At 60.8% G+C, this 230,686-nt stretch carries 210 protein-coding genes, 6 pseudogenes and 1 riboswitch (2 of these 217 cut by a window edge); of the genes and pseudogenes, 116 read left to right on the forward strand and 100 right to left on the reverse strand.

From position 1 onward, the window contains the following. The 14 genes from PQR27_RS32995 to PQR27_RS33060 all read left to right on the forward strand — a co-directional run. Positions 1-223, forward strand: the 3' portion of a protein-coding gene (locus tag PQR27_RS32995) for an SDR family oxidoreductase (RefSeq protein ID WP_408527743.1). It extends 545 nt beyond the left edge of the window; only the last 223 of its 768 coding nucleotides appear in the window; its start codon lies beyond the left edge, outside the window; its stop codon occupies positions 221-223. A 26-nt stretch (positions 224-249) separates the two neighbouring features. Next, complete coding sequence (locus PQR27_RS33000) at positions 250-777, forward strand: cupin domain-containing protein (protein ID WP_408527744.1); 528 nt, start codon at positions 250-252, stop codon at positions 775-777. 46 nt (positions 778-823) lie between these two features. Next, the gene (locus PQR27_RS33005; RefSeq protein ID WP_408527745.1) at positions 824-1,714 is read left to right on the forward strand and encodes an alpha/beta fold hydrolase; all 891 of its coding nucleotides are present in this window, start codon (positions 824-826) and stop codon (positions 1,712-1,714) included. Then, positions 1,715-2,614, forward strand: coding sequence for an IclR family transcriptional regulator (locus PQR27_RS33010; RefSeq protein WP_408527746.1), 900 nt, complete (start codon positions 1,715-1,717; stop codon positions 2,612-2,614). It abuts the gene before it with no gap. After that, complete coding sequence (locus PQR27_RS33015) at positions 2,611-3,420, forward strand: SDR family oxidoreductase (RefSeq protein WP_408527747.1); 810 nt, start codon at positions 2,611-2,613, stop codon at positions 3,418-3,420. Before PQR27_RS33010 ends, PQR27_RS33015 begins: the two co-directional genes overlap by 4 nt. Continuing rightward, on the forward strand, positions 3,413-5,071 hold the full coding sequence (locus PQR27_RS33020) for a thiamine pyrophosphate-binding protein (protein WP_408527748.1): 1,659 nt from the start codon (positions 3,413-3,415) through the stop codon (positions 5,069-5,071). The genes PQR27_RS33015 and PQR27_RS33020 overlap by 8 nt, the downstream gene beginning before the upstream one ends. Then, positions 5,064-5,894 carry an aspartate dehydrogenase gene (locus PQR27_RS33025; protein ID WP_408527749.1) on the forward strand — a complete coding sequence of 277 codons (831 nt, stop codon included), beginning with the start codon at positions 5,064-5,066 and terminating at the stop codon, positions 5,892-5,894. The genes PQR27_RS33020 and PQR27_RS33025 overlap by 8 nt, the downstream gene beginning before the upstream one ends. 32 nt (positions 5,895-5,926) lie before the next feature. Further along, positions 5,927-7,417 carry an aldehyde dehydrogenase gene (locus tag PQR27_RS33030; protein ID WP_408528376.1) on the forward strand — a complete coding sequence of 497 codons (1,491 nt, stop codon included), beginning with the start codon at positions 5,927-5,929 and terminating at the stop codon, positions 7,415-7,417. 25 nt (positions 7,418-7,442) lie between these two features. Continuing rightward, the gene (locus PQR27_RS33035; RefSeq protein ID WP_408527750.1) at positions 7,443-8,408 is read left to right on the forward strand and encodes a VOC family protein; all 966 of its coding nucleotides are present in this window, start codon (positions 7,443-7,445) and stop codon (positions 8,406-8,408) included. After that, a complete protein-coding gene (locus tag PQR27_RS33040; protein ID WP_408527751.1) occupies positions 8,401-9,666 on the forward strand; it encodes an NAD(P)/FAD-dependent oxidoreductase in 1,266 nt (421 codons plus the stop codon). Before PQR27_RS33035 ends, PQR27_RS33040 begins: the two co-directional genes overlap by 8 nt. 24 nt (positions 9,667-9,690) lie before the next feature. Further along, positions 9,691-11,094: an MFS transporter gene (locus PQR27_RS33045; protein WP_408527752.1), complete on the forward strand. Its 1,404-nt coding sequence runs from the start codon at positions 9,691-9,693 to the stop codon at positions 11,092-11,094. A gap of 420 nt (positions 11,095-11,514) precedes the next feature. Next, on the forward strand, positions 11,515-11,763 hold the full coding sequence (locus tag PQR27_RS33050) for an RHS repeat domain-containing protein (RefSeq protein WP_408527753.1): 249 nt from the start codon (positions 11,515-11,517) through the stop codon (positions 11,761-11,763). Between the two features lie 43 nt (positions 11,764-11,806). Beyond that, positions 11,807-15,262, forward strand: a complete 3,456-nt coding sequence (locus PQR27_RS33055) for an RHS repeat-associated core domain-containing protein (RefSeq protein WP_408527754.1) — start codon at positions 11,807-11,809, stop codon at positions 15,260-15,262. A 39-nt stretch (positions 15,263-15,301) separates the two neighbouring features. Next, entirely contained in the window at positions 15,302-15,664 is a 363-nt protein-coding gene (locus PQR27_RS33060) for a DUF4279 domain-containing protein (protein ID WP_408527755.1), read from the forward strand. A 49-nt stretch (positions 15,665-15,713) separates the two neighbouring features. On the opposite strand, the gene PQR27_RS33065 is transcribed toward PQR27_RS33060, so the two are convergent. Together PQR27_RS33065 and PQR27_RS33070 are read right to left on the reverse strand one after the other, a co-directional pair. Further along, positions 15,714-15,857, reverse strand: a complete 144-nt coding sequence (locus PQR27_RS33065) for a SymE family type I addiction module toxin (protein ID WP_408527756.1) — start codon at positions 15,855-15,857, stop codon at positions 15,714-15,716. 177 nt (positions 15,858-16,034) lie between these two features. Next, positions 16,035-16,193, reverse strand: a complete 159-nt coding sequence (locus PQR27_RS33070; RefSeq protein WP_408527757.1) for a hypothetical protein — start codon at positions 16,191-16,193, stop codon at positions 16,035-16,037. A 151-nt stretch (positions 16,194-16,344) separates the two neighbouring features. Between PQR27_RS33070 and PQR27_RS33075 the strand changes: the two genes are divergently transcribed. Then, positions 16,345-16,482, forward strand: coding sequence for a hypothetical protein (locus PQR27_RS33075; protein WP_408528419.1), 138 nt, complete (start codon positions 16,345-16,347; stop codon positions 16,480-16,482). Between the two features lie 85 nt (positions 16,483-16,567). On the opposite strand, the gene PQR27_RS33080 is transcribed toward PQR27_RS33075, so the two are convergent. From PQR27_RS33080 to PQR27_RS33095, 4 genes are all read right to left on the reverse strand, one after another. Continuing rightward, positions 16,568-17,029: a GNAT family N-acetyltransferase gene (locus PQR27_RS33080; protein WP_408527758.1), complete on the reverse strand. Its 462-nt coding sequence runs from the start codon at positions 17,027-17,029 to the stop codon at positions 16,568-16,570. Positions 17,030-17,194: 165 nt separating this feature from the next. Further along, positions 17,195-18,298: an FAD-dependent oxidoreductase gene (locus PQR27_RS33085; protein ID WP_408527759.1), complete on the reverse strand. Its 1,104-nt coding sequence runs from the start codon at positions 18,296-18,298 to the stop codon at positions 17,195-17,197. 145 nt (positions 18,299-18,443) lie between these two features. Beyond that, positions 18,444-18,647, reverse strand: a complete 204-nt coding sequence (locus PQR27_RS33090; protein WP_408527760.1) for a DUF3562 domain-containing protein — start codon at positions 18,645-18,647, stop codon at positions 18,444-18,446. Positions 18,648-18,824: 177 nt separating this feature from the next. Then, positions 18,825-19,889 (reverse strand): DMT family transporter, encoded by a 1,065-nt coding sequence (locus PQR27_RS33095; protein ID WP_408527761.1) that lies wholly within the window; start codon positions 19,887-19,889, stop codon positions 18,825-18,827. A 261-nt stretch (positions 19,890-20,150) separates the two neighbouring features. Between PQR27_RS33095 and PQR27_RS33100 the strand changes: the two genes are divergently transcribed. From PQR27_RS33100 to PQR27_RS33135, 8 genes are all read left to right on the forward strand, one after another. Further along, on the forward strand, positions 20,151-20,927 hold the full coding sequence (locus PQR27_RS33100; protein WP_408528377.1) for a DUF1295 domain-containing protein: 777 nt from the start codon (positions 20,151-20,153) through the stop codon (positions 20,925-20,927). A 57-nt stretch (positions 20,928-20,984) separates the two neighbouring features. Then, complete coding sequence (locus PQR27_RS33105) at positions 20,985-22,088, forward strand: SAM-dependent methyltransferase (protein WP_408527762.1); 1,104 nt, start codon at positions 20,985-20,987, stop codon at positions 22,086-22,088. Positions 22,089-22,258: 170 nt separating this feature from the next. Beyond that, positions 22,259-22,858 carry a uracil-DNA glycosylase family protein gene (locus PQR27_RS33110; RefSeq protein WP_408527763.1) on the forward strand — a complete coding sequence of 200 codons (600 nt, stop codon included), beginning with the start codon at positions 22,259-22,261 and terminating at the stop codon, positions 22,856-22,858. A gap of 219 nt (positions 22,859-23,077) precedes the next feature. After that, on the forward strand, positions 23,078-23,893 hold the full coding sequence (locus tag PQR27_RS33115; RefSeq protein ID WP_408527764.1) for a class I SAM-dependent methyltransferase: 816 nt from the start codon (positions 23,078-23,080) through the stop codon (positions 23,891-23,893). 176 nt (positions 23,894-24,069) lie between these two features. Further along, on the forward strand, positions 24,070-24,669 hold the full coding sequence (locus PQR27_RS33120; RefSeq protein WP_408527765.1) for a cytochrome b: 600 nt from the start codon (positions 24,070-24,072) through the stop codon (positions 24,667-24,669). A 58-nt stretch (positions 24,670-24,727) separates the two neighbouring features. After that, positions 24,728-26,179 (forward strand): glycosyltransferase family 2 protein, encoded by a 1,452-nt coding sequence (locus PQR27_RS33125; protein WP_408527766.1) that lies wholly within the window; start codon positions 24,728-24,730, stop codon positions 26,177-26,179. Positions 26,180-26,354: 175 nt separating this feature from the next. Beyond that, a complete protein-coding gene (locus tag PQR27_RS33130; RefSeq protein WP_408527767.1) occupies positions 26,355-27,593 on the forward strand; it encodes a Rieske 2Fe-2S domain-containing protein in 1,239 nt (412 codons plus the stop codon). A gap of 1,064 nt (positions 27,594-28,657) precedes the next feature. Continuing rightward, on the forward strand, positions 28,658-29,074 hold the full coding sequence (locus tag PQR27_RS33135; RefSeq protein ID WP_408527768.1) for a rubredoxin: 417 nt from the start codon (positions 28,658-28,660) through the stop codon (positions 29,072-29,074). A gap of 56 nt (positions 29,075-29,130) precedes the next feature. Here the strand turns inward: PQR27_RS33135 and PQR27_RS33140 are convergent, their stop codons facing one another. Next, a complete protein-coding gene (locus PQR27_RS33140; protein ID WP_408527769.1) occupies positions 29,131-29,985 on the reverse strand; it encodes an oxidoreductase in 855 nt (284 codons plus the stop codon). Between the two features lie 255 nt (positions 29,986-30,240). After that, positions 30,241-31,167 (reverse strand): LysR family transcriptional regulator, encoded by a 927-nt coding sequence (locus tag PQR27_RS33145; RefSeq protein ID WP_408527770.1) that lies wholly within the window; start codon positions 31,165-31,167, stop codon positions 30,241-30,243. A gap of 79 nt (positions 31,168-31,246) precedes the next feature. Here PQR27_RS33145 and lysA point away from each other — a divergent pair, with 79 nt between their 5' ends. Beyond that, positions 31,247-32,521, forward strand: a complete 1,275-nt coding sequence (lysA, locus tag PQR27_RS33150; RefSeq protein WP_408528378.1) for a diaminopimelate decarboxylase — start codon at positions 31,247-31,249, stop codon at positions 32,519-32,521. 50 nt (positions 32,522-32,571) lie between these two features. Here lysA and PQR27_RS33155 read toward each other — a convergent pair whose 3' ends face one another. Further along, positions 32,572-33,492, reverse strand: coding sequence for a LysR substrate-binding domain-containing protein (locus PQR27_RS33155; protein ID WP_408527771.1), 921 nt, complete (start codon positions 33,490-33,492; stop codon positions 32,572-32,574). Positions 33,493-33,608: 116 nt separating this feature from the next. Here PQR27_RS33155 and PQR27_RS33160 point away from each other — a divergent pair, with 116 nt between their 5' ends. Both PQR27_RS33160 and PQR27_RS33165 read left to right on the forward strand, forming a co-directional pair. Continuing rightward, on the forward strand, positions 33,609-34,376 hold the full coding sequence (locus tag PQR27_RS33160) for a transporter substrate-binding domain-containing protein (protein ID WP_408527772.1): 768 nt from the start codon (positions 33,609-33,611) through the stop codon (positions 34,374-34,376). A gap of 36 nt (positions 34,377-34,412) precedes the next feature. Beyond that, positions 34,413-35,531 (forward strand): succinylglutamate desuccinylase/aspartoacylase family protein, encoded by a 1,119-nt coding sequence (locus PQR27_RS33165; RefSeq protein WP_408527773.1) that lies wholly within the window; start codon positions 34,413-34,415, stop codon positions 35,529-35,531. A gap of 471 nt (positions 35,532-36,002) precedes the next feature. On the opposite strand, the gene PQR27_RS33170 is transcribed toward PQR27_RS33165, so the two are convergent. The 3 genes from PQR27_RS33170 to PQR27_RS33180 all read right to left on the reverse strand — a co-directional run bounded on the left by PQR27_RS33170 (position 36,003) and on the right by PQR27_RS33180 (position 39,215). Then, complete coding sequence (locus PQR27_RS33170; RefSeq protein ID WP_408527774.1) at positions 36,003-36,269, reverse strand: cupin domain-containing protein; 267 nt, start codon at positions 36,267-36,269, stop codon at positions 36,003-36,005. Between the two features lie 281 nt (positions 36,270-36,550). After that, positions 36,551-38,704, reverse strand: a complete 2,154-nt coding sequence (locus PQR27_RS33175) for a phosphocholine-specific phospholipase C (RefSeq protein ID WP_408527775.1) — start codon at positions 38,702-38,704, stop codon at positions 36,551-36,553. 58 nt (positions 38,705-38,762) lie between these two features. After that, positions 38,763-39,215, reverse strand: a complete 453-nt coding sequence (locus PQR27_RS33180; RefSeq protein WP_408527776.1) for a hypothetical protein — start codon at positions 39,213-39,215, stop codon at positions 38,763-38,765. 67 nt (positions 39,216-39,282) lie between these two features. Between PQR27_RS33180 and glgX the strand changes: the two genes are divergently transcribed. The 4 genes from glgX to PQR27_RS33200 all read left to right on the forward strand — a co-directional run bounded on the left by glgX (position 39,283) and on the right by PQR27_RS33200 (position 46,626). Beyond that, a complete protein-coding gene (glgX, locus tag PQR27_RS33185) occupies positions 39,283-41,259 on the forward strand; it encodes a glycogen debranching enzyme GlgX (protein WP_408527777.1) in 1,977 nt (658 codons plus the stop codon). 50 nt (positions 41,260-41,309) lie between these two features. After that, positions 41,310-44,078 (forward strand): MGH1-like glycoside hydrolase domain-containing protein, encoded by a 2,769-nt coding sequence (locus PQR27_RS33190; protein WP_408527778.1) that lies wholly within the window; start codon positions 41,310-41,312, stop codon positions 44,076-44,078. Positions 44,079-44,227: 149 nt separating this feature from the next. Further along, positions 44,228-45,829, forward strand: a complete 1,602-nt coding sequence (zwf, locus tag PQR27_RS33195) for a glucose-6-phosphate dehydrogenase (protein WP_408527779.1) — start codon at positions 44,228-44,230, stop codon at positions 45,827-45,829. A 35-nt stretch (positions 45,830-45,864) separates the two neighbouring features. Further along, on the forward strand, positions 45,865-46,626 hold the full coding sequence (locus PQR27_RS33200; RefSeq protein ID WP_408528379.1) for an ROK family protein: 762 nt from the start codon (positions 45,865-45,867) through the stop codon (positions 46,624-46,626). Positions 46,627-46,732: 106 nt separating this feature from the next. On the opposite strand, the gene PQR27_RS33205 is transcribed toward PQR27_RS33200, so the two are convergent. Continuing rightward, positions 46,733-46,915 carry a hypothetical protein gene (locus PQR27_RS33205; protein ID WP_408527780.1) on the reverse strand — a complete coding sequence of 61 codons (183 nt, stop codon included), beginning with the start codon at positions 46,913-46,915 and terminating at the stop codon, positions 46,733-46,735. A gap of 6 nt (positions 46,916-46,921) precedes the next feature. After that, entirely contained in the window at positions 46,922-47,863 is a 942-nt protein-coding gene (locus tag PQR27_RS33210) for an IS5 family transposase (RefSeq protein ID WP_408522999.1), read from the reverse strand. Between the two features lie 1,208 nt (positions 47,864-49,071). On the opposite strand from PQR27_RS33210, the gene PQR27_RS33215 reads away from it, so the two are divergent. From PQR27_RS33215 to PQR27_RS33235, 5 genes are all read left to right on the forward strand, one after another. Beyond that, positions 49,072-51,252: a TonB-dependent receptor gene (locus PQR27_RS33215; RefSeq protein ID WP_408527781.1), complete on the forward strand. Its 2,181-nt coding sequence runs from the start codon at positions 49,072-49,074 to the stop codon at positions 51,250-51,252. 55 nt (positions 51,253-51,307) lie between these two features. After that, positions 51,308-51,991, forward strand: a complete 684-nt coding sequence (locus PQR27_RS33220; RefSeq protein ID WP_408527782.1) for a Fe2+-dependent dioxygenase — start codon at positions 51,308-51,310, stop codon at positions 51,989-51,991. Next, positions 51,988-52,710: a PepSY-associated TM helix domain-containing protein gene (locus tag PQR27_RS33225; protein ID WP_408527783.1), complete on the forward strand. Its 723-nt coding sequence runs from the start codon at positions 51,988-51,990 to the stop codon at positions 52,708-52,710. Before PQR27_RS33220 ends, PQR27_RS33225 begins: the two co-directional genes overlap by 4 nt. A 151-nt stretch (positions 52,711-52,861) precedes the next feature. Continuing rightward, entirely contained in the window at positions 52,862-53,008 is a 147-nt protein-coding gene (locus PQR27_RS33230; RefSeq protein WP_408527784.1) for a nitroreductase family protein, read from the forward strand. Next, positions 53,005-53,316: a high-potential iron-sulfur protein gene (locus tag PQR27_RS33235; protein ID WP_408527785.1), complete on the forward strand. Its 312-nt coding sequence runs from the start codon at positions 53,005-53,007 to the stop codon at positions 53,314-53,316. Before PQR27_RS33230 ends, PQR27_RS33235 begins: the two co-directional genes overlap by 4 nt. 27 nt (positions 53,317-53,343) lie before the next feature. Here PQR27_RS33235 and PQR27_RS33240 read toward each other — a convergent pair whose 3' ends face one another. Then, positions 53,344-53,694, reverse strand: coding sequence for a DOPA 4,5-dioxygenase family protein (locus PQR27_RS33240; protein ID WP_408527786.1), 351 nt, complete (start codon positions 53,692-53,694; stop codon positions 53,344-53,346). Positions 53,695-54,120: 426 nt separating this feature from the next. Here PQR27_RS33240 and PQR27_RS33245 point away from each other — a divergent pair, with 426 nt between their 5' ends. Then, the gene (locus PQR27_RS33245; protein WP_408527787.1) at positions 54,121-54,393 is read left to right on the forward strand and encodes a DUF1488 family protein; all 273 of its coding nucleotides are present in this window, start codon (positions 54,121-54,123) and stop codon (positions 54,391-54,393) included. A gap of 815 nt (positions 54,394-55,208) precedes the next feature. After that, complete coding sequence (locus PQR27_RS33250; RefSeq protein ID WP_408527788.1) at positions 55,209-55,682, forward strand: hypothetical protein; 474 nt, start codon at positions 55,209-55,211, stop codon at positions 55,680-55,682. 56 nt (positions 55,683-55,738) lie between these two features. Here the strand turns inward: PQR27_RS33250 and PQR27_RS33255 are convergent, their stop codons facing one another. Both PQR27_RS33255 and PQR27_RS33260 read right to left on the reverse strand, forming a co-directional pair. Beyond that, positions 55,739-57,700, reverse strand: a complete 1,962-nt coding sequence (locus PQR27_RS33255; RefSeq protein WP_408527789.1) for a hypothetical protein — start codon at positions 57,698-57,700, stop codon at positions 55,739-55,741. Positions 57,701-57,881: 181 nt separating this feature from the next. Then, positions 57,882-58,046 carry a glycine zipper 2TM domain-containing protein gene (locus tag PQR27_RS33260; RefSeq protein WP_408528381.1) on the reverse strand — a complete coding sequence of 55 codons (165 nt, stop codon included), beginning with the start codon at positions 58,044-58,046 and terminating at the stop codon, positions 57,882-57,884. Positions 58,047-58,300: 254 nt separating this feature from the next. On the opposite strand from PQR27_RS33260, the gene PQR27_RS33265 reads away from it, so the two are divergent. From PQR27_RS33265 to PQR27_RS33275, 3 genes are all read left to right on the forward strand, one after another. Next, a complete protein-coding gene (locus PQR27_RS33265; protein ID WP_408527790.1) occupies positions 58,301-58,654 on the forward strand; it encodes a YciI family protein in 354 nt (117 codons plus the stop codon). A 147-nt stretch (positions 58,655-58,801) separates the two neighbouring features. Further along, the gene (locus PQR27_RS33270; protein ID WP_408527791.1) at positions 58,802-59,218 is read left to right on the forward strand and encodes a YciI family protein; all 417 of its coding nucleotides are present in this window, start codon (positions 58,802-58,804) and stop codon (positions 59,216-59,218) included. A gap of 167 nt (positions 59,219-59,385) precedes the next feature. Next, on the forward strand, positions 59,386-60,660 hold the full coding sequence (locus tag PQR27_RS33275; RefSeq protein WP_408527792.1) for an RNA polymerase sigma factor: 1,275 nt from the start codon (positions 59,386-59,388) through the stop codon (positions 60,658-60,660). Between the two features lie 54 nt (positions 60,661-60,714). On the opposite strand, the gene PQR27_RS33280 is transcribed toward PQR27_RS33275, so the two are convergent. The 3 genes from PQR27_RS33280 to PQR27_RS33290 all read right to left on the reverse strand — a co-directional run bounded on the left by PQR27_RS33280 (position 60,715) and on the right by PQR27_RS33290 (position 62,859). Continuing rightward, entirely contained in the window at positions 60,715-61,404 is a 690-nt protein-coding gene (locus PQR27_RS33280; protein WP_408527793.1) for a class I SAM-dependent methyltransferase, read from the reverse strand. 191 nt (positions 61,405-61,595) lie between these two features. Next, a complete protein-coding gene (locus PQR27_RS33285; RefSeq protein WP_408527794.1) occupies positions 61,596-62,213 on the reverse strand; it encodes a LysE family translocator in 618 nt (205 codons plus the stop codon). A gap of 67 nt (positions 62,214-62,280) precedes the next feature. Continuing rightward, positions 62,281-62,859 (reverse strand): DUF4337 domain-containing protein, encoded by a 579-nt coding sequence (locus tag PQR27_RS33290; RefSeq protein ID WP_408527795.1) that lies wholly within the window; start codon positions 62,857-62,859, stop codon positions 62,281-62,283. Positions 62,860-63,126: 267 nt separating this feature from the next. Between PQR27_RS33290 and PQR27_RS33295 the strand changes: the two genes are divergently transcribed. Beyond that, positions 63,127-64,032 carry an alpha/beta fold hydrolase gene (locus PQR27_RS33295; RefSeq protein WP_408527796.1) on the forward strand — a complete coding sequence of 302 codons (906 nt, stop codon included), beginning with the start codon at positions 63,127-63,129 and terminating at the stop codon, positions 64,030-64,032. Between the two features lie 63 nt (positions 64,033-64,095). On the opposite strand, the gene PQR27_RS33300 is transcribed toward PQR27_RS33295, so the two are convergent. The 5 genes from PQR27_RS33300 to PQR27_RS33320 form a co-directional block, all read right to left on the reverse strand. Beyond that, a complete protein-coding gene (locus PQR27_RS33300; RefSeq protein WP_408527797.1) occupies positions 64,096-64,272 on the reverse strand; it encodes a DUF1427 family protein in 177 nt (58 codons plus the stop codon). 52 nt (positions 64,273-64,324) lie between these two features. Then, positions 64,325-65,290: a quinone oxidoreductase family protein gene (locus tag PQR27_RS33305; protein ID WP_408527798.1), complete on the reverse strand. Its 966-nt coding sequence runs from the start codon at positions 65,288-65,290 to the stop codon at positions 64,325-64,327. Between the two features lie 144 nt (positions 65,291-65,434). Then, positions 65,435-66,274, reverse strand: a complete 840-nt coding sequence (locus PQR27_RS33310; RefSeq protein ID WP_408527799.1) for an AraC family transcriptional regulator — start codon at positions 66,272-66,274, stop codon at positions 65,435-65,437. A 112-nt stretch (positions 66,275-66,386) separates the two neighbouring features. After that, positions 66,387-67,343 (reverse strand): AEC family transporter, encoded by a 957-nt coding sequence (locus PQR27_RS33315; RefSeq protein WP_408527800.1) that lies wholly within the window; start codon positions 67,341-67,343, stop codon positions 66,387-66,389. Between the two features lie 38 nt (positions 67,344-67,381). Then, positions 67,382-68,053, reverse strand: a complete 672-nt coding sequence (locus PQR27_RS33320; protein WP_408527801.1) for a VC0807 family protein — start codon at positions 68,051-68,053, stop codon at positions 67,382-67,384. Between the two features lie 250 nt (positions 68,054-68,303). Between PQR27_RS33320 and PQR27_RS33325 the strand changes: the two genes are divergently transcribed. After that, positions 68,304-68,840 (forward strand): GNAT family N-acetyltransferase, encoded by a 537-nt coding sequence (locus tag PQR27_RS33325; RefSeq protein WP_408527802.1) that lies wholly within the window; start codon positions 68,304-68,306, stop codon positions 68,838-68,840. 31 nt (positions 68,841-68,871) lie between these two features. Here PQR27_RS33325 and PQR27_RS33330 read toward each other — a convergent pair whose 3' ends face one another. Further along, a complete protein-coding gene (locus PQR27_RS33330; RefSeq protein ID WP_408527803.1) occupies positions 68,872-69,618 on the reverse strand; it encodes a GNAT family N-acetyltransferase in 747 nt (248 codons plus the stop codon). Positions 69,619-69,716: 98 nt separating this feature from the next. Between PQR27_RS33330 and pdxR the strand changes: the two genes are divergently transcribed. Both pdxR and PQR27_RS33340 read left to right on the forward strand, forming a co-directional pair. Then, positions 69,717-71,210: a MocR-like pyridoxine biosynthesis transcription factor PdxR gene (gene pdxR, locus PQR27_RS33335; protein WP_408527804.1), complete on the forward strand. Its 1,494-nt coding sequence runs from the start codon at positions 69,717-69,719 to the stop codon at positions 71,208-71,210. A gap of 223 nt (positions 71,211-71,433) precedes the next feature. Then, positions 71,434-71,766 carry a hypothetical protein gene (locus PQR27_RS33340; protein ID WP_408527805.1) on the forward strand — a complete coding sequence of 111 codons (333 nt, stop codon included), beginning with the start codon at positions 71,434-71,436 and terminating at the stop codon, positions 71,764-71,766. A gap of 82 nt (positions 71,767-71,848) precedes the next feature. Here PQR27_RS33340 and PQR27_RS33345 read toward each other — a convergent pair whose 3' ends face one another. Then, positions 71,849-72,655, reverse strand: a complete 807-nt coding sequence (locus PQR27_RS33345; protein WP_408527806.1) for an aminoglycoside phosphotransferase family protein — start codon at positions 72,653-72,655, stop codon at positions 71,849-71,851. A gap of 136 nt (positions 72,656-72,791) precedes the next feature. Further along, complete coding sequence (locus PQR27_RS33350) at positions 72,792-73,277, reverse strand: GNAT family N-acetyltransferase (RefSeq protein WP_408527807.1); 486 nt, start codon at positions 73,275-73,277, stop codon at positions 72,792-72,794. 152 nt (positions 73,278-73,429) lie between these two features. On the opposite strand from PQR27_RS33350, the gene PQR27_RS33355 reads away from it, so the two are divergent. Both PQR27_RS33355 and thrS read left to right on the forward strand, forming a co-directional pair. Then, the gene (locus PQR27_RS33355) at positions 73,430-73,825 is read left to right on the forward strand and encodes a lysozyme inhibitor LprI family protein (protein ID WP_408527808.1); all 396 of its coding nucleotides are present in this window, start codon (positions 73,430-73,432) and stop codon (positions 73,823-73,825) included. Positions 73,826-74,097: 272 nt separating this feature from the next. Further along, on the forward strand, positions 74,098-75,303 hold the full coding sequence (thrS, locus tag PQR27_RS33360; RefSeq protein ID WP_408527809.1) for a threonine--tRNA ligase: 1,206 nt from the start codon (positions 74,098-74,100) through the stop codon (positions 75,301-75,303). Between the two features lie 25 nt (positions 75,304-75,328). Here the strand turns inward: thrS and PQR27_RS33365 are convergent. Beyond that, positions 75,329-75,481: pseudogene (locus PQR27_RS33365) on the reverse strand (amidohydrolase family protein); the annotation flags it as partial. 116 nt (positions 75,482-75,597) lie between these two features. On the opposite strand from PQR27_RS33365, the gene PQR27_RS33370 reads away from it, so the two are divergent. The 4 genes from PQR27_RS33370 (at position 75,598) to PQR27_RS33385 (ending at position 80,471) form a co-directional block, all read left to right on the forward strand. Continuing rightward, positions 75,598-76,515 carry a dihydrodipicolinate synthase family protein gene (locus PQR27_RS33370; protein WP_408527810.1) on the forward strand — a complete coding sequence of 306 codons (918 nt, stop codon included), beginning with the start codon at positions 75,598-75,600 and terminating at the stop codon, positions 76,513-76,515. Positions 76,516-76,987: 472 nt separating this feature from the next. Continuing rightward, positions 76,988-77,902, forward strand: a complete 915-nt coding sequence (locus PQR27_RS33375) for a 3-hydroxyacyl-CoA dehydrogenase (protein WP_408527811.1) — start codon at positions 76,988-76,990, stop codon at positions 77,900-77,902. A 21-nt stretch (positions 77,903-77,923) separates the two neighbouring features. After that, the gene (locus PQR27_RS33380; RefSeq protein WP_408527812.1) at positions 77,924-78,871 is read left to right on the forward strand and encodes a 3-hydroxyacyl-CoA dehydrogenase NAD-binding domain-containing protein; all 948 of its coding nucleotides are present in this window, start codon (positions 77,924-77,926) and stop codon (positions 78,869-78,871) included. 91 nt (positions 78,872-78,962) lie between these two features. Further along, complete coding sequence (locus PQR27_RS33385) at positions 78,963-80,471, forward strand: CoA transferase (protein ID WP_408527813.1); 1,509 nt, start codon at positions 78,963-78,965, stop codon at positions 80,469-80,471. Between the two features lie 248 nt (positions 80,472-80,719). Here PQR27_RS33385 and PQR27_RS33390 read toward each other — a convergent pair whose 3' ends face one another. Then, complete coding sequence (locus PQR27_RS33390) at positions 80,720-81,019, reverse strand: hypothetical protein (protein WP_408527814.1); 300 nt, start codon at positions 81,017-81,019, stop codon at positions 80,720-80,722. An 811-nt stretch (positions 81,020-81,830) separates the two neighbouring features. Between PQR27_RS33390 and PQR27_RS33395 the strand changes: the two are divergent. Together PQR27_RS33395 and PQR27_RS33400 are read left to right on the forward strand one after the other, a co-directional pair. After that, positions 81,831-82,548: pseudogene (locus tag PQR27_RS33395) on the forward strand (transposase). A gap of 364 nt (positions 82,549-82,912) precedes the next feature. After that, complete coding sequence (locus tag PQR27_RS33400; RefSeq protein ID WP_408527815.1) at positions 82,913-83,596, forward strand: HD domain-containing protein; 684 nt, start codon at positions 82,913-82,915, stop codon at positions 83,594-83,596. A gap of 243 nt (positions 83,597-83,839) precedes the next feature. On the opposite strand, the pseudogene PQR27_RS33405 reads toward PQR27_RS33400, so the two are convergent. After that, positions 83,840-84,199, reverse strand: a pseudogene (locus PQR27_RS33405) (site-specific integrase); the annotation flags it as partial. Positions 84,200-84,480: 281 nt separating this feature from the next. On the opposite strand from PQR27_RS33405, the gene PQR27_RS33410 reads away from it, so the two are divergent. Then, complete coding sequence (locus PQR27_RS33410) at positions 84,481-86,160, forward strand: ABC-F family ATP-binding cassette domain-containing protein (protein WP_408527816.1); 1,680 nt, start codon at positions 84,481-84,483, stop codon at positions 86,158-86,160. A gap of 325 nt (positions 86,161-86,485) precedes the next feature. Here PQR27_RS33410 and PQR27_RS33415 read toward each other — a convergent pair whose 3' ends face one another. The 6 genes and pseudogenes from PQR27_RS33415 to PQR27_RS33440 all read right to left on the reverse strand — a co-directional run bounded on the left by PQR27_RS33415 (position 86,486) and on the right by PQR27_RS33440 (position 90,853). Beyond that, positions 86,486-86,905 carry an ester cyclase gene (locus PQR27_RS33415; RefSeq protein WP_408527817.1) on the reverse strand — a complete coding sequence of 140 codons (420 nt, stop codon included), beginning with the start codon at positions 86,903-86,905 and terminating at the stop codon, positions 86,486-86,488. Between the two features lie 213 nt (positions 86,906-87,118). After that, positions 87,119-87,964, reverse strand: a complete 846-nt coding sequence (locus PQR27_RS33420) for a helix-turn-helix domain-containing protein (protein WP_408527818.1) — start codon at positions 87,962-87,964, stop codon at positions 87,119-87,121. Between the two features lie 37 nt (positions 87,965-88,001). Next, a complete protein-coding gene (locus PQR27_RS33425; RefSeq protein ID WP_408527819.1) occupies positions 88,002-88,559 on the reverse strand; it encodes a carboxymuconolactone decarboxylase family protein in 558 nt (185 codons plus the stop codon). A 220-nt stretch (positions 88,560-88,779) separates the two neighbouring features. After that, entirely contained in the window at positions 88,780-89,241 is a 462-nt protein-coding gene (locus PQR27_RS33430) for a hypothetical protein (protein ID WP_408527820.1), read from the reverse strand. Positions 89,242-90,164: 923 nt separating this feature from the next. After that, positions 90,165-90,422: pseudogene (locus PQR27_RS33435) on the reverse strand (carboxymuconolactone decarboxylase family protein); the annotation flags it as partial. Beyond that, positions 90,305-90,853, reverse strand: coding sequence for a 4-hydroxylaminobenzoate lyase (locus PQR27_RS33440; protein WP_408527821.1), 549 nt, complete (start codon positions 90,851-90,853; stop codon positions 90,305-90,307). The pseudogene PQR27_RS33435 and the gene PQR27_RS33440, both read right to left, overlap by 118 nt. Positions 90,854-90,893: 40 nt before the next feature. On the opposite strand from PQR27_RS33440, the gene PQR27_RS33445 reads away from it, so the two are divergent. After that, a complete protein-coding gene (locus PQR27_RS33445) occupies positions 90,894-91,985 on the forward strand; it encodes an AraC family transcriptional regulator (RefSeq protein WP_408527822.1) in 1,092 nt (363 codons plus the stop codon). Here PQR27_RS33445 and PQR27_RS33450 read toward each other — a convergent pair. The 4 genes from PQR27_RS33450 to PQR27_RS33465 all read right to left on the reverse strand — a co-directional run bounded on the left by PQR27_RS33450 (position 91,903) and on the right by PQR27_RS33465 (position 96,801). Continuing rightward, positions 91,903-93,150: an aromatic ring-hydroxylating oxygenase subunit alpha gene (locus tag PQR27_RS33450; RefSeq protein ID WP_408527823.1), complete on the reverse strand. Its 1,248-nt coding sequence runs from the start codon at positions 93,148-93,150 to the stop codon at positions 91,903-91,905. The two genes, PQR27_RS33445 and PQR27_RS33450, sit on opposite strands and share 83 nt — an antisense overlap. A gap of 18 nt (positions 93,151-93,168) precedes the next feature. Then, positions 93,169-94,116: a LysR family transcriptional regulator gene (locus PQR27_RS33455; RefSeq protein WP_408527824.1), complete on the reverse strand. Its 948-nt coding sequence runs from the start codon at positions 94,114-94,116 to the stop codon at positions 93,169-93,171. Between the two features lie 67 nt (positions 94,117-94,183). After that, entirely contained in the window at positions 94,184-95,317 is a 1,134-nt protein-coding gene (locus PQR27_RS33460) for a porin (protein WP_408528382.1), read from the reverse strand. A gap of 38 nt (positions 95,318-95,355) precedes the next feature. Continuing rightward, positions 95,356-96,801: a purine-cytosine permease family protein gene (locus tag PQR27_RS33465; RefSeq protein WP_408527825.1), complete on the reverse strand. Its 1,446-nt coding sequence runs from the start codon at positions 96,799-96,801 to the stop codon at positions 95,356-95,358. 403 nt (positions 96,802-97,204) lie between these two features. Between PQR27_RS33465 and PQR27_RS33470 the strand changes: the two genes are divergently transcribed. The 4 genes from PQR27_RS33470 (at position 97,205) to PQR27_RS33485 (ending at position 102,227) form a co-directional block, all read left to right on the forward strand. Continuing rightward, positions 97,205-98,353, forward strand: a complete 1,149-nt coding sequence (locus PQR27_RS33470; RefSeq protein ID WP_408527826.1) for an aromatic ring-hydroxylating oxygenase subunit alpha — start codon at positions 97,205-97,207, stop codon at positions 98,351-98,353. Positions 98,354-98,381: 28 nt separating this feature from the next. After that, complete coding sequence (locus tag PQR27_RS33475; protein WP_408527827.1) at positions 98,382-99,842, forward strand: NAD-dependent succinate-semialdehyde dehydrogenase; 1,461 nt, start codon at positions 98,382-98,384, stop codon at positions 99,840-99,842. A gap of 143 nt (positions 99,843-99,985) precedes the next feature. Beyond that, a complete protein-coding gene (locus PQR27_RS33480) occupies positions 99,986-100,957 on the forward strand; it encodes a PDR/VanB family oxidoreductase (RefSeq protein ID WP_408527828.1) in 972 nt (323 codons plus the stop codon). A gap of 190 nt (positions 100,958-101,147) precedes the next feature. After that, entirely contained in the window at positions 101,148-102,227 is a 1,080-nt protein-coding gene (locus PQR27_RS33485; protein WP_408527829.1) for a PAS domain-containing protein, read from the forward strand. 39 nt (positions 102,228-102,266) lie between these two features. Here the strand turns inward: PQR27_RS33485 and PQR27_RS33490 are convergent, their stop codons facing one another. After that, positions 102,267-103,346 (reverse strand): tartrate dehydrogenase, encoded by a 1,080-nt coding sequence (locus PQR27_RS33490; protein ID WP_408527830.1) that lies wholly within the window; start codon positions 103,344-103,346, stop codon positions 102,267-102,269. Positions 103,347-103,598: 252 nt separating this feature from the next. Here PQR27_RS33490 and PQR27_RS33495 point away from each other — a divergent pair, with 252 nt between their 5' ends. Both PQR27_RS33495 and PQR27_RS33500 read left to right on the forward strand, forming a co-directional pair. Further along, a complete protein-coding gene (locus PQR27_RS33495) occupies positions 103,599-104,726 on the forward strand; it encodes an aminotransferase class V-fold PLP-dependent enzyme (protein ID WP_408527831.1) in 1,128 nt (375 codons plus the stop codon). A 403-nt stretch (positions 104,727-105,129) separates the two neighbouring features. Next, positions 105,130-105,537, forward strand: coding sequence for a GFA family protein (locus PQR27_RS33500; protein WP_408527832.1), 408 nt, complete (start codon positions 105,130-105,132; stop codon positions 105,535-105,537). A gap of 42 nt (positions 105,538-105,579) precedes the next feature. Here the strand turns inward: PQR27_RS33500 and PQR27_RS33505 are convergent, their stop codons facing one another. The 6 genes and pseudogenes from PQR27_RS33505 to PQR27_RS33530 all read right to left on the reverse strand — a co-directional run bounded on the left by PQR27_RS33505 (position 105,580) and on the right by PQR27_RS33530 (position 110,229). Next, positions 105,580-106,014 carry a 2Fe-2S iron-sulfur cluster-binding protein gene (locus PQR27_RS33505; protein ID WP_408527833.1) on the reverse strand — a complete coding sequence of 145 codons (435 nt, stop codon included), beginning with the start codon at positions 106,012-106,014 and terminating at the stop codon, positions 105,580-105,582. A gap of 22 nt (positions 106,015-106,036) precedes the next feature. Further along, positions 106,037-106,534: a benzoate 1,2-dioxygenase small subunit gene (gene benB / locus PQR27_RS33510; protein ID WP_408527834.1), complete on the reverse strand. Its 498-nt coding sequence runs from the start codon at positions 106,532-106,534 to the stop codon at positions 106,037-106,039. Further along, positions 106,531-107,262: pseudogene (locus tag PQR27_RS33515) on the reverse strand (RHO alpha subunit C-terminal catalytic domain-containing protein); the annotation flags it as partial. The pseudogene PQR27_RS33515 and the gene benB, both read right to left, overlap by 4 nt. A 110-nt stretch (positions 107,263-107,372) precedes the next feature. Further along, positions 107,373-108,104: an SDR family oxidoreductase gene (locus PQR27_RS33520; protein WP_408528383.1), complete on the reverse strand. Its 732-nt coding sequence runs from the start codon at positions 108,102-108,104 to the stop codon at positions 107,373-107,375. Positions 108,105-108,264: 160 nt separating this feature from the next. After that, entirely contained in the window at positions 108,265-109,122 is an 858-nt protein-coding gene (locus PQR27_RS33525) for an MBL fold metallo-hydrolase (protein WP_408527835.1), read from the reverse strand. A 138-nt stretch (positions 109,123-109,260) separates the two neighbouring features. Then, the gene (locus tag PQR27_RS33530) at positions 109,261-110,229 is read right to left on the reverse strand and encodes a quinone oxidoreductase family protein (protein ID WP_408527836.1); all 969 of its coding nucleotides are present in this window, start codon (positions 110,227-110,229) and stop codon (positions 109,261-109,263) included. Between the two features lie 103 nt (positions 110,230-110,332). On the opposite strand from PQR27_RS33530, the gene PQR27_RS33535 reads away from it, so the two are divergent. Then, positions 110,333-110,926, forward strand: coding sequence for a TetR/AcrR family transcriptional regulator (locus PQR27_RS33535; protein WP_408527837.1), 594 nt, complete (start codon positions 110,333-110,335; stop codon positions 110,924-110,926). Positions 110,927-110,936: 10 nt separating this feature from the next. On the opposite strand, the gene PQR27_RS33540 is transcribed toward PQR27_RS33535, so the two are convergent. From PQR27_RS33540 to PQR27_RS33640, 20 genes are all read right to left on the reverse strand, one after another. Further along, the gene (locus PQR27_RS33540; RefSeq protein ID WP_408527838.1) at positions 110,937-111,815 is read right to left on the reverse strand and encodes an NAD(P)-dependent oxidoreductase; all 879 of its coding nucleotides are present in this window, start codon (positions 111,813-111,815) and stop codon (positions 110,937-110,939) included. Positions 111,816-111,834: 19 nt separating this feature from the next. Further along, positions 111,835-112,305 carry a MaoC family dehydratase gene (locus PQR27_RS33545; protein ID WP_408527839.1) on the reverse strand — a complete coding sequence of 157 codons (471 nt, stop codon included), beginning with the start codon at positions 112,303-112,305 and terminating at the stop codon, positions 111,835-111,837. Positions 112,306-112,973: 668 nt separating this feature from the next. Then, positions 112,974-114,413, reverse strand: a complete 1,440-nt coding sequence (locus PQR27_RS33555) for a DEAD/DEAH box helicase (RefSeq protein ID WP_408527840.1) — start codon at positions 114,411-114,413, stop codon at positions 112,974-112,976. 466 nt (positions 114,414-114,879) lie between these two features. After that, on the reverse strand, positions 114,880-115,941 hold the full coding sequence (locus tag PQR27_RS33560; RefSeq protein ID WP_408528384.1) for a methyl-accepting chemotaxis protein: 1,062 nt from the start codon (positions 115,939-115,941) through the stop codon (positions 114,880-114,882). A 169-nt stretch (positions 115,942-116,110) separates the two neighbouring features. Continuing rightward, positions 116,111-116,944 (reverse strand): AraC family transcriptional regulator, encoded by an 834-nt coding sequence (locus tag PQR27_RS33565; protein WP_408527841.1) that lies wholly within the window; start codon positions 116,942-116,944, stop codon positions 116,111-116,113. 83 nt (positions 116,945-117,027) lie between these two features. Continuing rightward, positions 117,028-118,533 carry a DHA2 family efflux MFS transporter permease subunit gene (locus PQR27_RS33570; RefSeq protein ID WP_408527842.1) on the reverse strand — a complete coding sequence of 502 codons (1,506 nt, stop codon included), beginning with the start codon at positions 118,531-118,533 and terminating at the stop codon, positions 117,028-117,030. 161 nt (positions 118,534-118,694) lie between these two features. Beyond that, positions 118,695-119,372, reverse strand: a complete 678-nt coding sequence (locus PQR27_RS33575) for a glutathione S-transferase (RefSeq protein ID WP_408527843.1) — start codon at positions 119,370-119,372, stop codon at positions 118,695-118,697. A gap of 138 nt (positions 119,373-119,510) precedes the next feature. Continuing rightward, on the reverse strand, positions 119,511-121,151 hold the full coding sequence (locus tag PQR27_RS33580) for an AMP-binding protein (protein WP_408528385.1): 1,641 nt from the start codon (positions 121,149-121,151) through the stop codon (positions 119,511-119,513). An 81-nt stretch (positions 121,152-121,232) separates the two neighbouring features. Next, the gene (locus PQR27_RS33585) at positions 121,233-121,628 is read right to left on the reverse strand and encodes a RidA family protein (RefSeq protein WP_408527844.1); all 396 of its coding nucleotides are present in this window, start codon (positions 121,626-121,628) and stop codon (positions 121,233-121,235) included. Continuing rightward, positions 121,625-122,068, reverse strand: a complete 444-nt coding sequence (locus PQR27_RS33590) for an acyl-CoA thioesterase (RefSeq protein ID WP_408527845.1) — start codon at positions 122,066-122,068, stop codon at positions 121,625-121,627. Before PQR27_RS33590 ends, PQR27_RS33585 begins: the two co-directional genes overlap by 4 nt. Continuing rightward, complete coding sequence (locus PQR27_RS33595) at positions 122,065-123,270, reverse strand: acyl-CoA dehydrogenase family protein (RefSeq protein WP_408527846.1); 1,206 nt, start codon at positions 123,268-123,270, stop codon at positions 122,065-122,067. Before PQR27_RS33595 ends, PQR27_RS33590 begins: the two co-directional genes overlap by 4 nt. A gap of 1 nt (position 123,271) precedes the next feature. Beyond that, positions 123,272-124,123 (reverse strand): enoyl-CoA hydratase family protein, encoded by an 852-nt coding sequence (locus tag PQR27_RS33600; RefSeq protein ID WP_408527847.1) that lies wholly within the window; start codon positions 124,121-124,123, stop codon positions 123,272-123,274. Positions 124,124-124,166: 43 nt separating this feature from the next. Continuing rightward, entirely contained in the window at positions 124,167-124,724 is a 558-nt protein-coding gene (locus tag PQR27_RS33605; protein ID WP_408527848.1) for a MarR family winged helix-turn-helix transcriptional regulator, read from the reverse strand. After that, positions 124,721-125,494, reverse strand: a complete 774-nt coding sequence (locus PQR27_RS33610) for an SDR family NAD(P)-dependent oxidoreductase (RefSeq protein WP_408527849.1) — start codon at positions 125,492-125,494, stop codon at positions 124,721-124,723. The genes PQR27_RS33605 and PQR27_RS33610 overlap by 4 nt, the downstream gene beginning before the upstream one ends. Further along, positions 125,491-127,863, reverse strand: a complete 2,373-nt coding sequence (locus PQR27_RS33615) for a bifunctional salicylyl-CoA 5-hydroxylase/oxidoreductase (RefSeq protein ID WP_408527850.1) — start codon at positions 127,861-127,863, stop codon at positions 125,491-125,493. Before PQR27_RS33615 ends, PQR27_RS33610 begins: the two co-directional genes overlap by 4 nt. A 141-nt stretch (positions 127,864-128,004) precedes the next feature. Then, entirely contained in the window at positions 128,005-129,441 is a 1,437-nt protein-coding gene (locus PQR27_RS33620) for an alginate export family protein (RefSeq protein ID WP_408527851.1), read from the reverse strand. Positions 129,442-129,600: 159 nt separating this feature from the next. Beyond that, complete coding sequence (locus tag PQR27_RS33625; protein ID WP_408527852.1) at positions 129,601-130,293, reverse strand: YoaK family protein; 693 nt, start codon at positions 130,291-130,293, stop codon at positions 129,601-129,603. Between the two features lie 76 nt (positions 130,294-130,369). Beyond that, a complete protein-coding gene (locus tag PQR27_RS33630) occupies positions 130,370-131,287 on the reverse strand; it encodes a VOC family protein (protein WP_408527853.1) in 918 nt (305 codons plus the stop codon). 102 nt (positions 131,288-131,389) lie between these two features. Continuing rightward, a complete protein-coding gene (locus PQR27_RS33635) occupies positions 131,390-133,279 on the reverse strand; it encodes an amidohydrolase (protein WP_408527854.1) in 1,890 nt (629 codons plus the stop codon). After that, a complete protein-coding gene (locus tag PQR27_RS33640; protein ID WP_408527855.1) occupies positions 133,276-133,566 on the reverse strand; it encodes a XapX domain-containing protein in 291 nt (96 codons plus the stop codon). Before PQR27_RS33640 ends, PQR27_RS33635 begins: the two co-directional genes overlap by 4 nt. A gap of 473 nt (positions 133,567-134,039) precedes the next feature. On the opposite strand from PQR27_RS33640, the gene PQR27_RS33645 reads away from it, so the two are divergent. From PQR27_RS33645 to PQR27_RS33655, 3 genes are all read left to right on the forward strand, one after another. Then, positions 134,040-134,729 carry a hydrolase gene (locus PQR27_RS33645; RefSeq protein WP_408527856.1) on the forward strand — a complete coding sequence of 230 codons (690 nt, stop codon included), beginning with the start codon at positions 134,040-134,042 and terminating at the stop codon, positions 134,727-134,729. A 25-nt stretch (positions 134,730-134,754) separates the two neighbouring features. Then, positions 134,755-135,033, forward strand: coding sequence for a DUF1427 family protein (locus tag PQR27_RS33650; protein WP_408527857.1), 279 nt, complete (start codon positions 134,755-134,757; stop codon positions 135,031-135,033). A 604-nt stretch (positions 135,034-135,637) separates the two neighbouring features. Then, positions 135,638-137,542: an alpha-L-arabinofuranosidase family protein gene (locus PQR27_RS33655; RefSeq protein ID WP_408527858.1), complete on the forward strand. Its 1,905-nt coding sequence runs from the start codon at positions 135,638-135,640 to the stop codon at positions 137,540-137,542. A gap of 849 nt (positions 137,543-138,391) precedes the next feature. Here the strand turns inward: PQR27_RS33655 and PQR27_RS33660 are convergent. The 4 genes from PQR27_RS33660 to PQR27_RS33675 all read right to left on the reverse strand — a co-directional run bounded on the left by PQR27_RS33660 (position 138,392) and on the right by PQR27_RS33675 (position 142,893). Next, the gene (locus PQR27_RS33660; RefSeq protein WP_408527859.1) at positions 138,392-139,132 is read right to left on the reverse strand and encodes a GntR family transcriptional regulator; all 741 of its coding nucleotides are present in this window, start codon (positions 139,130-139,132) and stop codon (positions 138,392-138,394) included. Between the two features lie 293 nt (positions 139,133-139,425). Next, the gene (locus PQR27_RS33665; RefSeq protein WP_408527860.1) at positions 139,426-140,727 is read right to left on the reverse strand and encodes an MFS transporter; all 1,302 of its coding nucleotides are present in this window, start codon (positions 140,725-140,727) and stop codon (positions 139,426-139,428) included. 120 nt (positions 140,728-140,847) lie between these two features. After that, on the reverse strand, positions 140,848-141,984 hold the full coding sequence (locus tag PQR27_RS33670) for a porin (protein ID WP_408527861.1): 1,137 nt from the start codon (positions 141,982-141,984) through the stop codon (positions 140,848-140,850). 99 nt (positions 141,985-142,083) lie between these two features. Further along, positions 142,084-142,893 (reverse strand): SDR family NAD(P)-dependent oxidoreductase, encoded by an 810-nt coding sequence (locus PQR27_RS33675; protein ID WP_408527862.1) that lies wholly within the window; start codon positions 142,891-142,893, stop codon positions 142,084-142,086. 268 nt (positions 142,894-143,161) lie between these two features. On the opposite strand from PQR27_RS33675, the gene PQR27_RS33680 reads away from it, so the two are divergent. The 7 genes from PQR27_RS33680 (at position 143,162) to PQR27_RS33710 (ending at position 150,619) form a co-directional block, all read left to right on the forward strand. Then, positions 143,162-144,337 (forward strand): mandelate racemase/muconate lactonizing enzyme family protein, encoded by a 1,176-nt coding sequence (locus PQR27_RS33680; protein WP_408527863.1) that lies wholly within the window; start codon positions 143,162-143,164, stop codon positions 144,335-144,337. A 55-nt stretch (positions 144,338-144,392) separates the two neighbouring features. Further along, a complete protein-coding gene (locus PQR27_RS33685) occupies positions 144,393-145,283 on the forward strand; it encodes an SMP-30/gluconolactonase/LRE family protein (protein ID WP_408528386.1) in 891 nt (296 codons plus the stop codon). A gap of 48 nt (positions 145,284-145,331) precedes the next feature. Beyond that, on the forward strand, positions 145,332-146,690 hold the full coding sequence (locus tag PQR27_RS33690; protein ID WP_408527864.1) for a sugar porter family MFS transporter: 1,359 nt from the start codon (positions 145,332-145,334) through the stop codon (positions 146,688-146,690). A 182-nt stretch (positions 146,691-146,872) separates the two neighbouring features. Next, complete coding sequence (locus PQR27_RS33695; RefSeq protein ID WP_408527865.1) at positions 146,873-147,355, forward strand: carboxymuconolactone decarboxylase family protein; 483 nt, start codon at positions 146,873-146,875, stop codon at positions 147,353-147,355. Positions 147,356-147,359: 4 nt separating this feature from the next. Continuing rightward, entirely contained in the window at positions 147,360-148,142 is a 783-nt protein-coding gene (locus tag PQR27_RS33700) for an SDR family oxidoreductase (protein WP_408527866.1), read from the forward strand. A gap of 11 nt (positions 148,143-148,153) precedes the next feature. After that, positions 148,154-149,125, forward strand: coding sequence for a quinone oxidoreductase family protein (locus tag PQR27_RS33705; RefSeq protein WP_408527867.1), 972 nt, complete (start codon positions 148,154-148,156; stop codon positions 149,123-149,125). Between the two features lie 48 nt (positions 149,126-149,173). Next, a complete protein-coding gene (locus tag PQR27_RS33710; RefSeq protein WP_408527868.1) occupies positions 149,174-150,619 on the forward strand; it encodes an aldehyde dehydrogenase family protein in 1,446 nt (481 codons plus the stop codon). A 236-nt stretch (positions 150,620-150,855) separates the two neighbouring features. Here PQR27_RS33710 and PQR27_RS33715 read toward each other — a convergent pair whose 3' ends face one another. Then, positions 150,856-151,773, reverse strand: coding sequence for a LysR family transcriptional regulator (locus tag PQR27_RS33715; RefSeq protein ID WP_408527869.1), 918 nt, complete (start codon positions 151,771-151,773; stop codon positions 150,856-150,858). A 498-nt stretch (positions 151,774-152,271) separates the two neighbouring features. Here PQR27_RS33715 and PQR27_RS33720 point away from each other — a divergent pair, with 498 nt between their 5' ends. The 3 genes from PQR27_RS33720 to PQR27_RS33730 are packed head-to-tail and all read left to right on the forward strand — an operon-like array spanning position 152,272 to position 155,225. Beyond that, on the forward strand, positions 152,272-153,426 hold the full coding sequence (locus PQR27_RS33720; RefSeq protein WP_408528387.1) for a Re/Si-specific NAD(P)(+) transhydrogenase subunit alpha: 1,155 nt from the start codon (positions 152,272-152,274) through the stop codon (positions 153,424-153,426). Positions 153,427-153,453: 27 nt separating this feature from the next. After that, positions 153,454-153,777, forward strand: coding sequence for an NAD(P) transhydrogenase subunit alpha part 2 (locus tag PQR27_RS33725; protein ID WP_408527870.1), 324 nt, complete (start codon positions 153,454-153,456; stop codon positions 153,775-153,777). After that, a complete protein-coding gene (locus PQR27_RS33730) occupies positions 153,774-155,225 on the forward strand; it encodes an NAD(P)(+) transhydrogenase (Re/Si-specific) subunit beta (protein WP_408527871.1) in 1,452 nt (483 codons plus the stop codon). The genes PQR27_RS33725 and PQR27_RS33730 overlap by 4 nt, the downstream gene beginning before the upstream one ends. Positions 155,226-155,710: 485 nt before the next feature. On the opposite strand, the gene PQR27_RS33735 is transcribed toward PQR27_RS33730, so the two are convergent. The 3 genes from PQR27_RS33735 to PQR27_RS33745 form a co-directional block, all read right to left on the reverse strand. Then, positions 155,711-156,418, reverse strand: coding sequence for a GntR family transcriptional regulator (locus PQR27_RS33735; protein WP_408527872.1), 708 nt, complete (start codon positions 156,416-156,418; stop codon positions 155,711-155,713). 45 nt (positions 156,419-156,463) lie between these two features. After that, a complete protein-coding gene (locus PQR27_RS33740) occupies positions 156,464-157,486 on the reverse strand; it encodes an NAD(P)H-dependent flavin oxidoreductase (RefSeq protein ID WP_408527873.1) in 1,023 nt (340 codons plus the stop codon). A gap of 155 nt (positions 157,487-157,641) precedes the next feature. Continuing rightward, positions 157,642-158,604, reverse strand: coding sequence for a LysR family transcriptional regulator (locus tag PQR27_RS33745; protein ID WP_408527874.1), 963 nt, complete (start codon positions 158,602-158,604; stop codon positions 157,642-157,644). 93 nt (positions 158,605-158,697) lie between these two features. Between PQR27_RS33745 and PQR27_RS33750 the strand changes: the two genes are divergently transcribed. Together PQR27_RS33750 and PQR27_RS33755 are read left to right on the forward strand one after the other, a co-directional pair. Continuing rightward, positions 158,698-159,015: an NIPSNAP family protein gene (locus PQR27_RS33750; RefSeq protein ID WP_408527875.1), complete on the forward strand. Its 318-nt coding sequence runs from the start codon at positions 158,698-158,700 to the stop codon at positions 159,013-159,015. 461 nt (positions 159,016-159,476) lie between these two features. After that, entirely contained in the window at positions 159,477-160,391 is a 915-nt protein-coding gene (locus tag PQR27_RS33755) for a LysR family transcriptional regulator (RefSeq protein ID WP_408527876.1), read from the forward strand. Positions 160,392-160,540: 149 nt separating this feature from the next. Here PQR27_RS33755 and PQR27_RS33760 read toward each other — a convergent pair whose 3' ends face one another. From PQR27_RS33760 to PQR27_RS33770, 3 genes are all read right to left on the reverse strand, one after another. After that, positions 160,541-161,998, reverse strand: coding sequence for an FAD-dependent monooxygenase (locus PQR27_RS33760; RefSeq protein WP_408527877.1), 1,458 nt, complete (start codon positions 161,996-161,998; stop codon positions 160,541-160,543). 206 nt (positions 161,999-162,204) lie between these two features. Next, positions 162,205-163,176, reverse strand: a complete 972-nt coding sequence (locus PQR27_RS33765; protein ID WP_408527878.1) for a quinone oxidoreductase family protein — start codon at positions 163,174-163,176, stop codon at positions 162,205-162,207. A gap of 64 nt (positions 163,177-163,240) precedes the next feature. Then, on the reverse strand, positions 163,241-164,503 hold the full coding sequence (locus PQR27_RS33770; RefSeq protein ID WP_408527879.1) for a DUF3500 domain-containing protein: 1,263 nt from the start codon (positions 164,501-164,503) through the stop codon (positions 163,241-163,243). A 354-nt stretch (positions 164,504-164,857) separates the two neighbouring features. On the opposite strand from PQR27_RS33770, the gene PQR27_RS33775 reads away from it, so the two are divergent. Next, positions 164,858-166,126, forward strand: coding sequence for a Rieske 2Fe-2S domain-containing protein (locus tag PQR27_RS33775; protein ID WP_408527880.1), 1,269 nt, complete (start codon positions 164,858-164,860; stop codon positions 166,124-166,126). Positions 166,127-166,406: 280 nt separating this feature from the next. Beyond that, the gene (locus PQR27_RS33780) at positions 166,407-167,639 is read left to right on the forward strand and encodes an NAD(P)/FAD-dependent oxidoreductase (RefSeq protein WP_408527881.1); all 1,233 of its coding nucleotides are present in this window, start codon (positions 166,407-166,409) and stop codon (positions 167,637-167,639) included. Positions 167,640-167,726: 87 nt separating this feature from the next. Here the strand turns inward: PQR27_RS33780 and PQR27_RS33785 are convergent, their stop codons facing one another. The 3 genes from PQR27_RS33785 to PQR27_RS33795 all read right to left on the reverse strand — a co-directional run bounded on the left by PQR27_RS33785 (position 167,727) and on the right by PQR27_RS33795 (position 168,948). Beyond that, positions 167,727-167,993 carry a hypothetical protein gene (locus PQR27_RS33785; RefSeq protein ID WP_408527882.1) on the reverse strand — a complete coding sequence of 89 codons (267 nt, stop codon included), beginning with the start codon at positions 167,991-167,993 and terminating at the stop codon, positions 167,727-167,729. A gap of 61 nt (positions 167,994-168,054) precedes the next feature. After that, positions 168,055-168,387: a non-heme iron oxygenase ferredoxin subunit gene (locus PQR27_RS33790; protein ID WP_408527883.1), complete on the reverse strand. Its 333-nt coding sequence runs from the start codon at positions 168,385-168,387 to the stop codon at positions 168,055-168,057. Between the two features lie 390 nt (positions 168,388-168,777). Further along, a complete protein-coding gene (locus PQR27_RS33795; protein ID WP_408527884.1) occupies positions 168,778-168,948 on the reverse strand; it encodes a hypothetical protein in 171 nt (56 codons plus the stop codon). A 67-nt stretch (positions 168,949-169,015) separates the two neighbouring features. On the opposite strand from PQR27_RS33795, the pseudogene PQR27_RS33800 reads away from it, so the two are divergent. The 4 genes and pseudogenes from PQR27_RS33800 to PQR27_RS33815 all read left to right on the forward strand — a co-directional run. Then, positions 169,016-169,776 (forward strand): annotated as a pseudogene (locus tag PQR27_RS33800) (branched-chain amino acid ABC transporter permease); the annotation flags it as partial. A gap of 27 nt (positions 169,777-169,803) precedes the next feature. Next, positions 169,804-170,775: a LysR family transcriptional regulator gene (locus tag PQR27_RS33805; RefSeq protein WP_408527885.1), complete on the forward strand. Its 972-nt coding sequence runs from the start codon at positions 169,804-169,806 to the stop codon at positions 170,773-170,775. A gap of 79 nt (positions 170,776-170,854) precedes the next feature. Beyond that, positions 170,855-171,586 (forward strand): nitroreductase, encoded by a 732-nt coding sequence (locus PQR27_RS33810; RefSeq protein ID WP_408527886.1) that lies wholly within the window; start codon positions 170,855-170,857, stop codon positions 171,584-171,586. A gap of 239 nt (positions 171,587-171,825) precedes the next feature. Beyond that, on the forward strand, positions 171,826-172,407 hold the full coding sequence (locus PQR27_RS33815; protein ID WP_408527887.1) for an NADPH-dependent FMN reductase: 582 nt from the start codon (positions 171,826-171,828) through the stop codon (positions 172,405-172,407). Positions 172,408-172,554: 147 nt separating this feature from the next. Here the strand turns inward: PQR27_RS33815 and PQR27_RS33820 are convergent, their stop codons facing one another. Beyond that, positions 172,555-173,112 carry a 4-hydroxylaminobenzoate lyase gene (locus PQR27_RS33820; protein WP_408527888.1) on the reverse strand — a complete coding sequence of 186 codons (558 nt, stop codon included), beginning with the start codon at positions 173,110-173,112 and terminating at the stop codon, positions 172,555-172,557. 542 nt (positions 173,113-173,654) lie between these two features. Here PQR27_RS33820 and PQR27_RS33825 point away from each other — a divergent pair. Next, the gene (locus PQR27_RS33825; RefSeq protein WP_408527889.1) at positions 173,655-174,788 is read left to right on the forward strand and encodes a porin; all 1,134 of its coding nucleotides are present in this window, start codon (positions 173,655-173,657) and stop codon (positions 174,786-174,788) included. Between the two features lie 138 nt (positions 174,789-174,926). Next, positions 174,927-176,300, forward strand: a complete 1,374-nt coding sequence (locus tag PQR27_RS33830) for an MFS transporter (RefSeq protein ID WP_408527890.1) — start codon at positions 174,927-174,929, stop codon at positions 176,298-176,300. Between the two features lie 131 nt (positions 176,301-176,431). Here PQR27_RS33830 and PQR27_RS33835 read toward each other — a convergent pair whose 3' ends face one another. Then, entirely contained in the window at positions 176,432-177,262 is an 831-nt protein-coding gene (locus PQR27_RS33835; RefSeq protein WP_408527891.1) for an enoyl-CoA hydratase/isomerase family protein, read from the reverse strand. Positions 177,263-177,691: 429 nt separating this feature from the next. Then, complete coding sequence (locus PQR27_RS33840; RefSeq protein WP_408527892.1) at positions 177,692-178,495, reverse strand: SDR family NAD(P)-dependent oxidoreductase; 804 nt, start codon at positions 178,493-178,495, stop codon at positions 177,692-177,694. A 392-nt stretch (positions 178,496-178,887) separates the two neighbouring features. Here PQR27_RS33840 and PQR27_RS33845 point away from each other — a divergent pair, with 392 nt between their 5' ends. The 5 genes from PQR27_RS33845 to PQR27_RS33865 all read left to right on the forward strand — a co-directional run bounded on the left by PQR27_RS33845 (position 178,888) and on the right by PQR27_RS33865 (position 183,001). Further along, the gene (locus PQR27_RS33845) at positions 178,888-179,763 is read left to right on the forward strand and encodes a helix-turn-helix domain-containing protein (RefSeq protein ID WP_408527893.1); all 876 of its coding nucleotides are present in this window, start codon (positions 178,888-178,890) and stop codon (positions 179,761-179,763) included. Between the two features lie 163 nt (positions 179,764-179,926). Next, a complete protein-coding gene (locus PQR27_RS33850; protein ID WP_408527894.1) occupies positions 179,927-180,298 on the forward strand; it encodes a tautomerase family protein in 372 nt (123 codons plus the stop codon). A 131-nt stretch (positions 180,299-180,429) separates the two neighbouring features. Continuing rightward, positions 180,430-180,987 carry a TetR/AcrR family transcriptional regulator gene (locus PQR27_RS33855; protein WP_408527895.1) on the forward strand — a complete coding sequence of 186 codons (558 nt, stop codon included), beginning with the start codon at positions 180,430-180,432 and terminating at the stop codon, positions 180,985-180,987. A 237-nt stretch (positions 180,988-181,224) separates the two neighbouring features. After that, entirely contained in the window at positions 181,225-182,190 is a 966-nt protein-coding gene (gene kce, locus PQR27_RS33860) for a 3,5-dioxohexanoate:acetyl-CoA acetone transferase (protein ID WP_408527896.1), read from the forward strand. 70 nt (positions 182,191-182,260) lie between these two features. Beyond that, positions 182,261-183,001 (forward strand): SDR family NAD(P)-dependent oxidoreductase, encoded by a 741-nt coding sequence (locus PQR27_RS33865; protein ID WP_408527897.1) that lies wholly within the window; start codon positions 182,261-182,263, stop codon positions 182,999-183,001. Between the two features lie 27 nt (positions 183,002-183,028). On the opposite strand, the gene PQR27_RS33870 is transcribed toward PQR27_RS33865, so the two are convergent. Beyond that, a complete protein-coding gene (locus PQR27_RS33870; RefSeq protein WP_408527898.1) occupies positions 183,029-183,484 on the reverse strand; it encodes a winged helix-turn-helix transcriptional regulator in 456 nt (151 codons plus the stop codon). Positions 183,485-183,702: 218 nt separating this feature from the next. Here PQR27_RS33870 and PQR27_RS33875 point away from each other — a divergent pair, with 218 nt between their 5' ends. From PQR27_RS33875 to PQR27_RS33890, 4 genes are all read left to right on the forward strand, one after another. Continuing rightward, entirely contained in the window at positions 183,703-184,476 is a 774-nt protein-coding gene (locus PQR27_RS33875) for an SDR family NAD(P)-dependent oxidoreductase (protein WP_408527899.1), read from the forward strand. 551 nt (positions 184,477-185,027) lie between these two features. Then, positions 185,028-186,062, forward strand: a complete 1,035-nt coding sequence (locus PQR27_RS33880) for a porin (RefSeq protein ID WP_408527900.1) — start codon at positions 185,028-185,030, stop codon at positions 186,060-186,062. A gap of 221 nt (positions 186,063-186,283) precedes the next feature. Next, positions 186,284-187,546, forward strand: a complete 1,263-nt coding sequence (locus PQR27_RS33885) for an MFS transporter (protein ID WP_408527901.1) — start codon at positions 186,284-186,286, stop codon at positions 187,544-187,546. Between the two features lie 423 nt (positions 187,547-187,969). Next, a complete protein-coding gene (locus PQR27_RS33890) occupies positions 187,970-189,166 on the forward strand; it encodes an MFS transporter (protein WP_408527902.1) in 1,197 nt (398 codons plus the stop codon). Between the two features lie 148 nt (positions 189,167-189,314). On the opposite strand, the gene PQR27_RS33895 is transcribed toward PQR27_RS33890, so the two are convergent. Beyond that, positions 189,315-189,887 (reverse strand): MarR family winged helix-turn-helix transcriptional regulator, encoded by a 573-nt coding sequence (locus PQR27_RS33895; RefSeq protein ID WP_408527903.1) that lies wholly within the window; start codon positions 189,885-189,887, stop codon positions 189,315-189,317. Positions 189,888-190,109: 222 nt separating this feature from the next. Here PQR27_RS33895 and PQR27_RS33900 point away from each other — a divergent pair, with 222 nt between their 5' ends. The 5 genes from PQR27_RS33900 to PQR27_RS33920 all read left to right on the forward strand — a co-directional run bounded on the left by PQR27_RS33900 (position 190,110) and on the right by PQR27_RS33920 (position 194,178). Next, entirely contained in the window at positions 190,110-191,327 is a 1,218-nt protein-coding gene (locus PQR27_RS33900) for an NAD(P)/FAD-dependent oxidoreductase (protein WP_408527904.1), read from the forward strand. A gap of 83 nt (positions 191,328-191,410) precedes the next feature. Next, complete coding sequence (locus PQR27_RS33905) at positions 191,411-191,740, forward strand: non-heme iron oxygenase ferredoxin subunit (protein ID WP_408527905.1); 330 nt, start codon at positions 191,411-191,413, stop codon at positions 191,738-191,740. A gap of 1 nt (position 191,741) precedes the next feature. Further along, positions 191,742-193,007: a Rieske 2Fe-2S domain-containing protein gene (locus tag PQR27_RS33910; protein WP_408527906.1), complete on the forward strand. Its 1,266-nt coding sequence runs from the start codon at positions 191,742-191,744 to the stop codon at positions 193,005-193,007. Between the two features lie 133 nt (positions 193,008-193,140). Beyond that, positions 193,141-193,524: a 4-carboxymuconolactone decarboxylase gene (pcaC, locus tag PQR27_RS33915; protein ID WP_408527907.1), complete on the forward strand. Its 384-nt coding sequence runs from the start codon at positions 193,141-193,143 to the stop codon at positions 193,522-193,524. Between the two features lie 189 nt (positions 193,525-193,713). After that, on the forward strand, positions 193,714-194,178 hold the full coding sequence (locus PQR27_RS33920; protein ID WP_408527908.1) for a hypothetical protein: 465 nt from the start codon (positions 193,714-193,716) through the stop codon (positions 194,176-194,178). A 128-nt stretch (positions 194,179-194,306) separates the two neighbouring features. Here PQR27_RS33920 and PQR27_RS33925 read toward each other — a convergent pair whose 3' ends face one another. The 6 genes from PQR27_RS33925 to PQR27_RS33950 all read right to left on the reverse strand — a co-directional run bounded on the left by PQR27_RS33925 (position 194,307) and on the right by PQR27_RS33950 (position 199,940). Continuing rightward, a complete protein-coding gene (locus PQR27_RS33925) occupies positions 194,307-194,696 on the reverse strand; it encodes a hypothetical protein (protein ID WP_408527909.1) in 390 nt (129 codons plus the stop codon). 129 nt (positions 194,697-194,825) lie between these two features. Next, positions 194,826-196,283, reverse strand: a complete 1,458-nt coding sequence (locus tag PQR27_RS33930) for an NCS1 family nucleobase:cation symporter-1 (RefSeq protein WP_408527910.1) — start codon at positions 196,281-196,283, stop codon at positions 194,826-194,828. A gap of 181 nt (positions 196,284-196,464) precedes the next feature. Beyond that, entirely contained in the window at positions 196,465-196,911 is a 447-nt protein-coding gene (locus PQR27_RS33935) for an SRPBCC family protein (RefSeq protein ID WP_408527911.1), read from the reverse strand. A 178-nt stretch (positions 196,912-197,089) separates the two neighbouring features. After that, positions 197,090-197,860 (reverse strand): ATP-binding cassette domain-containing protein, encoded by a 771-nt coding sequence (locus tag PQR27_RS33940; RefSeq protein WP_408527912.1) that lies wholly within the window; start codon positions 197,858-197,860, stop codon positions 197,090-197,092. Then, positions 197,860-198,861 (reverse strand): ABC transporter permease, encoded by a 1,002-nt coding sequence (locus PQR27_RS33945; RefSeq protein ID WP_408527913.1) that lies wholly within the window; start codon positions 198,859-198,861, stop codon positions 197,860-197,862. Before PQR27_RS33945 ends, PQR27_RS33940 begins: the two co-directional genes overlap by 1 nt. Then, positions 198,858-199,940, reverse strand: a complete 1,083-nt coding sequence (locus PQR27_RS33950) for a sugar ABC transporter substrate-binding protein (RefSeq protein ID WP_408527914.1) — start codon at positions 199,938-199,940, stop codon at positions 198,858-198,860. The genes PQR27_RS33945 and PQR27_RS33950 overlap by 4 nt, the downstream gene beginning before the upstream one ends. Positions 199,941-200,321: 381 nt before the next feature. On the opposite strand from PQR27_RS33950, the gene PQR27_RS33955 reads away from it, so the two are divergent. Next, the gene (locus tag PQR27_RS33955) at positions 200,322-202,064 is read left to right on the forward strand and encodes an IlvD/Edd family dehydratase (RefSeq protein WP_408527915.1); all 1,743 of its coding nucleotides are present in this window, start codon (positions 200,322-200,324) and stop codon (positions 202,062-202,064) included. Positions 202,065-202,110: 46 nt separating this feature from the next. Here the strand turns inward: PQR27_RS33955 and PQR27_RS33960 are convergent, their stop codons facing one another. From PQR27_RS33960 to PQR27_RS33975, 4 genes are all read right to left on the reverse strand, one after another. Then, positions 202,111-202,839, reverse strand: coding sequence for a FadR/GntR family transcriptional regulator (locus PQR27_RS33960; RefSeq protein ID WP_408527916.1), 729 nt, complete (start codon positions 202,837-202,839; stop codon positions 202,111-202,113). Between the two features lie 200 nt (positions 202,840-203,039). Further along, a complete protein-coding gene (locus PQR27_RS33965) occupies positions 203,040-203,189 on the reverse strand; it encodes a hypothetical protein (RefSeq protein WP_408527917.1) in 150 nt (49 codons plus the stop codon). A gap of 178 nt (positions 203,190-203,367) precedes the next feature. Beyond that, a complete protein-coding gene (locus tag PQR27_RS33970) occupies positions 203,368-204,828 on the reverse strand; it encodes an amino acid permease (RefSeq protein WP_408527918.1) in 1,461 nt (486 codons plus the stop codon). A 229-nt stretch (positions 204,829-205,057) separates the two neighbouring features. Next, the gene (locus tag PQR27_RS33975; protein WP_408527919.1) at positions 205,058-205,243 is read right to left on the reverse strand and encodes a hypothetical protein; all 186 of its coding nucleotides are present in this window, start codon (positions 205,241-205,243) and stop codon (positions 205,058-205,060) included. 563 nt (positions 205,244-205,806) lie between these two features. Here PQR27_RS33975 and PQR27_RS33980 point away from each other — a divergent pair. From PQR27_RS33980 to PQR27_RS34005, 6 genes are all read left to right on the forward strand, one after another. After that, positions 205,807-206,283, forward strand: coding sequence for a FecR family protein (locus PQR27_RS33980; protein WP_408527920.1), 477 nt, complete (start codon positions 205,807-205,809; stop codon positions 206,281-206,283). A gap of 47 nt (positions 206,284-206,330) precedes the next feature. Further along, complete coding sequence (locus tag PQR27_RS33985; protein ID WP_408527921.1) at positions 206,331-206,894, forward strand: OmpA family protein; 564 nt, start codon at positions 206,331-206,333, stop codon at positions 206,892-206,894. Between the two features lie 38 nt (positions 206,895-206,932). After that, positions 206,933-208,417 carry a CHASE2 domain-containing protein gene (locus tag PQR27_RS33990; protein WP_408527922.1) on the forward strand — a complete coding sequence of 495 codons (1,485 nt, stop codon included), beginning with the start codon at positions 206,933-206,935 and terminating at the stop codon, positions 208,415-208,417. A 211-nt stretch (positions 208,418-208,628) separates the two neighbouring features. Then, positions 208,629-210,554 carry a potassium transporter Kup gene (locus PQR27_RS33995; protein WP_408527923.1) on the forward strand — a complete coding sequence of 642 codons (1,926 nt, stop codon included), beginning with the start codon at positions 208,629-208,631 and terminating at the stop codon, positions 210,552-210,554. 59 nt (positions 210,555-210,613) lie between these two features. Beyond that, the gene (locus PQR27_RS34000; protein WP_408528388.1) at positions 210,614-211,687 is read left to right on the forward strand and encodes a fatty acid desaturase family protein; all 1,074 of its coding nucleotides are present in this window, start codon (positions 210,614-210,616) and stop codon (positions 211,685-211,687) included. 33 nt (positions 211,688-211,720) lie between these two features. Beyond that, a complete protein-coding gene (locus PQR27_RS34005; protein WP_408527924.1) occupies positions 211,721-212,029 on the forward strand; it encodes a non-heme iron oxygenase ferredoxin subunit in 309 nt (102 codons plus the stop codon). Between the two features lie 96 nt (positions 212,030-212,125). Here the strand turns inward: PQR27_RS34005 and PQR27_RS34010 are convergent, their stop codons facing one another. Continuing rightward, complete coding sequence (locus tag PQR27_RS34010) at positions 212,126-212,449, reverse strand: hypothetical protein (protein WP_408527925.1); 324 nt, start codon at positions 212,447-212,449, stop codon at positions 212,126-212,128. Between the two features lie 215 nt (positions 212,450-212,664). Between PQR27_RS34010 and PQR27_RS34015 the strand changes: the two genes are divergently transcribed. Further along, positions 212,665-212,919: a hypothetical protein gene (locus PQR27_RS34015; RefSeq protein ID WP_408527926.1), complete on the forward strand. Its 255-nt coding sequence runs from the start codon at positions 212,665-212,667 to the stop codon at positions 212,917-212,919. 30 nt (positions 212,920-212,949) lie between these two features. Here PQR27_RS34015 and PQR27_RS34020 read toward each other — a convergent pair whose 3' ends face one another. After that, entirely contained in the window at positions 212,950-213,540 is a 591-nt protein-coding gene (locus PQR27_RS34020) for a TetR/AcrR family transcriptional regulator (RefSeq protein ID WP_408527927.1), read from the reverse strand. Positions 213,541-213,704: 164 nt separating this feature from the next. Here PQR27_RS34020 and PQR27_RS34025 point away from each other — a divergent pair, with 164 nt between their 5' ends. The 3 genes from PQR27_RS34025 (at position 213,705) to PQR27_RS34035 (ending at position 216,276) form a co-directional block, all read left to right on the forward strand. Next, the gene (locus PQR27_RS34025) at positions 213,705-214,481 is read left to right on the forward strand and encodes an SDR family NAD(P)-dependent oxidoreductase (protein ID WP_408528389.1); all 777 of its coding nucleotides are present in this window, start codon (positions 213,705-213,707) and stop codon (positions 214,479-214,481) included. Positions 214,482-214,593: 112 nt separating this feature from the next. Beyond that, entirely contained in the window at positions 214,594-215,019 is a 426-nt protein-coding gene (locus PQR27_RS34030; RefSeq protein WP_408527928.1) for a hypothetical protein, read from the forward strand. A 213-nt stretch (positions 215,020-215,232) separates the two neighbouring features. Continuing rightward, positions 215,233-216,276 (forward strand): FUSC family protein, encoded by a 1,044-nt coding sequence (locus PQR27_RS34035; protein ID WP_408528390.1) that lies wholly within the window; start codon positions 215,233-215,235, stop codon positions 216,274-216,276. Positions 216,277-216,378: 102 nt separating this feature from the next. Here the strand turns inward: PQR27_RS34035 and PQR27_RS34040 are convergent, their stop codons facing one another. Continuing rightward, on the reverse strand, positions 216,379-217,239 hold the full coding sequence (locus PQR27_RS34040) for a spherulation-specific family 4 protein (protein WP_408527929.1): 861 nt from the start codon (positions 217,237-217,239) through the stop codon (positions 216,379-216,381). Positions 217,240-217,293: 54 nt separating this feature from the next. Next, positions 217,294-217,372, reverse strand: a riboswitch (cyclic di-GMP riboswitch). 758 nt (positions 217,373-218,130) lie between these two features. Between PQR27_RS34040 and PQR27_RS34045 the strand changes: the two genes are divergently transcribed. From PQR27_RS34045 to pelG, 7 genes are all read left to right on the forward strand, one after another. Further along, complete coding sequence (locus PQR27_RS34045) at positions 218,131-220,914, forward strand: polysaccharide deacetylase family protein (RefSeq protein WP_408527930.1); 2,784 nt, start codon at positions 218,131-218,133, stop codon at positions 220,912-220,914. Beyond that, complete coding sequence (locus PQR27_RS34050) at positions 220,904-224,890, forward strand: tetratricopeptide repeat protein (protein WP_408527931.1); 3,987 nt, start codon at positions 220,904-220,906, stop codon at positions 224,888-224,890. The genes PQR27_RS34045 and PQR27_RS34050 overlap by 11 nt, the downstream gene beginning before the upstream one ends. A gap of 37 nt (positions 224,891-224,927) precedes the next feature. Beyond that, positions 224,928-225,479 (forward strand): LpoB-related protein, encoded by a 552-nt coding sequence (locus PQR27_RS34055; protein WP_408527932.1) that lies wholly within the window; start codon positions 224,928-224,930, stop codon positions 225,477-225,479. Between the two features lie 79 nt (positions 225,480-225,558). Continuing rightward, the gene (locus PQR27_RS34060) at positions 225,559-226,971 is read left to right on the forward strand and encodes a PelD GGDEF domain-containing protein (protein ID WP_408527933.1); all 1,413 of its coding nucleotides are present in this window, start codon (positions 225,559-225,561) and stop codon (positions 226,969-226,971) included. Next, complete coding sequence (locus tag PQR27_RS34065) at positions 226,964-227,974, forward strand: tetratricopeptide repeat protein (protein WP_408527934.1); 1,011 nt, start codon at positions 226,964-226,966, stop codon at positions 227,972-227,974. The genes PQR27_RS34060 and PQR27_RS34065 overlap by 8 nt, the downstream gene beginning before the upstream one ends. Then, complete coding sequence (pelF, locus tag PQR27_RS34070; protein WP_408527935.1) at positions 227,971-229,626, forward strand: GT4 family glycosyltransferase PelF; 1,656 nt, start codon at positions 227,971-227,973, stop codon at positions 229,624-229,626. Before PQR27_RS34065 ends, pelF begins: the two co-directional genes overlap by 4 nt. After that, positions 229,626-230,686: the 5' portion of an exopolysaccharide Pel transporter PelG gene (pelG, locus tag PQR27_RS34075; RefSeq protein WP_408527936.1), read on the forward strand. Its footprint extends 313 nt past the window's final position; only the first 1,061 of its 1,374 coding nucleotides appear in the window; its start codon is at positions 229,626-229,628; its stop codon lies beyond the right edge, outside the window. Before pelF ends, pelG begins: the two co-directional genes overlap by 1 nt.

Below are 230,686 nucleotides of genomic sequence, written 5' to 3' on the forward strand. Positions count from 1 at the left end.
GCACAACGTGACCGTCAACGCGATAGCTCCCGGTCTCACGGAAGTCGAAGCAACCGCCTACGTGCCCGCCGAGCGTCACGAGTACTACCTGCAAGGCCGCGCGCTGACGCGCGCACAAGTGCCCGACGACGTGACCGGGCCGGTGCTGTTTCTGTTGTCCGATGCCGCGCGCTTCGTGACTGGCCAGTTGCTGCCGGTCAACGGCGGCTTTGTGATGAATTGATCTTGTCGAATCGTAAGGAGAAAGAGATGGCGGACGCCGATATCGAACGCAAATCCTGGGAACAGCCCACGGACGCGAGCTTTGCACAATGGTTGGACAGCCGCGTCGCGCGTCTGGAAACGCGTCGTTACGACTGGGACGCGCTGAAGTTTCAGGCCGACCACGACCCGAAATATCGCCGCGCGCAAATGCGCTATGTCGGCACTGGCGGCACGGGTGTGGCGAAAGATATGAACACGGTGCCCGCTGGCGGCTTCACGTTTTCGACGATGGTGATTCCGGCCGGCAACATCGGACCGAGCCATATTCATATGGACGTCGAAGAAATCTTCTTCGTGCTGCGCGGCAAGATGAAAGTGATCTGCGAGAAAGACGGCGAAACGTGGGAGGCCGTGCTCGGCGAGCGCGATCTGATTTCGGTGCCGCCGGGCGTGTATCGCACGGAAGTGAACATCGGCGAAGAAGACGCGTTGATGTGCGTAATGCTCGGTTCGTCGAAGCCAATCACGCCGACGTATCCGCCGGATTCGCCGCTGGCGAAGCTCAAGCGCTAAGGCTTTCAACACTGGCATTGCTTTGAAAACACTCGCGAAGGAAATCATGTCCGCAGTCCCGTCCGCCGCCGCCGATCAGAATGCCACGCTCGAAGCGCGTCTTGCGCGCTTTCCGGCGCAGCAGATCTGGCTCACATCGCAACGCGCGGTGAGTTACCGCGAGGTGGATCGCGCTGAGGGCACTGCGCTGCCGCTCGTGCTGTTGCACGGCATCGGTTCGGGCGCGGCTTCGTGGGTCCAGCAACTCGAAGTGCTTGGCACGACGCGCCGCGTGCTGGCGTGGGATGCGCCGGGGTATGGCGCATCCACGCCGGTAGCAGCCGATTCGCCCGTCGCGAGCGATTACGCCGCCGTGCTGAAAGATTGGCTCGACGCGCTCGGCATCGAACGCTGCGTGCTGCTCGGGCATTCGCTCGGCGCGATCATCGCCGGCGCGTTCGCAGCGGCGCATCCGCAGCGCGTGGCGGGTCTGCTGCTGTTGTCGCCAGCGGGTGGCTACGGCACGGCGTCGGCTGACGTGCGCGAAACCAGACGCGACCAGCGCCTTGCGATGCTTGCCGAACTCGGCCCGCAAGGTCTCGCCGAAACACGCAGTGCCAATATGTTGTCCGCGCACGCGAGCGAAGAAGCCCGCGCCTGGGTGCGCTGGAACATGGCGCGTGTGATCCCGCAAGGCTATGCGCAAGCGACGCACCTGCTCGCCAACGCCGACCTCGCAGCGGATCTGGCGCGCTACAAAGGCCGTATCAACGTAGCCGTCGGTGCGTACGACACCATTACCTTGCCGGCTGCCTGCGAGCGACTCGCTCAGATTGCAGCCACCCAATTGCAGGTCGTGCCGCGCGCAGGGCATGCCGGCTATATCGAAGCACCCAGCGCGTATACCGCGATCATCGACACGTTCTGTCGCATCAGCGACGGACAACGGAGCCAATGAATGACGCCCGACACGATTAACGCCGAGCGCGACGCGGACGACGACCGCGACGACGACCGCGACGACACCAGCAGCGATACCAGCTATCGCGTGCCGGGTCTCGAACGCGGTCTGCGGATTCTCACCGAGTTCTCGCCACGCGAGCCGGTTCTCGGCGCACCGGAATTGTCCAGGCGCCTGAAGATTCCGCGCACGACGGTATTCCGTCTGCTGCAAACGCTCGAATCGCTCGGCTTTCTCGAGCGTGCCGACAAGGACCGCAACTATCGCCTCGGCGTCGCGGTCTTGCGCCTCGGTTTCGAATACCTGAGTTCGCTCGAGCTGACCGACCTCGGCTTGCCGATCATCGAAGCGCTGCGCGATGAAACCGGCCTCACCAGCCACATCGTGATTCGCGATGGACGCGATGTCGTGTTCGTCGCCAAGGCGCAAAGCCACGCGCCGATTTTCAGTTCAGTGAAGGTGAATGTCGGCACGCGTTTGCCGGCCTACGCGACCACGCACGGCCAGGTGCTGATGGGCGACATGACGCTCGACGACTTGCGCAAGCTCTATCCCGAGCCGGAACTGGAGCGCTTCACCAAACAGACGCCAGCCACGCTCGAAGACCTGTACCAACGGATTGTCGACGACGCGAAGCGCGGTTTCGCGGTCAGCGAATCGTCGTTCGAGCGCGGCATCTCGGTGGTCAGCGCGCCGGTGCGTAACGACACGGGACGCATCGTCGCCGTGATCACGACAACGATCCCGCGTCACGAGATCGACGCCTCGCTGCTCGATAGCGGCCTGATCGATAAGGTTCGACGTGCCGCCGACGAACTCTCGCAGCGGCTCAACTATCGGCCGAAGGGTAGCCCGAACGCGGGCACGAAGTACATGAAGGCACTGGGGCTCAAATGATTCAAATCGACTTGACCGGGCAGGTAGCGGTGGTGACGGGCGGTTCGTCCGGCATCGGCCTCGCCACTGCCGACCTGTTTCTGCGCGCGGGCGCCTCGGTGGCGATCTGCGGTCGCGATACCGAGCGTCTCGCACAGGCCGAAGCCTCGCTGAAGGCGCAGTTTCCGCAAGCGCCATTGCTGGTGCGACGCTGCGATGTGCTCGATGCCGACGATGTGAACGCCTTCGCGCAAGCGGTGCAAACGCGCTTCGGCCGCACCGACATGCTGGTGAACAACGCCGGCCAGGGCCGCGTGTCGACCTTCGCCGACACCACCGACGACGCCTGGCGCGAAGAACTCGACCTGAAGTATTTCAGCGTCATCCGTCCGACCCGCGCATTCCTGCCGATGCTGCGCGATGCCGCCGGGTCGGACAAGACTGCGTCCGTGGTCTGCGTGAACTCGCTGCTGGCGCTGCAACCGGAACCGCACATGGTTGCGACTTCTTCGGCGCGTGCCGGCGTGCTGAGTCTGATCAAGTCGCTTGCGGTCGAACTCGCGCCGCAGCGCATCCGCGTGAATTCGATTCTGATCGGCATCGTCGAATCGGGTCAATGGCGCCGCCGTTACGAGAAAGAAGCCGAGCCGGGCCAGAGCTGGGAAGACTGGACCGCCGAACTGGCGCGCAAGAAACACATTCCGCTAGGCCGCTTCGGTCGCCCCGAAGAGGCCGCTCAAGCGCTCTTTTACCTGGCTACGACGCTGTCGTCCTATACGACGGGCAGTCACATCGATGTTTCTGGAGGCGTTGCACGACATGTCTGATAAAACCACCGTTGGCGAACTGATCGCCGCTTTCCTCGAGCAATGCGGCGTACAAACCGCATTCGGCGTGATCTCGATCCACAACATGCCGATCCTCGACGCGATCCACAAGCGCGGCACGATCCGCTACGTCGGCGCGCGCGGCGAAGCCGGCGCCGTCAACATGGCCGACGGTCTGGCGCGCGTGTCGGGCGGCCTGGGCGTGGCGTTCACGAGCACGGGCACCGCGGCGGGTAACGCGGCGGGCGCGATGGTCGAAGCGCTGACGGCAGGCACCGCGCTGCTGCACGTGACCGGCCAGATCGAAACCGAATACCTCGATCAGGACCTCGCGTATATCCACGAAGCGCCGGATCAATTGTCGATGCTGTCGTCGATCTCGAAGGCCGCGTTCCGCGTGCGTTCGGTCGAAACCGCACTGCCGACGATCCGCGAAGCCGTGCGCGTCGCGCAAACCGCGCCGAGCGGGCCGGTTAGCGTCGAAATTCCGATCGACATTCAGGCTGCCGAAGTGGAATGGCCAGCCGATCTGGCCGCGCCGCACGTCACCACGCTGACGCATTGCAGCAAGCGCGTCGCGCAACTCGCCGAACAACTCGCGAACGCAAAGCGCCCGTTGCTGTGGCTGGGCGGCGGCACGCGTCATGCGCGTGCCGCGGTCGAGCGTCTGGTGGCGTTGGGCTTTGGTGTCGTGACCAGCGTGCAGGGTCGCGGCGTGCTGCCGGAAGATCATCCGGCAACGCTCGGCGCGTTCAACGTGCACAGCGCAGTCGAAAGCTTCTACAAGACGTGCGATGCGTTGCTGGTGGTCGGTTCGCGTCTGCGTGGCAATGAAACGCTGAAGTACAAGCTCGGCCTGCCGCAACCGCTGTATCGCATCGACGCCGACGCGCTCGCCGATAACCGCGGCTACCGCAACGAGATGTTCATTCACGGCGATGCATCGGCTGTACTGGAAGAACTCGCGACGCTGCTCGAAGGCCGCCTCAAGGTGGATCCGACGTTCACCCAGGATCTGGCCGCCGCACGCGAAAGCGCCGTCGCCGATGTGGGCAAGGGCCTCGGTCCGTACAAGCGTCTCGTCGACGCCCTGCAACAAGCCGTGGGCCGCGATTACAACTGGGTGCGTGACGTGACGATCTCGAACAGCACATGGGGCAACCGCCTGCTGAAGATCTTCTCGCCGCGCGCAGGCGTTCACGCATTGGGCGGCGGCATCGGCCAGGGCATGCAGATGGGCATCGGCGCGGCACTCGCCGGCAACGCGGCGAAGACCGTGTGCCTCGTCGGTGACGGCGGGCTGATGGTCAACGTCGGCGAACTCGCGACGGCTGTGCAGGAAAACGCCAACGTGATGATCGTGCTGATGAACGACCAGTGCTACGGCGTGATCCGCAACATTCAGGACGCGCAATACGGCGGCCGCCGTTGCTACGTCGATCTGCATCAGCCGGACTTCGCGCAGTTCTGCGAGAGCCTGAAGCTCACGCACTACCGCATCAAGTCGCTCGATCAGGCCGAAGACATCATCCGCGAAGGTATGGCGAAGACCGGCCCGGTGCTGGTCGAGGTGGACATGCTGTCGGTCGGCTCGTTCGCCACCGCATTCGCGGGCCCGCCGGTCAAGGAAAAGGAGCCGGAACATGTATGAAGCCGGCTACGCGGGGCATCACGCGCCCGTCGACGTCGCCATGATCGGCTTCGGCGCGATCGGCCAGGCGGTGTACCGCTCGGTCGCCGCCGATCCGACGGTGCGCGTGTCGCACGTGATCGTGCCGGAACGTTATGCGGCTTCGGTGCGTGACGTGGTGGGCAGCTCGGTCGACGTGGTGTCTTCGGTGTCGGCGTTGAGCAGCAAGCCGCACTTCGCGCTCGAATGCGCGGGGCACAGCGCGCTGGTCGACCACGTGGTGCCGTTGCTGAAAGCGGGCACGGATTGCGCCGTTGCTTCGATTGGCGCGCTGTCCGACGTGCTGCTGCTGGATGCGCTGTCCGCCGCCGCCGATGAAGGCGACGCGACGTTGACGCTGCTCTCCGGCGCGATCGGCGGCGTGGATGCGCTGGCGGCGGCCAAGCTCGGCGGTCTCGATGAAGTGCTGTACACCGGCCGCAAGCCGCCCACGGGCTGGCTCGGTACGCCAGCCGAGCAGGTCTGCGATCTGCACGCGCTGAGCGAAGAGCGGGTGATCTTCGAAGGTAGCGCACGGGAAGCCGCGCGGCTCTATCCGAAGAACGCCAATGTTGCCGCGACGATCGCGCTCGCCGGTCTCGGTCTCGACCAGACCACGGTGCGCCTGATCGCCGATCCAAACGTGACGCGCAATGTGCACCGCATCGTGGCGCGCGGCGCGTTCGGCGAGATGTCGCTGGAAATGTGCGGCAAACCGCTGCCGGACAACCCCAAGACGTCCGCCTTGACCGCGTATAGCGCGATGCGTGCGCTGCGTAATCGCGCGGCCCGTTGCGTGATTTAAGACCTAAGCTGAAGCAAACCGGAATGACCGACATGACTCACTTCGATACCAGCCTCGTGCCCACCGGCGATATTTTCATCGGCGGCGAATGGCGGCAAGGGCGTGGCAACCCGTACAAAAGCCTGTATCCGGCGGATCAGTCGGTCAACATGGAAATCTCGACGGCCAACGCCGACGACGCCCGAGAAGCGGTGGAAGCCGCGGATATCGCATGGCGCAAGGCCGATTGGTCGGGTCTCAAGCCGCATCAACGCGCGCTGGTCCTGTACCGCATCGCCGATCTGATCATGGCGCGTCACGAAGCGCTCGCGCAATTGCAACGCCGTGACAACGGCAAGCCGATCGGCGAAACGCGTGTGCTGGTGGCGAGCGCCGCCAACACGTTCCGCTATTTTGCCGCCTGCCTGGAAACGCTCGACGAAGAAGTCACGCCCTCGCGTGGCGACTATCTGACGATGAGCATCTACGAGCCGATCGGCGTGGTCGCGGCGATCGTGCCGTGGAATTCGCCGATCGCATCGGACGCACAAAAGCTCGCTCCGGCACTGGCAGGCGGTAACGCGGTGGTGTTGAAACCCGCCGAGGTGACGCCTTTGATTTCGCTTGCACTGGCCCGCATCTGCGAAGAAGCCGGTGTGCCGAAGGGCATCATTAGCGTAGTGCCGGGCAAAGGCTCAGTGATCGGCGACGTGCTGGTGCGTCATCCGCTGGTGAAGAAAGTGTCGTTCACGGGCGGCACCGAAGTGGGCCGCGGCATTGCGCGCATCGCCGCGGACAAGCTGATGCCGGTGTCGCTGGAACTGGGCGGCAAGTCGCCAACCATCGTATTCGACGACGCCGACCTCGATCACGCGGTGAACGGCGTGCTGTACGGCATCTTCAGCTCGTCGGGCGAAGCGTGCATCGCCGGTTCGCGTCTGTTCGTGCAGCGCTCGATTTACGACACGTTCATGAAGCGTCTCGCTGAAGGCGCGCGCAAGCTGCGCGTCGGCGATCCCTCGCGCGAGCAAACGCAGATGGGTCCGCTGATTACCGCGGCGCATCGCGAAACCGTCGAGCGCTATGTCGCGTTGGGTCTCGAAGAGGGTGGCCGTTTGCTGTGTGGCGGTGAACGCCCGGTCGGCGACGGCCGCGAACAAGGCACCTATTTCCAGCCGACGATTCTCGAAGGCTTGACGAACGACGCACGCATCTGCCAGGAAGAAATCTTCGGCCCGGTGCTGGTCGCGATGCCATTCGACGACGAAGCCGCGCTGCTGAAAGAAGCCAACCATAGCGTGTTCGGCCTTGCCGCCGGCATCTGGACGCGCGACTACAAACGCGCCTACCGGATCGCCCGCGCACTCGAAGCCGGCACTGTCTGGATCAACACCTACAAGCTGTTCTCGATCTCGACGCCGTTCAGCGGCTGGAAAGAGAGCGGCATGGGACGCGAGAAGGGCCGTCTCGGCATCCGCGAATACATGCAGCAGAAGAGCCTCTACTGGGGCTTGAACGACGCGCCGCTGGCGTGGGCGAATTAATACGCAAGATACGCAAGAGGCACGTATGACGATTCTCGGCATTGAACAGATTATTTACGGCGTGACGGATCTCGCCACCTGTCGCCGCTTTTTCGCGGACTGGGGCTTGAAAGAGACCGCGCACGACGAAACGCACGCACGCTTTGAAACGCTGAACGGCTGCACGATTCTCGCGGTCGATGCAAACGATCCGTCGTTGCCGCCGGCTTTCGAAGAAGGCCCGACGCTGCGCGAAGTGACCTGGGGCGTGGCAACGAAAGCCGAACTCGATGAACTGCGCGGCCGCTTCGCCGGTCAGCCGGGCCATTTCGAAACCGCTGACGCGGTCGGCTGCATCGACCCGAACGGCATGGCGATTCGCGTGGAAGTGACCCGCAAGCGCCAGCTCGATGTGCACGGTTCGCCTTCGAACGTATGGGGCCAGACGCTGCGCGTCGACCAGCCGTCGCCGATTTACGAACGCGCCGAGCCGGTTGAGGTGGGCCACGTGGTGTTCTTTACGAACTGCCTCGCGGAACAGGAAAAGTTCTACCAGGAACTGCTCGGCTTCGAAATGTCGGACCGCTATCCGGGGCGTGGCGCGTTCATGCGTTGCGCGCCGCACGGCGGCCACCACGACATCTTTTTGCTGGCCTTGCCGGGCGGCAAGCGCGGCCTGAATCACGTGGCATTCACCGTGCGCGATATCCACGAAGTATTCGGCGGCGGCATGCACATCAGCCGCTGCGGCTGGGATACGCAACTCGGCCCAGGGCGTCATCCGGTTTCATCGGCGTACTTCTGGTACTTCCAGAATCCCGCCGGCGGCCTGATCGAGTACTACGCCGACGAAGACCAGCTCACGCCCGAATGGCAGCCGCGCGATTTCGAACCGGGTCTGACCGTATTCGCCGAATGGGCAATCGACGGCGGCATCGACGGCAATACGCGTCGGCAGAAAAACGCGAAGGCGCCGGAAGGCAAATTCATGACGGAGCGGAAAAATGACTGACGCTGCTGCTGCAAAGGCTGAGGCTGCCCATGCCGGACTCGAAGCGCCGCGCACGATCGTTGTGATCGGTGGCGGCCAGGCAGCCGGTTGGGTCGTGAAGACATTGCGCAAGGAAGGCTTTGACGGCCGCCTCGTGATGATCGCCGACGAAATCCATCTGCCGTACGAGCGTCCGCCGCTGTCGAAGGCCGTGCTGGCCGGCGAAGCGGATATCGAAACCGTGCGGCTGGTCAAGCCGGACGATTTCGCCGCGCTGAACGTCGAGGCATGGCAACCGGATTGCGCGACCTCGATCGACCGTGAGCAACGCATCGTGCGCACGCAGTCGGGGCGCGAAGTGCACTACGACCGTCTCGTGATCGCGACGGGCGGCGCGGCGCGCCGTTTGCCGGATGCGCTGGTGAAGACCTCGCACGTGACCTATCTACGCACGCTCGACGAAGCGGTCGCGCTCGGTGAACGGCTGCGCGCCAGCAAGCGCGTGCTGGTGGTCGGCGGTGGCTGGATCGGTCTGGAAGTCGCGGCGACCGCGCGCAAGCTCGGCATCGGCGCAACGGTGGTGGAAGGCGCGCCGCGTTTGTGCGCCCGTTCGCTGCCGCCGATGGTATCGGACTTCCTGCTGCAACTGCATCGCGCGAACGGCGTGGATGTGCGGCTGAAAGCGGCGCTCGTCTCGCTCGACGATCATCCGCACGACGCCGACCGCATCCGTGCCACTTTCGCAGACGGCTCGACGCTGGACGCCGACTTCGCCGTCGCCGGCATTGGCCTGACACCGCATACGGGGTTGGCTGAAGCGGCGGGCATCAGGATCGACGACGGCATCGTGGTCGATCATTTCGGCGCAACCGACGACCCGCGCATTTTCGCGTGCGGCGACGTGGCGAATCATCCGAGCGCGTGGTTGAAGCGGCGCGTGCGGCTCGAATCGTGGGCCAATGCGCAGAACCAGGCGATCTCCGTGGGGAAAGCGCTGCTCGGAACCTTTGAACCGTACGCGGATATTCCGTGGTTCTGGTCCGATCAGTACGACGTCAATCTGCAAATCCTCGGCGACATTCCGGGCGACGCGCGGCTCGCCGTACGCGGCGACCTGCCGGGCAAACGCGCGACGCTCTTCTATCTGGAAGACAGCACGATTCGCGGCGTGATCGCGATTAACACGCCACGCGAACTGAAAATGTCCCGCAAATGGATGAACCAAGGCCGGACCATTGACCTTGCCACCCTGACCGACGCCAGCACGGCGCTTGCCTAACTACATTACGGACGGCTCAACGGCATGAGAACCATCGACAACACCATGGGGGACCGCAGCAGCGCCGGTGTCTCAGGCCCTGTGACCCGGGGCTCGATCATCGCGCGTCTCGAGCGCCTGCCGAAGAACGCGCTGCAGGTGCGCGCGCGTATCCTGATCGGTCTCGCGACGTTCTTCGACGGCTTCGACGTGATCGCCATCGCGGCTACGCTGCCGATCCTGATTGCGAAGTGGCATCTGACGCCGTGGGAAATCGGCTTCCTGATCGGTTCCGGCTCGGTCGGCCAGTTGATCGGCGCCTTCGTGTTTCCGTGGTACGCGGAACGCAAGGGCCGCGTGAGAGCGATTGCCTTGAGCTCGGGCATCATCGGCATCACCAGTATTGCCTGCGGCTTCGCGCCGACGTTCGCCGCGTTCGTCGTCTTGCGGGTGATTCAGGGACTGGGGCTCGGCGGTGAACTGCCGGTGGCGGCAACGTATATCAACGAGATCAGCCGCGCGCATGGCCGTGGCCGTTTCGTGCTTCTGTATGAAATCGTTTTCCCGGTCGGCCTGCTGGCATCGAACGCACTGGGCGCGTGGATCGTGCCGCGCTTCGGCTGGCAAACCATGTACTTCATCGGCGGCATGCCGTTGATCCTGTTCTTCGTACTGCGCAAGCTGGTGCCGGAATCGCCGCGCTGGCTCGCCGAGCGTGAACGGATGGCCGATGCCGACGCCGCCGTGCATGCATTCGAACGTGCCGCGAAGGGTCCGCTTCCGCCGGTGGTGAATTCGGCCGAGTTCGAAGCGATGGCCAATCGTCACCCGAAGCGCCGCATGGGCGACCTGTTCGGCCCGGCGTATCTGAAGCGCACGATGGCCGTGGCCATGCTGTGGATCACCTGCGGCTTCATTCAATACGGTCTGTCGACGTGGCTGCCGACCATCTATCGCACGGTTTATCACGCGCCGCTGCAACTGGCGCTGAATCTCGCGGTAGCGGCATCGGTGCTCGGCGTGGTGGGGTCGTTGACCTGCGCGCTGCTGGTCGACAAGGTGGGACGCAAGCCGATCATCAACCTGTCGTTCGTGGCGTGCGCGCTGTCCTTGCTGCTGGCCGGCGTGTTCCATAACTCGTCGGTCTATGTGGTCGCGACATGCTGCGCGTTCTCGCTCGGCTTCCTCGCCTGCGGCTTCATCACCGCTTACGTGTACACGCCGGAACTGTATCCGACGAGTATCCGCGCGATGGGCTGCGGTGTGGGCGGCGCGTGGCTGAAGGTGGCGGCGATCTTCGCGCCGGCCATCGTGTCGAAGACGATGATCGGCGGCAACCTGGAAGTGGCGTTCTACATTCTTGCGGCAGTGCCATTCCTTGCCGCGATCGCGGTGCACTTTCTCGGCATCGAGACCAAGGGCAAGGTGCTGGAGCAGCTCGAGGCGTGATGCGTTTTGGCGTGTGATGGGTTTGGTGGGCGGTTGATGTAGTACCGCAATGGCAGGAAGGCGAAGGGCGCACTGGGTGGTGCGCCCTTTGCTTTTTTGGGCGAACGGTATGAACGCATCGACGAGTTCATTGACCAGCGCGATCGGCGTATTTGATGGGCTCATTTTGCGCTGGCGCATAGTTCTCTCAAAGTTCGGCCGCCGCGTAAGAGATTTACTACTCAATTAGAGAACGATCCTCTATAAATTCGATTCGCTTTTGAATATCGTCCAATCAATTAGTAAACCTATAAATGTGATTGGAGGATGTCGATGTTTGATCCATCTAGGGGCTTGCGTTCCCGTGCGGAGACCTGCCGAGAGAGTCACCGGGTGCTAGCCTGGCGCGTAGCGAGTTGTTGCGCTGTGGTTTGCCTATTCATGCCTGTGACGTCTGCCCATGCCGATGATGTCGCCTACGGATACGACGCGCTGGGCCGCCTCACCTCAGTGACGGTGGCGGGTGCGAGCGCTTATTACGACTACGACGCGGCCGGCAATATCACTGCAATCCGTCGGCAGGGGGCCTTGTCTTCGGCCGCGCCGGTGAGTGGCGCGGGTTCCTTGCAGGCATTGGCTGCCAGCCAACCGTCTGCTTCGCCAGTGGCGACTCCGGTCAGCGCGCGCTAGACCCGAAGCGGTCGATTCCTCTCCCAGTTTCTTTCGGACCTTTATGCGATTTATCGATGCCTTTGCGGCGCGTCGCGCGCTGCTTCGCCCGTTCGTGCTGTCTTTCTTCCTGCTGATGTCCTGGTTTGTCGCGCCGCACGCTCGTGCCATCGACTGCGACAGCCGCTACGCCGCCGCAGGCGCTTACCCGACTAATCCGATGTGCCCGTTCATCGCTAGCGGGGCCGATTTCGGTGGTTTAGGCGGCTACCAGTGCCAGGACCTGAATTTGGTTTTCGCCTACTGCAGTGGACCGGGGACCACTGACACGACCGAACCCGCGTCACCCGAAGAGAGCATGCCCGACCCCGGCGAGAACTGTTCGCCCGATGCGACTGCTGGATGCGGCAATAGCACCTCAGGAGCCGATCCGGTGAACCTTTACACCGGCCAGTTCTATTTCTTCGCCCACGATCTGGCGGTCGTCGACACGACGCCGCTCAATCTGGCGCGGGTCTACCGGAGCGGCGCGTATGACCGTATCGGGAAACCTCTCGTCGGTGCATTCGGGGTCGGCGGCGGACTGACGTTCGACACGATCCTCGCCATGAGCTCCGACCGGCAACGTTTCGAACTGCGTCAGGCAATCGGCATCCGCGTGCCGTTCACGGCGCGCGCGAACACCAACGGCAAGGGGTGGGACGATCTGACGAGCCCCGGTGAGTACTATCGCGCGCGAATCGACGCCGCAGGCAGCACCGGCATGACGCTGAGCCTGCGCGATGGGCGGGTGCAGCGCTTCACGTCGTTCGGTGGCGTGTACCGGCTGACTCGCGTGGAGGACCGTAACGGCAATGCGCTCGTCATCGCGCGCGACAGCAAAACCGGAGCGATCACCAGCGTAAGCGGCCCGAACGGCCGTGCACTGACGTTCACGTCGGTTGTGGGCGCGAGCGGTACGCCGCTCATCGCGCGCGTGAGCGATTCGCTGAACCGGCAGGTCAGCTATACCTACGACAGCCAGGACCGGCTCACGCAGGTCTCGGACGCCGGCGGAGGCGTATGGAAATACGGCTGGGATAGCAAATCACGGCTGGTGACGGTCACGGACCCGGAAGGTAACGTTCAGGTCGCCAATGCCTACGACGACAACGACCGCATGGTTGCCCAGAAGCTCGCGGATGGCAGCACGTTCGGATTCGCGTACACGGTCGTCAACGGCAAGGTCACGCAGACCGAGGTGACGGACCGGCGCGGCAGCATCCGGCGCGTGGAGTTCGACGCGAACGGGCGGGTGGTGCGCAACACGTATCCGGCCGGCCAATCGATCCAGCAGGTACAGACCTACACGTACGACGGCAACGGACGCGTGACAAACTTCACGACGGGCGATCGCCAGTACACCTACGGCTATGACACGAACGGCAATCGCACGAGCGAGGCGGACCAGGCGGGCACGCTGGTCACGCGCACCTTCGACAGCTACAGCCAGTTGCTGACGGAAGCGCAGGCCGGTGACCCGCAGCGCGGCGTCAGCACCGTCTACACATACGACCCGAAGGGCAACCTGCTGACGGTCACTGACCGCGTAGGCAACCGCACGACGTTCACGAACGACGGCCAGGGCCGCCCGCTGACGGTGACCGACGCGCTCAAGGGCGTGACGAAGTTCAGCTATGCCGGCGCGGATCTGACCAGCGTCACCGATCCGCTGAATCGCATCACCCAGTACACAACGGACGCGGCTGGCCGTGTAACGGTAGTGCAGGATCCGTTGGGTAATAAGACGAAGCGCACGCTCGACGCGCTGGACCGTACGGCTGACGTCACGGATGCGCTGGGAGGTGTGACCCGCTTCACGTGGGACCGCAATGGTCGCCTGCTCAGCCAAGCCGATCCGAAGGGCGTGACGACCCGTTACGCTTACAACGCGATCGGCCGACCCGTGAGCAGGACCGATCCACTCGGCCGCAGCGAAACCTACACGTGGAACGGCGCGGGTCAACTGGCGACAGCGACTGACCGAAAGGGGCAGGTGACGACCTATTCCTACGACGCGGCGGGTCGCGCGCAGCAGACCGATTTTCAGCCCGCTGCCGGCGCGCCGGCCACCCGGAGCTGGCACTACGGCTGGAACAACACGCTCGACAAACTGACCGGTATCGACGACAACGGTCCGAGTCAACGCGGCAGCGCTGATGTGGATCAGCACGTCGCCAGCACAACCCTTTATTACGACAGCGTCACCGGCAAGCTCACGCGCACGCTTGACTGGCCGATACTGCAGGGCATTTGGTCGTACCGTTATGCCTCCGACACCCGCGACCTAGCCGGCATCGAGATGGACCGGGCGACGGTGAACTACAGCCGCGATGCGGAGCACCGGGTTACACAGATCCAGTACAAGGTGAACGACGAGGCACCGCGCACGTTCGGCTATGCGTACGACGCATTAGGCCGGCGCAGCCAGGCGACGCTCGCCAACGGGATCACGGCGACCTACACGTGGGATGCGGCTAGCCAGTTGACGAGCATCACGTACAAACGAGCTGACGGCAGCGTGCTGGGCGACCTGACGTATGGTTACGACCAGGCAGGGCGGCGCACGAAGGCGGGCGGGAGTCTTGCGAAAGTGGACCTGCCGCAGGCGGTGAACGACGCGCAGTACAACGCGGCGAACCAGCTCACCCGCTGGGCGGGCAAGACGTTGTCGTATGACCTGAACGGCAATCTGGCCAGTGATGGCGTGAACCAGTACGGCTGGAACGAACAGGGTCTGCTGAGCCAGATAAACGGCGGCGTGACGGCAAGTTTCAATTACGACATGTTCAACCGGCGCAGGGATCGCACGGTCAACGGCCACCGCATGCAGACGGTCTGGATCGGGGATGAATTGAACTTCATGGTGCCGGACGGGGACTGGTCGCAGCGCATCCGCGTGTTCTCGCCGTATCCGGAAAGCGGGCTGGATGAACTGACGTTCCGGCGCATCGGGGATGACGCGAGTCAGGACCGGTATGTCCTGCGCGATGCGAACAACAATGTGATTGCGCTGACGGATGCGAATCAGCAGAATCGGACGCAGTACCGGTTCGAATCCTATGGTGCCACGACGCAAACTGGAGCAGCAGACCCGAATCCGCAACAGTACACCGGGCGGGAGAACGATGGGACGGGGCTGTATTACTATCGGAGTCGGTATTACAGTCCGGCGACCGGACGGTTCATCAGTGAAGACCCCATAGGCTTGGCGAGTGGGCAGACGAATGCGTATGCTTATGTGGGTGGGAACCCGGTGCAGTTCAATGATCCCTACGGTCTACATAAGGGCGACCAATGGTATGGCTACGACGATAGGAATTTCCAGGATTGGGTGCATGATGAAAAGCAAAAGATGAAGCGTCCTGGAGCGATGAATTTCACCAAGCCCATGCTTGAAGATATGTATGACCAATGGACGGCGGAAGGTTGTCCGGCGGGGAAGGGGGGCAAGAGCGGAAAAGGCGGGCGATCACGTTAACTTATTGGATGAGAAATGACAGCTTGCGCGCGGACCTACGTGACCCTCTGTATCTATGCACCGGACGTGGCGGCTCTGGATGCTATGGCGAATGAGATCAAAATATCGCCTACTTGGACGAGCGATAAAGACGGAATTCTCGGATGGTTTTTGAATACAAGGGACATTGATTCGGTAGACCTTGGGGAGCATCTCGACTTTTTGTTGGGTGCTCTTAGAGGACAAAACGTTGATATGAATCGAATCAAAGAAATAGGTTGCTCTTATAGGGTGAGTTGCTTCTGGTCGTCAGTGTCGGGGAACGGTGGCCCTGCGCTTCAGCCGAAGCAGATGGCGGCACTGGCATCGCTGGATATGGAGTTGCACTTTGATTTGTGGTTTGACCCGCCGGAAGAAGAGTAGCTGTAGCGGGATTGTGAATTGCAGAAGGGCCGCTTGCGGCCCTTCTGCTTTAAAGCGGCGTAATAATAAGCCGCTGGTGCTCGACGGTGATACGCACGCGCTGTCCGGGCTCGAAGTCGGCGGTCTCGATCCAGCGTCCGGAGAGCTTCATCCACGGAAAAAGGGGTGACGTCTTACGCATACGGAGGGGCATGCGAGCCTCCTTTTGGTAGCGCCAGGGCTCCTGGATGGTGACGAACCGTTCGGTGACGGGTGGGTGTGCTTTATGATTGGCATCCAGCCCTGATCAACTCCTCATATGAGTTGGTGGTGGTCAGCGGGCGGTGTGTGTTGACGCATTCATCGCCCGCGCTTCGTTTACGGCGTTACATCACCTTCTTTTCTGCTGCTGTTCCTGTTCGAGCACGGCTATGAGCATTTGCGCCACGAACTGCTGGTGCGCTTTGGGTATCGTGAGCGGCATCTGACGGACGAGGGCGAGAACGAGAACGGCAAGGGCGGGCATCTGCGCCTGGTGATTGATCTGCATGGCAGACGAATGCGTATGCTTACGTGGGTGGGAACCCAGTGCCAAAGACCGACCCGTTTGGGCCTGGACCATGAGATCAGAAGTTCGGTTTGTCAAATTCTTATTGGAATTGGCTCCGCAGGCAGGATGGCGGTTCGTTGATCAAAGAGTCGTGTCGAAGACGATGATCGGCGGCAACCCGGAAGTCGCGTTCTACATTCTTGCAGCGGTGCCGCTCCTCGCGGCGATCGCGGTGCATTTTCTCGGCATCGAGACCAATTGCAAAGTGCTGGAACAGCTTGAGGCTTGAGAGTGTGATGCGTCTGGTGGGTGGTGATGTAGCCGTACCGCAATAGCAGGAAGACGAAGGGCGCGCCGGCCGCGCACCCTCCAACTCAGAGTTCCTTGCGATACACCACGAAGCCCGAGTGGCTAGCGACCTTGTCGTAAAGCTTCATGGCGGTCTGATTCGTTTCATGCGTCTGCCAGTAGACGCGTTGCGCACCGTCCGCCTTGGCGCGCTCATACACCGCTTCGATCAATGCGCGGCCGACACCCTTGCCGCGTTCGCTGTCGAGCGTATAGAGGTCTTGCAGATAGCAGGTCGGTCCCGCCATGGTCGTGTGACGGTGATACAGGAAGTGCACGATGCCGACCAATTGGCCATTGCGCTCGGCCACCATGGCATGCATCGGCTCGTAGCCGTCGAAGAAGCGGCCCCACGTGATCTTCGTGATGTCCCGTGGCAATGCGGTTTCACCCGAACGGCCGTAGAACGCGTTGTAGGCATCCCATAGCGGCAGCCATGCGTCGAAGTCGTCAGGCGTGACGGGGCGGATCTGAAGCGATTCGGGCATGAGTGCGGTTCCATGTTTATTCAGGGTGGCGGCGATTCAGCAACCGTCAGCATAAGAAAATTGTGGCGCCATTGTTAGATCCACCATGCGATCAGAATATGGAGCCACGAGCGTGGACTACCGCCTTCCTGCCCGAATCCACCACCCTGCACATACGACGCTTTGCTAAACCGTTTCGGCTCTCAGCCAGCTTGCGAGCATGGCGTCGTCGTTCGTATCCAGCGCCTGCGCAATCCGCTGCCCGACAGCGGCGCCGAATTTATAGCCGTGGCCTGAGCACGCCGATACCACCAGCGTATTGCCGATCTGCTTCGAAAAGAAACGTTGATCCGCCGTGAACGTGTAGGCGCAGGTTTTTATCTCGCTCACCGTGTACTCAGCGATACGGCTGAAAGGCGGCGAGAACAGGCTGCGCAACCGCTCGCCTTCGGCGGGCGCGGCGACGCGATCCGCATCGGGATCGTCCGCGCGCGTCTTCAGTATGCTCGCGCCGAATTTGAGGCCGACGCCGTCGATGGGCGGCAACACATACGCGCCGCTTTCACCGCCGATATCGACGATCGCCGGCGCATTCGACCACGCCTCTTCCAGATCCGCGGGCGGCTCCATATAGGCGACCACGTTGCGATACGTCATCAGGCTTTCGGCTAGCGCGGGGAATAGCCGCGAAGTCCAGGCGCCGGCGGTGACCACAAGCTTGTCGCCGCGTACAACGGTGTCGTCTTCGAGGCGCACCGAGGCCGTTTGTGGATCGACGTGGACCGCTTTGGCATGCATGCGGACTTCGGCGCCGCGCATCTTGAGCCACGCCTTGACGTCGCGTGCAATGTGCTCGCTGAATAGCGCCCCGCCGTCATGATCGAGGTAAGCGTAGCGAAAGGTGGCTGGATCGAGAAACGGATAACGCTCGGCCGCTTCGCGCGGGTCGAGCCGTTCGTAGGCGAATTCCATCCGGTCGAGGCCGGCGCGGAACAGTTCGGCGCCGTCGCCCGGGTATTGCGAAATGCCGAGCACCCCGCAATTGGCATAGTGGGACACGCCGAGATCATTCCACAACAGGTCCCAGCTATCGTGCGCTTCCGCAATCGTGCGCGCGTAGCCATCGGCATCGCCGTATGCGCGACGGATCATCCGATGCCGGTCGCCTGATGCGGCAAGCGGATTCGGAATCGCGCCCTGCTCGATCAGTGTGATGTCGTGGCCCAGCTTCGTGAGAGACCACGCCGTACTCAAGCCTGCAATACCCGCACCTACGATTGTCACCCGCATGCCAACTCCCCCGAGTCGAAGTATCCGGGTCAGAGTCTAGCAGCGGGAAAAATAATTCGGCGCGCGTCGCGCAAATCAATGTGCGCGCCACGCGGATTCATGCAATGTGGTAATGAGCAGGCGGTGGTCTCCGCGCGCGGCCGTATCAGTGTTCGTGCTTCGACGTGTGCCGCAGTTGATCGCGTACTTTCTTCGCCGCGAAAAGTGGCACGTAGTCGAACACGCGCGCGTCGTGCCGATAGTCGGCGAGGGTGTCTGCATACATCTTCGAGACCGTTTCAGCGGGCGTGTCGGTTTCCTCTGCAATGCTTTTCACGACTTCGTCAACGTTAGGCTCGGGTTGGGACATGAATTTCTCCAGGAGGCGCCGGCGGACAGCCAGGATGAATCGCGGACCAGCAGGAGTTTCATTACAGGATGCGATCCGCGGCGATGCCAATTGAATCGGTCTATCGCACGATTTGTTTCACAGAGATTTTTGTCTTGCAGTGCCGCAAATACCCGCGCCGCGCGATGGCGCAGGAAATCAATGCGAATGTCGATGATGAATGTCGGGGAAATGCGCGTGCGCGTGGGTCACCGGCGCGTGGTGGTGCGCATGGGTGTGCGGCTCGTTGCCGTCCCACGCGAAATCGTGCTCGTGCTGATGATGCGCGTCATGCCGATGACGGTGCGTGTGGTCCAGCGGATCGTGCGTATGCGGGTGCTCATGACGTTCACGGATGTGCAGCCAGACGCCCAGCGTCATCAAGGCGGCCGCGACCCAGAACAGGGGCGGCGGCATTTCGGGCCAGAGCAACCAGGACAGCGTGACGCCAAACAGCGGCGCCACCGAGAAATAGGCGCCAGTACGCGCGGTGCCGAGATTGCGCAGCGCGACGACGAACAGCGCGAGACTCACGCCGTAGCCGGCAAAGCCCGTCAACATGGCCAACGCGACGGTGACGGCCTTCGGCCACGCGGCGCCGAGGGTGAGCGCGAGCGCCACGTTGACCGAACCGGCCACCAGCCCTTTTATGCAAGCGATGAACATGGCGTCGTGCGTGGACACTTTGCGGGTCAGATTGTTGTCGACGGCCCAACACGCGCATGCCGCGGCCAGCAGCAGCGTGCCCGGTGGCAGGCCGGCCGCGCCGGGCTGCCACGATAACGCCGCGCCGCCCGCCACGATTGCCGCCATGCCCAGAAACACCTGCACGTCGACGTTTTCGCGAAACACGATCCACGCAATCAACGCGGTGAAGACGCCTTCCAGATTCAGCAGCAGCGAGCCGGTGGCGGCCGGCGTCGTTTTCAGACCCAGCATCAGAAGCGCGGGGCCGGCAACACCGCCAGCGGCAATCGCGCCGGCGAGCCACGGGACTTCGCCCAACGGGAAATGGTTGTGACCGGCCTGCTGGCGGCCGGCATGGCCGCGCAGACGCCGCGCGAGGATCACAGCGGCAAGACCGGCGCCGCTGCCGAGGTAGAACAATCCGGCGAGCAGAAACGGCGACAGCGAGCCGAGCAGCGCCTTGGCGAGCGGCGTGGTCGCGCCGAACAGCGCGGCGGCGAGTAAGGCGGTGAAAGCCGCGTTAAAGCGGGTCGGCATGAGTGATATCCGATTCGAACGGTGTTGCCGACACGATAGCGCTATCCGGCCGGCACCGCTGCTCGTGCATATATCGCGGCTTATGTTCTGCTGAAAAAGCCTTCAAACGGGAAAACGTCTTCGGTTCGCGTTCGCGTTCGCGCGACGAGCGGCGTTTCGACGGGCCAGCGCGCCGAAAACCCTGTTCCGTGTGGGATGCGCATCCGATGCCGTCGGCGCCGCGTATAAACCTGATCGTCATTGAATGAGGACGCCATGTCGCTGTCGCCACTCATGGCCACCGTAGTCGCCCTGATCGCGCTCGTCGTCATCTTCAGCGCGGTCTGGGCATGGCAACTGAAGACCGGGAACGCCGGCATGGTCGACCCTGTCTGGGCTTATTCGCTCGGTGCGGTAGCGGTGCTGTATGCGGTGCTCGGCACCGGCCATCCGCTGAGCCGTGCGTTGAGTGGGCTGGGCGGTTTGCTGTGGGGCATGCGCCTCGGCACGCATCTGTGGAATCGCAATTACGGCAAAGTGGAAGACGCGCGCTATCGCCGCTTTCGCGAAGAATGGGGCGACAAGGCGGCGAGCAGGATGTTCTGGTTTTTTCAGTTGCAAGTCGTGATTTCGATGCTGCTGTCGATTGCGTTTCTGGTGCCGTCGTACCGGACAAGTGCACCGGCGGCGGCCTCTAGTGTGCTGGCCGTGGTGCTGTGGATCGTCTCGGTGACGGGTGAAGGCGCCGCTGACCGGCAACTACGCGATTTCAGGGGCGATCCGGCCAATCACGACACCGTCTGCCGGGTGGGACTGTGGCGCTATTCGCGGCATCCGAATTACTTCTTCGAATGCGTGCATTGGCTTGCGTATCTCGCGCTGTCGATCGGCACGCCGTGGGGTTGGTTCACGTTATTGCCACCAGTGCTGATGGCGTGGTTGTTGCTGAAGCTCTCCGGCATCCCGCTGCTCGAAGAGAGCATGGCGAAACGGCGCGCCGGTTACGCCGATTACATGCGTACCACCAGCGCGCTGATTCCGTGGCCGCCACGGGATTAAGCATTGAGGTCAAATCCGAACAGTTAGAAAAACTAAGCGTCTAGAGGAGCCTGCGTGATGAGCCTTTCCACGACCGACCACACCATGCCGCCGACGTCGCCCGCCGAACCCGGCGACGGCTGGTTGATCCAGCGCTGCGAACGCGGTTGGCTACCTGATAGCGTGATCCGCTTCGGCATGCGTCAGTTGATCCGTCAGCGCTTGCGCGACGAAGCCGTGGATGATGGCGAACTGCGCGCACAGCGGCTCAATCGCCTGCTGGACGAACTGCGCGCCAGTCCAATTGCCATCGAAACCCAGGCGGCCAATTCGCAGCATTACGAAGTGCCCGCAGCGTTTTTCCATGCGCATCTCGGGCCGCATCTGAAGTACTCGTGCTGCCTGTATCCGAGCGGCACGGAGACGCTCGCCCAGGCCGAGGCGGCGATGCTCGAACAGTATGCCGAACGTGCGAAACTGGCCGACGGTCAGCGGATTCTCGATCTCGGCTGCGGTTGGGGTTCGTTGTCGTTATGGCTGGCGGCGCGCTATCCGCAGGCACAGATCGTCGCGCTTTCGAATTCGCATGGGCAGCGCGCGTTTATCGAAGCGTGTGCCGCTGAGCGCGGATTGCATAACGTCTCGGTGGTGACGGGCAACGTGGTCGATTTCGAATTCGACGATGCGCAGCTGGGTGGCGGCTTCGACCGTGTGGTGTCGATCGAGATGTTCGAGCATATGAAGAATTACGGGCTGCTGCTCGCGAAGATCGCGCGCTGGATGCGCGACGATGCCAAGCTGTTCGTCCATATTTTCGTGCATCGCACGCTCGCGTATCACTTCCAGGTGCGGGACGGCGGCGACTGGATGTCAAAGTACTTCTTCACCGGCGGCACGATGCCGTCAGAAGGGCTGTTGCTGAACTTCCAGGACGATCTGCGGATGGAGCGGCAATGGTGGGTAAGCGGCACGCACTATGAGCGGACCGCCAATCATTGGCTCGACGCGCTCGACGCCGCGCGTGACCGTGTGATGCCGATGCTGACGGATACGTATGGCGCGCGCGATGCCGCTATCTGGTTTCAGCGGTGGCGGATGTTTTATATGGCGGTCGCCGAACTGTTCGGCTATGCCAATGGGAATGAGTGGGGTGTAGGGCATTACCGGTTCGTGAAGCGGTGAGCGCCGCAGGTTTGCTTGCGGTCGGAACGCTCGTCTACCTGGCGCGAGTGAAGATTGACCGGCGCTTGCTCAAGCAGTTAAGGTAGTGGATTGCCGCAACCGCTCGATGAGCGCCAACAACCCGCGCCAACCGGTGCAGACAGGGATGGTGGGCGCCCATGCCACATAGCATGACTGCTACCCAAACTATCCCGCTCGATAAGCTGCTTCGCGAGATCCGCGCGTGCACGATCTGCGCCGGGGTATTGCCACATTCACCACGGCCGATCGTCGTTGCATCCGCGGAGTCGCGGGTGCTGATCATCGGCCAGGCGCCCGGCGCGCGCGTGCATGCGTCGGGGATTCCATGGAGCGACGCCAGCGGCGCGCGCTTGCGCAACTGGCTCGGCGTGTCCGACGAAACGTTCTATGACGCGTCGAAATTCGCCCTCGTGCCGATGGGTTTCTGCTTTCCGGGTAGAGGCACGAGTGGCGATCTGCCGCCGCGGCCCGAATGCGCCGCACATTGGCATCGCGCATTGCTCGCGCAATTGAAAGCGGTACGGCTGACGGTAGTGATTGGTCAATACGCGCAACGTTTCGCTTTAGGCGACGGCTACGGGCCGAGTTTGACCGATACGCTGCTGCGCTGGCGCGAGTACGGCCCTGGCGTGATCCCGCTGCCGCATCCTTCACCTCGCAATATCGCGTGGTTCAAACGCAATCCGTGGTTCGAAGCTGACGTGTTGCCTACGCTGCGGGTCCGGGTGGCCGAGGCGTTGTCGGTCTAGGCGGAGACATTTGTCGAATTGCGGGAAACTGCGCGGCCATACGGGCATCAAACCTTGATGCATCCCCGAAGCGTGGGCGCCCTCGCCGTATCCGATCGAATGGCGGGGGCAAAGACGTGAGCGACAGAGCGGCGTCCAAACAGGGACAATAGCGTCCTTTCCGGTATGCCGTATGCCGTATGGCAACTGCCGCCGCCGCACGCCTGCCAGGAACTGCCGATGACCGCTCCGATCCCCTTTGTCCCGGACCGCTTCAAGACAACCGCCGCGCATTACCTGGCGGGTCGCCCCGCCTATTCACCGCGACTGATCCGTCGTGTCGCGCAGTCATGCCAGTTGGGCGACGCGCATCGGTTGCTCGACCTCGGTTGTGGGCCTGGGCAACTGTCGCTGGCGTTTTCGTCGTGGATCGGCGCCGGGCTCGCGCTTGACCCGGAAACGGAAATGCTGCGCGTCGCGGCCCGCCTCGGCTCGGGCATCGCGCCGAATATCGAGTACCGCAAGGGCGGTTCGTACGATCTGTCGCCGGCGCTGGGGCGCTTCCGGCTGGCGGTGATCGGCCGTGCGTTTCACTGGATGGACCGGCCCGATACGCTGGCGCGTCTGAACGAGCTGATCGAACCGGAAGGCGCGGTTGCCCTGTTTTCGACGGCGAGCGTTACCGATGCGGCCATTCCCTGGCTCGCGCCTTATCGCGCGCTGCTCGAAGAATACTCACAAAGCGATCCGGCACGCCTGCAGCGGAAGTCGGACGAATGGGAGAGTCACGACGTCGTCCTGGCGAAATCGCTGTTCGCTGCGCTCGAGCGCATATCGATCGTCGAAACGCGGCGGGTGTCCGTCGAATCGCTGACGGCGCGGCCGCTGTCGATGTCGAGCCTGTCGCGCGAAAGACTGGGCGTGCGTCTGGACGAGCTGGTCGCGCGCATCACGGCGCTACTGGATGCGCACGCAACCAATGGCTGGCTTGATGAGCGGATCGAATCGACCGCGCTGATCGCGCGGCGCGAGGCGGCACAGGCCCCGGCGCGGTAATGGCCGCTGCACGCCAGGCGTCGACGAAATAAACTGAAATACACAATTAAGCGCCTGATGGAATAAAACGGCAAACTGGGGCGTTTGCCTTGAACCTGCGATGCAATCAGGCGTGCAGCGGCACGGCCGAATTTCAAACAGCTTTCGCAGAAACGCATTTGTGGACGGAACAACCGATGAATACTCACGCCGACTCCCTCACCGACTCGACCGGCACGTCACCGCCGTCGCGCTATACCCGCACCGCAATGGTCCTGCACTGGCTGATTGCGCTGTTGATGATCGGCAATGTGGTGCTCGGCCTGAGCGCGGATTCCTTGCCTGATGACTGGGTGCGCCCGGTGGTCAATACCCACAAGTCGATCGGCATTACGGTGCTGGGCCTCGCGCTGATGCGCATTCTGTGGCGCATGTCGCACAAGCCGCCGCCGCTGCCGCGCGAGTTTCCGTCGTGGGAGAAGATCGCTGCACACGTCGCGCACTTCCTTTTGTACCTCCTGATGATCGCGCTGCCGCTATCGGGCTGGCTGCACGATTCCGCGTGGAAAGACGCGGCCACGCATCCGATGCGCCTGTTCAACCTGTTCCCATGGCCGCGTATCGGCTATGTGATGCATCTCGATCCGACGCTCAAGGAAACGCTGCATGACCGCTTCGGCGCCTTGCATACGTGGCTCGGCTACGCGCTCTATGCGTTGCTGGCGATGCATATCGGCGGCGCGCTGAAGCATCAGTGGATCGATCGCAAGTCCGTGCTCAAGCGCATGGTGCCGTGAGCATCGGCAGGTCGCATTTCATTTATCAACCGTACTATCGACGGACTTCGCAGTCATCTTGAAGAAAACTCTGGAACAGGCGCTGGCCCTGGCATCGCCGCGCATCCTGCCGCGTCCCGCTACGGCGCTGAGCTCGCTGATACATCTGAGCGTCGTCGCGTTGTGGCTGCTGCTATTCGCCCGCGCGTTCTTTCTGCAAGGCGTGGTGGCGTGGTCCACGGGTATTGCGTACGTGGTGTATGACACCTTGCTGCTGGCGTTCGTCACGTGGAAAACATTACCGCTGATGCGGGCCGCGGTGCCGCTCGAACCGGATTACGACCAACGCAGCCTGCCAAGCATGGGCGTGATCGTCGCGTCGCATAACGAGGCGGCCGTGTTGCCGGTAACGCTTGCCGCATTGCTGCGCCAGACGCATGGTCCGGCACAGATCGTGATCGCCGACGACGGTTCCACCGATCACACCCACGCGCTGCTCACCGAACGCTTCGGGCTGACCGCGGCGGCCGAGGGCGTACTGAGCGCGCCAAGCGCGCTTTACCCGAATCTCTACTGGTTGCGCGTGCCGCACGCCGGCAAGGCGCGCGCGCTGAACGCCGCTATTACGCAGATGACCACGGAGACGGTCATGACCGTCGACGCCGACACGCTGCTCGACGACGACGCCACTTACGCGATGCGTGCCGCTTTCGCCAGCGAGCCGAAGCTGGTTGCGGCGGCCGGCATTCTGGTGCCGGTCTGCGGCAAGTCGGTGTCGGGCCGCGTGTTCCAGTGGTTCCAGACTTACGAGTACATGCGCAACTTCATCGCCCGCTTTGCGTGGATGCGCGCCGACAGTCTGCTGCTGATTTCGGGCGCGTTCGCGTCGTTCAAGCGCGACGCGCTGGTCGACGTGGGCGGTTTCGATCCGCAATGCCTGGTCGAAGACTACGAGCTGATTCACCGGCTGCGCCGCTATTCCGTCGATCACGGCCTGGGCTGGGACGTACGGGTGGTCGGCGACGCCCACGCGCACACCGACGCGCCGGGCAATCTCAGCAGTTTCCTGCGGCAGCGCCGCCGCTGGTTCGCGGGCTTCCTGCAAACGCAGTACTGGAACCGCGACATGACCGGCAACCCGCGCTACGGCACGCTGGGCATGCTGATGCTGCCGGTCAAGGCGATCGACACCATGCAGCCGATCTACGGGCTGACCGCGTTTGCGCTGCTGCTCGGATTCCTGTTCGGCGGCCACGGGGCAATCGTCATATCGATCTTCAGCGTGATCGGCCTGAAAACCGCGATCGATCTCGCGTTTTATCTGTGGAGCATCCATCTGTACCGCCGCTGGACTGGCGAGCGCAGCGGCACCAGCTTGTGGATGGCGGTCCTCGCGGCGATTGCCGAGCCGTTCACGTTTCAGCTGGTCCGCCATGTCGGCGCGCTGCTGGGCTGGCTGCAATTCCTGCGCGGCGGACGCTCGTGGGGTGTGCAACGCCGTTCCGGGCTGGTGGCGCGCGACGAAGGCTAGCGGCGGATCGCGGCGCCTGACGCATGCGGGTGGTGGCGTCGACGGGTGGCATTGAGGGTTTTCGAGTGCCGCCGCCAAACCCAAGTCGTTTCTGGTTCGAGTAGACTGTGCGACGATGCTGCCCTCAAACGTGGGGCGGCGACCTTCTATTCGCTCGTGCTCGGAGGCTCGACCTATGCATGCTGTCCCCCCGCTCGAACAAGACATCGTCGATGCGCTCGTCGATGCGTCGGCTGCTCAGAGCGCCACGCAGACATCCACCCATGAATCCGTGAAGGCGCACGCGCCGGGGCATGCCATCAATGGCGCGCCTGTGCGCGATCTGCGCCGCGTCGGCATTCACCCTGACTACTGGTATCCGCTTGCGTGGTCGCATGAGGTGAAACGGGGCAAGACGCACGGTGTGACGTTCGCGGGTGAGCCGATCGTGCTGGCGCGCACCGAGTCTGGCAAGGCGTTCGCGCTTGAGGACCGCTGCGCGCATCGTCAGGTGCCGTTGCATCAGGGTGTGGTGGATGGCGAATCGATCCGTTGCAGTTATCACGGCTGGACTTACGACTGCTCGGGCAAGTGCATCGACGTGCCCTATCTGGGCCGCGAGCGTCTGCCGAACGGTGTGCGCTCTTACCCGTGCCGCGAAGTCGAGGGGTTGATTTTTGTGTTCCCGGGCGACCCTGCTCTGGCTGAAGTACGGCCGCTGCCCGCGTTTGGTTCCGTTTCGGACAAGAAGTACAAGACCCGCCGTTTTGGCCGCCCGGTGAATTGTCACTACTCGTTCATGCACGAGAATCTGATGGACATGAACCATCAGTTCCTGCATCGCCGGCAGATGGGGCAGATGCGTGCGCGTTCGCTGGGGCGTCGGCGCGGCGAGGGCTGGGTGGAAGTCGACTATACGTTTGCGCGCATGGCGGGTCAGCAGCCGATTGGCGAGGCGATTGTGTTCGGCCAGAGCCGTAAAACTGGCGGCGACAATGATAAGGACGTGATGACGATCCGCACCGAGTATCCGTATCAGACGTTGCAGATTCGGACGTCCGAGCAGACGCTGGTGATGGACTTGTGGATTGTGTATGTGCCGCTCGATCGCGAGCAGCGCACGAACCGCACGTTCGGGTTGTTGTCGATTCGCAAACCGAGTATTCCTGGCGTGTTGAATCTCGCGTGGCCGCTGTTGGTGTGGTTCACGGAACGTATTTTCAAGGAAGATCGCGAGATTGTTGAGGCTGAACAGCGCGCGCACGATAGCCAAGGCGCGGATTGGAATCACGAGGTGTTTCCGGTCATCAATGAACTACGGGCTTTGCTACGAGAGGGGGGGGCGCCGGATCAGGTTGTCGGCGCTGGCACGGGGGATACCGCCGTGATTCGGTTTTGGGATTCTAGGGAGGGGGGGCCGTTGGCCAGGAGTTGAGGTTTTTTTGCCTTTGGCGGCGGCATTTTCCTGGTTCTCGCTTCTTTGGCCTTTCCTTGTTTGCTTATTGGTTTATTAGCGTTCCCCCTGTGCGGGGGGGCACCTACTTTTCTTTGCCGCCGCAAAGAAAAGTAGGCAAAAGAAAGCGGCTTCAAACCGCTAATTCTTAAGTGGGTCCCCTGGCTTGGAGGGGATCGTGGCTCCGTAGAGATTGGGCCGGCGCACCTGCTCTCGTGAGTGACCAGGCTGTCATGCTTCCGGCGGCGCTGCGCGCGCCGATGCGGTACTTCATCAAACCTCCGCCACGTTTTACGCACGCGGTTCTCTTCGGCGCCTCGCCGAGGCGAAGCCGATGGCCCCCACCGCGCTCAAACGAAGCGCTTGGTTTCCCTGGCAGACCCGTCCGCGACGCACGCAGTGCGGAGTGGGAGCGAATGACGGCTGTGTCACAGCCGCTTATGGACCACGGTGTGATCCGTTTATCGCACCACGATCCCCTCCAAGCCAGGGGACCCGCTTAAAAATTAGCGGTTTGAAGCCGCTTTCTTTTGCCTACTTTTCTTTGCGGCTGGCAAAGAAAAGTAGGTGCCCCCCCGCACAGGGGGAACGCTAATAAACCAATAAGAAATGAAACACCAAACGCCGTAGGCATAGAGAAACACCAACGCCGTAGGCAAGCAGAAAAACCCGAAACCAAATTCCGCCCCGCAGGGAATCACACCATCTCCCCCGAGTAGGGAATCAGCGCTACTGAAACAGCGATAATGCGCACACCAACTGCGCACGGGTTTGCCCCCAACCGGCATGTGCCAACCCCAACCCCGACCTTGTGTAAAATCTCCCTTTTTTCCGCATTCAAGAACACCCTGTGCCTACTCAACAAATCCCCACCGCATCGCGTAAATCCCTCACTCTGCTGCAACTGCTGGGCCTCATCGGCGTGGCCGGCCTGATCGCCGCGATCGTTCTGAACCACTTCGCGTAACCCACCGCAAGGCCCCATGCCAGCTATCTGGCCCCCAATCCGCCGCTAGCCACCGGCCCCATCGATATTCCGATTTGCCATGTACAAGAAGGGCGTAGCCGTAGAAATCCAGTTTTCCCCCGAGCGACTCAACGACGGCGCCGGCGATCCGTACTGGATCGACCTGACGCAGGCCGAAGCGCAACGGCTGCTGGAAAGCCTGCAGGCACGCCTTGCGGAAGACGTCGCAATCACCGCCGCACCTCTGGTGATGAGTCTCGATGAGACGCCTGCATCCCATCACACAGACACGCCCCTTGCAGCGGTAGAAACGACCGCTTCAGCAGACGACTTCAAACAGTGGGTCTGCGTGATCTGCGGCTGGATCTATGACGAAGCCGCCGGTTTGCCGGAAGAAGGCATCGCCCCCGGCACACGTTGGGCAGATGTGCCAGCCGACTGGCGCTGCCCACTCTGCGACGTGGGCAAGGAAGACTTCGCGCTGGTCGAGTTCTAAGCCCGACCACCCGCCGTCCAGACACCGGATAAACCGCACGTCAGAAGGCGACGCGATTAACGCTCGCCCTCAGGAAAATCCGCGCCCACGGTCGTGGCTTCCCACGCATCAAAGTCGCCGCGCATGAAGTCCAGTTTCTTGTGCGCCAGTTCAAGCGCGATCTTGCCGAGCAGCAAACGTAGCGGCGGCGTGTCAGATAGCGCGGCGTCGATAATCGCCTGGGCGGCGCGCACGGGATCGCCGGTCTGCTTGCCGCTGCGCGCCGCGGTCTGCTTGCGGCGTTCGCCGGCAGTGTCGGCGTAGGCGTCGATTACCGTGGCCGACGCTTTGATCGACGGCCCCGCCCAGTTGGTGCGGAACGGACCGGGCTCGACAATCAGCACGCCGATGCCAAGCGGCTTCACCTCCGTCGCCAGCGACTCGGAGAGTCCCTCCACCGCGTATTTGGTGGCGTGGTAATAGCCGGTTGCCGCGAAACTCGACAGGCCGCCAATCGACGACACATTCACGATCAAACCGCTGCGCTGCTCGCGCATGATGGGCAGCACAGCCTTCGTCAGATCGATCAGACCGAACACGTTGGTCTCGAACATCGCGCGGACTTCGTCGTCCTCGCCTTCTTCTATCGCGGCCAGGTAGCCGTAGCCGGCGTTATTGACGAGCGCGTCGATGCGGCCGAAGCGTTGCGTCGCTTGCGCCACCACGTCCTTGATTTGCGCGCGGTTCGTCACGTCGAGCGGCAGGACCAGCGCGCGCTCGCCGTAGGCTTCGGCGATATCCGCGACCTTCGACGGGTCGCGCGCCGTCACCACTGCGCGCCAGCCGCGCTCCAGCACCAGCTTGGCCAGCTCGCGGCCGAATCCGGTAGAACAACCTGTAATCAACCAGACGGGATTGTCTCGGTTCATCATTTGGGAAACTCCTGTTGATAGTTCAACGGCATGTCGAAATTGCATGCTGGGCAAAAGCGCATAACGTCACGCATGTTCGCAGTCCAGCGCACTGCAGGTACTCGATTGAAGCGCGTCCATGTTCCACGGGTTGATGACGGCGGCTGCCAGGGCCCTGGCTTACAGATGGGATTCGATTTAACGCGCGATGGTCGCCGTCAGGGACGGTTAGCGTGTCTTGCGTTGCTCGTGTGGATCGCTCGTTGAGCCGCGCCGTTATGGCTTGCGCTTCGTGTGGCGTTTCAATTGTAGTCGCAGCGCGCTTGCCTCGCTTTGCAGTGCTTCGACAAACGCGCCGGCCAGCGGATGGCTCGGACGATGCTCCGGATGAACCACGCTCACACGAAATGGAAACGACACGGCGAGCGGCCGTATATGCAGATTGCGGCCCGCAAAATCGAGCGCGGTCAGCGGATTGACGATCGCGACGCCGAGCCCTTGCCGGACGAAGCCGCATACGGAAACGGCAGTGGGTGTCTCGATCATCTGGCGGCGCGCGATGCCCGCCTGGGCGAAGGCGTCGTCGATCTGAATCCGGTACGGATCGTTCGACGACAGGCTCACAAAAGGCTGATTCGCCAAATCCTTCAGCTCGATCACGCGCTTTGCAAGCAGTGGATGCGCATCGGGCAGCACACAGACTTCGTCGACTTCAAGCAAGGGCGTCAGGCGCGTTCCGGCCGGCGGCGCGCCGTGCTCGGTCAACCCGAGGTCGTAGCGCTGCGCGGTCAGCCACTCTTCGAGAAACGGCGACTCCTGCGTCGCGATGGACAGACTCACGCCGGGCTGTGCGTCGTGAAAGCGTTTCGATGCACCCGGCAAAATCGAATGCGAAAACGCGGGCAACGCGATGATGGAGAGCTGGCCGCCCTGAAACTCGCGCAAGCTCGCTGCCGTGGACGCAACCCGTTCAAGCCCGACATAAGCGCGCTTGATCTCGTCGAACAGCGTCAACGCGGACAGGGTGGGACGCAGCCGCCCATGCACGCGCTCGAACAGGGCAAAGCCGATGCTCTGCTCCATGCGTGCGAGTTCGCGGCTCACCGTGGGCTGCGAGGTGAAGAGCATCTCGGCCGCTTTGGTGACGCTGCCTGCCGTCATCAACGCGCGGAAGACCTCGATATGCCGATGCGTGAGTGCCATATTGCCTATATCAGGAATGAATGGATAAGCGAAAAATTGGTATTTTACTGAATATGCCGTATTCAGCATCATGTCGGTCATGACATACGTTGCGCCACAGGGCGCCGACACCGTGACCACTTTCGATCCGCAACAACTCGTTGAGCTGGCCCAACAGCACGGCACGCCCCTTTGGGTCTACGACGCGGACGTGATCCGGCGGCGCGTCGCTGAACTGCGCAGCTTCGACGTGATCCGCTATGCGCAGAAGGCGTGCTCCAACGTGCACATTCTGAAGCTGATGCGCGACGCAGGGGCGATGGTCGACGCGGTGTCGCTGGGTGAAATCTCGCGCAGTCTCGCGGCGGGTTTCACGGCTGACGGCGATCCCGAGGGTGTGGTTTTCACGGCGGATCTCATCGATCACGCCACCCTGGCGGCGGTGATTAAACATCGCATCACCGTCAATGCCGGATCGCTCGATATGCTCGAGCGCATTGGGCAGCATGCGCCTGAAGGTCATCGCGTGTGGCTGCGGATCAATCCTGGATTCGGGCATGGGCACAGCAACAAGACCAACACGGGCGGAGAGCATAGCAAGCACGGCATCTGGCTCGACGATCTGCCACTGGCGATAGCCATGGTGCGGCGATATCGGCTGAAGCTGGTCGGATTGCACATGCATATCGGCTCCGGCGTCGACTATGGACATCTGTCGCGTGTGTGCGATGCGATGGTCGAAGCGGTGACAGGTTTGGGCCACGATATCGAAGCCATTTCCGCCGGCGGTGGCCTATCCTTGCCGTATCGCGAAGGCGAGCCGCGGATCGATGTCGAGCACTATTTCCGCCTTTGGGACGCAGCGCGGCGGCAGATCGAAGCACATCTCGGGCATCGCGTGAGACTGGAGATCGAACCGGGGCGCTTTCTTGTCGCGCAAGCGGGTGTGCTGGTTGCCGAGGTGCACGCGCTCAACCGGCGGCCGAACCGACATTTCGCGCTGGTCGATGCGGGCTTCAATGATCTGGTGAGGCCGTCGTTTTACGGCAGCCATCATGAGATGACGGTGGTGAAAGGCGACGGCACGCTGCGCGATGCCCCGCAGGGATCGTTCGCGGTCGCCGGGCCGTTGTGCGAAGCAGGCGACGTGTTCACGCAGGAGGCAGGCGGTGTCGTCACGAGCCGCTCGATGCGGACGCCGGAAGTAGGGGACTTCATCGTGTTTCACGATGTAGGGGCGTATGGCGCGTCGATGTCATCGAATTACAATAGCCGGCCGTTGGCTGCGGAAGTGTTGCTCGAAAATGGCAGGCCGCGACTGATCCGGCGTCGGCAAACCATCGACGAATTGATCGCGCTCGAAACGCTGGCGTGATGCAAACGTGCTGAGTTGCAGCGCGCTCGCACCGTGACGTCAGCGCGGCTCTACCGCGCCCGCACCGTGCGCGTGTACGACGCAATCATCGTCGCGAGTTCCTGCGCGGCGGGCGTGACGGGAATCGCCGCGCGTTGCAGCAGACACACATTCTGTTCGACCGCGCGCTCGCGCACATTGATCGACGTGAGTGTGCTTGCAAACGGCCCGCGCTTCGCCACGATCGACGACTCCAGCGACAGACAGTCCGTCGCGCCAACCAGATGCAGCGTCTCGTACAAACCTTCGACCGTCGCGATAATTTTCGGCGGCGGCAAGCCGTGGCTCTCCAACAGATGGCTCAGGCGGTTGATTTGCGGATCGTCAGTGAGATTCGGCGAACGCGTAGCCACCCACGTGCAATCGACGAGTTCGGCAAGCGACGTCGCCCCCGCTTTCGGATGACCACGACGGCAGACGATCACCGGATCGGACGGGTAGAGCGGCGTGACGGACAGATCGGCTGTATCAGTGTGTTTCGACACCAGCGCGACAGCGAAATCCAGCGTGCCCTCGCGAATCCACGAAATCATCATCCGCGACGTACCGGTGCGCAAATGCACCGCGACCCGTTCGAAGCGCGCGCGGAACTCCATCAGCACCGGCGCCAGCGCATCGATGAGCGGCTCGGTGGTCATGCCGAACGTCACTTCGCCGGCGTAGTCGCCGCGCAACTGCTGCACTTCCTGTTCGGCGCGCTCGCATTCGCCGAGGATCGCACCCGCGCGCTGCAACAGACGCTGGCCGAGCGCGGTCAGCGCAATACCGCGATTCGTGCGGGTGAACAGGGTCGCGCCCAGCATCGATTCGAGATTCTGCAACTGCTGCGTGATACCGCTCTGGGCAATGCCGAGCGCCCGCGACGCCGCGCGGATGCTGCCGTGCTCGGCCACGGCGGTGAACGCACGCAACTGGGAGATCGTCAATGCCATGAAGAATCCCGGTGATCGGTAAAAGTGATCATGATATTACTTTCGGGCCTTCTTTGAGGCGCGGCGGCGGCATAGGATTGCTCTGTAGCAATCCGCCCAACTCACACCCGTCTCCCATGAAAATCCCGCTGATGATTTTGAGCGCCGCGCTGGCTTTCAGCAGTGGTGCGTTTGCCGCCGACTCCGGCACGCTGCGCCTCGGTATCGACCCGAGCTATCCGCCGATGGACGCCAAGGCGCCCGATGGCAGCTTCAAAGGCTTCGACGTCGATCTCGGCAACGAAATCTGCCGGCGAATTCACGCACGCTGCCAGTGGGTCGAACTTGAGTTCTCGGGGATGATTCCCGCGTTGCAGGCGCGCAAGATCGACGCGATTCTTTCGTCGATGGCGATTACTGAAAAGCGCGAGCAACAGATCCTGTTTTCGTCGAAGCTGTTCCAGTTCAAATCGCGGCTGATCGCGCGTCAAGGTTCGCCGCTCGCGGGCGGTACGAATGCGTTGGCCGGCAAACAGATCGGTGTGCAGTCCGGCACGCAGTTCGAGGGGTATGCGTTGAAGAACTGGGCGCCGCTTGGCGTGCATGTGGTCGCATACAAGAGTCAGGATGAGGTGTTCGCCGACTTGCAGAACGGCCGCCTCGACGGCGCGTTGCTCGGATCCGTTGAAGCCGACTATGGCTTTTTGCGCACGCCGGCGGGGAAGGGCTTTGCGTTTGTCGGCGAACCGCTTTCGATGGGCGATCGTGGCGTGGGCATCGGCTTGCGCAAGGATGAGACTGCGGTGCAGGCGTCCATTAACGAGGCGATTGCTTCGATGCGCAAGGACGGTACGTACGCGCAGATCGCGAAGAAGTACTTCGACTTCGATCCGTACGGCAATTGATTTTTCGTTTTCTATTCTTCTCCAGACCATCCGCTCATGAATAAGCAATCGATTCCGCTTCTATCACCGGCTATCGGCACGCACCGCGAACTGGTGTCGTTTCACTTTGGCCCTGCGGATAGCGGGCAGAAGATCTACATTCAGGCGTCGCTGCATGCCGATGAAACGCCGGCGATGTTGACGACGGTTTTACTCAAGCGTCGGTTGCTCGAACTCGAAAAGCAGGGCGCGCTGAATGCGGAAATCGTGCTGGTGCCGGTGGCGAATCCGGTTGGACTCGGGCAGTACGTGCTCGGGCAGTTTCTGGGGCGTTTCGATCTGGGCAGCGGCAAGAACTTCAACCGACATTTCTTGCAGTTCCCGAAGTTGGTGGCGCGGGCGAAGGAGGCTGTGGGTTCGGATGCTGCGGAGAATAGGCGGATTGTTCGTGAGTTGATTGCTGCCGAGTTAGCTGAACAGAAGCCGTTGACTGAGTTTGAATCGCTGCAATTAGCGTTGCTGAAGCTTTCATTCGATGCGGACGTGGTGATTGATTTGCATTGTTCTTTGGAAGCGGCGATGCATCTGTATACCAGTGAGGCAGCGTGGCCTGAATTTGAGCCTTTGTCGCGGTATCTGGGTGCGCAGGCTTCGTTGCTGGCGACCGATTCAGGTGGGGCGGCGTTTGATGAGACGCATAGCTTGTTGTGGTGGACGTTGCAGCAGGAAATGCCCCGTGATAAGCCGGTGCCTACCGGGACGATTGCTGTGACGGTGGAGTGCCGCGGGCAGCGGGATGTGTCTTATGAAGTTGCGCAGGAAGATGCGGATGCGTTGGTTGATTATCTGGCTTGGCGCAAGGCGATTCGGGTTGATGCTGTTAAACCGTTGCCCGAGCTTTTGTCGCCCGCTACGCCGCTCGCTGGCAGTGAACAGTTTTATGCGCCGGTTAGCGGGATTCTCATTCATCGCGCGAAGATTGGCGACACGATTCGTGTCGGGCAGGCTTTGTTCGATATCGTCGATCCGTTGACGGATGAGACCACAACTTTGTCTAGTAACACTGAAGGTGTGCTTTATATGCGGCGCGCGATTCGGTTTGTGACGGCTGGGGCGCCGTTGGGGCGGGTGACTGGGACGCGGGCTTTTAGGACTGGGGTTTTGTTGGGGGCGTGAGTTTTTTTGCCTTTGGCGGTGTTGTCCGGTTTGCCTCCGGTGTTGGCCTTTCCTTGTTTGCTTGTCGGTCTATTAGTGTCGCCCCTGTGCGGGGCAGGCACTTACTTTCTTTGCCGCCGCAAAGAAAGTAAGCAAAGAAAGCGGCCCACACCGCTAATTCTTAAGTGGGTCCCCTGGCTTGGAGGGGATTGTGGTGCGATAAACGGACCACACCTCGGTCCGTTAGGGTCTGTGACACAGCCGTCATTCGCTCCCACTCCGCACTGCGTGCATCGCGGATGGGTCTGCCAGGGAAACCGGGCGCTTCGGTTGTGCGTGGCTTTCTATGCAAAGGCCATAGATAAAGAGGCCGAGGTGAGCAGGCCCTGTCATTCGAAATCTGGGTCTGAGAACGCCACCTTTCTGAGCGCAATCCGTCGTTACCTTGCCAGTGCCGGATTGGTTCGGAATTGGCCGCAGACTGGCACCCGCCTACTTCCTTCCCACCAGATACGTCACACCATTCGGACCACAGCGCTCTGCGTGCGGTTTGTTGGCCGGCAAATGGAAGACGTCGCCCGCTTTGTACACCTGCTCTGCTGCACCCACGCGGATGTGTAACTCGCCTTCCAGAATCAACGCCTTCGCTTCGAACGGATGCTGGTGAATATCCATCGAAGTGTTCGCCTCCCGCGTCACAACGACGGCCTCTGCGAAACCGTCTTTCGTCAGGCTTTCAGTGAATGTTTCGCGGTCCATGGTGTCTCCATCGGCAAGCAGTCGCGGAGATTCACTGTAACGCTATCCGTCAATTCGAACAGAGCGCAGCCGTCTGTCATGCCTTCCAGTATCTCTCCAACAAGACGCTTATATTCGGCAAGCTTCACTGAAGGCGCGGCTTCATGAATAGAGCTTAAGTGGCCCATCGACCCAGGACGCAATCAACAGTCGCTCACTGCAAGACATCAAGCTTCTGAGCTTCGATCAAGCACCCGAAAAAAGCAGCCACTCAACCGAAGCCCAGTTCACATCACCCGCCTTTAATTCACCGCCAACACCGGCGCCACCGCCGCCGGATCACTAATACTCGGCCGGCCATTTTCCACGTGCCCCGCCAGACGACGCGAGAAGCTAGCGTCATCATTGCTCGTCACGGTCAAGTCATACCAGTGATGGCTTGACGCCAGCACCCAAGCCTCTTCGATCTGCGCCCCCGCCGGCACCCACACCGGACGCGTGCGCGCGCCGTACGCATTGTCCGTCACCGACAACCGCGCCAAAGCACCACCCTTGTTGCTGAACTTCAGGAACACATTCCCGTTCGCAACATCGTATTGCACCTTGATTTCGGGCAGCGCCGGCTTGTCGTTGCCATGCCGACCCGCGGCCAGCGCAGCCTGCGCCGTAGCTTGCTGCGCATTGCCCGCAAACTTGCGCACGAAACCATTCGGCCCGAACACTTCAAACGCATACACGCCGTTCGTCGCCGTCAGATCGAACGTCTCGCGAAGTGACTTGCCCGCCTCGACGGTATAGCGCCACGGACCATCGGTGCGATTCGTCGAATACACATAGAAATGCGCACCTTGGTCGCCCGTGTTGGCCAGCGAGAGCTCAAACGTGTTCTTCTTCTCATCGACATGCCCGTTCACATGCAATTCATACGGCAACGCGCGCGCGAAGCGGATGCCGCTCTCCTGCGCATCGATCGCACCGGGCGTCGCCGGCACGGTCGGTTTGGGCTGCGTCGCGCACTGGTTGTCGGCGATGCTCTTGTAGTTGCTCGTGTCAGGCAACGGCGGCACTTTCGAGTCCGGCGTGCGGAAGTCGAAGGCAGTCGTCAGGTCGCCGCACACCGCGCGGCGCCATGCCGTGATGTTCGGCTCGTACACGCCAAAACGCGCTTCGATGAAGCGGATCACCGACGTGTGGTCGAACACCTGCGAACATACAAAGCCGCCCTTGCTCCACGGCGATACGATCGTCATCGGTACGCGCGGGCCGAGCCCGTATGGCAGGCCGTCAGCCGTATAGTTGCCGCCGCGCGCCGGATTCACCACGTTGTGGATCTCGCCGTCGGTGCTGACCGTCGACTGGCCTTGTGCAGCCGTCGTTGCGGGTTGCGGCGGCACGAGGTGGTCGAAGAAGCCGTCGTTCTCGTCGTACATGATGAACAGCACGGTCTTGCTCCACACTTCGGGATTCGACGTCAGCGCATCGAGAATCTGCGAGGTGTATTCCGCGCCGTACGCGGGTGTATAGCTCGGGTGCTCGGAGTACGCAGCAGGCGGGCACAACCACGACACCTGCGGCAACTTGTTCGCGAGCACGTCGGCCTTCAGGTCGTCGATCGTGCGTACGGTTTGCGCGCGCTCGTACAACGGCGAGCCAGGCTGCGCGTTGATGAAGTTCGTGAAGTTCTGCAGGATGTTGGTGCCGTAATTGCCGTTCAGCGGATCGGAGCCGGTCAAACCCTGCTGATACACCTGCCACGAAATACCGGCGGCTTGCAGGCGCTCCGGGTACGTGGTCCACGATAGCAACTGATAGTTCGGCGGACCGTCGCCGTCGACGAAATCGTTGTTGTCGAGCAGCGGACCACCCAGCGTGCCGCTCGGGTCGACCATGCCGGTCATCAGATACGAACGGTTCGGGTGCGTCGGGCCCGGCAGCGAGCAGAAGTAGGCGTCGCAAATCGTGAATGCATCGGCCAGCGCATAGTGGAACGGGATGTCGCTGCGCAGGTGGTAACCCATCGTCATGTCGGTCTTGTTGGCGGGCCACTGATCGTAGCGGCCGCCGTCGATCGCAGCATGGGTCTTGTACCAGCTATGGTCGAGATCGCCGACGCATTGCGCACTGGTGGTGGCCGTGTTCAGATGGAACGGCAGCACCGGCTTGGTCGGGTCTTCCTTCGACGGTTGATACCACACCGGCTTGCCGTTCGGCAGCGGAATCGGGAAGCGGTCGTTGTAGCCACGCACGCCGCGTATGTGGCCGAAGTAGTGGTCGAACGAACGATTCTCCTGCATGAACACGACGATGTGCTCGACATCGCGGATCGTGCCGGTGCGCGAAAATGCGGGCACGGCAAGTGCATTGCGAATCGACTCGGGCAGCGCGGTCAATGCGGCAGCAGCGCCAGCGGATGAAGCCACGGTCTGCAGGAAACGGCGACGGCTAGTTGATGTCATCGAATATCACCTTCTGCGGGGGGAACAATAGCGCGCAAAGCACGCCGGTGGAATCGGGTCAGTTGCTGGAGCCGCTGTCGCCCGGTGCGTAATGCATCACGGGCGCGACTTGCTGGTTGTCGGCGGCGAGACTGGCTTGCATGTTCTGGGTAATGCTGTCGGACGCGGCAGCGGGGTCGGCAGCCAGGGGCACGGACGTATTCAGGCCGCCGGTCGGAGGGCTCGTCGCGGCGTTTTGCATGGCGTTGTTATTCGTCACAGTGGGCGACGAAGACGCCGGCGCGGAGTCGTCCGCGCCACAGCCGCTCAGCGCAAAAGTTGCGACTGCAACAAAAATGGCAGTCGCGAGGTGCATGTTTTTTCTCATGTCTGCATCCAGTTTCGTGGTGGCGGATGCAGTCTCCAGATCTTTCAAGAAATAATTGTGAAACGTTTGCGAGTGAGTAAAACTAGTGAATAAGCGTCGGTTATTCGAAAGAAAGTGGAAAGCAGGCAGCAGGTGAATGGTCACGTTAGCGCCACACGCCTGAAGGTCAGGCCCATCGAAAGATTCGCGGTTCTGCATACCCGGTACGGACATGACACGCATCGAAAGACCTTTCGACATCACACGTCTCGAAGACGAATGGCTCGAAGCAGACGGCTTCGGCGGATTCGCATCGGGCACCGTCGGCACGCTGCGTACGAGGCGGTATCACGCGTTGCTGCTCACCGCCACGCGCGCGCCGGGCGGGCGCACGGTGCTCGTCAATGGAGTCGAAGCGTGGCTCGAAGCGGACGGCAAGCGCTTTCCATTGAGCATGCAACGCTATGTGCCGGATGTGCTCTATCCGGACCTGAGCGCAAGCCTTCTCACGTTTTGCACCGAACCGTGGCCGACGTGGCGCTTCCAACTCGACGGGCAGAGGGCGGTGACGGCAGAAGTGTTCGTGAGCAAGGCGACGCGTGAAACGGTTTTGCGCTGGCGGCTGGAAGGCGCGCAAATGGGCGCATGCATGCTGAAGGTCAGGCCGTTGCTTTCCGGGCGCGACTACCATGCACTGCACCATGAAAATCCCGCCTTCAACTTCAATGCGCGGATCGGCGACGGGCAGTCGTGCGTGAGTTGGCAGCCCTATGGCGACGTGCCGCTCATCCAGGCCGTAACGAACGGGACTTACACCCACGCGCCCGACTGGTATCGAAACTTCTGCTACGTGCGCGAGCGTGAGCGCGGCCTTGATTTCAGCGAAGACCTCGCGACACCTGGCGAGTTCAGTTTCAATCTCGCCGATGGCGAAGCGGCGATGATCTTCAGCGCTTCGATAGCAAAGCCGGCAACCCCGGCACCCACGCCTGCGATCAACACGCCCGTTCCGGACCACGCCGCGGAACTCGCCAACATCGAGCAGCAACGCCGCAACTTGCTGGGCTCGCGTCTGCAACGTTCCGCCGATGCATACGTCGTCGAGCGCAACGAAGGCCGCACGATCCTCGCGGGTTTTCCGTGGTTCACGGACTGGGGCCGTGACACGTTCATCGCGATGCGCGGCTTGCTGATCGCGTCGAGACGCCTGAACGACGCCGAAGCGATCCTGCTTGAATGGGCCGCGACCTTGTCGGAGGGCATGCTGCCGAACCGCTTTCCCGATTACGGCGACACGCCGGAATACAATTCCGTCGATGCGTCGCTCTGGTTCGTCATCGCCGTACACGACTATCTGGCCACGAATCACACATGCACCACGACACGCACGCACTTGCAGCAGGCCGTGGACGCGATCCTCACGGGCTACACGCAAGGCACGCGCTTCGGCATCAAGGCCTCGGCGGATGGGCTCCTGAGCGCGGGCGTGCCCGGTGTGCAACTCACGTGGATGGATGCGAAAGTCGGTGACTGGGTCGTCACGCCCCGCATCGGCAAACCGGTGGAGGTTCAGGCGCTGTGGATCAACGCGTTGCGCATTGCAGCAATGTGGAATCCGCAATGGCAGCCGGCGGCCGCGCGAGCGTTGCAAACGTTTCATGAACGCTTCATCGATCCGTCCACGCAGGCGCTTTTCGACAACGTCGACGTCGATCACGTGGAAGGCACGGTTGATCGTTCAATTCGGCCAAACCAGATTTTCGCGGTGGGCGGTTTGCCGTTTCCCTTGCTCGAAGGCGCGGCGGCGCGCGCGGTGGTCGATCAGGTTGAAGCGCAGTTGCTGACGCCGGTTGGCTTAAGAACGCTTGCGCCGTCCGATCCGGCCTACCATGGCCGCTACGAAGGCGGCCCATTGGCTCGCGATAGCGCCTATCATCAGGGAACAGTCTGGCCGTGGTTGCTGGGCCCGTTTGTCGAAGCGTGGCTGCGGCTTAACGGCGCCAGCGCCGACGCCCGTACCCAGGCCAAAGCACGCTTTCTGGACCCGCTGTACGCGCATCTCGATCACACGGGCCTCGATCATCTCCCCGAAATCGCCGACGGCGCCGCGCCGCATGCGCCTGCCGGCACGCCGTTCCAGGCGTGGTCGCTCGGGGAGTTGCTACGCGTCGAACACCTGCTGGCGGAATGGAAGCCCATCGCCGGCTAAACCGCGCTACGATGTGAGTCCCGCCGCCAAGCCCACGCAAGGACGTATTCATGCCTCCGCTGCGCGCTGCCAATCTGCTCGCCACCATTGAAGGTGCACGCCTGCACTCGGCCGATTGTGCCCATTGGCAGCGCTGGGGCCCGTATCTCAGCGAGCGTCAATGGGGGACGGTGCGCGAGGATTACAGCGAAAACGGCACCGCCTGGGACCACTTCCCGCATGACCATGCGCGCAGCCGCGCGTACCGCTGGGGTGAAGACGGCATCGCCGGCTTCGGCGACGACAAGCTGAGCTGGTGCGTGTCGCTCGCGCTGTGGAACCGCAACGATCCGATTCTGAAGGAACGTCTGTTCGGCCTGACCAATGCGCAGGGCAACCACGGCGAGGATGTGAAGGAACTGTACTTCTACCTCGACGGCACGCCCACGCATTCGTACATGCGGATGCTCTACAAGTACCCGCAGGCAGCTTATCCGTACGACGACCTGGTTCAGGAAAACGCGCAGCGCGGCGCGGATATGCCGGAGTACGAAATCCTCGATACCGGCGTATTCGACGATTCGCGCTATTTCGACGTCCAGGTGGAATATGCGAAACACGCACCCGACGACATCCTGATGCGTGTGACGATCGAGAATCGCGCGGACCAGCCGGCATCGCTCGATGTGCTGCCGCAAATCTGGGCGCGCAATTCGTGGTCGTGGAAGGAAAACACGGATAAGCCGACGCTTGTCGCCGGTGTGGAGCACGGCGGTGAAGTGCATGTGGTTGGCCGGCAGCATGGCCACGAGCCGATTGTCGTCACGGCATGGTCCAAAGATGCGCCGCAGCTCACGTGGTTGTTCTGCGAGAACGACACCAACGTCAAGCGCCTGTACAACATGGACGGCGCGGGCCCGTTCAAAGACGGCTTCAACGACTATCTGGTGCACGGCGACGCCCAAGCGGTGCGTCACGACGCCGGCACCAAGGCGGGCGCCCATGCACCGCTCGAACTGCCGGCGCATGGCCGTGCCGTGGTGTACATGCGCTGGCGTCCGCAGTCGTGCCCCGATGACGTGCAGCTCGACGCCGATGCGGTATTCGCTCACCGTCTCGCCGAAGCCGACGAGTTTTATGGCGCGCTGCAGCACGAGATCGACGATCCGGATGCGCGCCTCGTACAGCGCCAGGCGCTGGCCGGCATGCTGTGGTCCAAGCAGTATTACCAGTTCGACGTGCATCGCTGGCTCGAAGGCGATCCGCTGCAACCCAAGCCGCCTGAGCGCCGCAAGCATGGCCGTAATACGGATTGGCGGCATCTGTGCAATGCGGACATTGTGTCGATGCCCGATAAGTGGGAATACCCGTGGTACGCGTCGTGGGACCTGGCGTTTCATGCGGCCGCGTTCGCGCTGATCGACCCGGCGTTCGCCAAGCGTCAATTGCTGCTGCTCGTGAAAGACCGCTACCAGCATCCGAACGGTCAGCTACCCGCTTACGAATGGGCATTCGGCGACGCCAACCCGCCGGTGCATGCATGGGCCACGTGGCGCGTCTATGAGATCGATCGCGCGATGACCGGCAAGGCGGATCGCGATTTTCTCGAACTGGTGTTCCACAAGCTGCTGCTGAATTTCTCGTGGTGGGTGAACCGTAAGGACGCCGACGGCCGGAACATTTTTCAGGGGGGATTCCTTGGCCTGGATAACGTCGGCATCTTCGACCGCTCGTCGCCACTGCCCACCGGCGGTCACATCGATCAGGCCGACGGCACGGCGTGGATGGCCGCGTACGCGCTCGACCTGATGCGCATCGCGCTCGAACTCGCTTACGCGAACCATGTGTTCGTCGACATCGGCGTGAAATTCTTCGAGCACTTCCTGTATATCGCCGAGGCCGTCAGTTGCGACGACGATTGCGAAACCGGCTTATGGGACAGTCAGGACGAGTTCTTCTACGACAAACTGCGTCTGCCCGACGGCATCGACGTGCCGATGCGCGTTCGCTCGATTGTTGGCCTGATACCGTTGTTCGCCGTGCATGTACTTGAGGAACGTCTGCATGGCAGCTTGCCGGGCCTGCGTCAACGGCTCGTCTGGTTCCTCGAACATCGCCCCGATCTGGCGAAGCTGGTGTCACGCTGGAACGAGCCCGGCAGGGGCAATAGCCTCCTGCTTTCGCTGTTGCGCGGGCATCGGATGAAAGCCTTGCTGCGCCGCGCGCTCGACGAAAGTGAATTCCTTTCCGATCACGGCGTGCGGGCGCTATCGCGCGTGCATCGCGATGAACCGTTTGTGTTCAGGCACAACGGTGACAGTTTCAGCGTCAAGTATCTGCCGGCCGAATCCGACTCTCGCGTGTTCGGCGGCAATTCGAACTGGCGCGGGCCGGTGTGGATGCCCGTGAACTATCTGCTGATTGAATCGTTGTACGAATTTCATCGCTATTACGGCGACGGTTTCCGTGTCGAGTATCCGACCGGCTCAGGGCAAAAGTTCTCGCTTAGCGAAATCGCCGACGAACTGGCGCGCCGCGCAACCACGCTGTTTCTCAAGGACAAGCGTGGCGAGCGGCCGGTGATGGGTGCGTATCCGCTATTGCAAGCCGACCCGCGCTCGCAGGATCTGGTGCTCTTCCATGAGTATTTTCACGGCGATAACGGGCGCGGCGTGGGCGCATCGCATCAAACCGGCTGGAGTGGGCTGGTGGCCTTGCTGCTGCAGCCGCGGGCGATGGGTGCCTCCGGCAATCTGCCGCTGACGGGCGATCCGGGACAGGCGCCCGCGCCGGTGCCGACGCATACAGCCGAGCCTGCGCTGGCGACGACGGCGAAGTAACTCTACACGCCAGGCGGCGCACGAGGTTACATACGGCACACAGCGCACGTGCCGGGCGGGATGAGTGGTTGTTTTTGAACTGTGCGGGCTCAAGCGTGGTCTTTCAGATATCGCCACGTCCGTTTCATTGACTTCCTAAAGCGAATCCCATGTCTACTCCTTCGAATACCTCCGCTTCCGCCAGCCAGAGAGCCAGTTGCAAAGTCAGCGCGAGCCCGCATGATGCGCCACCGTCACCGGCGGGCAAACGGCCCGCACCGCCTTGCACGCTCATCATCTTCGGTGCCGGCGGCGACCTGACCAAACGGTTGCTGATGCCGGCGCTCTACAACCTCGCCGTCGACGGCCTGCTCGACGACGCGATGAAGATCATCGGCGTGAATCACGGCGAGCGTGAGACGGGTGAATGGCGCGAGGATCTGCACACCTCGCTGCAGCAGTTCGCGGCCGACAAGGCCAGCACCTTCCACGCCGGCAAGCTTGACGACGACGCTTGGAATTGGGTTGCGCAACGGCTCGAATACATGGCCGGCGAATTCGAAACCGACGACACGTTCGCGAAGCTCAAGCAGAAGCTCGCTCAATCGCCGGGCGGCAACGTGATTTTTTACCTGGCGGTCAGCTCGCGCTTTTTCAAGCCGATCGTCGAACATCTTGGCAAAGCGGATTTGCTGAAAGAGGGCGATGGCGCGAGCGGCGGATTCCGCCGCATCGTGATCGAGAAACCGTTCGGCACCGATCTTGCCTCGGCGAGCGATCTGAACGAACACATTCTGTCGTACGCGAAAGAGTCGCAGGTGTATCGCATCGATCACTTTCTCGGCAAGGACACCGTGCAGAGCATTCTCGCGGTGCGCTTTGCGAACGCGCTGTTCGAACCAGTGTGGCGGCGCGAATATATCGACTGTGTGCAGATTACCGCGGCGGAAACGATCGGCGTGGAAGGGCGCGGCAAGTTCTATGAGCAGACCGGCGCGTTTCGCGACATGCTGCCGAACCACCTTTTCCAGTTGCTCGGCATGGTCGCGATGGAGCCACCCAATTCGTTCGATGCTGAAGCCGTGCGCGACAAGAAGGCCGAAATTTTCGACGCGATCCAGCCGCTAAAGCCCGACGACGTAGTTTTCGGGCAATACGAAAAAGGTCCTGCGGGCGTGGGCTACCGTGAAGAACCCGACGTTGCGTCGGACAGCATGACCGAAACCTATGCCGCCGCCCGCGTGTTCGTCGAGAACTGGCGCTGGGCCGGCGTGCCGTTTTATCTGCGCACCGGCAAACGTCTTGCCGCTCGCCGTACCGAGATCGCCGTGCAACTGAAACCGGTGCCGTTCCGGCTGTTCCGCGATACGCCTGTCGATGCGTTGACGCCGAATGTGCTGACCTTGCGCATCGATCCCGCGCACGGCACGAGCTTCGACTTCAATGTGAAGACGCCGGGGCCGCTGATGCAGGTGGGCGCGGTGCAGTCGTCGTTCAATTACGGCGATTTTTTCGCGGAGCGTGCCAACGTCGGTTATGAAACCTTGCTGTACGACTGCATGCTCGGCGACGAGACGCTTTTTCAGCGCGCCGACAGCATCGAAACGAGCTGGTGCGCAGTGGACGACGTCTTGCATCCGAAAGCCGGCGGCGCGGTTCCGGTGTGCGGCTATCCCGCCGGTAGCGAAGGTCCCGCGGAAGCGGACGCGTTACTCGCGCGCAACGGCCATGCATGGCGGCCGTTGCAACAGGCTGCTGTCGAGAAGAAGTAACTCCTTCAAATTCACCAACACTATCGGGGGACGCTATGGCGACACGCACAAAAGGTAAGAAGAAGGTGACCGGCAGTTCCGAGCGGATTCTGGCGATCGATGTGGGCGGCACGGGCTTGAAAGCGGCGATCATCGACGCGGACGGACAGATGAAAACCGAGCGCTTGCGGGTGGCGACGCCGCATCCGTGCACGCCGGATCAGCTGGTGGATGCGTTGGCGAAGCTGGTTGAGCCGCTCGTCGCGAAGGAGCCGGCCACGCTGATGTCGATCGGCTTTCCGGGCGTGGTGCGGAACAACCGGATTTTGACGGCGCCGCATTTCGGTGTGGAGGGCTGGCACGATATTCCGCTTGCTGATTCGCTGGCGCAGCGGCTCGGTGGTCTGCCGGTGCGAATGATCAACGACGCCGAGATGCAGGGTCTTGCCGCGATCGAGGGGCACGGTATTGAATTTGTGCTGACGCTCGGGACGGGGGCCGGAACGGCGCTGTTTCGCGAGGGCGAGCTGATGCCTCATCTGGAGTTGGCGCATCATCCGGTGAGTAAGAAGGGTGTGGCGTATGACGAGTACATTGGCGAGGCGGCGCGGGAAGCGGCCGGAAATAAGCGGTGGAACCGGCGGGTTGAGAAGGTGATTGGGGTTCTTGCTTCGCTGGTGAACTTTGACAAGTTGTGGATTGGGGGAGGGAATGCTGCCAGGTTGAATTTCGCGTTGCCAGCGAATGTGGCGGTTGTTTCGAATGATGCGGGGATTGAGGGGGGAGCGCGGTTGTGGCATCCGCGGTCTATGAGATAGGGGTTTGTTGTTTGCCTTTCGCGGCGGCATTTCCTGGTTCTCGCCTCTTTGGCCTTTTCTTGTTTGCTTATTGGTTTATTAGCGTTCCCCCTGTGCGGGGGGGCACCTACTTTTCTTTGCCGGCCGCAAAGAAAAGTAGGGGAAGGTCTGAACAACCCGTTTTCTGCTTGGGATTTTTAACTGGCACACTCAGAGTGAAGATCGCGCCGTCATTCGCACTGAGTTGAGCCAATACCTGTCGCGTCTTGTCATTGGCGCTGCGCCCGTGCGGTTCGTTTTCGTCCTTCATTGCGCTTCACAGCGTCTTGCGCGCCATCCAGAGATTGGCCAGCGCGAACTGCGTTTCGATCTGCGCCGTGTTTTTCGCCAATCCCCGATACCGTGCCTTCAGATATCCAAACTGACATTTCAGCACCCGAAACGGGTGCTCCACCTTCGCTCTCACGGCCGCTTTGAGCCGCTCGATCTCGTCGTAAATCTTATCGATTCGTTTGCTCCTGTCCAGCTTTCGCCGCTTGCTCGGCCTCATCGCGACGTGCCACTGAACCGCACCCGTTTCGCCTCGCTTCTCGATGCCCACATAGCCCGCGTCGGCAAATACAACCTTCTCCTTGCCGTGCAGCAGCGCGTGCGCCACGGTGATGTCGTGAACGTTCGCCGGCGTGCACTTCACCGTGTGCACCAGACCCGATTCGGCATCGACTCCGATATGCGCCTTCATGCCGAAGTACCAGCTGCCTCCCTTTTGCGTCTGGCTCATCTCGGGGTCCCGCGTGCCGGGCTTCTTCGTCGAATTGGGCGCGGCAATCAGCGTCGCGTCGACCGCCGAGCCCACCTTGAGCATCAAGCCCTTCGCCTGCAGGATCTCATTGACCGTCGCCAGCATGCTGACCGACAGTTCATGAGCCTCGAGCAGGTGCCGGAACCGCAGGATCGTGCTCTCGTCGGGCAGCCGCGTCATGCCAACGTCCAGCAGCGCGAACTCCCGATACAGCGGAATGTCGTGCAGCGCCTCCTCCATCGCCGGGTCCGAGAGACTGAACCACTGTTGCATGAAGTGAATGCGCAGCATCGTCGCAATCGGAAACGGCGGGCGGCCAGTCTTGCCTTTAGGGTAGTGCGGCTCGATGAGCGCAATCAGTTTCTGCCACGGCACCACGCGTGTCATCTCGTCGAGAAATTCACGCTTGCGGGTGCGCTTCGTTGACAGATCCAGACCAAGACCAAGTTGCGTCATCACGTCACTCCTTGAATTCCCCTGCTCCCAGGATAGTCCACGCTCACGTCAACGCCAGGACTTTTGCAGACATTCCTAGGCAAAAGAAAGCGGCTTCACACCGCCAATTCTTAAGCGGGTCCCCTGGCTTGGAGGGGATCGTGGCTCCGTAGAGATTGGGCTCCTGCACCCGTCCGCGTGAGTGACAAGGCCGTCATTCCTCCGGCGGCGCTGCGCGCGCCGGGGCGGTACTTCACAAAACCAATTGGTGTTTTCGGCGCCTCGCCGAGGCGAAGCCGATGGACCCGCTACGCGCAAACGAAGCCCCCGGTTTCCCAGGTGGACCCAACCGCGACGCACGTAGTGCGGAGTGGGAGCGGATGACGGCTGTGTCACAGATCTTAATGGACCGAGGCGTGATCCGTTTATCGGACCACCAGCCCCTCCAAGCCAGGGGACCCACTTAAATGTTGGCGGTGTGAGCCGCTTTCTTTTGCCTACTTTTCTTTGCGGCGGCAAAGAAAAGTAGGTGCCGCCCCGCACAGGGGCGACGCTAATAAACCAATAAGAAAACAAGGAAAGGCCAACACCGTAGGCATCCAGAAAAAGCCCACGCCATAAGCAATCAGACCAAAACCCCCGCACGGTAAGTGCAAAAAAAACCGCCTACCATCTCGGCTAGCTGTTGCAAAAAAGAAACGACATCGCAATTTCGCGCCAGCGATCTATCTAGAAGCGTCAGATGATCTGTTGTGCTTTTGAAAGCTTATGGATCACACCAAAGCTCGCCGGCGCGCCCTGCCAAGCACACGATCAAAAACCCCGAGCAGCTCCTGACTACCTCATTTCGCGCAAATTACAAGAAGATCTCTGACTGACGCAGCAAATCAATGCCCAAATATTTTCATCAGATCAATAGCGAAGAACACCGCCAGCGGCAAATCAATTCCTTACAAATAAGTAAACTAATCCGACCGAAAGTTCGCAAAAAATTACAACACGCCTACATCTGTAAAAATCAGAAACATTTCAGTTTCACGCGATTTCTTACGGTTCGTTGCTCCACTTTTATGCATGTGGAATGATAGCGATTCTCATTAACGATTAGCCAGCCATCCCGTCGTCTTCGATCTTTTCTGAAGAGCGGCAAGCCAGCCACTTGCGTTTTTGTCATCAATACCCATGCCAGCCATGCGGTATTAGCAAGCGCACCTCTGACGGGATTTCCAATGTTCAACCACACGCCGCTCGCGACTGCGTTAGCGCTAGCCTTTGCCGTTCCGTTTGCAACCCCGGCTGTCGCGCAGACCGCCGCGCCGTCGTCGGCCCAAGCCGCGCCGACGGGCACGACCGCTGACAACGCGACCTTGCCGACCATAGGCGTAGCGGCGCAAGCTGAACAACAGGACTTCCAGGCAGAGCGCTCGACTGTAGGTGCAAAAACCCCCACGGCATTGCGCGACATCCCGCAGACGGTCACGGTCATCAACAAATCGGTGCTGCAATCGCAAGGCGCGACCTCGTTCCAGGACGCGCTGCGTAATGCACCGGGCGTGACAATCGGCGCGGCCGAAGGCGGTCAGATCGGCAACAACATCAACCTGCGCGGCTTCACCGCCCAAAACGACATCTATCTGGATGGCTTCCGCGATCGCAACCAGTACTATCGCGATACCTTCGACCTCGAAGAAATCGAAGTGCTGTACGGTCCTTCGTCAATGCTGTTCGGCCGCGGTTCGACCGGCGGCGTGATCAACCAGGTCAGCAAGAAAGCCAACCTGAAGGATTCAGCGGAAGTCAGCGGCATGATCGGCACCGACGATCGTTACCGCTCCACAGTCGACGTCAATCACAAGCTCACCGACACGTCCGCCATTCGCCTGAACGCATTCGGCCAGAGCCTCGGTTCGACACGCGACGAGATGAGGAACAAGGACTACGGCATCGCGCCGGAAGTGCGCTTCGGTATTGGCACACCGACCGAGGTCACGATCTCCGCGCTGATCCAGCACAATTACGACATGCCCGACTACGGCGTGCAGGCGTTGAACGGCCGTCCGTCACCGGTGCCGAAAAACACCTTCTATGGCCTGACCACCGACCGCACGATTCAGGACGTGCAGATTGTCACCGCCGGCATCAAACACAAGTTCTCGGATGACCTCATCCTGCGCAACCAGACGCAGTTCTCGCACTCGATGACCGACGCGCGCGAAACCGCGCCGCAAGCCGTATTGACCGGCCCGCTCGCGAACAGCCCGGCGCTGACCAACGGCAACTTCACGACGCTCTCGCCGTCGCAACTGTTCATCAAGTTGCAGAGCCACGACCGCGTGATCGAAAACCATTCGATCTACAACGACACCACGCTCGAATATAAATTCGACACCGGACCGCTCAAGCACGATCTGATCGTCGGCGCGGAACTGGGTCACGACAGCTATTCGAACCAGGCCTCCACGCGCAACAATTTGCCGGTCGTGACCATGATCGACCCGGCGTACCTGTCGTCGCCCGCAGGCGTGACGACCACGGTGGGCAATTACGCGAACTCGGGCTCGAATGAAATTGCCGGTTATCTTAACGATACCGTCTCGATCGGCCAGCACTGGAAAGTCATCGGCGGCCTGCGTTGGGATCGCTTCCAGGCGCAGATTCACAATACGATCAGCTTGCCGGCCTATGCCAGCCAAACCAACTTCTTCACCAGTGTGCGCGCTGGCGTCATCTATCAGCCGACCGACTGGCAGTCGTACTACGCGTCGTACGGTACGTCGTTCAATCCGTCGCTCGAATCGTTGACGGTGACCAACCTGACCCAGAACCTCGCGCCGGAGTCGACCAAATCCTATGAAGTCGGCGGCAAGTGGGATCTGCTCGGCGGCAATCTGTCGGTGACCTCGTCGATCTTCCGCGAGGAAAAGAACAATGCCCGCACCCAGGTCTCGCCGACCGAATACGAACTCGAAGGCGATATTCGCGTCGACGGCTTCCAGGCCAGCGCGACCGGGCACATTACCGACAAATGGCAAGTGTTCGCCGGCTATACCTACATGGACGCCGTCATCCTGAAGGCGCTCGACGGCACGCAGGGACACGTACCGGCCAATACGCCACGCAACACGCTGATGTTCTGGACCACGTACGCGATCACGCCGCAATGGGAAGTGGGCGGTGGCCCGACCTACATGTCGCCGCGCTACGCGTCGAACACGAACTACGTACAGGTGCCGGGCTACACGCGCTGGGACGTGACCGCCGCTTATCATGCGAAGAAGTATGACGTTCGTCTCAATCTGCTGAATCTGACGAACAAGTACTACTATGACGCCCTGATTCCGTCGGACGGCGGCCGGTCCGTGCCGGGCATCGGACGCACGCTGCTGGCGACGTTCGACTACCGGTTCTGATTTCGCGCTCGACCGGGTCGCACTCGACCGGGTCGCCACGCAAAGGAAACACGCCATGTTGCTGCATATTCCGAATGTACTGAACGCCGAGCAATTGCGCCTTGTGCGCGAACGGCTCGACGGGGCCGGCGACGCGTGGGTCGACGGCCGCGCAACCGCGGGTTATCAGGGTGCGCCGGTCAAACGCAATCAGCAGATTGCCGAGCATTCGCCGGTGGCCCGCGAACTCGGCGACGTGATTCTCGCGTCGATCGAGCGCAACCCGTTATTCATCAGTGCAGTGTTGCCGAACCAGGTGTACCCGCCGCTCTTCAATCGGTACGAAGGCGGCATGCAGTTCGGCAGTCACGTCGACGGTGCGGTGCGCGTGCTGCCCAACGGCGTGAAGGTGCGCACGGACGTGTCGATCACGCTGTTCATTTCCGGGCCCGACGAATACGACGGCGGCGAACTCGTCATCGAGGACACCTATGGCGTGCAGCAGGTGAAGCTGCCGGCGGGCGACATGATCGTCTATCCGGCAACCAGCCTGCATCAGGTCACACCGGTCACGCGCGGCGCGCGCCTTGCCAGTTTCTTCTGGGTGCAAAGCCTCGTACGCAGCGACTCGCAACGCGCGCTGCTGTTCGATATGGATACGGCGATCCAACGCCTGAACACCACCCATGCCGACGAAGCTGCGCGCCGCAGCCTGGTTGGTTGCTATCACAACCTGTTGCGCACCTGGAGCGAAACGTGAGCGTACCCGAGACCATTGATCTTCCATCGGCCGCGGCCCTCGACACGGCGGCGCGCGAGCCGCAACGGCTGGACAGCGGCGATCTGAAGACTCGACAACAGCGCTCTCGCCGTGCCACCTTCGTCAAATGGCTGCGCAAGGTGCATGGCTGGATCGGCCTGTGGGGCGCGGCGCTGGGTCTGCTGTTCGGCACCACCGGTTTTCTGCTGAATCATCGCGGCGGCCCGCTGAAGGTGTCGACCGGCGAGCCGCAAGTGTCGGTCGTGCAGGTCCCGTTGCCGCAACCGGCGCCGGAGACGCCGCGCGAGCTGGGCAAGTGGCTCAAGCAGGAACTCAAACTCACTGGCACGCCGGGGCGCGCGCAGAAAGAGCCTGCGCATCCGGTCGCGTGGGGCGAGCGCAGCATCGTCCAGCCGGAACACTGGCAGCTCAACTTCGCTTCGCCGCACGAAAATACGTCCGCCGAATACTGGGTGGGCAGCGGCTATGTGACGGTCAAACGCAGCGAGAACTCGTTTCTTGCGACGCTCACCAATCTGCACAAGGGTGTCGGGCTGAGCGTCGGCTGGGTGCTGCTGATCGATACGTTGGCGGGCAGCATCATCTTGCTGTCGTTGACCGGTGTGCTGCTGTGGACGGAATTGAACAAACGCAAAACCGTCGGCGCGGTGCTGGTGATCGGCTCGATTGTGGCGGCTGTGTGCGTCGGCTTGATGTAAGCGACACCGCCGTACTGTAGAGATGTAGCGACGCGGCGTGACGCTCGCAGATCGATCGTCACGCTTGCGTCCGCCGTAAGCGGAAAACAGGCGCTTCGCGCTAGAATCGTCGCAGCCCGCCAAGACAATTGGCTCTGCCGGAATTCCGCCGATGATCACGCCTTCCAACACAATCGACGCCGCTTTGATATCGCGGCGTCCGATTCACGCCTTTCTGCCCACACCGTTAGCACGCGCCGAGATCGAGGCGATTCTCGAAACGGTCGGCCGCGCACCCTCGGGCATCCACACACCATGAAAACATCGCGCCGAAATTTTTTGATGCTAGGCGTGGGCGTGAGCTCGACGCTGGTGCTGTCCCGTGTCGCGTTCGCCGATACGGCGAACCGGCTCAGTGAAGCCGATCCTAAAGCGCAAGCCGTTGGCTATACAGAGGACGCTTCCAAGGTCGACAAGGCAAAATTTCCTGACTACGCCGCAGGACAAACGTGTGGCAACTGTTCGCTGTTCCAGGGCAAAGCCACGGACGCGTACGGTGGCTGCACGCTATTTGGCGACAAGCAGGTCGCCGGGCGCGGCTGGTGCAGTTCGTATTCGAACATCTGAGCCATCGGCCGGCGGCGCGGTACAACGTTATTTCAACGCGTCGAGCACCAGTTCATGTGAACGACCGATCCATACGGCAGCGTCGCGATGGTCTCGCAGCGCGTCGCCGGTGTTCGGGTGCAGGAAGACATCGAGCGCGCCGTGATTGAGCGTGAGCCAGCCCACCAACTCGGCGAACTGCGCTGGTTCGAACGCGAGCTGATATGACCACATCGGATGCGGCCCGACCGGGCGCTCGTGAAAGCGGCCCAGTTGCAGCCTGCCGTTCCAGTGCGCATCGATCTGCTCGCGAAAGGCCCATGCGGCGTCGCGGCTGGCTGAATCGAAATAGATGTGAGCGTGCCAATTTTCGATGGCGGCGGTGTCGCGAAGAGTCATAACGGGGTCCGTTGGATTCGGTTGCGTGTCAGTCTTTATCAGACATTCATTCTGCTTGAGTTTCCGGCACCACGCGCGGCGCGCGGAAGGCCAGTAAAAATTGTCGTGAATTGTCGGGTTAGCCGCGCATTTTTACCACGCGATTATGTTTCGACCGCTATATTCGTTGGCATGTGCTTTGCTTTTGCCTCATCCACAGATCGTCGCGCGCGATGATCGGCGTTGTGAACACGAGTCGCCAATCCGCCGAAAAATAGCGCCAATCTGCTATAAAAACAAAAATGCTGAACACGAATTCACCCGGTGTCACGCGTGTTTTCATCAGTTGAAAGAAGCCGGCGCGGTGGCTGGGCTTCGCTTCAGTTTTCGCCGATGTCGTTCGTTCAGAGTCCGGCGGGCGGTTAAACAAATTTTACGAGGTGCGCTATGGAGATGATCGAGCTTGAACCCAGCATCTCGGCGGATGGACGCTCGGTGATTTTCCAGCTGTCGGCGCGAGGGCGGGACCTTGAATGCGCCGTCACGCGCGAGGCACTCGAACAGCACTTCTGGTTGCAACAGGGCGCCGGCGAAGAACGCGTCCTGAAGACATTCGCCGACGGACGCAAACGCATCACCGCGGTAGCCGAACGAAAAATGCTCGCGCGGCCCGGTGAGAAGGTGTTGCTGACGATCAGCGATTTCATCGCGCGTGGCTGAAGTCGTCGGCCACGAAATGGCCACCAATCGACCAGGTAGCGCGAATATCCGATGGAGCCGGTGCCTTGGCACGGGCTGCGTTCATATGAGGAAATCGTGCCCTCGGGCCGATTCGCCAAACTGGGCTGCCAAATCCCCTCGCTTCGCCCAATTGCGCTCGCGCCTCGCGGCATAAACTGTTTTCCATGGAGCGACAAGTCACCGAGCCCCATCGACGCGGACTTCCCCCGCGTTGTTTTGAACCGTACCGTTGATGGCAGTTTGCCGCGGTGGTAGAACGCGGCAGGGCAGTAAAGCAGCAGGCAGTCGAAGCAATGGCAACAACGCGCAGTCGCATCAACTTGCGCGGGAAACAGCAGGGGATTGCAGCGAGGCGATGTTGAAGACGAGGGACCGCGCTGTAATGCAGTAGCCGTTCAAGTAGCAACAGCGTTATAAGTTTGAGATGGTGACAGGTCGGCAGGCATCCACGCGCCGGCACGACTCTTCCATCCTGTCTGGCCCTGTTCCCTCGCGGGAACAGGGTTTTTTTCGTTTGTATGGTCGTTTGAGACTTGCATCTAGCGGGATCGAACCTATATGCCAGAGCCGTATTTCGCTGGCGGTCCGGATGCAGGAAAGCTGTCGCGCCGCGAGATGCCTGCACAGGCGAGACGTGTGATTGTTTAAGTCTGTCTTAATTGTGGCCTGCCATGATGGCTACACAGACTCGCATCAAGGGCCTGTCAAGCCGCCAGCGGATCGGCGGCATGTGCCACCGGAGCGCATAGAATCCGGCGGCAAAGCCGAGAATAAGCGAAGGAGATTGAATCGATATGTCCAGTAAATCGCGAACCCGCAAGCATACCCAGCCGGCAATGTCTCCGTTGTTGCGCGCGCTGACTTATAGCCGCACCGCGCACGACCCGGTTACCGCGGCGATGCTCCTGCAGTGCTATACCGCCCTAGACGCATTCCGGCACGGCCATGGCTCGCGGAATTTGCATATGACATTGAGCCGTCACTTGCTGGTATCGCAGGAACTGGCGCGCCTCGGCCTCGGCGAGAATCTCATTGCAGATATCGAAGGCGCACATGCCGCGATGGTTCAGCTCGATATCCGCGAGCATCAGACGGGCGCCTGGACACTCGAAGACAGCGAATATGCCCGCCTTTGCACCGCGCTGGCGATTCTGGACGCACAACTCGCCGTCGCGTCGTTGAGCGAGATCGCTAACGCCGAAGCAAAAATGATTGAAGGACTGATGAGGTCCGCGCAAACCCAGGCGCTTGTCGAAGCGACTGTTTAAGCGCGCGTCAAAAAAAGCGGCCCGCGGCCCGCGGCTCTCCCGCGTCGCCGTCAGCTCTAATCGTTGTACTTCGTTATATCGTAGTACCCGATCCCATTGCGCCCACCGCTCAACTGCACAAGCCGCGAACCACCGGTCGTCAAAGCCGGGAACGGGCAGTTCGTGCAGGTCTGCACGCCCAGCGAATTCACGCCGGCGCTCACCGTCGTTTGATATTGCCCGACCGTAGTGTTGTTCGGCGCTCCGAACGAGAAACCGTCGATTTCGGTTGCCGAACCGGTGGCCGTGCCCGGGTACGCCTGGATCTGCACGGACGTCACCGGATAGGCGAAGTTCTGTCCGTTCACGAGACTCGACCATGTCACGCTCATCGCGTATTGCACGTCGGCCAGCGAACCCGTGGGCGTGAGGAACTGGGTGGCGAAGTCCGGCAGCAGCGTTGGCCACGCGACCGCGCCGCCCGCCGCAGCGCTTAACGGGCTCCCTGGATTGATAATCGACGACTGCCCGAGGTGCGCACCGTTCTTGTCGTAGAACGTGACCGTGTAGGTGGCATAGAGCGGCACCGTGCTCGCATCGAGCGACTGTGGCGAGTAGTAGCCGCTGGAGGCGGGCGGCGTGAAGTTCGCCGTCGACGACAGCGATTGCCATGACCAGCGATAGAGCGAGGTGTTGCTGCTGGTTGTCGCCGGCGCTACCGGCGCGGCGCCCAAGGTGGAATCGGACAGCGCCAACGTGCTGCTGCCGAGCGCATTGCGCTGCATCAGCCAAACCGGGGCGGCGAGACCGGGCCCGGTCACGGAAGCCGAGTACACCGACGGATTCGACGCGGTCGGAATCGAAATCGAGAGACCCGACTCGTAGCGGTTCACGTCGTTCGGCTTCGAATCGAGGAACGTGCGGCGCTGGATTTGCGAACTGATCGCCACCGCGAACGACGACTGATTGCCAATCAGGTCCCAGCCGAGTTGCGTACCGCCGGCCAGCGTGATCGGTGTCGCGAGGGGTTGCGCGATGCTGTAGAGCACACCTGTTGTGCCGCTCGCCAGCGTGAACGGCAACTGCACGAGCGCCAGCTGCTTGCCGTTGCGCGTGAAGAACTCAAGCGTCTTCGGCGAACCGAACACGGCGCCGGTGAAGACCGCGTCCGTCACCCCATGTCCCGCGGCCAGATCGTTCGAGCCGTTTTCCAGATACGCGGAATCGATTGCCGGCGAGCAGGACGTATTCAGCGCGCCGTTCACGGCGCAGGCAGTCAGCAGTGGCGCGAGGGGTTCGAGATAATTCGCCGCCACCGGGGACGCCGCCAGCGTGATCGATTGCGCGGTTTTGTTGTTCAACGCGACGACCGTGCCCGGCGCCGCGTTCGACACCAGCGACACACCACCGTTGGCCGCCGCGACGAGCGACACCGTATCGATCACCGCGTCGGCACCGGTGTGGTTCGGCGTGAACGCCATGCCGATAGGATCGAAGCCGGACATCTGGATGCCGTTCTGCGCGAGGATCGCCGCCAGCATCGTATCGAGCGTGATGGTGGCGATCTGCACGGACGGCAAGGTCACTTTGGCGAGCGCCGAGGTCGTGGCGAGATCGGTCGGGTTACCGGAGCCCGTTAGCATCGCGGCAATCGCGGTGGTCAGCGTGGTGACGTTGGCGACCGCCGGCGCGGTGCCGGTGGGCAGCTTCGCGAGCACGGAGACGAGCGGCGCGGAGATGCCGGCCGCATCCGTGGCGACGATCAGGAACGGGGCGGTCATGCCCTTCACCGAGATCGTGTACGCGCCCTGCGGGCTGGTGGTTGCGGTGGCCTGCGCGCCGGTCGCATCGATCAGCGTGACAGTTGCGCCGGCAAGCGCGCTGCCGGCAGCGACCGTGCCGCTCACCGAGCTTGCTGTGACCGTCTGCGTACCCGAAGAAGCCGAGCCGGAATCGCCGCCTCCACCGCATCCACCGAGCTGCAAAAAGGCAAAGGCCACGGCAGCCGCGACCCCGGTGCGCGCTGACGATCGATACATGAATTTCCCCGCTACTTCGTTGACGTGAATTTTTTGGGATGCCGGCAGATTATGCCGATGAATAAGACGTGCAACGGTTAGAAGCTAAAAAAATATGACGGGTAGCCGCGAATGCGAACTCCCGTCATGTTCCCTGAGCGAATCAGCTTGTGGTTCAGTTCATTTCAGTTCAGTACGCAAATCACTTGCCCAGTTCGTGACCGATAATCCCGCCGGCCACTGCGCCGCCTACTGTCCCAACCGTGCTGTGATCGGTCGCCTCGTTACCGATCACACCCCCTGCGGCCGCGCCGCCAACCGTGCAACCGGTCGTCAGTGCCAATAACGCCAAGGCGATTGCGATGATGCTCAAATTAGATCGATTCCGCATTGTTCACCTCGAATATTCGTTGATACAGGCACCCAAGCAATCCGCATGCCTCATCGGTATTACGAGTGTCCGTAGAGCGCGTGATGGACTGCCGGTTCGAGCGTTGAAACGGGTTTGCTGGAGTCATCTGCGCTTGCTAGACTGCCTCTCGCAAGCTATTCGCAAGCATGCTCTTGCCGCCATACGCCAACCGGGCGTTCACGTCTGCCGCACGATCAATTGGAGACCCCATGTCTTATATGCTGCTCATCGTCGAACCCCCGAACCAGCGCATTGAGCGCGGCGAGCAAGCGGGGCGCGAAGTCTACGACCAGATGGTGCGTTTCGCCGCCGATCTGAAAGAGCGCGGCAAACTGCTCGCGGTCGAATCGCTGGCTTCGACCAGCGAGGCCGTGCGCGTGCAGGTGCGCGATGGCCAGCCCAAGCTGCTCGACGGCCCGTTCGCCGAAGCCAAGGAAATGATCGGTGGCTTCTTCCTGCTCGATTGCGAAACCCGTGAAGAAGCGGTTGCCATTGCACAGGAGTGCCCGGCGGCCACGTGGTGCACGGTCGAGGTCCGCAAGCTCGGCCCCTGCTTCGAGTAGACCACCCGCCTGTCGGGTGCGCTTAGGCCGGGGTTTTCCCTGGCAATCGAATAGTTGTGTCGATTCGGTCGCGCATTGCTCGTCGTGTGAGTAAGGAACCGCCACACCAACACGGCTCCGCCCCTCACAACAACAGGAGCAGCGGCGATGCGATTCATGATCATAGTGAAGGCGACTGCCGTCAGCGAAGCCGGCGGCCCACTGGACGAGGCCCTGATGGCCGAGATGGACACCTACCACGAAGAGCTGGCCAAGGCCGGCGTGCTGCTCGACGCAACCGGCTTGCAGCCAAGCGCGAAAGGCTGGCGCATCCGCTACAGCGGCGGCAAGCGCAGCGTGTTCGACGGCCCGTTCGCCGAAACCAAGGAACTGATTGCCGGCTACACGCTGATCCAGGTGCGCTCACGCGAAGAAGCCATGGAATGGGCGCGGCGTTTTCCCGCGCCGTTCGGCGAGCAGGCCGACGGCGAAATCGAAGTGCGGCAATTGTATGAACTCGAAGACTGCGAGCCGGGCCCCGAAGTGGACCGCTTGCGCGATCTGAACGCCGCAGCCAGGCGCTGATTTCAATCGCCGATCCTGCTTCAAGCTGAATACGCCGGATAGCGACACTCCCGGCCGGCATACCACCTGATCAATGGACTTCACCATGCACAAGCAGATCTACGTCAATCTCGCCGTCGACAATCTCGAACGTTCGAAGGCATTTTTCAGCGCGGCAGGTTGAGGCCGTGACGAAACCGGCCACCCACCGTGCCATCGAGGCAGTCTGGCGGATCGAATCCGCCAAGGTCATCGCTCACGTCGCGCGCATCGTACGCGACGTGGGGCTCGCCGAAGAGCTCGCGCAGGACGCGCTGGTGGCCGCGCTCGAGCATTGGCCTGACGCGGGCGTGCCCGACAATCCGGGGGCGTGGCTAATGGCGACCGCAAAGAACCGCGCGCTCGACCGCTTGCGGCAGGAAGCGCTGCATGCCCGCAAACGGGAAGAGCTGGGTCACGACCTCGATGCACTGGAGGCGCACCTCGTGCCGGATTTCGTCGACACACTCGATGCCGCGCGCGCCGACGATATCGGCGACGATCTGCTGCGCCTGGTGTTCACCGCGTGCCACCCGGTGCTGTCCACGGATGCACGCGTGGCGTTGACGCTGCGCCTGCTCGGCGGCCTCACCACGGACGAAATCGCGCGCGCGTTTCTCGTGCCGGAGCCGACCATCGCACAGCGCATCGTGCGAGCCAAGCGCACGTTGTCGGCGGCCAAAGTGCCATTCGAAGTGCCGCAAGCGGACGCGCGTGCGCCACGGCTGGCGTCGGTGCTTCAGGTGATCTACCTGATTTTCAATGAAGGTTACTCGGCCACTGCCGGCGACGACTGGATGCGTCCGGCATTGTGCGAAGAGGCGCTGCGACTCGGACGTGTGTTGAGCGGGCTCGTGCCTGGCGAAAGCGAAGTGCACGGCCTTGTCGCGTTGATGGAGATTCAGGCCTCGCGCACCCATGCCCGCGTCGATGCGCAGGGCCGGCCGGTGCTGCTGCTCGATCAGGACCGCAGCCGCTGGGATCCGCTGCTGATCCGCCGTGGCCTCGCCGCGCTCGGCAATGCGCATGCGCTGGGCGGCGCGAGCGGTCCCTATGCGTTGCAAGCGGCGCTGGCCGCGTGTCATGCGCGCGCGCGTCGTGCCGAGGAGACCGATTGGGCGCAGATCGTCGCGTTGTACGACGCGCTGGCGCAGGTGGCGCCGTCACCGGTGGTGGAGTTGAACCGCGCGGTAGCGGTGGGCATGGCGTTCGGGGCCGCCGCCGGTCTCGAGATTGTCGAGACGCTCGCGGCCGATCCGGCGCTCGCGAACTATCACTGGTTGCCGAGCGTGCGAGGGGATCTGCTGGCAAAACTGGGCCGCGTGGAAGAAGCCCGTGCCGAATTCGAACGCGCCGCGGCGATGACGCGCAACGCACGCGAGCGCGAGTTGATGCTGGAACGGGCACACGGGACCGCGCATTGAGCGGCGCGGCGCATCGAGGGTCCAGGGTCGAGCGCGGGCGATCTCGGGATCGCGTCAGGCGGCGCAGGCGCGCAGCAGATAAAACTCGCGCTGTCCTGTCTCTTGAGGCGGGTCGAGTAAAGGCTCGAGATAGCGCGTGATGCCGATCTGATGGAAGCCTGCAGCGCTACATGCGGCTTCCAGCGCTGCCGCATCGTGAACGGCGAAGCCGTACGTCACGAACGGCATGTCGATCGCTGCCTCTGGCGTGATGGCGGCAATCACCAGCACGCCATCCGCGCGCAACACGCGGTGCGCCTGCCTCAGGCCGGCAATCAGGTCGGGCCAGAAATACGTGGCGTTGATTGCGATGGCTTTGTCGAACGATCCATTCGCGAACGGCAGGGCCGCGACGTCAGCGGTTTCGAGCCGGACCTGGCCTTCGCAGATGAAGGCTGCATTTCGGCTGCGCGCCTCCGCGATCATGGTCGGCGACAGGTCGATGCCGGTGTAGTGGAGCCCCGCCGCCTGATCGAGCACAGCGGCGATATGCCAGCCGTTGCCCAGCCCGATTTCAACAACGCGTTCATTGGCATGCAGGTCGAGCAAATCGTACGATGCCTCGACAATTGCGACGTTCGATTGTTCCAGCATGTCGCCGACTGCCACGCCGATCGTGCCCGACGGACACCCCAGTTGCGGGAGCAGCATGCTTTCGTCGAGATGGGTCACCAGGTCGCTTGACGCATCAGGCGATGTTTTCACGGCGAGTCCTCCATGACAGGTTGTCGCGCCTTGCAACAGCAGCGCGGATGCGCGGCGCGGGGCCGCAGCGTCCTCAACTTATGTCATGAAAATTGGACTGCAGATCGTCCAATGAACGGACGTTTGATCTACGGCAAAAAGGAGCGGTGAAAGCGCTAAGGCATGGCTGACGGCGTCAACAAGGACCGAACCTACCGGATCAACTGACGCAGGCCTAACGCAAGGATCAGGCCGCCGCACACGCGATCGATCCATGCCTTGCAGCGCCGGTACGCCATTGCAATTCGCGCGTGCGACAGCGTCAGCGCGACGAATCCATACCAGCTGCCGGCCACGACAAACACCATGCCGAGCATCGCGGCAAAAGTCCCCACGCTCACATGGGCCGGCGCAGCGGACGAAAACACTGCGGCAAAGAACGCCATCGATTTCGGATTCGCGATGTTGGTTGCGAAGCCTTGCGCGAATGCCTGCCTGAATCCGCCCGCCGAAGGATTCACGCCTGGCGTCGGCTTCCCCCTGGATGCGTTCGCAATCAGGCGGCCGCCGAACCAGATCAGATAACCGGCGCCCGCCACCTTGACCGCGAGCGCCAGCCACGGAAACGCCGCGAACACGATACCGACACCGAGAATCGCGCAACTCGCCCAGAACAGATTGACCAGCACGATGCCGCCGACCATCGCCAGCGCCTCGATGCGTGTCGCCGACGCTGCCTTGTGCGCGACCGCGACGAAGTTCGGGCCGGGGATGACCACACCGGCCACATACACGGAGAAAACGCCTAGAACTGCGGACCCATCGATCACACGCCACTCCTTTATTCTTACGAGACGGCCAGCCAGTACGCTCGCTGGCCGGGTCATGCGTCAAGCTTCAAGCCGAAAAAAACGCCACCGCGCCCGTCACCACGCCCGCCGCCGCAACCACAAAAGACAGATTGCGCAGCCATTTCTTGCGCGTCAGCAACGTGATCGCGCACAGGGCGATCGCGACCTGGATCAGGGTGGTGGCCTGCGCCCATCGATGATGGCCGTGCAGAAGCGCCTCGCTTTTGGCGTCGTTTTCCACCACTTCCTTTTCGATCGCTTCGGCCTTCGCGCGGATCGGCTCTTTCTGCTGCTTGTATTTGTCGATGTCGGTGACAAACTTGGTATGAGCATCCGCGTTGCCAAGCGAGAGCGCGGCGCCGAGTTCCGCGAGATTCTCCTTTTCACCCTTGGCCTGGTAGTAATTCCATTGATTCGACGCTTCGGTCTTTTTGATCGCGGCTTCGTTCTTGTAGTACAGCGCCAGATTTTCGCTGTTGCCGCTCTGGTATGCGCACAGTGCGCCGATGGTCGCGAGGATCGCCGTCATCACGGCCATACGGCTCGCGAAGGGATCCGCGTCGTGGTGGCCGGCATGTTCGACCGCGTGATCGTGCGGGCCGTGCACTTCATATTCTTCAGACATCTGACTCTCCGAGGCAAAGCTTTTTCCTGTGATGTCCGGGCGGCACGCGTGACGGCGACACGTGCCCGCGCCCGGCGGCCTCAATCTTAGCGTGAGGCGCCCAGCGATGGAAAAGGTATCGCCTCGCGAGCGCTCAATGCGACTCTGACTGTTTGTAACCACTAAAAGTTAACTTGACAAGTTACTTAGACGGATTATGATGTAACCGCAATGACGAATTTTTAATGGTTTCTTGTGTCGCGCCCCACCCCCTTCCCGGAGTGCTCCATGTCTACCTCACCCCCGTCCCAAGCCGCTTTGCCTGTCATTCCGCGCATCTCTTACAAGCGCGTCGAAGCCGATGGCGTCAGCGTGTTCTATCGCGAAGCCGGCCCTGCCGATGCGCCGGTGCTACTGCTGATGCACGGCTACCCGGCGTCGTCGCATATGTTTCGTGAGTTGATGCCGCGCCTTGCCACGCGCTATCGCGTGATCGCGCCGGATCTGCCCGGCTTCGGCTTCACGAACGTCCCGGCGGAGCGCAATTTCACCTACACATTCGACGGCCTCGCGCAGACCGCGGTCGCGTTCGTCAATGCGTTGAAGCTGGAGCGTTACGCGTTGTATGTGTTCGACTACGGCGCGCCGGTGGGCTTGCGTCTGGCGCTCAAGTACCCGAAGCGGGTCACGGCGCTCGTGTCGCAGAACGGCAATGCCTATGAAGAGGGTTTGGGCGACGCGTGGGACCCGATCCGCGCGTATTGGGCGGAGCCGAGTGCGGCCAATCGTCAGGTGATCCACGACGCGGTGCTGAACCTCGAAGGCACGCGCTGGCAATACACCCATGGTGTGCCGAATCCGGACGAGGTCGCGCCGGAGTCGTACACGCTCGATACCTTCCTGTTCGAACGGCCGGGAGGCAAGGACATTCAGCTCGATCTGTTCCTCGACTACGCGTCGAATCTGAAGCTCTATCCGGCGTTTCAGGCGTTCTTTCGCGAGTTTCAGCCGCCCACGCTGGCGATCTGGGGCAAGCACGATCCGTTTTTCATTCCGCCGGGTGCGCTGGCCTATCAGCGTGACAATCCGAACGCAGTGGTCGAATTGCTCGACACCGGACATTTCGCGCTGGAGACGCATGTGGACGAGATCGCTGCGGCGATCGACCGGCTGCTAAGCGGAATCAAGGCGTAAGCGTGCGTGGCGACGACTCAGGCCATTCGCTCGACGAACGACTTGGGGCGTGGGGAGAGGAATTCAGTGGATGCCCGAAACCAGCCAGGTCCGCACGAACGGGATCGCATGCTCGCCGGCGAGCATGCCGAGAAGTCCGACCAGCGCGATGGTCGGCGGCGCGGGCGATTTCACCTGCATCATGCTGTAGAAGAGGCCGACCACTACACCGGCGGCCAGCGAGACCCAATACGCTTTCATGATTGTTGCACCCATTTGAAAGGCGGGCAGCGGTGCCCGCCGGTCGTTTTGCTCACGGCATCTCGATGACGACACGCCCACGCGTGCCCGCAGCGACCGCGTCATATGCGTCGCGCGCGCGTTCGAGCGTGAACGTCTGCGCAATGGCGGGGGCTTGCAGCTTGCCGCTTTCGAAGCCTTCCACCAATGCCGTCATCAGCGGGGCCGATTCGGCGACGCCCAGCTTGGCGCTGTCCACACCGAGCAGTTGCGTTTCGTTATGGTAGAAGTCGATCAGGTCAAACTCGACGCGGCGCTTGCCGGTGCCACTGATTTCAAGCACCCGGCCGCGTCGTTTGACGAGGCTCAGCGCGGTTTCGAAGGCCACGCCGCCTACTGTGTCGTACACCACGTCCACGCCGCCGCCACTCAACGTCCTGACCCGTTCGGTCACGTTTTCGTCGAACGGCACGTAGTCGTCGATAAGACGGCCTGCGGGTGAATCGGCGGACAACGGCTGACGGTCGACGGCGATTACGCGCGCGCCACGCGCTTTGGCGATCTGCACCACCGCGCCGCCAACGCCGCCGCCCGCGCCAATCACCGCGATCGTTTCACCGGCTTGCAGATGTGCGTACTCGACCGTGCCGAGCCACGCGACCACAAAGTTCACACCGATCGCGGAGGCTTCCGCGTGGCTCAGCGTGGCGGGCTTGCGCGACAACGCGCCGGGCGGAATCCTGATGAACTCGGCGTGCGTGCCCTCGCGCGTGAAACCGATGTCGCCGCCTGTGCCCCACACTTCAGCGCCGAGCCATGCCTGCGGCCCGTCCACCACGACGCCGCTGAAGTCGCGCCCGGGCGTGCGCGGCAGGGCGGTGTGGGCGAAGTGCCCGGACACGTTCTTGACGTCGCTCGGGTTCACCGAGGCCGCCTTGACCTGCACGACGACGTTGTCCGCGTCGGCCTGGGGCGTCGGTGCGTCGACGTGTTCGAGTACTTCGGGGCTGCCAAAAGACTTGAATTGAATCGCTTTCATGGTGCGCGGCTCCTGTTGAGTCTTGCACTGCGGTGTGCAGCAGATGAGGGTTAGTCTAGATGGCCGACACAGGGGCGTCAGGACAAAGATTTTCGAATATCGGACAAGGCGCGCAGGAGGCGGCGCATGCGCGGCGTGCCTCGTTCAACCGGCAGTGGGCAGCTTGTCTTTCGGCTGTTCAGGCGAGGCAGCGGAAGCCGTTTCGCTGAGCGTGCCGCTCGGTCCGAACTCGGTGGGCGGCGCGCCCAATTCACGCCGGAACATGTCGCTGAAGCTGCTCGGTTGAAAGCCGAGCGAGCGCGCGATGCTGCTCACCGGGCGTCCCTCGGCCAGGCCTGACACGGCCACCGCCAGTTGCACCTGGCGCCGCCATTCCGCAAAGCCGACGCCCAGTTCACGCGTGAAGAGCCGCGCGAGGGTGCGCACACTCGCGCCGACCGAGGCGGCATGCTGTTCGAAGCTGATCGCAATCGACGGATTGTCGATCACCGCGCGGCACAACGCGTCGAGCCGCCTGTCAGACGCGTCGGGCAGCGCGATGCGCAGTGACGAGCGCGGCGCATGCCCCAGCTCCAGCATGGCGAGACGATACGCGGCGTCGAGATAGGTTGCGTCGCGCGCCTGGGTGCGCTCGTGCTCCGCAATCGACGTGATGAGTTCGCGCAGCAGGCCGTTGATCTCGAACACATCGCTCTGACGGCTGAGGTGGCGGACAGTGCGCTCATGCAGGTAGAGATTGCGCATCTCCACCTCGCTCATCATGTGGATGGAGTGAACCGTGCCGGCCGGCAGCCAGACCGCGCGCTGCGGCGGCACCACCAGCGCTTCGCGGCCAACCTCCACCCACATCACGCCTGACACGGCGTACAGCACCTGCGCCCACGTATGCGAGTGCGGATCGATGCGCAGCCCGCGCGGATAGCGCCGCGCGAGCGAACGGGCGTCGGCGTCGTCGTGGAGTTCGGGAGGGCGGGCTTTGGGCACGGCGGTTCGGTTCGCGCATGAAGGTTGCGGACCGTGAGGGTCCGTTGGCGAAGCATAGCGCGAGGTGCTGCCGGGCGGGTGTTCACGCGCGGCGCCCGGCGTCCGGCGAGGCTCAGGTGCGATGTCCCATCACCAGCAGCAGGAGCGACAGGGTCGCCACCGAGCCCACGGTGGAAAGCAGAATCGTGCGCGAGGTGATGTGCGCCTCACGGCGATAGTACTCGGCCAGCATGAACGGGCCGGTGCCGGTAGGCAGTGCGGCCAGCACCACCGCCATCTCGATCAGCGCGGGCGTGAGCGCGAATACGCGCGCCGCGAGCCACCACGTGAGCGCCGGTTGCACCAGCAGTTTGACGCCGGTCAGCAGCAGCGAGATGCGGGGCACGTCGGTGTCGGTGTGAGTGCCGGCCGGGCGCTTTTCAGCGAGAAACAAACCCAGGCTCACCAGGGCACAAGGACTCGCTGCGCCGCCCAACAACTTCAGAAACGTTTCCGCGCTGGCCGGCAGCGGCACATGGATGCTCGCGAACAGCACGCCCGCAATCGGCGACGCGATCAGCGGGTTGCGGGCCAGTGAACGCAGCACTTTCAGCCCCAGCTTGTGCGGCGTGCGCTCAGTCTGCAAGCCGATTTCGATCAGCACGATCGCCAGCGCGAACAGCACACACGCGACGAGGATCGTGGCGATGGTGGTCGGTGTCAGGCTGGCCGAGCCGAACGCAATCATGCCGAGCGGAAACCCGATGTAGCCGGTGTTCGGATACGACGCGGCGATTGCATCCACGCTTGCATCGGCCAGATGCCGGCCGCTCATGAGACGCATCGCAAGGATCAGCGCGAACACGCTGGCGCAGGCAATCGAGAATGTGGCGACGAAGGCCGGTTGATACAACTGCTGCCAGGTGGCGTGCGCCATGGTGTCGAACAGCAGCGCGGGCAGCGCCAGCCAGACGACAAAGCGATTGAGTTCCGACGCCGCGTTCGGCCCGAGCACGCCGCGCCGGCGGCATGCAAAGCCCGCGAAAATCAGGCCGAACACGGGAAGCAGAATCTCGAGGGTGGATAGCATCGATAACAAGGGTAGGGCGGAACGTCTGAGAGTATGCGTTACGACCTGGCGAGCGGGGTCTGCAGGTCCGCGGGTTCCACTGAATCGTCGGGGTAGCGCAGGGAATCCTGCTTGATGCGCCGCCGGCACCAGAAGGTCCACACCGTCAGACCGCCGTAGGCGCCGTAACGCAGCAATCCGGAAGCGAGCGCCGTGTGCGGAGCATCCGGCCACTGCCACACGAGCAGGCTGCGCAGGATGTTTTCGCCGGTCATGCCGACGCCCCATACGAGCGTCATCAGCCGGATATAGCCGGCGAGGTAGGGACGTTCGCGCCAATGCTTTTCGAAGCTCTCGGCGCTGCGATGATCTTCGCGCGCCATGGTCGAGCGGGCGAGGTAGAACACCAGCGGCTTGGGCAGCGCGAGCGAGACCAGGAACGATGCGCCGACCATGCCCGACACCATCGGATCTTCGAACGCGCGGATGCGTGAGTCGCCGCTCGCGGCGATGACGATCAATGAGAGCACGATGCCGACCAGCACGAGCGCGCTAAGCGCGTCGAAATGGCGATAGCGCGCGAGGTCCCACGTCATCCACGCGATCAGCGGCAGCGCCGACGCCATCAGCGCGCCGAGCTGGCCCCAGTGCGGGAACGCAAGCCGGTAGGCGAGCCATGGCAGGGCGACGTTCACGATCAGCGCTGAGAGGTGGCGCAGGCGGAGCTTCATGGAGGGAGCGGCGGTGAGCGTGATTCAGCGTGGCTGAGCGTGCTTGCGACGCGTGAGTCGCGCGTCCGCACGGGCGTATTCGAGGAGTGTAGGGCGAAGCCCGTCGCCTGCCAACGTCGGCTATGCAGTGCGAGCGCCGCAAAGATTCTGGCGGTGAACCTCACGCGCACAAAATCTGCGATCATCCCTCGCACTTCTTTACGCTTCTCAACCCAAGGCTTCCACGCCCCATTCACTCGCCCGATTCGCAATGTCCAGCCAGCCCGCCGTCCTCACCACCGACCGCCTGACCCTGCGTCCGCACACACGCAACGACTTCCTCGAGAGCTACGCCATGTGGTCCGATTCCGAGGTGATCCGCTACATCGGCGGCAAGCCATTTACGCGTGAAGAAGTCTGGGCGCGCCTGCTGCGCTATGCCGGTCATTGGGCCATGCTGGGATACGGCTACTGGGTGGTGCGGGAAAAAGCGAGTGGCCGCTTTCTCGGCGAAGTCGGCTTTGCCGACTATCACCGGGATATCGAGCCTTCGTTGATGGGCACGCCGGAAATCGGCTGGGCGCTAGACCCCGCCGTGCACGGCCGTGGCTATGCCACTGAAGCCGTGCGTGCGGCGCTGGACTGGGCCGACGCCCAGTGGCCCGCTGGCGAAACCGCCTGCATCGTCGCGCCGGAAAACCTGCCGTCGCTGCGCGTCGCGCACAAGTGCGGCTATCGCGAGCGGCTTCGCACGACGTACAAAGGCAAGCCGACCATCGTATTGAGGCGGCCGGCGGGCTTCGCCTGATGCGTCGTGCGCAGCCAGTCAAGCCACTGGGTCACTTCTCGGCCTCGCCCTCGTTTGCTGCTGCCCGCTGCTGCGTGATCAGATCCACGAGCCGTTCGATCTGTTTGCCCTGCGCATCGAAGTTGCCCGAATCGAGCCAGCGCGTATAGCTCGGGCGCAACGCGGGCCATTCGCTGTCCAGCACCGAAAACCACGCGGTATCGCGATTGCGTTCGTGGTACACGATCGCTTGCCGGAAGATGCCTTCGAACGTGAAACCGTAGCGCAACGCCGCCGTCCGCGAAGGGACATTCAACGAGTCGCACTTCCATTCGAAGCGGCGATAGGCAAGCTCATCGAACACGTGCTGCATCAGCAGGAACATCGCGTCGGTGGCGATGCGCGTGCGCTTCAGCCGTGGCGAATAGGTGACGTGCCCGACTTCGATCACGCCGTTCGCGGGGTCGATCCGCATCAGCGCCAATGTGCCGACCGCCTTGCCCGTCGCCAGATCGATCACGGCAAAGTGCAGCGGATCGGCGGATGCGGCGGCGCGTGTCAGGTGGTCACGATACGCGGCGAGGCTCTCGAACGGCCCGACGTTCAGATAGGTCCAGTCGCGGCCATCGGCTGCCGAACTGTAGGCCTCGAAGAGGTCCGCGGCATGGCGTTCGACGTCCACCGGTTCGAGCCGGCAGTAGTCGCCTACCAGCGGCTCGCGGCGAGGCGCCTGGGCGCCGCGCCAGCCCGGCACGGGGACGCCGATTGGCTGCTCGAACGCGTTACGTCTGGGTTCCATCTCTGCTCTCCTGTGGGTCATGGCTTGTGGAGCACGATACGTCAAACGTGGTATGTTAAAAAGATCCAGTCCAAGCCTATTCGATAGGTCCAGCATCGATGATCGAGATCATTGGCCCGCTTGCGAGTCCCGCTGACGTTACGCCCGCCGACAAAAAACCCGCGCCGCTGCAAAAGCAACTGATCGAGCGGCTGCAGCAGGCCATTCTGGCCGGGCGTTTGCCGGCCGGATCGCTGCTGCCGTCGTCGCGTTTGCTGGCGGCGGAGATGGGCGTGTCGCGCAATACGGTGGTGATTGCGTACGAACATCTCGCTGCGGTTGGCTACGTGGTGGCCGACAAAAAGGGCACGCGCGTGAGCCCGCTCTCCAGCCCGGCGGCGCGCGGCGAGCCGCAGACGCCATCGGCCGCGCCCGAGGTGGCCTACGCAGGGCGTGTCGGGCAATTCACTGCCGCGCACACTCATACCGACAACACCCTGCCGCTCACGCCGGGCACGCCCGCGCTGGATCGCTTTCCGCTCTCAGCGTGGCGGCGCGCGCTCGAACGGTCGATGGAGCATGCGTTGCCGCTCGCACTAGGCTACGGCACGCCGGCGGGCGAACCGGCATTGCGCGACGCGATCGCCGCGCATCTGCGCATGTCCCGCGGCGTGCGCTGTCACGGTTCGCAGGTGGTGATCACCGAAGGCGCGCAGGAGGCGCTGAACCTGTGCGTGCGGCTCTTCACCAATCCGGGCGAAACCGCCTGGGTTGAAGATCCGGGCTATCGCGGAGCGAAGGCCGCCTTCAATCTCGGCGATCTCACCACGGTGCCGATGCCGGTCGATTCCGAAGGTATCGCGGTGCCACCGCAGGCGTGGCGCACGCATCCGCCAAAGCTGATCTACACCTCGCCGGCGCACCAGTATCCGACCGGTTCGGTGTTGTCGGTGGCGCGCCGGCTGGAGTTGATCGCGCAGGCTCGCCGTTGCGGCGCGTGGCTGATCGAAGACGACTACGACGGCGAATTCCGTCACACCGGTGAGCCGATCGCCAGCATGCAGGGGCTGGTCGACGATGCGCCGGTGTTGTACGTCGGTTCATTCAGCAAGACGATGTTTCCGGCGCTGCGCATCGGCTTTGTCGTGCTGCCGCCGGCAATCGCCGCGCACGCGGATGTTGCATTGCAGGAGATGCTGCGCGGCGGCCACCGGCAGGAGCAACTGGCGTTGGCGTATTTCATCGAAAGCGGCGAATTTGGGCGGCATCTGGGCCGCATGCGGCGTCTGTACCGGGAGCGTCAGCAGGCGCTGCGCGATGCGCTCGCCGCGCATTTCGCGCCGTCGCAGATTCTGGGCGGCAACTGCGGCATGCATCTGACGCTTTGCCTGCCGGCGCGGATCTCGGATCGGACCCTGGTGGAACGCGCACTCGCTGCGCGGCTTAACCCGCGCGCCTTGTCGGGCTTCGCATTGCAGCCGCGCGAGGCGGCGAACGGGCTGGTGATCGGCTACGGCAGCACGCCTGCCGAACAACTCGCGCCCGCGATCCGCGTACTGGCCGGCCTGGCGGGCGAGATGGCCGACGAGTTCAAACGTACGCACGCCGTGTAACTTTTTACGTTTGTCCGCGCGGCCCATGTCGCGCTATCGTGTCGCTTATGCGTGGCGATTTCGGCGTGCGCGATGTCGACGAAATACCCGCAGCTCATGCTCGCCGCCCGCAATGCATGATCGCGTGAAAGGCGGCGCGCGCTTGCCGCGCCGCTGCCCGGCGCGGGCATGAAGAATGCCTTTGTTGTGCTCATCTATGACGATTTATTCGACCGGAGACGACATGAAGGAAATCGAACCGACCCCGTGGTTTGAACTTGCCGCCCACACGCCCGTCCGTGAAGGCTGGTACGAGGTGCAGTTGGCGAGCGGGGACACGGCATTTGCGAAATATGGCGACGGCGTATGGACCGAGAAACCGCTGCTGGTGTTCACGCACTGGCGCGGCCTGTCCGCCGATCCAGCGACCGTGCCCGCAGGCGAAGCCGAATCGATCGGCGCGGAAGCCACCGCGGCCCAAGGTGTGCGCGCCGCGTGGAACGCTTTCTTCCCGGGACTCGGCGAGGAACAGCACAAGCCGCTGGACGCCGTGCCTAACGGTAAAGCGCCGCATTGATGTCTGGCTGGGCGGCGGCTTGATGGTTGCCGCCCGGCTTCCTCGTCCGGTTCCTCGTGCGGTTCCTCGTTTTACGCCGGCGCTACGTCTGTTCGAGCGCTGCGGCCGCCAGTGCGCCAATCTCCCTGTCGATCTCCGGCACCTCCCCTGTTTCAAGAATCCACGCCGCCGATAAACCCGACCACGCGAGAATCCATTGCAGCAGGCGCCGCCGCTCCAGGCCAGCCGCCTGCGCCACGCGTTCCACACGTCGCTCGAAGCGCCCCGGCGCTAGCGCGCAATCCCGATCGGGGTTGCAGAAGACATTCGCGTAGTCGAAACCGCGCTCGCCGTAGAGTCCTTTTGGGTCGATGGCGAGCCAGCCGCGCGGGCCAAAATCGAGCACGTTACCGTGATGAATATCGCCGTGCAATACCGCCAGATCGTGCGGTGCAGCAAGCAGGGCTTGCGCCGCCGCGGCGCTCCCAGCGAGCCAGCCGCCGTATTGCTGAGCCGCCGGCCAGAGGCTCTGGAACCAGCGCGGCAAACCGATCAGTTCGGGTGGCGGCGTGTTGCGGGGGGGGTGAAGTCGCGCGGCGGCGGCGCAGAGAATATCGGTGGCGTGGTCGTCCGCGTAGCGAGCGTTCAGGCGTGCCATGTCCGCGAGCGCGTGAGAGTTGGATGCGCGCTCAAGGAGCAGGGCATCGGCATCATGTGCTAACACGCGGGCCGCGCCTTCGCCGTCCCACCACACCATCAGTTGCGCGCCGAATTTCTCTTCGGGTTCCTGCGCAACTTTCAGCATCGCAGCGACGCCGCGCTGGCGCACCGGTAGCAGACGGCTGCTGTGCGTGCGGATCGGCTCGCCGTCCGGCACCAGATCCCATTTGACGATGTATTCGGCGAACATTGCGATTCAGATGATGAGCGCGGCGATATTGCTGGCAGCGGCATGCAGGCAAGCTTGGCGCACGCGTTTCTCCAATCGTTTCGGTGATATCGCAGTCACGATCGTGGCGCGGTGTGTTCGCGCGTTTGCCGAACACTCACGCATTGCCTTCGGCAAACGCCTTGAGCGCATCGCCCGCCAGCCGGTAGCGGACCCATTCGCTTTGCGCGCTCGCGCCGATCGATTCATAGAAGCCGATGGCCGGTTCGTTCCAGTCGAGCACGCTCCATTCGAAGCGGCCGCAGCCAGTTTCACCGGCAACGCGTGCGAGGTGGCGCAGCATCTGTTTGCCCGCGCCGCTGCCGCGCGACGCAGGCGAGACGTACAGGTCTTCCAGATACAGCCCTTGTTTGCCGAGCCACGTGGAATACGAAAAAAAGTAGACGCAGAAGCCGATCGGTTCGCCATGCATCTCGCAGATCAAAGCCTTCGCGGTGGAGGTGGCGGAGAACAGGCTCGCTTCAATGTCTTTGACGCTGGCGACGACGTCATGCTCCGCTTTTTCATATACGGCGAGTTCGGTGATGAAGCGCAGAATCAAGGAGGAATCGGCGGCGCGGGCGGGGCGAATGTGGATGGTCAAGGTGAGGTGCTCGGTTGGTCTGCGAAATCGATTGAAGTATAGCGAGTGCGCGCTGGCTTCGAATGAGACATGTATCGTATCGTTTATTGTGTCGTTCTGGCTGGCAGTCACCCATTCCGGTGATCGTCAACAATCAGATATGAGGCTTTCCAATGAAGCGAGTGTCGATTCTGGCCGCGACGTATCTGGGGTTGTGCGCCAATGCCCAGGCAGAGAACATCGATTGCAAGCATGCCTCTGACCAGTATTCGCTGAACCATTGCGCCGCCCTCGAGTACCAGCTGGCCGATAAAAAACTGAACGACATCTACGGCAAGCTGCTGAAAAAAGTCAGTCCGCAAGGAAAACCGCGTTTGCAGAAAGCTGAGCGCGCGTGGGTTGCGTATCGTGACACGCAATGCGATTTTCTGACTTCATCGCCGTCGCCATACAGTGCGCAGCCAATGATTCATGCGGACTGCCTGAGCCGTCTCACGCAGGCGCAAACCAAGCTGCTCGACGAGCAACTGCATTGCCAGGAAGGGGACATCGGCTGCGGACAGCAATGAGCTGGTGATCTACCGCGAGTCGCAAATATGCTTGACGTGTCCTCACAAAATCCATTACTGTCGATCCATGGACTCCTACTCGATTCCCTTCGCTGCCGTCACCACCACCACGACCACCTTCACAGGCGGGTCGTCTGGAGGTTGCGCACGCTAGAAGCACGAAGCTGTGGCAGACCACCAAAGGCCCCGCCGGGAACGGACGGGGCCTTTGGCGTTTCTGGACCTCCGTTTGCGGCATTCCTCTGCGGCACCAAATTAAACGGAGCATCACTGTGAACGACATCGATCATCGCGTACTGGGCAATAAGCTCGACCTTTTCCATCAACAGGAAGAGGGCGCCGGCATGGTGTTCTGGCATCCACGTGGCTGGGCGTTATATCGCGTGCTGGAAGACTACATTCGCGCCCGCATGCGGCGCGCGGGCTTTCGCGAGATCCGCACGCCGCAATTGCTGGCGCGCTCGTTGTGGCAGAAAAGCGGTCATTGGGAGAAGTTCGGCGCGGCGATGTATTCGCTGGCCGACGCGCAAGAAGAGCGCGCGCTATGTCTGAAACCCATGAGCTGTCCGTGCCATGTGCAGGTGTTCAATCATCATGTGCGTTCGTATCGTGAGTTGCCGGTGCGCTACAGCGAGTTCGGCGCGTGTCATCGCGATGAGCCGTCAGGCTCGCTCGAAGGCCTGAAGCGCACGCGCGCTTTCGTGCAGGACGATGCGCACGTATTCTGCGCCGACGTGCATATCGAAGCTGAAGTCGCCCGCTTCTGCGCGTTGTTGCGTGGGGTCTACGCGGATCTGGGCTTTCCTTCCTTCAAGGTGGCACTCGCCACGCGCCCGGTGCAGCGCGCGGGCAGCGACGCAGTATGGGACCGCGCCGAAGCCGCATTGGCGAAAGCAGCGCGGGCTGCGGGCCTCGAATTCGATGTGCGCGATGGCGAGGGCGCTTTTTACGGGCCGAAGCTGGAGTTTCATCTGACGGACAACCGCGCGCGTAGCTGGCAGTGCGGCACGATCCAACTCGACTTCGTGCTGCCGGATCGTCTCGACGCAGAGTTCGTCAACGAGCGCAACGAACGCGAGCGGCCCGTCATGATTCATCACGCGGTGCTGGGTAGCATGGAGCGTTTCATTGCGATGCTGCTCGAGCATCACGAAGGCTGGCTGCCGGTGTGGCTCGCGCCAGATCAGGTGGTGATCGCGACGATCAGCGATGCGAACACGGCTTACGCGCAGGAGGTGATGCAGGCACTCGATGACGCCGGCATCCGGGTGATACTCGACAACCGGCCAGAACGGCTGGAGAAGAAGATTGTCGACGCACGCGAAAAGCAGGTGCCGATTCTGGTCGCCGTGGGTTCGCGCGATGAACGGGACCGGACGATCAGCATTCGCCTGCGCGACGGGCAGCAATCGACGCTCGTGCTTGCGGAGGGCGTCGAGTATTTGAGGCGAGCGGCGCTGCCGCCTGTGGTGTGCTGACAGCGCTCGCTTGCGTCGGCGCCCCTCAATCCGCGAGCAGCAGCTTCACGCCCTCGGCCGCTTCGTAGCGAAGCTCGTCGAGGTCGAGGCCGGGGATCACGCCGTTGTCCACTACCACGCGGCCGTTCACCACGTTGTAGCGCACGCGGGCTGGTTCACCGGCGGTGACCGGCGCCACGTCAGCTACACCGGGACGAAGCGTCGCCAAAATTGTCTATTTAGCCTTTTTGTGCTTGTATAGGGTTCGCGGGCCCTGACGCCGCGCGACTCGCATTGACCCGGAGACGGCTGCAGATGATATCAACGACACCCGACACCCATTCTTCACCGAGCGGAATCTGGCCCGTTCTCTATGCCTTCTTCGACTCCCGCAACCAGTTGGACCGCGAAGCACAAAGAATTCAGATCAATGCGACGATCGCGGCCGGCGCGCGGAGCATCGTCATACTCGGTCTCGCGACAGAGGTAAACCGGCTGTCGCTTGATGAGAAACATCGCCTGATCGACTGGGCCAGCGAAGACATTGCGGCACGCGTACCGCTCGTCGTCACGATCACGGGTGACACCGTGGATGCGCAAGTCGCACTGGCTAACTACGCTGTTGAGCGCGGTGCCTCTTGGCTGATCCTTCAGCCTCCGTCGATGCGAGACAAGCCGGAATCGTTCTATTTCGACTTCTTTGCTGCGGTGATGCAGCGCACACGCGCCCCGGCAGGCATTCAGAACGCACCAGACTATCTCGGCGTCGGCCTGTCAGCAGAATCGATTGTGACGCTTGCGAGTCAATGCCCAAATTTCCGCCTGCTTAAAGGCGAGGGACCGGCGACAACGATTCAGCGTACCGTCGACCGGCTGCGCGTGCTCGGTCATACGTTACCGGTTTTCAATGGCAGAGGTGGGCAAGAACTTGTCGACAACCTGCGGGCCGGATGTGCGGGACTGATCGTTGCGCCGGACACATTCGACCGGCAGGTCGCGATACACCGGGCGTTCGCTAACGGACTCGAGCAGGAAGCCGAAGCACTCTATGCCCAGACTTTGCCGGCTATCGTCTTTGTGATGCAGTCGCTCGACGCGCTCACGTGCTACGGCAAACGGATCGCCGCGTGGCGCATGGGCTTCGATGTACAGCACGATCGTGGCGTCGCGCCGACGGCGTTTGGGCTGGAATGTGCGCGGCGCTTTGCCGTGCAGCTTGGTGCCTTGAGGTAACGATTGTCGTGTGGAAAGCGAATGCTATCCGCGTGACTGTTGACGGGACAGCGAGTCCGTAGGTCCCTTCACAAACTCAGAGCGGCTGGGGTCGTGTGCATGCCTCACGCATGGGGCATCGTTTGCCGTGGCGCGCAAAGCGGCGATCGGCAGCATGACCCGAATCGGACCTACGACACTTCGTGTCAGCGATGGCCTGTTTCAAATGTCAAACGGTCATCACGCAACAACATGCCTCTAATGGGTACGGGACACCAGGCGTATTCCAGCTTTATGTAATAGCCGCCCTTCGCCCCGCCAACTACCATCAGAAAGTTGGCTCTATAAACCTCTCCTGGCTTCGGTATCAGAGGTCGGCCCCCACGCCAACGCAAGTTGCGAAACTGTCGCACGTTCCCGGCTACCCGGCGGTACCCGGTCGCGCCCGACATCCAGTCTCTCTTCCAATGGCAACGACCCGAAAGGACACACGATGACCCTGCCTCGAATCAGCGGAACGAATCTTTCCGCGGACACGACCCGCTCCGGCCGGTTGTTTTTCCTCGAATTGAGCGGCGGCCGCATTCACTCGATCAATCCCGACGGATCCGACCTCAAGACAATCGTCGCCGATTGCCGCCTCCCCGACGGCATCGTCGTGGACGTGGATGCCGGTCAAATCTATTGGACCAACATGGGTTCGATTGGCCTCCACGACGGCTCGATCGAACGCGCCGACCTGGACGGCAAGAACCGCGTGGTCATCGTCCCGCAAGGCGTCACGCACACACCGAAGCAGATTCATCTCGACAAGGCAGGTGGCAAGCTCTATTGGTGCGATCGGGAAGGCATGCGCGTGATGCGCGCCAACCTCGACGGCTCTCAAGTCGAAACGCTGGTCGCGACCGGACATGGCGACGAGGACCGGCTCGATCAGACCCGGTGGTGCGTCGGAATCACGATCGATCCGAAGCACGGGAAGCTCTACTGGACGCAGAAAGGTCCGGATAACGCCGGCCTGGGCCGCATCTTCCGCGCCAATATCGACATCCCACAGGGCGAGGGTCCGACAAACCGCTCCGACATCGAAGTGCTGTTCGACCGGTTGCCGGAGCCCATCGACCTTGAGCTCGACCTCGCGAAGCGTGTCCTCTACTGGACCGACCGCGGCGATCCTCCGCGCGGCAACACCGTCAATCGTGCGCCGATCGATGGAACGGCCGCGGCTGAAATCCTCGTGACGCACCTGATGGAGGGGATCGGCATCGCACTCGACATTCCCGGTAATCGGATGTTCGTCACGGACCTGAGCGGCTCCGTCTATTCCGCCGATCTCGATGGCAAGCACCAGCGCAACTTCCTCTTCGCGCAAGGCAACCTCACTGGCATCGCCTATGCCGAAGTCTGACCCACGCATTGGAGACATGACATGACTGATACCAGGCCCATTCGCCGCATCGCCGTTATCGGCACCGGCGTGATCGGTGCCAGCTGGACCGCACTGTTTCTCGCCAAGGGGCTGAAGGTCGTTGCGACGGACATCGCACCGAATGCCGAAGCCCAACTCAAGGCGTTCGTGGAGTCCGCCTGGCCCGCGCTCACGAGGTTGGGCCTTGCGCCCGGAGCGTCGCAAGCGAACCTGACGTTTACGCCCGTGCTCGCACAAGCGCTCACGGATGTGGACCTCGTCCAGGAAAACGGCCCCGAGCGGCTCGAATTCAAGCAGGATCTCTATCGGCAACTCGATGAGCTGCTGCTTCCCCACGTGATCATCGCGTCGAGCACGTCGACCCTGCCGATGAGCGCCATTCAGGTGGGCGCCGTGCGGCATCCCGAGCGCTGCGTCGTCGGCCATCCGTTCAATCCGCCGCACCTCATGCCGCTGGTCGAGATCGTCGGCGGGACAAAGACCTCGGAAGAGACGATCCGGCGCGCCACGGAGTTCTATACGTCGATCGGGAAACAGGCGGTGCGCCTGCACAAGGAATTGCAGGGCCACGTCGCCAACCGTCTGCAGTTCGCGGTGGCGCGCGAGGTCTACTACCTGGTGGCAGAGGGTGTGCTGAGCGCGGCCGACGTCGACACCGCCCTCTCGTGGGGGCCGGGTCTGCGCTGGGGCGTGATGGGCAACATGATGCTCAATCACCTCGGCGGCGGCCCGGGCGGCATCGAGCACTTCTTCCATCAGTTCGCCGGTCCGATGACGGCTGGGTGGAAAGATCTCGGCTCGCCCGAGCTGACGCCGCAAGTGCAGAAGAAGCTCATCGACGGCGTTCATGCCGAAGTCGGATCGCGCTCCATCGAGGAGCTGGAGGCAGAGCGCGACGAGCTGCTGCTCGGTCTCATCGAACTGCGCACCAAAGGAAAGGCGCGTTAAAGGTATGGATGCGGCCACGCCACGCGTGGCCGCGGCTCGCGCGAACTGATCGCGGGCAGTTGACACTCCCTTATCGAAAACAAATCCTCAAATGACAGACTCGACCCATCTTGCGATCGAAAGCGAACCGGACCGGCTTACCGGAATCATTCAATCGAACCTCGCGAATCCGGCGCGGAGCTCCGATATCGATCTGCACGGCGCGCTCAATAACGTACTGAAAGACGTCGGATTATCGGCGGCGGACAGCGGTGGCAAGATCACTTTCCACGGCCGGGATCCGATCATTCCCGCACTCTTCCGGTTCGGCTCGTTGTCCGCGATCGCTCTCGCCGCCAAGGCCGTCGGTGTCGCTGCGCTATGGCGACTGCGCAGCGGCGAGGAACAGGACATCGAAGTGGACGTCCGTAAAGCGTTGCGGCGCTTCGCCGGGTTCTTCGATCTGAAATGGGAGACGATCAATGGACGTCCTCCGGCTCTCAAAGTCGATACGAATCTCTTTCGCGAAACCCGCGACGGACGGCACGTCGTGCCCCTGAACATCTATCCCAGGCTGGCCGCCCGCGAGCTCAGCCTGCTCCGGTGCGACGCCAGCCCGGAAGCCGTGCGCAACGCCATTCTGCAGTGGCGCGCGGACGACCTGGAGAATGCGGCGGCGGAAGCCGGGATCGTCATCGCGAAGGTGCGTACTTTCGAGGAATTCAGCAAGGAGCTTCAGTACACCGAGGTCCTCTCGAGAATGTCGCTGATCAACGTGGAAAAGATCGGCGAGAGCGAGCCGATCCCTTTCCGGAAAGAGGGCACCAGTCCGCTGGACGGCATTCGCGCACTTGGGATGGGTCACGTGATTGCCGGAGCGGCCATCGGGAGAGACCTCGCTTTGCACGGGGCCGATGTCCTCAACATATGGCGGCCGTTCGACGACAACGAGATTGAGGCGTTCGCGTGGGACACGCAGGTCGGGATGCGCTCGACGATCCTGGACTACTCGGAGGAGGATCGCGCGAAATTCGATCTGCTACTGAAGGATGCCGATGTCTTCTTCGCGAACAAGCGTCCGGGCTATCTGGAACGCCATGGTCTCGAGGCCGAGGAGCTCTGCGGGAGGAAGCCTGGGTTGATCCATACCAGTGTCCTGCTTCACGGCGCCAAGGGCCCCTGGAAGTATCGTCCGGGATTCGATGAAATCGGCGCGGCCGTCTCGGGGCTGTTCGCCGTCGAAGGTACGCTCGCGCGTCCGAAATCGCCGCCAATCATCCCCATTGTCGACAACGTGGTGGGCTGGCTCGGCACGGTCGGCGTACTCGCGGCGCTGCGCCGACGTGCGATCGAGGGGGGCAGCTATCGAGTCACCGTTTCTCTGACGCGAACCGTGCTGTGGCTGTTCTCGCTCGGCATCTTCGATCGGGACTATGCCCGAGCGACCGCCGGATCTTCCGACGAACACGCCTACGTCGCCCCCGATCTGTTCACGGCAGAGACCCCGCTGGGCACCTATCAGGGCATGACCGACCAGGTGATCCTGTCGAAGACTCCCGGGGCCTTCAGGACAGTGCTCGCGCCACGGGGTTCGAGCAAGCCCGAATGGCTGACGCGGTGAAGGTACCCGACCTGCACTTCTGCGAAATCAGAGGGGCGCGACGGCATTACCGTTGATGTTGGTCAGCTTCCTGCAAGCAAAGGACGCTACTCCGTCTCCGCCTTCTCTGATTGCAATTGAAACGGCGGGGGCTGAAAGCGAAGACGCGCAGACAGGTCTGCGCGTCTCGAAGCTAATACCTCAGCAAACTAGCGACTGCCAGTCGCCAAGTGCATCAGCAGTACCCCACTGCAATCAATCCGGTTAATTTACGAACCGAAATACACCGGCTTCATTCCATCATTTGCATCTGGACGGATTGAGCCCTGGATCTTGTGGCCCACGCGAGAGACAGCGCCGCGGAAGGAATGCAGTTGATGCTGGGTGCCCGAGGCTGACGTGCCATCAGCGACGCCGCCAAAATCGGTAGCAGCCCCGTTTGCAGGGGTCACGCTAGTTTGTGCGACCTGAGCATTGGTGGGGGTGACCGCTTGGTTCGATTGAGCGAAAGCTGAGACAGCCGGAACTGCAAGGGCGGCTGCGACGATGAGCGATTGAACGAGTTTCATGATGCTTACCTCCAGATCCTGTTTCTCCGCAAACACCCGTTTGCGTTTCAGTGCTTGCAGTCTAGGCCGGAGGCTGCTTGAAATTAAGCTCTCGCAGAACAAAAGAATGTTGTCGAATTACGTACAAACCCTTATGCACCTCGACGTTACGGCACGCAACCGTTAGTGCTGTCCTGCCCCGAAAACCGTCACGATCTCAACTCGCGTCTCAACCAGGCATGGTCTGATTCTCAACGACCCGGCCATTCGCATCGAGTGACAGAAACTGGCCGGACGTTGCCTGACGCGGTTGGCTCAGTACGACCCTGAGCCGTTAGTTGTTATTCTCGGAAGCCGACCTTCGACTGCCCAACGCATCGAGAAACCTCGCCACGCGGCTCCGTGCAACAATCCGGATTTTTCGCGTGAGGAATTGGCAAAATCTTGCAGCCACTGGCCAAGCGCTCAAGGTGCGCGTTCCGCGCCTTAACTTCCAGCCACCGAAGACACCTCTTGCGACTTATCCAGTACGGTTAAACCACCGCTCCATGTGGCGCCAATTTCCGGGTCTCGGCCATTCGTCTGTAGATTGCCCCTCACAACAGCAGCCGAGTCCGTCCTGATAGCACGGCGCCGCTATTCAGTGGAGACATCGAAAAGATGCGTGTAGCGGTCGGCAAATCAACGAAAAGAGGCCAGAAAAAAGGCCTGTTCGTGATTCGGACGCACGCATAAGACGGATAGAATTTTGTCCTATACATACGTGACGCTCTGTCGCGCGTTCGATATCTGTCGGATCGCTTTCCCACATCGGATTTCCGGTTAATTCAGCATGACACGGCTTGCACGGCACTACGTCCCAGAACAACCGCAGCGCGTTATCTTGCAGGGACTCACGGGTCCCGCATTCCTGGACGAAGGAGACTACCGATACTTCCTCGCCTGCCTGGCAGACGCAGCGCGCGTCGCCGATCTGGCAGTCCACGCATGGGTACTTATGCCTGACGCGATACAGTTCCTCGTCACGCCTTCATACGAGTGGAGCGTGGCCGTGGCGATGCAGGCGATCGGGCGTCGCTATATCGAGACTTTTAACCGCCGCCATGGATGCCGCGGTACGGTGTGGCGTGGCGGGTACCGGGCAACAGTGATTGAGCCCGATCGGTATTTCCTGCTCGCGAGCCAGGTCATCGATCATGCGCCGGTGCGCAACGGCCTTGTAGCCGAGCCGGGAAACTACCAGTGGTCTAGCTACACGCACCACATCGGGCTGCGTGTCGATAACTTCATGAAGGACCATCCACTCTACCGGGCGCTCGGCAATACGCCGTTCGAGCGCCACCAGGCTTACCGCGATCTGGGCGTACAGCCTCTTGACGAACGCGAGGTCAATAACCTGATGCAGTCGACGCTCGAAGGCTGGGTGCTCGGCAGCGCCGCGTATTGCGAGTGGGCGGCGCAGACAGCCAACCGGCGTTTGATGCCCCTGCTGCTGCGCGACCGGCCGCCCCAAGGTTTGCACGACACGCGCCCTCGCACACGCGGGCTAACCAAAAGATAAACCAGCAAGGAAACCTTGCTTGTTCGAGAGGTGCTACATCAGGTCAGAGCGTTTCCATCCGCCCGGCTTCGCCTGTAGCAGGCAAGTGGGCGGAGGCCGGATTTGGCAGCAAACGGCGTTTTGTTGGCTGTGTTCCGTGCATCGATTAGTTTGATAATCAGCAGCCGGAGTCCAATACTTTGGGTGCGGGCTTTCGTTAGGCAAGGAATTCGGCGGTTAAGACAGGCGGAGGCAGCGCGGTCAACCAGACGAGTGACGATCCGGACCTTCGAAAAGACCCAATTCTCAACGTTGCCTCCTCAAACCGCCGAACGACGGATGGGGAGACGAGGCACTTATTGGAGCAACGAAACATGACGACGATCGCAGGAATCAGGATTCCCGACAGCACGATGGCACGTGCAGCCACCGAACTCGTTCGTGACACAGAGTCGGATCTGCTGTTTCATCACTCCACTCGCGTCTTTCTTTTTGGCGCCCTTGCCGGAGAGCGCAAGCAGTTGAAGTACGACCCGGAGCTTCTGTACATCGGTGCGATGTTCCACGACATGGGGCTTACCGGGCAATTCCTTACATCGCAGAACCGCTTTGAGGTGGATAGCGCGAATGCGGCACGCAGCTTCCTTCAACAGCACGGCATCCCCGAAGACGACATCGACCTCGTGTGGGATGCCATCGCCCTGCATACCACGCCGGGCATTCCGCCGTTCAAGAAACCCGTGGTCCAACTGGTGACGGCGGGTGTCGAGATGGACGTGCTCGGCCTGGCATACGACGAGTTCACCGAGGAACAGCGCAAAGTCGTGGTGGCTGCGCACCCGCGCGGCGAGAACTTCAAGGAACAGATCATCAACGCCTTCAATGAGGGCATGAAGCACCGGCCGGACTCCACGTTTGGCACCGTTAACGACGACGTGCTGGCACTCAAGGATCCAGGTTTTCGTCGCATGAACTTCTGCAGCATCATTCTCGGGAATGCGTGGAACGACTCACACTACGCATGTGTCTGCAACGACCCCGGACATCATCACGATTGAGCCGGCCGTTTGGTAACCACTGCTGTTCGAGTGCAAGCAGCGGATGCAGTGTCACCCGAAGTGGCGCATTTCCGCTGCAATCCTTCTGTTTGCTGGCTTTTATTGCAGGGATTGGCGATGCCATGGTCGCGTTTCTCCCCAAGTGGTTTGGGCAATTCCAATATTGCCGGCTTCGGTGACGTGCAGTCGGCAATACGGCTCAATGCAGTTGCCCGAGCGCTAGAGTTTGCAATGGCCGGTTCGAAGGCGGCTGGGAAATAGATACTGCTCCGCCTTCAAGTGAGCCTTGTCAATCCATGCCAACACGGCCGTCCGGGTTGGCTCGGTTAGCTCGAACTGCACGGGCCGCTGCGTTTTACGTTGCACGATCATCGCTCGCGGCAACATCTGACTACCGTGCATGACATCGCGCACACGGAGATTGACGAGATCACAGCCGCGCAGCTTGCTATCGATTGCGACGTTGAACAGCGCCAGATCGCGAACCGAATGGGCATTCTGGAGATGAATCCGTATTGGCCAGATTTCTTTCGGCTTCAGCGGTGGCTTTTGCCCGATTAACTTGCCTTTGTTCCAAGGCTCCCGAGTTTGCTTGGTTTCCATGGCGGACTCCAATTGATTGATCGGAGTCTAATTTTTGTTCTGGCCGGGGAGGACCGCCTCCCCCTGTGCGCACGTCGGATGCGTGCTACAGGCCAGCAACCGTCACTCGCCGTCTGTTGGCTGGCCCCGCAGCCGGAACGCCCGGTGCGCCAGTGCCTGCCTCGCTTTGCGGCCGGTGGGCGCCGCAAAGCGCAAGCGGCTCTTCACTCGTGCGGCCAGAAAAGAGACAGCCCCGTACGTCCGGTGGGCTATCATGCCTATCCTCTCCGAAGTAGCTCCTTATGATTTCCGTCCGTAATGTCACGCTGCGCCGTGGCGTCAATGTCGTACTCGACCGCGCGTCCGTCACCTTCACCCCCGGCGAAAAGATTGGCCTTGTCGGCCGCAATGGTGCCGGCAAGTCGTCCTTCTTCGGCCTTCTCAACGGCACGCTGCACGAAGACGGCGGCGAGTTCTCGATTCCCGCTGCATGGAAGATGGGCCAGGTCGCGCAGGAAATGCCGGAGACCGAGCAGAGTGCGACCGACTTCGTCATCGAGGGTGACACCGTACTGCTGGCCGCGCAGGCCGAAGTAGCCGCCGCTGAGGCCAGCGACGATGGCATGCGCATGGCGCACGCCTACATGGCCCTGCACGACGCCGGTGCACATGATGCCCCCGCGCGTGCTCAAGCGCTGATCCAGGGTCTTGGCTTCAGTGCTGCGCAGCTTGGCCAGCCGGTCAACAGTTTCTCCGGCGGCTGGCGCATGCGCCTGCAACTGGCGCGCGCGCTCATGTGCCCGTCCGACTTGCTGTTGCTCGACGAGCCGACCAATCACCTCGACCTCGACGCGCTGGTCTGGCTGGAAGCGTGGCTCAAGCGCTATCAGGGAACCCTGGTAGTGATCAGCCACGATCGCGAATTCCTCGACGCGGTGACGCAGGTGACGGTGCACGTCGACAACGCCAAGCTTGTGCGTTATGGCGGCAACTACAGCAAGTTCGAAGACATGCGCGCCGAGCAACTGGTGTTGCAGCAGGCCGCGATGGCCAGGCAGGCGGACAAGATCGCCCACCTGCAGAAATTCATCGACCGTTTCAAGGCCAAGGCCTCGAAGGCGAAGCAGGCGCAGAGCCGGGTCAAGGCGCTCGAACGCATGGAAAAAATCGCACCCGTGCTTGCCGACGCAGAGTTCACCTTCGAGTTCAAGGAGCCGCTCAACGTCCCGAACCCGCTGTTGTCGATGCTGGACGCGAGCTTCGGCTACGCGGCGCCCACCGGCGCACCGCCGGGCACACCGCCGACGGTCATCGTGCGGGGCATCAACCGATCCGTGCTGGCCGGGCAGCGCATCGGCATTCTCGGTGCCAACGGCCAAGGCAAGTCCACTCTGGTGAAGACGGTGGCGCACGAGCTGGCGCCGATCGCCGGCGAAATCAGCGAAGGCAAAGGCCTGAACATCGGCTACTTCGCACAGCAGGAACTCGACGTGCTGCGTCCTCTCGACACGCCGATGGAACACATGATCCGCCTTGCCAAGGACACGCCGGCGAACCTGCGTGCCCCCGGCCAGAGTGGCACCGAACAATCACTTCGCACCTTCCTCGGCACCTTCAACTTCAGTGGCGACATGGTCCATCAGGCGGTCAGCACGATGAGCGGCGGCGAAAAGGCGCGGCTCGTGTTGTGCATGATCGTGTGGCAGCGCCCCAACCTGCTGCTGCTCGACGAGCCTACCAACCACCTCGACCTGGCCACACGCGAAGCGCTAGGCATGGCACTTAACGAATTCGAAGGCACAGTGATGCTGGTCAGTCACGACCGGTCGCTGCTGCGCGCGGTATGTGACGAGTTCTGGCTCGTTACCAAGGGTGGCGTCGAGCCCTTCGACGGCGATCTGGACGATTACCAGCAGTTCCTGCGCGACGAAGCCCGTCGCATGCGCGAGCAGGCTGCCGGGGAGCAGAAGGTCATCGCCTGAACTAACCCCCTGGCAGTTCCAGTTTGGAAGCTGCCATAGCGCTCGCATCGAGTCGGAGAGGGTCGCTTAGGGTCGGGTGCAGCCGATCACTGCAAGAGAGGTAGTGTGGTTGCGTGGGTCAACCGAATCGAGCGGCTCGCGGCGAACTACGAACTACGAACGATGGACACGCATTCACACGAACATTCGATCGGCGTCTGCGCACGGAGAACGGACGGACCGCGTCAATGCGTCATCATCCTGTTGGACAGTGTCGCATTGTGGCGCGGCGCAATACGCTCCTGGACGTAAACCACTGCGAAGTATGGTCAAGCGCGTCCCCGCTTTAATGGCCCGGTGTCCCGGCCACACCAAGTTGCACCATCAATCCGAGCGTGTCCATGATAATGCGGCTCTCCTTGATCCTGCCTTCTTGAACGCGATCGATGACCATGCCCCAGACGCGTACTGGACGCCCGGTGGCGGGCACGCCGAGAAACTCTCCACTGTGCGTGCCCGTCCATTCGAAACGGGTCAGCACTCGGTCTGAGTCAGAAAGTTGCTCCTCAATACGCCAGTGCATGTCCGGAAACGCCGCGCGCATGCCCCGCAGAACGTCCTTGAGGCCTTCGAGTCCGGGGCCCTGTCCGGGGAACGGGGCCTGTTCTACCATGTCCTCCCAGAAGAACATACCGGTGGCGTCAATACGCCCCTGGTTCAAAACTTCCTCAATAAATCCGCGAACGATACCGCTGATCTCATCCATGCGAAGTTCTCCTGACAGCAGGTTGGGAGACAAATGTGCCGACATTCAGCGCAAGCGCGACGTAGGGCTAACCGAAAAAGCCCGAAAGTAGTATTCGTCGACGTCACAGCGGCCGTTCGCGATTGCCGCTGTCGAACGACCTCTGTGCTGTGGTGAGCGGGCATGCCGGCCTCACATCAGAGAATCCGTGGCTGCCAGTCGCGAGTTTCCAGGCTACCAATCCCTTGAATGCGCTGCAAGCAGTTGCCGGTGGCGTGCTTCGGTTGCATCATCGGCGGGGAACATGCATTCGAGGCGCAGCTCCTGCGCGGCGACATTCTGCGGTGCGCCAACGCTGGTTACCATCGAAAAATAGCGAAGAACCACGCCCTCGCTAATGAAACCAAGCGGGATGACTGGCATCGTGGGCGTAGCAGTTGACGCAGGATGTGCCTTCCAGTCGCGTGGCACATCAGGGTACGCAAGTAATTCGTCGAGAAGACGCCTTGTGCCTTCGTCGATCACGCGACCGACCGATTCGCGATACACGCGCTGCAGCAAGCTTCGCGAGACATTGTCCCAGTCCGCCAGGAATGGACGCATCCCCTGAGGATCGAACATTAGGTGCAGCATGTTGCGCTTGCCCCCTCGCGAAGCCATGTCAATAAAGTGGCTAAAGAAGCGAGGCGCTGCATCGTTGGTCATCAGCACGTTCCAGTGACGGTCCATCACGATCGCCGGAAACGGTTCGTGCTGGGCAATGACCCGCTCAAGCGCGCGGATGACACTGTGCATTTCCTGTGCGTTCCACGGCGCCTCCGAATAGACGGGAGCGTATCCAGCGGCGAGCAGCAGTGCGTTGCGCTCGCGCAGCGGCACATCGAGCGTCTGTGCAAGGGTCAGTAGTGTGTCCCGACCCGGCACGCTGCGTCCACTTTCAATGAAGCTGATCTGGCGCTGCGAGACGCCGGCCTCGAACGACAGATCGAGTTGACTCACGCCACGCACGTCCCGCCAATAGCGCAACAAACTACCAAGTTCACTCGGCGGCACTTTCGGGTCGGGACTGGTGACGTTCATTGGATTTCCCTATTCGAGATGGTCGACTATGGCGGACTCAGGGTACGCGCGCGTGCCAGGCAAATTCCTCGAACGGCGCTTCGAGTGGGGGCTGCGTAACGCTTCCGGTGTAGTTCGTAATAGTCGATGCTGCAACCACCGCGATGACCTCGAGTATCTGCTCGGAACTGAACCCTGCTTCGAGGAAGCGGCTCTGATCCGAAACAGTCAGGCGGCCGCGCTTGTCGATCAACGTACGCGCCAGCATTGATAGCGCGGCCAGTCTGGTGTCACCAGGCAGGCCGCCGCGCCGGATTGCATCTACATCCGCGGGATGTATGCCCTCTTTCAACGCGAGCGCGGTGTGAAACGCGACCGGCCACTCACTGGCGTTCGTGACCGCGTTGGTCAGCAACAACGTCTGGATCTGCGGCTCCGTCAGACTGCTCGCATGCACGCGCTCGAACAGGCCAATGAATCCATTGATCAGCACCGGTGAAGCGGCCATCTTGGCCGCGATATTCGGGATCAGTCCGAACGCCTGCTGCAGTTGCTGGAGCACGGACTTCGATTGCGCAGGGGCAGACTCGATCGTGTGAACGGGATAGCTGGACATGGTAACTCCTTGACGGTGAGCGCCACCGGATCGGTGGCGCGACAGTCAAAGAGTAGAAGCGGCTGCGCGGTGCGCCAATTACATCGAATGTAATCGCCGGGCAGCGCGAGGCCCAGTTGAAAAAGTATGGATTCGATCTGTACGCGCCTAGTGGACGCGGCTCATGGATGCGCCGGGCGATGTTGCGGAATGGATGGTGCATTCGGACAGCGGCGATCCTTCATCGAACAGGTCGCGCAGTCCAGCCTTTGAGATTTCTTCGAAACCGTCTCTTTGGCGTACGCTGCGAGCCGAGTGCCAACACGTCGCCGCGGCGGCGTTGCAAAACCGGGTCATGAAATGCCCGGTAGATTACAAATGCCATCCACAGCGCCAGCACGCCGAAACTCCACCATTGCAGAAATATTCCGTATCCCCAAATGAGCGTCCCAAACGCCGAAAGCGTCAGTCCGCGTCTGGTAGCCAGGATGTCGCCCAGAATTTTTTCAGACTTGGAGCCGGCGTTCTCCTTTGTGCGGGAGACAACCAGATCCGTCACGGTGTGCTCGAAATAGCGGCCCGATGCGAACAGAAGGCCGGTAATCGTTATTATCGACCCGGACCGTTCAAATAGATGCCAATTTGCTGAGGTCTGCGCAAGGTAGGCGCATATGATCGCCGGACTAACGGCCAGCAGAATCAACGCGAGGCTGCACACAATGTAGCCCCACGGCGTCCGCAAGCCTTGGGGACTGTCACGCGAAGCGCGGTTATCAGACACTTTGCTCACAATACGCTCTCTCTAATCCATTCGTGGGTGACAATCCCCAGCGCGCCACGACACAGGCCCGCGTCGCGAATCTGCGCTTGCTGTCCGCGGCTGGGACGACACGCCAGGTCTTCTGGATGCATACGGCGTGCGACGGGCGCTCCGAAAGGCATCTCTTCAAACGGTAATTTTGCGTTCCGCGGACAAGTGTCGGCACATGTCGCCATCACCCAGGAGTAGAGATGATTGTCTGCAGACAAGCCCTCTGGGTAAATGGCCGAGGTTGAAAAACAGTTGATTCCTTCGGGAATAAATAGGCCTATTGCGCTGCAGTTCGCTAACAGCGTGGAGGAATAACGCCTGCTACCGCACGCATGTTGCCCGCGGTCTTCGGTTCGCGGCCATTTTCTGGCCATACGCTTACTGAGCGAGGATCGTCAACGATCGAGCCGGGAGTGAACTCCGGCGAAATATGTCCAATGCAATAGGAAATTTGAACGATTGAACATGGATTGAACCGGTGCGGTGAGCAAGAGTTGTGAATGCGGCTCCGGGCTCCGAAAAGACGGGGACAGCAAAAAATCGGCAGGGGGCGGCGGTGCCGGGTGGACAGTCCCTACTGCACATGGTGCGCTCATCACCGACCGGATAACAGAAACCTTCCGTGATTTCCAAAACCTTACTCCCAACCACAGTAGTCACTGCCGAGAGCCCTGTCGGTATCCCAGCGTTGTTGGAGTCAGGACAAGTGCCCGGGCTCGGCGAGCAGAAGGAAGACATTGCACAGTTGATCGCAACGTCGCGCAGGAATCGGCCTCGGGATCCAGTGCCATTTTCGTGCAGATGTCTGTCTGAGACTCGCGGTCCGTGAAAAATGGCGTTTCGCGCCAGGCGACCACGGCCGCCAGTCGGCGATCGGTTTCGCCACCGTTGCGCGCATCGGTCGCGTGCATGTCCACGCAGAAGGCACAAGTTACAGACGCGGCACCACACGCGACTAATGCGGCGGTTTGACGTCGAACGCAATCCGCCCCGCGGGCAGGAAAGTGAGCGAGATGACGGCACCGCCCTTGACTTCGGGAAAGTGGTGGCTGCCCGGCGCGGGCACCGTCCAGCCGCCATAACACCAGCCGTTCGGACCTGCGAGCGCAGCGCCGTCGTTGAGCGGGACCACCAGATTGATCTCGCCATACGGGTGCAAGTGATAGCCGGCGCGGAAGCTGCCCTCGGGGTTGTTCTGGACGTTGTCTGTGCTGTCCAGCAGCACCGCGGTGATGCTAAAGAAGAACGTCTCCGCGCTGGGCATACCGACTAGCGACCGACGATAACGCGGGCCCGCGACCTCGACATCGGCCGCCCAGCCCACCTGCACGCCGAGCGTAACCAGTCGCGCCAGGTCCTTGTACAACTCGCTTTCAACGCCGTATTTCTCGTTCAGCCATTGCTCGACCTCGGTGCCCGCGGTCATGTCCTTGACCTCTTGCAGTAAGGGGATAAGACGGGCGACAAGTTCGTCTTTGCTACCTGTGAATTGGATCTGAGACATTTTTGACTAGTGCCTATGAGCGCCGACGAAACCCGATGGTGTGACGCGTAAAGCGTTCCTCTGGATCGCCGACGGATGGAAGCGGATTGATGGCTTTGGACTACGCCATGCAACCATTCTTGCTCACGGCTTGTGTTCGATCCATAATCAATCGATCAAATTTTCTATCGCATCGTACATATTTCCCATGGATCCGCTTTCCGACGTGTTCTCCCTGCTGAAGGTCAGGAGTGTGCTTTCGGCACGCTTTGAGGCTGCTGAACCTTGGGCGTTGAGATTTGCTGCCTATCGTCATATCAAATTCGTCGGCGTCATCAAGGGCAACAGATGGGTGTGGATTGAAGGCATCACCGAGCCCGCGAAAATGAAGGCAGGAGACTTTTGTCTCCTCACTGACGGATCACCGTACTGTTTCGCCAGCGATCCCGGCGTGAAACCGCACGACGGAGAGAGGGTGCTTGCTAACAACCTGGAGCCGGACGGAATTGTTCGGTATGGACGGGGAGAAATGCACGCGATGAGCGTCGGAGGACGGTTCGAGTTCGACGATGACATGAGCGGGTTGCTGCTCAATTTGCTGCCCCCGCTCGTTCTCGTCTCCGCGGATTCTCCGGATGCCAGATCGTTGAGTGCAGCCCTCGAATTGATCAGGGCGGAGACGGAGTCCGTTCGACCCGGAGCGGCAGCAATGGCGGGCAGCATCGCGAATATCGTGCTGGTGAATATCCTGCGGGCTCATCTTGCCGCCAATCCGAAATCAGCGGGCTGGCTAGGTGCGTTGTCGGATCCACGGATCGGCTCCGCGCTAAGGATGGTGCATGAAGAAATAGCACGTCGTTGGAAAGTAGAGGAACTGGCGTCGAAGGTCGGTATGTCGCGCACCGCGTTTATTGAGCGCTTCAAAGATCTCGTAGGCTTGCCGCCGCTGGAATATCTGATCCGCTGGCGCATGACGATCGCGAGGGACGCCTTGAAGACGGGCAACGACAATCTCTCGAGCATCGCCGCCGCCGTCGGCTACGCGTCGGAAACCACCTTTAGTTCGACTTTCAAAAGAGTGTTTGGTCAGAGCCCCGGTCGGTATCGCTCAGAGGCACGAAGCCCGACAGCTTCTGCGCATACCAGTTGGTGAAGTTGCTCAGCATGAACTCCGAAGGCGCGTACGGCCCCGGCCGATACCCCTTCGAACTCACGCCGCGTTGATTGTTCGCTACAAGCGTCGCGTCCTGCGCGTTCGTGGCGCGCCATACCTGCGTGAGGGTTTCAACGTCATAATCCACGCCCTCTACCGCGTCTTCGTGCACGAGCCAGGTCGTCTTGAGCGCCGTCCGGCTCTCCGACAACGGCAAAACGCGGAAATGGATGATGTGGTCTGCGAGGAAGTGATTCCAGTTATTGGGCACCCTGAACATGCGCACCGAACCCAGATCGCGTTCCTTGAAATCACCGAGCAGCCGCGCGCACGCAGGCCCTCCATCGGCAGTGAACGAAACCGCGCCGCGATGGAATGGCAAACGGATGCAACGGAATTCGGTGCCACCGTCCGCCGGCAGATGCGGCAACGAAAGACTCTCCCACAACGCGGACTTCTCCTGCATCAACGCTTGAAAATCCTGGCTTGCGCGCGGATCGTCGGGTAATGCGAATTCGATCAGCGTCGCCAGCAACTCCGGGTGATTGCCCACGCAGTGATAACACTCGCGGTTGTTCTCAATCACGAGTTTCCAGTTCGCCTCCTCGATGATCGTCTCCGAATGCGCGACCTTGGTGCGCTCCGGCCGATGCGGCGCGATATACGGCGTGACGGCGGCCTTAAAGCGGGCAATATCGGGCGGATTATCGGCGATACAGACATAGACCATCCCGCAGATCACTTCGACGGACACCGTGCGCAGGTTATGCGCATGACGGTCGAAATCCGCGGGCATCTGGCGTGCGTTCACCAGTGTGCCGTCCAGGTCATAGACCCACTGATGGTACGGACAAACCAGGCGTTTCACGTGCCCCGCGGGCTCGGTGCAGATGACCGAACCACGATGGCGGCAGGTATTGAAGAACGCCGACACTTCGCCGTCTTTGCCACGCACCACCACAACCGGCGTCTTGCCGATGTCGAGCGTGATGTAGTCCCCCGCATGCGGGATTTCGGCCACGTTGCAGGCGAACAGCCATTCGTTCGAAAATACCGCGTCGACGTCGAGTTCGTGCATGGCGGGGTCCGTGTAGAACGCGCCTTCCAGGCTGTAGCCTGGACGACGCGCCTCGAGCAATGAACGAACGCGAGCAACCTCAACCATTCCAGAATCTCCCTTTATTCAGGCGCTCACGGTGGCCGGAGCCTCGCTCACGCTACCGCCGATGCCCGCCAGCGCGAACGACTCGGCAAGAAACTCCACGCACACTTTCACGCGCGCCGACTGCGCGAGCCGCTCCGGAAATACGGCCCATACGTTGGCCGGCTGTGTGAGCTCAGGCAGCACGCGTTGAAGCTGTCCTGCATCGAGCAGCGGCTGCACGTCCCAGATAGAGCGCAGCACGATCCCGCGTCCCGCCAGCGCCCATTGCACCGCCGCTTCGCCGTGGTTCGTCGAAAGCGGGCCCGTTACCTTGACGCTTTCCGTCCTGCCTCCCGCGTCGAGACGCCAGACGCCGAACGGATGGTCGCGCTCCTTGATCGCGAGGCACGCGTGCGATTCGAGGTCCGTGATGCGGTGCGGTGTGCCGTGCCGCGCGAGATATGCGGGCGCCGCGCACAACACGCGATAGTTCGACGCCAGTTTTTTCGCGATCAGGTGACCGGCAATCTCATCGCCGATCCGCACATCGAGGTCGAAACCTTCGCTCACGACATCGACGACGCGATCGAACAGATCGAGCCGCACGTTCAGTTGCGCGTGCCGATCCGACAACGCGGCCAGCGCCGGCGCCACGAACTTGCGGCCGAAGCCGAAGCTGCTCGATACGCGCAACGTGCCGCGCGGCGCGCACCGCGTGCTGGAAACGTCTTCGACCAGCTGATCGACGTCGTCGAGAATCTTTTCGGCCCATGCAAGCACGCGCTCGCCCGCCGCCGTGGTCGCCACACGGCGCGTCGAGCGATGCAGCAAACGTGTACCGAGATTCGCTTCGAGCACGCCGACGCGCTTGCTCACATAGGCGGCCGAAGCCGAAAGCGCTTCGGCCGCGGCGCAGAAGCTGGACTTGCGAGCGACCTCGCAAAAGACGCGCAGGTCGTCGAGTTCCGGAGATGCGGGCAATTTCATGGTGCTGTGCAGAACCGAAGAGGAGCGGCGGGGTCGCAGCCGGGACGCTTCGGCAACACCCGTTCCATCAGAATGAGTGGCGCATGCCAAGACGTACGTCGGCCTGCGTGGTCGTGGTCGACGGCGTAAAGCTATAACCGATCACGGCGTCGACGCCTTGCGAGGCCTTCAGCCAGTCACCCGAGACATAGATGTCCGTGCGTTTCGAGAGCAGGTAATGCAACCCCGCCGAAAGCTGGTTCCAGTGATGCCCGTCGAAGTTCGTGTACTGATATCCGCCGACAAGACTCGTCGCCGGCGTTATTTGCCAATTCGCGCCGCCTTCGCCGACCAGCATGTGCTCGCTTTCGCCGAACGCCTTGATTTGCGTGTAGGTGAAATCGCCCATCACGGTGACAGGTCCAACCGCGTAACTGGCGCCGACAGCGAACGCACCTTGCTTGTCCACCGGGAACGCCGTGTTCGCATAGAGATCGGTGATGGCGCCCGTACCGGGATTGACGCTCACCGTGGGCCGCCCGAAGAACGAGTGCACACCGATCATCGCGTACGGATCGAACGCGTAGATGCCCGACGGGTTGTTCAGCTGGGTGTACGCCGTGCCCATCGAAAGCGCGCCGCGCTGGTACTGCGCGCCCACGCTCCACGCGCTGCCGGTATGAAAAGCGCCGGGCGTATTGCTGAACGAGTACATGCCGCCGAACTGGAATCCACCGAACGTGTTCGACATGAATTTGACGGCGTTCGGCAAATGGTCGCCGTTCATGCGGTCGAAGTCGCCCTGGTTGATCGCGTAACCGCTTGCCCATGCCGATACGTTGTACAGGTAGACCATTTCCTTCGTCATGTCGATCTGGTTGCCGAACGTCAGCGTTCCCCAGTCGTTTTGCAGACCGACGTACGCCAAGCGGCCGAACAACGAACCGCCGTTCGAAATCTGCCCGTTGCCAAGGTGGAATCCGCTCTCCAACGCGAACACCGCCTTCAGTCCGCCGCCGAGATCCTCGGTGCCCTTGAGGCCCCAGCGATTCGCATACGACACGCCGTCGTCGAATTTCACCTGATGCGCGCCGCCCGCATTGCTCACGTAAGTCACGCCTGCGTCGATCACGCCATACAGCGTCACGCTGCTTTGTGCGCGCGCCGCGAACGGCAGGGCAGCCAGCATCAGTACCGCCGCACGCGAAGCGGCGGTACGCATTGTCATCTTCAATCTCATGGTGTTGTCGCAGAGGGCAATCAGTTCAGACCACGGTCGGCTTCGCGAACGAGCTGACGTTCTTTTTCGATGTCGAGCGAGCGGCAGGTCCACAGGTAGACGAGCGCGGAAACAGGCAAGCCGACGAGCATCGCGACGTCGGTGCCGCCCAGCCACTGGGCGACCGGCCCGGTATAGAGCTCCGTCTTGAAGAACGGGACCATTGCGACGAAGCCCACGGCGTAGGCAGTCAGGCCGCGCCAGTTCCAGCGTCCATAGATGCCGCGCGGATTGAAGATTTCGCGCACCGAGTAGTGCGAGTGGCGCACGACGAAAAAGTCGATGAGATTGATGGCGGTCCAGGGCGTGAACAGATAGCCGAGAATGCCGAGGAAGTCGCCGAACTTGCCCATGAAGTTGTCTGAGGCCGCGAACGCGAGCGACGTCGCCATCAGCGCCACGACAAGCAGGCTGATGATGCGTTTGGTCGCGTTCGACTTGAGCGGCCTGAACGAATCAGTGATGCTGAGCAGCGTGAGCGAGGCGCCATAGAAGTTCAGGCCCGTGATCGCGAGCAGGCCCAGCAACGCGAGCAACAGCGTGACCGTGCCGAAGCCGGGATAGATCAGGTCGCCGGCGCGTTGCACCGCGTCTGAGATCTCGATTTGCGCATTGAGCGCCGCCGCTGCGGTGCCGACCAGCATCATCCACACGCCGCCGATGAGCGCGCCAAGAAAGGTCCACCAGAACGTCGCACGCACGCCGGTATTGGGCGGCAGATAGCGTGAGTAGTCGGACACATAGATCGACCACGAAAGCTGATACGCCGCCGCCGCAAAGAGCTGCACGAGAAACGGCGTCGCCTTGAAGCCCGCAAGGCTCAACTGGCCCGCCGGGAATTGCACCTTCACGCACATGCCCACGCTGAAAATGGTGAGCGCTACGAGCAGCGTGAACGCCAGCCACCGTTGTGCCTTGTGGATCAGGTCGTAACCGAACACCGCGAGCACGACCGCAATGACTGTGAAGACGATATAGCTCACGTGCGGTTCAGTGCCGAGCAGATGATGCGCGGTCTGCCCCGCCATGAGCTGGTTGAACGAGTTGTAGCCAATATAGGTGACGAGCGCGACGACCCAGACGAGCAACGCGCCCATGTAGCCGAATTGCGGGCGCGACTGGATCATTTGCGGCAGCCCGAGCTGCGGCCCCTGGCTCGAATGGAACGCCATGAAGAACGTGCCGAGCACGTTACCGAGCACGATGGCAATCGCGCTCCACAGCAGATTGCCGCCCATGCCGATACCGATTGCACCGGCCGCGATGGTCGCGAGGTTGGCGTCGCCCGTAAACCACACGGGCCACAGATGCCAGGCCTTGCCTTTGCGTTCGGCGAGCGGCACGTAGTCGATCGAGCGGGACTCGATCCGCGATTTGGTGCGCGACGGCTCGCCAGCCAGCGCGTCAGCGATTGCCTCTTGTGACATGTCTCCTCCAGTTGCGGGGTGGCCTAAGGGGCTCGTCACCGTGCGAGCCCGCTTTGCGCGCCGCGCCCAAAACCGGAAACGCCAGTTTCTGGACACAGTGCGATTAGCCTTTGGTTAACAGTGAACCAACGGTTAACGATATTACGCAACGCGAGGGATTCCGGCCCACTATCGCATTCTCCTATTGACTATGTCTCAAAAATCAATATGCCACGCTTGTGCTTGGCGCCGCCGCGCATCTGGCAGACAGAATAGCTGTTGCGCATCGATCCCACGCGCAAAGAACATCGGTGTCGAGGGATAACCCTGATCCACTCTCGCCACGAATTCTTTTATATTGCCGTTAACCAATAGTTTTGTTGTAACTGATAGTTAATTTTTCTTACTCAGTGCGGCGGACCCCATGACCTATCTCCCGATCGAATTCCATAAGAAACCCGAACTGCCCAGGCTGCCGGCCGATTTCTGCGCCAACCCGGAACTGGCCTGGACCATTCCAGCCAACTACTACACCTCGGAAACCGTATTCAAGGCAGAAGAAAAGAAAATCTTCGAGAACACCTGGATCTGCGTGGCGCACGGCAGCGAGCTGGCGGAGGCGAACGCCTACGTGACGCGAGAAGTGGTGGGCGAAAGCATCCTGCTCGTGCGCGGCAAGGACAAAGTGCTGCGCGCCTTCTATAACGTTTGCCCGCACCGCGGCCACCAGTTGCTCGAAGGGAGTGGCAAGGCGAAAAATGTCATCACCTGCCCGTATCACGCGTGGGCGTTCAAGCTCGATGGCGCGCTCGCGCACGCCAACAATTGCGATCACGTGCAGTCGTTCGACAAGGATAATTCCACGCTCGTGCCGGTGCGCGTCGAGCAATACGCGGGCTTCGTGTTCATCAACCTCAACCCGCAGGCTGGCAACGTCGAGGCGCAATTGCCCGGCCTCGAAGCGAGCCTGCGCCGTGCCTGCCCCGTGATCGACGACCTGAAGCTCGCCGCGCGCTTCGTCACCGAAACGCCGGCCAACTGGAAGTCGATCGTCGACAACTACCTGGAGTGCTACCACTGCGGCCCGGCTCATCCTGGGTTTTCCGACTCGGTGAAAATCGATAAGTACACGCACACGCTGCAAGGCAACTGGACGGTTCAGTTTGGCCATGCGCAATCGTCGGAGCGCTCGTTCAAACTGGATCCTTCCGTGAAGGACCCGAGCTTCCATGGTTACTGGGCGTGGCCGTGCACCATGTTCAACGTGCCGCCGGGCAGCGACTTCATGACGGTGATCTATGAATTCCCGATGAGCGCGGAAGTCACGCTCCAGCACTACGACATCTACTTCCTCAACGACGAACCGACCGAAGAGCAGCAGAAGCTGATCGAGTGGTATCGCACGGTGTTCCGCCCCGAAGATCTGCGTCTCGTGGAGAGCGTGCAAAAGGGCCTGAAATCGCGCGGCTATCGCGGCCAGGGCCGCATTATGGTCGATGAGCAGCGCAGTGGCATTAGCGAGCACGGCATCGCGCATTTCCACAATCTGCTCGCACAGCACTATCAGGACTGATGCCGCGCACGGCAAGGAGAACTTACGCATGACTTTGCTAGAACAATCCGGGCTGCTGCGCCAGCAGGCCTATATCGACGGCCAGTGGCACGACGCGCAGGACGGCGCCACGCTCGACGTCACCAATCCTTCCACGGGCGAGTGGCTCGCGCGCGTGCCGAACATGGGCGCGAGTGAAGCGCGCACGGCCATCGAAGCCGCGCACCGCGCGTTTCCCGCGTGGCGCGCGAGCACCGCGAAGGAACGCGCGCGCCTGCTGCGCAACTGGTTCGAGCTGATCATGGCGAACCAGGACGCGCTCGCTGAACTGATGACGCGCGAGCAGGGCAAGCCGCTCGCCGAAGCGCGCGGCGAGATTGCCTATGCGGCTTCGTTCATCGAGTGGTTCGGCGAACAGGCCAAGCGCATTGACGGGGACGTGATCCCGAGCCCGAACCCGGACCAGCGCCTCGTGGTGACGCGCGAACCGGTGGGCGTATGCGCCGCCATCACGCCGTGGAACTTCCCGGCCGCGATGATCACGCGCAAGGCCGCGCCCGCGCTGGCGGCAGGCTGCACGATCGTCATCAAGCCCGCCAACGAGACGCCGCTTTCCGCATTCGCGCTGGCGGTGCTCGCCGAGCAGGCGGGCATTCCGGCGGGCGTGATCAATATCGTCACAGGCAAGTCGCGCGAGATCGGCCTCGAAATGACGTCGAACCCGCTTGTCAAAAAGCTCACCTTCACGGGTTCGACGGAAGTGGGCCGTCTTTTGATGCGCCAGTGTTCGGACACCGTGAAGAAGGTTTCGCTGGAACTTGGCGGCAACGCACCCTTCATCGTATTCGACGATGCCGATCTCGATGCCGCGATTGAAGGCGCCTTGCTCTCGAAGTACCGCAACGCGGGGCAGACATGCGTCTGCGCGAACCGCTTCTACGTGCACGACTCGGTCTACGACGATTTCTGCCGACGCTTTGCGGCGCGCGTGGCCGAATTCAACGTGGACGACGGTTTCGCCGCGGGCGTGAACATCGGGCCGCTCATTAACGAAGCGGCGCGCGACAAGGTCGACAGTCTCGTGCGCGACGCCGTCGCGCAAGGTGCGCGTGTCGTCACGGGCGGCGCGGTGCACGCGCGTGGCGGCAACTTCTACGCGCCCACCGTGCTCGCCGACGCAAAGCCGGGCATGGCTGTGCTGAGCGAAGAAATCTTCGGACCGGTTGCGCCGATCGTGCGTTTTTCGAGCGACGCCGAGGTCGTGCAGCTCGCCAACGATTCGATCTATGGGCTCGCGGCGTATTTCTACAGCCGTGACATCGGCCGCATCTGGCGCGTGGCCGAGCAGCTCGAATACGGCATCGTTGGCATCAACACGGGTTTGATCTCCAACGAAGTCGCGCCGTTCGGCGGCGTGAAGCAGTCGGGCATCGGCCGCGAAGGCTCGAAATACGGCATCGAAGACTATCTGTCGATCAAGTACCTCTGCATGGGCGGCGTCACGCGCTAACCCGCATGCGGACCTGCACACGGATGCGGCTCGCGCCGCATCCGCTCTTTCGAATCGAAGATCATCCTGCCCGCGAGAACGCCGGGCAATCACGAAGCAAATACGCACCGCGCGCCGCGCGGTTTGCGGACAAGGAAGGCACCATGAACGCCCGCGAATCGATTACTGTCGACGTCGTCGCCGTCGAGCAACTCACTCCGCTCATCAAGCGCTTCACGCTCGCGCTGCCCGATGGCGCGCCGCTGCCGCCGTTCAGCGGCGGCGCCCACGTGCTTGTCTCGATGCAGGACGGCGCGCAATGGCATCACAACGCTTATTCACTGCTCAGTTCGCCACACGACACGCGCCAGTATCAGATCGCCGTGCGCCGTGAAGAGGCGTCGCGCGGCGGCTCGGCGTTCATGCACGACAAGGTCGGCGTGGCCACGCGGCTCGCGATCGGCTCGCCCGCGAATCTTTTCGAACTCGCGCGCGAAGCGAAGCAACATGTGTTTATCGCGGGCGGCATCGGCATTACGCCGTTTCTCGCGCAACTGGCCGAACACGGTCCCGATGCTGGCGGCGCGCCCGAATTCGAATTGCACTATGCGTACCGCAGTCCCGAGCACGGCGCGTTCGTCGACGAACTGAAGTCCGGTCCGCACGCTGCCAACGTGCATTGCTATGTCGAGAGCGAAGGCCAGCGCCTCGACCTGCTCAAGCTCTTCAAGAACCTGCCCGCCGATGCGCACGTCTATGTCTGCGGCCCGCAAGGGCTCAACGATGCAGTCCATGCGAACGCCGCACTGCTCGGCTGGCCGAAGACGCAACTGCACTCGGAGCAGTTCGCCGCGACCGATATCGGCGGCAAGGCATTCACTGTGGTTCTGGCGAAGTCGGGCATCGAGCTCGAAGTGGCCGAAGACGAAACCATTCTTAAAGCGATTGAACGCGCCGGTGTGACAGTGGAATCACTGTGCCGCGAGGGCGTATGCGGTACGTGTGAAGTGCCGATTCTGGAAGGTGAAGCGGACCATCGCGACCAGTACCTCGACGACGACGAAAAGGCCGCGCAAAAGACCATCCTGCTGTGCGTGTCACGCTCGCGCACGCCGCGCCTCGTCATCAACCTCTAGGTGGCTCGGTGGGGAAGGGCACCCGGCGTACTGCGCCCAGCGACGATCCGTTAAACTAGCAAAAGAACCGCGGGCGGACGACGCTCCGGGCCGCGCGCCCTGTCCAGCACCGGCGGCATGATTGGCGGCATCGGCCCCGCGCGTATGCCGCCTTTTCGTTTGACCGCGCGACCGTCACAGAGGGGAATGGATGTCCGAGGATACGTTCGCGTTTCGTCTGAAAGTGCTGCTTGAGCACAAGAAGCTGAGTCTGCAGCAAATTGCCGACGCAGTCGGCATTTCACGCCCCGCCGTGCACAAGTGGACACGTGGCGGCGAGATCGACTATTCGAACCTGCGCCGCCTCGCCGCGTTTCTCGAGGTGAACTGGGTCTGGCTGCGCTACGGCGACGAAGCCGTGAAAGACCTGGGCATTGTGGGCGCCACCGAGCTGCCCATGACCGACCTGCGCCGCCGCTACACGGCCGAGATCATGTCGAACGAAGCACGCATGAAGCACGCACAGGAACTGGCGGGCATCGTGACGTGGGAATGGAATCTGGTCGCCGACGAGCTCATCTATTCGAGCAATTGCGCGAAGCTCTATGGCCGCGAAATTCACAGCAACGAAGAGTTCTGGGAGATCCTGCATCCCGAAGATTCGATCTGGCTGAATGCGGACGCCATGAAAGACCTGGTCGCGAGCCAGGTGCCCCGTGTGTGGGATTTTCGGATCATCATGCCCGATGGATCGATCCGCTGGATCGAATCGCGCGTGGCCACCTTGCTCGACGATGCGGGGCGGCCCGTGCGCGTGGTGGGTACCACCATGGACATCACCACGCGCAAGGAAGCCGAGCGCGCGCAGCAGGAGCGCCTGCAACTGCTCAACGACGCCGCGCGCATTGCGGGATTCGGCGCATGGCGCTGGCTGCGCGGTCAGGATGCGCTGATCGTGTCCGACGAATGGTGCCGCCTGTTCGGCGTCGACCCTGCCGAGGCACCCCGTCATTACGTGGAACTGTCGGATCACATTCATCCGGAAGACCGGGCGGCGCGCGAGGCGGCCGTGAACGACGCGCTCGCGCGTCGCACGGATTACCGCGTGCTCTATCGCGCGTCGCTGCCAGACGATACCTGCCGGCTGGTGGTCGAGCAAGGCCATGCCCGCGTGTCGCCGCACGGCGACGACGTGTGGCTCACGGCGTTGTGCCGCGCGGCGCAGCCCGCCGATATGGCCGCGGCTGCGCCGCACGCTGCGGACAGCAGCACGGGCGCGGCGATCGCTTAGCACGGCGCTGCCGCCTCGCTCGCGTGACCTGGACGCAGCTCAGAGCGCGGCGGCAACCGCCTTGCCCACCGCCGTCGTGTTCGCCGTGCCGCCCATATCCGGCGTGCGCGGACCGTCCACCAGCACTGTCTCGATCGCTTGCATGATCGCGTCGTGTGCAGCCTTGAACTGGTCATCGCCATTGCCGAGGAAATCGAGCATCATCGCGCCCGACCAGATCATGGCAACCGGGTTCGCGATCTGTTTGCCGAAAATATCCGGCGCGGAACCGTGAACGGGTTCGAACAGCGACGGGAAGGTGCGCTCCGGATTCAGATTCGCCGACGCGGCAAGGCCGATCGTGCCGGTGCAGGCCGGACCGAGATCGGACAGAATGTCGCCGAACAGGTTTGACGCCACCACCACGTCGAAGCGATCCGGTTGGAGCACGAATCGCGCGCACAGAATGTCGACGTGCTGCTTGTCCCATGTCACGTCCGGATAGGACTCGGCCATCGCGGCCACGCGCTCGTCCCAATACGGCATGCTGATCGAGATGCCGTTCGATTTGGTGGCGGCCGTGAGCTTCTTGCGGCCACGCTGGTTCGCGAGTTCGAACGCGTACTTGAGGATGCGGTCCACGCCGTGCCGCGTGAATACCGATTCCTGCAGCACGAATTCCCGATCCGTGCCTTCGAACATCTTGCCGCCCACCGAGCTGTATTCGCCTTCGGTGTTCTCGCGCACCACGAAGAAGTCGATGTCGCCGGGCTTGCGGTTCGCGAGCGGACACGGCACGCCGGGCAGCAGGCGCACCGGACGCAGATTCACGTACTGGTCGAATTCGCGGCGGAACTTCAGCAGCGACCCCCACAGCGAGATATGGTCGGGCACCTTGTCGGGCCAACCCACGGCGCCGAAATAAATGGCATCGAAGCCCTTGAGTGTGGAGAACCAGTCGTCGGGCATCATCTTGCCGTGCTGCAGGTAATAGTCGCAGCTCGCCCAGTCGAAGTGCGTGAACTCGATCGAAAGGCCGAACTTCGCGGCCGCCGCTTCCACCACACGCACGCCCTCGGGCATCACTTCCTGACCGATGCCGTCACCGGCAATGGCTGCAATTCTGTATGTCTTGCTCATGTCTCGTTCTCCGTTACCTGGCGCGCGCCCTGATTGGCGCGACCGATGAACGAAAGCATGCCTCAAATGGTCGTAAAAATTAGCCCTGCCAGCGTGGAGACATTGAACACGAAGCGTGAACAAAGTGCGCCGCGAGTTATGCGCACTCTGGTACAACTGCAACAATGCCAAAATGCCTTTTGCCTCAGCCACAGGTGGCTTTCGTTAGAATCAGCTTTCGATGCTTATATTCGTCTATAACCGGAGACAAACATGCCAGGCTTACTTCCCGATGTCGACCGCGACGGACTCCTCGAATATTCAGTCGTTTACACCGACCGATCAATCAATCATATGTCGCAGCTCTTTCAAGGAGTCATGCGCGATATTTCCGATTCCCTGAAGAAGGTCTACAACGCGAAGTCGGCCGTTGTCGTGCCGGGCAGCGGGACTTTCGGCATGGAAGCCGTTGCCCGGCAGTTCGCAACAAACAGGAAGTGTCTTGTCATCCGGAATGGCTGGTTCAGTTTTCGCTGGTCGCAGATTTTCGACATGGGCGGCATTCCGTCTGAATCGATCGTGCTGAAGGCGCGGCCGGCCGAACAAGGGAGACAGGCTGCCTATGCACCGCCACCGATCGAAGAGGTGGTCGCTGCGATCAGGGAAAACAAGCCGGATCTGGTCTTTGCGCCGCATGTCGAAACCGCATCCGGGATCATGCTGCCGGACGCTTATTTGCGCGCGGTGGCCGACGCTGTGCATGCTGTCGACGGCATGTTTGTGCTGGACTGCATTGCCTCCGGCACGGTCTGGGTCGACATGAAGGCGAGCGGCGTTGACGTCCTGATCAGCGCGCCGCAAAAGGGATGGAGCGCGTCACCGTGCTGCGGGCTGGTCATGCTTAGCCAGCTTGCGCGCGAAAGAATCGACGCAACTACCAGCACCAGTTTCGCTTGTGATCTTCGCAAATGGCTGCAGATTATGGAAGCCTACGAGAACGGTGGATTCGCGTACCACGCAACGATGCCCACGGACGGTCTCGCGACATTGCGTGACGTCATGAAGGAGACCGAGGCATACGGCTTCGATAAAGTGAGAACGGAGCAGCTTGAACTCGGCAAGCGCGTTCGCTCGCTCCTGGTGGACAACGGTTTCAAAAGCGTGGCGGCCGAAGGTTTCGAGGCTCCGGGCGTCGTCGTCAGCTACACGGACGATGACGGAATACGATCCGGCAAGAAGTTCGCTGATGCCGGCTTGCAGATCGCGCCCGGCGTTCCCCTTCAATGCGACGAGCCTGAAGATTTCAAGACCTTCCGCATTGGATTGTTTGGGTTGGACAAACTGCATGATGTTGACGGTGCGGTGGGCAGGCTTGCGAAGGCGGTGGATGGGATTGTTTAGGGCGGGTTCTCTTTTTTGTGGAGGGTGTGCGTATTGCTCGTTATCGCAACTGCGTCGGTAGGAGGAATCCGAAACGTAGCGGCCAGGGTATGCGCACTATTTGGACAAAGCTGACGGTGGCCGATCAGGAACGTGCGGCCGTCCCAGGCCGCTTTGCCGACATTCGCGACTGGGTGTCGGCGAGTGTCAGCTTTCGTTGTTGGCGAATGAGTGTTCTACGACCCGTAGCGGGCAGTCAAGATTAGCTTAACCGGACTTTCGCGAGTGTGAAACCGGCCATTTGCCTTGTGATGTCGGCGGCGCTACACTGCGCGCGATGAGGGAGTGCCAAGTAGCAAGCTTCGAGCGGGGCATCTGTCAGATGCCAGTGAAAACAAGTTAGGCGGCAGGAGGAAACAGCGATATGACTGCCCCATTTTCCGGCGGGTGTGCATGCGGATCGATCCGCTATGTATGCTCGCGCGCGCCGGTAGCGACGCTAAACTGCCACTGCCTAGACTGCCAGCGCTCAAGTGGTGCTCCTTTTGCTTCCGGCTTCATCGTGCGGGTGTCGGACATGACGATCACCGGCACGCCAAAGACGTACTCGGTTCGTGCTGGCAGTGGCAGGCTCGCGACTCGCAGCTTTTGTTCCGATTGCGGCTCTCCCCTGTTCACGCGTGGCGAGACTGCTCCAGAAGTTATGTCCATCCGTTTCCCTACGCTGGACAATCCGTCGGAGTTTCAGCCGATGCTGGATATCTGGACATCTAGTGCACAACCATGGGTTTGCCTTAGTCAGGCAACTCCTCACTATCCTCAGTCGCCTTAGTTCGCTCGTCGCCGATCGCGCGACTGTCCGTTTCGGAAGAATTTATCTCAGCTGCGCGTACTGCCCCGGTGGAAAATCCACCTTTGAGGAAGGATCAACCGCCAGCGTGAACTGCAACGTGGACGAGCTGCCACGGTCAATCTCCGTCATTTGGGCCGTCATGGTCGATTTCTTGACCTGGCAGGCCGAAGACGACGCGAGGATCCTTACCACGCAGTCAGTGCGCGCCCGCATCTGACAAGGGATCACAAAACCCTCGCGCGCCTCATCGGAACTGAGGGCGTCCTCGATATAGTCGCCGCCGTCATACTCCCCGTGCTCACAGAAACCCTTGCAGGTCCCACACACTCCGTTTCTGCAATCGAGGGGGATTTTGATGCCGTGCTGGTACGCGGCGTCGGCTACAGTTTCGTGTTCAGACGACGTGATGAAATGTGTAACATCGTCCTCGAACCGCAAAGCAATTGAGTGAAGCATGATAAGCACCCACCTTCGAAAATCACACGTGATACACGTCGATGACCTGGTGAATCAGGTCATTTTTCAGCACCACCTTCTTGTTCAGGATTGACAGCCCGGAGCTGCTGACCCTCAAGGTGTAGAACGAGGTTCCGAAGTAGTGATCGAGCAACTTGTAGCGGTAATTCATCGTGTGCCAGTTAAAGCGCGCCTCGATCTGTCCTTCAGTTCGTTTAAGGATTTCGACGTTGGCGATGTTGTGAGTAGTGCGAGGTTCAGGCGTGCTGGCACCTGAGCGCTCTGATCTGAGCCGGAAAACACGATCTTCGAGCCCCATGCGATCGGAGTAGTAGATCAGTGACACATGCTTGCGCGGGTTGTCGACGAGCGTCTCGGCATCATCCCAGCACGGCATCCAGAACACCGCCTTCGGGTCATAGCACTCGAGCCATTCGTCCCAGCTGCGGTCGTCGAGAAGACGAGCTTCGCGAAAGATGAACGCACAAATGTCCAGGTATGGGCTTTCTAACGAAGTCATTGTGCGACCTCAACCGGCTGAACATTAAACACCTTCGGCTCGGCCTCAATGCCGCGGAGCATCGTTTCGGCCCAATACGTGTGCTGTTGCACGAACAATCCTTCATCTTCCATTCGCACCCCGCTCATGAGTGGTGCAAGACCGAGGCGACGCGCGTTATCGTCGGGTCCGCTAATCCAGCGTGGTGCGCCCCTGCTCAGGTCATTCCACTGAGCTGCGCTACCCCTGTAGCCGCTTTGACATGCGCGGAACTCTTCGAGATCGTCAGGCGTTCCCATGCCGCTGACGTTAAAGAAATCTTCGTATTGACGGATTCGTGCATTGCGGACCTCGTCACTCTCGTCGCGTGGTGCGAAGCAGTAGATGGTAACTTCGGTCTTGTCGACAGAGATCGGACGGACGACCCGAATTCGAGTGGAGATCTGATCCATCACGTACAAATTCGGATAGATACACAGGTTGCGCGTCTGGTTGACGATTGCGTCGGCCACCTCTTCGCCAACACGTGCCTTCAACTCTTCGCGTCTGGCAAACACGGGCCGAACTTCCGGATTAGGGAGGCGCGTCCAAAGAAGCATGTGCCCGTGTTCGAATGTGTAGGTGCCACCGATGTTTTTTTTCGACCATGTGGTGACATCAACGGTGCGAATCGTGTCGCTCGAACGATCCCGGCGCCCGATCGTAGCGACGTAGTTCCAGTGCACCGAGCCGACGTGGTAACAGATGCAAAGACGGCATGAGCGCTGCTATGTGATCCTATTTGCATGGAGGATGATTGGCTTTACGGAGAGTTAGCCAGAAGGCGCCATGCTTTGTTTCGGAGCGAAGCAATTGACGGTCAGATCTGCGCTCTGCCCCCGTCCACGAAGAGTTCGATGCCCGTGACGAAACTCGAGTCATCCGAAGCAAGAAACAGAGCAGCTTTGGCAACTTCGTCGGCTTCCCCCATGCGTCCCATCGGGATGGTGGATAAAATCCTCGCGATGGCGTCCGGAGGCTGGTGACCAATGACCGGGGTATCAATTGGCCCCGGGCTAAGGACGTTTGAACGGATACGACGGTCCTTCAGCTCCACAGTCCATCCTCGTACGAAATTGCGGATGGCGGCCTTGGTCGCGCCGTATACCCAGAAGGCAGGTGTCCCTTTGGCGCTCGCGACGGAACCCGTGAGAATGATCGATCCGCCGTCATTCAAGAGCGGCAGAGCCTTTTGGACCGTGAAGAGCACTCCCTTCACGTTGGTACTGAACAGTTTGTCGAAATGCACTTCGGTGATATTGCCCAAGGCGGCGAACTCAGCGATGCCAGCGTTGGCGAAGACGATGTCGATTCTTCGTCCTGTCGCTTTGACGTTTTCATAGAAACGATCAAGATCGGCCAACTTGGCGACGTCTCCCTGGATGCCGGTCACATTGTCCCCGATGGCCCTCACGGCTTCGTCGAGCTCCTTCTGGCGACGGCCGGTGATGAAAACATATGCGCCCTCGGCGACGAAGAGCTTCGCGGCGGCGAAGCCTATCCCCGACGAGCCGCCAGTGATGACGGCCACCTTTCCCTGCAACTTACCCATAGCGATTACTCCATTGATTGCAAATCCCGATGGCAACGCCTCCGGGCTGGCAACTGCCAAAAAATAGCCGAGCGCCCATGCACGGCTGCATTCGAAGGTGGTTTGCGCGTACCAACCAACGCCGGCCAGGCAGTCGATCATCTTGTTGGCCGTGTGACGGCTAGACCTCGAACCGGAACGCTGCCCCGTCGCGCTTCACATGTCCTGCTGTCGGCGCGGCATAATGGGTGCCGATGACCAGGATCGGCTGGTCGGCCCACTCTGCGAACAGCTTCGCGCGGGTGGTCGTCGCGGCCTGGGTGTCGCTGTCGAGGCTCGTTGCCCAATCGGGGTGCGCCATTTGGCAGGGATGATGGGCAATGTCGCCGGTAATCACCGCGCTTTGCCCTTCCGATTTGATCACGACGCTGACATGGCCCGGCGTGTGACCAGGGGTTGGCCTCAGGCGGACCTCAGGCGAGACGCGGTGGTCCATCTCCACCAGTTCGACCAGGCCTGCGTCGAAGATCGGCTGCACGCTATCTCCCATGATCGCCTGCTGCTCCTCGTCGCCCTCGTTGCTCCAATGTTCAAATTCGCGCTTGCCGATCAGGTAGCGGGCCTTGGGGAAGGTAGGAACCCACTTGCCGTCCACCAGCATGGTGTTCCAGCCCACGTGGTCTACGTGCAGGTGGGTGCAGATCACGGCGTCGACACTGTCGCGGCTCCAGCCCGCATCCGCCAGACGTTGCAGGAACGGCGTCGCGAGCGGGTTTCCGCCCACCAGACGGCGCGGCTTGTCGTTGCCGATGCAGGTGTCAACCATCAGCCTCAGCCCCGGCGCCTCCACTAGCACGGCCTGGACGGCCACGTTGAGCGAGCCATCCTCGTTGACGAAATGCGGATACAGCCATGGGCTGGCCTTCAGCGCCTCCGGCGTCGCGTCACGAAGGAAGAAGCCCTCCGGATCGAAGGAAACGGACATCAAAGTTTCGACCACGCAGGTGATCTTCACCGCGCCTACCTGCCAATTCAACATGACGACCTCCTCATGATTGCATCGAGTCGAGCGAACCTCGTCCACTCATCGCCTGACCTGCTTCGGCCAAGGCACGGGGACCGCACCAATGGAACAGGCGCGCGCGCGGGAGCTGTGAATATCCGCTAGCGATGCCGGTCACATCGTCAAAATGACTTTTCCAAACGGCCGATCCTCTATCAGGTGACGCAGGGCCTCGCCTGCTTCAGCGAGGGGGTAGACCCGCTCGACGACCGGTTTGACTGATCCGCTTACGATTAACGGGATGATGTGCCGCCACGCAGTGGCGATCGTGGCCGGTGACTGGGCGAACAGGGAGAAGCCGGCCATCCGCGCGCCCTTCCAGATGAGGTCCGTGACGTCGATCGTAGTTCTGCGGCCAGCGGAGTAGCCCAGCGTGATCAGGACACCGTCTCGCCCCAGGCTGCTCAATGCCTCACTCGTCACATTGCCGCCGATGCTCTCGATGACGATATCGACGCCCTTGCCGGCCGTTATCCGGCGAACGCCGTCGGCAAGACCTTCCGCGGTGAGGTCAATCACGTCCTCGAAACCAAGTTCGCGCGCCCTCGCGGCTTTCGTCGCGCTGCCAGCCGTAGAGATCACCTTGCCAGCGCCCTGCGCCCGCGCGAGTTGATAGGTCGCGTTGCCAACCGACCCGCCGATTCCCGGAGCCAGCACCGTCATGCCCGGCTTGAACCCGGCGTCGGTGAGGGCGATCTGTGCCGTCAGATAAGCCACCGGAAGGCTGGCCGCGACGACGTCCCCGATCGCGTCAGCCGACGCCAGATGTTCTGGCCTCACAAGCAGCCATTCCTGCCATGTGCCATTCTCACCAACGCCATAGGGTCCCGTGAACATCACGCGGCTCCCCACCTCGAGCCCGGAGTCGCCTGCGTTCTCGATGACACCGACGCCCTCATTGCCGAGCACCAGCGGCGCTTTGGCTCGAGGGTGCCCACCCGACAGGATCGTGTGATCGAGCGGCGTGACGCCGGCGGCCGTCACGCGAACCAGCACCCGGCCCTTCACCGGTTGCGGCGCGGGTAGTTCGATCTGCCGCAATCCGCCATAGCCCGAAAAGGTTTCCGCTTCGATCACGCGCATGGCTATCGTCCTTTAAAGTAACAGACCTGTACGTAACTTTCATAGTAGGTACAGATCTGTTACTTTGTCAACCGGAGAATCCGAATGAAAGGAGTTGGCGGATATGAAGACAGGAGCCCGACCCCGGCGGGGAGCCCCACCCAAGGGCGAAGTCAGCGCACGTGAGCGTATCCTCGCGACGGCAAGCGACCTGTTCTACCGAGAGGGCATCCGTGCCATCGGCGTCGACAGGGTCGTTGAGCAATCCGGGGTATCGAAGACAAGCCTCTATCGCGTATTTGAATCGAAGGACGCGTTGATCTCCGCCTTCGCCGCCGAGAAAGACCGGTCGTTCTGGGCGTGGTGGGATGACGTCGAAGAGAAGCACGCTGAAGACCCGCGGGCCTTGTTAAACGCGCTGCTATCTGGAGTCGCGAAACGGATTGCGCACCCCGCCTATCGCGGCTGCCCCTTTCTTAACCTGGTGACGGAGTTTCCCGACGACGACTACCCAGGCCGGGTTATCGCCCGGGATAACAAGGAGGAAATGCGGGCGAGGCTCGCAGCGATCGTTGCCAGACTGGGCGTGAGTAATCCCAAACGCACCGCGTCTCAGATCACGCTGATCATCAACGGCGCCTACGTCACCGGTTTGATAGCGGCGCCGGGCGATCTGAGGGGCGACCTCATCGACGCTGCCACGAAATTGCTGGCCTAGTCGAACGCGATCATTTGCCGGAATTGGTTCTTGCTTCGAGTGCTTGAACGACGGCCACGATGTCGGCCCGCCCGTGCCCCAACGCCTGCGTCTCACCGAATAGCGCGAAGCAGACATCCAGTAGTGGCGACGCGATCCCGGCTTCCCGGGCCGCTTCCGCAATCAACCGATTAACCTCCAGCACATTGGTGACCGAACCCTGGACATCGAAGTCACGCGTCACCAGCTTGAGAATTTTCACGCGTGAGATGTCGCTCGCCATTTGACCGGCGTCGATAATGGCGCGGAACTGCTGCATGTCCAGACCATGCCGTTCGGCAAAATGAGCCGCTTCCGCAAGGCCGGTTACCGTGGTCATCAGAAACAGATTCACCGCGAGCTTCATGAGAAGGCCGTTTGGAACCGCGCCGCACACGATCGTCTGATGGCACATTGGCTCGAGCAGAGGGCGGACGCTTTCGATGGCCGCGTTTTCGCCCGCCAGCATAGCCACGAGCTGGCCCGCCTCCGCGGGCTTGCGCGAGCCCGAGACGGGTGCTTCCACGTAGCTGCCACCGGCGTTGCGAATGTCGGCTTCGAGTGCGCGCGAGTAGTCAGGCGAAGTCGTCCCCATGTGGACGATCGTGTGGTGCGCAACGTTCGCGGTGAACTGCGAGGAGCCACGGCCGAGGACGGCGTCGATTGCGTCGCCGTCGACCAGCATCAGGAATACCACTCGGGTCCGCTTAAATACCTCGGCAGGATGGGCCGCGACGCTTGCGCCGGCCGCTCGCAACGGCTCGCATCTGTCAGGCGAGCGGTTCCAGACAACGAGTTGTGTGCCAGCGCGGGCCAGATTGAGCGCCATGGGCTGTCCCATGACGCCTAAGCCGATGAAACCGATGTCCATGAATATCCCCCTTCCGGGATCAAGACGAATGTTGCTTCCGGCGCGGCACAACCATGTTCACGACATGCACGAGCACGGCCTGGTCGTCCTGGTTCAGGGTGGTGGTTCGGAGCTTGATCAGACCCTGCTCTGGACGTGACTTTGACGGCCTCACCTCGATCACCTCGCACTCGACGCGCAACTCGTCACCGGGTCGCACTGGCCGGGGCCAGCGGCACTCGTCAAGGCCAGCGCCGACAAAGCCGCCAGCCGGCTTGAGTTCGGTCTCAATCATCAACCGCATCGTCACGGCAGCGGTGTGCCAGCCGCTGGCGGCCAGGCCACCGAAAATCGTGTGACGCGCCGCCGCCTCATCGAGATGGAAGGGCTGCGGATCGAACTCGGCAGCGAACGCGAGGACCCGCTCCTTGTCGATGCGCAGCCGGCCTGAGCCGAACGTCTGTCCCACTGCAAAATCTTCCAGATAACGCTGCTCGTTCAACTGATCCATGATCCCGTCCCAGCCTTATGCAATGGTTTCGAGCGCGAGCCGAATATCTTCCTCGCCCCTTCCTCGCCGCCGATGCACGAGGTGACGATGCTCCGTTCGAAACCATTACGACGCATCGAATAAGGCCGGTGGTAAGTACGGTCTCTGTTGCCCCGATCGGGTGGCCACGGGCGATGGCACTGCCTTCGACATTGACGATGTCTTGGGACAGCCTGAGAAAGTGTCTGGTTCTATCTCCCGCACGACCGCTCACAGTAAAGTGACTAACCTGTAACTAATTTTAATATTACGGACAGGTCTGTAACTTTGTCAAGCGAGAAATCGGAACGGATGGAGCATGCAGTCGAGCCTGGAAGTTTCCAGCGCCGCTACCATTTGCACTTGTGAACGGATTCGTCCAATCCGGTCTTCGTTTCGCAATTGCGGATGCCAAGACGTCTCGCATACGACCATGAGCAGCGGACACATTCACCTGAGACGACCTCGATCGAACGCTCGCTACGCACGATTTCAACGTCCGTTCGGCACCGAAGTTGTTATCGATCCTGGATGCAGTGCGCCGTTACCCGCCGACCTGATGCACGCCGAAGCCGCGCCGCTGCCTGCCAGCGGGCCGCAAACCGCCAGCCTGTTCCAGGGCTGGCGTTACCCATCCCCACTGATCAGGTTTAGCGTTTGCCGCGGCCACCAGCGGGTTTGCCAGCCGGCTTACGTGAATCCGCAACTGGCTTGCTGGCGGGTTTGCTGCGTGGCTTTTGCACGCTGAATGGGCTACCGCTGGACAAGCTTGTGCCTTTACCCGCGGCCACAGCGCGCTGCGCCGCGGGCTTGCGTTTGTTTTCGCCACTTTGCGGGCGCGGTTTATTGCTGAGCACCTGCATGGCGCCCGGCGCAGCTTGCGGCACTTTGGGCTTCTTCGGCTTTTTGGGTTTCTTGATGATCTCGCCCGTCGCGCTAGTTTGCGGCACGCGGTGTTCGGCTTCAAAACCCGGCTCTTCTTCACGGCGCAGCGTCTGCCGGATCAGCGCTTCAATCGCGGCCAGTTGCGGCGCCTCATCGGCACATACAAGGGACACCGCCACGCCGCTGGCGCCCGCGCGGCCGGTACGGCCAATACGGTGCACATAGTCTTGCGCCACGATCGGCAGATCAACGTTGATCACCAGCGGCAGGTCGTCGATATCCAGCCCGCGCGCAGCTACATCGGTGGCCACCAGCATATGGACTTCGCCTGTCTTGAAGCGCTCCAGCGCACGCAGGCGCGCGGGTTGCGGTTTGTCGCCGTGGATGGTGTCGACCGCATAGCCCGCTTCATCCAGCATGGCCGCCAGGTAATCCACGCCATTGCGGGTTTTGACGAACACCAGCGCGTGCTTCCAGTTGTTCTCAGCCACAAGGTGCATGAAGAGGTCAGGCTTGTTCTTTTTATCCACCGTCACCACCCACTGCTTGATCCTGCTGGCCGTGGCATTGGGTGGGCTGACGCTGATATTGACCGGGCCGCGCAGAATGCCCGCCGCCATGGCGCGGATATCATCGGTAAACGTGGCAGAGAACAGCAGGGTCTGGCGCTGAGCGGGCAACGCAGCAAAGACGGCGTTGAGTTCGCGCGCAAAGCCCAGATCCAGCATGCGGTCGGCTTCATCCAGCACCAGCGTTTGTACTTGATCAAACTGCACTGCGTTCTGGCGATGGAGATCTAGCAAACGGCCCGGCGTGGCAACGAGCACATCCACGCCTTTGCGCAACGTCATCATCTGCGGGTTGATACTCACACCGCCGTAGGCGGCCAGAAATCGTAAGTCGAGGCCTTTGCCGTAAACGATAAAGCTTTGCAGCACCTGTTCGGCCAGTTCACGCGTGGGCACCAGCACCAGAACACGCGCGCGGTTGCTGGACACCGCCGGACCGTGTTGCACCAGTCGTTGCAACAGGGGCAGCGCAAAACCCGCCGTTTTGCCAGTGCCGGTCTGCGCCGCAGCCATGACGTCCTTGCCACTGAGCACAGCAGGAATCGCCTTGGCCTGCACCGGCGTAGGTGTCTGGTAATTGAGGTCCTGCACATTACGCAGCAAGGGATCGATCAGGCCAAGCGAGGCAAAAGACATTGGCGTATTCCGGGCTAAAGCCGCAATTCTAGCGGTTACCGTCTGATTGAGCCGCGCAGACGTGTTCTCGGCGGATGAGAAGCGCGCACGCGAGGTCGCGTCGCCGATCGAAGCGGGACAGAACGGTCTGAACTGCGACGGTTCCGCCGGGCCACGACCCTAGAGCCTGGTGGAGTAGATGCCCTGGGCGGTTCAGGAAGCCGCTGGGGCATTGTCGCCTCCAACGGGGGAAGCCGCATAAGTTTAGTTTTGCATATATATTCGACATGAAAAGCAGGCGTTGACCTGCTTGGTTTTGAGTTACCTATCTTTAGCGCGCGAGAGCCACATAAAGGTGAGCGTCTCGATGCGATGTCGTTCGGGCGCGTCTGCCGCAATGACAAACAGGCGCGCGTGGCCGTTGCGGTATAGCGGCTGCTCGCAGACGTAGGCGTGGTCGCACCACACCATGCGCTCAAAGGAAGCCTCATCCCACCGCCGATTGCACAATCACCCCATACCACCCCAGGCCGCGATAGCTCTCGTAACCCGGAGTAGCAGCGAACGACACAGTGCGCCCATCCGTCAACTGATAAAAGCCCGCCTGCCGGCCATCGGTATTCAGACGAAACAGTTCGTCAAGCACGCCTTTATCGTCCGAGCTCGCGATCACGCGATGCGCTGCATTGACGATCATGCAGCGCGTGTGCCGCCATTCTTCCTCTGTGAGCCGCACGCCTTTGACGATGGCCGACGCTTGCGGCGCCCAGTCGAAAAAGATCACCAGCGCACCGAGCGGTTTGCCGTCGACCGCACCGTCTTCGCGAATCGCCGTCGCATAGGTCGCGACATGCGCATGCTTGAGAAGCGGTAGCGCCTCGATATCGCCCGCAACAAAGTCCGCGCCCGAAGACGTCTTCATCGCCTCGCGGAACCAGCTCGCGTCAGCAACATTGCGGTCATGCACCGTGTACCGATCCGGTCGCCCGTTCGCGACTACGTTGCCCGACGCATCGATAATCCATAAATCGCGGTAGACCGTATAGCTGTCGAGAATCACCGACAGACGGCGCGATGCATACGCCCGTGTTTCGGCATTCGTATGAGCGAGGCAATCGACCACGGCGGAATCCGTGGCCCACCAGCGCACATCGCACGAGCGCTCGTACAGATTGCGGTCGATCACGTCGATCATATTCAACGCGAGATCGGCGCAACGCTGGCCTTCGTGCGAGCGCAGCCGTTCGATCATGCTGTCGCCGAGGTCGGTCAGTTTGTTCAGTGAACCCGCGAGTTCGCGATTGAGCACCGTAGTGATTTCGCCGATTCGTGCCGACACCTGCTTGACCTGATTCGCCACGACCGCAAAGCCGCGCCCCGCGTTGCCGGCGCGCGCCGCTTCGATCAAGGCGTTCAGCGCGAGGAAAGTGGTTTCGCGATTAATGTCGTTGATATCGGAAATTTTGCCCGTTGCGAGCTTTTTGACGTGATGCGTCAGCTCGACGATTTCAAGCGGATTCGACATGGCCTGGTCCCGGTTGTTTGCAATGCTGTGACTACATAAGAGCAAACATCGGGCCGGGTTGATGCGCCGGCATGCGGTGTTCAGGCATGCACGCAGCAAACGTTTGGCGCTTCCTGAGCTGGTGCAGATAATGATGTGGGACTACCGGCAGCGCACCGGGCGCGTGCATCGCCGTGACAGCCGAGTGGGCTATTCATGCCCTCAACGGCAACCAGATCTCCAGGCCACCCATGCCGCTGACAGGATCGAATTTCTCGTCATAGCGTTCGAAGTTCGGCGCATCCGCGGGAAGATGGCCCGACGCCGGCAGCCACCGATTCCAGATCGTGTTCCAGGTGCGCCGAATGGTCGAGATGTGCTCGCGGTGGCTAAATACCGCATAACGTTGCGGGGCAATGCGCAAGCGGCTCAGTTCGGCGGGCAATGCCGAGAAATCGCTGACTTCCACGCCGCACAAATAGTCGATATTGCCGGCGTCGTCGGCGTTGTAGCAGACGCCATACGCCACGTTGCCCAGCTGGCCCGGCACTTTGCCGAAGTAGTCGCCAAAGCGCTGCCACTGCGAAGGAATCGCGGCGCACGTTTCGCTGGTATAGCGTTCGCTCAGGCCCGCGACGAGAAATGCTGTGCCTTCTTCAAAGCGCGGCGGTTCGAGATGCGTGAGAAGCGTTTCGTCCATTTTGATCGGCTCCATGAGGGCGAGATTGTCGAGCTGGCCACGTGCGCGCAGCGCCTCAGGCGTGAGCCCGAACTGCTCGCGAAACGCGCGGGTGAATGCCTCATGAGAACCGTATCCGGCGTCGATGGCGACTGTCAGGATGTCCGGCGCGCCGTCGGCCAGCCGACGTGCGGCTTCGCTCAAACGGCGCGCACGTACATAGCGCATCACCGAAAACCCGGTCGCCGCTTCGAACGCGCGCGCCAGGTGGAAGCGCGACACGCATCCACAGTCGGCGATGTCGTCGAGCGTGAGCTCGCGGGCGAAATGGCTTTCGATAAACCAGAGCGCTTTTCCAACGGGATTCATATCGGCTCTCATGTCAGCATGAAGCCAGCATAGCTAGCCATGAACCGGCGCATTTGATCGCGCTTGCGGTTTTGCAGAACCGGTCAGTAGTTTTCCGTGGCGGGCTTGGTGCCGGTGGCGCCTGGATGCGCCTGAGCGGCCGGCATGCCGTGACCGTGCGCGTCGGCTGATGCGCCAGCGCCGCGCGGTTGTCCGGGGCGCAACAGCAAACCGCCAAGAATGCCCGCCGCTGCCGCGAAGATCGCGCCGAACAGAAACGCCACGTGATAACCGGCATTGAGTGCGGCCACCGCGCTTGTGGATGCTTGCAATGCCTCGCTGCGTGCGGCAGCGAGACTTGCCAGCACCGCCAGACCGAGTGCGCCGCCCATCATGAACGACGTATTGACGATACCCGAAGCGAGCCCCGAATCGCTCGGATCGACATCGCTCATGGCGGCCAGCAGCATCGGGTTGAAGGCAATGCCCGCGCCGAAGCCGAGCAGAATCATGCCCGGCATGACGTCGAGCACGAAGCTGCCGCCGACCGGCGCGCGAGCGAACAGAGCGAGTCCGCCCGCCGCGACCAGCAGGCCCACGGCAAGCGGAAGACGCACCCCGAAACGCATCACCACACGCGCCGATAGGCCCAACGAGAAAAACGCCATGATCAGATTGGCCGGCAGAAATGCGAGCCCCACCTGCAATGGCCGGTAGCCGAGCACGCGCTGCAGATACAGCGCCGAGATAAAGAACCACGCGAACATGGCCGCCGCCCACAACACGCCGACCACGTTTGCCGTCGCGACATTGCGCAAGCGAAACAGGCCGAGCGGCATCAACGGATGCTGTACGCGCGCCTCGATGACGAGAAACACAGCCAGCAGCGCCAGCGCGGCGAACAGCATGCCGAGCGTCTGTGCCGAACCCCAGCCGGCTTCATTGCCGTTGACGACGGCGTACACGGCCAGCATCAGCGAAACGGTGATCGTCACCGCGCCGGCGACATCGAGCCGCTCGCCATGCGCATGCCCGCGCGCCGATGGCAACAGCGCGACGCACAGCGCGTACACGGCGATGCCGATCGGCAGGTTGACGAGAAAGATCCAGTGCCAGCTCAGCAGGTTCGTCAGCAGTCCACCGAGCAACACACCGATGCTGCCGCCACCCGCGCAGACGAAGCCATACACGCCCATGGCTTTGGCGCGCTCGCCGGGCTCGGTGAACAGGTTCATGATCAGCGACAGCGAAACCGCTGAGACGATTGCACCGCCTAACCCCTGCACGGCGCGCGCGCATACCAGCAGCGCCTGCGAGTTCGCGAGGCCGCATGCGAGCGACGCCAGCGTGAACAGTGTGATGCCGCCGAGGAACAGTTTGCGATGGCCGTACAGATCGCCGAGCCGGCCGCCCAGCAGCAGGCAGCCGCCGAAGGTGAGCATGTAGGCGTTGACCACCCACACCAGCGAGGTCTCGTTGAAGCCGAGGTCTGCCGCGATTGACGGCAGCGCGACGTTCACAATCGTTGTATCGAGCACGATCATGAGCACGCCGAGGCACAGAACGATCAGTGCCAGCCAGCGTTGGTTGCCGTGGATGGAATGGGTCATGCAGGGGTGCTCCTTCGCCGCGCTCGATCGGATACCGAACGTGCCGCCGCTCGGCGCGACGTTGGCAACGCGATCGGCAACTCGTTGACGGCAATGGGGTTTTTCAGTCTAACACCCGCCAGTTTTAAGCCACAACTACGAATTCCTGGGCGGCGCGTCGGTCAATCGCCGCCCAGAAGCTCGTACTTGCCGCCGCGCTCGAGCGCCCGCTGATAAGCGGGCCGCGCGTGGATGCGCTTCAGGAAGTCGACCACTGCCGGAATCTGGCCTTCCATGCCGCCGCGCGCGGTGGCGGCTTCGAGCGGAAAGCTCATCTGAATGTCTGCCGCCGTGAAGTCGTTACCGACGAACCAGCCGCTCGCGCTCAGTTCCTTGTTGATATAGCCGAGGTGCAGCTTCAATTGCGGGTCGATGAAGCTCGATTGCAGCGTCGCGGCGATCTTGCGCGCGATCGGCCTGGCGAAGAAGGGCATCGGCGCGCTGGCGATGCGCAATGCCACCAGCTTCAGCAGCAGCGGCGGCATCGCCGAGCCTTCCGCATAGTGGAGCCAGTACGTATAGCGCAGCCGCGCGGGCGTGCCCGGTGCCGGCGCGAAACGGCCCTCGCCGTACTTGTCCACCAGATACTCGATGATGGCGCCCGATTCGGCGATGGTCTGGCCGTTGTCGGTAATCACGGGCGACTTGCCGAGCGGATGCACCGCGCGCAACTCGGGCGGCGCCAGCATCGTTTTGGGGTCCCGTTGATAAAGCTTGATTTCGTAGGGCACGCCGAGCTCTTCGAGTAACCACAAAATGCGCTGTGAGCGGGAGTTGTTCAGATGATGGACAGTCAGCATGGGTCGAGGGACGTTGGCCTGTGGAGTGTCACATCATAGGGATGTTCACGAGAGGCGGGACTCTAGTCGCCCGCCGACTTCAATGAATGAGGCGGCCATGCGGTGTGTCTCCTGCAGGAAAAGGGGCTACACGAGGGGCTACATGAGCGTACGCAACGCGAAGCGTTTGAGCTTGCCGGTTTCGGTGCGTGGCAGCGCGTCGAGAAAAGCGATGACGCGCGGGTATTTATAGGGCGCCACGCTATTTTTCACGAAATCCTGCAGTTGCGCGACCAGTTTGTCGTCGGCCGTGTAACCCGGGTTCAGCACGATGAATGCCTTGACGATCTGCCCGCGTGTTTCGTCCGGCACGCCGATCACGCCACATTCGGCCACCGCGTCATGCTGCATCAGCACGCCTTCCACTTCCGGGCCGGAGATGTTGTAGCCAGCGGAGACGATCATGTCGTCGGCGCGCGCCTGATAAAACACGTAGCCGTCTTCGTCCAGATAGACCGAATCACCTGGCAGATTCCAGCCGTCGCGAACAAATGTTGTTTGCCGCTCGTCGGCGAGATAGCGGCAGCCGGTCGGCCCGCGCACCGCGAGTTTGCCGATTGTGCCGGGCGGCACCGGTTGCATGGCGTCGTCCACGGCTTGCACGATGTAACCCGGCACAGCGCGGCCGATGGCATGTGGGCGAATCTCGTCGCCCTGTGCCGAGATAAAAATGTGGATCAGCTCGGTGCCGCCGATCCCGTCGATCATTTCGATGCCGGTTGCGTCGTGCCATAGGCGCCGCGTCGAATCGGGCAGCGCTTCGCCCGCCGACACGGTTTTTTGCAAGCTGGAAATGTCGTGGCGCACGGCCAGCGGCGCCATCTGCCGATAGAAGGTCGGTGCGGTGAACATCACGGTCGCATGAAAACGCTCGACGGTCTGCAGCAAGGTTTCCGGTGTGAGCCGTTCGATCAGCACCGTCGATGCGCCCACGCGCAGCGGAAAACACAGCAGGCCACCGAGGCCGAAGGTAAACGCGAGCGGCGGCGTGCCGCAAAAAATATCGCTCGACGATGGTTTCAGCACGTGGCGCGGAAACAGATCGCACATCGCCAGCACGTCGCGATGAAAGTGCATGCAGCCTTTCGGCGCACCTGTTGTGCCGCTGGTGAAGGCGATCAGGCAGACATCATCGGCGGCGGTGTCGCATGCAGTGAAGTGGTCCGGCTTGTTGATCGCGAGGGTATCGAGCGAATCGGCAGCGTCGTCGTGGAACAGGCGCGTCTGCTTCAGGCCAGCGCAATAGAACGCGTCATGAGGATCGCTGCAGCGCGCGAGTTCATCGGTTAGACGGGCATCGCACAATGCCGCGCTGACCTGCGCCTTGTCGATGATCTGCTTGAGTTCCTTGGCGCGCAGCAGCGGCATGGTCGGCACGACGACAAGGCCGGCCTTGAGCGCGGCAAGCGCCGTCACCGCCATGTGCAGGCTGTTCGGCCCACGCAGCAGCACGCGATTGCCGGGCTGCAAACCCATTTCGTCGACCAGCACATTCGCGCTGCGGTTGACCAGCGCCAGCAGCTCGCCGTATGTCGTTGCCTGCGGTTGGCCGTCCACTTCGGACCAGATGGCGGGATGATCGCGATGGCCTGCTTCGATGGTCCTGTCGAGCAGTTCGGTCGCGCAATTGAAGCGGGCCGGGTAGGCCACGTCCGGGTTATCGAGCAGTAAGACGGGCCATTGATCCTGCGGCGGAAGGTGGTCGCGCGCGAAGGTATCGACGTGTGCTGACGGTTCCATCATGGTCTCCCGGGCGTTGAGCCGGCTGAATGCGCTTCGGTTGGCGTGGTGGGTCTAACTTGCCTGCTGTGCTTGATCTGCCTAATTGGGGATCACGGCGGTGGCTTCGATCTCGACCTTGGCCTCGTCTTCGATCAACGCGACCACCTGCACCGCGCTCATCGCAATGTCGTAATCGCCGATCAGATCGCGAAATGCGCGGCCGATATCTTTCAGCGCGGCGAGGTATTCACGTTTGTCGGTGACGTACCAGGTCATGCGCACCAGGTGCGCGGGTGTGCCCCCCGCCTCGTGCAGGACGGCCACGACATTTTTGAGCGCCTGCACGGCCTGGGCGGCGAAGTCGGTAGTCTGGAACCGCGCCTGTTCGTCCCAGCCGATCTGGCCGGCGATAAACACTTGCGTGCCGGTTGCCGCGACGCCGTTCGCGTAGCCGCGTGGCTTGAGCCAACCTTCGGGGAGAAGAGCTTTTTTCATGAGCGTTGCGCCTCGATGGAGTCGGACTGTGGAGCAAACATGGCGAGTGCGCTCGCGATGTCGGCGGGGATGTCGATGGATTGACCGCTTTGCAGCGAGGTGGTGACCAGTACCTGTTTTGCGCGAAAGCGCGTTTCGCCGTTGCAATGGCCGACGATCTCGATGCTGATGGAGCGCCGCCCGATAGCAGCGACGTTCAGCGACAGCGTGATTGTTTCGCCCATCTGGCTCGGCCGCGAAAACTCGCAGTCGAGCTTGACGATCGGCAAGCCGATGCGGCGCTGCGCGATCATCTGCGCGTAGTCGACTTGCAGGCCGTCGTTGAACCAGTCTTCGACGAGCGCGTTGGTCATCACCAGATATTGCGGGAAGAACACGATGCCCGCCGGGTCGCAGTGCGAGAAGCGAATACGCACGGGCCGTTCGAATGTCGTGCTCATGTCGCGTTGTCCTGGAGAGCGGCCGCGTGCGCCTTCAACACATCGCGGCCGATGATCAACTGCTGCACTTCGGTCGCGCCTTCGTAGATGCGTAGTGCGCGAATCTCGCGGTACAGCATCTCGACGGCGGTGCCGCTTTGCACGCCCATGCCGCCGAACAGTTGCACGGCGGCGTCGATCACCTGCTGCGCGCCTTCGCTCGCGTGCCATTTCGCCATGGCGGCTTCACGCGTGACGTTTTCGCCCTGGTCGCGCAACCAGGCGGCGCGATAGACCAGCAACGCGCTGCTGTCGATCGTCAGGGCCATCTGCGCAAGTTTGGCTTGCGTCAGCTGAAAATCGCCGAGTGTCTGTCCGAACATCTTGCGCGACGACGCCCGCGCGAGACCCTCGGCCATCGCATGACGGGCAAAGCCCAGTGAAGCCGCAGCCACCGAGGTGCGGAAAATATCCAGCGTGCGCATGGCGAGTTTGAAACCTTCGCCGGGTGCGCCAAGCATCTGGCTGCGCGGCACGCGTGCGCCCGCAAAATGCAGGCGCGCGAGCGGATGCGGCGCGATGACGTCGATACGTTCGGCGATTTCCAGCCCGGGTGTATCGGCATCGACGATAAACGCGGTGATGCCGCGTGCGCCTGGTGCTTCGCCGGTGCGGGCAAACACCACATAGAAATCGGCGATGCCGCCGTTGGAGATCCAGGTCTTGTCGCCGTCGAGCACATAGGCGTCGCCGTCTTCGCGAGCGGAGAGCGCCATGGCGGCCACATCCGATCCGGCCTCTGGTTCCGACAGTGCAAACGCGGCGATCGCCGTGCCGTTAGCGACGCGCGGCAGGTAGCGGGTCTTCTGCTCGTGCGTGCCGCCGAGCGAGATCGCACCCGAACCGAGCCCTTGCATGGCCAAAGCAAAATCCGCGAGACCGGAATGTTTCGCCAGCGTTTCACGCAGGAGACACACGGCGCGCGTGTCGATGGTGTCGCCATGGCCGCCATACGCCGCGCCGCCGACGCCGTATTTCAGCCAGCCCGCCGCACCGAGTTCGCGCACCAGATGACGGCAGCTTGCATCGACATCACCGTGTTCCACGTGTGCGAGGTTCGCGCGAGCCCATGCCTCGATACCCGCGGCCAGTTCGCGATGACGCGGCTCGAAGAAGGGCCACGCCAATGCGCTATGCAGATCGTTCGTGTTATTAGCGCTCAACTCAGTCTCCCTCGAACACCGGCCGCGATTTCGCGGCAAACGCGCTATAGGCCCGTTCAAAATCACGCGTGCTCATGCAGATCGCCTGCGCTTGCGCTTCGGACTCGATCGCTTCATCGATGCTCATGCTCCATTCCTGGTGCAGCATCTTCTTGGTGATGCCGTGCGCGAAGGTCGGGCCCGCGACCAGATCGGCGGCGAGCTTGTGAGCTTCTTCGAGGAGCGCCGCCGGCTCGCACAGACGATTGTAAAAACCCCAGGCGTGGCCTTCGTCGCCGCTCGCCGAACGGCCGGTGAACAGCAACTCGGCGGCACGCCCCTGACCGATGATGCGCGGCAGGATCGCGCACGCGCCCATGTCGCAGCCCGCGAGCCCCACGCGTGAGAACAGGAAGGCGAGCTTGCTGCGTGCCGTGCCGAGCCGCATGTCGGACGACATTGCGAGGATTGCGCCCGCACCGGCGCATACGCCGTCGACCGCGGCAATCACCGGCTGCGGGCAGTGCCGCATGGCTTTGACGAGATCGCCGGTCATGCGCGTGAAGAGCAGCAGTTCCGGCATCGGCAGATCGATCAGCGGCGCGATGATGTCGTGCACGTCGCCGCCGGAACAGAAGTTCTCGCCCGCGCCGTGAATTACCACGGCCTTCACGTCGGTTGCGTACGCGAGCTGCCGGAACAGGTCGCGTAACTCCGCATACGATTCGAAGGTCAACGGGTTCTTGCGTTCCGGGCGGTTCAGCGTGATTGTCGCCACTTTGCCGGCGACGGCCCAGCCGAAGTGCCGCGCCTCGTATCCCGCGAGCGTCACGCGGTTGCCTGCCAGCAATGCGTCGGCGTTGGATCGTGTCATTGAGTGTCTCCCATGCAAGATGGTTGCCCGGTTTCGGTGCGGATCAGTCTTTCAGACTGTCGAGCAGATGTTTCTTGAGTTTGCCCAGGCGCTGATGCGTGCGCGATTTTTCGTCGAGGCTCAGGCCGCCGAACATCTCGACGACCCATTGCTCGTGCGCCACCGCCATCTTGTCGAACGCTTTTCGCCCTGACGGTGTGAGACACACGCTGATAGACCGGCGATCGTTTGGATCGGTATCGCGCGACACCAGGCCTTCTTTTTCGAGCTGATCGGTAATGCCGGTGACGTTGCCGCCCGTTACCATCAGACGGCGCGACAGCTCGGTCATCTTCAGTCCTTCCGGGTGACGTTCGAGTTGCGCCATCAGATCGAAACGCGGCAGCGTGGTATCGAATTCGTTGCGCAGACGCCTGCGCAGCTCCGCTTGCACGAGGTTGGTGGTGGTCAGCATGCGCAGCCACAAGCGCAGTCCCATGTGACTGTCGGCGCCGGTGCTCATTTCCAGGTCCACGACGTTCTCCGCGGGTTTGGCCACACCTTTGCGCTGCGGTTTGAGGTCTGCTGCGGCAGGCTTCTTGATGTTCGGTGACTTGGTCACATTACCTCTCCCCCGGAGATGGAAATCGATTGGCCCGTAATGGCGTCCGAGCCGGATTGGCAGAGCCAGAGCACGGTATTCGCAACCTGTTCGGGACTGACAAAGCGATGTTGGGGATTCGAGCGCAGCAACGTTTCGCGCGCCTGTTGTTCGGTGCGCGAGGTTTTGCTGGTGATCTGTTCGAGCGACGCGTGCAGCAGTTCCGTCTCGGTGTAACCGGGACACACCGCGTTGACGGTGATGCCTTTCGTGGCCACTTCCAGCGCGAGCGAGCGTGTCAGACCGATCACACCGTGTTTCGCGGCGCAATAAGCGGCGACGTAGGCATAGCCAATCTGTCCCGCCGTGCTCGCCACGTTGACGATGCGGCCATGACCGCGTTCGAGCATGCCCGGCAAGACAGCGCGCGTGCCAAGGAATACACCGGTGAGGTTCACGTCGAGCATGCGCTGCCAGAGCGTCATGTCGGTATGTGTAAACGGCGCGGCTTGCGCCTGCCCCGCGTTGTTGACGAGGATGTCGATTGCACCGGCTTGAGCGAATGCAGCCGTGACAGCGTCTTCATTCGTGACATCCGCACTGATGCAGGCGACGTCGCCGAGCGTGTTCAACTTCTCCCGTTGCGCGTCGAGACGTTGTGGACTGCGGCCCATCAAGGTGACGCGCGCGCCGGCCCGCAGCAGCGCTTCGGCCACCGCCGCGCCGATGCCGCTGCCGCCGCCGGTGACGACCGCGTGCTGTCCGGCTAGTGTCGAGGTGGACGTATTCACGTGGTTCCCTCCGCGCGTTGGGCGCGTTCCTGCGGCGACAGGCCCGCATTCGCCGCGGCCTGAGCGCGTTCGCGTTCGAGATTGCGTTCCAGTTGCGATTTGGCGGCCGTGTACGGCTTCGGCCACATCACGTCGAAATAGCCGATCTTCGCGGCTTCATTCAGCGTCCACGACGGATTCGCCAGATGCGGACGCGCGATCGCGCACAGGTCGGCGCGGCCCGCCGCAATGATGCTGTTGACGTGATCCGCTTCCGAGATCGCACCAACCGCGATCGTGGCGATGCCGGCTTCGTTGCGCACGCGATCGGCGAACGGGGTCTGGAACATGCGGCCGAACACGGGCTTTTCTTCCTTGCTGACCTGGCCTGACGATACGTCGATCATGTCCGCGCCCGCCGCTTTGAACGCGCGGGCGATCTGCACGGCGTCGTCGGGCGTGGTGCCGCCTTCGACCCAGTCATGCGCGGAAATGCGCACGGAAATGGGCTTGTCTTGCGGCCAGACCGCGCGGATTGCGTGGAAGACCTGCAACGGATATTGCAGACGGTTCTCCAGCGAACCGCCGTATTCGTCCGTGCGCTGGTTGGTCAATGGCGACAGAAAGCTCGAGAGGAAATAGCCGTGCGCACAGTGCAGTTCGAGCCAGTCGAAGCCGGCTTCCTCGGCCATTTGCGTGGCGCGCACGAATTGCGCTTCGATCTCGCGCAGTTCTTCATGCGTGGCTTCATGCGAATGCTGGCTGACGCCGCGCAGATATTGTTGCGGCGAGGCGGAAACGAGGGGCCAGTTGCCTTCGGCTAGCGGCTGATCGATGCCTTCCCATGCAACACGCGTCGATCCTTTGGCGCCGGAGTGGCCGAGCTGCATGCCGATCTTCGCGTCTGACTGATGGTGCACGAGATCGACAATGCGCTTCCATGCGGTGAGATGTTCCGGCGCGTACATGCCGGGGCAGGCCGGCGTGATGCGTGCTTCGGGCGACACGCAGGTCATTTCCGTCATCACCAGCGCCGCGCCGCCCATGGCGCGGGCGCCGAGGTGCATGAGGTGATAGTCGCCGGCAATGCCGTTTTCCGCGGAGTACTGCGCCATCGGCGAGACGACCACGCGATTTTTCAGCGTGACGCCGCGAAGCCTGAACGGCGTGAACATCGGCGGGACAGAATGCCTTTCCGGTGCGCGGTCGATGCCGGAGCGGTGGGCCAGCCAGTCTTCGAAGGTGGACAGATAAGTTGCGTCACGTTCGCGCAGGTTTTCGTGCGAGATGCGCTGCGAGCGTGTGAGCAACGAATACGCGAACTGTTCCGGTTCGAACGATGTGTAGCGGTCGACGTGCTCGAACCACTCGGTCGAATTGCGCGCGGCGTTCTGGATGCGCAGTACGTCGATGCTGCGCACGTCGGTGTAGTGCTTCAACGCGGCCGGCAGATCACCGGGATGCGCGCCCATGCTGTTCGCGAGTTCGATCGAATCTTCAAGCGCGAGCTTGGTGCCGGAGCCGATCGAGAAGTGCGCGGTGTGCGCCGCGTCGCCCATCAATACGATCGGGGTGTGCGTGCCATCGGCGTTGCTGCGCCAGTGCACCCACTCCTCGTTGACCACGCGCGGGAAGCGGATCCATTGCGACGAACCGCGCAGATGCGCGGCATTCGAGAGCAACGGATGGCCGTCCAGGTACTTCGCGAACAGTTTTTCGCAGAAGGCGATGCTGTCTTCCTTGCTCATTTCGTCGAGACCGGCGGCGCGCCACACGTGTTCCGGCGTTTCGACGATGAAGGTCGAGGTCTGATCGTCAAAGCGATAGGCGTGCGCCTGGAACCAGCCGAACTCGGTTTCCTCGAAGGCGAAGGTAAAGGCGTCGAATAATTTTTTGGTGCCGAGCCAGACGAAGCGGCAATCGCGCACGTCGATACTGGGCTTGTAGGTTGCCGCGTACTTCTGGCGGACGACGCTATTGAGGCCGTCGCAGGCGACGATCAGATCGGCTTCGTAGACGGTGTCGTCCGTTACCTGGGTTTCGAAAACCAGCTTCACGCCCAGTTCTTCGCAGCGTGCCTGCAGGATATTCAACAGACGTTTGCGGCCGATGCCGCAAAAACCGTGGCCTGACGAGCGGATCTGCCGGCCGCGGAAATTGATCTCGATGTCGTCCCAGTGATTGAAGGCGTCGAGGATCGCGTCGGCGCTGGGCGCGTCTGCGGAGCGCAGATTCCCGAGGGTTTGGTCGGAGAAGACGACGCCCCAGCCAAACGTGTCATAGGGACGGTTGCGCTCGACGACCGTGACTTCATACGATGGGTTCCGGCCCTTCATCAACAACCCGAAGTACAACCCTGCCGGGCCGCCCCCTATACAGACGATGCGCATGCTGGTTCCTCAGGTGGATGTGGGTCTGGAGGGTAATTTAGGCCTCGATAGTTTAGATGTCAAGTAAATGTTTGGGCGCTTGGGGTAGGAGCACGCTTTCCTTCCGCATGACACGGCACCCGATCCTCGCCCCGCGCGACACTACCACCCATACTTCATTTCGAGCCCAACATAGTCGGAGTTGCTCCCGCCCAGCTCGCGGATGGAATCTCCAACCCGGAAATGAACGGCCTCAACGGAGGCAATCAGGTTGGTCGCCACCGTCCAGTCGGCACGTATTTGTGCATAGGCGCCAGTCCATCGCGTCCCATGGCCAGCAGTACCCGGGACGACAGCACTTCCCTGCTGATAAACGGCGTCGTTCGTAGTCATCCGCCATTGGAATCCAACGGCAAACAGCAAGGCTAGCTTGCTGGATGGTTTGAGCGTAATCGAGGGCTTCACATGGATGAGGTTGGCATACCCCGTGTAGCCCGCCAACGTGAAGTAATAACCGTTCGGAAAAAGCGGATTGAAGGTCTCAACGCGGCCGTCGTTCAAATGGCGGTCACCGGATGCCGCATCAACCTGCAAACCGAACCGCGGCTTCCACGGAGAATTGAGCGTGTAGCCGAACAGCGAGCCAACCGCCCATGCGGCAATCGTCTTGTCGCCGACGTGGCCCGTTTGGTACATCGACTCCACGTCCCAATCCGTGGCAGCGATTTTCCCCGTATATCGCAGGTCAAATACATTGCGATGCTCATCGCCTTGCGCATCAATGAACTGCGCACCGGCACGGGTGTAAAGCGAATAGTATCCAGACAGGTCGCCGGGTCCAACGCCCTGACGTTCGAAACGTACACCGCTAAAGGTCAAATGGCGATTAGACGTGTCGTCGAATGCCGAAATGTCGCGGTACTGAACCGGCCGCGTCGCGTAGCCGATGAACCGCCACTTCTCGTACTCGTAGTCCGCCCATAGTGCATCGTATGCCTGGCGCACGTTTGGACCGTCACGCACAGAGATAAATCTCTGCAAGTCGAAGGCCATTTCCTGCCTCCCAATGCGCAACTTTATTGTTCCCGGGCCGAGCGGACTCACCCAGGCAACAAACCCCTGCTCCAGATCGAGCGGATTCTTGTCTGTCGTCTTCACCAGGTCCTTATCGAAGGCTCTTGCGTCCTCGAGTTGGACAAAAAATTGCAGATATTGGCCGATGCGGGCGTCAGCATGAACCTGTGCTCGCTGAATCACGTAGCTATCGGAGCCTGCCGAGCCGAGCCCGAAAAGCGGTGTCCCGCTGAACTCGAAGCGCTCGCGTAAATTGGCACCCAGCGACAGATACGAATATGGGTCACCTCCGAGCGGGATGTATTTCAGGCCGTCGAGTGGCTCGCGCGGGACACAGGGATTCTTGAGAACGGACCAATCCTCCTGCCAGCGATTGAACATCACGACCGGCCGCTTCGCGTCACACGTCTGTGTCGGCGTGCTGGTCTGCTCAGATGTCGGCCCTTCGTTATCCGCGCGGGTGTCGTCACAGAACCCGAGCGTAAGCCCTGCAACGGCAATCCCTATATACGCCGCGAGTTGCATCTCACCGGGCCTCCCGCCCTGTCAAACATTGTTCTTCCGGCCTCTATGGAGCGGAGTCCTCCGCCACCGCATATCCCTCACACTCTTCAGATGCCATCAAGGCACCGTCGATGCTGCCCCCTGTAGCACGCGCAGCGAGTGCGCGCGCAGGAGAAGGTATCAAGAGGCAAGCTCACCTACCGCGTTCCGGCGCATCCACGCGTGCATTGCCAGCCAGGCGAGCCCGACTACCGGCAACAGAAGGGCCCAGAAGCCAAAGTTTCTGTAAGCGAGAGCACCGGCGACGGCGCCGAGCCCGAACGCTGCGATCGCTGGAAGCATTTTGGCAACGCGCGTTCGCACAGCCCCCTTGGTGTCTGCTGCAACCTGTGGCGAACACAGGTCAAGCACATCGAGAATGACCTGCGTCACGTTTCCGGTCATGACGGTATTCGGCACACCCGGCCGGGCAACAAGACGGCTGTGGGCGTTCTGGACACCCATCGCGGCCGCGCCAATCATCCCACACACGACCACTGCCCAACTTTCCGGGCTGAACCTGGGTCCGAGATTGACACCTGCAAAGCAGAACGCCAGAAGCAGAAGCGCCTGCACGGCGTAGAGCATGCACGCGCCGCGCATCGGGGTCTCGGGATTGCGGCCCCGGATGATGAAGCTGCTCAGTGCAACGCCAAGGATAAAAGCAGGAAACGCCATCAATTTAAGGAAGATGCCTTGCCCATACCCGGCGACGCCACCACCAATGAGCACGAAGTTCCCCGTCACGTGCGCGGTGAACAGCCCGAACAGCGAGACAAAGCTGAGCGTGTCGACATAACCAGCGGTCGCGGAGAGCAAATTGTCGTGATTCATTGAGCACCCTGTAGAGAAGCGTTAGCGAGGATTGGCCTCTCAATTATCGGCGCTCTGTCTTCGTCGTGACGCTGTCCTACTTCGCGGTGGCGTGAATTTCCGCGATGTATCCTCCCGGGAACTGGACGATTGCAGATTCTCGCTGATCCGCCGTGAAAGGCTGCACGAGAACCGAAACACCGGCGGCCTGCGCCTTTTTCATGGTGTCATCGAAATCCTTTACTTCATACCCGGTCATCTCGTGCCCATATGGGTACGGCAGATGGCCGTCGGTCACGAAGACGGTCATGTTCCCGAAACCCGACGTCAGCCGAACGCGCCGGAAGGTATCATTAGGCCGCCCGATTTCAACGCCCGGCGCGCTACGGTTATCGGAGAGGACCTTCCCGTTCGAGAACGCGACCCAGTTCTTGATAAGTGCGTTAGCGCGTGCCGGCGAGACGTACACCCTGTTCTCCGGAACGGTTTCCAGCGGCTGGTAGTTTGGAGCCTGCGTGTGCCAGTAGAGCTGCATGTGCACGCCGCCCGGCCACGAGATCACTGCATCGCGCCCAATCGGGTCCGGGAACGTATCGACCACAACATCGGCACCGTGAGCCTTCGCCGATTTCATCGCGCCGTCCATGTCCGTGACGAGGTAGCCGGTACGCTCGTCACCAAAAGGATACGGAATCGGCGTCTTGAAGCCGAATACCGAAATAGTGCCTACCGGCGTGAAGACCAGTTGAGACATCGTCTGGCTAGGCGTCGGCGTCACCTGAAAGACGCCCTGTTGCGACTTGTGACCGCCGAACGTGGCGACGAAGCTGTCCGTGAACTTGTCGAAATCCTCCGGTGCCACATACACGTGAGTGGTGTCGTATTGCGTCCCAACAGAGAAGGACGCCGACTGCGGCGTGCCGAGGTTTGCCTTTGCGAAAGAAATCGACGGGGCAGTCGCAACGAGGCCGAAAGCAACGGCAACGGCGACACCGAGAGAGTGAACGTTACGCATGATAGTGAGTTTCCTGTCCTGTTTTTTTAGACGCGAGAGCGCCGCTCACCGCTGGCCAGATAGGTGGCCATCACGAAGTAGGCAATCAGCCCTCCGAGCCACCTAGACCGCCCAGCACGCGCATCCCAGCGCTCCCCAGAAACCCTTGTAGTCCGATGTCGGCGCATTGCCGAGCCAGGCGCGCCGATGGTCGTGACCGTGCACGCCGCAAGCGCGCGCGCAATCACATGCTGTGGACGCCACCTGCTGAAGCGGCGCGCCGGAGTCGCCGCCCTGCTTCCAGGCGGCAAACCCGCCATACTTTCGCACCGGTGACCAGTCAGGCATCGCGGGAGGCGGTGGACTATCGTCCAGCGAGGCGAATTCGCCAGTCGCATACACTACCTTGCCTCCCACGACCGTAAGCAAAGAGGATGTGCCAGCGATATCGTCCTCGGCGCAGGCAAAGAAGTCGCGGTCAGGGACGATAAGGTCCGCGAGCTGGCCAACTGCAATCTGCCCTTTCTTGCCGACTTCATTCGAGAACCAGGTGACCTTTTCGGTCCACATGCGCAGGGCCGTCTCACGGTCCAGACAGTTGCGCTGAGGATAAATGCGCATGCCGCCGACCGTCTTGCCGGTCACCAACCAGGAAAGGGAGACCCATGGGTTATAGGACGCCACTCGCGTTGCGTCGGTCCCCGCCGACGTATGAATGCCTTTCTCGAGCATTCGCGCAACAGGCGGCGTGCCCTCAGCCGCCTTCTCACCGTATCGCTCGACGAAATACTCGCCCTGGTACGCCATCCGATGCTGGACTGCAATGCCCCCGCCGAGCGCTGCGATGCGGTCCATCGACTTCTCTGTAATCGTTTCCGCGTGGTCGAAGAACCAGTTCAGGCCGGCGAGGGGCGTGTCGCGGTTTACCTTCTCGAACACGTCGAGCGCACGAGTGATGGTCTCGTCGTACGTCGCATGCATACGCCACGGCCAGCGATTCTCCACGAGCACGCGGACGACGCCTTCGAGGTCGCCCTCCATTTCCGGAGGCATGTCCGGACGCGGCACTCTGAAGTCCTCGAAGTCCGCCGCCGAGAACGTGAGCATCTCGCCTGCGCCGTTGTGCCGGAAATAGTCGCTCCCGTCCTTATACTTCGACGTCTTCGTCCAGTTGAGGAAGTCTTCCTTCTCCCCCTTGGGCTTTTGAGTGAACAGGTTGTAGGCCAGTCTGATGGTCAGCAGTCCCTCAGCGTCGAGCTTCCTGACGACTTCGTAGTCTTCCGGGAAGTTCTGGAAACCGCCGCCGGCATCAATGGCCCCGGTGACACCCAGTCTGTTCAGCTCGCGCATGAAATGCCGCGTCGAGTTCAGCTGATATTCGGGAGGAAGCCTGGGGCCCTTCGCCAACGTCGCGTAGAGGATAGCCGCGTTGGGCTTCGCCAGCAGCAACCCCGTCGGATTGCCCGCGCTATCGCGCACAATCTCGCCTCCTGGGGGCTCAGGTGTGTCCTTCGTATAGCCCACTACTCGCAGCGCCGCGGCGTTCAGCAGCGCGCGGTCGTAGAGGTGCAGCATGAAAACCGGCGTGTCCGGTGCTGCGGAGTTCAGTTCCTCAATGGTCGGCAAGCGACGCTCGTCGAACTGGTGTTCCGTGAATCCGCCGACGACACGTACCCATTGAGGCGGCGGCGTGATAGCAACTTGCGCCTTGAGCATCTCCATGGCAGTCGCCAGTGAACGCACACCATCCCACCGTAGCTCCATGTTGAAATTCAGGCCGCCTCGGATGATGTGGAGATGGTTGTCGATTAATCCCGGAAGCGCTGAGCGTCCCTTCAGGTCGACCGTGCGCGTGCTATCGGATTTGAGCTGACTGACCTCGCTGTCGGCGCCGACAGCAATGAACTTACCGTTCTTGATAGCAACCGCAGTGGCAGTCGGCTTCGATTGATCTAACGTGGTGAACCGGCCATTAAGAAGAATCAAGTCCGGCGCATCTTGATGAGACGTCATGAACGTTTCTCCTCAGACGATACTCCCGCCATGGGTCCAGGTCTTCCCGAGTTCCGGCCAGGCAAAGACCCAAACAGATGTTGGTTGCAATGCTCTTCCTTCCAGGCCACACGAAAGTTGGCTCCGGAAAGCATCTTCTTTGCAACCGGGAAAATTTGCTCGCCCGCGAGTATGCCTAGAAGGCCCACCAGGGCGACGATAGGAGGCGCCGGTGACGGCACGCCGATCAAGCTATAGACCACGCCTACCAGGATTCCAGCCAGCAGCGAAAGCACATACGCCTTCATCGACCAACCCTCCTCTGGTACACCGCAAGCACGACTCGCGACGATGATGACCAAGCCGGAAAAAGCACCTGCACCGATACGACGACTGATGCCCGGGCGTTAGAGGACGCCCGTCCGGACAGCGTATGGAATCCTCCGAGAAGTACACTCACCGACCGAAAATATAAGCAGAACCCAGCGACCTGCGGGCTGCATTTCTTTCGATGCCATAGCAGCTTAGGACTTTCAATCTCCAAAGAAAAGCGTCTTGTTAGCATCGATCCCATACAAAAAACCCTAGTATCGCTATCGACAACTTCACATCCGGGCAATGTGAACTATGCTAATTCTGGACCACGAGACGCCATTGCTCATGTCCTGCTTTTCCAGCGAGAAACACGTAGTCCCTGGAGTCTTTAGATAACGCGAGGGCTTGCCTGACGCTCAGGTCTGGCGCGACGTTTTGTTGAAACCTCATACGACGAGAGGACATCATGAGCCAAGAGAAACTGGAGGTACTTACTCCCGCCAATAGCCAGATCATCTTCATCGACCAGCAGCCTCAGATGGCTTTTGGCGTCCAGTCAATCGACCGGCAAGTACTGAAGAACAACGTGGTCGGACTGGCAAAGGCGGCGAAGGCTTTCAATATCCCGACGACTATCACGACGGTCGAAAGCGAAAGCTTCTCCGGCTTCACGTACCCGGAGTTGCTCGACGTGTTCCCGGACCAGCCCACTCTGGAGCGAACCTCGATGAACTCGTGGGACGACCAGAAGGTCCGCGACGCGCTCAAGAAGAACGGCCGGAACAAAGTCGTCGTGTCCGGCCTGTGGACGGAGGTCTGCAACACGACGTTCGCGCTTTGCGCGATGCTCGAAGGCGGCTACGAAATCTACATGGTCGCCGATGCATCCGGCGGCACGTCGAAAGACGCGCACGACTTTGCAATGCAGCGAATGGTCCAGGCCGGCGCCGTCCCTGTCACGTGGCAACAGGTCCTGCTCGAATGGCAGCGCGACTGGGCGCGCAAAGAAACCTATGACGCAGTGATGGAAATCGTGAAGGAGCATTCGGGCGCATACGGAATGGGCGTCGACTACGCCTACACGAGGGTTCATAACGCCCCCCAGCGTACCGAAACAAAGCATGAGTCTCTCGCTCCAGTCCCGGCGAAGACCTGACGTAACAGCGCATGCTGAGCAGCTGATGAAGCCATACATTCTCTCACTCCTTGGTGGCATTCTGGCCGGCGCGATATACAGCCTGATTCGTGTACGCTCGCCGGCGCCGCCAATGGTGGCTCTCGTGGGATTGCTGGGGATAGTTATCGGGGTTCAAATCATTCCAGCTGGACGCCAGCTTCTGGCGAGCACTACGCTTCCGTTTGCAAAAACAGAGGTGGTGCAGACGCACGCCACGCATTTGCCCCCTTCGACTAACGCTAAACTGATTTCACGCCCGCCCGCCAACGTGTTACCGAATTGAATCCAGCAGCGTGCGTCGACAACGCCAGAAATCGCTCGTTTTCGACGCGCAGTCTCTCCTTACGCTTAGGAGCAGACGCCGTGTATTAGGCGTATCAACACGTTTCGCATCCCCTCCATGGATCGCTTTGATGTTGAGCGGCTTTTCGTCGCTTAGACGGACGTTCGTCGACTTTCCGCGCGAGACGATTCAGCTTTTCTCGCTTTGTCTGCCCCCTCCGGTCCCCGCTTCAGCCCCGCCAACTCCGGCGTGTCAGACTTATTCACTCAGACCACCCCTCGGTATTTGCCCTATATTGATCATATACGGCCTTTTTTATACAGTTAGAACGCCGCTGTACGGCAGTATTTGATCATATATGAACTAACCTGACGGAAAGGTGCGGCGCGAGGCATGTTCGCGGCAGATCGTCGGTTTCGCGCGTGGTCTGCTGAGTTGTCGACCTGCTTGCGCCGGACATTTGCCCGCCCAATCCGCAACAGCACTTTGCCGGAGGGGACCCGGTCTCACGTAGCAGCTAAGTAATCCTTATTTATTTCCCCCGCCGCACGCAGATCATGCGGTTCCGAACAGAAAGTATCGTCATCCATAAAGGTGATGCCTGATGAAGATTCGAAAGTTGGCACTTTGCGGGTGCCTCGCGACGGCAACGAGCGCATTCGCGCAAACGCAGCCTGTCATCAGTTTTGACGCCAATGCACCATCGCCGGGTACCGTTTACCCGAATCTCTTTGGTGCAAATCACCGCTATGGCGTCAACGCCAGCGGCAGCGCGGACCCCACTACCGGCATCACTTATCCGACGTTCGTCTCGCAGATCCAGGACACGGGTATCACCATGCTGCGCTTCCCGGGCGGCACCATGGCCAATACGTACCGCTGGAGTAATGCCATCGGCCCGCAGGCGCAGCGCAAGAATCAGGTGAACGGCAATCAGGCCTACCCGATTCCACTTCAAAGTACCTTCGGTCCGGACGAGTTCGGCAATCTGCTTGACCAGACCGGCACGGTCGGCAACCTCATGGTCAACTTCGCGACCTCAACGGCCGCCGATGCCGCGCACTTTGTCGCGTACATGACTGCACCGCAGGGCTCCGGCGTCGTCGACGGCGTCGACTGGGCCGCGCTGCGTGCCGCGAACGGACACACGGCGCCGTACAACATCGCGTACGTCGAAATAGGCAACGAAATGGATGTTGGGGGCGAGTACTACTGGATGGGTGGCACGCCCGTCACCATTAATGCGTCGTGTTCGTCAAACAAGGTGCCGTGTCTATACTCGTACGGGGGCGCAACGAGCTTTTCCAATCAACAGGTTGTCGGACTCGATAGCTGGCAGTCCTCCGCCGCCCTCAGCACGGGTGCGCAAAACCAGACCTTTTACACGATGTACCCGCCAGTCGTGCCGAACTCGCAGACTATCTTCGTAGCTGGAACGGCATGGACCCCCGTTGCAAGTCTGTCCACTGCGGGACCGAGCGATCAGGTCTACGCCTTCAATCCTGTATCCGGCACGATCACCTTCGGCGACGGCGTGCATGGCGCCGTCCCTCACAGCGGAAACAAGATCACAGAGACGTACCAGTCCGGCGTGCATGACGGCTTCAATGCGTATTACACGGCGATCAAGGCAATCAATCCGTCGGTCAAGGTGTGCGCATCGACCGGCGTACCGAACGTGCTCGGCTCGACCAACCCGTACGACTGTGCAGTCATGCACGAGTACGCCAACAGTCCGACCACGCCCACCAACATCGACGACTACTTCGGCGAGAGCATGCTCGGGATGGGGCAGCTCGCCTATAACGTCAAACAGATGAGGACGAACATCAACAATACGGCCGGAAGCAATGCGTCCCACATTGACATCCTGATCAGCGAGTACGGGATGAACGGCGCGAGCCCGGGCTACGCCCCCCACTTTCTGCGCTCGATGGGCGAAGCCGTCTTCCAGGGCCTTGCACTAACGGCGTGGATGAACAACAGCGTTCCGGGCGCCGAACGTCATGCCCTCACCGACTACACGTTCAGCGCGGCGCCGGTCAACACTGGCGTGAGTTACCCCGATAACGTCCTGTTCGGCGGTCCCGGCCCAACGACAATCGCCACCCCTGCCGCTCTGGCAATGAAGCTCTTCAAGCACTATAGCGGCCCCACCCTCATGGCGAGCCAGGTGACGAGCAATCCCACGCGCACGCTTACGAGCGGCCACGTCCTCAGTTCGATCGTGCCTATCGCATCACGCGACGCAGCCGGCAACGGTTATCTGATCGTCATCAACCAGGATCCGGAGAATCCGGTAACAGCGACGGTTCAGCCGACCAACCTCGCGCATAGCACGACGGCGGTGGTGGAGACACTCGCGTCCCCGTCGATCACCGATGAAAACTCGCCGTTGGCGCCGAACACGGTACAGTTGGTCGATCAGACGGCCAACGTCGGCAGCTCGAGTTTCCAGTGGACTTTCCCTGCGCATTCGATCACGGCAATTCACTTCTCGCCGCAGTGACAGGTAACGCGAAGGTTGTACCCGCAACGATGTTCCAACGGGTGGGTTTGAATTAGAAGTCATGGAGGCTGCTGTCGCGATTGCGGGAGGAGCAGCGGTTTGCGACAGTCTCTATAACCTTCAGATCAAGCAGCCAGGTCCCGATCCCGTTGGATCGATTTCACTGATGTGTGGACGCCGCACTGCCCATGGGCAGGCGTGCGTCCGATCTGGCTTCGCGAACGTCCGCTGCTCACCACTCATAGTCGACGGCCCACTGCGGCACCCGGTCCCCGTTTCTGCGCATTTGATGCGAGTACACGCGGCGACAGGCAGCACGATTCTCCGGTGTGCCAGTGGCGAAGCTCACAGAGTCGCATTGCGCGGTCGTCGTCATCGGCGACTGTGCCTGGGGTTGAGCGGAAGCAGGCTGTATGGCGGCCGCCGTCACTATTCCAAGAAAGAAAACGAGCATTCTGGCGTTCATGATCCATCTCCGAGCATGGGTAAAAAATCCTGTGCGGATGAGTGACGACGCTGTAGTGGGACTACTCTTCCCACAGGGCCAGTTTCATAGTAGTCGATTCTTGATTCGTCAACCATACGACGAAACTGCGGGCTGTGACGGCTTTGATTACGATGTGGGCGACGCGACCAAATAGTGGCAATGCGGCTCCAGACAGGCGTGCCGAGCCGAGCCGAGCAAACGAAGCGTGGGATTGATGACGCGATTGCAGATTGCGAATTTATATTTGATCTGTTTGCAATGACGCGATCATGTTTGATAAGTGGGTTGTGGCCCAGCTCACTTGACGACGCCCCGCACTACCGCCGAAATGGCATGCAGTCCAGTGGCGAAGTCAAGGCCGGCTACTGCGATACTTCTTCAGCGGCAACCGTCGATCTGCGACGTCTGCGAAGACCTGCCTCGGGCTCTGGATCTTTCGGCATTTTCGCCAGCAGTACCTGTTTCGCTTTCACGACGTGCGCGCCAGCTAGCATCACGGCCGCCTCGACGTCTTGGGCGCGGATGGCCGCAAGCAAATGGCGATGATCGTCGACTACGCCGGAGAATCTCTCCGGACCATACTCATAGCGCCGCCACAGAGCGGCGATCAGCAGCCAGTGTCTGTTCAACAGAGTCACGGCATCGGGATTCTGCGCGATCTCGCCGATCAGTCGATGGAGTTCGCGGTTCGCACTCAATACGGCCGGAAAATCGGCTGCTTCGATATTCGCTTCGATGCGCGCTTCGATATGTTCCATCTCGAGCAGATGCTCAGGGGTGCAGCGGGTCACCATCTGGCGGACGATCAGCATCTCAAGTGAACAGCGCAGATCGAAGATATTGCTCACAAAATGCCTGTCCAGCGAGCGAACACGTGCTCCCCGATTGGGCTCGATAACCAGAAGACCTTCGCCGTGCAAGCCGCGCAGCGCCTCGCGGATCGGCATTTGACTGACGCCGTACCGGTTGGCCAGTTCGGCAATGGTGATGCGCGATCCAAACTGGAGTTCGCCCGCGACGATGTCCTCACGGATCCGGTGCTCAATATCCTGTATCTGAACCATGACGTCCTCAAATTGTCCCCGCTCATTGTCCCCGCTCATTGTCCCCGCTCATTGTCCCCGCTCACCCAGCCTGCGCGGAACGATGCTGTTGGTGGTAGTTTAGCCGAAGCGAGGAAAGGGGTTCGATGCAGCATTGCCGCCGTATCGCGCATTCGGCGCCCTGTACAGTTCATAGGCGGCTCAAAGATGGCTCACACGCGGCCGCACTCCACAAGCTCGGGATAGTGGTGAGTTCGAGCCGCCCAAAAAAATGCCCCGACGATGGTCGGGGCAAACTACCGGAGCGGAGATGGGGTTCCGGTACTCCTCGTTATTCGTGCGAGGTGCGTGCGTCAAACGTCCTCGAGTTCGCGCCGGGTCGTATTCAGGAAGGGGGAGGCGAATGCGATCAACGCGCATCCGAGGTAGCCGCAGGAATAGATTGCGATCGCTCGCAGGCCATAGGCATTGAGGAGCACGGGCGCCAGCACCAGATTGAGCGCAATCGCGAGACGGGTCACGCACTGCGCAATGCCAGAGCCGAGTGCGCGCAGTTCGGTCGGGAACGCCTCGGAGCTCCATACCCACGAAAGCACACCTGGGCCGAACCAGGTCAGCATGGAGTACAACACGAAGCAAACGAGCAGGGCGGCCTGGTTCAAGGGGCCGAGAAATGCAATGCCCATACCGGCCACGAAGACGGCAAGGCATGTCCAGATGCCCATGCGGCGCCGGTCCACGTTGTCGATGATCAGCGAGCCGATGAACACGGCGATCAGTCCGATCGAGAATCCGGCCAGAGCAAACTGGAGGGAGCGGCTCGTGCCCAGCCCGCTGCTCGCCAGGACGAGCGGCCCCGCAATTGTCGCGACCGCACCGGCGAAGCCATTGAGCGCGAAGAATCCGGTGACCGCCAACAGGCGGCGCAGTGCCTGGCCCGTCAGAAGGTTACGGTACTCACGTTTTGGTGCAACCGTCGCCTTCGGCTCAGGAATGCCCAGCGCCAGGAAGATCTCCCGCGCTTCAGCTGTGCGTCCGTGCGCTCGCAACCAGCGCGGTGATTCCGGCAGGAACTGTCGGGCGATCAGCACCGCTAGAGCAGGAATCGCCGCGAGACCGAACAGCCAGCGCCACGTGTTTTCGCCCGTAATGGGCTGCAGCGCCAAGGCCAGCAGGACGCTCGCGATCGCACCGCCGAGCCACATCAGATTCGGTAGCGAGCCCGCCACGCGCCCGCGCCGCGCGCTCGGCGCAATCTCGGCAAGAAAACTGTGCGACGTGGGAATATCCATGCCGACCGCGATCCCGATCACAAAGCGCGCGATCATGAGTTGCCAGACGTCGGTCACGAAGGCCGATGCCAGCGACGCGATGACGAAGAAAACGAGGTTCAACATAAAGATGACCTTGCGTCCGAGCCGGTCGGACAGATCGCCGAACACGACAAGGCCCAGCGCGGTGCCGATGAAAGCCGTGGCTGCCAGCCAGCCCTTTTCGCCGCCTGTCAGATGCAGTTGCGGTCCGATAAAAAGCAGCGCGGCCCCCATCACGAGCAGGTCATAGCCGTCGATGAACTCTCCAAATGCCACGAGCCGTGGCGTCCAGACGCGGATGCGATCCGCGGCTTGCGGCGAAAGTGCCGATATCGTTGTCATGCTCTTCTCCAAAACCAGATTCAGGACCGCCGATCCGGGCGGTCTGTCGACTCGACGCGGACAAAAGGCACATGCCGCCCGCCCGCGTCCGGCCAATTACCGTTGTTGTCTGCCGGACTGTTAGAACGCGGTCCGCAGTCCTACCGCGAACGCCCAAGGATCGAAGCCCGGTGTCACCTTTGCAAAGGACGACACGTTGCTAGGCGCAGCATTCAGATTGGCAAGACCGATGGTGCTGTTCGAACTGTTGAAGAGCCTCGTGTAGAGCGTATAGAGCTGGGTTCGTTTCGAAATGAAGTAAACATATCCGAGATCGAAGCTCGTGGCACTGCCCACGCCGCCGGTTTGCGAGCTGTTGATATGGCCGACGCCCAGATTGACCTGTCCAGGTCCGACCGGTGCGACGCCAGTGGCGGTCCAGGACGAGGCGAATCGACCGAGGCTGTCACTTGCATAAACGTAGTCGGCACCCAGCGTCGCAAAGTTGAAGTTGTATGTCGCGCCGACGATGTGCGTCTTCAGGCTGGTGAGCCCGCCGTCGATGTAGTAGTGGGAATTATTGAAGCCGTAGCCGACCTTGAGACCGTCGCGTGCATAGATCAGGTTGGCGCCGAGGTTCTTGCCGTCCTGAGTATCGTCCTGAACGCCGTTCGCACCGTTCGAGTAGGTGACTTCGGAGGTCAGGCCGCCGAACAGCACGGGCGTCCGGTAGCTGATGGAGTTGTTGCTGAATCCGCCGAGTCCCGAAAAGGCTCCGCCGAGTGTCGTGCTGGTTTTCTGCGCGCCGAAAATTTGCGAAAGAATGGCCTGATGCTGGATGTTCGGCGCCGTATAACTGTCGAGACGATAGGTGTTCGCGTCCTCGAACAGGTAGACCCAGAAGGTCGGCGCGCGGTAGCGCCCGAGGGTGACCGTCCCCTGGTTGCTCGTCAAGGCGACCCACGCTTCCCGCGTGAACAGCCCGGTGCCCGCGATCGAACCGTCGCTGACGTTGAACTGATTCTCGAGGTGGAATTGGGCGCTCATTCCTCCGCCCATGTCTTCGTTCCCCGTCAGCATGAAGCGGTTGGCCTGCAGGTCGCCGTTCTGGAAACGATATAACGTCGGATGATTCGACGGATTGCTCTTGAGTGAGCCGACCTGCGCGATTTCAAATCCTCCATCGATGATGCCGCTCAACGTCACCGAAGATTGCGCATGTGCCACCCCGGCGACACCAAATAGACAGCCGTACACGGCCAGCCTTCCTGCCTTCATTTTGTTTTCCTATTCGTAGTGCTAAGCAAATGAACAGCGAGCCCGTTTCAATTTTTTGCGTGCCACGGGCTAGCCGCGATTCAGGCCTTTGATTCGGGCCTACAAGTGTGCGCCGCCGTCAACCGGGATATCGGCGCCGGTAATGAATGCCCCTGCGTCGGAAGCGAGCAGGAGCACCATGGAGGCGACTTCTTCGGGGCAACCCGCCCGATGCATGGGATTCGCCTTGCGCTCGATGTCGTGCCATTCGTCAAGGTTCTCGCGTCGCCACGCGTTACGCGGCGTAGAGATCAGCCCGGGCGAGACCGTGTTGAGCGTGACGCCGTCCGCCGCATGTACCCGCGCCAGGTTGCGGATCAGGTTGTGATGCGCGGCTTTCATGGCGGCATAGACGGCAAGTTCGGGGTCAGGCCGGGTCTGGTTCAGGCTGCCAATCGAAATGACGCGTCCCCAGCCGGCCGCGGCCATTGGCGGTAGCGCTGCCTGCAGCATCTCGACCGATGCTTCGAAGTTGACTCGCGCATGTCTGGCAATCGACTCCGCGGTAATCGCTTCGAATCGTTCGCGCATCTGTGTTGACGCGCAAACCACCAGTACATCTACGCCGCCAAGCGCCTCGCTCGCACGTTCGACCAGCTGAGCGCCGCTTGCCGGCGCACCGAGGTCGACATCGAGCCCGACCGAGCGTGGCGAGAGCGCTTGCAGGTCGCTGACGAGCACCGCGGCGGCCCCTGCGTAACCCGTCATCTCGTCGATCTGGCGCGAGTAGTGGATGGCGACGGTGGCGCCTTCCGCCACAAAGAGGCGTGCCACTTCCCGCCCGATGCCAAGGCTCGCGCCGGTAATCAGAACGCGGCGGCCTGCATGGGGCGTCAAGCGATGGGTCTGCAACTGGGTGGACTGTGACATGGCGAATCTGCTCCGTTGGTTAGCGCTATTGAAGCCGTCGGCTGCGATCTTCGCTATCGGGGCAATCCCTAGCATATGATCATAAACGAGAGTTAACGAGGAGATAAAGCGGGTTTACGACCGAGTATATGATCAGATATGATCAAAACCGTGGAATCTACTTTGACGGCGCAGGCACCATTCACGCAACCGTCACTCGCTTGAACGTTCATCGCTGCCGGCGACACGGTCACCCAACATTACGCAAACTACAGTCCTTCTACAGAAGATGAATAGAGCAGCCAGTATTGACTCCATCACCCTGTCCATCGCCCGGGTCACGCCGTCGACGCACTGGGCCTTTGTCGAAATGGTCGACGATCAGAACAGGACTGGATTCGGGGAAGCGACCCTCACGGGATACGACAGCGAGTTGCTGCGCGTGGCCAACGAACTGTTCGTGGTCGTCGTGAATATGCGGCTCGAGGAGGTCGGCCCTTTCCTGTCGACGTTAAACCTCGATACCCTCCCGCGCGCAGCGGTTGTCTCCGCGCTCAGCCACGCCACCACCGATCTGTTAGCACAGGCGCGCAGTTGCAGCGTCGCCGCACTGCTTGGCCAGACCGTGCGTGAGTTCATCCCCACGTATGCCAACATCAATCGGCGCACGCGCTCGCGCGCGCCGGCCAGCTTTGCCGAGAGTGCGCTGGCGGCCACTGCCGCAGGTTTCACCGCGCTCAAGATCGCGCCTTTCGATGGCGTGTCGCTCTATGGCGGTCACCAGAACGGGGACCACAAGCTGATCGACCTCGCGTTCGAACGTATCGCCGCCGTGCGTGATGCCGTCGGCCGGTCGGTCGAGGTCATGGTGGATTGTCATTGGCGACTCAACGTCGCGGTCGCGCGTGAAGTGCTTGCAAGTGACGTTTGTGACGGGCTTTACTGGTTTGAATGTCCGATCCCGGAAACGCCGGACAACCTGCAGGATCTGCGCGCCCTTCGCTCATTTGCCAACCGCCGTAGTATTCGTCTTGCCGGCTGCGAACAGGCCATTCGCGTCGACGGCTTCCTGCCATTTCTCAAGGCGGACGCCTACGACGTCATGATGCCCGACATCAAATATGTCGGCGGCCTGGCGGAGATGCTCGAGGTTGCGCGACTCCTCGATTCGCACGACGTCGAATTCTCGCCACACAATCCCAGCGGACCGGTCGCGCACGCAGTCAGCCTCCAGATCTGTGCGCTCGTGCCGAACTTCCGCCGTCTGGAAATGCAGTTCGACGAGACGCCGCATTTCGACGCACTCGCCGACGCGAAGATGCCAGCCCCGAAAAACGGGGGAATGCGCGTCCCGTCCGCGCCAGGCATCGGTATCGGCCTCAATCGCGCGGTACTCGATTCATTGACGATCCGCCGACTGAAATTCAATCGCGAACCTGAGAAATGCAACGTCACCCTCGTGTGAGGCAGGCCGACGTTATCGCAACTCACAATATGATCACCAATGGATGGGCATGAGAATGCGGCAGATAAGCGCCATCACCACAATCACTACGCCAGAGGACATCCTCGGCGAATCGCCCGTTTGGCGTGCCGAGGATCATCAACTGCTTTGGGTGGATGTACGCCGGGGGTTATTGCGGTGTCACAACCCGGCAACGTTGGAGACGAACTCAGTATTTCTCGAGTCAGGCGCTATGGGGGCCATCCTTGATAGGCGGGGCGCCGTGTGCGTCATGGGTCGGAACAGGCTGGTACGCGTAGCGTCTGGCGGCTTGCCTGAACCTATGTCGTGGCATTTTGAGTTGCCGGATCAAAATCACCGGCTCAATGAGGTGAAGTGCGATCGAAGTGGCGCTCTCTGGTTTGGAACGATGCGAGATTTCGGGCTGACGCCAACTGGCTCGCTGTTGCACATTGATTCAAACGGAGTTCTGCAGACGTTGCGCCGGGATGTCACGGTACCGAATGCTCTCGGCTTTTCGCCGGATGAGCAGTGGGCATATTTCGCGGATACACGCGTGGGAACAATCGAGCGAGCACGCTTCGATCCGCGCACCGGTATCACGGGCGCATGGTTGCCGTTCATATTGGCAGATGCGGCCCCGGGCCGTCCGGACGGCCTTGCTATCGATGCTGACGGCTTCTTATGGAACGCGCGCTTCGGGGGCTCATGCGTCGCGCGCTTCCATCCTTCCGGGCAGCTCGATTCACTTGTACCGGTGCCGGTTTCGCAGCCAACCTCCTGCGCCTTTGGTGGGCGAGATCTCACGACGCTGTACATCACGAGTGCTCGTCAAGGATTGGACCGGTCGCGCCTCGAACAAGAACCACTCGCCGGAGCGGTATTCGCCTGTCAGACACCTGTTCCCGGACATCCTGTCGGCCGCTTGACCGATGCGATCGTCTGAACCAATCGAGTTTCCAGTCCGAACGAAATCCCGACTCTGAGCAAATCAATGCAAAATCAATCACTGACCTATCTATCGACACCGTCCCGCTACCGTGCGTATATGATTTATGCATTCGGTGCACTCGGCGGCATTCTGTTTGGCTATGACAACGGCGTCATTGCCGGCGCGCTCCTCTTCATTCGCAAGGACATGATGTTGAGCCCACACCTTCAGGGATTGATGGTGGGCTCGCTTCTGTTTGGCGCAATGATCGGTGCTTTCACGACTGGTCAACTCGCCGACCGGCTCGGGCAGCGCAAGCTGCTCATGTACGCTGGGCTCGCGTTTTTCGTCACTTCGCTGGCTGCGTCTGCTGCTCCGAACGCCTACGTATTGATTGGCGTGCGTGTGCTGATCGGCATGGCGGCAGGAACGGCGTCCGTTCAGGTTCCCCTTTATCTTGTAGAGATCGCGCCGAAGCATTTGCGCGGCGGGCTTGCCTCTCTCAATCAATTGTCCATTGCTTCGGGCATCTTTCTGTCTTACCTGGTCTGCTATCTGCTTGCCGCTGATGGCCAGTGGCGCTGGATGCTGGGGCTTGCAGCGGTGCCGTCGATACTGCTCACACTCGGCATGCTTGTCCAGCCCGAGTCGCCGCGTTGGTTGGTACGCAAGGGCAGGGTCAACGAAGCGTTGAGCGTTCTGCTTATGACCAATACGCCGGTTCAAGCGGCGGAAGCGTTAAAGCAGATCCAGCAGACGAGCGCGCACGCTTCAGCGAAATTCAGCACCGTGCTCAAATCGAAAGCGCTGCGCCGGACACTGGTGAGCGTATTCGGACTTGCGGTGTTGCAGCAGGCATTGGGTATCAATACGGTCGTCTACTACGCGCCCACTATCCTGCGAGCGGCAGGTTTCGACAATTCAGCTGCGCTTCTCAATAGTGTGGGGCTGGGCTTGCTTTCGATATTCATGACAATCTTCGCGGCGCGTGTGGTCGACACGGTGGGGCGCCGGCCATTGCTGATCTGCGGTGCGCTCGTGATGGGCATCAGCATGGGCGCGCTTGCATGGGTCTTTGGTGCAGGAAGTCTGACGAGTGTAACGGGGCGTGTCGTCGCTGTCGGCGCCCTGGCCTTGTTCAAGGCTGCATTCTCATTTAGCTGGGGACCGCTCGTGTGGGTATTGATGCCGGAGTTGCTGCCGATGAAGGTGCGCGCCAAAGTCATGGGAGCAGCCGCGATGTGCACGTTTCTCACGAACTTCGTCGTGGCTTCCTGTTTTCCAACACTGTTGCGCGCAGGCGCTGGCTTCGTGTTCGTCATGTTTGCGTGCATATGTGTCCTCGCAAGCTGTTTTGCGGCTTTTGTGTTGCGCGAGACAGCGGGGCTGAGTCTCGAGGAGATCGAGAGAGGCTCAGTTTGAGCGACGCGCTCGGCCCCCGTGCTTGCGAGTACGGGGGAGGAATCTCGCGCCCACTTCAAAGATCGTCTACCTGGAACACTTTTCGTAAAATATCGATTGAATCAATAAAATCGATTTTAATTGACCTCGTCGATTCGACCGACTAGGATGCAAGGGTAGCTTCTAACCTGAAGGAATGCACCATGCGAAACCTGGATTTCTCGGTCGTTCGGAATGAGATCGGGCCCTACTGCGATCCGCAGACAACGCTCGACGATCGCGGAGCGCGATACGCAGAGTTGATTGGATTCGTTCCGCCGCGCATTGCTGCGCGGCTGAATGTTACCGGCGCACTCGATTCAAAATTACTCCAGTTGCAGGAAGAGATTCGGCAGCACGCAATGTATCCAGCCTGCTTCGACGTGAAGACGTCGCAGCTGATGCTGTTCGGCATGTTGTCAATGGGCCTCCTCGATGCTGCCTCATTACACGGGCGCGCAGCGCGACGAGCCGGCGCCTCCTGGGAGGAAATGCAGGCCGTCGTCAGTCTTGCCTATCTGTTTGGCGGAATGCCGGTTGCAAATCGCGGCGCGGAGATCATCGCTCAGCTTGCAGAGGCGGAGGCTAATGCCCGCGATGCCTCATCGGCATCTGGCGATTCGCAAATATCAAAGACAACGGAGTGATGCGATGGATCTCGGTCTAAAAGACAAACGTGCACTCGTCCTATCATCGAGTCGAGGTCTAGGGCGTGCAATCGCTGAAGGCCTTGCGGCAGAAGGAGCGAATGTAGCGCTGACGGCTAGAAATCGTGAGCAGCTCCAGGCCTTGGCCGATTCTATTAATGCTCGGGGTAAAGGAAGCGCTACGGCAATAAGTGGCGATTTAAACGTAGGCGCTGGGAAAATATTTGCCGAAGCTCACGAGGCCCTCGGAGGCATCGATATCCTGGTTACCAACACGGGTGGTCCACCGGCACGCCTGGCCGCAGATGTCGAATCCGATGCACTGACGGCCCAATTCAACGCAATGGTCCTACCCGTGGTCGAAATCGCGCGGCTGGCGCTGCCTGGAATGCGGGAGCGTAAATTTGGTCGCATCATTGCCGTCGCATCGACTTCGGTCGTGCAGCCGATTCCCAATCTCGCTATGTCGACGATGTTGAGATCGTCGTTAGCGGGCTGGGCCAAGACCTTGGCAACTGAAGTCGCGAAGGATGGGGTGACGGTGAACATGGTCCTGCCCGGACGTATTCAGACGGATCGAACGGGTGAGCTTGATCGCGCAAATGCATCACAGAACGGCCGTTCACTTGACGAAATCACGGAAGCGATGCTGGCGTCGATCCCCGCTGGCCGGTACGGCCGACCCGACGAGTTTGCCGACGTGGTCAGCTTCCTCGCATCGACGCGCGCCAGTTTCGTGACCGGGAGCATGATCCGTGTCGACGGTGGTGCGGTCAAGGGATTCTAGGGACATAGATCATGCCAAAAGTCGTCAAGATTGAGAGCTTCGGCGATGCCGAAGTCATGCAGATCCGCGAAGAAGAATGCGCCCAGATCGAGGCCGGCGAGGCACGCATCGAGCACATTGCGGTCGGTCTAAACTATCTCGACATCATGCAGCGACAGGGGCACTACCCATTACCCCTGCCGACTGGCCTTGGCGTTGCGGGTTCCGGCGTAATTCGAGAACTTAGATCAGAAAGCTCGGAATTGGCCGTGGGCGACCTTGTCGCCTATGCAGGCATTCCACCCGGCAGCTATGCAGAACAACGGATTGTCCCAGCTGACCGGTTGGTGAAACTTCCCGCCGACATCGAACCAACGATCGCTGCCGCGGCTCTCCAACATGGCATTACAGCCGCATTCCTGATCGGAGATGCTTTTCCGGTAGCGCCGGGGCATGTCGTATTGGTTCATGCTGCTGCTGGCGGCGTTGGAACAATTCTCTGTCAGTGGGCCAAGTCGATCGGCGCCACCGTCATTGGTACGGTAGGGAACCAGGAAAAAGTCTCCCACGCTCTCGCACACGGTTGCGACCACGTTATCGTCTCTACAGTCGAGAATATCGCGGAGCGTGTACGTGCATTAACGGCCGGGCGCGGTGTCGACGTGTCGTACGATTCTGTGGGCGCGGATACGTTTGAATCTTCCCTTCATAGCCTCGCATTTCGAGGCATGCTCGTCAGTTTCGGTTCTTCGTCTGGAGACCCGTCGCCCTTTGACATCGGCGAACTCGCCAAGTTGGGCTCGCTTTACCTGACACGCCCACGATTCATTCACTATACGCGGACCCGGCCGGACCTGCTGCGCTATTCCATGGCCTTCTTCGAAAGGATACGCAACGGCTTAAAAGTGCCGATTGGGCAAACCTATACGATCGACGAAGTCGTTCGAGCCCATAAAGATGTCGAAAGTAGAAAGACCAGGGGATCGACCGTCATCACGTTCTAGATCCAATCTACTGACGCATTGGCTCAACAAAAGACAATCGAGGAAGCTATGTCGAGACTTTATTCCAATCTTATCGCCGGTGAATCCTTTGAAGGGACGAACGTCACTCGCAACATCAACCCGTCCGATACAAATGACGTTGTCGGCGAGTATGCCCAGGGTTCCGTGGCGGATGTGAACAATGCGGTGGCCGCGGCTAAGGCCGCTTTCACGGCCTGGAGCCGTACAACGCCACAGCAGCGCTTCGATATCCTGAACAAGGCCTCCGATGAAATCCTCGCCCGTAAGGACGAGCTCGGCCGGCTTCTCTCGCGCGAGGAAGGCAAGACGCTCGCCGAAGGCATCGGCGAGGTGACCCGTGCCGGGCAGATCTTTGCCTTCGTCGCCGGCGAATGCCTGCGTACCGGTGGTGAGGTAATTCCTTCCGTACGCCCAGGTGTCGGTGTCGAGATCACCCGAGAGGCGGTAGGGATCATCGGGATGATCACGCCCTGGAACTTCCCGATTGCGATCCCGGCGTGGAAGATGGCGCCGGCTCTCGCTTGGGGCAACTGCGTCGTCATCAAGCCGGCCGACCTTGTGCCGGGCTCGACCTGGGCGCTGGTGGACATCATCCAGCGCGCCGGCCTGCCTAAGGGCGTGCTCAACCTTGTCATGGGCCGCGGTTCGGTTGTTGGCCAGGCGCTGCTCGAACACAAGGACGTGCACGGTATCTCCTTCACCGGCTCGGTCTCGACCGGTCGCAAGGTCGCGGCCGCGTGTATCGCCTCGAACCCGATGAAAAAGGTCCAGCTCGAGATGGGGGGCAAGAACCCGCTTGTCGTGCTTGACGACGCTGACCTCAACACGGCGGTCGAAGTTGCAGTCAACGGCGCCTTCTTCTCCACCGGTCAGCGCTGCACGGCGTCTTCGCGCCTGATCGTCCAGGCCGGCATCCATGACCGCTTCGTCGAGGCCTGCATTGAGCGGCTGAAGGGCATTGTCGTCGACAACGCGCTGAAGCAAGGCACGCAGATAGGCCCGGTGGTTGACCAGAGCCAGCTCGACCAGGACCTTAGATACATCCAGATCGCCAAGGACGAGGGCGGGAAGCTGGTCTTCGGTGGTGAGCTCCTGAAGCGTGGGACGCCTGGCTTCTATCTCCAGCCGGCGCTCTTCACCGAAACGACCAATACCATGCGGATCTCACGCGAGGAAGTCTTCGGCCCGGTCGCCAACATTGTGCGCGTCAGGGATTACGACGAAGCGCTCGCAATGGCCAACGACACCGAGTTCGGCCTCTCCTCGGGTATCTGCACGAGCTCGCTGAAGTATGCGACGCACTTCAAACGCAACAGCGAGGCCGGTATGGTGATGGTCAACCTGCCGACAGCGGGTGTCGACTATCACGTGCCGTTCGGTGGTCGGAAGGGCTCGAGCTATGGCTCCCGTGAGCAAGGGACGTACGCCAAGGAGCATTACACTACGGTCAAGACGGCCTACACGATGGCTTGATTGCGAATGTCGAAATGCTGCGCTTGTACAGGCAGCACGAAGACAACTTACTGATGATGGATGGGGCGCGGAAGACCTCGAGCGGGAGGTCACGTCACCCACCGTCTGGTAACAGGTCGTATCGCTGGCGAGCAGAGCAAATCTGGCAATACAATTAAAAAATGTTAGGTTAGCTGAAGAAATGGATTCCGTCATACCCAGGTGGTAGACGACATTGTGAAGCGATCGCTCCGGTCTTACTGATCGGGCATGGTATCAAGCCAGCTCTGTTCGTCGGCGAACCGGTCGACCAGCATATCGAGAAGCAGCCGGACCTTGGTGCTTAAGTGCCGCCGATGCGGGTAGAGCGCGACGATCTCCAACTCCGGCGTTCGGTAGTCGGGCAGCAGCGGCACCAGCGCGCCAGAGGCGAGAAGATCAGACACGAGAAACTGGGGGCACAGCCACAATCCAAGGCCGGCAGTGGCCGCCGCGCGCATGACGGGAATGCTGGCGGTGATCAGGTTACCCGACACGCGAGTGTGTATTGGATTGCCGGCAGAGTCGACGAAATGAAACTCGTTGCGGAAGATCGCATAGGCGTAGAGCAGGCAGTTATGGTTGACCAGGTCGGCCGGGCTGTGGGGCGTGGGATGCGTTTCGAGGTAAGCCGGCGCACAGCACAACAGGTAGTGCCATTTCGCCAGGGTCCTTCTGACCAGGGTCGAATCGGGAAGTGATGATGCCGGCATGATCGATAGGTCGAATCCCTCCCGCACGGGGTCAATCACGTCGTCGGTCTTGAAATCCAGCGAGACTTCCGGGTACTCGCCCGAGAAGCGGGCAGCAACCGGCGCAATGAACCGGTCCAACGATTGGTGGCAGCGGAGGTGAAGCCGGCCACGCGGAGTCAACTGCAACGCGCTGGTAATCTCGTCCGCTTCCGCCAGCTCCTGCAGGATTTGTGAGCAGCGCTCGTAATACTCGCGGCCGATCTCCGTTAGACTCACACGGCGTGTGGTGCGGTTCAATAGACGCACGCCGAGGCTGTCTTCGAGCGCCTGGACCTGATTGCTGACCGTCGTTGTCGACAAGTCGAGGCGGCGCGCCGCCGCGGTAAAGCCGCCGCACTCTACGACGCGCACAAAGGCGGTGAGACTGGCCATCCGATCCATGCGTTCCACCAATTATCAGATCACAGTTAAGAGTCATGCTAATGCTGGAGCGTCAGGCGCTCCAGGCAAGTTTATGATTTTTTCGAATCGCCTAAAAGTCTATCAAGATTGAAGGGAGTAATCCCGTCAGGAAAGAGGTTTATATTGCACTCAATGCAGACGGAGTGCCAGTGATCTAACCCCGTCGACCGCAGTCGGCCCTACTGACCGCATTGGGTCCCGGCAATTCGCTAGCGCGGGAGACGACCAAAGCCAGCGCACTTATCTCAGCCAGTTCCTGGCAGCACAATGCATCGCAACGCGGTCTATTCATATTAGTACAACTGATGTTTCTGCGAAGCGAAGCGTGCCCGTCGAGTCGACCCTCACCACGTCTCGCCAGACATCGACGGTGATGTGGACACCACATCAAATCTCCCTCGATCGGCGCGGAGATTCATGGACCTTGCCCGCCGAAGCGGCGGTAAAAATAATCACTCTTGCGAAGGAGTAGAAATCATGCAAATCGGTGTACCTGTGGAGATCACTGCGGGTGAAACGCGTGTTGCCGTTACACCAGAGACGGTGAAAAAGCTCAGGAGCCAGGGGCATACGGTGTTTGTTGCATCGGGTGCGGGTGCGTCTGCAAACGCAATAGATGATGCATATGTTGCAGCGGGGGCGGAGATAGCGGATCAAGGCGTAGCCCTTGGCTGCGAAATTGTGCTGAAGGTCCGTGCTCCGCAGGAGACCGAGCTCGCAAAATTGATGCGGGGCGCCATTCTGGTTGGAATGCTCGAGCCGTTCGATCTGGTCGGTGCACAACGACTTGCGGATGCCGGTGTGACCAGCTTTGCTCTCGAGGCCGCCCCGCGCACTACACGTGCACAAAGTCTGGATGTCCTTTCCTCTCAGGCGAACATTGCCGGATACAAGGCTGTGCTGGTGGCCGCTGCTCTGTATCCGCGCTTTTTTCCGATGTTGATGACAGCAGCCGGGACCGTTAAAGCTGCACGCGTGCTGGTGCTGGGTACAGGGGTTGCCGGTTTGCAGGCGATCGCGACAGCGAAGCGGCTGGGGGCCGTCATTGAAGCATCGGACGTCCGCCCCGCAGCGAAGGAGCAGGTTGAGTCACTCGGGGCCAGGTTCATACATGTGCCGTTCGAGACGCAGGAAGAGCGCGACGCAGCCGAGGGCGTGGGCGGGTATGCCCGGCCGATGCCGGCAAGCTGGCTCGCGCGCCAGGCATCGACCGTGAGCGAACGGGCAAAGGCGGCCGACATTGTCATCACTACCGCACTGATCCCGGGTCGTGACGCGCCGACGCTTATCGACGTCGAAACGGTACAAGGGATGCGCCCTGGCTCCGTCATTGTCGACCTCGCCGCGGGTAGAGGGGCCGAGCTCATGGGGCAGCCTGGGGCGCGTGGCGGAAACTGCCCACTCTCGGAGCCTGATAGCGTAGTGACTAAACATGGGATAACCATTGCCGGATATACGAACCTGGCGGCGATGGTTGGCGCTGACGCGTCGTCGCTATACGCCCGCAACATTCTCGACTTCCTCAAACTCATCATCACAAAAGAAGGTGCGGTCAATATCGATCTTGATGACGATATTGTCGCCGCGACCTTGCTTACCCGCGATGGGGTAGTGACGCGAAAGACGGCATGACGAACCTAGGGAAAGCGGAGAGCAACGATGGAAGTCATTGATCACACAACTATCAATCTGATTATTCTGGTACTCGCGATTTACGTTGGTTACCACGTCGTATGGAATGTGACGCCGGCGCTCCATACGCCTCTGATGGCGGTGACGAACGCGGTTTCCGCCATCGTCATCGTCGGGGCAATGCTCGCTACTGGCCTAACGGTTGGTGGACCGGGAAAGTTTTTTGGCACTTTCGCGGTGCTTGTGGCGGCTGTGAACGTCTTCGGAGGTTTTCTCGTCACACGGCGGATGCTTGAGATGTTCAAAAGGAAGGAACCGAAAAAGCAATCAATGAAGGAGACACAGGAATGAGCATGAATCTGGTTACGCTGCTGTATCTTCTTGCGTCGGCTTTCTTTATCCAGGCGCTAAAGGGTCTATCGAATCCGAAAAGCGCGAGAGCCGGGAATATATTTGGCATGTCGGGAATGGTGATCGCAATTCTGACGACCATTGCGCTCGTCGCAGGAAAAGCGGATTCCCTCGGCGCGGATCTCCGGATCGGCCTTGGACTGCTGGTCGCTGCGCTCGTTGTCGGCGGTGCGATAGGCTGGTTTGTGGCTTCACGCGTCGAAATGACGAAAATGCCAGAACTCGTTGCGGCAATGCATTCTCTGATTGGGCTCGCCGCGGTGTCGATCGCCTATGCTGTCGTGTATGAGCCGAACGCGTTCGGGCTTGTTCCAGTCAATGCACCTTACGCGGCATTTCTTCCCTACGGAAATCGCATTGAGCTTTTCATCGGCACGTGTGTTGGGGCAATAACATTCTCCGGCTCCGTGATCGCATTTGGAAAACTCTCGGGGAAGTACAAGCTCCGCGTTTTCAAGGGGGCGCCCGTTGTCTATCCTGGCCAGCATCTGCTCAATCTGGCACTCGCGCTCACCATGATCGGCCTCGGTGTGAGCTTCTTTCTCACCCAGTCGTGGCTTCCTTTCATTGCGATGACGATCGCTGCGTTTGCGCTCGGCGTGCTGATTATCATCCCGATTGGCGGTGCGGATATGCCGGTGGTCGTTTCGATGCTGAATTCCTACTCGGGTTGGGCCGCAGCGGGTATTGGATTTTCGCTCAACAATGCGATGCTAATTATCGCTGGTTCGCTAGTCGGGTCATCGGGCGCGATCCTTTCGTACATCATGTGCCGCGCGATGAATCGGTCTTTTGTGAGCGTTATTCTGGGAGGCTTTGGTGGCGACGCCGCAGCGTCGGCGGGTGGTCCCGGTGAGCAGCGATCTGTTAAGAGCGGAAGTGCAGATGATGTTGGTTACATGCTAATCAATGCGGACAGTGTGATTATCGTTCCGGGATACGGCCTGGCGGTGGCTCGGGCTCAGCATGCAGTCAACGAACTGGCGAAGAAGCTTACCGAGAAGGGAGTCACCGTCAAATACGCTATCCATCCCGTAGCGGGTCGAATGCCCGGCCACATGAATGTTCTTCTTGCCGAGGCAGAGGTGCCCTATGAGCAGGTACACGAGATGGAAGATATAAATGGCGAGTTTTCGCAGGCAGACATCGCGATCGTGCTCGGCGCAAACGACGTCGTTAACCCAGCAGCGCTGCAGAAGGGTAGTCCGATCTATGGCATGCCGATTCTTGAGGCACACAAGGCGAAAACAGTGATTGTTAATAAGCGCTCAATGGCAGCAGGCTATGCGGGACTCGACAACGAACTGTTTTACATGGATAAAACGATGATGGTTTTTGGCGACGCCAAGAAGACCGTAGAAGATATCGTAAAGGCTATCGAATCGTAGTTGGTTTCAAACCATTGCTTTCGACTCAAAAGTCACGATGTTTGTTGCCCGGAGAACTTCGGGAAGTTGCTCGGCGAGGAGGAGCCCTGCGGTATGCGTAAGTAACATCCTCACGCGTGCCGCAGGGCTCTTGCTCCTTGACCAACGGATTAAGTACTCGCAGGGCCGCCCGCCGCTTCGGCGCAATGGCAACAAGTGTCAGATCAATTCCACCGGAACGCTTAACCAGGAATTCGATCAGGCGGGTGCTTTGCGGCCGACACAGGAGCTCGGTAGGCCTTAGATGGGTAAGACCTCCTGCTTGGGCCAGCTCGCGACATCATTCGTGACAGGCTAGGACGATTGCGAAGAGCACATCGGTAAGCAATCAGTGCGAGATCAAGCCGCCAGCCTCTGGTGGAGCATGCCACTGGGCCGGCAACCGATTAGGCGTCGGTTATGACGCGAGTGTGATAGAAGGGATTCAGTCCCACGTTCCTGATCAATCAAGGCATGTTGCGCAGGATGTTTTGGCCAGTGCGCTGTATGTGGTCCTCGAGAATCTTGCATGCGGCGTCGGCATCGCGCCTGAGGGTCGCTTCGAGTAGGTCTTTGTGTTCGCGACCAATATTTCGCTTAGGCGGGTCGGTTCGAACGAAGATACGGCGGTAACGATGCCCCATATCCCAAAGCATTTGACAGAAATGGAGTAGCAAGGGAGCGTTACTACCTTTGATCAGCGCGCTGTGAAACGCCCGGTGCCGATCCTCCCACTCCTCATAGAACCGCTCTGTCCAACGCTCCTGGTCGCCAATCTTGCTCAGGAGATGATGCGCTGAAAGTATGTCGGTTTCCCAGGCATCATCGCCCTGCTCAATGGCGACCCTAAGGGCGCGAACCTCGAGAGTCGTCCGTAACTCCAGGATCTCCAGCAGATTGGCTTTCGACACCGGAGCCACGCTGTAGCCTCGCTGGTCCTGGGACGTTACAAAGCCCTCTGCAACCAGCCTGGAAAGCCCCTCTCGCAGGGGGCTCAAACTAACGCCCATCTCTGCGCGGAGGTCTTCGAGATGCAATTTGCTGCCCGGCGTGAGACGCCCACTCATAATATCGAGCCTGAGCTGCTGCCCGATCGTGGTGGCCCGAGTGACGCTCGGCCCGGCCCCTACGGGCCGGTCATCAGCGACATTGGCGTTCTCGTTGTGCTTTCCCATGGATCGTCTCGGTTCCGTTAGCGACCGGGCCGCAAATACACAATGCTAGCGACCGGTCCGCAAAGACACGATTCTATCAAGTGCCGCTTCCGCTTCCACTTCGATTTCGCTGATGATCTGGGCAACGGGCTTGACGTCATGGACGAGTTCGACCGTTGCGCCGGCATAGAGCGGACTTGCCTCCCAATCTCCCCCCATGGCGTCCCACGGAGCCGCGGCATTATAACGATTGAGCGGTTTTCCATTCGGAAAACGCGATATAGGCTCGCCTTCCCCTGGTCGTTGACCGATAGGTGGACGACCGGCAGCTTCCCATTTGGAGAACGTGGAGTTGCGTATCACCGAATGGGGAAATTCGTGCCCAGCCGGATCGAAAAGCTCGGTCTCTACAAGGTCCGTCGCGCGAGCTGCCACAACCCGTTCCTTGTAACCGCGATGATTGGCCGACTCCGTGCTCGCCACAAAGCGCGTTCCCATCCAGACTCCGCACGCCCCAAGAGCCAGTGCGGCGGCCAGGCCACGCCCGTCGGCAATACCGCCCGCGGCCACCACAGGGACTCCTTTGGCGGCGTCGACGATAGAAGGCAGCAGCGACATCGTAGGCGCGGTGCCTACGAAATGACCGCCGGACTCGTTTCCCTGGGAAACGATGAAGTCGACGCCACTATCCTTTGCGCGCGCCGCATCTTCGGCGCTACCCACTGTCCAGAACACAAGGCCGCCCGCATCCTTGATTCGACGAACATAGGGTTCGAGATCGCCCTGCCACAACGAAAATACGCGCACCCCCGCGTCTAATGCAGCGGCAAGCCTGTTTCGTTGGTCAGCGATCAACGAAATATTCGCGCCAAACCGACCATTCGTGGCCCGTTTCATTTTTGCAAGCTCGTCGCCTACGGTCTCCTCCGGCATATGCGGTAGCGCAGTAAACCCGAAGCTGCCGCTATTGGCCATCGCTCCGAGAAATTCCGCACTTGAGCCTCGCCCGAGAGGAGCTGCCACGACCGGGACGCGCATATCAAGTGCTTGGGTCAATGCTGTTTCGAAAGGCATCTTGCTTTCCTTCATGTGTCGGTTTAGCCAAACCAGAGACTTGAGGTTAGCATGATCGATCTAGCGTGTAAATATCGTTGAATTTGAATAATATCGATTTTATTTTTTGACGTCGATTATCGGTCGCCTATCGAAAAAGAGCCTGAGGTGCGCCTTGGAAGCGGTTTCACCTAGTCTGTTGAAGTGTCGTCCACCAGGCGAACGCCTGAAAATCGCGCTAGCGTCGGTAGAGCCTCACGCAACTCAACCATCATGGCGGTGGCCGCGGGGGATAGCGAACGTCCAACGCGCGTGAGCACGCCCACTGTCCTCGACAAGGTAGGCTCCTTCAATAGACGAAAGCTGAGGCTGTCGAGTGGCGCTCGCTGTGCAGCTAGCGCAGACATGACGGATACGCCGGCACCGCGAGTCAATAAAGTGGCAATTGTCGAGGTGTTCGATACCCGATATCGCGGTTCCCTGACTTCCTGGCTCAAGACGCTCGTCTCGGTCAATTGATGTTGCATGCCAAGGTCAGCGCTGAAGCCGATGATGCGATAACTCCCAAGCGCGCTCCACGGCACACTTCCCGTGCGGTCGGCTAGCGGGTGGTCGCGAGCAGTGACTACGCCGTATGTATCCTCGAATAGCGGTTCAAAGGTGAGCTGGGCATCCGACCCCCACGGACTACATATGCCGAAATCCACGTCGCCGCTCAGGATGCGCTGCTGCACCGATTCTGAGTTGTCTTCACGCAGATAGAGGTCAATGCCGGGGAATTTGTCTATGAATGCGGCAGACGCCTCGGATAAGAGCAAGGCCAACACTGACGGCACCGCCGCGACACCGACACGCCCCCGCTCGCGCTTCCCGAGGGCGCGCATCTCGTTGATCGAAGCATCGAAGTCCTGAAGCAGACGCCGAGCGGTGGGTAAGAATTCGTCAGCAGCACTCGTCAGGTCGAGTCGCCGTGTCGAGCGGTCGAACATCGCCAGGCCCAGATGCTGCTCCAGATGCTGGATGGTCAGACTCAGTGCCGACTGGGTAACAGATAACGTTTCTGCGGCCCGAGTAAGGCTTCGACACTCGGCAACGGCCACGAAAGCTCGAAGGTGTCGAATAGACAAGCGCCGAGCCTGGTTGCTCTCATTCATCGTTTTTACTCGTGAATTCAGCTAAATTAATCGATTGTACTCAGAATTTCTGTGGCACAGAATGGCTGGCTGAACTCACCCATAGGAAAGCCAATGCTTGTTGATATCCGCCGTTACACCGTCGTCCCGGGAATGCTGAAGGCCTATCTGGAGGTATACGAACAATATGGTTTGCCCGTGCAACGCCGCCACGTGGGTGACCCGCTGGGATACTTCATTTCCGAGGTCGGCGAGCTCAATCAGGTAGTCCATCTTTGGCGATACGAGGATGCTGCCGATCGGCAGCGCCGTCGCGCTGCAATGGAAAAAGATCCGGACTGGGTCGATTACAAGAAAAAGACGGCAACCGGGCAATATATTCAGCGTCAGGAAAATCAACTGGTTGTCTCGGCGCCATGGTCAAAGCTTTAAAACGTCACTTATCTCGCCGTGCCTGGAAAAGGCGCGAAGCTGTCTGGCAACGGGTGTATCCCGGGGCGTCAGACCTGTTGTCGTGTTGTCTGATTCACGTAGACAAGGTCCGGGGACGGTAAGATCGGGGTGAATGAAGACCTGCTCGTTGGAAAGGAAGGAAGCGCTGGCGCGTCGCACGATGCCGCCAGCGAACACGCTGGAGTCGACGCTGCTGATGATGCTGGGAAAAAAGCACAGCCGGTCTGCGGAGACAAAGAGGAGGACTGATCAACGGGCCAGTTGCAAGCGGCGCGTCATTGGGAACTGGAGGATGAAGTCTGGCGGAATCCCGAGCGGGCGCAGCCGAAAAAATTGAAGCTATTCGTTTGATGTGACGCGACAACTACGGTGACAAACACCGGCTTGGCGCTCCAGCATTAGCGTGACTCTTAACTGTGATTTGATATTTGGTGGAACGCATGGATCGGATGGCCAGTCTCACCGCCTTTGTCCGCGTCGTAGAGAGCGGCGGTTTTACCGCGGCGGCGCGGCGTCTCGACCTCTCTATAGCGACAGTCAGCAACCACGTCCAGGCGCTCGAAGACAGCCTCGGCGTGCGTCTGTTGAACCGCACCACACGCCGTGTGAATCTAACGGAGATCGGCCGCGAGTATTACGAGCGCTGCTCACAGATCCTGCAGGATCTGGCGGAAGCGGACGAGATTACCAGCGCGTTGCAGGTGACTCCGCGCGGCCGGCTTCGCCTCCGTTGCCACCAGGCGCTGGACCGGTTTATCGCGCCGGTTGCCGCCCGCTTCTCGGGCGATTACCCGGAAGTCTCACTGGATTTCCAGATCGACGACGAGATCGACCCCGTGCGGGAAGGGTTCGACATATCGATCATGCCGGCATCACCTCCGGATTCGACTCTGGTCAGACGGACCCTGGCGAAATGGCGCTACGTATTGTGCTGTGCGCCGGCTTACCTCGAAACGCATTCCACGCCCCACAGCCCCGCCGACCTGGTCAACCATAACTGCCTGCTTTACGCCTACGCGATCTTCCGCAACGAGTTTCATTTTGTCGATTCTGCTGGCAATCCAACGAACATTCGCGTGTCGGGCAACCTGGTCACCGCCAGCATTAGCGTCGTGCGCGCAGCGGCCACCGCCGGCCTCGGATTGTGGCTGTGTCCCGAGTTTCTCGTGTCTGGTCTTCTCGCCTCCGGCACGCTAGTGCCGCTGCTGCCCGACTACCGAACACAGGAGTTGGAGATCGTCGCGCTCTACCCCCATCGGCGGCACTTAAGCACCAAGGTTCGGCTGCTCCTCGATATGCTGGTCGACCGGTTCGCCGACGAACAGAGCTGGCTTGATGCCATGCCCGATCATTAAGACCGGAGTCGTCGCTTGCCGCCCGCCAGACCGCGGGCAGCGGCGTTACCCGGGCCTGCTTCAGGTGTCATGGAGCGCCTTGCCGATCGGCCGGCGCTCCACCTCTTAGCTGCCGAGCAGGGCTTCATCGGACTTGCTAATGAAGGACATCAAACCATCCCCGCGGAATAGCCGTCTGGGCGGATCAGCACGGCCGCCGCGCCCTCGAAGAATCCCCGGGGACGCTCGGAACTGCTGACCCGGATGACCGCCTCTTCCCGCAGTGCATCGGCGAGCGGAACGGTCGCACCCGGTCCGAAAGACAGATGGACCCAGTGGCCGGAAGAAAGCAGTTCGTGCACGAAGACTTCCGACCCGTCCGCCCGACGGACTTTGCGATCGGGAGCGCGAATGCCGAAGCCCGTGGAGCAGGGTGCATCGGAGTAGGCACGCATCGCGCCCTCATCCTCGTAGCCGAGACTGAAGCCAGAAATCTGTGCGGCGATCTTCTCGTTGACCTCCGGAAAGGCCATGCAATCAGAGACCATTTTGCGCAGGCCAAGACCGCCGGGGGTGAACGCCGTCATGAGCACGTTTTGCGTCAGCGTGTTGTCATGAAGCTGCTGGCCGATCGGCCGGCGCTCCGCCTCGTAGCTGTCGAGCAGGGATTCATCGGCCTCGCCCTTGACGACTGCGGCGAGCTTCCACCCGAGATTGAACGCATCCTGCAGGCCGACATTCATGCCCTGGCCACCGGCCGGAAGGTGGACGTGCGTGGCGTCGCCGGCCAGGAATATCCGGCCGTTCCGATAGTGGTCGGCGAGCCGGGTTTCGTTGGAGAAGCGCGAAAGCCAGAGCGGGTCGTGCATATTGAAGTCAGTGCCGAGGACCTTGTTCACCATGCGGGCCAGGTCGTCCAGGGTCGGCTCCTGTCTGAGCAGGGCGAGATCGCTTTCGTCAGGCGTCGTCACAACGATGCGACGCCGGCCGTCGTCGCCGGGCGGTGCAATCATGATGCCGCCGTGCTCGTTGTACTCCGTGATCATCGGCTTGCCTTCCGGCATGTCGAGCATGACATCGCCCAAAAGCCACGTGTGGGTCGCCTCGTGGCCCGAGAACCCGATGCCCGCCTGTTGTCGCGTGAGACTGCGTGCGCCGTCGCAACCGACGAGGTAGCGTCCCTCGAGCCGGAACGGCCCCTTATCCGTTGCGCCTTCGACCGTGACGCCGGCATGATCCTGGCGGATCGTTTCGGCGCGATGCCCGCCGAGGTATACGACGCCAAGCTCTGCTGCGCGCTCCTTGACCAGCTTCTCGGTCGTCGCCTGGGGAATCCTGAGCGCATGAGGGAACCGGCTGTCGAGCGGCGAGAAGTCGAGCCGCGTGTTGAGCATCCCGTAGTGCCAGGCGGGGATCGGCTTTCCGTTCGCGAGAAATCTATCGGCCAGACCTCGCAGACCGAACATCTCGAGCGTGCGGCTGTGCATCGTCCCCGCACGCGATTGATAGATTCTTTCCTGGCGACGTTCGACTACCGCCACGTTCAGGCCGGCCAGCCGTAGTTCGCAGGACAGCCAAAGGCCGACCGGTCCGCCACCAAGGACCACGACATCGAAGGATTCCCCCATCTTAATCTCCGTATATGAATCGTTAGAATTACTCTGGTGGCTAGCGCCACGACCTATCACCCCACGCCAGGTGACGTGACCTCCTGTTCGAGGTCTTCCGCGCACCATCCGTCTTCAGTGGGTTGTCTCTGTGCGGCCTGTACAAGCGCCGAATTTCTGTATTCGTTATCAAGCCGTCCAGCCAGGGTAGTCGGCGGCACTTCGCTTCAGGGCAGCAGCACCAGGGAGCCGGTCGTCTTGCGGGACTCCAGGGTGCGATGCGCTTCAGCTGCGTCCTTGAGCGGGAAGCGGTGGTTGATGTTGACCTTCACTACGCCCGACCGCACGACGTCGAACACATCCTGGGCCATCTCCTCGACATGGGCGCGGGTCGCCATGTAGTCATTGAGGTTAGGGCGGGTCAGGGACAGGGAGCCCTTTTTGTCGAGGATGCCGATGTCGAACGGTGGCACCGCGCCGGAGGACTGGCCGTAGAGCACCATCAGGCCGCGCGGCTTGAGGCAGTCGAGCGAGTTCATAAAGGTGTTCTGACCGATCGAGTCATAGACGACCGGGACGCCGACGCCGCCCGTGATCTCCTTCACCGCTTTGACGAAGTCGTCCCTGCCGTGGATCAGCGGATAGTCGCAGCCGTGGGCCTTCACGAGCTTCGCCTTTTCCTCGGTCGACACCGTGCCGATGACAGTCGCGCCGAGATGCCTGGCCCACTGGCAGAGTACGAGGCCAACGCCGCCCGCGGCGGTATGCACGAGGATCGTGTCGCCCTTGCCAACCCGGTAGGTCTGGCGGCACAGGAACTGGGCGGTCATGCCCTTGTGCATCATCGCCGCACCGAGCTCGTCGCTGATGCCATCGGGGAGCTTGACGAGGCGACCGGCTGGCACGAGCCGGACTTCGGCATAGCTGCCTTGCGTGCCGCCATAAGCGACGCGGTCGCCCGGCTTCAGCGAAGTGACGTCAGGTCCGACTGCCTCGACCACGCCAGCACCTTCGCGCCCCGGGATCAAGGGCAGCGGCAGCTTGTAGAGGCCGGTGCGGTGGTAGATATCGATGAAGTTGACGCCGACGGCCGTTTGCCGAAGGCGCGCTTGTCCTGGTCCGGGGTTGCCGACGGAAATCTCATTCCAGACAAGCTGTTCAGGTCCGCCGATCTCGTGAATGCGGATGGCATGGGACATCAGTCGTCTCCTTCAGCTGGCCAGGAATTGCAGATCGGGTAGTGCCGACACGTCGGCCACGCAGTCACTCAGGCGATTCAGTTTCACTCCGGTCAGCGGACTCGGCCGCGCTGCGCGCGGGTGACCCGTGGGTGTGCGAGTGAGTGTGGGCCGCGTCGTCATGTGTGTGCCATTGGAGGTAATGTTGGCGCAGCAGGTCCTTGCCATAATCCTTGCCATTCGGCGTGCGCACGAGCGTGTGGATGTGATCGCGGGACGGCATGTCGTTGTCGAACACGATGCCGGGTTGGTGGTCGAACTCGACCAGGATCGCCGGACTCAGGATGCGGTAATAGAACGGGTTGGTGTCGTCGAACGGCCCGATCCAGGCGAAATGCGTATCGCCGAGATGGTGCTTGACCTCGGCCCAGCGCAGTTCGGCGTGACCAGCGCGGATGTGCCCGATATAGGTTGCCAGCAGCGCCTCCAGCCGCTCGCGGCCTTCCTGCGGCAGGTCCGCGTAATGGATGCCGCCCGGCTCGATGTGCCGGTTATCGCTGTACGCACCAGCGAACACTTCCCGTGGCAGGTCAGTGCCGATCGTCGCCTGTTGCCGTGCCTCGGCCGACAGTGCGCTCATCAGCGCATGGCCTTGCTCCTCCTCGGCGGCAAACACGCGAGTACCGCTATATTTGCCGAACCGCGCGAGCACCGGCTCCGATCCCATGAAGGTCGGCGTCATGACGAGTTGATCCCCGAGCACGAAGCAATTGACGTTAAGGTGGTGGCCATCGATCTGCCAGCCCCAAGGGTCGTTCGGCGATGGCGTCCCGAAGATGCTGACCCAGTAATACCATTCGTTGTATTCGTCGGGCTTGCCCGATATTTCGAGGGCGTGCTCGTTGAGCCGCATGACGTCGCGCGCGGTCTGATAACCCGTCCCGCTCATCGTCTCGCGCAGTAGTGCTAGCGCTGCCTCGCGCTGGCCGTGGCCGAGGTCGGCAAGGCAGATCCCACTGCGGGGTACCAGCCAGGGATGAATGTTGGACCACTGCCGCCACGCCTCGTCGTCGATTGCCAGACAGGCGGCGCGCCGCTGGTTGGCGTCGAGGCTTGCGAGAAAGGCACGCGCCGCATTAAGAAGCGGGGCGAGCGGGGCGCCTGCGGAAGCGCCTGGGAATACCTCCTGGGCGACGGAGCCGGTGCAGCTTATCCCGCGAAATGGTTCGGCCAGACCAGCCCGTGCCTGATCAAGCATCGACTGCTGGCGCGGCGTCAGCTCGAATGGTCGGGTCGCCGGCGCTGGCGGCCAGTTACGCAGTCCGAAATGTTCCGTTTCTCCTGCCATACTTCATGCCTCCCGTTCGATGCCTCGAGTTGTCTCTGCGATGATTAATGTCGACTGGCTCAGTTCAGCAAGCGTAACCAGTGTTTTTTCTTGCGCGATTTCGGGTACAAGGGCCGAGACCCGATAGCAATATAAACCTCTTTCCCGGCGGGATTACCCCCCTCAATCTGGATAGACTTTCAGGCAGTTCTAAAGAATCAGGAACTTGCCCTTTGATGCATCGCATACGAAACGGGCGTGATTATCCACCTGCGCCTGAGAGTCTATCCGGCCGCGACATGTTTATCCCGGCGACCGTCGAGCGTAACTTCATCTCCAGTTTGACAACCCCACAACAAGACTTGGAGGAACATCATGCAGTCTGCCTATGGATACCAGACCCCGCCAGCCGCTTCTGAACTCACCAGCGTCGAGCCGGGCAGCCCGATGGGCGAGTTGCTGCGGCGCTACTGGCAGCCTGTCTGCACCTCGGATGAAGTGACGGATCTGCCGCGCAAGGAAAAGCTCCTCTGCGAGGAGATCGTCCTGTTCCGCGACGGGTCAGGGCAGGTCGGCGCCTTGAAGCCGCATTGCGCGCATCGCGGCGCCTCGCTCGAATGGGGGCGGGTCGAGGAAAAGGGGTTGCGTTGCTGCCTTCACGGCTGGCTCTACGACACCCAGGGCCGCTGCGTCGAAATGCCGTGCGAGACCGATGAGTTTTGCACGCGAATGAATGTCTGGCAGCCGGCCTATCCGACCCACGAATTTGGCGGACTCATTTTCGTCTATCTGGGCCCGGCCGGCACCGAGCCGGAATTCCCGGTGTACGACATCATCGACCCGGACGTGGTGGGCGAGGTCGAACTGCGCGGCATGCGGCTGTGGGGCGACTACGGGATCGGCTACGTCAAGGACTGTAACTGGCTGCAGCATTACGAGAACATCGTCGATCCCTGGCACCTCATCATGTTGCACCAGGTGATCAGCGGCAACCAGGGGCATAACATGCTCGACGGCCTGACGCACGAAACCATGGCGCGGGACATGGCCAAGATCGACTTCGAAAAGACGCCATTGGGAGTGCGTTTCAACATGGCGCGCGAGTTGCCGAACGGCGACTACTTCATTCGCCACGCCGAATGCATCGTGCCGAACGCCTTCCTGGTCCCCGCGGTCAACGATAGCGGCGCTCGCAAATCGCGCGCTACCGAATTGTCCTGGGCGGTGCCGGTAGACAACGAGCATGTTCGCGGCCTCAGCATCGTCGCCTGGCCGTTGGAGGGGGGCGTGCCTAAGGCAGGCTGGCGCCCCGGGACCGATATCAGCGACGCGATCCGGCCGGGCGCGGCTTTGGAGCGGAGTTACGAGGAGCGCCAGCGTAAGCCCGACGACCGCGAAGCGCAGGAAGGCCAGCGCACGATTGCCGTGCATGCGCTCGAAAACCTCGGCACCTCCGACAAAGGCGTCGTCATGTTGCGACGTATGCTGCGCGAGCAGTTGAAGCGGCTGGAACAAGGGCTCGACCCGCTCAATGTCGTGCGCGACAAGGACGCCGCGCGCGGCATTCCGACCTCGACCTGGAACGCGGTCCTGACCGCTAGCGAAGCCGCGGCCCTCGGCGATAACCTGGGGCGCCTCGCCTGATTTGCCGGAGCCACGTCCTTAGCGCTCGACGCCCGGGGCGTGCATGCCGCGGTCGTCAACGGCGACGTCCGCACCGCAGGCGAAGGCCGCGGTGCGGTGATGTGCGACACCTTCCGCGTCTATACCGCGGAAGGTGATCCCGGTTGCACCCAAAATGGAGCGAAAACGAAATGCTCGAATTCACCGCGTGTGAGCGCCGTCCGAACGGCCGACTCTCCTGCCAATTGCTGACGTCGCCGGAAGTCGGCGGCCTTGTCGGGCACCTGATGGACACCCTGATATGAAGCCGAACTCGACTGTCGTCATCGTCGGCGCTGGCCAGGCCGGTTTCCAGGCGGCCAGCTCGCTGCGCCAGGCGGGGTTCGACGGCAGGATTCTGCTCGTCGGCGACGAGCCCTGCATCCCCTACGACCGCCCACCCCTGTCGAAATCCTACCTTGCAGGCGAGACTGGGCTCGACGGTCTTTGGTTGCGGCCGGAGACGTTCTACCAAAAGGAACGAATCGAACTGGAACTGGGCGAGACCGTGACGGCAATTGACCGGCAGACGCGGCATGTCGAACTCGCCTCTGGCCGCAAGATTGCCTACGACCGCCTGATATTGGCGACCGGTGCCCGCTTTCGCCCGTTGTCGGTCGCGGGTGCCGAACTTGACGGCGTTTTGCCGCTGCGCACACTCGCTGACGCCGACGCTTTGCGACCGCGGCTCGCAGAGGCGCGCGAAGCAGTCGTCATCGGCGCCGGCTTCATTGGCCTGGAATTTGCCGCCGTCGCTCGTCAAGCCGGAGTTGGCGTACACATTGTCGAAGTCACCCAGCGGCCGATGGGGCGCGTCGTTTCCGAGGAGACCTCGCGCTTCTACACCAGGGCGCACCGCGACTGGGGCTCGAAAGTTCTGCTCGGCACTGGCGTCGTCCGTATTCTCGGTAACGGGCGGGTCAGCGCGGTCGAGACTAGCGACGGCCGCAGACTGCCGGCCGACCTCGTATTGATCGGCATTGGCGTCCTGCCCAATACTGAGATCGCTGCGGCAGCGGGGCTGGCGATCGACAACGGCATCGTCGTCGACCAGAACCTGGCGACCACCGACCCAACGATCTTCGCGATCGGCGATTGCGCCAACTACCCCAGCCGCTTCGGCCGCTGCCGCCTGGAATCGGTGCAGAATGCCGTTGACCAGGGACAGGCCGTCGCCGCGGCGATTGTTGGCGAGTCGATACCCTACGACAAGGTGCCATGGTTCTGGACCGATCAGGCCGATCTGAAACTACAGATCGCCGGCATCACCGCCGGCCATGACCGTGCGGTGTTGCGCGGCGATTCTGAGAGCCGCAGCTTTTCGTCGTTCTTCTTCCGCAATGGCACCCTGATCGGCGTTGAGTCGATCAACCGGCCGACCGACCACGTGGTCGCGCGCCGGCTGCTGCTTGCCGACCCGCGCCTATCGCCGGAACAGGCCGCCGACTCCGATTTCGATCTGCGGGCGTACGCCACCAGCCTTTCGCGACGTTAAGGATGACGAACATGATAGTCGCATTGCCGTTGGATCCACGGATAGGTCGCGAGATCCGCTAATTTCGCTTTGATCGGCTCGGCTCGTTTAGCGGGCGGTCCGCGAATCCGCGATTTTATCTAGCGCCGCTTCCGCTTCCACTTCCACTTCCACTTCGCTGACGATCTGGGCGACGGACTTGACGTCATGAACGAGTTCAACCGTTGCGCCGACATAGAGCGGGCCGGCCTCCCAATCCCCTTCTATGCCGTCCCAGGGAGCCGCGACGTCATGGCGGTTGAGCGGCTTGCCATTGGGAAAACGCGAGATCGCCTCGCCGTCTCCAGTTCGTTGACCGGTGGCGGGACAGCCCACCGGTTCATATCAGTTATTTCCCACGGTCAGATCGGGCGACTATCGGGTTCATGGATCCGCCTCAGCCTTTCTCGGGCGCCAACTCCGCAGATGCTACAAAGATCCTGCCCTCCGCCACCGTGACCTCGTAGGTTTCAATGTCCCCGTTTGCCGGCGCGGACATCGCCTTGCCTGTGGTGACATCGAATCGCGCACCATGGAGCGGACATTCGACCACGCAGCCCTCGAGGAAGCCATCCGAGAGATAAGCCAAAGCGTGCGAACAGATATCACTGGTCGCATACACCTTGCCGTCCACGTTAGAGAGCAAAATCCGCGCGGCTCCCAGTGACACACATTTCATGTCGCCTGGCTTTACTTCCGCGACACTACAAACATCCTGACCTTTAGACATGCCTCGCTCCTTTGTTCCATCTGATTTCACGTGATTTTTTCAGATCTGCCGATTCGATCCACATATCTGACACTCGTTCGGCCGATATACCTGCCGCCGATTTGACAAACCGCTTATGCACGGCAAGGCATCAATGCCGGCCGTCGGACGCGGCAACAGGGCACAAGCGTTTGCCGTCTGATAGGGACAGCGTAGCTGTCCCACTTACCAAGAGTGAATCAGAGAACGCGCTCGTCGTTGCTTGAAGTGGCACCCCGTCTGCATTGACTGCAATATATGCCTCTTTCCTAACGGGATAACTCCCCTCAGTCTTGATAGACTTTCAGGCAATTCGAGAGAATCATGAACCTACCTGGAGCGCCACTAGGGCCGTTGGATTTCTCGTGATACTCACGCGAACGCGGCGGGCCGTTTGAACGGCAGGGCAAATGCCGCATCCGGCGACGTTGCGATAAAGTTTGCCATTCTGTCTCGTAGGTTGGCGGGTGGAAGCCACGGATAAAGCAAGGATTCCTGCAACGCGCTCAGCTTGAGCGCATGCGTATCGGGCACGGCGTCCATACGCTCGATATGGATGTGTAGCTATTCTCCCGAAGTGGCACTGTTTCCCGGAACCGGCGTTGGCGCAGCACTTGGGCTGATATTCGGACTCTTTGCCATTCGGCGGAAGGGAACCTATTTTGCAATGGTGACGTTGGCTTTTGCCCAGATGCTGTTCTCTTTTTGCGTCCAGGCGCCATTCACGGGGGGGAAGACGGCTTACAGGGTGTGCCGCGCGGGCACCTGTTTGGCCTGGTTCCGCTAGAGAACGATCTCACGCTGTATTTCGTCATCCTGTCGATCACGACGATGGTGTTTCTGTTTCTTGGCCGGGTCATCCATTCTCCATTTGGAAAAATTCTGACGGCGCTGAGAGAGAACGAAGCGCGGACGATTTCTCTTGATTACGATGTGGACCGTTTCAAGCTCATAGCATTCGTCCTGTCGTCGGCAATCGCAGGGCTTGCTGGTGCGATGAAGACCCTGGTGCTGGGTTTCGCAACGCTCTCGGACGTACATTGGACGCTCTCAGGCACCGTCATTCTAATGACACTGATCGGCGGCCTCGGAACGCGATGGGGCCCGATGGTAGGCGCGGTGATCGTTGTCGTGCTGGAATCCAGGTTGGCGTCGTTCGGCGGATGGCTAGCCGATGTGACACACATTGGGTGGTTTCAGGGGCTGGGGGAGTCGGTTAGCCTGCTGACCGGCGTGATGTTCGTTGCCTGTGTTTTGCTGTTCAGACGTGGCATCGTCGGGGAATGCGCGCAATGGATGCAGCGGTGCAGCCGGAAGCCGTCGCGCCCTCAAGCGCCGCCGGCGAAGCATGCGTTAGCGCGAGTAAAATGAGCCGACTGCAACGCTAACGTTAACTATATGAACCTCGGGCGGATTGACCTTAATCTTTTGCGAGTATTCGACGCAGTGTTCGAGGACCGCAATTTGATCCTTGCCGGAAAACGGCTGAATCTTAGCCAGTCCGCCATCAGTCATGCGCTGGGACGGTTGCGAGACGCACTTGAAGATGACCTGTTCGTGCGGACGTCGAAAGGGATGGAGCCGACGGCACGTGCAGTCGCGATGGCACCCCCGGTGCGCAACGCACTCCAACAGATTCAGGTGGCGCTAGGCGACGAGCCTTTCCGGCCGGAGGTTGCTGAACGCGAGTTTGTCGTTGCTGCGAACGACTACATCACCATGCTTCTTCTCGGCCGCCTCAGTCAGAGACTTGCCGCCGAAGCCCCGATGGTGAACCTTGTCATACGACCTTCCACGCGGCTGGATCTTGCCGGGCAGATCGACATCGGTCGAATTGACATTGCCGTTGGGATTTTTGCGGAGGTGCCCTCGCGTTTTCAGTCGATGATGGTGTGGCAACAGAAAGACGTGATCGTCATGCGTCAGGATCATCCCATCGGCGACCGAAGCATAACTCACGATGATCTGTTGAATTATCCATTTGTCGCCGTCTCGCTTGGTGGAACGGAAGAGGGAGCCGTTAGCGGCTTCATCGTCGAGCGCGGTTTGGCGCGACAGTCGGAAATGTTCGATCGGCAGGCGTTGGAGGATGCTTTTCCGGAGGGGTCGGCGCGACCGCGGCTACGGGTAGCGGTGGCTCATTCGCTGACAATTCCTGCATTGCTGCGTCACAGCGAAATGTTCGCCATCGTACCGTCCCCATTGGGGCGGGAGTTCGAGCGCTACGGTGAACTGAAGACGCGCGCGACGCCGTACCCGTCTACCGAGTCTTCCGTCAGAGCGGTCTGGCATGCGCGAAATGCGCACGATCCGGCATTGCAGTGGCTGCGCGCCCAGATCCTTGACGTCGGCAGACAGGTTCGAGGCTAGGCAATCCCGTTTTCTTCAAGATCATCTTGCAGTCTTTTCACTGCGTGTGGCGTTCCGGCTGTGCCATCATGGGGACACTATGCACATAGATATTCTTGAAGCCGCGGAGACCGGTTATCAAATGCATTCGGACGCTCATGTCGTTGATTCGGTTATTCGGTCTCGGAAAGCCGTTCGCGTTTTTCGTCCAGATGCAGTCTCCCAGAAAGACATCGTTGACATCCTCGATGTTGCTCGCACAGCACCGAGCAACTCGAACATGCAACCGTGGCGAGCGCACGTCTTGAGCGGGCGTAGTAAGGAATCGCTTAGTGAAGCGCTTCTGCGAGCGCATGTGGCGGATTTGCATCCACCGCTACAGCATATCCCCGACCCCATGCCGGAGGAGTATCGCCCCATGCAGGAAGATTTTGGGGCCCGATATTATGGTGCGCTTGGGGTCGACAAGGCGGACCTCGCGGGCCGCGCCCTGGCCACCGGCCGAAACTTTGGTTTTTTCGGGGCACCGGTCGGCCTGATCTTCTCGATTGACGCGAGACTGAAGAAGCATAGCTGGCTCGACTACGGACTGTTTCTGCAGACGGTCATGCTCGCTGCCCGCGCACGGGGCCTTGATACATGCCCGCAAGTTTCTTTCGCACGCTATCAGACAATCATCGCAGAGCATCTCCTGCTCGAACCGGGCTTTGACGTGGTGTGCGGTATGTCGCTGGGTTACGCAGACCCAGATTCAGTGGTCAACAGACTCGCTATTCCGCGCGAGTCTGTCGAGAGATTTACAACATTTGTCGGCTTCGACGAAGAGTCGTAGCGCCCACGGCTGTTTTTCCGAATACCTAACTAGTCGCTCTCCATTTTTAGCGTGCATGTACGTCGCAGTTTGCCGACGTACATTCGCGTTGCCACAGAACCCGTGTGACATAAACACGGGACAGGCGCCCCTACGTGCTTAAGCGACGATATCGTGGCTCATCCGAACAGTCGGTGCGGATGAACTGGCGATTATTCATTCAGTTTTCCTCAACCTTTTGACTCGACTACTTTCAGACTATGACCGTAAAAATCCTTGCCTTTTGTGGAAGCGCGCGCCGTGCATCTCTTAATGGAAAACTGTTGGAAATCGCCGCAGCTGGGGCGAGAAAGGAAGGTGCGGAGATAACATTCATTGCACTTGCGGATTATCCCCTACCGATTTACGACGCGGATGTCGAAAGTACTAACGGTGTCCCTGAGCAAGCTCGCGCACTCCAGAAACTGTTCGCCAGCCATGACGCACTATTAGTCGCTTCGCCAGAGCATAACGGTGGCTACACCGCTCTGCTTAAGAACACAATTGACTGGGTAAGCAGGCCAACCGCAACGGGAAGCCCCGGCCTGACACTCTTCTCGGGTAAGGTAGCTGCAGTTATTTCGGCGTCACCGGGGCCGATGGGCGGTATTCGAGCAATGCTTGGAATGCGTGGGGTTCTTGAGAAGTTGGGAGCGATCGTAATCCCTCAGGGGTTCTCGCTGGGTTCTGCCCACCAGGCATTTGCCGAGAGTGGCGGCCTCGCCGACGAGAAAGCGGACGCCGAAGTGCGACGGGTTGGTCTTGGCCTCGTCGGCGTGACGAAGCAACTGATCACAAGCTGACCGTCAGTTGGGGCCCGGGCGCAACGTTGTGCGCCCGGTGCATGCAGTTCATCACATCATGAATCAGTAGACCGACAATTTAAACCCGCGGGCAAAGCAAATCCCACACTCCTAAGCGGGGCCATTGCGTGGCATCGCGCGTGTGAATCAGTTGGCGTCAGGCGCCTTAACGTTATACGCGATGCGCCCTGCAGGCAGAAAAAACAAGGCGATAATTGCACCGCCCTTTGTTTCCGGATAGTGATGACTGCCCGGCGCCGGCGCAGTCCAACCGCCATAACACCAGCCGTTCGGGCCGGCGAGGGCCGCGCCTTCGTTTAGCGACACCACCATGTTGAATTCACCATACGGATGAGAGTGGTAATCGCCTCGGAAGCTTCCCTCCGGGTTGTTCTGGTTATTGCCAGTGCTATCCATATAGACAGCCGTAATGCTGAATCCAAAAGTCTCTTCAGAGGGATCGACAAGACGTGCGCGCCGATACTTGCGTCCGGATATCTCGACGTTGGCGGCCCAGCCTTCCTCCACTACGCCGATCGTGATCAGGCGTTTCAGATCTTTGTAGAGCTCGCTTGACGTGCTGTATTTGTCGTTGAGCCACCGTTCGACATCGTTACCGGTAGTCAGGTCCTTGACCTCTTCGAGAAAGGGCAGGCATTTCGCTATCAGTTCGGCTTTACTGCTCGGAATAGTAGATTGTGACAAATTGGTCCTCACTCGTCTTAAGGGCCACCAATGCGGCCCGGATTGTCAACGCTGCATCGTAGATGATCGATTGTGGCCGTAGACCCATGGCAAAACGGCACTCCTCACTGCGGTCACGATGCCACATCGCCGCTCGAGGATGAAGGGGAGAGTTTTCAATATCACATTGAATAGTGTGCAAGTACCGCACCTCGAATAGAAGCCCATCGAGACGCCATGGATGATGCGATGAGTGACTTCGTTCAATAGGCCTATGAACACAATTCATTTCGATATCTGCGGCGTCCGGGGGTTCTCTCTTAAGGCCGTTAGCGAATGAAAATTACCATCAATCGCGCTACGGAAAGGAAAGCACGTGCGTTTGTGTGCCGACGGTAGAATTTAAATTCTTCAGGAACGCAGGAGAGGCAGCTCGGATTCCTGTCGCTCCGCGTTTCACCGTGTTGTTGGTTTTGTTTTGCAACAATAAGCTCAGAGCCAATGATTTGCAGCACATAAAGTACTTTGGATAACGAAGTGACTAGACAATCATTGGGGGAGATATGAGGCTTGGAGCAATTGCGGCGCTTGGTCTGGGAATGTTGAGTGCATCGGCTTTCGCACAAAGCAGCGTCACGCTGTATGGTTTGATCGATACCGGCATCGAGTATGTGTCTCATGCAAATTCCGCTGGCGATCGCGTCGTTCGGATGCCGGCCATCAGCGGGGAATTGCCGTCTCGGTGGGGAATTCGCGGGACCGAGGATCTCGGGGGCGGGTGGAAGGCAATTTTTACGCTTGAGAATGGCTTCAATACGAGAGCGGGAGATATTGGGCAAGGCGGGCGGCTTTTTGGACGCCAGGCTTGGGTCGGTCTTAACGGACCGTGGGGGGCGCTAACCTTCGGACGCCAGTACAACATGGTTTTTTGGGCTTTGTCTGACGCAGACATGCTTGGCCCAGATGTCCACGGGATTGGCGCCCTGGACAACTATCTACCCAATGCGCGTAGCGATAACAGTGTCGTCTACAAGGGAACCTTTAAAGGGGTGACAGTCGGGGCCTTGTATTCGTTCGGGCGCGACTCTGCTGGCACCGGCAATTCACCCGGGCAGGGTACATGCGCTGGTCAGGTCCCGGGCCAATTCAACCAATGCCGGGAGTGGAGTGCAATGCTCAAATATGACGCTGCAAGCTTTGGTGTTGCAACAGCGTACGACGAGCAGCGAGGCGGTACAAACGCCGCAGCGAATTTCTTTGACGGCCTCGGGACTTTTCCCATCGCTTCAGGCGCGGACAAGGACACGCGTATTGAAGCGAACGGCTACGTGTGGCTTGCCGGGTTGAAGCTCGGAGCGGGATGGCTGGGGAGACTCGTCGAGACAAACTCGGTGGCGGCGCCAGACGTGCGGTCGAATCTTTACTACATAGGTGCGCAATATTTCGTTACACCGAGCTTTGTTATCGATGGCGAAGGGTTTCGAATTGTGGTGCGGGAGCAGGACGCGCGGGCGACGATGACAACGGTGCGCGCCACTTACTTCTTGTCGAAAGCGACAGCGGTTTATGTCAACGGCACGTATTTGTGGAACAGCGATAAAGCACGCTTTTCTGCAAGCGCTGGGGGCGGGGGTACAACGCCGGCGGCGGGTATCGGCCAGTTCGCCGCAATGGTAGGGATTCGGCATTCGTTCTAGTTGGGCACATGGACGCGGCGCGTGTTTCTGGAGTGGGGCGCCGCGCATCGCGCTCCTTGATCCGCAAAGGTAATGATTAACCCAGGCAGGTGGATAGTGTTCTGACGAACACTCCACGTGCTTCATCACGGAGCTTGCATGAGCACAAAGGATATCGGCGAGCAGGATGTACTCAACGTCGAACAGTTTATCGACGAACGTAGATTCTCACCCTATCAGTGGCTGATTCTGTTTTTCTGCTTTCTGATCGTGGCGCTGGATGGATTTGATACTAGCGCCATCGGGTTCGTTGCGCCGGCAATCGCGAAAGAGTGGGGAATAACAAAAATCGAGCTGGGACCCGTACTGAGTGCAGCGCTCGTAGGTCTCGCGATTGGTGCGCTGCTTGCTGGACCGCTCGCCGACAGGGTCGGGCGCCGCAAAGTTCTGGTCGGATCGGTCTGCTTTTTTGGCGCATGGACGATCGCGTGTGTATTTGCCTCGGGTGTTTGGCAATTGTCGGCGTTCCGATTTCTTACCGGAATTGGGCTTGGCGCGGCACTCCCCAACTCGACAACTTTGTTGTCGGAATACGTGCCTGCCAGATGCCGATCTTTGCTGCTGAACATCATGTTCTGCGGGTTCACCTTGGGTGCATCGGCAGGTGGCGTGGTGTCGGCCGCATTAATACCGGACTTCGGCTGGCGCTCGATCTTCCTCGCGGGCGGCATTGCGCCTGTGCTGCTTGCGTGTGCTCTTGTTGCGCTGCCAGAGTCGGTGCGATTCATGGTGATCAAGGGCTGGCCCGATGAACAGATTCGCCGGGTGCTGCGAAGAATTGCAAATGGGGAGCCGGTGACTGCTTCAAGCTTCGCTGTGTTCGACCGGGTGGGCGAAAAGGAAAGCGCGCCGCTTGCTCTCATCCTTTCCGCTCGTTATAGGTTCGGCACACTGATGCTGTGGCTAGCTTACTTTATGGGCTTGCTCGTCTATTACATGCTGACGAGTTGGATGCCGACGATGATCCATGATGCTGGGTTCACACTGCGTCAAGCATCGCTGGTGTCGGCACTGTTTCCGGCGGGAGGCGTGATCGGCGCACTGGGTTGTGGCTGGTTGATGGACCGCTTTGATCCGTGGCGGGTGGTCGCCCTCGCGTTTCTTTTGCTGGGTGGCGCTGTTTGCGCGATGGGGCAAGGTGCTACTGATGTTCAGTCGCTCGGAATCGCGACTTTTGCCGCGGGTGTCTGCATGACGGGTGCGCAAATGTCGATGCTAGCTCTTGCGGCACTGTTCTATCCCACGCACGGGCGTGCATCAGGCGTTGCGTGGATGTTGGGCGTCGGTCGCCTGGGCGGAATTCTCGGCGCACTCGGTGGCGGAGCTCTTTCGGCTGCCGGCTATAGCATGATCGCCATTTTGACGTCGATGGCCGCGCCCGCGTTTATCGCAGCCATGGCATTGCTTGTCGCGACATCGGTTAGTAGGAGGCAGCGAAGCTTGCGGGCGACAATTGTCGATCCGCGTGCGTGAGATTCGACGATAGAAGCAGCTATGTAAATTGAGCCCGGATTTTCTTGTTAGGTCCGAAGCGCAGTCACGGCGTTACCCACAGCGGAGTCCGGCGGCTTGCTAATTACGGCAGCCGGACTCTCCATACCCGGTTACTCCTGGTTCAAGCGTGCGACGTGATGACCCAGGCGATATTCGACGTCCCCCGCCTGTTGGAGGCCGGCATCCAGCATCTTCGTTACCAGCCTCTGCGTGTTCGGCCAGCCCGTCGTGCCGACGAAGGCCTGGTTGGATGACCAACGGTCTGCGTCCGACGGAACGCCGGCGCGCGCATTAACCAGTTTCTTGGCGAGCTCGAGTGCGCGCTTATCGAAGCTCGCGACGCGGCGAGCGTAGTTGTCGACGAATGTGTCGAGCTCTGCGTCAGGAATCGAACGGTTGACCCAACCGTATTTTTCAGCCGTATCTGCGTCGAAATCGTCGGCGCCCATGATGATTTCCAGCGCGCGCGAGCGGCCTGCAAGCGCCGCCAGCCATTCAGTCGCACCGCCGCCCGGAACAACGGCGACACCGACTTCCACCTGCGCGAACACGGCCTTCTCGCGGCTCGCAAAGCGCATGTCGCAAGCCAGTGCGAGTTCACTACCGTGACCGCGCGCACGACCACGGACCATCGCGATGCTGACGACGGGCGATTGCGCCAGCCGGGTAACGAAGTTCGGCCAGGCGCTAAATTCCGCAGCGCCGTTGACTTCCGGAATAACCTCGCCGCGCACGAGGTCGTAATGGGCAACGAAATAGTCCGGGTTCGCGCTTTCGAAGACGATGACCTTCAGTTCCTGGTCGGCCTCGATGCGGTCCATCAGAACACGCAGTTCAGCGAACATTTCCGGGTCGTAGAGGTTGATTGGGGGATTCTCAATCACGACACGCCAGTACGACGGCGAGATTTCCTTGGTGGTAAGACGTTTGTGAATAGTCATTTCGAATGTCCTTGATAAGCATGGCGAGGAACGAGCGTTGTCGTCCGTCGCAACCAGGTTGGTAAGTGGTCTCATAATGAGACTGAAATGATAGTAATACATTGAGTTGCATTATGCAACTTTATTGATGGCGTGATGTGAAGGTTCGATGGCGGATGGCCGAAATGCGGTTGCTTAGGAGGGACGTGCCAGCCACGTCGTTTGGGGACGCTTACCAGCATCTACGACGCAGAGACGAAGCGTTCAGCGATCGCGTTGCAGCGTTGCTGGGGCGTTGGACGAGACGGGGACTGCTGGACGGCGATGACGTCGAGAGACGTCTTCGAAGATTGTGGACTTATGAGGAAAGCAGGCGAGCATTACGGACCGCGTGAATCGCATTAATGATCACGCAGGGGCCCTTGATGGGCTCCCCGCGATGCCGCGTGCTTAAGCGATGTTATAGCGCGAAGCCGGCTTGCCTGTTTGCGTAGCTGCAAACAGTTTGCTGCGAGCGGCGTCGTATTCTTCCCAGAGTGTCGAGTCTTCCACGGAGGGCAGCGTAATCAGTTCGCCCTGCGCGAGGCCAGCCAATGCAGCGTCGACGAGATTGTCGGCGTTCATCACGCTGTCTTTCTGGAGGTTTGCGACGGGGATGCCGGCGATATCCCACAGTTCCGTTTCCGTCGATGCAGGCATAACGAGTTGCACCTTCACGTTCGTACCAACGACTTCCTGCTGGAGGCCGCGGGTGAAGTTCATCACGTAGCCCTTCGTGCCGCTATACACCGCGCTGACAGGAATCGTATGGAATGAGAGGACGGAGCCGATGTTGACGAGCACGCCATTGTCTCGCTGCCTGAACAACGGGAGAACTGCGTAGCTCAGACGGACAAGCGCGTCTACATTGAGCCCGTTCATGGTTTCGTGCTTGCTGATATCGGCGTCATTGAAGCCAGATAGCGTGGCAGCACCCGCGTTGTTGACGAGCATCGTGACCGTTGGGTCGGCCGTAATCGCGGCCACGACTGCGTCGACACCCGATTTTTTCGTCAGGTCTTCGGCAAGGAACTTCACCGTCACACCATATTTCGCAGACAGACTTTTGGTCAGCTCTTGCAGGCGATCGGTACGTCTGGCGACCAGCAGCAGATCGTATCCCTGCTTCGCAAGTCGGTCCGCATAGACCATGCCGATGCCGGCAGACGCACCGGTAACTACCGCGGTACCTTTGTTTGCTGCGTTATAGCTCATAGCATTTCACCAGGTTTGTTGATGGGCAAGGATGTGCGCCGCCACGAACGACGAACCCTGCATTGTCAAGAGAAGTTCGCCATACTGAATTCACCGATTTGGTGGCCCGATGTTGCAGACATAGCGATCGTAGTGCTCGTGCTTTTAATTATGATGAACATCCTGATTAAAGTCAACGCGTGCGTCGCGCCGCGTAAAAATGGACATGAACGGTTACATGGCGCAACCGGGCTCCAGTCACGAAGGCAAGGTCTGGCGAATGTGGTCGGAATCTTCATCAGCGTTTTCCGCACTTGCGACTCAGGGGCATGCACGCGAATACTGACGTGACTGGTTGCAGTGGCAGACCGATAGCGAGCCTGATGAGCCAGCTTTGACACGTGGGTGACGAAATGAATCTAGTTGCAGGCTGTAGTGAATCGATAAGGTCCGTGGTCGGTGCGGACCTCACGTCGTCGACGATTGCCGATACCAGCTGTTCCCGTATCGAGTTGCTCAAACGGAGTTGCACGGGGCGAATCGACTGGCACTTCAAGCAACCAAGCTTTTCTCTCGTGTGGTACCGCCGCGGAATACTGCGATTCAAGGGCACCTTCGATGATGACGCCGTCACATCGGGCATTTCCAAGACGTCAAACTTGATAGTTGTTCCTCCCAACGTGGAGGTGCGCGCGTCGTTAGACACGACGGACGCATGCGATTACGCCATCGTCTTTCTCGATGGTCCATTCGCGGAAAGGCATCTTGGGGCACGCGTATGTCGGCCGGCCGTTGTTGCGGGACACGGCGAACTCATGCGCGGTCTGGAAATACTGTGTCGTGAAGCGGCGTCTCCCGACCCCGTTTTCGATCTGATGTTTGAAGGATGGGCATTGCTGGCGCTCGCGTACATCGTCAGGGCGTCGAGTACATCGCAGATGCGCGCGCTAAGACGCGGAGGGCTCTCAAGTCGTTCCCTGCGGCTCGTCGAGGAATATATCCGTGAGCATCTTGGCGATCCGATAAGTATCGCGTCGCTGGCGGAGGCAACCGGGCTGAGTTCACGTCATTTCCTTCGTGCATTCCAGGAGAGTATGGGCAGTTCTCCGCACCAGTATCTTCTTAAGCAACGAGTGAGCGAGGCAAAGCGCCGCCTGGAAGAGACTGGTGAGAGCGTGACCGAAATCGGTCTGGCCTGCGGGTTCAGTCACGCGCAACATTTCTCGGCCAGCTTCCGCAAGATTGCGGGCGTGTCGCCGTCTGACTTCCGGCGCTCGTCGGCGACGTGACGACACCAGAGGCGTCGGCTTGAAACCAGATGCGATCAGAGGCTATGTGGCACACACAGGTCTGCGTCGCTATTTGATAAGTCCCGGCAATTTGTTGGAAGCCCCATGCGTCTTTGCCATCTAGACTCCGAATGTGCATCGGCACTTAACCCGGAGCTGTGATATGCCATCTTTTATCTGTGAATGCCGCGCTGGACTAGATCTGACAAAAAAGAGCGAACTTGCTACGGCGCTCACCGAAGTCATTCATGAGACGATTCTTTCTCCTTTGGAGAACATCGCCGTCATCTTCCACGATCTGCCGCCTGAGAGCAGCTTCCGAGCCGGAAAAGCGACCAGTGAGACGCTTATTCTTGGCAACATCCGTAAAGGCAGGCGCGACGAGACCGTGCACAAGCTCGGCCTGCGTATCAGTTCTACGTGGAGCCGGATAACGGGGCAGTCGGAAGACGAAATTGAAATCGCCATCCAACTCTTCGACGCGAAATACACCTTCCGCCACGGCGACCGTCTCCCTGAGGCGCCAGTCGCCTGATTCGACGTTCTTCTCCTGGCGCCTCCGCTGGGACCAGGTAACGCCCGCACCGGCGCCCTGCCGTACGCCGCCCCTTGATCTAATTATGATCATCGTCAGATATAATGTCACCTTGACAGACGGGGGCGGTGATGAAGATTAGTCGTGAACAGGTTGTTGAGAATCGAGGAAAGATTCTTGCGGTCGCGTCGCAGCTCTTTCGGGAGCGAGGATTTGAGGACGTGACCGTCGCCGAGATTATGTCGGCAGCCGGTCTGACACATGGTGCTTTTTATAGCTATTTCTCGTCAAAGGAAGAGCTGATCACGCACGCTTGCGAACACGTGCTGTTTGGCGAAGGTGGTTCACAAGTTGTCTGGGAAGACCTCGCAGATTTCGCGAAATACTATCTGTCCGATACGCACAGGAATGACCGCGGCGGTGGTTGCCTGTTTGCCGCATTGGGTCCCGAGGCCTCACGATCGTCCGAGGGGACGCGTGACGTCATTACACAAAGTGTGCGTGACCAGGTCGCGAAATTCAGCGAGACTGCCTCTGGCCGCAATGCTTCCGAGCGCCGTAGAACAGCTGTAGGAAGTTGGGCCGCCATGATTGGGGCCGTCATGCTCGCCCGAGCGGTGAACGATGACGCGTTGGCCAAGGAGCTTACCTCCCTTACGCTCAGCTGGCTTAAGCAGAAGAAGGCGTGACGAACCTATCTTCGAAGAAACGTTGCCTCGAACGTTCTATGCGTTCCTCGCACTGATTGACGCAACTCGCACGGCACTTTTTCGTAAAACACACGCTTTTTCGAACGCTGTGCCGGGATCTGGACGGTATCGTTCCATCAAGCTCACTGCCGGTGTGCTGTCTCGCACCGAGCATGTGAAAGATGTTGAGGCTGTGCGAGCGTAGCCAGATCAGTTGCAAGACGAGGAGATAACGTTGTGAAGGACCGTAAAGTCATTATCACCTGCGCGATTACCGGCTCGATTCATACGCCCAGTATGTCGCCCTATCTTCCGGTTTCTGCCGAAGAAATTGCGGAATCGGCAATCGAAGCCGCCGAAGCCGGCGCAGCCATCGTGCATCTCCATGCGCGAGATGCAGAAGGTCGACCTGACCAATCGCCTGCGCTGTTCAAGCCTTTTCTGGACGTCATTCACAGTAGGTCCAACGCAGTCATCAACCTGACGACGGGTGGCGGCCCGACGATGTCGATCGAGGAGCGTATTCAGCCGGCGGCCGTTTTTGCACCCGAAGTGGCGTCGCTAAACATGGGCTCAATGAACTTCGGCACCTATCCGATGCTCGAGCGCTTCAAGGAATTCAAGCAAGACTGGGAAAAGCCTTATCTCGAAGGCTCCCGCGAACGTGTGTTCAGAAACACGTTCGCCGACATCGAGTACATCCTTCGCACGTGCGCGAATAACGGCACGCGATTCGAAGTGGAGTGCTATGACATCGGCCACCTTTACACGCTAGCGCATTTCGTGGACCGTGGCCTCATCAAGGCGCCTTTCCTCATCCAGTCAGTGTTCGGCATCCTTGGTGGCATCGGCGCAAACCCTGATGATGTCGTGTATATGCGTCGAACCGCCGACCGACTTTTTGGCGGAGACGGGTACGTCTGGTCGGTACTGGGCGCCGGTCGCAATCAAATGCCGATTGCAAACATGGCGATAGCAATGGGTGGACACGTACGTGTCGGTCTCGAAGACTCACTGTGGGCGGGCAAGGGGCAATTGGCGCATTCAAACGCTCAGCAGGTGAGAATCGCGCGCGGTCTGATTGAGGACCACGGATATGAGGTGGCGACGCCGGACGAAGCCAGGCGGATTCTCGCACTCAAGGGTATGGATAACGTGCGGATAGGCGGCAACGCACAGGTAACGGCTATCGCCGGCCGGTGAAAGGCAGAAGCGCGCATGAACTGGTTGCGTTATGATACCGTTTGACTCTTAAGCGATCAGTGAGGTGTGTATGGAACGTCCGAGCGCAGTCGTAGTTGGGGTTGGGGCCGAGCAAGGGCTAGGCGCCGCCTTATGCCGAAAGTTTGCTGCTGAGGGATATCACGTCGTCGTGGCAGGGCGGACCGCAACGAAGATACGTCGCGTTGCTTCTCTGATTGTGGAAGAGGGCGGTAGCGCTGAGGCAATCGTAACCGACGCGACATCAGAGACCAAGGTGGTTAGCCTTTTTCAAAACGCGTTCGTTGCCACATCGGGCCGGGCGGTACCCGACCTGATTGTTTTCAACGCAGGAAATAACAAGCGAATTGACTTTCGTGACGTCTCGGCGGAACTGTTCGAAGATTTTTGGCGTGTCGGCTGTTTTGCAGGTTTTCTCGTTGGGCGCGAGGCAGTGCGACACCTTGTGCCGCTGGGGCGCGGAACAGTGATTTTCACCGGTGCGTCGGGAAGCTTGCGCGGGAATGCGGGGTTCGCGCAGTTTGCAGCAGCCAAGGCCGGCCTGAGAATGGTCTCGCAGAGCATGGCGCGGGAGTTTGGCCCGCAGGGAATCCACGTTGCTCACGTCATTATTGATGGTGGTATCAACGGTGAGAGATTGAAGAATGCGCAACCGCAGCGCTTCGAGCGCACGGGTCCGGATGGGCTACTGGACATACATGCGATTGCTGATACGTACTGGCATCTGCACCGTCAGGAGCGCACGGCGTGGACGCAGGAACTTGACCTGCGTCCGTACGGCGAGCCGTATTAAGTAGTGGACATGAGCGAAAGAGGAACCTCACACCGGCGTAATGGGAGCTCTTGGGACAAAGATGTCCTTGGTTTTAAGGGCGCGACCGTCGTGCGAACGCAGTTCAATTTTGCGCAGCGGCCGTTGTGCCTTGATGTCGACAGGCGCGGACTCCAGTTCCCCGGTTTCAAAAAGATACTGGGAACCCCATTGGCTAAGTGCAACTATCACGGGCATCAGCGCGCGGCCTCGTTCGGTGAGCACGTACTCCTGATATGCGCCGCCGTCCGCCGCGGGTATCAGTTCAAGTATTCCATGCTCGACCAGCGCTCTTAGTCGATTGGTGAGGATGTTCTTCGGGATGTCGAGACTCCGCTGGAACTCGTTGAACCGACGAACGCCACCCATGGCGTCGCGGACGATAAGCAAAGACCACCAGTCTCCGATTACGTCAAGCGCGCGCGCGATTGTGCAAACGCTGTTTTCAAAGCTCTTTCTCCTCACTTTGGCCCGCCTTTTCTTTCAAGAACTGTTACTCGATTTTGAAAAAATATCATAAACGATGACTCGACCCCGATTCGCAGGGATGCGTCACCCGGTTTTATAACTAAACCACAATTTTAACTCTTTCGCTGAGGGCCGGGAGCAAATGGCGTGGGACCGTATCCAGCCGCCTGGTCGGGAAAGACTGAAAACGAATGGTTACATTGCTGGAGAATGAAATGAAACTTAACGGAAAAACTGCGTTTATCACGGGTGGGAACAGCGGTATCGGTTTGGCGACGGCCCGTCTGTTCATCGCGGAGGGCGCAAGAGTGGCTATCACCGGCCGTAACCAGAAAACGCTCGACGCAGCTGCGAAAGAACTGGGCCCCCATCTTCTTCCGATCAACGCCGACGTGACCGATGCCGACTCGATTCAGTGGGCCGTGGACAGCGCAGCGGCGGCATTCGGCAAGCTCGACATCATCTTCGCCAATGCTGGCATCAGCGGCTTGACTCCTGTTGGAAAAACTACGTTCGAGGCGTTTGAGGACATTGTGAGAACCAATCTCACTTCCGTCTTCTTCACGGTTCAGTCGGCCGCGCCCCATCTGAACGATGGCGCATCGATCGTGTTGAACGGTTCCGTTCACGCGGTTTTGGGCAAGCCGGGTTGGTCTGCCTATGCGGCGTCGAAGGGGGCAGTGCGCTCAATGACACGTGTGATGGCATCAGAGTTCGCGCCGCGGGGCATCCGGGTGAACCAGATTACACCTGGTGCCGCACGTACACCCGTTTGGTCGCCCATTGCGTCAAATGACGAAGAGATGGCGGCGCTCGAAGCCACTCTCGTGACGACCATCCCGCTTGGACGCATAGCTGAGCCTGAAGAGATTGCGAAGGCAGTACTGTTCCTGGCTTCTAGCGATTCTTCGAACATCACTGGCACCGAACTGGTTGCGGATGGAGGTGCAACGGGAGCCCCTTTGGGCGCGCCGGCTCATCGGCATTGATGAGATTATGGCTTTCATTCCGCAATGCAACTGCCGCGCTAGTCGCTTTCGACTGGCTGGGAAGTTGCATTGGGTGAATGGACCCTTCGGATTTGGACGTCGCCCACCTGCCACCCGGGCGGGCACTTCAAGGGACATGGTTCGGCGCGTGCAATCAGTATAAAAATGAAGCTTGAGACGCGCTGATACCCATACGGTTTTCTCAAATAAAAAGCGCATCGCGCTGACACAGCCGTTTCGGTTGTACTCCATCTCCCATGCAATGGGAAGCACTCCAAACGCTTTTCACTTCTGTGTTGCCGAGCCGGGGCGGCCCGCAACATATTCGACCAGATTGCGGCGAAGGTGGCGATTTTTTGGAATTCAGAATTCCCTATCCGCGCTAGATTCAGGTCGCATCGTTACGTGTTCAACTCGACGGAATAATGCGCTGACCGTTGGGTAGGCCGAAGTATTGGACAGATCTTCTCAATGCTGATGACTGGATTCACTACGCTGCATGTCGAATCGCTATTGAGAAACTAATACAACATAAGTGAGTGGAGACGTCAGTGAAGAAGCAACTCGCAGCAGGAGGATTGATATTCGCACTTGGTTGTACAGCACACGCCGATTCATCGGTGACGCTGTACGGCGTGATGGATTCCTACATCGGATACAACCAGGCCGGCGGAAAGGGGACGAGTATTGGGTTGAACGGGGGCGGCTTGATGGCTAATCGATTTGGTCTTCTCGGACACGAGGACCTCGGTGGTGGATACCGCGCTAACTTCACCATCGAGAGCGGCTTCTTCGTTGAATCGGGTGCGCTTGCGGATCAGACGCGTCTGTTCAACCGGCAGGCGTGGGTCGGATTCTCCGGCAAGCCGGGCGAAGTGCGCTTTGGGCGGCAGAATTCTCCACAGTTCTACATTCTCGGCAAGCTGGATAGCTTCGCGGGCGCCACATACGGATCCGGGCTCAACAATATGAGCGGCTACGCGCCGAGATTCGATAACGTTATAGATTACCGAACGTCTTCTTTTGGTGGATTCTCGGGTGAACTTGCTTTTGCTTCAGGAAATCAACCGGGGTCAGTTGTCAGCGGAAGCTCATACATCGGTGCTGCCGAATATCAGAAAGGGCCTCTGTATCTGGGCATCACGCACGTTGAAACACGAAGCATCGGCCCGACGGGTAGCGTAAAGACGACCTTCGCCGGTGGTTCGTACGATATTGCGAAGGCGCGGATTTACGTTGGCTATTTCCGTGGAAACACGTTCAACGCGTCCTCATCGCGCAACGGCAACTACGTCTCCCTTTACGGTGTGTCGGCCTACTATTCCTTGACCACTTTCGACCGCGTTTCGCTTGGGTATACGTTCGCAGATGTGAGTGGCGATGTTTCCGCATCTGCGCATGAGGTGTCGTTGATGTGGGCGCATGACATCTCGAAGCGCACGGAGATATACGGTGTTGCCACGAAAATCTGGAACCGTGGTGCATCAGCGTTTTATCTCAAAGGGGCTGCGCCAGTCCCGATCAACATGCCAGTGGCCGGGCACGATGTCGTCGGTCTGCAGGCGGGCGTGCGATTCCTCTTCTAATACCGCAGGAGTGGACTTCACGGTCAGAAGGCGGCCATCGCCATACAGGCTGCGCGTCGGCTTTTGACAACTTAGGCCTTTTTTTGAACGAAATATAGCTCGCATGGCAATACGCTACTTACAACGGCAAATTGCTGGTTGTTTCAGGAATCCTGATTCATCCACGCGGACGTCGCAGGAAGTGCCTTGCAAGTCAGCAATACAAAAATTGGAGACAGATTATGAATTCGCGCGTCCGCTGGATGCTTATATCGCTGCTATTTTTTGGAGGAGCGATAAGTTACCTTGACCGAGCAGCACTTTCCGTCGCCGCGCCGTTCATTGTGCGCGAACTGAATCTCGATCCAGCCAGCCTCGGTCTGGTCTTCAGCAGTTTTTTCATCGGCTATACGGTTTTCTGTTTCGTAGGTGGATATTCTGCAGATCGATTTGGCCCGAAGACGGTGTTCACATGGGCAATGACCGGGTGGTCGGTCTTTTGCGGTCTGACGGCCATCTGTTACAGCTTGACGAGCCTCATTATCGTCCGGGTGATCTTTGGCGCGGGCGAAGGTCCTTTTTGTTCGACGGCCAATAAACTCGTCGCAAACTGGTTCCCGCGGCATGAACAGGCCAGTGCTGTCGGCATCGCAAATGCAGGGCAGCCTCTTGGAGCGGCGCTCGCGGGCCCGCTTGTGGGTTACCTTGCCCTGACGTTCGGATGGCGCGTAAGCTTCGTGGCCATCGCGTCGGTGGGCATTGTATGGGTCCTGATCTGGATGATTGTGGCGAAAGATAGTCCTTACGGCAGCCAGAAGGAACTGGACCGGCGAGCACCGAGCCGTGAAAAAGGAGCAAGTCTCGCTGAACTGGGTTCCTTCATGGCGCGCCCGATGACACTGGCGACGGCATTCGCGTTTTTCGGCTACTTTTATGTGCTGTATTTCTTCCTTTCATGGTTCCCGAGCTATCTCACGATGAGCCAGCATCTGACGGTCCAGCGGATGGCACTATTTAACGTGGTGCCCTGGATCGGAGGGTTCCTCGGACTTGCATCTGGCGGGTTCATCTGCGACACCATTTTCAAGCTCACGGGCCGGGCGATCTTTGCGCGGAAACTGATTATTACCTGCAGTCTCGCATGTGCGGCAGTCTGTACGGCTTTCGCGGGAGCAGTGACCAATCTGTACGGGGCCGTCGCCTTAATGACGTTTGCCGTCTTTTCGATGTACGTGTCTGGATCGAGCTATTTCGCAATCGTCTTTGATACGGTTCCCGGCGAACGAGTTGGCGCGGTAAGCGGCTTCGTGCATCTGGTTGGTAATCTCGCCGGCGTTTTGGCCCCCGCGATTACCGGCTTCCTGGTGAAGTGGTCGGGCAACTTCGAGAACGCGTTCTACGTTACCGCGGGTGTTGCCGCATTCGGCTGTCTGGCTGTCGTGGTCTTCGTCAATGCGAACCAACCTGGGGTACTGACGGCTGCTGCGCAGAGCCCAATACATTAGGGAACCGTTGTCTGTTCCACGGCCTCATGGGACGACGGCGTGCGTCGGCTGACGGATCGGCTGACGCATGAATTCCCGGCTTCTACCGATCTGCATGTGGAGCAATTCAAACCCGCGCGCCCAGCGTGGGATAAGCAACGTTGGTTGCATAATAGAACTACAATACTACGACCGTGTGACGTGCTTACCGGCTGCGGCCTTCCTTTCTTCGCTCAGTAGCAGAAGAAAAGGTCAACTTGAACTCAGCGCATCCGTGCCTGCGCAGATCAGATTGGGTTGCTTCGTCTGAAATAGTTGCGTTATGCAACTCAGTTGTTGCATGGCGACGGGATGTCGCTATCTGGAAGGCCCGCACGTCTGCGGATTGGACCATCCTTGGGCGGCAATTTGTGCGAATGCCCAGCAGAACTTTGAGGAAATTGTATGTCTACAACGACGCATCGGGGCGCCGAGACGGTGCTCAACCCATCCTGGCTGGGCGTCATCGCCATCGCGCTTGGTGCCTTCGCCCTCGTGGTCACCGAATTTCTTCCGGTTGGCCTCTTGCCGGGCATCGCCAGTGACCTTGGGGTGCCCGAGGGTACTGCGGGTCTGGCGGTCACTGCAACGGCGATTCTCGGATTCATTGCGGCGCCGGTGACAGCGCTCTCGATTCGACGCCTTGACCGTCGGCTGGTTTTGCTTGGGCTGACAGCGCTGCTCATTCTCTCGAGCGTGATGTCTTCGATGGCGGCGAGCTTCCCAGTCCTGCTCATGGCTCGTGTCGTCCTGGGGATCGGCGTCGGCGGCTTCTGGGCGATTTCCATCACTGCGGCCGCGCGGCTGGTTCCTGCGGACAAGGTCCATAAGGCCTCGTCGTTCGTGTTCGCCGGGATTTCCGTGGGCTCCGTCGTTAGTGTCCCAATGGGTTCCTATATTGGCGCTCACTACGATTGGCGTATTGCGTTTATGGCAGCGAGCGTTCTGGCGGTGATTGTGTTCCTGCTGCAGATTTTCTTTCTGCCGAAAATCGCCATGAAGCATGGTGTTTCTGTCGGCGATTTTTTCGGTCTGTTGCGTTCAGGAAAGGTACGTGCAATCTTTCTGACGGTCATTTTTATCGTCGCGGGGCAGTACTCCGGCTACACCTTCGTCACCCCTTATCTGGAGCAACTGGTGAAGTTTGATAACAACGCTATCAGTGTGTTGCTTTTCGCATATGGCGTTGTGGCAGTGATTGGAAACTTCGTCGCAGGCGCACTGGCTGGGCGTGATCTCCACAAGACGGTCTATACAAACGTCGCGCTCTTTTTGCTGTCGCTGCTTGTCCTGTCCGCATTTCCACAGCATCCCGTTATTGCAATCATCGGACTTATGGTCTGGGCGTTGTCGTGGGGTATGGCACCCGTCGGGACACAGCTTTGGCTCTATAACGCGACGCTTCATGCGCCGGAAGCGGCTCAGGCGATGAACACAAGCGTGTTTCAGCTTTCAATCGGACTTGGGTCGCTTGTCGGCGGCGTAGTCGTGAACCACATCAATCTTCATAGTTCGATGTGGGTCGGCGCGATCATCCTTACGCTTGCTGTCGTCATGGTGATCATAGTGGGGCGGATGGACGTGAAGGAAGCACGTCTGTAAGTGCAGACGACGCGCTCCGTTTTATACACAGTCGAAGCAAGAAGCCGAAAATGCGCACAGTTCGATTGCTTGTCGTTGCTCGAATGTACGCATTTCTGGCATGAGATCGTGGTGCGAGTCAAACCGAGCCGATCTGTTGGCGTCGGTCTCACCGAACGTCATCTGCTATTAACCCGGGCGCATCCCGCAGGTCGGCCTCATCGATCCCGGCGAGAATGCGCAGGCATTGAATAAATATGGGCCTTAGCTCTTCGGGCAAAGGCTCGATGATCTTTTGTTGCACTTCGTGCGCCAAAGGGATCAAGCTCTCAAGCTGGTTGATGCCGTCTGAGGTCAACTGAATTTGATAAGCGCGAGCGTCAATTTCTGATCTTTCCCGGCGAGCGAGGCCTTTCGAAATGAGACGATCCAGCGTGTCGGCAAGCGTGTTCCGGTCAAATCCTGTTTCTTCCGATAACTGGGCATGCGTGGCGTTAGGGATGCGTGCAATGGCGACCATCAGTGCCATTTGCTGCTTCGATAGGCCGGTTTGCCGTCCGATCAGATCGTCGAATATGGCTCGAGCACGCGAGTGGCACCGCCGAAGCAAATGGCCGGGTGCTTCGCGAAGATCAAATTGATCGGCGATCTTGCGCGCGTGCCGAGAATCGATGGATGAACGCTGCTTACCGGCTTCCCGGGAGCGTGACGACGAGGGGCTCGAGACAGTTGGCTTCTTCATAAGATAAAAATTATAGACCCGCCACCAGTAGATACACGTGCGGCCCCGAGCAAATGAATGTCGGGCGGGGCATCTCGCTCTTGTACACACAAATCCGGCAGCTAAAGCTCATCTTGCCAGAAACCGCTCGACTCCGACTTTTTTGCCCATGAATACGCGTTGACAGATATAGGTAGTACACGACATACTTTTATGTAGTGTACTACCTATATTGAGGCAGCTATGAGTGCGGCACTTCGATCAATTGTCATACTCGGCGGGGGGCAGGCTGCGGCTTGGGCTGCACACACCCTTCGTGATCAGGGATATTCGGGCGATATCTCAATGGCAACGGATGAACTACATGTCCCCTATGAGCGTCCCGAGTTGTCGAAAGGCGCACTCGCCGGGACGGTCAACGCTCAGAGCCTGCAGGTGTTCAGTTCCCAGGCGTTCGCCGATCTGGGAATTCGATGGTACAGAGGCGTGCCCGCCTCTTCAGTCAATCGGCAAGAAAAACGCGTGATGCTGCGCGACAGCACTCAGTTGCACTACGACAAACTGCTTTTTTGCACCGGCGGAAGACCCTTGAGGCCGGCCATAGATGGCATAGACCTTCCGGGCGTCCATACGCTGAGAACCTTGGAGGATTGCGATCGGATCGCACGCGAAATGGCAAGTGCTGAACACGTTTGCATCGTGGGAGGTGGATGGGTGGGACTGGAAGTGGCGTCGACGGCAACTGCGATGGGCAAGCGAGTCGTCGTCCTCGAGAGCAATTCCCGCATCTGTCAACGAACATTGCCTTCTGACATTGCGGGCCATCTCCGGGACATTCACGCTGCCCGGGGCGTTGATATTCGCGCTTCTGTCGCGGTGAAGCAGATCGAGCGCATCGCCAATCGGCTTCTTGTCAAGGATCAGTCGGGCGTGGTGGTCGAGACCGACCTCGTAATTGTAGGTGCGGGCCTTGTCGCCAACGACGAACTTGCCGCACAGGCCGGGCTGCCCTGCGCAAGAGGGATTGTTGTCAATCCAAGCTGTGTGACTTTGGATCCCGACATCTTGGCGGCCGGAGACGTGGCGGTCTCCCACAATTCGTGGGCTGGCGGTCTCATCCGGCTGGAGTCGTGGCAGAACGCAATGGAGCAGGCGGTGGTGGCGGCAAAGGTCGCGATCGGATCTCACGCTTGCTACGATCCCTTACCCTGGTTCTGGTCCGAGCAGCACGGGACGAACATTCAAATATACGGCATGCCTCGCGAGGCCCAGCGAAGCGTTACGCGACATACGGGAGACAGCTCACGTTTGACCTTCATGCTTGAAGCGGACGTCGTAGTAGCGGCAGTTGGCGTGAACACGCCCAAAGAAGTGCGAGCCGCGCGAAAGCTTATCGAAGCGGGAAAGCCAGTGCGCGATGCTGATCTCATCAACCTGAATTTAAATCTCTCAACGCTGTAGGTTTCGCCTTAGCCCCTGTGTGTTCAGCGAAATACGCAGGGATATTCCACGCACGTCGAAAAACACTTAACAAGGAGATAGAAATGAAGGAATCCGAATGGATATGCGCCGGCGAAGTGTCGGCCCTGACGGAGGACACTCCACTGTCTGTAAAGATCAGGGATGTACCGGTTGGCGTCTACGCAGCGAACGGGAGCCTGCATGCATTGGAGGACATTTGCCCGCATGCGGATGCGCTTCTGTCACAGGGATTTATTGACGGCGACCATGTGGAATGTCCTCTGCATGGGGCACTGTTCCACATCCCGACAGGGAAATGTAAAAAGGGACCCGCAACGCGCGACCTGATTCGTTTCGAAGTGAAGGTCGAAGGCAGCAAGATCATGGTGCGGTCCCCACTCGAGAGGAACTAGAATGAAGTCAGCATATGGAAAGGTCGTACCCGGGCCGGATCTTGAACTTACATCGGTCAAGCCGGGCTCTCCCATGGGTGAACTCATGCGCCGGTATTGGCAGCCGCTCTGTCTCTCCGACGATTTGTCGGATCTGCCTGTAAAGATCAAGATTCTTGGTGAGGAAGTCGTTGCGTTTCGTGATAAGCGTGGCAATGTCGGAGCGTTAGAGCCTCATTGTTCGCACCGTGGTACATCGTTGGAGTTTGGGCGTATCGAGGAACGCGGTCTACGGTGCTGCTACCACGGATGGCTCTATGACACCCAGGGGCATTGCATTGAAATGCCCTGCGAGGATGCAACGTTTTGCGAGAAGATGAATGTCCAGCATCCGGCATATCCGCTCATGGAATATGGCGGTCTTGTTTTCATTTATATGGGGCCGCCTGATATTGCTCCGCCGTTGTTGCCTATGTTGGACATTATCGACGTCCGCCACCGGGACGACGTCGTGTTGAAGGGAATGAGGCTTTGGGATGATCGCGCCATTGGATTTGTACGCGATTGCAACTGGCTTCAGCATTTTGAGAACCAGCAGGATCCGTGGCATCTCACGCAACTGCACAACCTTATCAGTGGAGACCAGTTTAATAGCGTCTTGAGCGAAAAGGTGGGCTATGCGGCGCCCAAGATATCCTGGGAGAAGACGGTCTTAGGTCAACGGTACAACATGGTGAAGCGCCTGCCCAACGGGCTATGGCTCGAGAGGCACACCGAAGTCATTTTGCCCAATATCCATCTGGTGGCAAATATTCATCAGACTGGTGAGAAACCAGTCCAGAGGGAGAAGGCAACGGAGATGAGTTGGTGTGTTCCGATTGACGACGAACATATACGCGGAATGAGCATCGTGGCCTGGCCGAAGGATGCAGATGGCAAGGCTCTTGACGGTTGGCTCCCTGGAACATGGACGAAGACGCCGTTTCGACCGGGTCAGCGGGAGCGTCCGTACGAAGATGCACAGCGCTTGCCTGATGACCTGGAAGCCACTGAGTCAATTGGTCCGATTTCGATCCACGCCCGTGAGAATCTTGGACAGTCCGATATGGGCGTTGCGATGTTAAGGCGAACCTATCGCCAGGTTCTTCGGGACATACGTAATGGCAAAGAACCCTACAACATCATCCGTGACGAATCCATCAACCACGCGTTGGAAACCAGTTGCTGGAACACGGTGATGACCCCGGAAGAATACGAAGTTCGTAGAGAGGCCGGCGAGATTCAGTGAATGCCTCAATGTCGCACGGCCCGGTAGGCGCAGTGTGGGCATCAGGGCATTGTTTCCGAACCTTCCTTATTCAGGATTCGCCAAGCCGTCCATATCTGATCAATGGGCGGTGGATCCATACCTTCAAGAAATTATGAACGACGAGCAACATTACAACGATGGACTTCGAGTTCGACGTGCTGTTCTTGGAAACGAACACGTCGACCGTTCTATTTCAAACCGTACCGCGTTGACCGAGGATTTTCAGAAATTTATCACCCGGTACGCGTGGGGCGAGATATGGACTAGAGAAGGGTTGCCACGGCATACCCGTAGTCTGCTTACGATAGCGATGATGGTTGCGCTGAACCGTCAGGAGGAACTCGCGCTTCATCTTCGGCAGGCTGGTAGCAACGGTGTGTCGCCCGAAGAGATTAAAGAAGTGTTAATGCAAACCGCTATCTATTGCGGAGTACCCGCGGCAAATTCGGCGTTTCATCTGCTGCAGGATATCCTTGAACCTGAGGCCAGCCTATAAGGCTTCTGTTTGCTTGTTGCCCCGGCCAATAGATGGGCGGACTTATCGGAACCGGAAGCGGAACCGGTAGCCCCATTTGTCCGCCCGTTATTTTTTTCGGGTGATCAGACCAGATGCATCTCTCGCGCCTTCAGGCAAGCAGGTCTATCATCAGCGAATCGCGACGCGCACAGTCGCGCAGGAGCCGGTATGAATACAAAGCACAGTAAAAAAGGGCATCTTGAAGCCGCCGCGTCACACCACGAACAGGCAGCGCGATATCACCGTGCGGCGTCGCGGCATTTCGAGGGCGGCCAGGACTATGCGCACGCCGCGCACGAGGCAATGATGGCCCATGGCCACACGTTGAACGCTATCGATCAGGCACATGACGCTGGCGCGCATAGCGCCGCTACGCCGCCAACGCCTGCATCGCCCGGCTCTGGCACAAACGCCGCGCACAGCGCAAACGCGGCAAAACATCACGCAACGGCAGCCGAGCTTCACGATCAGGCGGCGCAACATATGCGCCACGCCGTCAAGCTCTTCGATCAGGACCGTGGTGCAGCCGCTCACGACGCGCAGCTAGCCCTCTCCCTTGCACTGCGCGCTTTGTCCCAGGGCAATGAAGCAGCCAAACTATTTGTAATGCTCGCTGCCGGTGAAGGTACGTGAGTGATGGCGACCTTCATGGCACCGGCGCCGCGCGGCGTCCACTCTTCGTGCGGATCTACGGTCACGGGCGGACCGTAAGAATCCGCGCCCAGCGTGCACAACGCGCACGGCTGAATCGGGCGTTCCAATCAGTGCTGTACCTTTCGGTCCAGCAGATCTGCCGCAATGGACTTCGCATGCGCGACGGCTTCTTGCGCGTCAAGGAACACACCGAGTTGCTCCCAATGTTCTTCAACCGCGTAAGTCCCCTTCATGCCGAGCGCCCTTTGTACGCGCAATTGCGCCGCGTACCTGCCGTCCTCCAATGGTCGGGCAGTTGCGATCACCTTGTGCGGAAGATCGGATCTCTCCGGCTGAATCAACTGGACAGTACCCCCTGGAACGCCGATATCGACTAACCTGTTGCGCACTTTGCAGTCTGGGCAGTAGAAACACCACCCGTCGTTCTCGCGAGTCGATCCGACTTGCCCGCGGGCCAGCACGGCGCGACATTCAACGTTTTCGCAGATGAACGGCATAGCAGTCTCCGGAGTTGGTTGCGAGAAATCCTAGCATGGTCACCGGCGGCTAGCCATCAGCATTGTTGCCGTGCCTGCTCTACGCATCGGAGACCGGGAGCCGGTCCTGGCGGCTCCCCAGGAAAACCCCTAACCGTGGGTCGGCGCGATCGCAGCACGCGGCCGCAGCGTCGCCATGATCAGATACATGCCGCCGCCGATCACCACGCCGAAGAACCACCCGTAGGTATTCCACCAGACCGGCAGCAGGTTGGTGAAATTGGGCAGAAAAGTCGAGAATACGCTGCCGACCGCCGCCGAGACCAGCGCGTTGATGTTCCAGCCGCCTTCGTAGCGGTACTCGCCGTGCTCCTGATAGAGCGCCGCGACGTTGATGTTGCCTTTGGCCACCAGGTAATAGTCCACCAGAATGATCCCCAGCAACGGCCCCATCGTGGCGCCGATGGCGTTGACGAAGTGCGCGGCGTTGCCTTCCCACGGCGCGAACGGATAGAGCACCAGCGCGATCGCCGCGGCGATGTAGCCGCCTTTCTTGAAGCTGATCTGCTTGGGGAACGTGTTGGAGATATCGAACGCCGCCGAGACGAAATTGGCCACCACGTTAATGCCCAACGTGGCGACTGCGAAAGTCAGCGCCGCGATGAGTGCCAGCAGCCAGCTGTCGAACTTGGCCGAGATCTGTTCGGGGTGGAGCAGCACTTCGCCGTACACCTTGAAGGCGGCGATGGTGGTGACGCCGGCCACCAGCGAGAAAGCGATCAGGTTGACCGGCAGGCCCCACAGATTGCCTTTCTTCACTGCGTCGCGGTTCTTTGCGTAGCGCGAGAAGTCGCAAAAGTTCAGGTATAGCGCCGCGAAGTAGGTGATCCAGGTTGCGCCCACGGCCATCAGCGCCCAGAACGAACCTGGCTCGCCGCTGACGCCCGCGTCCCGGGTCTTGTCGAGCAACACGTTCATCGGAATGCCATGGCTGAACGAGAAGCCGCCGGCCTTGACGCATAGACCGATCGCCAGGATCAGCATCGCGACCCACACCGCCGGACCGGCCCAGTCCTGGAATTTGCGCACCGTCTCCATACCCTTCTGGATGATGAGCAACTGCAGCGCCCAGATGATCACGTAGCAGATCACTTCCAGCGCCGAGTGGCCGAGCAACGGCGTGCCCTTGTGGAAAGCCATCAGACTGTCGCTGCGGATCAGCAGCGCGACCACCGCGCTTGACGCGGCTGCTGTTTGCGCGCCGTACCAGAAGCAGGCCACCACGGCGCGCACCAGCGCCGCGAGGTTGGCGCCCCACACGCCGAACGAGGCGCGCGCCAGCACGGGGTAAGGCACGCCGGTTTTCTCGCCGGCGTAGCCGATCAGGTTCATCAGCGCGAAGATCACCAGCGAGCCGAGCCCGATCGCCAGCACGAAATTGACAAAGCTGCCGCATAGCAGGAACAGACTGGCGGCGAGGTAGTAGCCCCAGAGGCTGTGCACGTCCGAGGTCCAGACATTGAAGATGCTGAAGGCACCCCAGTTACGCACCCGGGCGGGCGCGAGATCTTCGTTGTAGAGGCCGGGGGAAGGATTGCGGATTTCCATCTGTCATCTCCTTTGAGTTCGTGGAACTAAGGAAACACCGCCGGACACTCTCTGGGTGGAGATGCCCCCGCGTCTGAAGCCAACTGATAGCTAGAACTGTATGTGCTTTACTGCCGCGGTTCGAATGGGTTAACCCTGATTTTCGAACCGCGCCCCGGCGTATACGCCTGTGCTGGCGCCGTCAGTCAGGGATCTCGGGCTCGACCAGCTTTGCCAACTGAACCAGCGACTCCTGCCAGCCGAGGTAGCACATCTCCACGGGAATCACCTCGGGCACGCCCTCCTGCACAATCGTGAACTCCGTTCCACAGGACACCGGCCGCAATGAAATGGTGGCGATCATCTGGCCGGGCAGGTTCGGATCATCGAATCGATCCGTGTAGCGAATCTTCTCGAACGGCACCAGTTCGATGTACTCGCCGCCGAACGAGTGGCTGTTGCCGCTGCTGAAGTTACGGAAGGACATTTTGTGAGTGCCACCCACGCGCGCATCCATGTGATGGACCTGACAGGTGAATCCATAGGGCGGAAGCCACTTCGCTATCGCATCGGGTTCGAGGAAGGCACGATAGATGCGTTCGGGAGTCGCGCGCAAGACGCGCTGGAGATGGATTGTTCCGGTAGTCATGATGGGCTCCCCTTTCACTGGAGAAGTTGGACACACTCCTACGACGACTCGGCGACGCCGCTATCGACATGGGTTGAGATCCGGAAAAACCCGTACGCGCCGACAGGTATCATCGCTAGCGATGCCTCCCCGGCATTGTGAGGGAATTGTGGTCTGAAAAAATAAAGACCATCGGGTTTCAGTGCGTCGTTGCGCGCATTGCCCGGTATTCGCGTCGCACGATATCCATCAGTTCCTCGACCGACGTGCTGGCGGCCTCGCGCTGGTAAGTTACCCGTCCGCGTTGCATCAGCATCACACGATCCGCGATGTCGAGCGTCTGCGCGTAGTTGTGCATGATCATGATGATCGACAGACCGCCTTTTTCCTTGAGCCGCAGGATCAGGTCGATAATGAGTCCAGCCTCGCGTGCGCCCATCGCGGCGAGCGGTTCGTCGAGCAGCAGTATCCTGGCATTCGAATTGACCGCGCGAGCGACCGCGATAGCCTGTCGCTGTCCGCCGGAAAGCTGCTCGACTGGCAGATCAACCGAGGGCACATGCACGCCGATTTCCTCAAGGCACTCGGCGGCGCGCTCACGCATGGCGCGATTGTTCAGCAGGCGAAACGGCCCTCGCCGGATGATCTCGCGATTCAGGAACATGTTGTGATAGATGCTCAGCGAGTTGGCAAGCGCCAGATCCTGATACACACATTCAATGCCGAGCGAACGGGCGTGGTCAACGGAGCGAAGCATCGTCTCTTCGCCGCCAACGAAAAGCTTGCCGCTGGTCTGTTGATGAAAGCCCGTCAGAATCTTGATCAGCGTCGATTTGCCTGCGCCATTGTCGCCGAGCACGCCAAGAATCTCGCCCTGTCTTAGCGTCAGCGTCACGCCATCGAGCGCGGTGACCGCGCCGAAACGCTTGACGATATCCTCGCCGCGCAGCGCCTCCAGCACCTCGGACATTACAACTCCCCCTTGCGCGCGAGACGAACCACGTGGATGTTGAAAATCATGGCGCCGAGGATCGCCGCGCCGAGGATCATGTTGAAGGTGAAGGCGTTGATACCGATCAGCGTGAAGCCGTCGTTGAGAATGCCAAGCACCGCGGCACCGATCAGCCCGCCTATGATCGTGCCGGACCCACCCGCGAGAGGCGTGCCGCCAATCACGGCCGCGGCAACCGCGAGAAACATGATCTGGTTACCGCCCGCTTGCGGATCGATCGACGTGATGCGGAAACCCTCCAGGATGCCGGTCAAGCCGGCGAGCACCGCGGCAAGAATGAAGTTGCCGAGCTTCAGGCGTCTGACCTGGATGCCCGCCTCGCTCGCGCCCAGCGGATTCGCTCCCGACGCGATCGTATGCAAACCCCAGCGTGTGTGTCGCAGCAACACGTGCATGAATGCGGCAATCACCAGCGTCCAGATGATTTCGCTGTAACCCCATTCCCCCATGAACGCCGCAAACGCTGAATTTTCCGGCGGCGAAACGGGTGTGCCTCGTGAAATCGTCAGCGTGAGGCCGTTGACGAAGAACAAGGTGCCGAGCGTTGTCACAAATGATGGGATGCGCAGGTACACCGTCACCGCGCCGTTGATCAGCCCGACGAGACCCGCGGCAACGACGCCGGTGAGCATGCCAAGCCATGGCGGCAAGCCCGCCTCGATGGCGAAATGCATGATGAACGGCGCGAACGCAAAGACCATCCCAGCGGAGAGATCGATCTCCCCGCCGATCATCAGCATGATTTCGCCGAAGGCAATGATCGCCACTGGCGCGATGAATTGCGACAGATTCTGCAGACTCGCGCTGGTCAGCAGGAAGTCATGGTTGACTGTCTCGAAGTAGATGCAGAGGATCAGCGCAACCGCAAAGATGCGAATTTCACTGGAACGTCCGAGCGCGCCTGACCAGCGCCTCGGACGTTTGGCGGGTTTCTGGGCGTCCGTCACGGAAGACGTCACCCTTTGATCGCACCTGTGCGTGGCACGATCTGGGCTTTCGTGCTCTTGCCTTCATAGCGCGTTGAAGTGTTCAGGTACGGATCGACCGTGCCCTTGGTGACGAACTTCAGACCCGTGTTGACATTGGCCGGCCCAACGAGCCCACCGGAGGCGAGAAAGGTGAACGCCTCGACCACCGTATAAAAGCCCTGCACGTACGGCTGCTGATCAATCGTGAAGTCGAGGAAGCCGTCGTGAATCAGATCGACCGTGCGCGGCAACAGATCAAAGCCACCGCCATGAACACCTTTGGACGGCAGGTTGGATTCTTTCATGACTTCGGCGACGCCCTGGGTGCTGCCCGCGTCCACCGCGAACATGCCCTTGAGATCCTGGTGGCCGAGAAAGAAGGACTTGATCTTCGAGAGTTCTTCGTTGACGGTCGCGCCGGTTGCGATAGTCTGCACGTCGATCTTCTTGCCCGATTTCTTGATTGCAGCCGCGGCACCATCAAGCCGGGGCTGAATGTTGAGCTGGCCTGGCGTGGCGATAAAGAGCGCGACGAGGCCACTGTCGATGAGGCTTACGATTCGCTCGCCCATCTGATAGCCGGACAGATAAAGATCCTGGCCGATATAGGCGAGGCGCGGGTTCGTGGAACCCGAGGGCGCATCGGCGTTGTAGGCGAATACGGGAATGCCGGCGTCGAGCGCGGCCTGGATGGGTTTGTCGAACGCCTTGGGGTCGACGATCGGTACGGCGATTGCGTCGGCTTTCGCGGCAATTGCCGCGTTGACCGCGTTCACCATTTCGCCAATGTCGGCATTCGCCGAGCCGGTCCATTGATAGTCCATTCCCAGCAACGCGGTCGCGTCCTGAATGCCGTATTGCGTTGGCACGAAGAACGGATTCGTTGTGACATGGTTGACGAATACGATCTTCCATCGCTTGTGCGCCGGGAACGAACCGCCTTCCGCCGCCTGGGCCGGCGTGATCATGCCACCGCCCAGTAGCGCCAGTGCTGCTGACAGGCCAGCGCCTTGCAGCAATCCCCGACGCATACCCTGCACTTCGTCTTTGTCTTCCTTTGCTTGCGCCATCTCGATCTCCGTCTCTCAGTTGTTAAACACTTTACTGTGCATGACGGCGCAGGCAGGAAAAGCCCCGGCAAGAACACCACCGGAGCCGGGCATCACTCCTTTCATGAAGCCCGCGTGCACGCGCGTACGCATGACTAACCTGCAGAAAATGCTATATCACGCCCTATTGCCTATTAATCGATGTATACCCTTAACTAGTCCGACTAATTAATTTTTGCGCTGCAGCGCAGCGTTGCGCATCCACCTCCAGCCATGCGGCACAACGCGGCGATGGGGCTGGCCTCGCTCGTTGCCCGTGCGTCGCACGTTGTCGAATTGATCTGCACGATGTACCGCTTTAATAGTATTACTATCGAGTTAGCGTCTGAAAGGAGAGGGGACATGACCAACGGAAAGCGCCCGCTACGTTCTGCAGAATGGTTCGGCTCAGCTGACAAGAACGGTTTCATGTACCGCAGCTGGATGAAAAACCAGGGCATTCCCGATCACGAATTTCACGGCAAGCCAATAATTGGGATCTGCAACACGTGGTCGGAGTTGACTCCGTGCAATGCGCATTTTCGTAAGCTTGCCGAACACGTGAAACGCGGGGTGTTCGAAGCAGGCGGCTTTCCAGTTGAATTCCCGGTGTTTTCGAATGGCGAGTCGAACCTGCGTCCCACCGCGATGCTGACACGCAATCTGGCGAGCATGGACGTCGAGGAATCGATTCGCGGCAATCCAATCGACGCCGTCGTACTGCTGGCCGGTTGCGACAAGACGACTCCGGCGCTTCTGATGGGCGCGGCAAGTTGCGATGTGCCGGCGATCCTCGTCACTGGCGGCCCCATGCTCAACGGCAAGCATCAAGGCCGCGATATTGGTTCCGGCACAATTGTCTGGCAATTGAGCGAGCAGGTGAAGGCGGGCAAAATTTCGCTGCACGACTTCATGTCGGCGGAAGCCGGCATGTCGCGCTCGGCGGGCACCTGCAATACGATGGGGACCGCTTCGACAATGGCCTGCATGGCGGAAGCGCTGGGCGTCACGCTCCCTCACAATGCGGCAATTCCCGCAGTAGACGCACGCCGCTACGTGCTGGCGCACATGTCGGGCATGCGCATCGTGGAGATGGCGCTGGAGGATCTGCGTCTGTCCAGATTGCTCACGCGCGAGGCATTCGAAAATGCGATCCGCGTCAATGCGGCGATCGGCGGGTCGACGAATGCGGCGATTCATCTCAAGGCAATTGCGGGGCGCATTGGCGTGAGCCTTGAACTCGATGACTGGACACGCATTGGGCGCGGTACGCCGACGCTGGTCGACCTGCAGCCCTCGGGCCGCTACCTGATGGAAGAGTTCTATTACGCCGGTGGCCTACCCGCGGTATTGCGCAGGCTTGGCGAAGGCGGTCTGCTCCCGCATCCAGCTGCGTTGACAGCCAACGGTCAGTCTCTGTGGGACAACTGCAAGGACGCCCCGCTCTACAACGACGAGGTCATCCGTGCGCTCGACCAGCCGATTTTCCCCGACGGCGGCTTATACGTGCTGCGCGGCAACCTGGCGCCCAATGGGGCGGTACTCAAACCTTCCGCTTCCACGCCTGCGCTGCTCACGCATCGTGGACGGGCAGTGGTGTTCGAAAGCTTCGAAGACTACAAGGCGCGTATCGGTGCGCCGGACCTGGATGTCACCGCCGATTCGGTGCTGGTATTGAAGAACTGTGGGCCGAAGGGCTATCCCGGCATGGCCGAAGTCGGCAACATGGGTCTGCCGCCCAAACTGCTGGCCCAAGGCGTGACCGACATGGTGCGGATATCCGACGCGCGGATGAGCGGCACGGCGTACGGCACCGTGGTGCTGCACGTCGCGCCCGAGGCTCGCGCGGGCGGCCCGCTCGCGGTGGTCCAGAATGGCGACTGGATCGAAGTGGACTGCGATGCCGGGCGCCTGCATCTCGACGTCAGCGACGGCGAACTCGCCGCGCGGCTCGCAGCGTGGAGTAAAGCACGGCAAGACGATCCCGCCGACGCGAGCGGCTACCGGCATTTGTACGTTGAACACGTATTGCAGGCGGACCAGGGATGCGACTTCGATTTTCTGGTGGGCTGCCGGGGCGCGGAAGTGCCGCGTCATTCGCATTGAGCGGCGCAGGCGTTGCCGTCGCGTTTGGATGACAGCAACGCTAACGCTACGCCGGATACTGGCTAACCGTTTCCAACACGCTCTCGGCGTCCGCGCGGGCGTTGTCGAGCTGGACCAGACTTGCATGTCGCGCGCCCAGCGGGTCGCGGCTCTGGATCGCCGTGAGAATGGCCTTATGGCGCGGCAACGAGAGCGCATGCGTGTCGGGATGACGACTCGTCAGCTTGATCGATTCCGATAGCGCAAGCGTCAGCATGTTGCCGATATAGGCCAGCAGGTCGTTGTGTGTCGCCGCCATGATTGCGCGGTGAAACTCAAGGTCGGGGTCGAGTAGCGCACTCGCGGTTTCCGCGCGCTCCATCTGGTCATATGCCGAAGCAATGCGCACAAGATCGTCGCTTGTCGCCGCAGTGGCGGCGAGCGCCGCCGCCGCGGGTTCGATGATGCGGCGCACGGTAAGCAGCGAACTGAAGAACTCGCCTTCCGGAACGCTGTTGATCGTCCAGTAGAGGACATCCGGATCGAGCATATGCCAGTCCGCGCGAGCCTTTACGACACTGCCGACACGCGGTTTCGACACGACCAGCCCTTTTGCCACGAGTACACGAGTGGCCTCGCGCAGGACGGGGCGGCTGACGCCATAGCGCTCGCACAAAACGGCCTCAGCGGGCAACCGCTGACCCGGCTGCACCTTGCCGCTCACGATCTCCATGCCGAGTTCCCGCACGATGCGGCCGTGCAGGCTCTTGCGCTGTTGCAGATGACGGTAGTCCATGGTCAGCGATCGCGGTCGTGTCCGGCTCAGTCCTGTGCCGACCGGCGCCGCGTTTTCTGGACGGCACTTGCTTCGCTGTCGATACGGATATAGGACTGTTTGGTGGAAATCCGTTGCTCGTTCAAGCATAGCACGCGATATCTGGCGCGGAGTGACGCAAAAGATGGAGGCGTTCGGCGCCAGCGAAACCCGTCTCTTTCCTAGTTTCTTTTTCGTTCGTCCGCGATGCCTCGCCGAATAAAAAGGCCGATGTTATCCGCGCGCGACGAGGCAAACGCTCTGATCACCACGATACCAACAACACTCAAAATAATCACGACAGCCAGAATCTCAAACAAAGTCATGTTCACGAGAAAACTCCTCACGGTCTGGGGAGTCGCCACGACTAAACGTATTGAAAACAGTACTCCGTCATGGCGACAGCTCACCTTAACCAGTGTAGGCAAGCGCGACTGACGCGCCTAAGGAGCATTTTTCATCGCTATGTGAGAAAGATTGCGATGGCGCCAAACCGGCGCCATCTCTCTCTCACTTACGATCGGGATAGCGCAGCTTCGAATGATTGCGGCCGTACGAAAGGTAAATGATCATCCCGATCACCAGCCACACGACGAGCCGTACCCACGTAACGAGCGGCAGCCCCGCCATCAGCAGCAGGCAGAACAGGATCCCAAGCACCGGCACGATCGGCACGGCAGGAACCCGGAACGGGCGTGATGCATCGGAGTCGCTGCGCCGCAGATAGATCACGGCGCCGCACACAAGGATGAACGCGAACAGCGTGCCGATGCTGACCATCTCTCCCAGCACGCTGATGGGTGTAAGCGCCGCCACGATCGCGACGATCGTGCCGATCATGATCTGGCTCAGATGAGGCGTCTGGAGACGCGGATGAACCCGTGAGAAAAGAGGCGGCAGCAAGCCGTCCTGCGACATCGTGAAGAAGATGCGGCTCTGGCCGTATAGCAGCACGAGAATCACGGTGGTCAGTCCCGTCAGCGCACCGATCTTGATCAGGATGGAGAACCAGTTGAAACCGATGGCGTCGACGCCCTTGGCAATGGGATCCGGGACATTCAGATCCGCGTACGGCACGAGCCCTGTGAGTACGCCTGCGACGAGGATGTACAGCACGGTACAGATGATGAGCGAGCCCAGAATGCCGATCGGCATGTCCCGCTGTGGTTTTTTCGCTTCCTGAGCGGCAGTGGACACCGCATCGAAGCCGATGAATGCGAAGAACACCACGGCCGAGCCGCGCAGAATGCCGCTCATGCCGAAGTTGCCGAACTCGCCGGTATTGGCCGGAATGAACGGATGCCAGTTAGCCGGCTTGATGAAGAATGCGCCGAGCGCGATGAAGGCGACCACCACGACTAGCTTGACCGCCACCATGATGTTGTTCAGGCGCGCGGATTCCTTCGTGCCGAGCACGAGCATGGTGGTGAGAATCGCAATGATCAGCACAGCTGGAAGATTGACGATGCCCGTCGCTGTCGTGCCGTCGGCGAGCTTGATGACGGTGCCCGGCGCGGCGGCCAGAACGGGCGGGATATCGATGCCCACGTTACGCAGCAGGCTCACGATATACCCTGACCAGCCGACCGCGACGGTCGCGGCGCCCATCGCGTATTCGAGTATCAGGTCCCAGCCGATGATCCACGCGAATATTTCACCCAGCGTGGCATACGTATAGGTGTAGCTGCTGCCGCATACGGGCAGCATGGCGGCCAGCTCCGAGTAGCAGAGGCCGACGAACGCGCAGGCAATGCCGCCGAGTACGAAGGACAGGATGATGCTGGGTCCGGCGAATTGCGCCGCGGCGGTGCCGGTCAGAACAAAGATGCCGGCACCGATAATGGCGCCGATCCCCATCGCCGTGATGCTGGTCGCGCCGAGCGATTTCGATAACGCGTGACTTCCTTCCGCATCAGCACTACCCACGATATCGGCGACAGATTTTCGTGCCATGTAGCTCGTATCAGCCATGATGAGTCGTCCCGTTCAAATGATGTTTGGACACGAACCGACTCGGCTTGCTTCGGCTCGCGGAGCACGACAAAAGCACTGTTACCGAAAACTGGCGGGGATAGGGTGAGGCGAAATGTCGAATTGAGTGTATTCCGAATGGAAGGCAAAGTGAATTGGGGCGTGCTCGCGCCGGCGGACGATCCAGCGATGGCGTCCGCCTGAGGCGGAAGCCATCTGCTGAGGCCAATCAATAGCAGACGTACGACTTGCCGGTGCCGGAGAACTCGCACTGCCCCGAGCCAATCTGATGCAGCATCGTGACGGTGTCGTTGACTACTTCGTTGAGGGTCTTGGCACCTCCACACACGGCGGCCATGGCTTGGTGGTCGAGGTCTTCAGTGTTCGCCAGGTCTTTGATGGTGAGGGTAGTCATCGCACTTCTCCTTCAGATTGAGCAACGTGTATTGACTGGGGGGTTCCCGGTCGGCGTGGTGTGAACGTTCGGGTTCACACCCCGGATTACGCAATGACTGTGCCAGTTTGGGCGTGTGGTTGAGGGGGCGGCGCGGCCCTTTGTCGATTGGCACTTCGGACCATTCGCTTCACGTCAGCCGGCGTTTTAACTCGCGGATCACCGAGCGTTTGTTAGCCGGCGCCCAACACTTTGCGCAGGAGTGTCGGGGACCGGGTAATAATTCGCGGTGCGCAGTCTATAACCTAAGATTGAGGTGTTCCCCCGTGGCCCCGGACCGTCCGCCGGCGAACTATCTGGTGACGTTATGCGCGGAAGCGCACATAGTCGTCCCGGTCGAGGAGCATAGTCTGTCGGGTACTGCGGAAACATCGCCGCCTGACGTAGAGGCGCGGTATGTCCTGCACATCCTTCACACGCTCCGGTTCTGCGTACAGCCGGGACGGGTCGCTCACAATACGAGGTCGACATCGGGGAGCCGCGCTGTCCGCGGCCAGCAGCGTCTACGCCACCAGGTGCCACCGATGCGTCTCCAAGCGGTCAAATTTGCGTTGATTCTTGCCTGCGGGTGCGCGGCTGTCGCCGATGCACGTGCAGCCGATGCGGTCGATGCCGCAGGCGTCGTCAAGACCGTGAAGGGCACGGTGCAGATCGAGCGGGCTGGAGCGAGTTCGGGCGCGGCCATCGGCAGCCAGGTGTACGGCAGCGATCGCATCGTGACCGGCGCGGAATCCTCCGTCGGCATCACGCTGCGCGACACCACCCAGCTCTCGGCTGGTGCCAATACGATCCTCGAACTCAACAAATTCGCGTTCAATACCACGACCCATGACGGGGTGCTCGACGCCACTGTCAAACGCGGTTCGCTGGCCGTGATTTCCGGAAAGCTGGCGAAGGCGAATCCGGATGCCGTCCGTTTCAGCACGCCGACCACCACGCTGGGCGTGCGTGGCACCGAATTCATCATCGAGGTCGGCGATAAAGGGGAGGGTGCACGTTGAAGGCTGCGATCCGAAGTCACAGGCTGGCGTGTGCAGCGACATGCGTCATGCTGGCTTTCCTCGCCGGCTGTAGCACGCCGGACAAAATTATTCTATTGCCGGATCCGGAGGGCAAAGTCGGAGCGGTCGTGGTCCATAGCGCGACCGGAGAGCAAACCATAGACAAGGCGTACGCCGGGGTGGATGTCGCCAGGAGCGGCGGCATCGAAAAAACGATGGATAGCCAGGCCACGGTGGAAGCACGATATGGCCAGTTACTCGCAGCCCGGCCGCCGCGCCCCATGACGTTTACGATTTTCTTTCTGTTCGACTCCGCCACCGAATTGGCTCCCGAGTCTGCCGATACGGTCAAAAAGTTAAAAGCCGTGCTGGCGACGTGGCCCGCGCCTCAACTCGTGGTGGTCGGTCACACGGATCTGGCGGGCGCCCAGGACTTCAATGACAAACTGTCCATGCAGCGGGCGCAGACTGTTGCTGCGTTCCTCATCAAGCAAGGCATTCCCGCACGGGAGATAGAGACCGCCGGCCGGGGCAAACGCGAGCCACTGGTCCCCACGGCAGACGGTGTTCCCAATCGCATGAACCGACGCGCAGTCATCACAATTCAATGACCCGCGCCGGTCATCGGCGCTGAAGGGCCTTACCGTCGATGAAACGCTTTTACGACCCATGGATTGCGCGCGTCAAGCGTCTGCTGACGGTGGCCCAGGGGCGTCCGGTGGCGTTGGTGGTGTTGTTCGGCCTGAGCCTGCTCAACCTGACCAGCGAATGGCCGAGCGACATACCGCGTCCGGCTTTCGTGAACATGCTTGAAGAGTCGCTTCCTGACTCCTTCAAAACGGCCCGGCAGATTCTGTTCGACCAGTATCAACGTCACTACCCGCGGATTCCGACAGCGCAGCCCGTGACCATTGTCGAGATTGACGAGGAGACGCTGGCCACCGTTGGGCAATGGCCGTGGCCGCGAAATCGACTTGCGAACCTGGTCGATGCGCTTGCGGCACTGAAACCATTGGCGATCGGTCTCGACATTTACATGCCGGAGCCGGATCAGACCTCTCCCGACAAGGTGGCCGCCAATCTCCCGCCGACGGCTGCGGCGCTGGCCGCCGGCTTGCGGGCCCTGCCCAGTCACGAAGCCATTCTCGCCCAGTCGTTGCGCGCCGCGCCGACCATCCTGGGTGCCGCGCCGCTCGATCACGACATCTTCGCCGCGAGCACCGATCTGCGAAGCGCGCCGATCCTCGTGCATGGCAGCGAACCGCTGGACAGCGTGCAACGGTTCGACTTTGTGCTCGCCAGCTTGCCGGAATTGCAGGCGGCGGCCCACGGGCAGGCGATGCTGAGCGTCGCGCTCGAACAGGGTGTGGTCCGGCATATTCCCCTCATCATGGGCTTGAGGGAGAAGCTGGTCCCCAGTCTGCCGATGGAAATGCTGCGCCTCGCCACCGGTTCAACGGCGATCGACGTCTTTGCCGATTCATCGGGCGTGCAGGCGGTAGGTGTCGCCGATGCGCAGGTGCCCACCCAGCCCGGCGGTGATATCTGGTTGCATTTCGCGTCCATTCGGTCGACGCTGAGCCGCTATGTGTCGGCGCGCGACGTCCTGCAGGGAACCGTCGATCCGGAACGGATCCGCAATAAGCTGGTACTCGTCGGCTTGACGGGAGCCGGCGTGACCGACATGCGTACGACCCCGTTGGGAGAACTGGTGCCGGGCATCGAAATTCAGGCGCAGGTCATCGAGACGATTTTCGAGGGACGTTTCCTGCGCCGCCCCACGTGGCTGAAATGGGCAGAGTGCGCCTTTATCATGACGTTCGGGCTGCTGATCATCTGGTATGTGCCTCGGCCCCGATCGCGGTTTTCGCTCTTCATCAGAGCCGTCCCCAAGGGAGTCGCCGCGCTGGGCGTGTCGCTGCATCTGCTGAATCTGCTCTGCTGCTTCTTTATCTTCATGCGCTTCGGACTGCTGGTCGATGCAGCCTCGATTTTCATTATCCTGTCAGCGGTGATGGGCTGCTTCCTTTCACCCGCGTTGCTGCGCGCCGACGAACAAGCCCGAATAGACGCCACGCACGCGCAGGCGCTTGAAGCCGAGCGCGACCGCACCGGCAACGCGCGCGGACCTTGAGGTAGCACGGCGCTTTTGTTGGCTGTCAGATGGAACCTGCTTTTCCGGGGTTGCTTCCCTATACTTTGAACAACGAAGGCAGCAAGCCAATCAACTGATCATTGGTTCGGCTTGAAGATCGATCAGGAGCGAACAGGCGCCGATCTGTTCCGCGCGACGCAGTGGCATACGGAATGCGTCGCGGCGCAGGAGCGCCAATCTGGAGCGAGACATGAGCCTGACAGCACCTGCCACGTCCGAGGGCAGCCCACCGGGCGAACCCGTGCACCGCCGGCCCGCGTTACCCGCGCTTGCGCTGGCGGCTCTGGGTGTCGTATATGGCGACATCGGCACCAGCCCGCTCTACACATTGCAGACGGTGTTCGATCCGCTCAACGGGCTCGCGCTGAACGCGCTAAACGTGGTCGGCATCGTGTCGCTGATCTTCTGGTCGCTGACCGTGGTCGTCTCGCTCAAATATGTCGCGCTGATTCTGCGCGCGAACAATCACGGTGAGGGCGGCATCATGGCGCTGCTGGCGCTCGCCGCCTCGTCGGTCTCGAGTCGGCCACGGCTGCGCGGTGCGCTGCTGGGCGTCGGCATCATGGGGGCTGCGCTCTTTTACGGCGATAGCGTGATCACGCCGGCAATCTCGGTGTTGAGCGCGGTCGAAGGTCTGGAGGTCGCTGCGCCGTTTCTGAAGACGTGCGTGATACCGGTGACGCTGGTTGCGCTCGTCACGCTGTTCCTGATGCAAAAGCGTGGGACAGCGGGCATCGGCAAGATTTTCGGACCGGTGATGGTGCTCTGGTTTCTCGTGCTTGCGCTGGTGGGCGTCGTCAACATGACGAAGGCGCCCGCCATCCTCGCGGCGCTCAATCCGTTTGCCGGGCTCGCCTTCTGCCTGCATCATCGCTGGCTGGCCTTCGTCGCGTTGGGGGCAGTCGTGCTATCGCTGACGGGCGCCGAAGCGCTCTATGCCGACATGGGGCACTTCGGCGCGAAGCCGATCCGCCTCACGTGGTTCGGCCTGGTATTCCCGGCGCTGGCGTTGAACTACCTGGGGCAGGGCGCATTGCTGCTTGCCGAGCCAGGTGCGTTGCAGAATCCGTTCTACCGGATGTTCCCGCAATGGTCGCTCTATCCGATGATCGCGCTCTCGACCGTCGCCACCGTCATCGCCTCCCAGGCGGTCATCTCGGGCACGTACTCGATGACCAAGCAGGCGATGCAACTCGGTTTCCTGCCGCGGATGAATGTCATCTATACGTCGGAAAGGGAAATGGGGCAGATCTACGTGCCGGGTATCAACTGGACGTTGCTGGTTGCCGTCGTGGCCGCGGTACTCGGGTTTGGCTCTTCGACGGCGCTCGGTTCCGCGTACGGTATTGCCGTGACCGGCACGATGCTGATCACGACGATCCTGACGTTCTTCGTCGTGCGCTATGCTTGGCATTACAACTGGTGGCTGTGTATCTTCGCGACGGTGTTCTTTTTCATCATCGACGCGACGTTCTTCTCCGCGAATCTACTGAAGCTGGTGGAGGGCGGCTGGTTCCCGCTGCTGGTTGGCCTGATCATCTACACGATCATGGCGACATGGGGACGCGGCTGGGAGATGATGCGCGCCGAAGCGCGCGTGAGAGCCGGCACGACACCGCTCAAGCCATTCCTCGCGACGCTGCTGGCCCGCTCGCCGATGCGCGTTGGCGGGACGGCGATCTTTCTGACGCCTGATCCCGATGGCGTGCCGCACTCGCTGATCAACAATCTGATGCACAACCGCGTGCTGCATGATCGTGTCGTTTTCCTGACCGTCAATAACGAGGAGATACCGTGGGTTCCGGCGAGCCAGCGGGTCACCGTGCATCCGCTCGACTCCGAGTGCTACCAGATCACGATCACGTATGGCTTTATGGACGAAGTCGATCTGCCGCGCGCATTGGAAATATGCAGGGCGTCGGGCCTCATTTTCGAGCCTACCGAAACCTCCTATTTCCTCAGCCGCGCCACTGTGGTGCCGACGCCTGACAGCGGCATGGCCATGTGGCGCGAGCGGCTGTTCGCGGTGATGCTGCACAACGTGGGCAACGTTGCCGCGTATCTGAAGCTGCCGGCCAATCGGGTGATCGAACTGGGTGCACGCGTGGAGATCTGACGCACCATCTGTTTTGCGCAGGGCACGCCAATGAGATCCAGGAGACGAAGGTGCCGACCATGAATGATCACTCGCCGGAGGGACTCGCGTCCAGGCGGCATCACGATTATCGGCTTGTCGGCGGAGCGGGCGAGCGCGCGCAGGCTGCCGGCCTCGTCAATGCGGACTGGTACCGGTGCGCTGTACCGCGCCCAGTGATGAAGCGACTGATGCAGCGCAGCGACGCCCGTGCGATTCGCGATACGCTGATCTGGTACGGAGCGATCGTCGGCAGCGGCGTGCTTGCGTGGTTTGCCTGGACTGCGCATTCGCTGTGGGCGATTCCCGCGTTCTTTGTCTACGGCACGCTTTATTGCAGCCCGGCCGATTCCCGCTGGCACGAAGCCGGCCATGGCACGGCATTCAGAACGCGCTGGATGAACGACGCATTGTACCAGGTCGCGTCGTTTCAGATATTCCGTCGCGCAACGGTATGGCGCTGGAGTCATGCCCGTCATCACACCGATACCCTCGTGGTTGGGCGTGATCCGGAGATCGCCGCGCCACGGCCGACCGACTGGGTGGCGCTCGCGTTGAGCGTGTTCGCGCTGAAACACGTGTCGATTGAGTTGCCGAAGATGGTTTCAGCCGCGTTCGGCCGGCTGAACGAAGACGAGCGGACCTTCGTGCCGTCCTCCGCATGGCCGAAAGTATTTCGCGAAGCCCGTCTCTCGCTGGCTATCTACGCCGCTGTGATTGCCGCGAGCGTTTACTTCCGCAGCATCTTGCCGCTGCTTTATATCGGCTTGCCAAGCCTGTACGGCGGATGGCTCTACTTGTACTTCGGACTCACGCAGCACGCGGGCATGCCCGAGAATGTGCTCGATCACCGCAAAAACTGCCGCACGGTGATGATGAATCCGCTTTTCCGCTTCCTGTACTGGAACATGAACTATCACGTCGAACACCACATGTTTCCGATGGTGCCGTTCCATGCGTTGCCGCAACTGCATGAGACGGTCAAGGCCGACATGCCGCCGCCGTATCGCAGCAGCCTCGCTGCGTATGCCGAAATCATTCCGGCGCTGGTACGCCAGACGCGCGACCCCTCGTACCACGTCGTGCGACCGGTGCCGGGCGCGAAGCAGGCCTGAGCGACCTCAATATAACAATCGGAGACGCGCAACATGTCACAGTGGATTGATGCTGCCGCGCTGGATGACATCGAAGATGAAGACGTCATGCGTTTCGACCATGCCGAACGTACCTTCGCGATCTATCGCGTCGACGGCAACGTCTACGCAACTGATGGCCTGTGCACGCACGAACAGGTTCATCTGAGCGATGGCTTCGTGATGGATCACGTGATTGAATGCCCGAAGCACAACGGCCGCTTTGACATCCGCGATGGCCGCCCGCTGTGCGCGCCGGTCTGCGAGAAGCTCAGAACTTATCCGGCGAAGGTGGAAGACGGCCGCATCCTGATCGAGATCTGAGCCCGCGACAACCGGTTGTGCGATGGCAATGGTTTGCGCGCTCTGACCGCGTTGCGATGCCGGCGCGCCAAACCTGACGCTCGCCGCTTTTTGTGTTTACATCGCACTGCGCGCCATTTCGTGCGAACGCAAGCTGCGTTGCTCTCTTTCCTGTGGATTGAAATCGCTTATCCGAAGCGGGACCGTGTCCGAACTCGCGATCGAACGCTTCGCGCTGGCTTGAGCCAGGATGCGATTGAGACATAGATAAAAATGTTCGAGTTGTCGCGCGTCCGAAGCCCTGCGCTCGAGATCGAACACCTCCTCGAGCACGCCGCGCGGCACGTAGAAACGTTGAAGCCCGTGGACAATACGAACCTGGAAGACGACGCCGTCACTGTTATGAGACACCGCTGCCCAGATGAGCGAATGGCTACTCATGGAGCCCCCCGTAATCGCAATCTGCGGATCAGAAACTGCACGGATTCATCGTCGCATACCTCAGGGGGACGCCAATATTTTTCAAAATAGTGACGCTTGAGCATTTGACGTATTTACCACGGTCGTTATATTGCAGTGCAGCAAAAGGTGTAGACTGGGTGTTGTTGCGCCTGCCATTGCGCGCCCACGGTCGTGCTACGACGGGAGAATGCGCCATGACCACTTCTCAGGCTTCACACGCTTCAAACGCCTCAACTGTCCCCGTATTGCATGTTTTCGAGCAAGACGGAGGCTGGCATTGGGGTATCACCATCCCGCGCGCGGCGGGTGGTGGATTCAAACTGATTGCCTTCAGCGAGCAGGTCTTCCCAGCTGAGGAAGCGGCCCGCGCCGACGGGAGGCAGGCACTAGCCAGCCTCGCGGATAGCGGCGCGTGCGACCCCACTCGTCATCCAAGCCACGTGGATTGAGTTTCCAGCCGCGCGTGCGCAGCGGCTTGGCTATTGATCTACACTGTTCTGTGCCATGACAAGCGCGAGCGAAGCCGAGAGAATCGATTTCGCGAGTTCGTCGTCGTCGACCGCGCGAGCAATCGTCACCGCACCGACAATGGTCGCAACGATGCCAAGCGCCACGCTTTCGCTATGACCAGACAACGTCCCCGCGATTTGCGACGCGAACTTGCGCACGTAGTGTGTCAGGCGTTCCTTGACCTCCGGCCCCGCGTACCGCGCTTCACCGGCGAGCGCGCACAGCGCGCATCCGCTGCCCGGATTGTCCCTATGGCGCTCGCTCAGGAAACTTTCGGCGATGGCCTGCAGCGATCCATCCGCCTTCGAGTGTTTCCCTCCCGCCCCGGTGCTCAATGCCGCGATACGCTTTTCGCTATGAGCAACCGCGTATTCCAGCGCCTCGACAATCAATGCCTCGCGCGACGTGAAGTGGCCGTAAAACGCACCGTGCGTCAAACCGGCGCTGCGCATGCAGTCCGCCACACCGAGTGCCTCGATGCCGTGTTCCCGAATTTGTCGCGATGCCGTTTCCAGAACACGTTGCCGGCTTTCAGCTTTTTGCGCTTGCGAGTAGCCCATTTCGTTTCGTCGCCCTTGACAATCTGCATGATGAGCATAATACTGAATTTGTGCATGACAAGCAACATGCAGATTTTGCCGGCGGCGTTGCGCCGCTTAACCGTTTCAGGCGTCCCGCAGCCGAGGCTTTCGGCGCACTGGCGGCGCCATTAAGGAGAAGGATGATGCGTTTCACGGGAAAAACAGCCCTCGTCACGGGTGGAAATAGCGGTATCGGCTTCGTCACGGCGAGGCTCCTCATTGCTGAAGGCGCGCGCGTGGTGATTACCGGCCGCGACCGCGCCAAGCTGGACCAGGCCGTGGCCGAACTTGGCGCAAATGCGCTGGGCGTGCAGGCCAATCTGGACGACGAAGCAGAAATCGGGGCGCTATTCAAACAGATCAGCGAGGCGTATGGCTCGCTGGACATCGTGTTCGCCAATGCCGGAATTTCAGGGCCGACGCCGCTTGGCGGCACCACAGCGGCTGCTTTTGAGGCGATTCTTCGCACCAATCTGACCGCAGTGTTTCTGACGGTTCAGGCCGCGCTTCCGCTCATGGGCACGGGCGGCGCGATCGTGTTGAACGGCTCGGTGATGCGCGAACTCGGCTCGCCGGGCTCCGCTGCGTATTCGGCCACCAAGGCCGGCATCACGGGGATGGCGAAGGTGTTCGCGTCCGAACTGGTGCAGCGTGGCATTCGGGTGAACACCGTAATCCCAGGCGGCACGCGCACGCCGATCTGGACCCGCGGCGCGCGCGAGGGCGCTACGCTCGACGGCACCGAACAGGCCCTCGCGCCACGCGTTCCGTTTGGTCGGCTCGCCGCGCCAGAAGAAGTGGCGGCCGCTGTGCTGTTCCTCGCCTCCGGCGATGCTTCCGGGATGACGGGCGCGGAGATCGTGGTGGACGGCGGCACGATCGGCGCGCCGTGGGGTGCACCCATCTTCCGCCAGGGCTGAATTCACGCTTCAGTGACGGCGAGGACCGGGCATCGATGGGCCAGGGTGCAGTCGTACCCGGGGCGCGAACCTATAATCGAGTTCGCCCCATCGAGCCCGACCCGAGGGAAATATGGAAGACACCTGGCAATTCCAGTTGAGAATCGCGGTTTCAGCCGCGCTTGCTGAAGCGCTGCGCGCTGATCCGGCGTGCTCGTCACACGCCGCGCTCAGCGATGTACTGCGCCGGCACAACGCATCGTTGAAATGCCAGTTCGATGCATTCGCCGGCTACGTGAGCGAGGCGGAGAAACTCGGCACGGAAAAGTATCCGCTGTATCAATGGACCAAAGACACCATCGAGAATCCGGAGAAAAAGACCCGGTATCTGCAATCTTTCACCGTCTACGTGGATGGCAACGAAGTCTATGGCAAGACCGTTGCCGATGCCATGGAGAACGAACTATTGGCGCTGGTGCGCGACGGCGAAATTCGCAGCGTGGCGAAGTTCGACACCAATCCGGCGAACAGTCCGCAGCCGCCGTCACGTGAGCGCTAGCAGCGCTGTCGAATGTGAGAAACTGGCGGGCAAGCGCTTCGTTCCGGGCGTTAGCAGGTTCGGGCAGCGATTGAACCGCACGCGCATCGTCGGTGCCTGACACATCAAACGGTGAGACTCATGGATGACGACCCCAAGGTTGCCACCGATCGGCCACGCTCAACAGATCGCGCCGGCGTGCTTCGCCGGGACAGCTCGCGCGCCGGCGAAACCATGGTCCGCTGGCTGGAGCGCGTCGATCCCGGCACACATCGTCGAATCAAGGGGCTGCGACTCGTCACGGCGTATGGCATCGCGGCCGCACTCGGGACGCTGCAGGACATTGCCCATAGCGTGCCGAGCGGCGTATCGTTGGGTGCGCTGGCAGGAAGCTTCGCGCTCTGGGCAAGCGTATCGGAGGCAAAGACGACGCGCGCGGAGTCGAGCCGTGATCTGGCATTGCTGAGTTTCGCCGCCGCGCTCGGCGCCGTTCTCTTCATCGCATTCGCCCAACCCTTGCACCATGCCGGTCGTGCCGGTCCGGAACTGGTGCTCGTGACTGGCGCGTTCCTGGTCGGATACCTGAAACGCTTCGGCGTGCTCGGCGCCGGACTGGGATCGCAAATCTATATCGGCCAGTTGCTCGCCTATAGCGCCAATCTGCAAGCCGCCGACCTGCCGGCCATTGGCATTGCCGCGCTGATTGCCGTGGTAGCGGCGGTCGTGCCGCGCGTACTGAGCGGGCCGGCCGAGCATCCGGCTTCTTTGCCGGCGCTCGCGGCGGGTCCGCCGCCAGGCACGAGACGCTGGTCGCCGGAGTTTTGCATGGGATTGCAGGCCGCTTTTGGCGCGTTGGTCATCGTCATGCTGAACGCGTGGATTGGGCTGGAGGAATCGGCCTGGGCGATCACCGCGTGCACATACGTGGTCGCCGGTTCGGCGACGGGCACCATCCAGAGGGTGCGGCGCCGGATCATCGGCACGTTGATCGGCGTGCCGTTGGGTCTTGTCTGTTTGCCGATTGCGGAGCACGTGCCGTTGCTGATCTGGGCAACGGCGGCGCTCGCAATGATCGTCTATGCGATGGCCTTGCCGGAACGCTACGACATTGCCTGCGGTGCGTTTGCCTTTACGCTGATCGTCACGCTCGCGGTGAGCGGGGTGCATTCAATCCCGCTGCTTGCCGCGCGTGCCTGGGAGACGCTGCTCGGCGGCGCGCTCGGCCTTGCGGCGGCGATGCTGATTTTCCCGCTCCGGTCCGACGAGCGCCGTGAGTAGAGTGCGCGCCGCGCGGCGCGCACCCGGCGCTGTGAATCTGCTTCGCCCGCTATTCCGGATAGTTCGTCATGCTCACGAGATCGACATCGCGAGCGGTCTACGTCAGGGCGCCAGTGCGTCCGCCACCTCATCGTTCCAGTAAGTCGGCAGCGCCTTATACGGATTGGACCCCGCCAATGATGTGACGTACACCGCGCCCGCGCCGTGCTTCGTCGCATATTGCACGATACCTGGCAATTGCGTGGCGGTCGCGTTATACACCATGTGCACGAAGCGTTTCTTCGGATAGCCCGCTTGCCAGCTCATCGGCTTGTAGCTCGCGTAACTTTTGGCGGTGCTTTCGAATACGACGAACTGGTCAGCCGTCGGCAAGCTTGCGTAGAGTTCGGGAATATTGGTGCCCGGATTGGCGGTCACCGAATACGCGGCGTTCAGTCCTTTGATGTAGTTGTAGATTGATTGATAGAACTGGATGTGAGAGAGCGTACTGTCGTCCGTCATCTCATCGATGAAGAAGCCGTCCACCTTGTAGAGCGATACATAGGCGTTGATATCGGTCACGACCGCGGAGAGCGAGCGTTTGCCATACGAAGTGGACACGTAGCCGAGCACTTTGCCGCCGGCCGCGCGCAGTTTAGCCACGGCGGCCACGTAGTTCGGATCGGCTTTGGTGCCGGGCCCGCTGTTCGGATTCAGAATCGCCGTGGTCGGTACCTTGCGGGCGGTAGTCGTGAGGGTGTTCCAGTTCGCAACGCTGCTGGTTGCGTTGAAGTAGGACGGCACAACCAGACCGACTGCGGTGCTGCTGCCGGCGAATGCCGTGCCATGTACGCACACGGTCAACGTACATGCCAGCCATCCGGCTTTCTTCAGAAGCCTGCCAGCCCGGGCAGAGAACTGAACCCGGTCTGCCGATGCCAAAGCGGCAGCGTGTGTCGCGCACATTGCCCGAACCATCTTCATCTAGCCTCCTGACGCGGCTCGATAGCCGCTGTCGATTGGCCCGCCATCGGTGTGGCGGGCAACTGGCAAACTCCCGAAGGGAGTCCCTATAGCTTTGCGTCGCCGGATCGCTCCGGTTTTGCCCAACTGTTCTAACGGCAGTGCCGGACATTCCTTGAGTGAAGCCAGGCAATTAGTTTGCAAAGCGACGATGTCGATGCTGCTACGTACACCATTGCCTGGTGCGCTGCGCGAGAGCGGTAAAGCTGCAATAGGGTTTTCAGATATTCGCTGCAACGCGTTCGCTTCATGCCAATCGAGACGAATACGCTTTCGCCCCATTTATGAAGAGCGATGGAAAGGGAATTGAAATAAACGCACGGCGATACATTTCTGATGCGTTAATTGGTCAGACGATTTTACATTTGCGGTTCAGGGCCGCAGGCGCCATTCATTGTAAAAACGGTAAATTCACCCGATAAATCGCCTGACTTTTCCGGTGCGCCGTCGACACCGATGCCAGCCCGCTGCGCAAGTTCGCCCGCTATTTATGGCGATTTTCCAACACATTGTGGCGGAGCGAGCAGGACCCCGGTCGTGAGAGATCGTTTGCCCGTTGGCACGCAATCGTTTGCAGCGCGGCTTAATGCCGGATGTTTCAGCGCTATTTAAATTTTCGTGTTTTGACAATGGCCGAAGATTTCTTGAGAGGGCACTTTTCGTGTGCTATCTTCCACGGCCTTGAATGTAGGACATACAAAAGTCGGCTTCGCGCCGGGACTGCTGCAACAGCAGATCCGCGGTGCGCAAATAATGCCATCGGGCCGACTCGAAAATCAGCTAGCGGACTCTCTTCCCATTCTGAAGACAACGCCGCTCGCCTTCGGAACACAACGGGGAAAGATTTTGGCCATGAAGAAGCGGACCGGGACACGCGCCGGCGGGAACTCTTGCGCGGTTGCTAACCGGGCAGGTGAGCGCTATCTCACACGCACGCTTATCGCAATCGTGCTCGGCGCGACGAGCGTGATACCGCTGGTCACGCATGCCGAGCTTGCACCGTCGCCGTCCGCAACCGTGGCTGCCAGCGCCGTGGCCACCCAACCGAATCTCGCGTTCTTCTACGCGGCCAACCCGCCGGTCGACGAGTTGCAGGCATTCGACGCCGTTGTGATCGACCCGGCCACGGGCTTTGATCCGCTCGCGCATCCGTTGCGCCACACCACGTGGATCGCGCGCACTACCGGAGCCGAGTCCGCGCAATCGGCCGAGGCCTTCGTCGCCAGCCAGATCGAACCGTTGTGGCAACGGGGCTATCGTGGCTTCCTGCTCGACACGCCCGCGGCCATCGCGGCGGCGGGCCGTATTCACGAGGCGCATCCAGATGCGCGGCTTGTCGCCGGCGGCGCGGACGCGTTGCGGCTCGCCCTGCCGTTTGCGAAGACCTTATACGCGCTGGCAGGAGATTCGCTGGTTCGTGGCCTCGACGACAGCGGTCGCCCATTCGATGTAACCGAGGCGCAGCGGACCGAACGTATCGCCGCTGCGCGGGCGTTCACGCAGCAGACCGGCGTGGCCGTGGTGTCCATGGAGTTCTGTGCGCGCGGCGACCGGCAATGTGCCCGCGACACGGCCGCGCAAGTCGTGGCGGCCGGCATGGTGCCGTACGTCACGAGCAAGGCGCGCGATGTGGTCGGGATCGGCAAGATTGAAGTGCTGCCGCGCAAAGTTCTCATCGTGCAGGATCGCGACATGAAGGAGCCGCTGGACATGAGCCCCGGTGTGCGCAATCTCGCGGCACCCCTCAACTATATGGGCTACGACGTCGAGTACGCCGATTTCTCGACGCGCCTGCCGGACGCTATCGGCCCGGATCGCTACGCGGGTGTCGTCGCGTGGATCCAGGACGGCGACACGCCGAACCCCGAGGCATGGCAGCGCTGGATCATGGCGCGGATTGCCGATCATGTGCCGGTCGCGTTCATGGGTCAGTTCGGTTTCGACACGACCGGCTCGGCGGGCGCGGCGCTCGACCTTCAGGCTGTCGCCGGCACACTGGCTTCGCCGGTTAGCGAGGTCACGCGCGATCCGATGGTCGGCTTCGAAATCAATCCGAAGCCGCAACCGCGCGATCTGCTCGGCGTGCGTGTCGGACCGGGCGGCCAGTCGCTGCTGCGCGTGTCGGCCAACGGCGTTCCGGTTGACCCGGTCGCGCTGACGCCGTGGGGCGGCTATGCGCTGAGCCCGTACACGGTCGTATCGCTCAACGGTATCCAGCAGGAACGCTGGGCAATCCAGCCGATGACTTTCATGAAGGCGGCACTGCATCTGCAGGACCTGCCCTCGCCGAGCGTCACGACCGAAAACGGCCGGCGTCTTCTCATGTCACATGTCGACGGCGATGGGTTCGCGTCGCGCGCCGAATTCCCCGGTCCCGACTATTCCGGCGAAGCGCTGTACGAGCAGATTTTCAGCCGCTATCAGATCCCCATGACGTTGTCGGTCATCGAAGGCGAAGTGGGTCCGAAGGGGCTGCATCCGGACATCTCGCCGCGTCTCGAAGCAATCGCCCGCAAGATGTTCCTGCTGCCGAACGTCGAGATCGGCACGCATACGTATTCGCATCCGTTCCAATGGGAGAAGGTGGATAGCGCGAACGGTGTTCAGGCGGATCGCGGAGGCGGCGACGCGGCGTTCTCGCTGAATATTCCCGGCTATCACTTCGACATCGATCGTGAGATCACGGGTTCGATCAACTACATCGACACGCGTCTTGCGCCGCCGGGCAAGAAGACCGTGCTGCTGCAATGGTCGGGCGACTGCCAGCCGCCGGGTTTCGTCGTGCGTAGAGTGAATGAGGCGGGCGTCTACAACTTCAACGGTGGCGACACGGTCATCACGAAGTCAGCCAATAGCTGGACCAATATCGCAGCGGTCGGCGTGGACAAGGGACCCGGCGCCTATCAGGTGTACGCGCCGAATCAGGACGAGAACGTCTACACGAACGACTGGCAAGGTCCGTTCTATGGCTTCACGCGCGTGCTCGAAACCTTTGACATGACAGATCGTCCGCTGCGCTTCAAGCCGATCGATATTTACTACCACATGTATAGCGGCACCAAAGTCGCCTCGCTGCGCGCGCTCGACCAGATCTTTGCAGCGGTGCTCAAGCAGCCGGTCATGCCAGTCTACGTGAGCGAGTACATCCGCAAGGTGCTCGACTGGCGCAGCTTCGCCGTGGCGAAAGAGGTGGGCCCGCAGGCGCACGACTGGCTCGTGCGCGGCAACGGCGAAGTGCGCGAACTGCACTGGCCGCAAGCAGGCAAGCCGTGGCTGGCTCAGGCCTCGGGTGTGACCGGCTATTCGAGCGGCCCTGACGGCACCTATATTCATATCGACGGCGGCAGCGCGCGCTTTGCGATTGGCGGCGCGAGCGGGACGTCGGCCGCGCCGTATATCGGCGAAGCCAACGGGTTCGTGCGAAATTTCGAGCGTACGCCGCAAGGCATGCGTTTCCAGTTCGCCGGCCATTACCAGCCGTTCGTCAAGCTCGCGAACGCGCAGCAGTGCAAGGTCAGCGTCAACAATCAGAGTGTCGCCACGCGTCGTGACGGGGATTTCCTGCGTTTCGATACGCCGGCCGACATCGGACAGAATCTGAACTACAAGTCGGTCGAGGTCGCCTGTGGCCGATAACCGCCCTCGCATCGCGCCTACGTGGCTCGTCCTGCTGCTTGCCGGCGTCGTGCTGATCGCGCTTTATGTCGTGCATCCGCGCGGTGGACTGCGCAGCCGCATGACGTCGACCAACGCGCCGAGCGATCTCAGCATTGCCTATCTGGAAGCATGGCTGCGGGTGCAGCCGGACAACACGGAAATCCTCTCGGTGCTCGGCACGCAGTACCTGCGCCTCGGCCGCGATGAGGACGCGCGCCGGATCGCCACGCGCATGGAAGCCATCCCCAGCGAGCAGATGCACCGCGCGGCGCAACTGCTGCGTCTGACGGTCGATACGCGCGAGGCATTCGCGCTGCCCGCCAACGATCCGGGCCGTGAAGCGGCGCTCGCGAATCTGCGCACGCAGCTCACGAAGGCAGCGGCCCTGCCCTGGTCGAATGCCGATTTGCAGATGCTTGCTGAAGCGGCGGCCTCGGTGAACGCGCAGCAACTCGCGGGTCAACTCTACGCGCGCCTCGCCGAGCAGGATCCGGCGCAGCAGGACCGCTGGAACCGCGAAGTGGTGCGTTTCGCCATGTATGGCGGCGACTATCGCGGCGCGGCCGCTGGCTGGTTCCACCAGCAAGCCAACTCGGCGAGCGTCGATGCACGGCGCCATTGTTTTATCGAAGGCATCAAAGCGTTGCAGGCGGGCAACCTGCTCGACGAAGCACTGGCGGCGGCCGATCAGCACGGCGCCGAGTTCGCGCACGATCACGAGGCGCTCGTCGTGCTGCTGAACCTCGCGCGTGCGGCGCATCGTCCGGATCGGGTGGATCGTTACGCGAAGGCACTGGCGGGTTACGCGCAGGCACAGCCGGACGAAGACGGCGCGCTGCGCCTCGTCGCTTATTTTCGCGAGCGCGCGCATCACAACGCAGCGCAAGCGCAATTTGCCTATATGGACGGCCCGCAAGCCGAGCCCGGCCTCGCACGCCCGTATGCCACGCGGCACGTGCGCCTTCTGCGCGTTGCTGCATCCTCAACTGCGAGCGCGAACCCCACGGCGACTTCGAGCCCCGCGGCGCTATCGGCATCGACCCCGGCTCCCGCCGCTGCGGCATCGAGTCCCGCCGCCGCGGCCAACGACGTGCCGGGTCTGCTGTATCAGTCCTTCCTCGAATCGAAGGATCTGTCCAACGCGCAGCGGGTCGCCACCGAGCAGGTCGCGAAGAACCCAGGCTCGCCGGTCTGGACCAGGCGTCTCGCGCAAGTCGCCGAATGGAACCACGCGTCGCCGCTCGCGTTGCAGATGTGGCTCGCGTACGCTCAGGCCACGCACGATCCGGATGGCTGGAAGAACGTCATGCGTCTGGCGCCGATGCTCAACGACGACAACGCCTATCTGGCCGCGTTGATCCAGGCATCGAATGCGGCGCCGGCCGATCTCAAGCTGCTCGACGCGGTGATCGCCGCGTATGAGCGCCTCGGCCGCCCGGACGACGCGCTCGCTTTCCTGCGCAGCCGCCAGCGCGCGTCGCCGTCTGAAGCAGTCGACTCGCGCCTCGGCCAGCTCGCCGAGCGCTCCGGTCACGACGACGAAGCGCTGGGCTACTACCGCAAGCTGAACCAGCTCTATCCGGGCAACACGCAGTACGCGCTGCGCACGGCGAGCGTGCTGTATCGCCGCGGCGACTACAAGGGCGCGCTCGACGCGCTGCTCGCCGCACGCAAGGGCGCGAAAGACGACGACGTGCTGTTCTGGCGCAATACCGCACAGCTCGCGCGTCTGCTGCAACTCGACGACATCGCGAACGACGCCTACAAGCATCTGCTGGCCAGCGGCCACGCGGAGCCCGAAGACCTGAGCGTGATGACGTACTTCTACGACGCGTATCCGATCGACGCGGCCCGTACGGCGGAGTTGCGCAACCGCCGCGACCACTCGTCGCTCGCGTTGCAGAGCGCCATTCACTATTACACGATTGCGCGGGAGTACGATCACGTCGCCGCGTTGCTGAAGGGCCTGACTCCCGAGGAGCAGGCGGCTAGCGATCGCGATCCTGGCTTCCTGCGCGTGCGCGCCGAATACTATCGCCAGATCGATCGTCCGCTCGACGCGCTGCACGACCTGCAGCGCGCGGTAGCGATGCCTGGCGCGACGCTCGAATTGCGCGTCGCGCTGCTCTGGACGCTGGTGGACTACGGCACCGATGCACAACTGCGTGAAGCCGTGGCTGAATGGCGCGATGCGCCCGCGCAGTCGGCGGCACTGTGGGATCCGCTGGCCGCCGCGCTGATGCGTCTGAACCGGCCGGAAGCCGCGTTGAAATATTTGCGCTTGCAGTCGGCGGCCATGTCGCGCGATCCGCTCTGGCAACTCACCTACGCGGAAGCACAGGAGATGGCGGGGCACAGCGATCGCGCCTGGTCGATCCGCCGCAATGTCTGGCGTCAGATGCAGCAGGAAGAGGCCGCGGTTCGCGCCGACACGGCGCAAGGTCAGATCGTGCTGCGCCGGCGCGCTTCGCAGGGCAGTGAAGAGCGTGAGCAGGCGCTTGGGCGTCGCGTCACGCTCGCGTCGATCTTCGAAAACGCGGACGTGTCGAAGGCTTTCCTGATCGATCTGCTCGACTCCGATGGCGGCCGTCTCGACACCGCCCAAACACGCCGCACGCTGCTCGGCGACACAGCCGGCCTGCCGCCCGTGCAATCCGCGAAGCCGCACGGCGCCGTGGCGTCGCCGGATCAGGCGCGCCTGACCTCGTCGGTAGCGCGCGATATCGCGCTCGCCTGGGCGATGTCGCACGAAGCGAACCCGTTGGCAAAGCGCTGGCTGGCGCGTCAGTACGCCAACGTCCTCGCCCAGCCCGCGGACCAGTTGATTGCGATCGCGCTCGCCGAAAACGACAAGCCGGCGATGGAGCGTCTGCTGGATCAGCAGGGCGCGAGTCTCTCGCTCAATAACCGTATCGACGCGTCGATCGCGGTGGATCGCCCGGGCGCGGCGGAAAATCTCGCCTTTGGCGGGCTCGAAGGCGCGCCGCTGGATTCGGACATGCACGGCCGCCTGCAGCAGACCGCATTGAACTGGCCACAATCGCTCGATGCGACGGTGACGAGCTACGTCGAACGTCCGCTCGACTACATCGAACAGACGCTGGCCGGCAGCATCAAGGTCGCCGATTTCTACATGGTCGGCGTGAACGGTATCCAGCGCTTCCAGCACTCGACGGATGAGTCGCAACTCACCAATGTGCCCTCGGTGGATCGTTCGGTGGAATTTTTCGCACGGCGTCAAACGTATGACACGGCCTTCATGGTCACGGCGGGCCGCCGCGAAGCGCTCGACAGTTTCTACAACGTGTCGGTCAGCGCGGAGTGGGGCAGGAATTCGCCGTTGACGGTCGGGCTCAAGGCGGGCCGCAATCAGCTCGCGCAAGAAGCGCAGGCGCTGCAGGTGGGCGGCATGAAGGACAACGTGATCGGTAACTTCACGTACCGCGTGACGCAACACCTCTATGTGTCGGGTAGCGTCGAGGCCGATCGTTTTTACAGCCAGGCGCGCAACTACCTGGGCAGCGGCGTGCTGTCGTCGGGCGAGATCGGCTACCGGATCAGCACGAACTATCCGGATTACACGCTGCGACTGGCCGGCGCGCATGGCGACTACGGCGCGAGCGGCAACGCCGACGCCCTGATTTCACGCCTGATCCCGGTGGCAGCCGGACCGGTCAGCGCCGCGACGTTCGTGCCGCAGACGTACTCGCAATACGGCTTTTTCTTCGGCTTCGGCAACGATCTGATCGAGCAGTACACGCGTGCGTGGCGGCCGTTCTTCGACGTGGGCCTGCAGCACGACACGGCCCAGGGCTGGGGGCCGGAGATCAGCCTGGGTGCCGCGGGCACGATATTCGGCGGCGATCACGCGGCAATCTACTTCTCGCATCAGCGGGTGTCGCATCTCGGCACGCCGGTGACCCAGATCGGCGCACGGTATAGCTGGTTTTATTGAACCGGATTTCGAATATATATCCAAAGGAGAATGTTTCATGGTCGGTATCAAACGATTGGCTCGTACGAGCGCCTGGTGTGTCGCGGCAACCGCGCTGGTTCTGCTGATGAGCGCATGCGGCACGGTACGCCAGACCTCGGGCCCCGCGCTCTCGAGTGGCGACAAGGTGGCCGTGGTGTCGATCGCCAACTACACTGAAACGCCGGACGCCGGCCATAGCGCCGAATCGATCGCGGCCAACGCGCTGCGCGCGGGCGGCATCGCCGATGTGCGCATCGCCCCGGCCGATTCGAGCCGCAATGCGATGTTCGACACCACGCAGCGCGCCGACGGCGACAAGGCGCTGGAATGGGCGCGTTCGCAGAACGCCCGTTACGTGCTGTCGGGCGCGGTCGAAGAATGGCGCTACAAGACGGGCGTGGACGGCGAGCCGGTGGTCGGCGTGACCTTCGAACTGATCGACGTCGCGAACGGCGCCGTGGTGTGGAGCGCGACGGGTACGCGTACCGGCTGGAGCCGCTCGGGTCTGTCGAGCGTGGCGACCTCGTTGATCGCCAAGGTTCTGTCGCCGTTGCAAGCGCGTCAGTAAGCATATTCTCAGGGTTGCCGGCTTGTGCCCGACGTCTGGGCCGCAAGCCGAAAACCCGACATGTAAAAAGGAAATGGCCGTGAATACCGCTGCCGTGGAAACCACCTCAAGCGCATCGAAGCCGCGCCATGCGCATCCGTTCGGCAATCTCGGACGCGTGCGCCGTTATCTGGCGCCCGCGGTGGTGCGGCCGTTCTCGATCGCGGAGTCGGTCGTGTTCGTGCTGATCGTCCTGGGCGTGAGCCGCTGGCTCCATCCGGAAGATCCGCTGTTGCTGCACGCCGGTTTCCCATGGCTGTGGCTCGCGCCGTTGCTGGTGGGCCTGCGCTATGGCAGTCTGCTCGGCCTGCTGGCCGGTGGCTTCATGCTGGGCGCCTGGGCGCTGTTCTATCCGGCCGGTGCGCCGTTTCCGGCGATGTATTTCGCGGGCGGCCTGATCGAGACAATTATCGCCGGGCACTTCGGCGATACGTGGGGCGGCCGGGCGCAGCGCGCGTCCTCGTTGAACGACTACCTGAACGACCGTCTTGTCGCGTTGACCAACAGCCACTATCTGATGCGGCTGTCTCACGAACGGCTCGAAAAAGATTTGCTGTCCCGCCCGACGACGCTGCGCGATTCGATCACCGAATTGCGCCGCCTGTCGGTCGCCACCGATACGGCGCTTACCGTGCCGGCACCGGGCACGGAAGGGGAGCCGTTGAGCGGCGCAAGCAGCCTGCTCGAATTCGTCGCCCAGGCTTGCCAGATCGAAGTCGCGGCACTGTACCCGGTGCGTGACGGCAAGCTCGGCACCGCAACGATTGCGCAGATCGGCGACGCGTTCGCACTCGACCCGGCCGACGAACTCGTCACGCACGCCATGAGCACGCTCAGCGTCGCGCATCTGAAGAACGAAGACACGGTCGCGGCCGTCAGCCAGTATCTGGTCTGCGCCCCGCTGGTGTCGGCGGACGGCGAATTGCGCGCACTGCTGATCGTCAAGCGCATGCCGTTCCTGTCGCTCAATTTCGACAACCTGCAACTGTTGCTTGTGCTGCTGGGTTATTACGCCGATGGCGTCGAACACTCGGCATTCGTGCAGCGCATTCTCGACCAGGTGCCGAACTGCCCGTACGAATTCGCACTCGACCTGAGCCGCCTCACGCGTCTGCAGCAAAAAGCGGGGGTGGCGTCGTCGATGGTCGCGCTGGCCTTCCCGCGCGACGAAGAGGGCGACTCGCTGTTCGAACACGTGATTCGTCGGCGCCGTTCGCTCGACGTGATGTGGCCGGTACAAACGGCGAAACAGTCCGTTCTGCTGAATCTGATGCCGGCCACCGATACGACCGGTATCGACGGCTATCTGGCCCGTATCGAAGCGAGCCTGACGGCTCAGTTCAACACCGATCTGGAACACGCGCGCGTCGGCGTTCATACGCTCCACCTCGAGAGCGACGAGCCGGGTGCGGCACTGCTGCGTCTTCTCAAACGAAGCGGCCTCGATGTCTAAGACCCTTTCCCTCATCGTGAGCACGCTGGCGGCGCTGGTGGCCGTGGTCGTGCAATACCTGGCGATCGTTAGCCTGCGGCAACCGGCCGGCGCGATCGATCCGTTGCTGCGCTTTCTCTCGCTGCAGGCACTCGCGGGGCTCGCCGAAGCGATCGTATTGCACGCCTGTTTGCCGGCGCGTTATCGCGAGCCGCGCGCATGGTCGCTGCTGCTCCTGTGGATCAGTTGTACGTTCGTGCCGCTGTTCGGCGGCATCGTCGTGCTGGTGAGTTGCATCTGGGCGGCGCTGTTTCCGGGCAACAAGGATAGCGATCAGCTCGCCGACGTACCGCGACCGCAATTCGTCACCTATCTCGTGTCGCGCGTGTCGCACGGCGGCGGCGCGCGTCTGCAGGCGCGTCTGGCGAACACCCAGGTGTCGGCCACCGACCGTCTGTCCGCGCTGGTGGCGATTCAGAACATGCCGACCCGCACCACCGGCACGTTGCTGCGCGAACTGCTCGCCGATCCGCTGGAGGACATTCGCCTGATCGCCTACGGCACGCTGGATCACGCCGAAAACGAAATCATGCAGAAGATCTTCCAGACCAGCAAAGCACTGGAAGCGACCGACAGCGACGCCGAGCGTCACGCGCTCAATCGTCTGCAGGCCGAACTCTATTTCGAACTGGTGTATCAGAACCTGGTACAGGGCGCGGTGTACCGCCACACGCTGCAGCAGGCCGATCGCTACGCGCAGGCGGCGCTCGAGATCGATCAGAACGACGCTGCATTGTGGCTGATTCGCGGCCGTCTCGCGCTGGCCAACGGCCTGCCCGATGCGGCTCACGCACACATTGGGCGCGCACTGGAGCTCGGCTTTCCGCGCGAGCGGCTGGTGCCGTGGCTGGCGGAAGCCGACTTCCTGCGAGGCGATTATTCGCGCGTATCGCAGCTTCTCGCATCGCTGGGCAATGCTGCCGCGCTGCCCACACTCAAACCGGTTGTGAAGTACTGGTCATGATCAAAGAACTCCCGATTCGCCGCGCGGCCGATGCCGATGTCTGCCTGCTACTCGAAGGCACGTTCCCGTTCGTGCGTGGCGGCGTGTCGAGCTGGGTCAATGAAATGATCCGCTCGTATCCGTCGACGCGTTTCGCGGTCGTGTTTATCGGCAGCCGTAAAGAGGACTACAACGGCGCTGCCTACGCGTTGCCCGACAACGTCGTGCACGTCGAAACGCACTACCTGTACGAGCAAGGCCCGGCCGATTTTCCGCAGCCGCGCGCCATCGCCGGCGACGCCACCGCATTCGCGCGCTCGAAGCAGCTGCACGACGCGTTGCGCGATCCGCGCAATGGACTGGACGCCGGCGGATTGATGGCCGGCATGATTCCGATGCTCGGCGAACACGGCGCGCTCAACGAAGAGCAGTTCCTGTCGAGCCGCGCGTCGTGGGACACCATCGTCGATCAATATCAGAAGTACTGCACCGATCCATCGTTCACCGACTACTTCTGGACGGTGCGGATCATGCACAAGCCGTTGTGGCACCTGGCGCGCGTCTCCGAGACGGTGCTGCCGGCGCGGGTCTATCACACGGTGTCGACGGGGTATGGCGGCTTTCTTGGCGCGCTGATGCACTACCGCACTGGCCGTCCGCTGCTCATCTCCGAGCACGGCATCTATACGAAGGAACGCAAGATCGACTTGCTGCAAAGCCAGTGGATTCGCGACAACCGCGGCGTTTTCGAGCGCGATATTTCGCGCGTCAGCTATTTCCGCGAATTGTGGGTGCGTTTCTTCGAAGCGATCGGCAAGCTCGCCTACGACGCCGCGGATGACATTGTCGCGCTGTACGAAACGAACCGTCTGCGCCAGGTGGCGGACGGCGCGCGCGCCGAGCGCACGCAGTGCATTCCGAACGGCATCGACGTCGACGGGCTCGCGCCGCTGGTCGCGCTACGCAAGCCGCGCGAGAACCGGGTGGTGGCGCTGATCGGCCGGGTGGTGCCGATCAAGGACATCAAGACCTTCATCCGCTCGATCTTCATTGCGTCGCGCACGATGCAGGATCTCGAAGGCTGGATCATCGGGCCGGAAGAAGAAGATCCGGCCTACGCGCTCGAATGCCGCGCACTCGTGGAGAGTCTCGGGCTGAGCAGGAACGTGAAGTTCCTCGGCTTCCAGCGCATCGACGAGATGCTGCCGCTGGTTGACGTAATCGCGCTGACGTCGATCAGCGAGGCGTTGCCGCTCGTGGTGCTGGAGGGTTTCGCGGCCGGCGTGCCCGCTATCACGACGGACGTCGGCTCGTGCCGTCAGCTGATCGAAGGTGTCGACGCGGAAGATCGTGCGCTGGGGGCGGCCGGCATGGTGGTTCAGCTTGCGGATCCGGCGGCATTTGCCCAGGCCGTGCTGAGCCTGCTTGCCGACGACGCGCGCTGGCAGGCCGCGCAACAGGCCGGTCTTGCGCGCGTACGCCGTTACTACACGAAGGCGCAGATGATCGACCGTTATCGCACGCTGTATGAGCGGCTGGCCGCGCTGCCGGATCGCGAACGCAATGGGCAGGGCGCCGAGGCGGCCCGCTGCCCGATGCACCATGGCACTCAACCGGACGGCACGACGCCGCAGGCGCGCGCGGCGCACGTTCAGTCGCAGGAGACACGCTGATGGCGGGTATCGGCTTCGAATTACGGAAGATCATGCGCCGCGATACGCTCGCGGGCGTCGCGCGTGCTTATGCCTATGCGGGCTTGATCAGCTCGGGGCCGCTGATCCTGTCGATCTTCGGCATTCTGATCATTGGGCTGATCAGTCTCACCTCGGTGACACCGAGCTTTGCGATCGTGCAATTCCAGGTGTCAGTCACCTATCTGATCGCGCTGAGCCTGATCCTGACGGGCCCGCTGCAACTTTCGTTCACGCGTTTCATTTCGGACCGGCTGTTCGAAAAGCGCGACCATCTCGTCCTGTCGAACTATAACGCCGTGGTGCTGGTGTCGTCGGTGCTGGCGAGCGTGGTGGCGGTGGTCGCGATGCTGTTGGCCTTTCGCGGCGAGCCGTTGATGTATCGGCTGTTGATGATCACGGGCTTCGTGGTGGTCAGCAATATCTGGATCGCCGTGATCTTCCTGTCGAGCGTCAAGCAGTACTGGCAGATCCTGCTGGTGTTCTTCGTCGGCTATACGTGCGTGGTGTGTTTTGCAGTCGGCTTGAATGGTTATGGCCTCGTGGGGCTGCTTGGCGGCTTCGTGGCGGGACACATCGTGCTGCTCACGGGGTTGTCCGGGCTGATCTATCGCAACTACCGCAGCGAGCGTTTTATTTCGTTTGAGGTGTTCGAGCGGCGCTTCGCTTATCCGAGTCTCGCGCTCGTCGGCCTGCTGTTCAATATCGGCGTGTGGCTCGACAAGTTCATGTTCTGGTACGCGCCGGGCACGGGTACCGGGATCATCGGGCCGCTGCGTGCATCGGTCATTTACGACATCCCGATTTTTATCGCGTATGTCTGCGTGATGCCGGGCATGGCGACCTTCCTCGTGCGTATCGAGGCGGATTTCGTCGAATACTACGATGCGTTCTATGACGCCGTGCGAAGTGGCGCGACGCTGCGCCACATCAATGAAATGCGCGACATGATGGTGGGCAGCGTGCGTGCCGGGCTGTACGAAATCATCAAGGTGCAGACGATCGTATTGTTGCTGATCATCGCCTTTGGCGAGCGGGTACT

Origin of the sequence: Paraburkholderia fungorum, assembly GCF_046027215.1 — a bacterium.
Lineage (GTDB): Bacteria > Pseudomonadota > Gammaproteobacteria > Burkholderiales > Burkholderiaceae > Paraburkholderia > Paraburkholderia fungorum_D.

Coding starts and splice junctions, on each gene's coding strand:
- PQR27_RS33735 (WP_408527872.1), bottom strand. CDS start 156,418: ATGGGAAAGCACAACGAGAACGCCAATGTCGCTGATGACCGGCCCGTA.
- PQR27_RS33140 (WP_408527769.1), bottom strand. CDS start 29,985: ATGATGAACCGAGACAATCCCGTCTGGTTGATTACAGGTTGTTCTACC.
- PQR27_RS33700 (WP_408527866.1), top strand. CDS start 147,360: ATGGATCTCGGTCTAAAAGACAAACGTGCACTCGTCCTATCATCGAGT.
- PQR27_RS33940 (WP_408527912.1), bottom strand. CDS start 197,860: ATGTCCGAGGTGCTGGAGGCGCTGCGCGGCGAGGATATCGTCAAGCGT.
- PQR27_RS33875 (WP_408527899.1), top strand. CDS start 183,703: ATGAAACTTAACGGAAAAACTGCGTTTATCACGGGTGGGAACAGCGGT.
- PQR27_RS33165 (WP_408527773.1), top strand. CDS start 34,413: ATGAATAAGCAATCGATTCCGCTTCTATCACCGGCTATCGGCACGCAC.
- PQR27_RS34030 (WP_408527928.1), top strand. CDS start 214,594: ATGGAAGACACCTGGCAATTCCAGTTGAGAATCGCGGTTTCAGCCGCG.
- PQR27_RS33400 (WP_408527815.1), top strand. CDS start 82,913: ATGACGACGATCGCAGGAATCAGGATTCCCGACAGCACGATGGCACGT.
- PQR27_RS33130 (WP_408527767.1), top strand. CDS start 26,355: ATGCATGCTGTCCCCCCGCTCGAACAAGACATCGTCGATGCGCTCGTC.
- PQR27_RS33990 (WP_408527922.1), top strand. CDS start 206,933: ATGAAACGCTTTTACGACCCATGGATTGCGCGCGTCAAGCGTCTGCTG.
- PQR27_RS33065 (WP_408527756.1), bottom strand. CDS start 15,857: ATGCCCCTCCGTATGCGTAAGACGTCACCCCTTTTTCCGTGGATGAAG.
- PQR27_RS33205 (WP_408527780.1), bottom strand. CDS start 46,915: ATGAAGGACGAAAACGAACCGCACGGGCGCAGCGCCAATGACAAGACG.
- PQR27_RS33050 (WP_408527753.1), top strand. CDS start 11,515: ATGCCTGTGACGTCTGCCCATGCCGATGATGTCGCCTACGGATACGAC.
- PQR27_RS33970 (WP_408527918.1), bottom strand. CDS start 204,828: ATGGCTGATACGAGCTACATGGCACGAAAATCTGTCGCCGATATCGTG.
- PQR27_RS33480 (WP_408527828.1), top strand. CDS start 99,986: ATGAACGCCCGCGAATCGATTACTGTCGACGTCGTCGCCGTCGAGCAA.
- PQR27_RS33380 (WP_408527812.1), top strand. CDS start 77,924: ATGACTGATACCAGGCCCATTCGCCGCATCGCCGTTATCGGCACCGGC.
- PQR27_RS33935 (WP_408527911.1), bottom strand. CDS start 196,911: ATGACTACCGGAACAATCCATCTCCAGCGCGTCTTGCGCGCGACTCCC.
- PQR27_RS33010 (WP_408527746.1), top strand. CDS start 1,715: ATGACGCCCGACACGATTAACGCCGAGCGCGACGCGGACGACGACCGC.
- PQR27_RS34000 (WP_408528388.1), top strand. CDS start 210,614: ATGAATGATCACTCGCCGGAGGGACTCGCGTCCAGGCGGCATCACGAT.
- PQR27_RS33655 (WP_408527858.1), top strand. CDS start 135,638: ATGAAGATTCGAAAGTTGGCACTTTGCGGGTGCCTCGCGACGGCAACG.
- PQR27_RS33200 (WP_408528379.1), top strand. CDS start 45,865: ATGGCGACACGCACAAAAGGTAAGAAGAAGGTGACCGGCAGTTCCGAG.
- PQR27_RS33115 (WP_408527764.1), top strand. CDS start 23,078: ATGACCGCTCCGATCCCCTTTGTCCCGGACCGCTTCAAGACAACCGCC.
- PQR27_RS33835 (WP_408527891.1), bottom strand. CDS start 177,262: ATGACTATTCACAAACGTCTTACCACCAAGGAAATCTCGCCGTCGTAC.
- zwf (WP_408527779.1), top strand. CDS start 44,228: ATGTCTACTCCTTCGAATACCTCCGCTTCCGCCAGCCAGAGAGCCAGT.
- PQR27_RS33415 (WP_408527817.1), bottom strand. CDS start 86,905: ATGGATGAGATCAGCGGTATCGTTCGCGGATTTATTGAGGAAGTTTTG.
- PQR27_RS33505 (WP_408527833.1), bottom strand. CDS start 106,014: ATGCTTCACTCAATTGCTTTGCGGTTCGAGGACGATGTTACACATTTC.
- PQR27_RS33775 (WP_408527880.1), top strand. CDS start 164,858: ATGCAGTCTGCCTATGGATACCAGACCCCGCCAGCCGCTTCTGAACTC.
- PQR27_RS33425 (WP_408527819.1), bottom strand. CDS start 88,559: ATGTCCAGCTATCCCGTTCACACGATCGAGTCTGCCCCTGCGCAATCG.
- PQR27_RS33105 (WP_408527762.1), top strand. CDS start 20,985: ATGAGCCTTTCCACGACCGACCACACCATGCCGCCGACGTCGCCCGCC.
- PQR27_RS33640 (WP_408527855.1), bottom strand. CDS start 133,566: ATGAAGGCGTATGTGCTTTCGCTGCTGGCTGGAATCCTGGTAGGCGTG.
- PQR27_RS33730 (WP_408527871.1), top strand. CDS start 153,774: ATGAGCATGAATCTGGTTACGCTGCTGTATCTTCTTGCGTCGGCTTTC.
- PQR27_RS33905 (WP_408527905.1), top strand. CDS start 191,411: ATGAAGGAATCCGAATGGATATGCGCCGGCGAAGTGTCGGCCCTGACG.
- PQR27_RS33850 (WP_408527894.1), top strand. CDS start 179,927: ATGCCATCTTTTATCTGTGAATGCCGCGCTGGACTAGATCTGACAAAA.
- PQR27_RS33230 (WP_408527784.1), top strand. CDS start 52,862: ATGATCACGCCTTCCAACACAATCGACGCCGCTTTGATATCGCGGCGT.
- pelF (WP_408527935.1), top strand. CDS start 227,971: ATGATCAAAGAACTCCCGATTCGCCGCGCGGCCGATGCCGATGTCTGC.
- PQR27_RS33565 (WP_408527841.1), bottom strand. CDS start 116,944: ATGAATCCCGTTGGAAAAGCGCTCTGGTTTATCGAAAGCCATTTCGCC.
- PQR27_RS33320 (WP_408527801.1), bottom strand. CDS start 68,053: ATGAAGCTCCGCCTGCGCCACCTCTCAGCGCTGATCGTGAACGTCGCC.
- PQR27_RS33740 (WP_408527873.1), bottom strand. CDS start 157,486: ATGAAGGAAAGCAAGATGCCTTTCGAAACAGCATTGACCCAAGCACTT.
- PQR27_RS33020 (WP_408527748.1), top strand. CDS start 3,413: ATGTCTGATAAAACCACCGTTGGCGAACTGATCGCCGCTTTCCTCGAG.
- PQR27_RS33810 (WP_408527886.1), top strand. CDS start 170,855: ATGCACATAGATATTCTTGAAGCCGCGGAGACCGGTTATCAAATGCAT.
- glgX (WP_408527777.1), top strand. CDS start 39,283: ATGACACGCATCGAAAGACCTTTCGACATCACACGTCTCGAAGACGAA.
- PQR27_RS33340 (WP_408527805.1), top strand. CDS start 71,434: ATGAAGGAAATCGAACCGACCCCGTGGTTTGAACTTGCCGCCCACACG.
- PQR27_RS33985 (WP_408527921.1), top strand. CDS start 206,331: ATGCTGGCTTTCCTCGCCGGCTGTAGCACGCCGGACAAAATTATTCTA.
- PQR27_RS33290 (WP_408527795.1), bottom strand. CDS start 62,859: ATGTCTGAAGAATATGAAGTGCACGGCCCGCACGATCACGCGGTCGAA.
- PQR27_RS33035 (WP_408527750.1), top strand. CDS start 7,443: ATGACGATTCTCGGCATTGAACAGATTATTTACGGCGTGACGGATCTC.
- PQR27_RS33650 (WP_408527857.1), top strand. CDS start 134,755: ATGAAGCCATACATTCTCTCACTCCTTGGTGGCATTCTGGCCGGCGCG.
- PQR27_RS33245 (WP_408527787.1), top strand. CDS start 54,121: ATGGAGATGATCGAGCTTGAACCCAGCATCTCGGCGGATGGACGCTCG.
- PQR27_RS33385 (WP_408527813.1), top strand. CDS start 78,963: ATGACAGACTCGACCCATCTTGCGATCGAAAGCGAACCGGACCGGCTT.
- PQR27_RS33690 (WP_408527864.1), top strand. CDS start 145,332: ATGCAAAATCAATCACTGACCTATCTATCGACACCGTCCCGCTACCGT.
- PQR27_RS33485 (WP_408527829.1), top strand. CDS start 101,148: ATGTCCGAGGATACGTTCGCGTTTCGTCTGAAAGTGCTGCTTGAGCAC.
- PQR27_RS33085 (WP_408527759.1), bottom strand. CDS start 18,298: ATGCGGGTGACAATCGTAGGTGCGGGTATTGCAGGCTTGAGTACGGCG.
- PQR27_RS33375 (WP_408527811.1), top strand. CDS start 76,988: ATGACCCTGCCTCGAATCAGCGGAACGAATCTTTCCGCGGACACGACC.
- PQR27_RS33135 (WP_408527768.1), top strand. CDS start 28,658: ATGTACAAGAAGGGCGTAGCCGTAGAAATCCAGTTTTCCCCCGAGCGA.
- PQR27_RS33815 (WP_408527887.1), top strand. CDS start 171,826: ATGACCGTAAAAATCCTTGCCTTTTGTGGAAGCGCGCGCCGTGCATCT.
- PQR27_RS33250 (WP_408527788.1), top strand. CDS start 55,209: ATGTCCAGTAAATCGCGAACCCGCAAGCATACCCAGCCGGCAATGTCT.
- PQR27_RS33500 (WP_408527832.1), top strand. CDS start 105,130: ATGACTGCCCCATTTTCCGGCGGGTGTGCATGCGGATCGATCCGCTAT.
- PQR27_RS33235 (WP_408527785.1), top strand. CDS start 53,005: ATGAAAACATCGCGCCGAAATTTTTTGATGCTAGGCGTGGGCGTGAGC.
- PQR27_RS33240 (WP_408527786.1), bottom strand. CDS start 53,694: ATGACTCTTCGCGACACCGCCGCCATCGAAAATTGGCACGCTCACATC.
- PQR27_RS33615 (WP_408527850.1), bottom strand. CDS start 127,863: ATGCGCATCGTCTGTATAGGGGGCGGCCCGGCAGGGTTGTACTTCGGG.
- PQR27_RS33580 (WP_408528385.1), bottom strand. CDS start 121,151: ATGGAACCGTCAGCACACGTCGATACCTTCGCGCGCGACCACCTTCCG.
- PQR27_RS33805 (WP_408527885.1), top strand. CDS start 169,804: ATGAACCTCGGGCGGATTGACCTTAATCTTTTGCGAGTATTCGACGCA.
- PQR27_RS34005 (WP_408527924.1), top strand. CDS start 211,721: ATGTCACAGTGGATTGATGCTGCCGCGCTGGATGACATCGAAGATGAA.
- PQR27_RS33750 (WP_408527875.1), top strand. CDS start 158,698: ATGCTTGTTGATATCCGCCGTTACACCGTCGTCCCGGGAATGCTGAAG.
- PQR27_RS33760 (WP_408527877.1), bottom strand. CDS start 161,998: ATGGGGGAATCCTTCGATGTCGTGGTCCTTGGTGGCGGACCGGTCGGC.
- PQR27_RS33795 (WP_408527884.1), bottom strand. CDS start 168,948: ATGGACGCCGTGCCCGATACGCATGCGCTCAAGCTGAGCGCGTTGCAG.
- PQR27_RS33120 (WP_408527765.1), top strand. CDS start 24,070: ATGAATACTCACGCCGACTCCCTCACCGACTCGACCGGCACGTCACCG.
- PQR27_RS33995 (WP_408527923.1), top strand. CDS start 208,629: ATGAGCCTGACAGCACCTGCCACGTCCGAGGGCAGCCCACCGGGCGAA.
- PQR27_RS33520 (WP_408528383.1), bottom strand. CDS start 108,104: ATGGGTAAGTTGCAGGGAAAGGTGGCCGTCATCACTGGCGGCTCGTCG.
- PQR27_RS33790 (WP_408527883.1), bottom strand. CDS start 168,387: ATGTCTAAAGGTCAGGATGTTTGTAGTGTCGCGGAAGTAAAGCCAGGC.
- PQR27_RS33695 (WP_408527865.1), top strand. CDS start 146,873: ATGCGAAACCTGGATTTCTCGGTCGTTCGGAATGAGATCGGGCCCTAC.
- PQR27_RS33530 (WP_408527836.1), bottom strand. CDS start 110,229: ATGCGCGTGATCGAAGCGGAAACCTTTTCGGGCTATGGCGGATTGCGG.
- pdxR (WP_408527804.1), top strand. CDS start 69,717: ATGATCGAGATCATTGGCCCGCTTGCGAGTCCCGCTGACGTTACGCCC.
- PQR27_RS33220 (WP_408527782.1), top strand. CDS start 51,308: ATGTTGCTGCATATTCCGAATGTACTGAACGCCGAGCAATTGCGCCTT.
- PQR27_RS33980 (WP_408527920.1), top strand. CDS start 205,807: ATGCGTCTCCAAGCGGTCAAATTTGCGTTGATTCTTGCCTGCGGGTGC.
- pcaC (WP_408527907.1), top strand. CDS start 193,141: ATGAACGACGAGCAACATTACAACGATGGACTTCGAGTTCGACGTGCT.
- PQR27_RS33525 (WP_408527835.1), bottom strand. CDS start 109,122: ATGTTGAATTGGCAGGTAGGCGCGGTGAAGATCACCTGCGTGGTCGAA.
- PQR27_RS33680 (WP_408527863.1), top strand. CDS start 143,162: ATGAATAGAGCAGCCAGTATTGACTCCATCACCCTGTCCATCGCCCGG.
- PQR27_RS33895 (WP_408527903.1), bottom strand. CDS start 189,887: ATGAAGAAGCCAACTGTCTCGAGCCCCTCGTCGTCACGCTCCCGGGAA.
- PQR27_RS33535 (WP_408527837.1), top strand. CDS start 110,333: ATGAAGACAGGAGCCCGACCCCGGCGGGGAGCCCCACCCAAGGGCGAA.
- PQR27_RS33055 (WP_408527754.1), top strand. CDS start 11,807: ATGCGATTTATCGATGCCTTTGCGGCGCGTCGCGCGCTGCTTCGCCCG.
- PQR27_RS34065 (WP_408527934.1), top strand. CDS start 226,964: ATGTCTAAGACCCTTTCCCTCATCGTGAGCACGCTGGCGGCGCTGGTG.
- PQR27_RS33825 (WP_408527889.1), top strand. CDS start 173,655: ATGAGGCTTGGAGCAATTGCGGCGCTTGGTCTGGGAATGTTGAGTGCA.
- PQR27_RS33955 (WP_408527915.1), top strand. CDS start 200,322: ATGACCAACGGAAAGCGCCCGCTACGTTCTGCAGAATGGTTCGGCTCA.
- PQR27_RS33910 (WP_408527906.1), top strand. CDS start 191,742: ATGAAGTCAGCATATGGAAAGGTCGTACCCGGGCCGGATCTTGAACTT.
- PQR27_RS33920 (WP_408527908.1), top strand. CDS start 193,714: ATGAATACAAAGCACAGTAAAAAAGGGCATCTTGAAGCCGCCGCGTCA.
- PQR27_RS33630 (WP_408527853.1), bottom strand. CDS start 131,287: ATGCGTAACGTTCACTCTCTCGGTGTCGCCGTTGCCGTTGCTTTCGGC.
- PQR27_RS33315 (WP_408527800.1), bottom strand. CDS start 67,343: ATGCTATCCACCCTCGAGATTCTGCTTCCCGTGTTCGGCCTGATTTTC.
- PQR27_RS33885 (WP_408527901.1), top strand. CDS start 186,284: ATGAATTCGCGCGTCCGCTGGATGCTTATATCGCTGCTATTTTTTGGA.
- PQR27_RS33555 (WP_408527840.1), bottom strand. CDS start 114,413: ATGTCTTTTGCCTCGCTTGGCCTGATCGATCCCTTGCTGCGTAATGTG.
- PQR27_RS33190 (WP_408527778.1), top strand. CDS start 41,310: ATGCCTCCGCTGCGCGCTGCCAATCTGCTCGCCACCATTGAAGGTGCA.
- PQR27_RS33845 (WP_408527893.1), top strand. CDS start 178,888: ATGAATCTAGTTGCAGGCTGTAGTGAATCGATAAGGTCCGTGGTCGGT.
- PQR27_RS33720 (WP_408528387.1), top strand. CDS start 152,272: ATGCAAATCGGTGTACCTGTGGAGATCACTGCGGGTGAAACGCGTGTT.
- PQR27_RS33175 (WP_408527775.1), bottom strand. CDS start 38,704: ATGACATCAACTAGCCGTCGCCGTTTCCTGCAGACCGTGGCTTCATCC.
- PQR27_RS33600 (WP_408527847.1), bottom strand. CDS start 124,123: ATGACACGATCCAACGCCGACGCATTGCTGGCAGGCAACCGCGTGACG.
- lysA (WP_408528378.1), top strand. CDS start 31,247: ATGACATACGTTGCGCCACAGGGCGCCGACACCGTGACCACTTTCGAT.
- PQR27_RS33755 (WP_408527876.1), top strand. CDS start 159,477: ATGGATCGGATGGCCAGTCTCACCGCCTTTGTCCGCGTCGTAGAGAGC.
- PQR27_RS34015 (WP_408527926.1), top strand. CDS start 212,665: ATGACCACTTCTCAGGCTTCACACGCTTCAAACGCCTCAACTGTCCCC.
- PQR27_RS33270 (WP_408527791.1), top strand. CDS start 58,802: ATGCGATTCATGATCATAGTGAAGGCGACTGCCGTCAGCGAAGCCGGC.
- PQR27_RS33295 (WP_408527796.1), top strand. CDS start 63,127: ATGTCTACCTCACCCCCGTCCCAAGCCGCTTTGCCTGTCATTCCGCGC.
- PQR27_RS34025 (WP_408528389.1), top strand. CDS start 213,705: ATGCGTTTCACGGGAAAAACAGCCCTCGTCACGGGTGGAAATAGCGGT.
- PQR27_RS33015 (WP_408527747.1), top strand. CDS start 2,611: ATGATTCAAATCGACTTGACCGGGCAGGTAGCGGTGGTGACGGGCGGT.
- PQR27_RS33470 (WP_408527826.1), top strand. CDS start 97,205: ATGACCTATCTCCCGATCGAATTCCATAAGAAACCCGAACTGCCCAGG.
- PQR27_RS33590 (WP_408527845.1), bottom strand. CDS start 122,068: ATGAGCACGACATTCGAACGGCCCGTGCGTATTCGCTTCTCGCACTGC.
- PQR27_RS34020 (WP_408527927.1), bottom strand. CDS start 213,540: ATGGGCTACTCGCAAGCGCAAAAAGCTGAAAGCCGGCAACGTGTTCTG.
- PQR27_RS33645 (WP_408527856.1), top strand. CDS start 134,040: ATGAGCCAAGAGAAACTGGAGGTACTTACTCCCGCCAATAGCCAGATC.
- PQR27_RS33925 (WP_408527909.1), bottom strand. CDS start 194,696: ATGCCGTTCATCTGCGAAAACGTTGAATGTCGCGCCGTGCTGGCCCGC.
- PQR27_RS33145 (WP_408527770.1), bottom strand. CDS start 31,167: ATGGCACTCACGCATCGGCATATCGAGGTCTTCCGCGCGTTGATGACG.
- PQR27_RS33025 (WP_408527749.1), top strand. CDS start 5,064: ATGTATGAAGCCGGCTACGCGGGGCATCACGCGCCCGTCGACGTCGCC.
- PQR27_RS33110 (WP_408527763.1), top strand. CDS start 22,259: ATGACTGCTACCCAAACTATCCCGCTCGATAAGCTGCTTCGCGAGATC.
- PQR27_RS33635 (WP_408527854.1), bottom strand. CDS start 133,279: ATGACGTCTCATCAAGATGCGCCGGACTTGATTCTTCTTAATGGCCGG.
- PQR27_RS34040 (WP_408527929.1), bottom strand. CDS start 217,239: ATGAAGATGGTTCGGGCAATGTGCGCGACACACGCTGCCGCTTTGGCA.
- PQR27_RS33475 (WP_408527827.1), top strand. CDS start 98,382: ATGACTTTGCTAGAACAATCCGGGCTGCTGCGCCAGCAGGCCTATATC.
- PQR27_RS33620 (WP_408527851.1), bottom strand. CDS start 129,441: ATGCAACTCGCGGCGTATATAGGGATTGCCGTTGCAGGGCTTACGCTC.
- PQR27_RS33390 (WP_408527814.1), bottom strand. CDS start 81,019: ATGAAACTCGTTCAATCGCTCATCGTCGCAGCCGCCCTTGCAGTTCCG.
- PQR27_RS33370 (WP_408527810.1), top strand. CDS start 75,598: ATGATATCAACGACACCCGACACCCATTCTTCACCGAGCGGAATCTGG.
- PQR27_RS33090 (WP_408527760.1), bottom strand. CDS start 18,647: ATGTCCCAACCCGAGCCTAACGTTGACGAAGTCGTGAAAAGCATTGCA.
- PQR27_RS33345 (WP_408527806.1), bottom strand. CDS start 72,655: ATGTTCGCCGAATACATCGTCAAATGGGATCTGGTGCCGGACGGCGAG.
- PQR27_RS33330 (WP_408527803.1), bottom strand. CDS start 69,618: ATGGAACCCAGACGTAACGCGTTCGAGCAGCCAATCGGCGTCCCCGTG.
- PQR27_RS33440 (WP_408527821.1), bottom strand. CDS start 90,853: ATGTCTCAGATCCAATTCACAGGTAGCAAAGACGAACTTGTCGCCCGT.
- PQR27_RS33685 (WP_408528386.1), top strand. CDS start 144,393: ATGCGGCAGATAAGCGCCATCACCACAATCACTACGCCAGAGGACATC.
- PQR27_RS33975 (WP_408527919.1), bottom strand. CDS start 205,243: ATGACTACCCTCACCATCAAAGACCTGGCGAACACTGAAGACCTCGAC.
- PQR27_RS33545 (WP_408527839.1), bottom strand. CDS start 112,305: ATGGATCAGTTGAACGAGCAGCGTTATCTGGAAGATTTTGCAGTGGGA.
- PQR27_RS33765 (WP_408527878.1), bottom strand. CDS start 163,176: ATGTCCCATGCCATCCGCATTCACGAGATCGGCGGACCTGAACAGCTT.
- PQR27_RS34055 (WP_408527932.1), top strand. CDS start 224,928: ATGGTCGGTATCAAACGATTGGCTCGTACGAGCGCCTGGTGTGTCGCG.
- PQR27_RS33840 (WP_408527892.1), bottom strand. CDS start 178,495: ATGAGCTATAACGCAGCAAACAAAGGTACCGCGGTAGTTACCGGTGCG.
- PQR27_RS33305 (WP_408527798.1), bottom strand. CDS start 65,290: ATGAAAGCGATTCAATTCAAGTCTTTTGGCAGCCCCGAAGTACTCGAA.
- PQR27_RS33005 (WP_408527745.1), top strand. CDS start 824: ATGTCCGCAGTCCCGTCCGCCGCCGCCGATCAGAATGCCACGCTCGAA.
- PQR27_RS33930 (WP_408527910.1), bottom strand. CDS start 196,283: ATGGAAATCCGCAATCCTTCCCCCGGCCTCTACAACGAAGATCTCGCG.
- PQR27_RS33160 (WP_408527772.1), top strand. CDS start 33,609: ATGAAAATCCCGCTGATGATTTTGAGCGCCGCGCTGGCTTTCAGCAGT.
- PQR27_RS33490 (WP_408527830.1), bottom strand. CDS start 103,346: ATGAGCAAGACATACAGAATTGCAGCCATTGCCGGTGACGGCATCGGT.
- PQR27_RS33210 (WP_408522999.1), bottom strand. CDS start 47,863: ATGACGCAACTTGGTCTTGGTCTGGATCTGTCAACGAAGCGCACCCGC.
- PQR27_RS33725 (WP_408527870.1), top strand. CDS start 153,454: ATGGAAGTCATTGATCACACAACTATCAATCTGATTATTCTGGTACTC.
- PQR27_RS33710 (WP_408527868.1), top strand. CDS start 149,174: ATGTCGAGACTTTATTCCAATCTTATCGCCGGTGAATCCTTTGAAGGG.
- PQR27_RS33960 (WP_408527916.1), bottom strand. CDS start 202,839: ATGGACTACCGTCATCTGCAACAGCGCAAGAGCCTGCACGGCCGCATC.
- PQR27_RS33325 (WP_408527802.1), top strand. CDS start 68,304: ATGTCCAGCCAGCCCGCCGTCCTCACCACCGACCGCCTGACCCTGCGT.
- PQR27_RS33855 (WP_408527895.1), top strand. CDS start 180,430: ATGAAGATTAGTCGTGAACAGGTTGTTGAGAATCGAGGAAAGATTCTT.
- PQR27_RS33410 (WP_408527816.1), top strand. CDS start 84,481: ATGATTTCCGTCCGTAATGTCACGCTGCGCCGTGGCGTCAATGTCGTA.
- PQR27_RS33265 (WP_408527790.1), top strand. CDS start 58,301: ATGTCTTATATGCTGCTCATCGTCGAACCCCCGAACCAGCGCATTGAG.
- PQR27_RS33890 (WP_408527902.1), top strand. CDS start 187,970: ATGTCTACAACGACGCATCGGGGCGCCGAGACGGTGCTCAACCCATCC.
- PQR27_RS33585 (WP_408527844.1), bottom strand. CDS start 121,628: ATGAAAAAAGCTCTTCTCCCCGAAGGTTGGCTCAAGCCACGCGGCTAC.
- PQR27_RS33830 (WP_408527890.1), top strand. CDS start 174,927: ATGAGCACAAAGGATATCGGCGAGCAGGATGTACTCAACGTCGAACAG.
- PQR27_RS33900 (WP_408527904.1), top strand. CDS start 190,110: ATGAGTGCGGCACTTCGATCAATTGTCATACTCGGCGGGGGGCAGGCT.
- PQR27_RS33040 (WP_408527751.1), top strand. CDS start 8,401: ATGACTGACGCTGCTGCTGCAAAGGCTGAGGCTGCCCATGCCGGACTC.
- PQR27_RS33865 (WP_408527897.1), top strand. CDS start 182,261: ATGGAACGTCCGAGCGCAGTCGTAGTTGGGGTTGGGGCCGAGCAAGGG.
- PQR27_RS33705 (WP_408527867.1), top strand. CDS start 148,154: ATGCCAAAAGTCGTCAAGATTGAGAGCTTCGGCGATGCCGAAGTCATG.
- PQR27_RS33460 (WP_408528382.1), bottom strand. CDS start 95,317: ATGCGTACCGCCGCTTCGCGTGCGGCGGTACTGATGCTGGCTGCCCTG.
- PQR27_RS33660 (WP_408527859.1), bottom strand. CDS start 139,132: ATGAGCGGGGACAATGAGCGGGGACAATTTGAGGACGTCATGGTTCAG.
- PQR27_RS33465 (WP_408527825.1), bottom strand. CDS start 96,801: ATGTCACAAGAGGCAATCGCTGACGCGCTGGCTGGCGAGCCGTCGCGC.
- PQR27_RS33770 (WP_408527879.1), bottom strand. CDS start 164,503: ATGGCAGGAGAAACGGAACATTTCGGACTGCGTAACTGGCCGCCAGCG.
- PQR27_RS33745 (WP_408527874.1), bottom strand. CDS start 158,604: ATGAATGAGAGCAACCAGGCTCGGCGCTTGTCTATTCGACACCTTCGA.
- PQR27_RS33070 (WP_408527757.1), bottom strand. CDS start 16,193: ATGCAGATCAATCACCAGGCGCAGATGCCCGCCCTTGCCGTTCTCGTT.
- PQR27_RS33300 (WP_408527797.1), bottom strand. CDS start 64,272: ATGAAAGCGTATTGGGTCTCGCTGGCCGCCGGTGTAGTGGTCGGCCTC.
- PQR27_RS33355 (WP_408527808.1), top strand. CDS start 73,430: ATGAAGCGAGTGTCGATTCTGGCCGCGACGTATCTGGGGTTGTGCGCC.
- PQR27_RS34035 (WP_408528390.1), top strand. CDS start 215,233: ATGGTCCGCTGGCTGGAGCGCGTCGATCCCGGCACACATCGTCGAATC.
- PQR27_RS33000 (WP_408527744.1), top strand. CDS start 250: ATGGCGGACGCCGATATCGAACGCAAATCCTGGGAACAGCCCACGGAC.
- PQR27_RS33080 (WP_408527758.1), bottom strand. CDS start 17,029: ATGCCCGAATCGCTTCAGATCCGCCCCGTCACGCCTGACGACTTCGAC.
- PQR27_RS33495 (WP_408527831.1), top strand. CDS start 103,599: ATGCCAGGCTTACTTCCCGATGTCGACCGCGACGGACTCCTCGAATAT.
- PQR27_RS33570 (WP_408527842.1), bottom strand. CDS start 118,533: ATGACCCATTCCATCCACGGCAACCAACGCTGGCTGGCACTGATCGTT.
- PQR27_RS33155 (WP_408527771.1), bottom strand. CDS start 33,492: ATGGCATTGACGATCTCCCAGTTGCGTGCGTTCACCGCCGTGGCCGAG.
- PQR27_RS33045 (WP_408527752.1), top strand. CDS start 9,691: ATGAGAACCATCGACAACACCATGGGGGACCGCAGCAGCGCCGGTGTC.
- benB (WP_408527834.1), bottom strand. CDS start 106,534: ATGACTTCGTTAGAAAGCCCATACCTGGACATTTGTGCGTTCATCTTT.
- PQR27_RS33665 (WP_408527860.1), bottom strand. CDS start 140,727: ATGACAACGATATCGGCACTTTCGCCGCAAGCCGCGGATCGCATCCGC.
- PQR27_RS33950 (WP_408527914.1), bottom strand. CDS start 199,940: ATGGCGCAAGCAAAGGAAGACAAAGACGAAGTGCAGGGTATGCGTCGG.
- PQR27_RS33095 (WP_408527761.1), bottom strand. CDS start 19,889: ATGCCGACCCGCTTTAACGCGGCTTTCACCGCCTTACTCGCCGCCGCG.
- PQR27_RS33675 (WP_408527862.1), bottom strand. CDS start 142,893: ATGTCACAGTCCACCCAGTTGCAGACCCATCGCTTGACGCCCCATGCA.
- PQR27_RS33450 (WP_408527823.1), bottom strand. CDS start 93,150: ATGGTTGAGGTTGCTCGCGTTCGTTCATTGCTCGAGGCGCGTCGTCCA.
- PQR27_RS33540 (WP_408527838.1), bottom strand. CDS start 111,815: ATGGACATCGGTTTCATCGGCTTAGGCGTCATGGGACAGCCCATGGCG.
- PQR27_RS33670 (WP_408527861.1), bottom strand. CDS start 141,984: ATGAAGGCAGGAAGGCTGGCCGTGTACGGCTGTCTATTTGGTGTCGCC.
- PQR27_RS34045 (WP_408527930.1), top strand. CDS start 218,131: ATGAAGAAGCGGACCGGGACACGCGCCGGCGGGAACTCTTGCGCGGTT.
- PQR27_RS34010 (WP_408527925.1), bottom strand. CDS start 212,449: ATGAGTAGCCATTCGCTCATCTGGGCAGCGGTGTCTCATAACAGTGAC.
- PQR27_RS33420 (WP_408527818.1), bottom strand. CDS start 87,964: ATGAACGTCACCAGTCCCGACCCGAAAGTGCCGCCGAGTGAACTTGGT.
- PQR27_RS33255 (WP_408527789.1), bottom strand. CDS start 57,700: ATGTATCGATCGTCAGCGCGCACCGGGGTCGCGGCTGCCGTGGCCTTT.
- PQR27_RS33575 (WP_408527843.1), bottom strand. CDS start 119,372: ATGCTGACTGTCCATCATCTGAACAACTCCCGCTCACAGCGCATTTTG.
- PQR27_RS33715 (WP_408527869.1), bottom strand. CDS start 151,773: ATGGATCGGATGGCCAGTCTCACCGCCTTTGTGCGCGTCGTAGAGTGC.
- PQR27_RS33780 (WP_408527881.1), top strand. CDS start 166,407: ATGAAGCCGAACTCGACTGTCGTCATCGTCGGCGCTGGCCAGGCCGGT.
- PQR27_RS33625 (WP_408527852.1), bottom strand. CDS start 130,293: ATGAATCACGACAATTTGCTCTCCGCGACCGCTGGTTATGTCGACACG.
- PQR27_RS33215 (WP_408527781.1), top strand. CDS start 49,072: ATGTTCAACCACACGCCGCTCGCGACTGCGTTAGCGCTAGCCTTTGCC.
- PQR27_RS33030 (WP_408528376.1), top strand. CDS start 5,927: ATGACTCACTTCGATACCAGCCTCGTGCCCACCGGCGATATTTTCATC.
- PQR27_RS33455 (WP_408527824.1), bottom strand. CDS start 94,116: ATGAAATTGCCCGCATCTCCGGAACTCGACGACCTGCGCGTCTTTTGC.
- PQR27_RS33170 (WP_408527774.1), bottom strand. CDS start 36,269: ATGGACCGCGAAACATTCACTGAAAGCCTGACGAAAGACGGTTTCGCA.